Below are 228,004 nucleotides of genomic sequence, written 5' to 3' on the forward strand. Positions count from 1 at the left end.
GCGTGAGCATGCCGGCCAGCTGATCGCCGCCGGGCGCGTCTCCGTCGGCAAGACCGTCGCGACCAAGCCCGCCACGCAGGTGGAGACCGCGGCGGCGATCGTCGTCGCGGCCGACGAGAACGACCCCGACTACGTGTCCCGAGGCGGGCACAAGCTCGCCGGCGCGCTGCAGGTGTTCGTGCCGCAGGGCCTCGCCGTCGAGGGGCGCAGGGCGCTCGACGCCGGCGCGTCCACCGGCGGTTTCACCGACGTCCTGCTGCGGGCGGGCGCCGCCCACGTCGTCGCCGTGGACGTCGGATACGGACAACTCGCCTGGTCCCTCCGGAACGATGAACGCGTCACCGTCAAGGACCGTACGAACGTACGCGAGTTGACGCTTGAAGCGATCGATGGGGAGCCTGTGGATCTTGTCGTGGGGGATCTGTCCTTCATCCCGCTCGGGCTGGTCCTGCCCGCCCTGGTGCGGTGCGTGAAGCCGGACGCCGACCTGGTGATGATGGTCAAGCCGCAGTTCGAGGTGGGGAAGGAGCGGCTGGGCAGCGGGGGAGTCGTGCGCAGCCCCCAGCTGCGGGCCGAAGCGGTCCGGGGGGTGGCCGAGAAGGCCTGGGGGCTGGGGCTCGGCGCGAAGGGCGTGACGGCCAGTCCGCTGCCCGGGCCGTCGGGGAATGTCGAATACTTCTTGTGGCTGCGGGCCGGGGCACCGGAACTGGACCCGGCCGACGTCGACCGAGCAGTGGCGGAGGGGCCCCGTTGACCGAGAACCGAGCTCGTACTGTTTTCCTCCTCGCCCACACGGGACGGCCCGCGGCCGTGCGCAGTGCCGAGCTCGTCGTGAAGGGGCTGCTGCGCTCCGGACTGGGTGTGCGGGTCCTCGAGGACGAGGCGCGGGACCTGCCGCTGCCGGACGAGGTGGACCTGGTCAAGGAGGCGACCCCGCAGTGCCTCGACGGCTGTGAGCTGCTCATCGTGCTGGGCGGTGACGGCACGCTGCTGCGCGGCGCCGAGTTCGCGCGGGCGTCGGGCGTGCCGATGCTCGGCGTCAACCTCGGGCGGGTCGGCTTCCTCGCGGAGGCCGAGCGCGACGACCTCGACAAGGTGGTCGACCGGGTGGTCACCAAGGCGTACGAGGTCGAGGAGCGGATGACCGTCGACGTCGTGGTGCACCGCAACGGGGACATCGTGCACACGGACTGGGCGCTGAACGAGGCGGCCGTGCAGAAGGTGTCCGCCGAGCGGATGCTGGAGGTCGTCCTGGAGATCGACGGGCGGCCGGTGACCGGGTTCGGCTGTGACGGGATCGTGCTGTCGACTCCGACCGGGTCGACCGCGTACGCCTTCTCGGCGGGCGGGCCGGTGGTGTGGCCGGAGGTCGAGGCGCTGCTGATGGTGCCGATCTCCGCGCACGCGCTGTTCGCGAAGCCGTTGGTGACATCGCCGGATTCTGTGTTGGCTGTGGAGGTTCTGCCGCACATTCCGCCCGGGGTCCTGTGGTGTGACGGGCGGCGGACCGTGGAGTTGCCGCCGGGGGCGCGGGTCGAGGTGCGGCGGGGGGCTGTGCCGGTACGGCTGGCTCGGCTGCACCATGCGTCCTTCACCGACCGGCTGGTGGCGAAGTTCGCGCTGCCGGTTTCCGGGTGGCGGGGGGCTCCTCATTAGCGTGGTCGCTCGTTACTAGCGTGGTTGCCCGTTGTCGGCGGGTGCGGGCCGTCTGTGGCTGGTCGCGCAGTTCCCCGCGCCCCTGAACCACGATCCACTCTCGTGGGTGACAAGGGCAGGCCAGTCGCAATCCGTGGCCCGGACCTCGTAAGGTCGTGTCCGTGTTGGAGGAGATGCGGATACGGTCGCTCGGTGTGATCGACGACGCTGTTGTCGAGCTGTCGCCGGGGTTCACCGCGGTCACCGGTGAGACGGGTGCGGGCAAGACCATGGTGGTCACCAGCCTGGGGTTGCTGCTGGGCGGCCGGGCCGACCCGGCGCTCGTGCGGATCGGGGCCGGGAAGGCCGTCGTCGAGGGGCGGATCACCGTGCCCGAGGACGCCGCGGTCGCCGTACGCGCCGAGGAGGCCGGGGCCGAGCTCGACGACGGGGCCCTGCTGATCAGCCGTACCGTTTCGGCCGAGGGGCGCTCCCGGGCGCACCTGGGCGGACGCAGCGTGCCCGTGGGCGTGCTGGCCGAGCTCGCCGACGAACTGGTGGCCGTGCACGGGCAGACCGACCAGCAGGGGCTGCTCAAGCTGTCCCGGCAACGGCAGGCGCTCGACCGGTACGCGGGCGACGCGGTCGCCGTGCCGCTGGCCAAGTACGGCGAGGCGTACAAGCGGCTGCGGGCCGTCTCCGCCGAGCTCGACGAGATCACCACGCGCGCGCGGGAACGGGCCCAGGAGGCCGAGATGCTGCGCTACGGGCTCGACGAGATCGCCGCCGTCGAGCCCCGGGCCGGCGAGGACACGGAGTTGGCCGAGGAGGCCGAGCGGCTGGGGCACGCCGAGGCCCTGGCGTCCGCCGCGGCGGCCGCGCACGCCGCCCTGGCGGGCAATCCGGAGGACCCCGAGGGCGTCGACGCCGGGACGCTCGTCGCGGGCGCCCAGCGGGCCCTGGAAGCCGTGCGGTCGCACGACCCGGCGCTGGCCGCGCTCGCCGACCGCATCGGGGAGATCGGGATCCTGCTGCGCGACGCGGCGGGGGACCTGGCCGGGTACGCCGACGACCTGGACGCCGACCCGCTGCGGCTGGCGGCCGTCGAGGAGCGGCGGGCCGCGCTCACCGGGCTGACCCGGAAGTACGGCGAGGACATCGCCGCCGTGCTGGCCTGGGCGGAGAACGGCGCCGCCCGGCTGACCGAACTCGACGGCGACGACGAGCGGATCGGGGAGCTGACCGCCGAGCGGGACGCGCTCCGTGCCGAACTGGGCGGGCTCGCACAGGCGTTGACGGACGCGCGGACGGAGGCCGCCGAGCGGTTCGCCGCCGCCGTGACCGCCGAGCTGGCCTCGCTGGCCATGCCGCACGCGCGCGTGTCCTTCGACATCCGGCAGACCGAGGACCCCGACGGCGTCGAGGTCGGCGGGCGTCCCGTCGCCTACGGGCCCGCCGGAGCCGACGAGGTCGAACTGCTGCTCGCCCCGCACCCGGGCGCGCCGCCCCGGCCGATCGCCAAGGGCGCCTCCGGCGGTGAGCTGTCCCGCGTGATGCTGGCCGTGGAGGTGGTGTTCGCGGGGACGGATCCGGTGCCGACGTATCTCTTCGACGAGGTCGACGCCGGGGTCGGCGGCAAGGCGGCGGTCGAGATCGGCCGACGGCTGGCCCGCCTGGCGAAGACCGCGCAGGTCGTGGTCGTGACGCATCTGCCCCAGGTGGCCGCCTTCGCCGACCGGCAGTTGCTGGTCGAGAAGACGAACGACGGGTCCGTGACCCGCTCCGGCGTCAAGGTCCTGGATGGGGAGGACCGGGTGCGGGAGCTGTCCCGGATGCTCGCCGGCCAGGAGGACTCGGAGACGGCCCGGGCGCATGCCGAGGAGTTGCTGGCGACGGCCCGGGCGGACAGGTAGCCGGAGGGTGGACCAGGCCGGGCGGGTCGCCCAACTTCACTCGTGTGGGTGACCCGGCCCGGCGCATTCCCCCGATGCCGCACCCCATGGTCGCGCCGACGGGTTTCCGGCGTTCCCTGAACCCCCGTATGTCCTGGCATCCTTGGCGGAGTACGCCGTGGGAAACCGCGCCGTGACCGCCCGACCCGAACCAGGAGCCCGGCCACGTGACCCCCGTGAGCAGCCAGCCACCGCCTGGCCAGTCCCCGCTGCGCACCGTGCAGGTGCTGGGCGGGGGCAACGCCGCCAGCAGTGCGCATGTGCGCTCGCTGGCCGCGGGGCTCGTCGCGAGGGGCGTGAAGGTCACGGTGTGCGCCCCCGTCGAGGCGGATCACGCCTATGACTTCAGCGGGGTCGGAGCGGACCACGTGCACGTGCCGCGCAGCAGCGACCCGGTGTCGGTGGCGGCGTTGCGGGCGGCCTGCGCCGACGCCGATCTGGTGCACGCCCACGGCCTGCACGCCTCCTTCCGTACCGTGCTCGCCCTCAGCGGGCGGCGCGTGCGTACTCCGCTGGTCGTGACGTGGCACGACCGGGCGCACGCCGACGGTGCGCGTGCCCATCTGCTGAAGGTGCTGGAGCGGCGGGTCATGAAGGCGGCCACCGTCGTGCTGGGCACGACGTCGGCGCTGGTGGACCGGGCCCGGCGGACGGGCGCGCGGGACGCGCGGCTCGCGGCCGTCGCGCTGCCCGGCCCCCGCAGCCCCGTGGAGCCGGACGACCCCGACCGGATGCGGCCCAAGGTACGCGCCGAACTCGGCGCCATCGGACGCCCGTTGCTGATGGCCGTCGGCTCCCTGGAACGCCACCGCGGGTACGACGTGCTGCTCGACGCCGCACGCGCGTGGCGCCGCCTCGACCCGGTTCCCCTGGTCGTGATCGCGGGGGAGGGGCCGCTGCGCGGCGAACTCCAGGGGCGGATCGAGGAGGAGGGGCTGCCGGTCCGGCTCATCGGCCGGCGCGACGACATCACCGACCTGCTCGCCGCCGCCGACCTGGCGCTGCTGCCGAGCCGCTGGGAGGCGCGCTCCGTCCTTGCCCAGGAGGCCCTCCACGCGCGCGTGCCGCTCGTCGCGACCGACGCCGGCGGTATCCCCGAACTCGTCGGCGACGCCGCCGAACTCGTGCCGTACGGCGACGCGAAGGCCCTCGCCGACTCCGTCGTACGCCTGCTCGGCGACCCCGCCCGCCGGGAGCTGCTGAAGGACAAGGGCGCCCGGCAGGCGGCGAGCTGGCCGACCGAGGACGAGACGGTCGCCCAGGTCCTCAGCGTCTACGACGAGTTGACCCGGCTCCGGCCCCTCGCCTAGCCGCCCTGGGGGACGTGCCTGCGGGCCCGTAGCGCCAGGCTCAGGGCCAGTACCGTCTGCGGATCGTCGAGGTCCGTGCCCAGCAGTTCCCCGATGCGCGCCAGCCGGTTGTACAGGGTCTGCCGGTTGAGGTGGAGCTCCCGGGCCGTCTCCGCCTTGCGTCCCGCGTGGGCGAGGTAGGTCGTCAGGGTGGGCAGCAGCGGCGGCCGGGAGCGGCGGTCGTGGTCCAGCAGCGGGCCGAGCGCCCGGTCGACGAAGGCCGCGAGGTCCGGGTGGTCGCGCAGCCGCCACAGCAGCAGGTCGATGTCCAGGCGGCGGGCGTCGTACCAGGGCCGGTCCGGCAGGCCCTGGGCCGCGGTGGCCGTCTCGGCGGCGTGCCGCAGACCCGAGGCCGCCGCCGTCCAGCCGCCCGCCACCCCCACGACCACCACGGGCCGCGGCCCGCCCGGCCGCAGCATCCCGGCCCGTTCCACACCGGTTCGCAGCGCCGCCGCGACCCGGTCCGCGACCGTCGCCCGCTCCGACTCCGAGCGCAGCCCGAGCAGCACCGGCACCCGGCCCTCCACCGGCCGCACCCCGAGCAGCACCGGCACGCCCACCGCGGCCAGCTCCTCGGAGACCGCCCGGGCCAGCACCGCCCAGCCTCCCCCCGGCGACAGCGCGTCCCCCAACCGCATGACCACCGGCAACAGCGGCCCCTCACCCGGCCGGAAGCCCAGCACCCGCGCCTGCGCCGGGGCGTCCTGAGCCGTGACCCGGCCCTCGGCGAGGTCCGTGAGGAAGTCGCCGCGGCCGCGTGCCGCCAGTTCCTCCTCCTGCCGCGCCTGCATCAGCACCACGGCCAGGATGCCCGCGGCCCGCTCGGCCGCCATCCGGTGCACGGGCGCCAGGGGCGTCCGCACGGGCAGCAGGACGAGACGCGCGCGGACGCCCCCGCTGCCGGGCCCGCCGCCCGGCACGTCCACGAGGACCGAGCCCGCGAGGGGCGGCTCGTCCCTGTGCTGCCCGCGCAGCCCCTCCCACACCTGGAGCGGGTCCGCGCCCTCGGGACCGGCCCCGGCGGCGTAGAGCAGCTGCCCGTCCGCCGTCTCCAGGAAGACCGGGTTGTCGCCGAAGTCGGCCAGGATGCCGAGCACCTGGGGCACCCCGCCGCCGCCCAGCACCGCCCCGGTGCACCGCCGGTGCACCTCCTCGGCCCGCTGGAGCAGCGCGTAGTGGCCGTTGACGATCTCGGTGTGGATCTCCTCCGTGACGGTGACGAACGGCACCTCGCGGTGGAGTTGGACGAGCGGCAGCCCGGACGAGCGGGCCGTGTCGACGAGGGCCGCTGGCAGCCGGGTGAAGCGCGGGCCGAGCTCCACGACCAGGGCGGCGATGCCGCGCTCGGCCAGTGTGCGCACGAACGCCCGCTGCTCGGCCGGACGGGTGCCGAGGCCGTAGCCCGTGGTCAGCAGCAGCTCCCCGCCCTTGAGGAGGGAGGCGATGTGGGGCACCTCGCCGGCGTGCACCCAGCGCACGGTCCGCCCGAGCCGGTCGGCGCCCGCCAGCACCTCGGGCAGCCCGCCGCGCAGCCCCGGCAGCTCCAGCGCCCGCTGCACGGTGATCCCGGCGCCCCGCGTGTCGTAGCCGCTGTCCGTCTCGCTCTCCATGGGCCGGACGCTACCCGCGCGGGTGCCTCCCGGACATCTCCGCGGCCGCCCGGGGACGATCACGCCCGGGATTACCGCGTGATCGACCGGGTACGGGCGCCGTCATGGACATCAGCGTGGTCGCCGTGGGGCGGGAGGACGACAGTCCGGTCGAGGAGCCGCTGCGGGTGGCGGTGCTCGCCGACCGGCTCGGCTACCGGGAGGTGTGGGCGGGCGAGGGACCGACGTGGGACTCGTTCGTCCTGGCGACGGCGATCGGCGCGGCCACGCGGCAGGCCACGCTGACGGCCGGGCCCGTGCCGGTGTCGGTGCGCGACCCGCTCACCGTCGTCCGGGGCGCCGCGTCCACCGCGGCCGTCACCGGCCGGCCCGTGGGCGTGGCCCTGGGCACCTCCAGCAAGCGGGTCGTCGAGGGCGTGCACGGCCGGCCGCGCACCCGGCCCGCCGCGACCCTGGAGGAGTCGGCCGCGACGGTGCGCGCGCTGATGGACAGCGTGCCGGGCGAGCCGATCGTGCCCGGCAGCGGCTTCCCGCGCCGGCTGCCGCCGCCCGGGGGGATGCTCACCGTGGCGGCCTTCGGGGAGCGCGCGGTCGCCACGGCCGTCGCCCACGCCGACCGGATGCTGCTCGACCTCGTCTCCCCGGAGCAGGTCCGCGTGCTGCGGGCGCGGATGCTCGCGGCCGCCGAGCGGGCGGGCCGTACGCCACCGCGGCTGGCCGCCTGGCTGCCCGCCGCCGTGGACCCGGAGCCCGAGTCGCTCCGGCAGATCCTGCGCAGCGTCGTCGGCTACCTCACCGTGCCGGGCTACAGCGACGTGTTCGTCGACGCCGGGTTCGCCGAGGTCGTCGAGCTGGCCGCCAAGGGCGCCGACCCGGACACCCTGCTGCGGGCCCTGCCGCCCAGGGCCGCGGGCACGGTCGGCCTCGTCGGGGACGCCGGCACCGTCCGCGCCCGCGTCGACGCCTACGCCGAGGCCGGTCTCGACGAGATCGCCCTGGTTCCGGCCACGGCGGGTGACCCGGCGGGGGAGCGCACGCTCACGGCCCTCAGGCCGCGGTGACGCCCGCGCGGGCCACCGGTCCGGTCGACCGTCCGGTCAGCCGCCGTAGGCGCCCGAGGCGGTCAGACGCAGTGCCGTGTCGATGAGCGGCACGTGGCTGAACGCCTGCGGGAAGTTGCCCACCTGGCGCTGCAGGTGGGGGTCCCACTCCTCGGCCAGCAGGCCCAGGTCGTTGCGCAGGGACAGCAGCTTCTCGAACAGCTTGCGGGCCTCGTCCACGCGGCCGATCATCGCCAGGTCGTCGGCCATCCAGAACGAGCAGGCGAGGAACGCGCCCTCGTCGCCGGGCAGGCCGTCGACGCCCTCGTTGTCGCCCTGCGTCGGGTAGCGCAGGATGAAGCCGTCCGGCGTGGACAGCTCCCGCTGGATCGCCTCGATCGTGCCGATGACCCGCTTGTCGTCCGGCGGCAGGAAGCCCATCTGCGGGATCAGCAGCAGCGAGGCGTCCAGTTCCTTCGAGCCGTAGGACTGCGTGAAGGTGTTGCGCTCCTTGTCGTAGCCCTTCTCGCACACGTCCCGGTGGATGTCGTCGCGCAGTTCCTTCCAGCGCTCCAGCGGGCCGTCCGCGTCACCGGACTCGATCAGCTTGATCGTGCGGTCGACGGCGACCCAGGCCATGACCTTGGAGTGCACGAAGTGGCGGCGCGGGCCGCGCACCTCCCAGATGCCCTCGTCCGGGTCCTGCCAGTGGTCCTCCAGGTAGCGGATCAGCTTGAGCTGGAGCAGCGAGGCGTAGTCGTTGCGCGCGAGGCCCGTCATGTGGGCCAGGTGCAGGGCCTCGGTGACCTCGCCGTAGACGTCCAGCTGGAGCTGGTGCGCGGCGCCGTTGCCGACGCGGACCGGGGTGGAGCCCTCGTAGCCCGGGAGCCAGTCCAGCTCCGCCTCGCCGAGTTCGCGCTCGCCGGCGATGCCGTACATGATCTGCAGGTTCTCCGGGTCGCCGGCCACCGCGCGCAGCAGCCACTCGCGCCAGGCGCGGGCCTCCTCGCGGTAGCCGGTGCGCAGCAGCGAGGACAGGGTGATCGCCGCGTCGCGCAGCCACGTGTAGCGGTAGTCCCAGTTGCGGACGCCGCCGATGTCCTCCGGCAGGGAGGTGGTGGGCGCGGCGACGATGCCGCCGGTCGGGGCGTACGTCAGCGCCTTCAGCGTGATCAGCGAGCGGACGACGGCCTCGCGGTAGGGGCCGTGGTACGTGCAGTGGTCGACCCACTCGCGCCAGAAGTCCTCCGTCGCCTCCAGGGACTGCTCGGGCTCGGGCAGCGGCGGCGGTTCTTTGTGCGAGGGCTGCCAGGAGATCGTGAACGCGATCCGGTCACCCGGAGCGACCGTGAAGTCCGCGTACGTGGTGAGCGACTTGCCGTAGGTCTCGGCGGATGTGTCGAACCACACGGAGTCCGGGCCCGCCACGGCCACCGTGCGCCCGTCGTGCTTGTGCACCCACGGCACCACCCGCCCGTAGGAGAACCGCATCCGCAGCGCCGAGCGCATCGGCACGCGGCCCGAGACGCCCTCCACGATCCGGATCAGCTGCGGGGCGCCGTCACGCGGCGGCATGAAATCGGTCACCCGGACCGTGCCCCGCTGGGTGTCCCACTCGGACTCCAGGATCAGCGAGTCGCCGCGGTAGCTGCGCCGGGCGGCGGTGGGCGGCGCCTGGTCGGAGGCGTACGCGGGGCCGAGCCGCCAGAAGCCGTGCTCCTCGTTGCCCAGCAGGCCGGCGAAGATGGCGTGCGAGTCGAAGCGGGGCAGGCACAGCCAGTCGACTGTCCCGTCCCGGCAGACCAGGGCAGCGGTCTGCATGTCTCCGATGAGTGCGTAGTCTTCGATGCGCCCGGCCACGTGCAACTCCAGTCGAACGGCCACGTCACCCCACGAGGGGGCTGTCGCTAGTGCGGTCAAGGGGGGTTTTCAGCAAGTCTTGCAATGCGTCGTTGAGCGGTGAAGCAAAACAGGTCACTCAGCCGTCATGCAAAGCGCCAATTGTTGCTCAACGAACTGACGAGCTCACGTTGTTCCGGTACTCACGGGCGGTGGGTGGTGCCGTTGGGCCGGGCGGGCTCGGCAGCGAGTGTCCGAGCAGGATACGACGCACGCAGATGATGTGTGTGCCGCTCCGGGCAAGGCGAGTACGCCGAACGAGTGAGCAACGGGTGAGAGACCGGTGACGGCGATCGTCTCCGTGTCGGCGCGTGCGCGGAGCGTGGCCGGAAGCCTTCCCCTCGCGGCGCTGATACGCTGGTAGCCCGTGGACCGGTGGGCCCCTTCCCGACAGGGAACCCCCGAACCGCAGCGACGGCACCCCGGAGATTTCCGGCGGGCAGCCGCACCGCACCCCCAGACCGCGACCACGGGAGCCCCGTCTTGGCCATGCCGCCCGCCGCTTTTCGTAACTCGACGACCAAGCACATCTTCGTCACCGGGGGTGTCGCCTCCTCGCTCGGCAAGGGCCTGACGGCCTCCAGCCTCGGCATGCTGCTCAAGGCCCGCGGTCTGCGCGTCGTGATGCAGAAGCTCGACCCGTACCTCAACGTCGACCCGGGCACGATGAACCCCTTCCAGCACGGTGAGGTGTTCGTCACCAACGACGGCGCCGAGACCGACCTGGACATCGGCCACTACGAGCGCTTCCTCGACCGCGACCTGGACGGCTCCGCGAACGTCACCACCGGCCAGGTGTACTCCACCGTGATCGCCAAGGAGCGGCGCGGCGAGTACCTGGGCGACACCGTGCAGGTCATCCCGCACATCACCAACGAGATCAAGCACCGCATCCGCCGCATGGCGACGGACGAGGTCGACGTCGTGATCACCGAGGTCGGCGGCACGGTCGGCGACATCGAGTCGCTGCCGTTCCTGGAGACCGTCCGCCAGGTCCGTCACGAGGTCGGCCGTGACAACGTCTTCGTCGTCCATATCTCGCTCCTGCCGTACATCGGCCCCTCGGGTGAGCTGAAGACGAAGCCCACCCAGCACTCGGTTGCGGCCCTGCGCAACATCGGTATCCAGCCGGACGCGATCGTGCTGCGCTGCGACCGCGAGGTGCCCACCGCGATCAAGCGGAAGATCTCGCTGATGTGCGACGTCGACGAGGCCGCCGTCGTGGCCTGCCCCGACGCCCGCTCCATCTACGACATCCCGAAGACCGTGCACGGCGAGGGCCTGGACGCCTACGTCGTCCGCAAGCTGGACCTGCCGTTCCGTGACGTGGACTGGACGACCTGGGACGACCTGCTCGACCGCGTCCACAACCCCGACCACGAGATCACCCTCGCGCTGGTCGGCAAGTACATCGACCTGCCCGACGCCTACCTGTCGGTCACCGAGGCGCTGCGCGCCGGCGGTTTCGCCAACCGGGCCCGCGTGAAGATCAAGTGGGTCACCTCCGACGACTGCAAGACCCCGGCCGGAGCCGCGGCCCAGCTCGGCGACGTCGACGGCATCTGCATCCCGGGCGGCTTCGGCGACCGCGGCGTGCTCGGCAAGGTCGGCGCGATCAAGTACGCCCGCGAGAACAAGATCCCGCTGCTCGGCCTCTGCCTCGGCCTGCAGTGCATCGTGATCGAGGCCGCGCGCAACCTCGCCGACATCTCCGACGCCAACTCCACCGAGTTCGACCCGGCGACCGCCCACCCGGTCATCTCCACGATGGCCGAGCAGCTCGACATCGTCGCCGGTGAGGGTGACATGGGCGGCACCATGCGGCTCGGCATGTACCCGGCGAAGCTGGCCGAGGGCTCGATCGTGCGCGAGGTGTACGACGGCAAGGAGTACGTCGAGGAGCGGCACCGTCACCGGTACGAGGTGAACAACGCCTACCGCGCCGAGCTGGAGAAGAGGGCGGGCATCCTGTTCTCCGGCACCTCGCCGGACGGCAAGCTCGTCGAGTACGTCGAGTACCCGCGCGACGTCCACCCCTACCTGGTCGCCACGCAGGCGCACCCGGAGCTGCGCTCGCGCCCGACGCGTCCGCACCCGCTGTTCGCCGGGCTGGTCAAGGCCGCGGTCGAGCGGAAGACTTCGAAGTAACACACCAGTTGTACGGTGGCCGGGGTGCATCCCTTCAAAGGGTGTGCACCCCGGTTTCTTTTCGGCAGGTCGTGTTGGTACTGGAAGGACAGGCATGACGATCAAGGACACCCCGGAGGAGTGGGAGATCCGGGCGACGGAGACCCCCTTCGTGGGCAACAAGACCTCCGTGCGCACCGACGACGTGGTCATGCCCGACGGCACCGTGGTGCGCCGTGACTACCAGGTCCACCCCGGCTCCGTGGCCGTCCTCGCCCTCGACGAGGCCGACCGCGTCCTGGTCCTGCGCCAGTACCGCCACCCCGTGCGCCACAAGCTGTGGGAGATCCCCGCCGGACTGCTCGACGTGCCCGGCGAGAACCCGCTGCACGCCGCGCAGCGCGAGCTGTACGAGGAGGCGCACGTCAAGGCCGAGGACTGGCGGGTGCTCACCGACGTGTACACCACCCCCGGGGGCTGTGACGAGGCGGTCCGGATCTTCCTCGCGCGTGATCTGTCCGAGGCGGAGGGCGAGCGCTTCGCCGTCGAGGAGGAAGAGGCCGACATGGAGCTCGACCGGGTGCCGGTCGAGGACCTCGTCCGGAGCGTCCTGGCCGGCGAGCTCCACAACAACTGCCTCGTCGTGGGCGTCCTGTCCCTGGTCGCGGCCCGCGGCGGCGACGGCCTGGACGCACTGCGCCCGGCTCAGGCGCAGTGGCCGGCTCGTCCGTTCGAGGTCTGAACGCTCCGGGGGGTCCCCGGCCCCGCCTCGACAGCAGCAGTGTGAAGATCGGCTGATCCGATCGAGCGATGTATCCGGCCCGCCCACCGTGCGCCGCCCGGAACGTTGCAGAGCGTGAACTAGGCTCTGCAACACGCCCGAACCGGAGTCCCGGCGGGCTTGCGTGTGCGGTGGGACGGGAGTGTGGCCCGTGACGGATCAGGTCGTGGAGACAGGCGACGTGCGGCTGACCGGAGGCGCTGCCGAGGAGAACCGGTTCCTGGGGCGCACACGGGAGTTGAAGGAGCTGCGCGCCGACATCGAGCGCGCCGGCCTGGACACGCTGGCGGGCCGCAAACCGCCCCGCGCGCGCGTCCTGCTCATCGCCGGCCGGCCCGGATCGGGCCGCAGCGCACTCGCGGAGGAACTCGTACGGCAGGTCGCGGACCGTTACCCGGACGGCGTGCTGCGTGCGCGGCTCACCGACCCCGACGGCACCCCCGTACCCGTCGAGCGTGCCGCCCGCGACCTGCTCACCGCCCTCGACGAGGACGCCCCGGCCGGGGCCGCCGAGGACGACCTCACCGACGCCCTGCGCACCGCCCTCGCCGCCCGCCGGGCCCTGCTCCTGCTGGACGACGCGGCCGACGCCGAGCAGGTCGACGCCCTGCTGCCCGACGCCCCGGACTGCCTGGTCGTCGCGGTCTCCGAGGGCCCGCTGACCGGTATCTCGGACGTCCGCCCCTGCACTCTGGGCGGCCTGGACGCCAAGTCCGGAGTGGAGCTGCTGTCCCGGCACACCGGCTCGGTCCGCATCACCGTCGACCCCCGGGCCGCCGAGGGCCTCGCCGAGGAGTGCCAGGGACAGCCGGCCGCGCTGATGCTGGCCGCCGGCTGGCTCGCCGCCCGCCCCAAGGCGGCCGTCTCCGACCTCGCCAAGCAGCTGCGCGCGGCAGAACCCGAGGGCACGGCCCTGACCCGGGTCTTCCGCCTCGCCCACGCCGGCCTGCCCGCCACCGCCGCCCGGATGCTGCGCCTGCTCTCCCTCGCCCCGGCCGGGCTGGTCGACCCGCAGACCGCCTCCGCACTCGCCGGCTGCTCGGTCGGCACCGCCCACACCACCCTCGACGACCTCGTCGCCCTCGGCTTCCTGCACGCCGTGAACTCGCCGCTGCCGCAGTACGAGGTGCCCGCCTGCCTGCACCCCCTGCTCCGCACCTTCGCCCGCCACCACGAGCGCCCGGCCGAGCTACAGCTGGCCCGCGCCCGCATGCTGGAGCGGACCGTACGGCTGCTCCAGGCCTGCCGCGCGATCACCGAGACCGACAGCCCCCAGGCGCGTCAGAAGCTCCTCGACATGCCACGCGCCCTGCGCTTCCCCACCCCCCGGGCGGCGGCCGACTGGCTGCGCCTGACCCGGCCCGCCCTGCTGGCCTCGGCCCGGCTCGCCGTCGCCGACGGGGAGCTGGACACCCTGGCCCGGCGGCTGATGTCCCAGCTGGTGCGGGCCATGGTGGCCCACCTCGGCACCCGGGCGGCGGCGCCCGACCTGTACGACATCCACAGCCTGGTCCTCGACATCGCCGAGCGCCGCGACCTGCCCCGGGAACGGGCCGCCGCCCTGCTGAACCTCGGCGACCTGGACGCCCGCACCGGCCGCACGACCGACGCCCTGGCCCGCTACCGGGCAGCGCTGGACGCCGGACGCGAGGTGAACGACCCGTATGCGACCGGCCGCGCGATGGAATCCGTAGGCGGCGCGCATCTGGAGCTCGGTGACTTCGACCGGGCCGCCGACTGGTTCGGTCGCGCCCTGGTCGAACGGCTCGCCCGGGGCGAGCGGGCCGACGCCGCCCGGCTGTACGGGCGGATCGCCGCCGCCCACACCTTCGCCGGCCGCTACGGCGAGGCCCTGCGCAACTGGCGCTCGGCGATCTCCGGGCACCGCAAGAACGGTGATGTGGCCGCCCAGGCGCGGGCGTTGAGCGAGCTGGCGCGGGTGCAGGAGTACGCGGGCCGGCCCGAGGAGTCGCTGCGCACCTGCCGGGAGGCCGTGGAGTGGGCCCGGCGGGCCGAGGACACGCGGTTGCAGGCCGCGCTGCACCTGCGGGTCGCCGACACCCTCGAACACCTCGGCGACCCCGCCTCGGCCGGGCTGCACCGGGGCGCCGCCGAGCGGCTCCTCGGCGACTCAAACCTTCAAACGGAACCCGACGCCTGCGAAATCCGTACCGCATCGGCTGAAGATTGATGCAATGAAAGGCTAGACAGCGGGAACACCTTCATTAGACTGGCTCTGCCGCACGTTCTCCTGCGGTCTCTCCCGGTGTGCCCGTGCGTGCCCGGGTATGTCTAAGAAATACCCCCCATACCCTCTGAGCCAAGGACCGTGATCGACGTGAAGGTCGGCATCCCCCGCGAGGTCAAGAACAACGAGTTCCGGGTGGCCATCACCCCTGCCGGTGTGCACGAGCTGGTGCGCCACGGCCACCAGGTCGTCATCGAGCGCGGCGCCGGCGTCGGCTCCTCGATCACGGACGAGGAGTACGTCGCCGCCGGTGCGCGGATCCTGGACACCGCCGACGAGGTGTGGGCCACCGCCGACCTGCTGCTGAAGGTCAAGGAGCCCATCGCCGAGGAGTACCACCGCCTCCGCAAGGACCAGACGCTCTTCACCTACCTGCACCTGGCCGCCTCCAAGGAGTGCACGGACGCCCTGCTGGAGTCCGGCACCACGGCGATCGCCTACGAGACGGTCGAGCTCCCCAGCCGCGCGCTGCCGCTGCTCGCCCCGATGTCCGAGGTCGCGGGCCGGCTGGCCCCGCAGGTCGGCGCCTACCACCTGATGCGCGCCAACGGCGGCCGGGGCGTGCTCCCCGGCGGTGTTCCCGGCGTGCCGGCCGGCCGGGCGGTCGTCATCGGTGGCGGTGTCTCCGGCTGGCAGGCCGCGCAGATCGCCATCGGCCTGGGCTTCCACGTGACCCTGCTCGACAAGGACGTGAACAAGCTCCGCGAGGCGGACAAGATCTTCGGCACGAAGATCCAGACCGTCGTCTCCAACGCCCTGGAACTGGAGAAGGCCTGCCTGGAGGCCGACCTGGTCATCGGTGCCGTCCTGGTCCCAGGCGCCAAGGCCCCGAAGCTGGTCACCAACGAGCTCGTCTCCCGGATGAAGCCGGGAAGTGTCCTTGTCGACATCGCGATCGACCAGGGCGGCTGCTTCGAGGACTCCCGCCCGACCACCCACGCCGAGCCGACCTTCCAGGTCCACAACTCGGTCTTCTACTGCGTCGCCAACATGCCCGGCGCGGTCCCCAACACCTCCACCTACGCGCTGACCAACGCCACGCTGCCGTACATCGTCGAACTGGCCGACCACGGCTGGGCGGGCGCGCTGCGCCGCGACCCGGCGCTGGCCAAGGGCCTCAACACGCATGACGGCAAGGTCGTTTACCGCGAGGTCGCGGAGGCGCACGGCGTGGAGCACGTGGAGCTGTCCTCGCTGCTCGGCTGAGCCCCGCCCCACCCCGCCCGGACACCCGGGCAGCCGGTAAGTCGGCTAAGTCACCTCACGGCAAAGGCGATACGTCAACACGGCTCGTCAACGCCGCGCACCCGGCCGGACCTTGCCCGACAAGGTCCGGCCGGATGTGTGTATGGTCACTTCGCGATTCTCGAGCAACTCGCCTCGAACGTAACCCTTCAACCGATTCGCACACCGGTGAAACCTGCCGTGCGACGGCCGTACGCCCTTGACAGCGGGATGTTTCATTGCCGACACATCGGGCCGGGTCCGGCGGATTGTGTTGCTGCGGACGCCCGACACGCCATAGAGTCGCCAACCGTCGGCATGGTGCCACGCTGACCTGTCTAGAAGTTTCCTGGTCACCAAGGAGGTAAGACGACTTGTGAATGAGTCGACATTTACTCCCGGGGGTGCTCAACCAGGAATGCCTGCACGGGGCCAGGGCTCCGCGGGGTTCGAGGCTGTCGGCTCCGTCGCTGTGCGCACCTTCGCAGCCCACCAGAGTCAGCAGGCGACTCACACAGCACACCAGAAGATGGATGGCCATCACGTGAACGCCATGGCCGGCGACGGAAGTGGCGCGCCCCACAACCACTTCGCCGACTACGACGAACTGCCCGAGGGGCACTTCTACGACCCCGACGCGGAGTACGAGCCCGACCCCGAGTACGCGGCCACTCTCGCGCCCGACGCGGCCAGACAGCGCCGGGAGCGCATCGGCCCGACCGGGCGCCCGCTGCCGTACTTCCCGATCCCGGGCCCGCTGACCGACCACGGACCCGCGAAGATCATCGCGATGTGCAACCAGAAGGGCGGCGTCGGCAAGACCACGTCGACCATCAACCTGGGTGCCGCGCTCGCGGAGTACGGACGCCGGGTCCTGCTCGTGGACTTCGACCCGCAGGGCGCGCTGTCGGTCGGTCTCGGCGTCAACCCGATGGAGCTCGACCTCACCGTCTACAACCTGCTCATGGAGCGGGGGATGGCGGCCGACGAGGTGCTGCTGAAGACGGCGGTCCCCAACATGGACCTGCTGCCCAGCAACATCGACCTGTCGGCGGCCGAGGTCCAGCTCGTCTCCGAGGTCGCCCGCGAGTCGACGCTGCAGCGCGCCCTGAAGCCGCTGCTGGACGACTACGACTTCATCGTCATCGACTGCCAGCCCTCGCTCGGCCTGCTCACGGTCAACGCCCTGACGGCCGCGCACAAGGTGATCGTGCCGCTGGAGTGCGAGTTCTTCGCCCTCCGTGGTGTGGCCCTGCTGACGGAGACCATCGAGAAGGTCCAGGAACGGCTCAACCCCGACCTGGAACTCGACGGGATCCTCGCCACGATGTACGACTCGCGCACCGTGCACAGCCGTGAGGTGCTCGCGCGTGTCGTCGAGGCGTTCGACGACCACGTCTACCACACGGTCATCGGGCGCACGGTCCGCTTCCCGGAGACCACGGTCGCCGGTGAGCCGATCACCACGTACGCCTCCAACTCCGTCGGTGCCGCCGCCTACCGCCAGCTCGCCAGGGAGGTGCTCGCCCGGTGTCACGCCGAGTGAGTCTGCCGGGGGCCGACGAACTCTTCCGTACGACTGGGGGGATGGGGCTGCAGTCGTCCACGCCCAGGCGCCAGGCCAACGGCGACGCCCGGGTGCCCGCTCCGGCGGGCGAGGGCGACGCGGCGGCGGCAGCGGCCGCGGAGGACGCGCCGCAGTCGGTGCCCGCGCAGGGCGGTGACGGCGAGGGCGCGGAGCACGTCGCGGCCGACGCGGAGCCGGCCGAGGCCGGGGAGTCCCGCAGCCGTTCCGCGGCCGCCGAGCGGTCCGGAGCCGGGCGTCGGCAGGCGGCGCAGGAAGGTTCTGCCGCCGCTGCCGCGGCGGCACCGCGCAAGCGCGGGCGGGCGGCCACGCGCCGCCCCAGCGGCCGTGAGCGGCACGACGAGAAGATCACGGTGTACGTGTCGGCCGAGGAGCTCATGGACCTGGAGCACGCCCGTCTCGTGCTCCGCGGCGAGCACGGCCTGGCCGTCGACCGCGGGCGCATCGTCCGCGAGGCGGTGGCCGTGGTCCTGGCCGACCTGGAGACCCGCGGGGACGCCAGCATCCTCGTACGACGACTGCGCGGGCGGTAGCGGTAGCCTGCGGGGGCCATGACCTCGAACGCTTCCCCACCTCCCCCCGGCGGCCCGCCCGGCCGCCGGCGCGCGCTGGGGCGCGGGCCGGGGGCTCCGCGGGTGGCTCCGCCGGGGGAGCCGACGGATGCGGTGGAGCCGGATGTGCCGCCGACGGGCGTGGACGAGCCCGAGGCGCCGCCGGCGGCGACGGCCACGGCTGGGTCTGAGGATCTGCCTGCGGACACGGCCGGGCCTGAGGCGTTGCCTGCGGACACGGCCGGATCTGAGGTGCTGCCTGCGGGCACCGCCGGGTCGCGGGCGCCGTCGGCGGAGGCCGCGGACACCGGCCAGTCGGGTGGGCCGTCGGCCGGGACCGGAGCTGCCGAGTCCGGCGTGGGCCTCGCGGGCGTCGGGGCCGCCGAGTCGGGGAACGGGGCGCACCACGTGGCCGGGCCTGGGCCCGAGGTCGGCCGTCCGACGACGGGGCGTGGACATCCCGCCCCGGCAACGGTGGCAACGGCTGAGTCCGCCGCCCCGGCCGCCGAGCCCGTCACGACCGGGTCCCCGCGCGAGGCGTACGCCCCCGGGGCCGGCATCGACGCCGAGCGCCCCGCCCCCGAGTCGGGGGACGCCGGCGAGTCCGCCGCCGGGCGTGCCGAGGGCGACGACGGGGTCTTCAAGGTTCGGCTCGCCAACTTCGAGGGGCCCTTCGACCTGCTGCTCCAGCTGATCTCGAAGCACAAGCTGGACGTCACCGAGGTCGCGCTGTCCAAGGTGACCGACGAGTTCATGGCGCACATCCGGGCCATGGGGCCGGACTGGGACCTGGACGAGACGACCGAGTTCCTCGTGGTCGCGGCCACCCTGCTCGATCTGAAGGCGGCCCGGCTGCTGCCCGCCGCCGAGGTCGAGGACGAGGCCGACCTGGCGCTGCTGGAGGCCCGGGACCTGCTGTTCGCGCGGCTGCTCCAGTACCGCGCGTACAAGCAGATCGCCGACATCTTCAGCGGGCGGCTCGACGACGAGGCCCGGCGCTACCCCCGTACCGTCGGCCTCGAACCGGAACACGCCGAGCTGTTGCCCGAGGTCGTCATCAGCATCGGGGCGGAAGGGTTCGCCAGGCTCGCCGTGAAGGCGATGCAGCCGAAGCCCAAGCCGCAGGTGTACGTCGACCACATCCACGCCCCCCTGGTCAGCGTGCAGGAGCAGGCGCAGATCGTCGTCGCCCGGCTCAGGGAGCTCGGCGAGGCCAGCTTCCGGGCGCTCGTGGCGGACACCGACGACACCCTGACCGTCGTGGCGAGGTTCCTCGCGCTGCTGGAGCTGTACCGCGAGAAGGCCGTGGCGCTGGAGCAGGAGGCCGCGCTCGGGGAGCTGCTCGTGCGGTGGACCGGCGGGGACGGGGACGAGACACCGACCGTCACCGACGAGTTCGACCGGCCGCCCGAGCCGCCGAAGGAGGAGAAGAAGGCGTGAGTCAGGAAACCACCGAGGTCCCGGCCGGGCTGCGCGACGTCGCCGGTCTCGATCTCAAGCCCGCCCTCGAAGCCGTCCTCATGGTCGTCGACGAGCCCGCGACCGAGGAGCACCTCGCGAAGATACTGGAGCGGCCGAAGCGGCAGATCGCGGACGCCCTGCGCGAGCTGGCCGACGAGTACACCGTCCAGGGCCGCGGCTTCGAGCTGCGGTTCGTCGCGAACGGCTGGCGGTTCTACACCCGCGCCGCGTACGCGCCGGCCGTCGAGCGCTTCGTGCTGGACGGCCAGCAGGCCCGCCTCACCCAGGCCGCCCTGGAGACCCTGGCGGTCGTCGCCTACCGCCAGCCGGTCAGCCGCAGCCGGGTCTCGGCCGTGCGCGGAGTGAACTGCGACGGTGTCATGCGCACCCTCCTCCAGCGCGGACTGATAGAGGAGGCGGGCACGGAACCCGAAACAGGTGCGATCCTGTACAGGACGACGAACTACTTCCTGGAGCGGATGGGCCTGCGCGGTCTGGACGAGCTCCCGGAGCTCGCGCCCTTCCTCCCGGAGGCGGAGGCGATCGAGGCCGAGACCCAGGAGGGCGTACCGTCGTTCGACCCGGACGCGCCCGACGACGACGCGCCGGGCCGCCCGGTGAGCCCGGGGACCGACGACGAAGACGACCAGACGGAACTTTGATGCGAAGCAGCGGCAGCGGCAAGAGCGGCGGGCGCGGTAACCACCGCGGCGCCGGCAACAACAGGGACCAGAAGCAGGGGCAGGGCCGCCCCCGCAAGCCCCGCCCCGAGGAGCGCCGCTACGACGTGGGCCCCGGGGCGACCAAGGACGGCCCCAAGGCCGGACGCGGCGGGGCCGCCCGGGGCGGCGCCAAGGGCGGGCCCAAGCAGCCCCAGAAGCAGGGCCGCACGGCCCCGGCGCGCCCCCGTGAGTACGAGGCGCAGATCGAGGAGCGCAACCGCGACCGGTACGCCGGGAAGAAGGAGGTCAAGCTCCCGAAGACCTTCCCCGGCGCCGAGCAGGAGGGCGAGCGGCTGCAGAAGGTCCTCGCCCGGGCGGGCTTCGGCTCCCGGCGTGCCTGCGAGGAGCTGATCGACGAGGCCAGGGTCGAGGTCAACGGCGAGATCGTCCTCGAGCAGGGCAGGCGGGTCGACCCCGAGAAGGACGAGATCAAGGTCGACGGGCTGACCGTCGCCACCCAGCGCTACCAGTTCTTCGCGCTGAACAAGCCCGCCGGTGTCGTCTCGACGATGGAGGACCCCGAGGGCCGGCAGTGCCTCGGGGACTACGTCACCAACCGCGAGACCCGCCTCTTCCACGTGGGCCGGCTCGACACCGAGACCGAGGGCGTCATCCTGCTCACCAACCACGGCGAGCTGGCGCACCGCCTGACCCACCCGAAGTACGGCGTGAAGAAGACCTACCTCGCGCACATCGTCGGCCCCATCCCGCGCGACCTGGGCAAGAAGCTCAAGGACGGCATCCAGCTGGAGGACGGCTACGCGCGCGCCGACCACTTCAGGGTCGTCGAGCAGACCGGTAAGAACTACCTCGTCGAGGTCACCCTCCACGAGGGCCGCAAGCACATCGTGCGCCGCATGCTGGCGGAGGCCGGCTTCCCGGTCGACAAGCTGGTGCGGGTCGCGTTCGGACCGATCACCCTCGGCGACCAGAAGTCGGGCTGGCTGCGCCGGCTGTCCAACACGGAGGTCGGGATGCTGATGCAGGAAGTGGACCTCTAGAACTGGAAGTCGACCTCCAGAACTTGTGAGTGACACGCACCCCCTTTTATAGTCGTGATGACTATTAAAGGGGGTGCAGGTCATGGACGGCTACGACAAGTACGCCCATGAACCCTTCGCCGTCACGGTCGACCTCGCCGTCCTCACCCTCCGGGACGGCGCCCTGCACGTACTGCTCGTCGAGCGCGGGCAGGAGCCGTACGCCGGACACCGGGCCCTGCCCGGCGGGTTCCTCCAGCCGGACGAGTCCGTGGAGACGGCCGCGCGGCGTGAACTCGCCGAGGAGACCGGCCTGTCGGACGTCTCGGGGCTGCACCTGGAGCAGTTGCGGACGTACAGCGAGCCCGGCCGCGATCCCCGGATGCGGGTCGTGTCGGTCGCCTTCGCCGCGCTGCTGCCCCACGCGCCCGAGGTCCACGGCGGCGGCGACGCCGCGCGGGCCGACTGGGTGCCCTACGGCACCGCAGGACCGCTCGCCTTCGACCACGACCGCATCCTGACCGACGCCCACGACCGCGTCGGCGCCAAGCTCGAGTACACCTGCCTCGCCACCGCCTTCTGCCCGCCCGAGTTCACCCTCGGCGAGCTCCAGCGGGTCTACGAGACCGTGTGGGGCACCGAACTCGACCGGCCCAACTTCCGGCGCAAGGTGCTCGCCACGCCGGGCTTCGTCGAACCCGTCCCCGGCACCGCGCGGTTGACCGGCGGCCGGGGCAAACCCGCCGCGCTGTACCGCGCCGGTACCGCCACCACCCTCCATCCGCCTCTCCTCCGGCCGCCCCGGGAAGGACGCCCCACATGACCACGCTCGTTCACAAGCAAGCCGCCACCGGAGCACTCACGGGGCTCGCCCTCGGGGACGCGCTGGGATATCCGACCGAGTTCAACGACGTGCCGACGATCCTCGCCAAGCACGGGCCCTGGCGGGAACTGCCGCTGCCGAAGCACGCCTACGTCTCGGACGACACGCAGATGACGCTGGCGGTGGGGCGGGCGGTGCGCACGGCCATGGACCGGGGGCTGCTCACCCCGTCCGAGCTCGCCCGGACCCTGCGTGAGGAGTTCCTCGACTGGTACCAGTCGCCGGAGAACAACCGGGCTCCCGGCGGGACCTGCCTCAGGGCCTGCGCGCTTCTGAAGGACGAGGCCCGGCCCTGGCAGGACGCCAGCCAGATCAATTCCAAGGGCTGCGGCGCCAACATGCGCGTCGCACCCCTGGGGCTGGTGCCCGGGCTGAGCGACGAACAGCGGGCGGGCGCCGCCCAGTTGCAGGCGGCGCTGACCCACGGGCACCCGACCGGCCTCGCCGCCTCCGACCTCACCGCGCACGCCGTACGCCTGCTCGCGCAGGGCACCGAGCCGGCCGCGCTGGTCGGGATGCTCCGGTCGTACGCCCTGGAGAACCGCAGCCACTACCACGAGCGCTGGCTCGGCGACCTGTGGCGCCGCGCCCAGGACCCGACCCCCGAGCAGTTCATCGCGCGCGGCTGGGACGAGTGCCTGGAGATCCTCGACCGCCTCCAGCACGCCGTGCGCACCGTCTCGCCCGAGAACGACCCGTGCCTGGCCACCGGCGAAGGCTGGATCGCCGAGGAGGCCATGGCGACCGGGCTGCTGTGCTTCCTGCTCTTCCCCGACGAGCCGGTGACGGCGCTGCGCCGCGCCGCCTGCACCGCCGGCGACTCGGACTCGATCGCCTGCCTGGCCGGGGCCTTCGCCGGTGCGCACCTGGGCGCGGAAGCCTGGCCGGGCGACTGGGCCGACCGCATCGAGTACCGGAGCGACCTGCTGACCCTCGGGGCGCTCTGGGACGCCTGACGCCAGACGCCAGACGCCTGACCCTGCCGTGTGCCGTGTGCCGTGTGCCGTGTGCGGTTACAGGGCCGAGGCCCGGCGGCAGTGGGTGAGGAAGTCCTCCACGCGCCGCCGGTCCGGTTCCGCCGGGAGCGGGCTGCGGCCGACGGCCTCGTCGGCCTCCCGCTCCAGGCGGGCCATCCGGGACTCGACCTCGGACCAGGGCACCTCGCCGCGCTTCACCGCGAGCAGCGACTCCCGGTGCTCGCCGACGTCGACCGTCAGGGCGCCCGTGCGCAGCAGGTCCCGGGCGCTGAGGAGCAGGCGCAGCAGGTGCATCGCGTGCTTCCAGCGAGGGGCGCCGTGGGTGCGGACGTCGGCCTCCAGCTTGCGGCGCTGGCTGTGCGAGTACCGCGTGAACGTCTCGTGGACCCGCCGGGACAGGAACGCCCCCCGCAGGGCGAGAAGCTCGCGGCCGGTGTCGTCGGCGTACTCCACGAGCGGGGAGTGCAGGCACTCCAGGATGTTCGGATTGGCGCGCAGGGCCAGTTCGCAGAACCGCTCCAGCTCCCAACTGAACCGCTCCTCGCCCGGCCCCTCGACGTGCGTCGGCGGCTTGTCGAAGCGCCAGAACAGGGGCGTGGGGGCAAGGAACACGCCCCGGCGGTCGGTGTCGCTGCCGTCCGTCGCCAGCCCGAAGGCGCGCGACCCCATCACACAGGCGTAGATCGTGTGGTCGCGTACCAGGGTCTCGGGCTGCATGCCCGGGAGCGTACGCGGAACCCTCAGGCCAGCCGCACCGAATTTCCCTCCACGGTGATCTGCTCGGCGGGCAGCGGCCGGGTCGCCGGGCCGTTGGCCACCGAGCCGTCGGCGACGCGGAACCGGCTGCCGTGGCAGGGGCAGTTGATCGTGCCGTCGGACACGGAGCCCACCGTGCAGCGCTGGTGGGTGCAGATCGCCGAGAACGCCTTGAACTGCCCCTGTTCCGGCTGGGTCACCACGACCTCGTCGTCCTTGAAGATCTTGCCGCCGCCGACCGGGATCTCGTCGATGGAGGCCAGCTCCTTGCCGCCGCGGGCCGTCTCCGTGCCGGTGGCCCCCTGGTCGGTGGGGGTGGCCGTCGACGCGGAGCCGTTGTCGTCACCGCCTGAGCCGCAGGCCGCCACGAGCGCCGCCGCGCCCGTGGCGCCCGTCGCGAGGAGGACCGTGCGGCGTGTCGTGCTGGGGGTCATGTCGTCACTCCGAGGATGCCGAAGACGGATAAATCGGAAATAGCTGCATCCTGGCACCGAACCCGCCTCAGGAGAAGCAACCTCGGCGTCTCACCCGGCGGGCGCCGCGCACCCGGTCCGCGCGGGCTGACTAGGCTTGACACAGAGAGCGACAGGTACGTCAGCGAGGAGCAGCGCCGTGGCGGTACGAGCGGTCCGGGGGGCCGTCCAACTCGAACGGGACGAGGCCGGGCACATGGACGAGCAGGTCGGAGCCCTGCTCACGGCCATCCTGGAGCGCAACGACCTCACCGCCGACGACCTGATCAGCATCTGGTTCACGGCCACGCCCGACCTGCACAGCGACTTCCCGGCCGCCGCCGCGCGCAAGCTCGGCATCGTCGACGTCCCGCTGATCTGCGCGCAGGAACTCGACATCGAGGGCGCCATGCCGCGCGTGGTCCGGGTCCTCGCGCACATCGAGTCCGACCGGCCCCGCGCCGAGATCGCCCACGTCTACCTCGGCGCCGCGGGTGCCCTGCGCAAGGACATCGCCCAGTGAGGACGGCACTCGTCATCGGCACCGGGCTGATCGGCACGTCCGCCGCCCTTGCCCTGTCCCAGCGGGGTGTCACGGTGCACCTCGCCGACCCCGACCCCGAGCAGGCCCGTACGGCGGCCGCGCTCGGTGCCGGCACGGACGAGGCGCCGGACGGGCCCGTCGACCTGGCGATCGTCGCCGCCCCGCCCGCGCACGTGGCCGACGTGCTCGCCGACGCCATGAGCCGCGGCCTGGCGCGCGGCTACCTCGACGTCGCCAGCGTGAAGGGCGGACCGCGCCGCGAGCTGGAGGAACGCGGCCTCGACCTCGCGGCCTACATCGGCACGCACCCCATGTCGGGCCGGGAGAAGTCCGGCCCGCTCGCCGCGACCGGCGACCTCTTCGAGGGCCGCCCCTGGGTGCTCACCCCGACCCGGGACACCGACACCGAGGTGCTGAACCTCGCCCTGGAGCTGGTCTCGCACTGCCGTGCCGTGCCGGTGGTGATGGACGCCGACGCCCACGACCGGGCCGTCGCCCTCGTCTCCCACATGCCCCACCTGGTCTCCAGCCTGGTCGCCGCGCGCCTGGAGCACGCCGAGGAGGCCGCCGTACGACTGTGCGGGCAGGGCATCCGGGACGTGACGCGGATCGCCGCCTCCGACCCCCGGATGTGGATCGACATCCTCTCCGCCAACCCCGGGCCGGTCGCCGACCTGCTCACGGAGGTCGCCGCCGACCTGGAGGAGACCGTGCGGTCCCTGCGCGCGCTGCAGTCCTCCGACGACCACAAGCGCCGTGAGGGCACCGGCGGCATCGAGGACGTCCTGCGGCGCGGCAACGCCGGGCAGGTCCGCGTCCCCGGCAAGCACGGGTCCGCGCCGCGGGTCTACGAGGTCGTGGCGGTGCTCATCGACGACCAGCCGGGGCAGCTGGCCCGGATCTTCGCGGACGCGGGCATGGCGGGCGTCAACATCGAGGACGTGCGGATCGAGCACGCGACGGGGCAGCAGGCCGGTCTCGTGCAGTTGATGGTGGAGCCGAAGGCGGCGCCGGTGCTGTCCGCCGCGCTGCGGGAGCGGGGCTGGGCGATCCGGCAGTAGCCGGAGCGGGGCCGGGGGTGGCTCATCCCCGCTGTGCCGGACGAGTGACGCGCACCCAGTAACCTTGTGCGGGGCAGTCGCGCCCCCACCCCCGCCAGCCCGGTCCAGGAAGGTCCCCACTGTGGAAAGCGCCACGCCAGTGATTGTCGCCATCGACGGCCCCTCCGGCACGGGCAAGTCGAGCACCTCGAAGGCCGTGGCGGCGCAGCTCGGGCTGAGCTACCTGGACACCGGCGCCCAGTATCGGGCGATCACCTGGTGGATGGTGAACAACGGCATCGACATCGACGACCCCGCCGCGATCGCGGCCGCGGCCGGCAAGCCCGAGATCGTGTCCGGGACGGACCCGCAGGCCCCCACCATCACCGTGGACGGCGTCGACGTGGCCGGCCCGATCCGCACCCAGGAGGTCACCTCCAAGGTCAGCGCGGTCAGCGCGGTGCCCGAGGTGCGGGCGCGGATCACCGAGCTGCAGCGCTCGATAGCGGCCTCCGCCGAGCACGGCATCGTGGTCGAGGGTCGGGACATCGGCACGACCGTGCTGCCGGACGCCGACCTGAAGATCTTCCTCACCGCCTCCGCGGAGGCGCGCGCCGCCCGCCGCAGCGGTGAGCTGAAGGGCGCCGACGTGCACTCCACCCGCGAGGCCCTGATCAAGCGCGACGCCGCCGACTCCAGCCGCAAGACCTCCCCGCTCGCCAAGGCGGACGACGCCGTCGAGGTGGACACCACCGAGCTCACGCTGGCCCAGGTCATCGAGTGCGTCGTCACCCTCGTCGAGGAGAAGCGGGCCGGGAAGTGACCGAGCTGCCTTCGACGCGGGGCGCCGAGGTCGGGCGGCGCATCGGCGTCGGCCTGATGTACGGGCTGTGGAAGCCGCGCGTGCTCGGCGCCTGGAAGGTGCCCGCGACCGGCCCGGTGATCCTCGCGGTCAACCACTCCCACAACATCGACGGGCCGATGGTCATGGGCGTGGCGCCCCGGCCGACGCACTTCCTGATCAAGAAGGAGGCGTTCGTCGGCCCGCTCGACCCGTTCCTGACCGGCATCGGCCAACTGAAGGTGGACCGCGACACCACCGACCGTACGGCGATCACCCGGGCGCTCGGCGTCCTGGACAACGGCGGCGTGCTCGGCATCTTCCCGGAGGGCACCCGGGGCGAGGGCGACTTCGCCTCGCTGCGCGCGGGGCTCGCCTACTTCGCGGTGCGCAGCGGCGCCCCGATCGTGCCGGTCGCCGTGCTGGGAAGTTCCGACCGGCCCGGACGGTTGATAAAGGGGCTGCCTCCGCTGCGCTCGCGCGTCGACGTCGTCTTCGGCGAGCCCTTCGAGGCCGGCGACGGCAGCGGCCGCCGCACGCGCAAGGCGCTCGACGAGGCGACCGGGCGCATACAGAAGCAGCTGGCCGCCCACCTGGAAAACGCCAGGCGCCTCACCAGGCGCTAGGCGACACTTGAGTAGTGGATCAGCCCGCCGCACAGCGGGGTACTCCACCGACCACCACGATGAACGACGAGGTACGGACTTCATGAACGACCACATCCAGCCCGAGGGCGCGCACGAGCACGACCACGGGGCGCTCGGCGACGCCGAGTACGCGGAGTTCATGGAGCTCGCCGCGGAGGAGGGCTTCGACCTCGAGGACGTCGAGGGCGCCATCGAGGCGGCGGGCCACGGCCCGCTGCCCGTGCTCGCCGTCGTCGGCCGCCCCAATGTCGGCAAGTCGACCCTGGTGAACCGCATCATCGGCCGTCGCGAGGCGGTCGTCGAGGACAAGCCCGGCGTCACCCGCGACCGCGTCACCTACGAGGCCGAGTGGGCGGGCCGCCGCTTCAAGGTCGTCGACACCGGCGGCTGGGAGCAGGACGTCCTCGGCATCGACGCCTCCGTGGCCGCCCAGGCCGAGTACGCCATCGAGGCCGCCGACGCCGTCGTGTTCGTCGTCGACGCCAAGGTCGGCGCCACCGACACCGACGAGGCCGTCGTCCGGCTCCTGCGCAAGGCCGGCAAGCCGGTCGTGCTGTGCGCCAACAAGGTGGACGGCCCGAGCGGCGAGGCCGACGCGGCCTACCTGTGGTCGCTGGGCCTCGGCGAGCCGTACCCGGTCTCCGCGCTGCACGGCCGCGGTACGGGCGACATGCTCGACCAGGTCCTGGAGGTGCTGCCCGAGGCGCCGCGCGAGACGTTCGGCGGGGGCGGCATCGGCGGCCCGCGCCGCATCGCCCTGATCGGCCGCCCGAACGTCGGCAAGTCCTCCCTGCTGAACAAGGTGGCGGGCGAGGAGCGCGTCGTCGTCAACGAGCTGGCCGGCACCACCCGCGACCCGGTCGACGAGCTGATCGAACTCGGCGGCGTCACCTGGAAGTTCGTCGACACGGCGGGCATCCGCAAGCGCGTCCACCTCCAGCAGGGCGCCGACTACTACGCCTCGCTGCGCACCGCCGCCGCCGTCGAGAAGGCCGAGGTCGCGGTCATCCTGATCGACGCCGCCGAGTCCATCTCGGTGCAGGACCAGCGCATCGTCACCATGGCCGTCGAGGCGGGCCGCGCGATCGTCCTGGCGTTCAACAAGTGGGACACGCTCGACGAGGAGCGCCGCTACTACCTGGAGCGGGAGATCGAGACCGAGCTCGGCCAGGTGGCGTGGGCGCCCCGGGTGAACGTTTCGGCGCGCACCGGGCGGCACATGGAGAAGCTGGTCCCGGCGATCGAGACGGCCCTGGCGGGCTGGGAGACCCGGGTCCCGACGGGACGGCTGAACGCGTTCCTCGGCGAACTGGTCGCCGCCCACCCGCACCCGGTCCGGGGCGGCAAGCAGCCGCGCATCCTGTTCGGCACCCAGGCGGGCACCAAGCCGCCGCGGTTCGTGCTGTTCGCCTCCGGCTTCATCGAGGCGGGCTACCGGCGCTTCATCGAGCGCCGCCTGCGCGAGGAGTTCGGCTTCGAGGGGACGCCGATCCACATCTCGGTGCGGGTGCGCGAGAAGCGCGGCAAGAAGAAGTAGCCCAGCAGGCAGTGGAAGGGGCGGCCCCGTCGGGGGCCGCCCCTTCCACTGTGCGGTGCTCGCTCAGACGCCGCTGCGCCGGCCCGGCGGCAGCGCGGCGGGCACGTGGTGCATCCCCGTGCCGCCGTGCGAGTCGATGGTCCCGACCCGCTGCCATTGCGGCTGCTGCCCGGCGGCGTGCCGGGCGCTCTGCGCCCCCGCGCTGTAGGCACTGTACGAGCTGCCGTGTGAACTGCCGTACGAGCCCGTACCGTGCGACATGTTCCCGAAGGCGGTGAAGCCCAGCTTCTCCTCGCCGCTGCGGTCGCCGGGCAGTGCGCGGAAGGACTTGACGTACTCGGCGTAGAGCGCGTCGTAGATCGGCGTGGCCGATGGGCCGCCCTGGGAGTCCTGAGCCGACCGCGCGGAGGGGATCGACGAGAAGGACTGGCGGCGGGGAACGTCGTATGCGTGCACGTATGTCCAAACGACCCCGCGGGTCAAGGGATGCGGCCCCGGTTACGGCTTTCGCGGGGCTGCGGCCCAGGCGGGTGACTCGCGGCTCAGGTGCCGGCCAGCGGCAGTGCCGCACCAACCAGCTGGCCGTTGGCCGCCGCCTTGTCCAGCGCGTCCCGCAGCAGGTCCTCACGCGGCTGGCGGCCGATCGAGCCGACCGGCGCGGCGAACATCAGCACCTGCTGGTGCTTGTTGGCGGCCGCCCGCCAGCCCTCGGTGACCTGGAGCGGCTGGTGCGCCTGCCACCACGCCACCGGCTGGCCGCCGTTGCTGCCCGGCTGGAGCACCGCGTGCAGCCGACCCACGGCGAGCAGCACGGACCAGCCGTGCAGCACCGGCGGTACGGCGGACAGCTCGCTCAGGGGCATGAACCCCTGCTCGATGAGCAGCGGCAGGAAGTCGTCGCCGCGGCCGGTCGTGCCGGGCCGGGCGATGGGCGCGGTCGGCTCCACCACCAGGGCCGGGTGCAACTCCCCGCCGATCAGGACCAGTCCGCTGGTCACGCCGAGCACCGCCTGCTCGGGCACCACCTTGTCGGGCTCCAGGTCGACGGTGTCGCCGGTGATGGACTTCACGGCGCCGCGCAGCTGCTCCTCGGTGACCTGGACGACCTGCGAGGGTAGGCAGCCGGCGTGGGCGAAGGCGAGGACGGCGGTCTCGTCCCCGATGAACAGGACGGTGCTGGTGCGCTCCTGTTCCGAATCGCCCGGAGTGCGGCAGGACGTGCAGTCGTAACTGCCCGGGGCGGTCTCTCCGGCGAGCAGGCGGTCGGCTTCTTCGTCGCCGATCTCGGCGCGTACCTCGTCGCTGACGTCGAGCATGCGCGGCACGGGTGGCTCCCTCGGGGATGTGGTGCGGGGCGGGGCCGGGTGGCTCCCCGGTCCGTGGTCCGGGTGGGTCCCGGCTCATGAAGAAGACAACGGGCGATCTGTGGCGGGAGTCACGCCCCAGAGCGAACGGAATCGAACCATCCTGCGCACAGGGTCACGGTCGGTCCGGAATGGCGCACTCAGTGTCAAGTGGCCGCGCTGTGAAGGGCGTTGGATCGGTGAACTGGGTCACAGGCCATCGGGTGGGTTGGTCGACAAATCCGGAAATCCGCGAATGAAGTGGGTGTCCGGAAATAGCCGTTACCTGAGGTATCGGCGAACTGGCCTGCCGTAACAGGCGACTGGTTGATGCCGGACCGCCGACCTCCTTAGATTCTTCGGCCGTGTGCAGCGAGCACCGCTCGGGTACGTCCGTCGACCGCACGGTTCTCCGGAACCGGGCGCAGCACCGCACCGGCGGACGGGGCGAGCGCGACCTCCGCGCCCCATGGCGCGGGGAGTGGCGTTCCGCCTTGGGGGACCCCGGGTGTTTCGAGAGGGAACCACATGTCCGAATGTGCCGATACCACTCGCCACGACGCTCGGAAGAACCAGGTTCGTACGACGGCGGTCCTCGCCGGGGCGGCACTGCTCGCGCCCCTCGGACTGCTGGCCGCGACCGGAAACGCCGCGGCGGCCGACAGCGGAGTGTGGGACCGCATCGCCCAGTGCGAGAGCGGCGGCAACTGGCACATCAACACCGGCAACGGCTACTACGGCGGGCTCCAGTTCGCCGCCTCCACCTGGCGGGCCTACGGCGGCACCGCCTACGCGCCCACCGCCGACCGGGCGAGCAGGTCCCAGCAGATCGCGGTCGCCACCAAGGTCCAGCGTGCCCAGGGATGGGGCGCCTGGCCGACCTGCTCGGCACGCGCCGGGGCGAGCGGCAGCGCACCCGCCGCCGACCCGGTGAACACCACCGAGTCCGTACCCTCCAAGCCCTCGAAGCCCTCCAAGGCCTCGACGGCACCGGCGCGTGCCGCGGAACACCCTGACCGCGGCTCGGCCCGCGGCGACTACACCGTCCGCGAGGGCGACACCCTCAGCGGCGTCGCCGCCCGGCACGGGACCACCTGGCAGCGCCTCTACGCCGCCAACAAGGCAGCCATCGGCGACGACCCCGATGTGATCGTGCCCGGCCTGCGCCTCGAGATCTGAGCCGCTGCGCCCCTCGCCGGGACACGGGCCCCGTCCGGTCGGACCGATCGGGCGGGGTCCCGGCGCTCCGGGTCAGTGCGCGAGTTCACCCGCCTCCCCGGCGAACACGACGGCTCCGCGACGTAGTTCGTACACCAGGACCGGCCGGTCCCGCAGCGCGGGCGGCAGCCGCTGCTCGGCGACCACCACGCACGCGTCGAGCCCGCCCAGCAGCTCGTAGGTGCGGGCCGCGACCGGGGGCGACATGCCCTGGGCGGGCTCGTCGACGAGCACCACGCGCGCGCGTGCCAGCAGCGCCCGGGACAGGGCGAGCATGCGCTGCTCCCCGCCGGACAGGGTGCCGGCGCGGCGCTCCAGCAGGGGCCGCAGCTGCGGATAGGCGTCCAGGGCCGCGTCGTGGTCCGGGGCGGTGAGTGCGAGGTTCTCGCGCACGGTGAGCGAGCCGAACACGGCCTGCCGCTCCGGGACCAGGCACAGTCCGCGCCGGGCCCGCTCGTACGCCGGTACGCGGGTGACGTCGGCCCCGTCCCACACCACCGCGCCGCCCGACAGGGGGACGGTGCCCGCCAAGGCGCGCAGGACGGTCGTACGGCCGGAGCCGTTGCGGCCCAGCAGCACGGTGAGACCCGGGCCGGGGGCGGCGAGGGTGACGCCGTGCAGGGCCTCCAACGGGCCGTAGCGCACGCGCGCGTGGCGCAGGGAGACGGTGGTCATCGGCCGGCTCCCGCACTCCCGGGTGCGACGCACCGGCGGGTTCCCGGCTCCGGGGAGTTCCCGGTGCTCATCGGCCCGCCCCCGTTCCCAGGGCGTCCAGCACCCGCCCGGGCGGACCGGAGGCGACGATCCGGCCCGCGTTCATCACGTGCACGACGTCGGCGAGGCCCGCGACCAGGTCCAGGTCGTGCTCGACGACGAGCAGGGCCGTGCCGTCGGCGGCCAGGGCCTTCAGGACGCGGGCCAGGGCGGCGACTTCGGCGGTGTCGAGGCCGGCGGCGGGCTCGTCGAGCAGCAGCACGCGGGGGCCGCCGGCCAGGACACGGGCCAGTTCGACGCGGCGCAGCGTCCCCGTGGGCAGCCCGGCGGCGGGCAGCGCCCGCACCGGCCCGTCCAGTCCCAGCAGCCTGAGCGTCCGCTCCACGGCGCCCCGGTCGGTCACCCGGCCCTGCTCGGCGCCGACCCGGACGTTCTCGGCCACGGTCAGCGAGGGGAAGACGGCCAGTTGCTGGAAGGTCCGCGCGATCCCGAGGCGGGTGCGGGCGTGCGCGGGCAGCGCGGTGATGTCCCGCCCGCCGAGCCGCACCGTCCCGCGCGCGGGCCGCAGCGTCCCGGCCAGACAGTGGAACAGGGTGCTCTTCCCGGCCCCGTTGGGGCCCACGACCGTGGTGATCCGCCCGGGGGAGAGGTCCAGGTCGACTCCGTCGAGGGCGGTGAAGCCGCCGTAGCGGGCGTGGAGCCGACGGGCGGTGAGCAGGGGAGCCGACGGGGTGGGGGGCGTGCGGGGGACCGGGGAGGCCGGTGGCCGCCCGCCGGTGCCGGGGGTCCCGCCCGCCGTCGCGCCCGTTGCCGTGGCCCCCACCGGCACCGGCGCCCTGCGGGGCTCCCGTGGTTCCGCCGGGCGCAGCAGGCCGCGGGCCCGGACCCCCGTCGGTGTCAGGGCCGGTGTGCGGCGCGGGCGCAGCCGGTCCGCCACCGTGCGCAGGGCCTCGTACGGGCCGCCGGGGAAGCGGCCCACCAGGATCGCCAGGACGCCGATCAGGGCCGCGGCGACCCCACCGCGGGTGCCCGCGTCCAGGCCGACCAGGAGGGCGGCGGCGGCGAGGGCGCCGAGGGTGCTGTCGGCGCCCAGCACCACCACCGCGGCGAACCACAGCAGCCCGCGCACCGGGTCGTACGCGGCGGCGTCGAAGGCGCGCAGGCCCATGCCGAGCATGCCGCCGCCCAGCGCGGCGAGCGCGGCGCCCGCCACGAAGGCGCCCAGCTTGAGGGACGGCACCCGGACGCCCGCCGCCTGCGCGCCCGCCTCGTGGTCCCGCATGGCCGCCAGCGCCCGTCCCGTCCGGCCCCGGCGCAGCGCGTGCGTCGCCAGCAGCGCGACCGCCAGCAGGACCAACTCCAGGACGTAGTAGGCGCGGTCCCCGTCGAAGCCCGCCGGGCGGCCCAGCGACAGGCCCGCCGTGGCGTACGGCTGGGCGAAGACGAAGCGGCTCACCCCCACGCCGATCGCGAACGTCGCCAGCGCCAGCGCCAGGCCCCGGCGGCCGATCGCCGGCCAGCCCGTCAGCAGGCCCAGCGGCGCCACCAGGACGACCGCCACCGCGAGGGCCGCCAGCTCCGGCAGGGCCGGCAGGCCCGGGAAACGCCCGGCCGCCAGCAGCGCCATGAACAGGGCGCCCAGCCCCGCGTAGGCCGCCTGCCCCAGTGAGATCTGGCCGCCGCGGCCGGTGACCACCACCAGGGACAGCAGGATCACGGCCAGCGCCGGCACCTGGACCGACGTGTGCAGGTCCCGGCCGGCGAGGCCCAGTGGCAGCAGGAACAGCACGCCCGCCACGATCCACACGCCGGGCGGCGTGGGCACCCGGGCGGTCGCCGTGCGCGGCAGCGCGTCGCGGGCGCCGACCCCCGGCAGCACCAGCGCCGCGACCAGCAGCGCGACGACGAACAGGTTCGTCGTCGCCGCCTGGAGCAGCGGCTCGCCCCACCCGGACGGGTGCAGCCGCGTCAGCTGGCTCTGCGCCACCCCGATGCCCAGCGCCACCACCACCGCGACCGGCAGACTCCGCATCCGCGCGGCCACCGCGACCGCCACGACCTCCATCACCAGCAGCGGCAGCCCATACGGGTCGAGCCGCACGTACGGCGCCAGCAGCACGCCCGTCAGGCCCGCCGTGAACGAGCCGAACGCCCAGCCCGCCGCCGCGACCCGGTCCGCGTCGATCCCGCCCAGCACCGCCAGCCGCCGGTCGTCGACCACGGCCCGCAGCTCCCGCCCGAACCGCGTCCAGCGCACCACCGCCGCGACCCCGGCGGCCAGCACCAGCACCACCGCCAGCTGCCCCCACGGCTCGTCCGGCACCAGCTCCGGCGCGTCGTCCCGCGCCCCCTGCCCCCACAGCAGCGCCGCCCCGCCCACCAGCAGCACGAACACCCCGATGGACGCCACCAGCGTCTGCGCCGGGTCCGAGCCCAGGACCGACAGGGGCCGGAAGACGAACCACTCCAGGACGACACCCAGGCCCGGCGCCAGCACCAGCAGCGTCACCGTCGCCCCGAGCCACAGCGGCCAGCCCCACTCGACCACGCACTGCCGCAGCGCGTACGCGCACACCATCGCGATCGCGCCGTGCGCGAAGTTGAGCACGCCGGTCGCGCGGTACGTCACGATCAGGCCGATCCCGGTCAGCGCCGCCGCGCTGCCGACGGAGAGGCCGGCGAGGGTGAGGTCGTACGTGAGCGAGGACATCAGTCGGTTTCTTCGGCCGGCTCGCAGATCGGGCAGGGGCCCAGCTCACCGCTCGCCACCGGCTTGGAATCGACCGGGACCGCCTCCGCCTTCCCCGCGACCAGCGGGCAGTCCGCGCGGTGGTACAGCGTGCCGCCCGGCACCATCAGCAGGTCGCCGCTGACCGCGAGCGGCCCCGACACCGCCTGCCCGGTCCCGGCGTCCGCCCGGTCGTCGCCGGGCCCGGCCGCCACCAGCAGGCCGTACAGCTCCTCCACGCGCGCGGCGGCGACCGAGCCCCGGCCGTGCGCCAGCAGCACCGCCCCGGCGATGATCAGCGCGGCACCGGGGACCGTGCAGGAGGCCAGGTAGGGCAGCTGCCGTTCGGCGTGGCGCTCGCCGGAGACGCCGTACCAGCCGACGACGCACAGCACCGCGCCGACGGCCAGCGCGGCCCAGCCGGCCCACAGGACGGGATGCACGGTCCTCAGTCGGCTTGTCCGCATTCGCTGGCTCCCACACGTCGGTCATGGCTGGGCACGCGCCTGGCTGCCTGTTCAAGTCCGCCGATCGCTTGCACTATGCCCTGTGGAAGCTGACCCTGAAAGCACCGGGCGCGCATCGCCCGGACCGACACCCGGTGGTGAGCCAGATGGTTCTCGGCAGCGACCTCAGGCGGGGGAACGCGACGGGGGGCCCGCGCACCGCGGGACGGGGCACGGCGATCACGGCCGCCCTCGTACTGGCCCTCTTCCCGGCCCTCGCGGCATGCGGCGACGACAACGGCGGCGGAGACGGCGCCACGCCACCCACACCGACCGCGGAGCGCACCACGAGCGCCCCGGCCAGCGCCCCCGCGGACCGGGCGGCGGCCGAGGCGGAGATCAAGCAGAACTGGCAGAAGTTCTTCGACCCCAAGACCTCCGCCCAGGACAAGGTCGCCGTCCTGGAGAACGGCGACCGGATGGCCCCCGTCCTGGAGGCCTTCAGCGGTGACGCACGCGGCGGGCAGGTCCAGGCCCAGGTCACCAAGGTCGAGTTCACCTCGGCGACCGAGGCGGACGTGACGTACACGCTCACCCTGAAGGGCGCCACCGCCCTGCCCGACGCCTCCGGGACGGCCGTGGAGCAGGACGGCACCTGGAAGGTGTCCGCCAAGACGCTGTGCGCGCTGGTGCAACTGAGCGGCAATGCGTCGCCGGTACCGGGCTGCTGAGGCCGTCGCCGCGGCGCTGCTCCTCGCCCTGAGCGCGGCCTGCGGCAGCCGGCTCCCGGAGAGCGACTTCGAACACGACGACCGCACGCCCGCGCCCCAGGACGCCGCGCCCCTGCGGGTCGGCATCATCACCAGCGCCACCAGCCCGGTCGGCGGCGCCGCCTTCACCGGCCCGCGCGACGGGGCCAAGGCCTGGTTCGACCGGCTCAACGCGCGCGGGGGCATCGACGGCCGGCGCGTCGAGGTGCGCCTGTGCGACGATGGCGGCAGCGGCGTCGGCAACAACGAGTGCGTGCACCGACTGGTCGAGGAGGACGAGGTCGTCGCCCTGGTCGCCACCACCGCCCTCGACTACGCGGGCGCCTCGCGCGTCTCGCGTGCGCGCGTGCCCGACATCGGCGGCCAGCCCATCGGCGCCGCCTACGACACCTACCCGCACCTCTACGGCATCTACGGCAGTCTCGCGCCCAGGAACGGCACCACCGGCTGGGACGGCACCCTGTACGGCGGCACCGAGGTCTACCGCTACTTCAAGCGTGAGCACGGCGCCCGCACGGCGGCCGTCGTCTCCTACAACCAGTCCGCGTCCGCCGCCTACGCCCGGCTGGTCGAGCGGGGCCTGCGCGCCGAGGGCTACAAGGTCGTCACCGAACAGGTCGACTTCGCCCTGCCCAACTTCCGCGCCGTCGCCGCCGACCTGAAGGAGCAGGGCGCCGACCTGGTGTTCGACGCCATCGACGGGCACGGCAACGCCCGGCTCTGCCAGGCCATGGACGAGGTCGGCGCCGACGTCACCGCCAAGGTGACCAACGTGCAGAACTGGACGTCCACCGTCCCCGACGACTACAAGGACGCCCCGCGCTGCCGCAACGCCCTCTGGGCGACCGGCTCCAGCCGCAACTTCGACGACACCGGTCACCCGGCCGTACGGGAGTTCCGCGAGGCGACGAAGGACCTGAGGACGCACTCCCAGTGGCAGTTGGAGGGCTGGGCCGCCGCCCGCTGGTTCACCGACGCCGCGCGGTCCTGCGCGCGGACGGGCATCACGCGCGCGTGCGTCGACGCCTACATGAACCGCAGCCAGGGCTACACCGCCGGCGGCCTGCTCCTCCCCGTCGAGTTCGCGCGGCTGGCCGAACCGCCGAAGACCGGCGACACCTGTCTCTCGGTGGCCCGCTGGCAGGACGGCAGGGGCTGGGTGAGCCAGGGGGACATGAACCGCACCTGCTTCACCGTCCCGCAACTGGCCTACCAGCCTTGAGGACAGCGGCTGTCCGCAAGGGCTGGCAGACTCGCCCCATGTTGGAGACCTCGGCACGTCTGCTGCGTCTGCTGTCCCTGCTCCAGGCCCACCGCGAGTGGTCCGGCCCGGACCTGGCCGAGCGGCTCGGCGTCAGCGCCCGCACCCTGCGCCGGGACGTGGACCGGCTGCGCGAACTCGGCTACCCGGTCAACGCCAGCCCCGGCACGGGCGGCGGCTACCAGCTGGGCGCGGGCGCCGAACTGCCGCCGCTGCTGCTGGACGACGACGAGGCCGTGGCCGTGGCGGTCGGGCTGCGCACGGCCGCCGGGCAGGGCATCGAGGGCATCGGCGAGACCTCCGTCCGGGCCCTCGCCAAGCTGGAACAGGTGCTGCCCGACCGGCTGCGCCGCCGCGTGGGCGCCCTCAACGCCTTCACCGTGCCCATGCTGCGCGGCCCGGTGCCCTCCGCGGTCGACCCGGCCGTGCTGACCGAACTCGCCCACCTGTGCCGGGACGCCGAACGGCTGCGCTTCGCGTACGAGGGCCATGACGGCACCTCGTCCCGCCGCACCGTCGAACCGCACCGCCTGGTGTGCACCGAGCGCCGCTGGTACCTGGTCGCCTGGGACCTCGACCGGCGGGACTGGCGCACGTTCCGCGTGGACCGCCTCACGCCCAAGCCGCCGCACGGCCCGCGCTTCGTTCCCCGCGAGCCGCCCGCCGAGGACCTCGCCGCCTACGTCTCCCAGGGCGTCTCCACTCGCGTCTACGCCGCCCATGCCGTCGTGCGGCTCCTGGCGCCCCTGGAGGAGGCCGCCGCGCACATCTCGCCCTCCGCCGGAGTGCTGGAGGCCGAGGGCCCGGACACCTGCCTGCTGCGCTGCGGCGCGGGCAGCCTCGACGTGATGGTCATCCACGTCGTCATGCTGGGCTTCGAGTTCGAGGTGGTGGAGCCGGTCGAGCTGGTCGACGCGATCAGGAGGACTCGCGACCGGCTTGATGGGGCTCTGGCTCGGGCTGCGCAGTCACCGCCGCGTACTGCGGATGGTGCAGGTCGAACGCCGGTGACTCCGAGCGGATCCGGGGCAGCGTCGTGAAGTTGTGCCGGGGCGGCGGGCAGGAGGTCGCCCACTCCAGGGAACGTCCGAAGCCCCAGGGGTCGTCGACCTCGACCTTCTCGCCGTACTTGGCGGTCTTCCACACGTTGTAGAGGAAGGGCAGCGTCGAGATGCCGAGCAGGAACGCGCCGATGGTCGACACGGTGTTGAGCGCCGTGAAGCCGTCCGCCGCGAGGTAGTCGGCGTAGCGGCGGGGCATGCCCTCGGCGCCCAGCCAGTGCTGCACCAGGAACGTGGTGTGGAAGCCGATGAACAGCGCCCAGAACTGGATCTTGCCCAGCCGCTCGTCGAGCATCTTCCCGGTGAACTTGGGCCACCAGAAGAAGAACCCGGCGAAGATCGCGAAGACGACGGTGCCGAAGACGACGTAGTGGAAGTGCGCGACCACGAAGTACGTGTCCGTCACGTGGAAGTCCAGCGGCGGCGACGCCAGGATCACCCCGGTCAGCCCGCCGAACAGGAACGTCACCAGGAAGCCCGTCGCCCACAGCATCGGCGTCTCGAAGGACAGCGAGCCCTTGAGCATGGTGCCGGTCCAGTTGAAGAACTTCACGCCGGTCGGCACCGCGATCAGGAAGCTCATGAAGGAGAAGAACGGCAGCAGCACCGCGCCCGTGGCGAACATGTGGTGCGCCCACACGATCATCGACAGGCCGGTGATCGCCATCGTGGCGCCGACCAGCGTCAGATAGCCGAACATCGGCTTGCGGCTGAAGACCGGGATGATCTCCGTGATGATGCCGAAGAACGGCAGGGCGATGATGTACACCTCGGGATGCCCGAAGAACCAGAACAGGTGCTGCCACAGGATCGCCCCGCCGTTGGCCGCGTCGAAGACCTGCGAGCCGAACCGCCGGTCCGCCTCCAGCACCAGCAGCGCGGCCGCCAGCACCGGGAACGCCATCAGGATCAGGATCGACGTGAACAGCGTGTTCCAGGTGAAGATCGGCATCCGGAACATCGTCATGCCGGGGGCGCGCATCCCGATGATCGTGGTGATGAAGTTGACCGCGCCGAGGATCGTGCCGAAGCCCGACAGCGCCAGACCCATGATCCACAGATCGGCCCCGATACCCGGCGTGCGCTCCGCGCTGTTCAGCGGCGCGTAGGCGAACCAGCCGAAGTCGGCCGGGCCCGACGGCACCAGCAGCGAGCCGAGCACGATCAGCCCGCCGAACAGGAACAGCCAGTACGAGAACATGTTCAGCCGCGGGAAGGCGACGTCGGGCGCGCCGATCTGCAACGGCATCAGCTCGTTCGCGAAGCCCGCGAAGGTCGGCGTGGCGAACAGCAGCAGCATGATCGTGCCGTGCATCGTGAACAGCTGGTTGAACTGCTGGTTGTCGATGATCTGCAGCCCCGGACGGGCCAGCTCGGCCCGCATCAGCAGCGCCATCACGCCGGCGACCAGGAAGAACACGAACGACGTGATCAGGTAGAGATGGCCGATCTTCTTGTGGTCCGTCGTCGTCAGCCAGTCGACCACCACCCGCCCGTGCCGCTTCCTCGGCGCGGGCCGCGCCGCCGCCTGTACGGTCTGCGTCCCCATCGCTCGCTCGCCCCTTCGCTCATCGCGTACCGGGCCCGCCGAAGCCCGCGCCACACGTACCCGCGAGCCCCCGTCATGATGCTCGCGTCACCGCGGGCTCCGACAGGGGGCGTACCGGCCTCTTCACGCCTAAGTCCTGCATTTCCGGTGCGGCGTACGGCCCCGCGGACCCGGTGCGGGACCGGAATGGAACGAGCCCCGGGCGAACCTCTCCCGGGCCTTTTCGACGGGCTTTTCCATCAGCTCATGCGGCAGCCGGGAATTACGATCGAATGCCTGCGGAAGGCCTACGGAACCGCTCGTCCGTGTGACCGGCACGCCACGAAACACCTGTCGTGATCTTGTGACAGAAGCGTGACAGGAGACGGACGGTGACCGTCTCGCCGCCCCGGACTTCCCCGGTCGCCGGGCAGGACATAGCGTGGCCGCATGGCACCGATTCCGACACCTTCCGCGGAACCCGACGACAGCCCGGACACCTATGTCGGCCTGGCGGCCGACCGGGCCGAACGCCTGGCGCGCGAGCGCGGCTGGGCGACGGTGCGCGCGCTGCCGCCGGGGGCGATCATCACGATGGAGTACCGCGTGGGCCGGCTGAACTTCGAGGTGAGGGGCGGCCGGGTGGCGCGGGCCTGGAAGGGCTGAAGACACGGCGAAGGCCCCGGTCCCGCTCGGGAACCGGGGCCTTCGCCCTGCCTGGCCGGGTGTGCGCACCGACCCGGTCGTCCGCCGTGGTCAGCCGCCCGTGAGCGGTCGGGCCGAAGAGGTCGAGCCGCGCGGATGCCGCTCCGGCTGTGGCGGCCGGCGGCTGCCGGCCGGGGTGATCGGCGTGCGTTCCGAGCGGGCCGTGTGCGGGCCCGGCGCCAGGTAGACCGGGGCCCGGGGCGAGCGGGCGGCGACGTCCTCCCGGTCGGCGGGCAGCGGCGTGACCACCACGGGCGGGGTGCTGACCGGGGCGGTCGCGGCACGGCTCCGGCGCTCCCGCCAGCGGTCGCGCAGGTCGAAGATGCGCTCCTCGGACCGGGCGATGAGCGGCTCGAACCAGGGCAGGGCGAGCAGGATCAGCAGGCCGGCGGCCCAGCCGAGCAGCACATCGCTCAGCCAGTGCGTACCGAGGTAGACGGTGGCCATGCCCACGCCGAGCGAGGTCACGGCGGACACGGCGGACAGCCAGCGGCGCGCTCTCGGGGTGGAGGCCAGATAGGCCAGGATTCCCCAGGTCACCACGGCGTTGGCGGTGTGACCGCTCGGAAATATATCGCCGCCGCGCCACATCTCGTTCGAGCCGATCACGGTCGCGTAGTGCGGTCCCAGGCGGCCCATGCCGTACTTGGCGGCGCCGACCGTCACGTTCAGCAGCAGCAGCGAGACGCCGAGGGCGAGCAGCGGGCGCAGGGTGTGCTGACGCCAGGAGCGCCACCCCAGCCAGGCCGCGACCATCACGGCGGTCGGGCCGCGCTGGCCGAGCACCACGTAGTAGTCGACGAACCAGTGGATCTCCGACCACTGCTGGTACGGCCGGAAGAACATGACCTGCCAGTCGAGCCGGACCAGCCAGGACGTGATGATCACGGCCCACACGATCGCCCCGTAGAAGGCCAGGGTCGCCGCGAAGAGCACGATGCGGTGCCTGCTCATCTTCGGCACATCGATGTGGGCCGGTCGTTCCGGCTCACGGTCCAGCCGGGCGAACACCCGGTCCAGACGGGTGAGCTTCGGTTCGGTACGCACCCAATCGACGTTACAGCGAGTGAGCTCAGATCCCGGTCGAATCAACGGCTTTGTGATGACGATGTGATGTGGGATTCCTCTCAGGAGGAGGTTTATTTCCAGCGAATCTGCAATCGTCGGGCGCTGTGGCCTTCAATTCCTTTGATCATTCCGGAGGCGGGTTTTATTGCGCTTTTGAATTCGTTCACCGGAGCATGGGCCGGAATTCTCCCGGCGCTCACAGCGGGTCAGGGTGGACCGGAGCCGTTCAGCCAGAACGCCCCGTACACCGCCGAGACGACCGCCACGGGCCCGAGCACCCACGCCGACCTGCGGATACTCAGTTTCGCCAGGGCCAGGGCGAGCGGCAGCAGCAACGGGAAGGCGGGCATCAGCAGGCGCGGTTTCGAGCCGAAGTAGCTCGACGCGCACAGGGCGAGGGCGGTGACGACGCCGGTGTAGACCAGCAACGGCAGCGGCTGGCGCTGACGTACGCCGACCGCATACAGCCAGATGACTGACGCGACCCCGAGGATCAGCCCCGCGCCGGCCAGGGCCGAGGGGAACGACGTGAACTTTTCGGCGACGAACCGGGCGAAGGCGTAACCGCCGTCGAAGCCGTTGCGCCAGCCGGCCTGGACGTCGAGATAACCCAGCGGGCCCTTGCCCGTGCGGTGGCCGACCCAGAGCACGTACCCGGCGGTGCCGAGGGGGGCGAGGAGCATGCTGGCGGCGCGTGCCGTGCCGCTCGCACCGTCCGTGCGCCGGTCCCGCGCGAACGAGGCCACGGCCGCCACCCACACCGCCGCCACCACGGCCATCCCCACCGGACGGGTCAGTCCCGCCGCCAGGGCCAGCGCGCCCGCCGTCACCCAGCGGCCGGTCAGCACCGCGTACAGCGACCACGCGGCGAGCGCCGTGAACAGCGACTCGCTGTACGCCATCGACTGCACGATCCCGACCGGCAGAACGGCCCAGAGCAGTACCGCGCACACCCCGGCCCGGCGGCCGTAGACGTGGTCCGCCACCGCGAAGATCCCCCACGCCGCGGCGAGCGAGGCGAAGAGGCTGACGAGGAAACCCCCGTCCGCGTACGACAACGGGGACACCGCGGCCACCAGCCGCTCCAGCCACGGCAGCAGCGGGAAGAACGCGAGGTTCGAGTGCACGTCCCCGTTCGCCAGCCGTACCTCGTAGCCGTAGCCGAGGTCCGCGACCCTGGTGTACCAGAGCGCGTCCCAGCGGGCGGTCAGCAGCGTGTACGCGCTCTTGTCCCGCGCCGCGCTCCACAGGGCCAGGGTGATCAGGCCCAGGGCGCGTACGGCCGCGTACCCGAGGAGCGCCGGGGCCGCCCGGCGCAGCGCCCCGGCGCGGGACGGGGCCGCGCGCGTCTCAAGATCGGTCACGGGCCCGATTATCGACCGGGGCGGGAACCGGCCGGTCGGGCGGGGCGTGGTCGACGAGGGGATGAGTGACGTACGCCACATCCCCCGTCCGAAGCTGTGAGAGGTCCGCCACTGGGCTCCGGCGCGGACTCGCGTACTCTGACGTGTCACTCGCTTTTCGTTTGCGCGGGCCGGGGACCACCGCTCCTCCCCGGCCGAGTCGCGGGGGCGTCCCCCACCCCGTGAGCCCGCCGATCGCGAGGAACATCTTGGAGGTACGTACATGTCCGGGACGACCACGGCCGCCGCTGCGCTGCGCCGTCGGGCGGCCGGGGCCGGTGCCAACCGCTGGGTGGTCCTGGTCGTCCTCTGCGTCAGCCTGCTGCTGGTCGCCGTCGACGCCACCGTGCTGCACGTGGCGGTCCCCGCCGTCACCGAGGACCTCAAGCCCGGCGGGATCGAGCTGCTCTGGATCGTCGATGTCTACCCGCTGGTCTGCGCGTCGCTGCTGATCCTGTTCGGCACGCTCGGCGACCGCGTCGGGCGCCGGAGGGTCCTGCTCCTCGGGTACGCGCTCTTCGGCGTCGCCTCGGGGCTCGCGGCCGTCGCGGACAGCGCGCAGCTGCTGATCGTGGCGCGGGCGCTGCTCGGGGTGGGCGGCGCGATGATCATGCCGGCGACCCTGTCGATCCTGCGGCAGGTCTTCCCCGACCGGCGTGAGCGGGCGCTCGCGATCGGCGTCTGGAGCGCCGTGGCCGCGGTCGGGGCGGCGGTCGGGCCGCTGCTCGGCGGCTTCCTGCTGGAGCACTTCTGGTGGGGCTCGGTCTTCCTCGTCAACATCCCGTTGATGCTGGTCAGCCTCCCGGTGGGACGTTTGCTGCTGCCCGAGTCGAAGGGCGACGGCGACGGGCCCTGGGACGTCGTCGGCGCGCTGATGGCGGCCGCCGGTCTGTTCGGTGTGGTGCTGGGCGTCAAGCGGCTCGGGGGCGGGGAGCCGGTGGGGAGCCTGTTCACCGTGCTGCCGCTGGTGGCGGGCGCGGCGCTGCTCGTGGGGTTCGTGCGACGGCAGCGGCGGCGGAAGCATCCGCTGGTCGACCTCAGGATGTTCGCCCGGCCGGCGTTCAGCACGTCCGTCGGGTGCATCGTGCTGGCGATGCTCGCGCTGGTGGGTCTGGAGCTGATCGCGGCGCAGTACCTGCAGCTGGTGCTCGGGCTGTCGCCGCTGGAGACCGGGCTGCGGCTGCTGCCGCTGACGTTCGCGGCGATGGCGGCCGGGCTGGCCGGGGCGCGGATGCTGCGGCGGTTCGGGCCGCGGCGGATGGTGTGCGCCGGGTTCTGTCTCACCGCGTTCGCCGTGGTGCTGCTGACGGCCCTGGGCCGCACCGACGACTGCGCGCTGATGCTGACCGGGTTCGTGCTGCTGGGCTTCGGTCTGGAGACGACGCTGTTCGGGGCGTACGAGTCGATGCTGAGCGAGGCCCCGCCGGAGCAGGCCGGCGGGGCGGCGGCGATCGGGGAGACGTCGTACCAGCTGGGGGCGGGGATCGGGATCGCCCTGCTCGGCAGCGTGATGAACGCGGCGTACGCGCCCGCGCTGTCGGGCGTGCCCGGGGTGCCGGAGTCGGCGTCCTCCTCGGCGGGGCACTCGCTCGGGGAGGCCTACGAGGTCGCCGCGCGGCTGGGCGGTGCGGCGGGGGCTGCCCTGCGGCACGCCGCCCGGGACGCGTTCGTGCACGGGCTGCATGTGACGTTGCTGGTGAGCGCGGGGCTGTTGCTGCTCGGCGCGGTGATGGCGTTGCGGTTGCCGCGGGTCATGCAGTGCGAGGGCAACGGGCCGGTGGAGGTGCCCGCGCAGAGGGACGCCGCGGAGTCACGCGTCTCGGTGTAACGCCCTTCCGCCCACCCAGGCGCCGCCCGTATCTGCTGACTCAGGGGTGGAGGTCGCCTGTGGGGGCGGGGCGCCGTCGGCGGCTTGCGGCCGTGGTGGACTGCGGTGCCCTCACCCTGTGACCTCGCCCTCACACTTGGCAGCTACGGGTGGTGCGGGGGTGGGCGAAGGTCGTAGCGTCTGGGTTAGCGGTGCTAGTTAAAGAGTCCCCGGAGGGTGCCCCCATGTCCGAGTCGTCCAAGCTGCCTCCCTTCGATCCCGCCGACCCCCTCGGGCTGGACGACCTGCTGGAACCGGAGGACCTCGGCATCAGGGACACCGTGCGGTCCTGGGCCGCCGACCGGGTCCTGCCCCACGTCGCCGAGTGGTACGAGACGGGGGAGCTGCCGGGCATCAGGGAGCTGGCCCGGGAGCTCGGCGGCATCGGGGCCCTCGGCATGTCCCTGGAGGGGTACGGCTGCGCCGGGGCGAGCGCCGTGCAGTACGGGCTCGCCTGCCTGGAGCTGGAGGCCGCCGACTCCGGCATCCGCTCCCTCGTCTCCGTGCAGGGCTCCCTCGCCATGTACGCCATCCACCGCTTCGGCAGCGAGGAGCAGAAGCAGCACTGGCTGCCCCGGATGGCCGCCGGCGAGGTCATCGGCTGCTTCGGCCTCACCGAGCCCGACCACGGCTCCGACCCCGCCTCCCTGCGCACGTACGCCAAGCGCGACGGCACCGACTGGATCCTCAACGGCCGCAAGATGTGGATCACCAACGGCTCGGTCGCCGGAGTCGCCGTCGTGTGGGCGCAGACCGAGGACGGGATCCGTGGCTTCGCCGTCCCCACCGACAGCCGCGGCTTCTCGGCACCGGAGATCAAGCACAAGTGGTCCCTGCGCGCCTCCGTCACCAGCGAGCTCGTCCTCGACGACGTACGGCTGCCCGCCGACGCCGTCCTCCCGGAGGTCACCGGCCTGCGCGGACCGCTCAGCTGTCTGTCGCACGCCCGGTACGGAATCGTCTGGGGCGCCATGGGCGCGGCCCGCAGCTGTTTCGAGGCCGCGGTCGACTACGCGAAGTCGCGGGAGCAGTTCGGGCGGCCCATCGGGGGCTTCCAGCTCACCCAGGCCAAACTCGCCGACATGGCGGTGGAACTGCACAAGGGGATTCTGCTCGCCCATCATCTGGGGCGGCGGATGGACGCCGGCCGCCTGCGTCCCGAGCAGGTCAGCTTCGGCAAACTCAACAACGTGCGGGAGGCGATCGAGATCTGCCGCACGGCCCGCACCATCCTGGGGGCCAACGGGATCTCGCTCGAATATCCCGTCATGCGGCACGCGACGAACCTGGAGTCGGTGCTCACCTACGAGGGCACCGTCGAGATGCACCAGCTCGTGCTGGGCAAGGCGCTCACCGGGCTCGACGCCTTCCGGTAGACCCCGGCCGGTGAACCGCGGGGGCAGGGCCGGTGAGCGGCCCTGCCTCAGCTCTGGTTGAAGAAGCCGTCCGTGCGGTGCGCGGCCGGGTCGCCGTTCACGATCTCCGTGTGGGCGGGGGTCAGCAGGAACACTCGGGTCGACACTCTCTCGATCGAACCGCGCAGGCCGAAGATCAGCCCGGCCGCGAAGTCGACCACGCGCTTGGCGTCGCCGGCCTCCATGGCCGTGAGGTTCATGATGACCGGCACGCCCTCGCGGAACAGCTCGCCGATGGCGCGGGCGTCCCGGAAGCTGTCCGGGGTCACCGTGCCGATGCGGCGGCCCTTCTCCTCGGCGACGTCCGAGGCCACCTTGACGCGCGGATCGGTGACCCAGGCATCCCCGGGCTCGGTCCCGTCGGAGTAGTCGTCGTCGTAGTAACGCTCGTCTTCGTTGTCGTCGACGAGGCCAAGCCAGGCACTTGCCTTGCGTACCGATCCCATGGACGCCTCCTCTCACAGCGGTCTTTCTGCTTTCCGCATCCCTATGGTCGTCCATGATGCGGATGGCGCGCCAAGTGGATAGACGCCGCGCGGGGGGTTTGTGACGGTACTGGTGCACAGCGAATCCGTCGAGAGTCCGTGTGTCCCAAGGGTCGTTTCCCAAACGGCTGCTGACTGTGAGTGAAATACGATTCTTCTCGGCGTACGGGTGACGGGCGGGGCGTACGGGTGAATGCCCGGGTCGGTACGATGCCGCAGCTCAGCGTCGTAACGAAGCTCGGGGGAGCGCCGTGTTCGGAATCGTCAGGCCCTGCAGGCACCGCCTTGGTGAGAAGTTCACTAGCCAGTGGATGGCGCATTTGTGCGGGCTGTGCCTCGCACTGCGTGGCGACCACGGACAGTTCGCTCGAATAGTGACGAACTATGACGGGCTCCTTATATCGGTTTTGACGGAGGCTCAGGCGGATCCCGGTGCGGCCGGGCGGCGTACGGCCGGGCCGTGCCCGTTGCGCGGCATGCGCACCGCCTCCGTCGCGCACGGCGAGGGGGCCCGGCTGGCGGCGGCCGTGTCCCTGGTGCTGGCCTCCGCGAAGGTGCGCGACCACGTCGTCGACGGCGACGGGCTGTTGGCCCGCCGGCCGGTGGCGCGCGCCGCTCGCCGGGTCGCCGCGAGCTGGGACGCGGCCGGCGCCCGTACCGGCACCGCCGTGGGGTTCGACACCGCCCTCCTGGTCGACGCCGTGGAGCGGCAGACCGGCATCGAGGCGCTGGCCGGGCCCGGGACGCCGATCCTGACGGTCACCGAACCGACGGAGACCGCGACGGCCGCGGCCTTCGCCCACACGGCGGTCCTCGCCGGCCGGCCGGACAACGCCGCGCCGCTCGCCGAGGCCGGACGCCTCTTCGGGCGGCTGGCTCATCTCCTGGACGCCGTGGAGGACCTGCGGGCTGACGCCGCGTCAGGCGCCTGGAACCCGATCGCCGCGACCGGTACCCCACAGGCGGAGGTCCGGCGGCTCGCCGACGACGCGGTGCACGGCGTCCGGCTGGCGCTGCGGGAGGCGGAGTTCACCGACGGGCGGCTGGTCCACCGGCTCCTCGCGCACGAGCTGCGCACCTCCGTCGACCGCGCCTTCGGCACGACGAGCTGCGCCCACACCGCCGGCCCCCGCGCGGCCGGCCCCTACGCGCCGCCCGGCACCGGCGCCCCGGGCGGGCCCGGCGCCCCGCTGCCGCCCGGGCCGCCGGGCGGCAACCGGCGCGGGATGCTCGCCGGGTGCGCGGTGTGGCTCGGGCTCGCCTGTACATGTCAGATGTGCTGCGGCACGTATCACGACCCGTGGACGGGCGAGCGCAAGGAAGGGCAGTGCGCCAACTGCGACTGCAGCGGATGCGGCGACTGCTGCAGTTGTTGCGAGTGTTGCGGCAACTGCTGTGACCAGTGTGGCTGCGACGGCTGCGACTGCGGTTGCAGCTGCTGAGGCGGCGTCAGGCCGTCCGGGGAAGCTCTGTCCCCGGCTATCCGGACGGTCGACTTCCGGACATCCTCGCTTCCGTTCACAAGCCGACGACCGAAAGGCACCCTTGCGCCGACCGTCCGTTCGGCCGAATACTCCCTCCAGCGCTTGTCAGGGACACGGTGTGTTCGGAATCCGGACAGCCGGTCCCGGACTGCGCCTCACGGGCCCACAACCCCACGAGGGCCCCCGACTTCCTTTGTGGAGGAACGAAAAGTGAGGATCAAGCGCACCACCCCCCGCAGCGGCATTTCGAGACGGACCCGGCTGATCGCCGTTTCCACCGGCCTCGTGGCCGCCGCAGCGATCGCGATCCCCAGCGCGAACGCGTCCGACACCCCCAGCACCTTCAGCGCCGCCGAGCTCAAGAGCGCCAGCGGTTCCATACTGAAGGCCGACATCCCGGGCACCGCCTGGGCCGTCGACAGCAAGACCAACCGCGTGCTCGTCACCGTCGACAGCACGGTCTCCCAGGCCGAGATCGCGAAGATCAAGCAGCAGGCCGGCGCCAACGCCGACGCGCTCACGATCAAGCGCACCCCCGGCAAGTTCAACAAGCTGATCCAGGGCGGCGACGCCATCTATGCGAGTAGCTGGCGCTGCTCCCTCGGCTTCAACGTCCAGAACAGCAGCGGTCAGCAGTTCTTCCTGACCGCCGGCCACTGCACCGACGGCGCGGGCACCTGGTACTCCAACTCCGGCCGCACCACGGTCATCGGCTCGACCACGGGCTCCAGCTTCCCGGGCAACGACTACGGCATCGTCCGCTACAGCGGCTCCGTCAGCCGGCCCGGCACCGCGAACGGCGTCGACATCACGCGCGCCGCCACGCCCAGCGTGGGCACCACCGTCATCCGCGACGGCTCCACGACCGGTACGCACAGCGGCCGCGTCACCGCCCTCAACGCCACCGTCAACTACGGCGGCGGCGACGTCGTCTCCGGCCTGATCCAGACCACGGTCTGCGCCGAGCCCGGTGACTCCGGCGGTCCGCTCTACGGCAGCAACGGCACCGCGTACGGTCTGACCTCCGGCGGCAGCGGCAACTGCTCCTCCGGCGGTACGACGTTCTTCCAGCCGGTCACCGAGGCCCTGAGCGCCTACGGCGTCAGCGTCTACTAGGCCGGTTCGGCCCGCGGTTCGCGGCATCCTGCCCCCGTGCGCTTCGGCGTGCGGGGGCTTTTTGCGCTCTCAAGTAGGGGCGAAAACCAGCCATGTGCAGACCTCACAGAGTGCGCACATATTACTCACGCGTAATGTTTGCAGTGCGAACGGGAGTTGATTGGGCCCGATTTGACCGTGCGCGGTCAAAATAAGGGGCGTGCGAAGCGCTGTCTACGCGCGTCTCGAACTCACCCTTGTGTGCTCCCCGTTGTCCTCGGAATAGTGGGCGCTCGTCAACCAAGCCTTCCGGTTCGCGAGGTCCCCACAACCTCTCGGGCCGACCCCCCACAGGAGGACGTGAGTTGAAGCACCGACGCATACCCAAGCGGCGTGCAGCCGTGGCAGGTGCGGGCATCGCCGCACTGGTCGCCGCGGGAGTGACGTTCCAGACCGCGAACGCCAGCGAGACCCCGGAGGCCTCCACGCCCCGGACGCTGTCGGTCACGGCGGCCGGAAAGCTCGCCTCGACGCTGGCCAAGGACCTGGGCGCCGACGCGGCGGGGACGTACTACGACACGAAGAGCAAGAGCCTCGTGGTGAACGTGCTCGACGAGGCCGCCGCGCAAGCCGTCGAGAAGGCCGGGGCCAAGGCGAGAGTCGTGGCGAACTCCCTCGCCGAACTGAAGAGCGCCCGCAGCACGCTGCAGCAGGACGCGACGATCCCGGGCACCTCCTGGGTGACCGACCCGACGACGAACAAGGTCGTCGTGACCGCCGACCGTACGGTCTCCAAGGCCGAGTGGACGAAGCTGACGAAGGTCGTCGACGGGCTCGGTTCGAAGGCCGAACTCAAGCGGACGAAGGGGGAGTACAAGCCCTTCATCGCCGGTGGCGACGCGATCACCGGGGGCGGTGGCCGCTGCTCGCTGGGCTTCAACGTGGTCAAGGGCGGCGAGCCGTTCTTCCTGACCGCCGGGCACTGCACCGAGGGCATCTCCACGTGGTCCGACTCCAGCGGCAAGGAGATCGGCACCAACGCGGACTCCAGCTTCCCGGACAACGACTACGGGCTGGTCAAGTACACCGCGGACGTGGCTCACCCGAGTGAGGTGAACCTGTACGACGGGTCCACCCAGAAGATCTCCGGTGCCGCGGAGGCGACCGTCGGCATGGCGGTCGTCCGGAGCGGGTCGACGACGCAGGTGCACGACGGGAAGGTCACGGGGCTGGACGCCACCGTGAACTACGGCAACGGCGACATCGTGAACGGGCTGATCCAGACCGACGTGTGCGCGGAGCCGGGCGACAGCGGGGGCTCGCTGTTCTCGGGTGACAAGGCGATCGGGCTCACGTCCGGTGGCAGTGGTGACTGCACCTCCGGCGGGGAGACGTTCTTCCAGCCGGTGACGGAGGCGCTGTCCGCCACGGGGACGCAGATCGGCTGAGCATGAGTTCGTGAGCCCCGCCCCTCTTGTGGGGGCGGGGCTTTCGCGTGTGGGTGCGGCTGTTCGGTGTGCGGCTTCACGCCGGGTGTGGAGCGGGGTGTGGGCCGTCCTCTCGTCCGGTCACGGCGTTCTGCGGCGGGCCGCCGCTGCCAGTGTGATGGCCGTGCCCGCCAGTGCCCAGGCTGCCAGTACCAGCAGCGGGCCGGTCATCGCGTGGTTGTCGAAGTAGGCGATCGAGCAGGTCGACCAGGTGCCGGCGCACGGGGGCAGGGCGGGGCCGATCGCCTTCCAGGAGGGTGGGAGGAGGGGTGGGGGCAGGGCGCCGCCCGCGCTCGGGTTGCCGAGGACGACCACCAGCAGGATGACCAGGCCGATGCCGATCGTGCCGAAGAGCCCCTGGAGGGCGAGGGTGGCCGTGCCCACGGCGAAGATGATCAGGGTGCCCGGGCCCCAGAGGGCCGCGGTGCCGCCGGGGAGGGCGTACAGGATGGGGCCGGGGATGAGGGCCCCGCCGAGACCGCCGGTGATCGCGACCAGGGCCATCACCGCCAGGCGGATAGCGGCGCGGGAGGGGTTGGCGGGTCGTGCCCCGGCGCTGATGGCCGGTGGTGTCGGCGGGGTCGATGATCAGCGCCGCGTCGATGTCCCGGTCCCGGATCCGCTCCCGGGCCGTGGCCTCGTCCGGCAGGGCGCGGGGATCCAGGGGGGAGCCCGGGAGGCGTTCCAGCCGGGTCACCGTTCGGGCGGACGCGTCCCCCCGGGGCGACCAGGCCGAAGGGCACGTCCTTGGGTTTCGGATCGTGCAGTGCGCCTACGTAGGAGGCGATGAAGAGCAGCTGGAGCGCGAGCACGCCGAGGATGAGCAGGGTGACCCGGGGGGTGACGGCGTCTCTCACCTCGGCGACGAACGAGCGGTGCGGCATGCCTCCACGGTCGAGGGGGTGCGCGGTGTTTCCGCAGGTGGGGCGGGGCCGAACAGATGTCGCACATACATTCGAGGATGGGGGTATGGTGGGGGTGAGGTAGCTGGGAACAGATGTTCGAGAGCCGGTGTGGTTCACGAGTGCGGGAGGTGCGTGTGCCGGGCTTCACGCATCTGCACACCGTCTCCGGGTTCTCGTTGCGCTATGGAGCCTCGCACCCGGAGCGGCTGGCCGAACGTGCCTCCGAACGGGGCATGGACGCCCTGGCCCTCACCGACCGCGACACGCTTGCCGGTGCCGTCCGGTTCGCCAAGGCCTGCGGGAAGGCGGGGGTCCGTCCGCTGTTCGGCGCGGATCTGGCGGTGGCGGGAGCGGAGCCTCCGGGCGCGGCCGGGCGGCAGGGGCGGCGCCGGACCCCGGTGCGCGGCGGCGCCTTCGTCGATGAGTCGGCTCCCCGGGTGATCTTCCTCGCCCGGGACGGGGCCCGGGGGTGGGGGGAACTGTGCCGGCTCGTCTCGGCCGCCCACGAGGGGGAGGGGACGCCCCTGCTGCCGTGGGACCGCAACCAGGCCGAGGGACTGACCGTGCTGCTCGGGCCGGACTCGGACGTCGGGCGCGCCCTGGCCGCGGGGCGTCCCGACCGGGCGGCGCGGCTGCTCGTGCCCTGGCGGGAGGTCTACGGCGACGACCTGCGGCTGGAGGCCGTCTGGCACGGCCGGAAAGGCACCGGGCCCGGGTCGCTGCGGCTGGCCGCCCGTACCGTCGGGTTCGCCGCCGAGCAGCGGATCCGGCCCGTGCTCACCAACGCCGTGCGGTACGCCGACCCGGGGCTGGGGCCGGTCGCCGACGTGCTGGACGCCGCCCGGCGCCTGGTGCCCATCGACCCGACCAAGGAGCTGGACTCCGGGGAGGCCTGGCTCAAGGACCCGGGGGCCATGGTGCGTGCCGCCGAGCGGATCGTGGAGGCCGCGGGGTTCCGGCGGGACACCGCTCACCGGCTGGTGGAGCAGACCGAGGCCACGGCCGCCGAGTGCCTGGTCGACCCCGAGGACGACCTCGGGATCGGGACCGTCCACTTCCCCGAGCCGCACCTGGTCGGCGCCGGGCGCCGCACCGCCCAGCGGACGCTGGCCTCACGGGCGGCGGCGGGCATGGTGCTGCACGGGTACGACCGGCGGCGGGAGTACTGGGAGCGGATGCACCACGAGCTGGACATCATCGCCCACCACGGCTTCGCCTCCTACTTCCTGACCGTCGCCCAAGTGGTGGACGACGTACGGAAGATGGGCATCCGGGTCGCCGCCCGGGGGTCCGGCGCCGGGTCGCTCGTCAACCATCTGCTCGGGATCGCGCACGCTGATCCGATCGAGCACCGGCTGCTGATGGAGCGGTTCCTGTCGAAGGAGCGGGTCGTGCTGCCCGACATCGACATCGACGTGGAGTCCGCGCGCCGGCTGGAGGTCTACCGCGCGATCATCGACCGGTTCGGCACCGAGCGGGTCGCGACGGTCGCGATGCCGGAGACGTACCGCGTGCGGCACGCGATCCGGGATGTGGGGGCCGCCCTGTCCATGGACCCGGCCGACATCGACCGCATCGCCAAGTCCTTCCCGCACATCCGGGCGCGGGACGCCCGTGCCGCGCTGGAGGAACTGCCCGAACTGCGTGCCCTGGCGGGGGAGAAGGAGAAGTACGGGAAGCTGTGGGAGCTGGTCGAGGGTCTTGACGCCCTGCCGCGCGGGGTGGCCATGCACCCGTGCGGGGTGCTGCTGTCCGACGCCTCCCTGCTCGCCCGTACGCCGGTCATGCCGACCAGCGGTGAGGGCTTTCCGATGTCGCAGTTCGACAAGGACGACGTCGAGGACCTCGGGCTGCTGAAGCTCGACGTGCTCGGGGTGCGGATGCAGTCGGCCATGGCGCACGCGGTGGAGGAAGTGGAGCGGGTCACGGGGGAGAGGGTCGATCTGGACGCCCTGCCGCCGGGGGATCCGGAGACGTACCGGCTGATCCGGTCCACCGAGACGCTCGGCTGCTTCCAGATCGAGTCGCCCGGGCAGCGGGACCTGGTCGGGCGGCTCCAGCCGGCCGACTTCCACGATCTCGTCGTCGACATCTCGCTGTTCCGGCCCGGGCCGGTCGCCGCCGACATGGTGCGGCCGTTCATCGAGGCGCGGCACGGGCGGGCGCCGATCCGCTACCCGCACCCGGATCTCGAAGGTCCGCTGAAGGAGACGTACGGGGTCGTCGTCTTCCACGAGCAGATCATCGACATCGTCGACATCATGACCGGCTGCGGGCGCGGTGAGGCCGACCGGGTGCGGCGCGGGCTGTCCGACCCGGAGTCGCAGGGGCGGATCAAGGTGTGGTTCGCGCAGCACGCGGCGGCGAACGGCTATGACGCGGAAACGATTCAGCGGACCTGGGAGATCGTCGAGGCCTTCGGGTCGTACGGCTTCTGCAAGGCCCACGCGGTCGCCTTCGCCGTACCGACGTACCAGTCGGCGTGGCTGAAGGCGCATCACCCCGCCGCCTTCTACGCGGGGCTGCTCACGCACGACCCCGGCATGTACCCGAAGCGGCTGCTGCTGGCGGACGCGCGGCGGCGCGGGGTGCCCGTGCTGCCGTTGGACGTGAACAAGTCGGGGGTCGCACACCGTATCGAACTGGTGTTCGGTAAATGGGGTCTGCGGTTGGCGCTCTCCGATGTGCACGGCATCAGCGAGGCCGAGGCGGCGCGGATCGCCGAGGGGCAGCCCTACGCCTCGCTGGTCGACTTCTGGGAGCGGGGCCGGCCCAGCCGTCCGCTGGCCCAGCGGCTCGCGCAGGTGGGCGCGCTGGACGCGTTCGGCGCCAACCGCCGTGACCTGCAACTGCATCTGACCGAGCTGCACCGGGGCGCGCGGGGCGCGGGCGGCGGCCAACTGCCGCTGGCCGGCGGGCGGAAGACCGCCCCGGCCGGACTGCCCGACCTCACCTCCGCGGAGCGGCTCAGCGCCGAGTTGGGCGTGCTGTCCATGGACGCCTCACGCAACCTGATGGACGACCACCGGCAGTTCCTCGACGAACTGGGCGTGGTGTCGGCGCGGCGGCTGCGCGAGGCCCGGCACGGGGAGACGGTGCTGGTCGCGGGCGCCAAGGCGGCCACCCAGACGCCGCCGATCCGGTCCGGCAAGCGGGTCATCTTCTCCACCCTGGACGACGGCACGGGCCTGGTCGACCTCGCCTTCTTCGACGACTCCCACGACGCCTGCGCCCACACCGTCTTCCACTCCTGGCTGCTGCTGGTGCGCGGGGTGGTGCAGCGGCGCGGCCCGCGCAGCCTCAGCGTGGTCGGGTCCGCCGTCTGGAACCTCGCGGACCTGCTGGAGGTGCGCCGGGAGGAGGGACTGGAGGGCGTCGCGGCCCGGTTGGCCGGTGCCGGCGATTCCGGTGGGGCCGGCGATGACGGTGAGGGGGCCGCGCGCCGGCGGCTCGCCGGCTCCGAGGGAGCGCCCGCGCCGGCGGGCTCCGCGGCCCGGGATCCGATGGAGCAGCGGAAGATCCGCATGCCCACGGGGTACGAGATGCACCCCTGGGCCGATCTGCGCCCCGCGGGCGAAGGGCCCGCGGTGGGAAGAAAGTTGTGGCACCAGAGTCCGGGGAGTGCGGGATGACCATCCTCTGCGTACGTTTCCAGCTGCCTCCGGCCCGCGAGGCCGACCTGCCCCGACTGCTCGGGATGCTGGAGGAGTTCACCCCCGTCGTCCAGGCCCTGCCGCCCGACGGGGCGCTGGCCGACCTGCGGGGCGCCGAGCGGTACTTCGGGCGGGACGCCGTCGAACTGGCCTCGGTGATCCGGGTGCGGTCGCTCGCGCTGTACGGCGTCGACTGCCTGATCGGCGCCGGGCCCGGGCCGATGCTGGCGCGCGTGGCGCTGCGCGACGCCCTGCCCGGGGTGACCTGCGCGGTGCCCGAGGGGCAGGACGCCATCGCGGAGTTCCTCGCGGACAAGCCCGTCGCCGCGCTGCCCGGCGTGGGCGCCGCGACCGCCCGGACGCTGGGCGAGTACGGCCTCGACACCCTCGGCCTGGTCGCCGCCGCACCGCTGTCCACGCTGCAGCGGCTGGTCGGCGCGAAGGCCGGCCGCGAGCTGCACGAGAAGGCGAACGGCGTCGACCGCGGCCGGGTCGTGCCGAACGCCGTCTCGCGGTCCCTCGCCGCGGAACGCCCCTTCGAACGCGACGAACTGGACCCGGACCGGCACCGCCGGGCACTGCTCTCGGCCACCGAGGAGATCGGCGCCCGGCTGCGCGCCCTGGAGAAGGTCTGCCGCACGCTCACCCTCACCGTGCGCTACGCCGACCGGTCCGCCACGACCCGCAGCCGCACGCTGACCGAACCGACCGCGCACTCCCCGGCGCTGACCAGGGCCGCGTACCGCATGTACGAGGCGCTCGGGCTGCAGCGCGCCCGGGTCCGGGCGATCGCCCTGCGCGCCGAGGGGCTCGACCCCGCCGACCAGGCCTCCCACCAGCTGACCTTCGACCCCGTGGACGAGAAGGTCCGCCGCATCGAGGAGGTCGCCGACCGCGCGCGGGCGAAGTTCGGGCCGCGGGCGGTGATGCCCGGGGGACTAGGGGGACTGGCGGCGTAGATCCTCCTGCGTGACGTCAGTTGGCCCACGGCGGCACGAGCCGGGTGCCGTCGGTGAGCCGTGCCTCCAGGCCCACGAAGGTGGTCACCCAGGAGTGCGCGGTCCGGTCGGTGGGGTTCTCGACGGTCAGGGTGGCACCGGCGTTGACGATCACGGTGTCGCCCGCCGCGATCCGCTCGGTGCGGCCGTCGAGGGTGATCAGCAGCTCGCCGTCGAGCAGATGGAAGATCTCCTCCCGGCTGACGGTGTGCGCCGGCGCCTTGAGCCCGGCGGGGATCTCACCGCGCCAGGCGCACAGCTCCTCGCTGCCGCTGCGGGGCGTGGCATACGAGACGAAGCGGGCGCCGTGGATCTCGTGGGTGACGGCTTGGGATGCGCGGACGACGGGCATGACGGCCTCCATGTAGTCAAGCAGCTTGACTACATGGTCAAGCTGCTTGACCATCGCGTCAAGGGTGTTTCAATGCATGCGTGCAGAACTCCGAGGCCATGGCCCTGTCCGCCGCCCTGCTCGCCGCCGCCGGCGGGCTCACGCAGCGCATCCACGAGGGCGTGGTCGCGCGCGGATTCGAAGGGCTGCGCCCCGCGCACGGCTTCGCCTTCGCCCGGCTCGCGCCGGACGGCGCGACGGTCACCGACCTGGCCGTCCACCTCGGGGTGACCAAGCAGGCCGCCAGTCAGCTCGTCGACGAGATGGTCCGCAAGGGGTATGCCGAGCGGCGGCCGCATCCCGAGGACGCCCGGGCACGGCTGGTCGTGCTGACCGGGCGGGGGTGGGACTGTACGCGGGCGGCCGAGGAGGCGGCCGCGGAAGCCGTGGGGGAATGGGGGGACCTGCTGGGGGAGCGGGAAGTGCGTGTCCTGGGGGAGCAGTTGCTGCGGATCGCCCCCCGCGGGCCGGTGCGGCCTGCCTGGTGAGGAGGTGTCAGGCGGTTCCGGCGGCGTCGGTTACCGCTGGAAGTTTTTACTGACGCGTAACTTCCCAGTTTGACTACCCGCTCGTAACTTGACGAGTGAACAGCATCCTCGTGATCCGGATCACAGGGCTTCGTGCCGTCGCACCCCCTTGAGCCGCAAGGAGATCACCCGATGCTGCCCTGGAAACGAGCGCTCAGACCCCTGGCCGCACTGCTGCTGACCGCCGCGATCGCCACCGTCCCCGCCACCACCACCGCCCAGGCCGCCGACGCTTCGAGCTCCGGCTGGAACGACTACTCCTGCAAGCCCTCGGCCGCCCACCCCCGCCCCGTCGTCCTGGTCCACGGCACCCTCGGGAACTCCGTCGACAACTGGCTGGGCCTCGCCCCCTATCTGAAGGTCCGCGGCTACTGCGTCTTCTCCCTCGACTACGGCCAGGTGGAAGGCGTCCCCTTCTTCCACGGCCTCGGCCCCGTCGAGAAGTCCGCCGCACAGCTGAGGGACTTCGTCGACAAGGTGCTCGCCGCCACCGGCGCCGCCGAGACCGACCTCGTCGGACACTCGCAGGGCGGCATGATGCCCCGCTGGTACCTGCGGTTCCTCGGCGGAGCCGCCAAGGTGAACGCCCTGGTCGGCATCGCGCCCAGCAACCACGGCACCGACCTCAACGGCTTCACCCGCCTGCTGCCCTACTTCCCGGGCGCCGCCGACCTGCTGTCGAAGAACACGCCCGCCCTCGCCGACCAGGTCGTCGGCTCCGACTTCCTGAAGAAGCTCAACGCCGGCGGCGACACCGTGCCCGGCGTGCGCTACACCGTCATCGCCACCAAGTACGACGAGGTCGTCACACCGTGGCGCAGCCAGTACCTGAGCGGGCCGGACGTGCGCAACGTCCTGCTCCAGGACCTGTGTCCCGTCGACCTGTCGGAGCACGTGGCCGTCGGGCTGCTGGACCGGATCGCCTTCCACGAGGTGGCCAACGCACTCGATCCGGCTCGGGCGACGCCCACCACCTGTGCTTCGGCGTTCGACTGACACGTGTCGTTCGACACGCAAGGCGTCTGACACGTGTCAGGGAAACGTTTCGGGGCCTGTCCGGCCTGAGCCGCCGGACAGGCCCCGAGTCGGGGGAGGTGGCGAGGGTCAGCGGCCGTGCCGCCCGCCGTTCACCGCCCGGCGCCGCGCCGACAGGAACAGGGCCGACGCGCCCAGCGCCAGCGCGGCCGCGCCGCCGATCGCGACGTACGGAGTGCTGCCGTCACCGCCGGTCTCCGCGAGATCGGCGGTGGCACCCGCGGCCTTCGGCTCGTTGGGAGCGGCGGCTGCCGCCTTCGGCTCGTCCGGGGCGGTGTCCTTCGGGGCCGCGGCGGGCTCCGCCGAGGTGCTCGGGTCGTCGTCGCCGTGCCCGCCGTGCTCGATCGTCGACTTGTCGTTGCCCTGCTCCTCGGTGGGGGCGGAGGCGGACGGGGCCGGAGCGGCACCGCCGGACGCCCCGCCCTCACCGGACGACTCGCCGCCGCCGGCCGCCGTACCGCCGCCGAAGCTGACGTCCGAGCAGGAGTAGAACGCCTCCGGGCTGTCCGAGCGCTGCCAGACCGCGTACAGCACGTGCTTGCCGGAACGCTCGGGCAGGCTGCCGGAGAAGGTGTAGAAACCGCCCGCGGCGGCCGGGTCGGTGGCCGTGGCCACCGGGTTCGCCAGGTCCAGGTCGTCCCAGGCGAGCGGCTGGGCCGGGTCGTAGCCGGGCTTGGTGAGGTACACCGTGAAGGTGCCCTTGTGAGGGGCCGTCACGCGGTACTTGAAGGTGTGCGCACCGCTCTTGACGGTGGTCGCGGGCCAGTCGGCGCGGGCCAGGTCGAGCCCCTTGAACTGCTCGTTGTTCGCGCTGCACAGCTTGCCGTCCGGGATGAGCCGCTGGTGGCGCCCGCCCGCGTCGCCGATGCGGACGCCGTTCCAGTCGTAGAGGGCCTGGGTGCCGCCCGCCGCCACCGCGGCCTTGCAGGCGGCCGACTTCGGGCTCTCCGGGCCCTCGGCGTAGCACTGCGAGACCCGGCTGACCGGGTCGCCCATCGAGCCGTGCGCGGCCGCCGGTGTGGCGGTCAGCGCGGTGAGGGCGAGCGGGAGGGCGCCGAGGGCGGCGACGCTGGCTACCGTGCGGCGTGCGGGCATGCGGGAACTCCTCGAAACGGTGCGTGGTTCAGGGCCGGGCCCGAACGGGCCGAATCCCGTGGGGTGATCCGAAGCTAGCCCCCGAGGAGCGGGAAATCGCCTGCTGAAGGCGGGTGGAGGAGATCCTTATGGTCGCGTTAAGGGAGTGCTCAGACTGGCATGAGGTAGGTACCGTCACGGCATGGCAGACGAGGAGATCCGGCCGGCCGGCGCCGCCGACGTACCGGCCGTCGCGGATGTGATCGACGCGGCCTTCCGCCCCTACGTCGAGCGCATCGGCCGGGTGCCGCAGCCCATGGAGGAGGACCACGCGGCGAATGTGGCCGCGGGCAGGGTGTTCGTGACCGGGGATCCGGTGCTCGGCCTGGTGGTCGTCGAGGCGTTCGAGGGCCACCTCTTCCTCGACACCATCGCCGTCCACCCCACCGCGCACGGGCGCGGAGTGGGGCGGCGGCTGCTGCGTTTCGTGGACGCACACGCGCGTGCGCTGGGCCTGTCCGAGGTCAGGCTCTACACGAACGCGCTGATGTGGGAGAACCAGAAGATCTATCCGAAGTACGGCTACGAGCTGGTGGAGCGCCGCATGGACGGGTCCTACGACCGTGTCCACTACCGCAAGCGGCTGCTCTGACGCGTGCGTCTCGTGATCGGTACCGGCCGCTCAGGCGTCCGGCCACCAGGTGCGTGCGATGTCCTTGCGGACCTCCGGGCGCCCGGCGGGACGCTCGTCGGCCTCTTCGCGGACCCGGCGGACGTCCGTCTTCTTCAGGGGCTTCTGCACGGTCACACGGCGCATGGCTGCCTCCTTACGGGTCTACCGGGTTCCGCGTTCTCACGGAGGTAGACCTTTCGGGGGAGAGTTCCTCATCGCTCCTGGTCTGTCAGTGGCGGCAGTCACGATTCGAGTGTCAGTGGCGGGTGTCACTCTTGGGCGCATGACGAACCAGAGTGACGGCATGACCTCGGCGAACGTGGACTGGGACGCGCGGGCCGCCTCCTTCGACGAGGAACCGGACCACGGACTGAGCGACCCCGCGGTGCGCCGCGCCTGGGCCGGGCGGCTGCGCGGCTGGCTGCCCGGACGCGCCGGCGACGTCCTCGATCTCGGCTGCGGCACGGGCAGCCTGTCACTCCTCGCGTCCGAGCAGGGGCACCGGGTGACGGGCGTGGACCTCTCCCCGGCGATGGTGACGCTCGCCCGGGAGAAACTGGCCGGGCGCGACGCGGTGTTCCTCGTGGGCGACGCCGCGGCACCGCCCGTCGGGGAGCAGCGCTTCGACGCCGTGCTCGTTCGGCACGTCCTGTGGGCCCTGCCCGACCCCGCCCGCGCCCTCAGGCACTGGTGCGGGCTGCTGCGGCCGGGCGGGCGGCTCGTCCTGGTCGAGGGCGTCTGGGGGAGCACCGACCCGGTCGGCATACCGGCGGACCGGCTCGTGGGCCTCCTCACCCCGATGGCCGGGCAGGTGCGCGTGGAGCGGCTGTCGGGCGACCCGCTGCTGTGGGGCGAGGAGGTGACGGACGAGCGGTACGCGGTGGTCGCGCCGGCCCGGGCGTCAGGCCAGGAGCTCGGCGAAGCCTCCGCCGCGGGCGCGTGACTCCAGCTCGTCGAGGGCCGCCAGGGCGGCTCGCGCCGCACCGGGATCCGACTCCGCCAGGCCGCTGTCGGCGAACTCGTCCTCGTCCAGGCGCCGTACGTCCGTGCCGTCCGCGGAGCGCCACAGGTCCAGGTCGAGGTCCTCGACGACCAGCTCCGGGCCGGAGCGCCGCGCCGGGCGCGTGATGTCGCAGTACCAGCCCTTCAGCGCGCCCGTGGCGGAGCGGACCTCCTTCACCGCGTACCAGCGGTCGCGCCAGTAGAACTCGGTGAAGACGTCCCCGGGCTCGAAGCGGACGAAGCCGAAGTCGCGGACCCCGGAGCCCGCCCAGGAGGCGCGGACCGCGATGCGGGTGCCATCGTCCGCGAGGAGCTCGCTGCTGTAACGGATCTTCGTGCGGCCCGCCTTGACGAGCACGACGTCCAGCCGCGCGGGGCGGTCAGCCGAGTTCGCGGACATGGCGCACCTCCGTCGCGGCGATCTCGTAGCCGAACCACTTGTTGATGGCGATCATGGGGTCGTTGCCGGTGTCGTTGCCGGTGAACGCCTCCCGGTACCCCGCCGCGCGCGCCCGGTGCAGGGACTCGTTCTTGGCGAGCTTCGCCAGGCCCCGGCCGCGGAACGCGCGGGCGGTGCCCGTCATGGCGGTGCCGTAGCGGGTGCCGTCGGTGTGGGCGACGCTGAAGGCGGCCGGCCGGCCGTCGACGACGGCGACCGCGGTCAGATCGCGGTTCAGCAGCGGGTGCCTCCAGTTCTCCTCCAGCCACGCCTCGTAGTCGGTGAATTCGACGGCGATGTCACCGGGTTCGTCGCTCACGACCTCCGCGTCCAGTTCGAACAGCGGGCGCGGGTCGTCCGCGAAGTCGGCGGCGGTGCGCAGCTCCACGCCGGCCGGCGGGTCCTGGCGGGGCGGCAGGGTGCCGGCCGTCAGGTCGAGGCGGAGAAAGTAGGCGGACCGGCTGGCCCGGAAGCCGTGTCGCTCGGCGAAGGCGCGGTTCTCCGGCTCGTCCAGCACCCAGGCGAACAGCTTGGTGACGCCCAGCGCCGCGAGACGCTCCTCGGCGGTGCGCAGCAGGAGGGAACCGGCACCGCGGTGCCTGCGGTCGGGGCGCACGTAGATGTTGGCGGAACCCTGGCCGGGCTCCGGGCTGTCGTGGGCGACACTGACCTGGGCCGTGCCGATGATCTCCCCGTCCTCCTCGGCGACGAGCTGGGTGAAGTGGGCGTCAGGGTGGGCGTGGGTCAGGGTGTGCACCACGGACTCGGGCGTGGAGAGCATGTAGGGGAGGGCGAGGCGGCGGGTGGTGGAGAACCCCTCGGCGTCGGCTCGGACATCGGGTCGCAGGTCGCGCACGATCACGGTCATGGAGGCGGACGTTACGTGGGGGCGTGCCCCGGGTGCCTCTCATTTTCCGTCCCGTGCGGGACAATCGGCCCTGTGACCTTGAAGATCGACATCGACGACAGCGCCCCGCCCTACGAGCAGGTGCGGGCGCGGATCTCCGAGCAGGCGCGGTCGGGCGAACTGCCGGTGGGATACCGGCTGCCGACCGTGCGCGGGCTGGCCGAGTCGCTGGGCCTCGCGGCGAACACGGTCGCGAAGGCGTACCGCGCGCTGGAGGCGGACGGCGTGATCGAGACGCGGGGCCGCAACGGCACGTTCGTGGCCGCCGCCGGTTCGGCGGCGGAACGGGAGCTGGCGTCCGCCGCCCAGGCGTACGTGGAGCGGGCCCGTCGGCTGGGGCAGGGGGAGGACGCGGCGCTCGCCGCGGTACGGGACGCCCTGCGGGCGGCCCACGGGGGATAGCGCGACGCGCTGAGGGGCGCCCGGGGGACAGGGCATGTGCCGAGGGGCGCCCGGGGGACGGGGCGACGTGCTGAGCAGCGCCTGTCACGTGCGGACCGGGTGCTCCGGCGTCCGGGTGATCTCCAGGCCCGCCGACCTCCCCGCCCGCGCGAACGCCCTCGCGTCCGCCACGGCCGCGCCGCCCGGGTCGTTGTTGAAGTACGTGTAGACGTCCTCGCCGCCGGTCCAGGTCGTGGCGATGCGGTCGAGCCAGGTGGCGAGGGAGCGGCGGCCGTAGCGGGGCCAGGGGTGGGCACGGCCCTGGTGGAAGCGGACGTAGCCCCAGTCGGTGGTGCGCCACAGCGGTGTCGCGGGACGGGCGAGGACGTCGGCCCAGCACAGGGCGGCGCGCCGGGACTCCAGGACCGAGCGGACCTCCGGCGTCCACCAGGAGTCGTGGCGGGGCTCGACCGCGACCCTGGTCGAGGCCGGGAAGCAGGCCAGGCAGGCGTCCAGCAGGCCCGGGTCGGCGCGCAGGTTGGGCGGGAGCTGGAGGAGGACCGGCCCGAGGCGGTCGCCGAGACCGGCCGCGTGGCTCATCAGGCGGTGCACCGGCTCCTCGGGGTCCTTCAGCCGCTTGATGTGGGTCAGATAGCGGCTCGCCTTGACCGCCACGACGAAGTCCGGCGGCACCCGCCCGCGCCAGTCCTCGAAGGTCTCCCGGGCCGGCAGCCGGTAGAAGGCGTTGTTGATCTCGACGGTGGCGAAGTGCCCCGCGTACTCCTCCAGCCAGAGCCGCATCGGCAGCCCGGACGGGTACAGGACGTCCCGCCAGTCCTTGTACTGCCACCCGGACGTACCGACGTACAGGGTCATACCCCCATCAAAGCACCGGACGTCCCGGAGGGGGCGGTGGCGACCCGGTCCGCCGGGCCGCTACGCGTCGGCGCGCGTGTGGAAGCGGTAGAGCAGCAGCAGGAAGACGGCCGCCGTGACCAGCACCGACGTGATGACCACCGGGCGGAGGTCGTCGCCGGTCTGGCTGTAGAGGAAGCCCAGCGCGGCCCCGGCGAAGACGGCCCGGAGCAGGGAGTGCAGGGCGTGCAGCTCCCGCCGCAGACGCCGGGTCACCTGGACCACGGCGACGCAGACGGCCGCGAAGGCGAGCGCGCTCCACACGCCCCATGCCACGTCCGGCCCGGTGATGGGACCGCCGTGACGCCGGTTCACCGCCACCCAGTTGCCGTAGACGACACCGAGGGCGACGGGCAGGACCCACCGCGCGAGGCGGTGGGCGGGTTCGCCGAACACGGTGGGTGCCGTGTGTGCCATCAGAGCCCTCCTTCGTCCCGGCGCAGCGTGGTGCCGCCGCCGCGCCCACCTTGGCACACCCGGGTAATGGGGAGGTGAGAGGCGGTTGTGCGGGACCGGGCTACAGGTACAACCCTGCGTCCGCACCCTCACGCGGCTCCGGCAGGGCCGTCGGGGACGTGCCCCGGCGCAGCGCGTACAGCTCGGCCAGGGTGGCGCCCTCGCGGCCGATGCCTTCCTCCGTGCCGAGCCAGCCCACCGCCTCCCGGCGGGTCAGCGGACCCACCTCGATGCGGGCGAGGCAGCGGCCGGGGCGGACCACGGCCGGGTGCAGGCGCTCCAGGTCCTCGTTGGTTGTGACGCCGACGAGGACGTTGCGGCCCTGGCCGAGCAGCCCGTCGGTCAGGTTCAGCAGCCGCGACAGCGCCTGGCCCGCCGTGTGCTTGGCCTCCCCGCGGATCAGCTCGTCGCAGTCCTCCAGGAGCAGCAGCCGCCAGCGGCCCTTGCCCGCCGCGTCCTCCTCGCCGATGGCGATGTCCATGAGGTAGCCGACGTCGGAGAAGAGCCGCTCGGGGTCCAGGACACAGTCCACCTGGCACCAGTCGCGCCAGGAGCGGGCCAGGGTCCGCAGCGCCGACGTCTTGCCGGTGCCGGGCGGGCCGTGCAGCAGCAGGAGACGGCCCGCGATGTCCTCGGGGGTCGTCTTCATCAGCCGGTCCATGGCGTCCGCCACCGGCGCCGTGTAGTTGGGCCGCACCTCGTCCCAGGTGCCCGCCGCGATCTGGCGGGTCGTGCGGTGCGGGCCGCGGCGCGGGGAGACGTACCAGAAGCCCATCGTGACGTTCTCCGGCTGCGGTTCGGGCTCGTCCGCCGCGCCGTCCGTGGCCTGGTCGAGGACCTTCTCCGCCAGCTCCGCGCTGGTCGCCGTCACCGTCACGTCGGCGCCCCGGTTCCAGCGGGAGATCAGCAGCGTCCAGCCGTCGCCCTCCGCGAGGGTGGCGCTGCGGTCGTCGTCCCGGGCGACGCGCAGCACGCGGGCGCCGGGCGGCATCAGCGTCGCCCCGGACCGGACGCGGTCGATGTTCGCCGCGTGGGAGTACGGCTGCTCGCCCGTCGCGAAGCGGCCGAGGAACAGCGCGTCGACGACGTCGGACGGGGAGTCGGAGTCGTCGACGGTGAGCCGGATCGGCAGCGTCTCGTGCGGGTTCCCAGACATGCCGCCATGATCCGGCACGAGGGCGCCGCGTGCACCCCGTTTCCCGGTGCACGCGGCGTGTTCCCGGGTGCGGTTCAGCCGCCGGGGCGGGACACCAGCCGGCCCGCCCGGCGTGCCCCGCGGACCACGGCGTACCCCTTGGTCAGGGCGCGGTCCTTGGCGAACGTACGGGCGATCGCGCGGCCCTCGATCACCCGCTCGAACTCGTCGATGCCCGTGCCGCGGCGCACCGTCACGCGCCGCAGGGCGTACGGCCCCTGCGCGCGGCGCGCGAGGCCGTTGCCCACGGCGAGGGCCTGGGTGTACCCCGTCTCGCGCACCGTCTGCCGGACCCGGCGGTTGGAGTAGCCGTACGGGTAGGCGAACGAGGCCGGTACGGCGCCCAGTTGGTCGGTGACGATCTCCTTGCAGTGGATCAGCTCGAACCGCAGGGTGGCGTGGGAGACCTGGTCGAGTTGCGGGTGGCTGTGGCTGTGCCCGCCGATCTCGACGCCCGCCGCCGCCAGTTCGCGGACCTGGTCCCAGTCGAGCATGGTGTCCAGGCCGCCCCCGGTGTCGTACGGCCCCCGCAGCCACCCGGTCGAGACGAACAGGGTGGCCGGGAAGCCGTGCTTGGCGAGGGCGGGCAGGGCGTGCCGGTGCACGCCCTCGTAGCCGTCGTCGAAGGTGATGAGGACCGGCCGGTCGGGCAGCGGGCGGCCGGAGCGCCAGCGGGCCGCGAGGTCGGCCGTGGTGAGCGGGGTCAGGCCCCGGTCCGCGAGCACCGCCATCTGCTCGGCGAACGCCTCCGGGGTCACGGACAGCGCGCGGGTCGCCTCGTTCGGGTGGGTCGCGACCGCGTGGTACATCAGGATCGGTACGCGTTCGTCACTCACGGGCCGCCTCCTCGACCGCGGGCACCCGGAAGGTGGTGCCGCCCCGGCGGGCCCGGACGCTGCCGACGACGTACCCGCCCGCCGCCGTCAGCACCCCGGCCACGATCGCGCCGGCCCGCCCCGCGCCCCCCGGCCGGGCCAGCAGCGCGTCCCGAAGGCCTCGCGCCACCCCGGCCGGCAGCACCCGGGTCGCGTACCGGCGCTCGGACTCCAGGCCCTTCTCGGCGCCCACACTCCGGGCCACCAGGGCCTTGGACAGGCCCTCGGCGTACGCGCGCGTGCGGAAGTAACGGAAGTGCTCGCGGACCTCGGGCACCCGGTGGTGGATCACCGCGCGGTCGTCGATCAGCAGCACCGCGTCGGGCCGGGCGCGGCTGAGGCGGATGCACAGTTCCGTCTCCTCGCAGCCCAGCGGGCGTTTGTCGCCGTCCCGGCCGATGCCGGTGGCGAAGCCGCCCGCCGCGTCGAAGGCGCTGCGGCGGAACGAGGCGTTGCCACCGAGCACGTTGCGCACCCGGACCCGGCCGGGCGGCAGGCCCCGGTAGGTGCAGCCCACCACCCAGTCGAACTCCTCCGGGAACCAGGCCGGTCGCCGCCCCGACGCCCAGACCGGCACCGTGCGCCCGCCGACCGCCAGCACGCGCGGGTCCTCGTACGCCTCGGCGAAGTGCCGCAGCCAGTCGCGCTCCGCCACGGCGTCGTCGTCGAGGAACGCCACTACCTCGCCGCGCGCGGCGGCGATGCCGGTGTTGCGGCCGGCGGACAGGCCGCGGGGGCCCGCGTTGGCGAGCACCCGCACGTCGTCGGCTTCCTTGTACTCCTTGCCGAGCCGGTCCAGGAGGGTCTGGTTGTGGTCGACGACCAGCAGCGTCTCCAGGGCCGGCCGGGACTGCGCCCGCACCGAGGAGACCGCCGCGAGGATGTCCTCCCAGCGGTCCTCGGTGTACGCGCAGATCACGACGGAGATGCCGGGACCGCTCAACGCACCTCTCCCCGGACGGCGTCGAGCATCGGGGACGGTGCCGAACGGCGGCGCAGAGCCCGGCGGTTGGAGCGCTCCTGGAGGATCACCTTCAGCACGCGCAGCCCGTCGCGCACGGCCCGCAGATTGCTGGTGCCGTGGATGCGCAGGTACTCGTGGCTCGGGATCTCCTGCACCTTGAGGCCGGCCTTGACGACGCGGATGTTCATCAGCGTCTCGACCTCGAAGCCGGTGCAGTCCAGCTCGATCTTGTCGAGGCAGTGCCGCCAGAAGGCGTTGTAGCCGTAGCACAGGTCGGTGTAGCGGGCGCCGAACTTGCGGTTGACGACCGTGCACAGCGCCCAGTTGCCGAGCTTGCGGATGAAGGTCATGTCGTCGGTGCCGCCGCCGTTGGCGAAGCGGGAGCCCTTGGCGAAGTCCGCGCCGGAGACCAGGGCGGAGACGTACGACACGATCTCGTTGCCGTCGGCCGAGCCGTCGGCGTCGACCATCACGATGATGTCGCCGGTGCAGGCCTGGAAGCCGGTGATCAGGGCGTCGCCCTTGCCCTTGCCGCGCTGCTCGACGACCTTGACCTCGGGCCACAGCTCGCGGGCCACCCGGACGGTGTCGTCGGTGGAGTTGCCGTCGACCAGGACCACCTCGTGGATCCAGTCGGGCAGGGTCTTGAAGACGTACGGAAGGTTCTCCGCCTCGTTCATGGCCGGGATGACCACGCTCACCGGCGGCGCTATCGCCAGGTGAGAGGAGACGGGCCGGTACTTCGCTGCGGTCGGCGGATGCTCGTCCGTCACGGCCGGCTGCAGAACTGAGCTCATGAGTCGGGGCCCTCTCGTCCGGTGGACCGCCCCCCCAGGGCAGTCCGGATCCAGTCCGGTTCGAAAGGGGGGTTCTCACCCGGGGCACGCCGAGATGGACCTTCGGCACGCCGGGTGAGCTGGCAAAGCTGGCCGACCCCCGGAAAACGGCAGCCGACCGCGCGGCACGGCCCGGAGACAGTTGCGGTCACCGAGCACGGCACCCCCCTACCGCGCCCCGCGCCGGTACGTCGCGGTCCTTGAGCCCTCCCCTAGAGCCGCGTACTGACGGACCGATGCGGGTGAGATGTATGACGGTATTGACGATTGAACCCGTATGGCAAGACCTGGAACGGCCGCTCACGTTTTTGTTGGTTTGGTCGTTGCGTGACGTGTGTTGTGGGGCGCAAGTGGAAAGGTTCCCGTCGCATGAACGGCCGTTCCCCGGCAGGCGCGTCAGGCCTGCCGGGGAACGGTCGTTCAGATGTTCGTGCTTACGGGACGAGCTGCAGCAGCCGGTTCGGCGAACCCGAACCCGCGCTCGTGACCTTGCCGGTGACCGCGCCGCCGACCAGGGCCGAGGCGACCTGGGCCGGGGTGGAGGAGGTGTGGCCCGCCAGGTAGACCGCCGCGGCGCCCGCGACGTGCGGGGTCGCCATCGAGGTGCCGGAGATGGTGTTGGTGGCGGTGTCGCTGGTGTGCCAGCCGGCCGTGATGGAGGAGCCGGGCGCGAAGATGTCCAGGGCCGAGCCGTAGTTGGAGTAGCTCGCCTTGGCGTCGGTGCTGGTGGTGGCGCCGACGGTGATCGCCTCGGCGACCCGGGCCGGGGAGGACGAGGAGGCGGTGGTGCTGCTGTTGCCCGCGGCGACGGCGTAGGTGACGCCGCTGGCTATGGAGTTGCGGACCGCCGTGTCCAGGGCGGTGGAGGCGCCGCCGCCGAGCGACATGTTGGCGACCGAGGGGCCCGAGTGGTTGCGCGTCACCCAGTCGACGCCCGCGATCACGCCCGCCGTGGTGCCGGAGCCGCTGTTGTTCAGCACCCGCACACCCACGATCTTCGCCTTCTTGGCGACGCCGTAGGTCGAGCCCGCGATGGTGGTGGCCACATGGGTGCCGTGGCCGTTGCCGTCGGAGGCGTTGGTGTCGCCGTCGACGGCGTCGTAGCCGTGCGCGGCACGACCGCTGATCTGCTGGTGGGTGATGCGCACACCGGTGTCGATCACATAGACCGTCACACCACTGCCCGCGCTGTCCGGGTAGGTGTAGGTGCCGGAGAGCGGGAGCGAGGCCTGGTCGACGCGGTCCAGGCCCCAGGGGGCGTTGGTCTGGGTCGCGGAGAGCTGGACGCGCTGGTTCTGCTCGACCGAGGCCACCGCCGGGTCGGCGGCGAGGCGCCTGGCCTCGGCGGCGGAGAGTTCGGCGGAGTAGCCGTTCAGCGCCTTGCCGAACGTCTTCTCGACCGTGCCGCCGTACTCCTTCACGAGGTTCTTGCCCGCTGCCGAGGACGCCTTCAGGCCCGCGCTCTTCTTGAGCGTGACGATGTAGCTGTCCTTGACGGCGGCCGGGGAGTCGGCGGCGAGCACCCGGCCCTCGGCGGGGGCGGCCTGGGCGGGGAGGGCGGTGAGCCCGCCCACGAGGGCGGCGGTCGCCGACAGGGTGACGGCGGCGAATCCGAGTCTCTTGCTACGCAGTTGTGCCATTACGAGGGAGTCCTCCTCTAGGCGGCGCGCGCCTGGGTGGGGCGCGCGTCATGTGGGGGGTGTGCGCGTGCTCGCGCACACGGACCGGGAGCGTCGCGTTCCGCTCGCGGCCGGAGTAAAGCGTCGACCATCTACCGGCGTAGAACAAGAGAGTTGAGCGGTCGTCAACAAATCTGTCATGGGCACGTAACAAGTGCGGGCGGATACGTGACGAGAGGTGTGGTGAACGCGCCACATGCCGTGAAAAGGGCTGAAAAGACTTGGCATGGACACTTCCTGTCAACACGCGTAGCTGCTACGACGGTTATGGCAGAGATCCTGCTAAAGGGAGGTTCCATGAGACGTTCCCGACTTGTCGTCCTCGTGAGCTCGCTCCTCCTCGCCGCCGGCACCGCCCTCACCGGGGCAGCCACGGCGCAGGCGTCCTCGATCGTCGCAACTGGCGGCTATGTGGCGCTCGGTGACTCCTACTCCTCCGGAGTGGGCGCCGGCAGCTACATCAGCTCCAGCGGCGACTGCAAGCGCAGCACGAAGGCCTACCCCTACCTCTGGGCCGCCGCCCACTCACCCTCGACCTTCGACTTCACGGCCTGCTCCGGCGCCCGAACGGGTGATGTTCTCTCCGGACAGCTCGCCCCGCTCAGCGCCGCCACCGCCCTCGTCTCCGTCAGCGTCGGAGGCAACGATGCCGGGTTCGCCGACGTCATGACGACCTGTGTGACCCAGTCCGACAGCGCCTGCGTCTCCCGCATCAACACCGCCCGCGCGTACGTCGACTCCACCCTGCCCGGCAAGCTCGACAGCGTGTACTCGGCGATCCGCTCCAAGGCGCCCAACGCCCGCGTCGTCGTGCTCGGCTACCCCCGCTTCTACAAGCTCGGCACCACCTGCCTCGGCCTCTCCGAGACCAAGCGCAAGGCCATCAACGACGCCTCCGACCACCTCAACACCGCCATCGGCAAGCGCGCCGCCGACCACGGTTTCACCTTCGGCGACGTACGCGGCACCTTCACCGGCCACGAGATCTGCTCCGGCGACTCCTGGCTGCACAGCGTCAACTGGCTCAACATCGGCGAGTCCTACCACCCGAAGGCACCCGGCCAGTCGGGCGGCTACCTGCCCGTGCTCAACGCCAACGACTGACCGCTCAGCCGGAGTCCGTGTCCGACTCCGTGTCCGAACCCCCGTCCGAACCGGTGCCCGAAGGAGAAGGGGAGGCCCCGTCCGTCGGGGTCTCCGTCTCACAGGCGATCGAGAACGGCACCGACCCGGACGTCGTACGCACCGGCTCCCGCACCTCGACGCCGATCTCGTTCTCGAACGTCCCGCTCTCCGCGTCCGTCGTCACGGTCACCGCGTCCTGCTTCGTCCGGCCGCCGCCCTCCGGGAACGACAGCGTCTTCCAGCCCCCGTCGAGCACCGTGCCGTCCTGCGTCACCCAGCGGTAGCGCACCTCGGCCGGCAGCCGCCCCACCGTGAACGTGGCCGTGAACCTCGGCGCCCGCTCGTTCGCCGGCGGGCACGGCCCCGAGTAGTCCGTGCGCGTGCCGTCCAGGCCGACCCGCACCGACTGCGGCGGCGGACTGCTCTCCTCGCTCTCGCTCTCGCTCGGCGTCGGGGAGGGGCTCGACTTCCCGCTCCCGGTGTTCGGCGGCGCGCTCTTCGTCTCGGTGGGCGTTCCCACCCCGGCACCGCGGTCGCCGTTCCCGTCGCCGTCGCCGTTGTTCAGCAGCGCGTACGTCAGCCCGCCCACCGCCAGCGCCAGCGCGACCACGCCCGCGACCAGCACCCGGCCGGCCCGGCGGTCACGGTCCCGACCGGTGGCCGTCGTCGTCGCCCCCGACCCGGACGCCGCCGGCCCGCCCGGGAACGGCATCGGGGGCGTCGGAGAGGGCTCGGGGTGAGCCGCCACGGTCGGCGGGTACGGAACGGCCCGCACGGTGTCCGCGTGCGGAAAGCCGCCCGCGGCGATGACCCGCAGGTCCTGCTCGGCCCGCTCGGCCGGCAGCCGCTGCTCGGGGTCCTTGCGCAGCAGTCCCTCGATGACGGGGGTGAGCGGACCGGCCCGGTACGGCGGCGGCAGCTCCTCGTCGACGATCGCGCGCAGGGTGCTCAGCGGGGTGTCGTGACGGAACGGGGAATGGCCCTCCACCGCCGCGTAGAGCAGCACCCCGAGCGACCAGAGGTCGGACTCGGGGCCGGGCGTGCGGCCGAGTGCCCGCTCCGGGGCGAGGAACTCGGGCGAGCCGATGACCTCCCCGGTCATGGTCAGCGCGGAGCTGCCCTCGACCATGGCGATCCCGAAGTCGGTGAGCACGATCCGGCCGTCGTTCGCGATCAGCACGTTGGCCGGCTTCACATCCCGGTGCAGCACTCCGGCCTCGTGCGCCGCCCGCAGCGCGGCCAGCACCTCGGCGCCGATGTGCGCGGCCCGCTGCGGCGCCATCGGGCCCTCCGCGTCCAGGACCTCGGCCAGGGAGAGGCCACGGACCAGCTCCATGACGATCCACGGCCGGCCGCCGTCCGTCGCCACGTCGTAGACCGTGACCACGTTCCGGTTGGCGACCCGGGCCGCGGCCCACGCCTCGCGCTCCAGCCGGGCGTACATCCGCCGCACGTCGTCGCCCTCCAGCCCGGCCGGGGCGCGCACCTCCTTGACGGCGACCTCGCGGTGCAGCACCTCGTCGCGGGCGCGCCACACCGTCCCCATGCCGCCCTCGCCGAGCGGTGCCAGGAGCCGGTAGCGGCCCGCGATCACCCGCTCATGGCCCGGTTCTTCGGACACGGCGCCCCCATTCGCAGCCGGGCGGAATCTCCATGAGGTCTGTTTTCCCCAGGACGTCGGATTTCCTCACGAACGTAACTCAGCCCAGTGCGGATGCCGCCCCCTTGAACACGAGTCCGGCGCCGAGGACGACGACGGCGAAGGCCGAGCCGAGCGGGGCGGTGCGGCGCACCAGGGTCGCCAGCGGTCCGGCCGTCCACCGGGGGCGCCGGTCCAGCAGCCGGGTCATGCCGCTGCCCGCCCTGACGACGGCGTACCCGGCGGCCGTGAGGGTGAGCGCCAGCCCGACGCCGTACGCGACGACGAGCAGCAGCCCGAACCAGGCCTGCCCCAGGGCCGCGGCTCCGACGAGCACCACCACGGCGGACGGGCTGGGCACGAGCCCGCCCGCGAAGCCCATGAGGATCGTGCCGCGCAGGGTGGGGGCGACGGGGTGGGAATGGGTGAACCCGCCATGAGTGTGCTCGATGGTGTGGGGGTGGGAGTGGGGGTGGCTGCGGTCGTGCGGGTGGGTGTGGTCGTGATCGTGACCGTGCGCATGGTCGTGATCATGCCCGTGGTCGTGGTCGTGGTCGTGGTCGTGATGGTGGTCGTGCGCGTGATCGTGAGGGTGGTCGTGGTCATGGCTGTGGCCGCCGTGGCCGTGCCGGTGGGGGTGCGTGCGATTGCGCAGGGCGCGGCGGAGCAGGCTCGCGCCCGCCAGGGTCACCAGGATCCCGCTGGCGACGCCGAGCCAGGCGATCACCGAGGGCGCCGCCGCCGACCCGGCCGTGACCAGCAGGCCGAGGGCGACCACGCCCAGCGTGTGGGTGACCGTCACCGAGGCGGCCATGGGCAGGACGTCCTTCATCCGGGCCTGGCCACCCCGGGCCGCCGCCGTCGCGGCCATGATGGTCTTGCCGTGCCCCGGGGCGAGCGCGTGCATCGCGCCCAGGACGACGGCGATGAGGAGGGCCAGCGCGGCGAAACCGGCCGTGAGGTCGTGCCGGGCGACCAGCTCGTCCAGGGCCCGCGTCCAGCGGTCGGCGCCGCGCGGCAGCACCGAGGCGGCGGGGGCGTCCGACCCCTCCTCGGCCAGGGCCGGGCCGCCGGGCCGCACCCGCAGCGCGGCGGACGCCGTGTCGGCGGGGGAGGACAGCAACTCCTCGGGGTACGTGGTCAGTTCGGCCGATATCGACTTCTCCGGCACGTCCGAGGCGCTGAGCGTCATACGGTCGCCCCGCGCCGTGATCTCCCGCCAGCCCGGGCCGGAGGAGGCGCCCGCGCCACGGAAGCCGAGGGACAGGCTCTCCCGGTCCGACCCGCCGGACGGGAGGGGAGCGGTCAGCTCGCACTCCACGCGGAGGGTGTCCAGCCCCGCTTGCCCGGGCCGCACGCGCGCGTGGCTGCGCTCGGCGGTGAGGCGGGCGGCCCGGCCGTCGACGGTGACCCGGCTGTCCTGGGCGGCCGCGGCGCACCGCTCGCGGGCCCACATCGTCATGCCCAGCCGCTCGATCTCCGGTTTCGCCTGGGTCGCCGGGATCTCGGCGAGGTCCTCGACGTGGTGGACGCGGAGTTCGCCGGGGGCGGCCACCAGGCCGTCGTAGCGGTTGACGGTGAAGTTGCCCAGCGGGTGGGCGCTCGCCGTGGCGGCGGGCAGCAGGGTGAGCGCGCAGGCGGCCGTGAGGACGGCGGCGCCGGACGCGAACAGCCGGCGCAGGATCACCGGTTCCCCTCCAGGTCCTCGAGTGCGGTACGGGCCTCGCGCGCGCCGAGGGGCGAGAAGCCGGGGTTCAGGTCCAGCGCGGCCTTCAGATGGTCGCGGGCGGCGCGCTCGTCGCCGGCCGCGCGCTCGATGATGCCGCGGTGGTAGAGGAAGGCGGCGTTGCGGTAGCCGGTGGCCGTGGCCCGGCGCGCGTACGGCAGGGCTTCCTCGTCGCGGCCGTTGACGTGCAGCGCCCAGGCGAGGGCGTCGGCGGTGTGCACGCTCTGCCGGCGGTCCCACTCGGCGCGGGCGGCGCGCAGGGCCGCCTTCCTGTCGCCGTGGTCGGCGGCGGCCATCGCCGCGTCCAGGTCGGCGTTGACCCCGCCCGCGCGGGCGAGGGACGTCCAGGCGTCCACCAGGGCGTACTGGTCGTCGGCCTTCGCCCGGTCGCCGTCGGCGCCGCGGTCCTCGTACAGCTCGCCGAGCGCGACGAGCGGGCCGGGCAGCGGGAAGCGGGCGACGACCCGCTCCAGCCCCTTGACCGCCGCCGCCCGGTCGCCGTTCGCGGCCTGGGCGCGGGCGCGGCCCTCCAGCGCGGGGAGGTAGTCGTCGTCGGCGGCGAGGGCGCGGGCGTAGTGGTCGAGGGCCGTGGGGTAGTCGCCCTGGTTCCAGGCGAGTTGGCCGAGGGCCGTGGCGACGTACGCGATGTCTGCGGGCGCGTGGGCGGCGCTCAGCGCGCGCTCCAGCACATCCCGCGCCGTGCGGACGTCGCCGCGCAGCTCGCGCACGTACGCGTACCGCGTGAAGACGGGCACGCCGGGGCGCCGGTCGTCCGCCGTGTCGGCGGCCTCGGCGGCGTCGTCGTACCGGCCGAGTTCGACGAGGGCGTCGATACGGGTGCACAGGGCGCGTTCGTTGTAGGGGTTCTGCTCCAGGGCCCGGTCGGCGTACTCCAGGGCGCCCGGGAAGTCGTGCCGGGCGGCGGCCAGGGCAGCGCGGCCGGCGAGGGCCTGGTCGTTGCCGGGCTTCAGGTCGAGGGACCGCCGCAGCGCGCGCTCGGCCTGCGGGTAGCGCGAGGGGTCGCCGTTCGTACGGGCCTGCTCGACGTAGGCGACCCCGAGGGTGGCCCAACTGCCGTGATCCCGCGGCTGGGCCCGCAGGTGCCGCTGGAGGGACGCGATCCCGGCGGCGAGATCACCCCGGGCGAGATCGCCGGGCGACAGCGCCCCGGCGGCGGACACGGCCTGGGCACCGACGCCCGCACCGCCGTCCCCCACACCCCCGAAGGCGACGGCCCCGCCGGTCAGCGCCACCGCCAGCAGCGCGGCACACCCGGCCAGATGAGCCGCGCGCCAACGCCGCGCCCCGTCGGCGGCCCGCCGCATGGTGGCCACGCGCCGGGCGACGCCGTCGGCAGCGGCGGGGTGGTGGGTGTCGGCGGGGTGGTGGGCATCGGCGAGGGCTGGGGCGTCAGCGGGGTCGTCGGTGTCAGAGAGGCCCTGGGCGTCGGCGGAGCCGTGGGCGTCGGAGGGGCCGTGGGCGTCAGCAGGGTCGTCGGCGTCAGAGAAGCCCTGGGCGTCGGCGGAGTCGTGGGCGACGGCGGCGTGGTGGGCGTCAACGGGGCCGTCGGCGTCAGCAGGGTCGTCGGCGTCGGCGGAGTCCCGGGCGTCGGCCGGGTTGTCGGCGTCGGCCGAGCCGTGGGGGTGCGGCTCGTTTCCCTTGCCGGAGTCGCCCGCGGCGGGATGGCGGGTGCCCGGACCGGCGGGTGCACAGGGGTCGGGCCGTCGTCCGGTGTCGGAGGCGGTGCGGGGGGCCGTTTCGCCCGGTGGGTTCGGTTCGGGCCGTCGTTCGGTGCCCGGGTCGGTCCGTGCCTCGGCCGGGTCCGTCTCCGCTTCGGCGGTGGCCGTCCCGCCCTGGGCGTCACCGGCCCGCTGCGCCCCCGCCTCGGCGGCCGGGCCCCCGGCCCGTCCCGCGGACCGCGGTCCGTCGGTCTCGGGCTCCGGGTCCGTCGACCGCGGGCGGTCGTCGCGCCTCTCCGGTGTGCTGTCGGTCGTACGCGGAGGCATGACCTCTCCTCGGTCGGGTGTGCTGGTGCGGGAGGTGAGGCGCGGCCCGTGCCGTGGGGGATGGTGGGAACGGGCCGCGCCGGCAGAGGGAGCGGAACGGGTCAGTACGCCCGGTTCCGCATGCGGCGCCACCACATCAGGGCCGCGCCGATCAGAACGATGCCGCCCGCTCCGGCGCCGGCGGACGCGGCGATCAGCCGCATGTCGTCCGAGCCCTGCGCGTTCGCCGGCTGGAGCGCGTCGCCCAGCTGGCTGCGGACGTCGTTGCCCCCGTCCACGCCCTTGGCGAGCGGGCCGCGCGACCCTTCCGTCGGCAGGGCGACGTACGGGAACGACTTCTCGAATTCCTTGTCGTTCTTGTCGACCGCGTCGCCCAGGTCGTTCTTCGCACCCAGCAGCTCACCCTCGACGACCTGGAGCGAGGCGTCGATCACGTCGTCGGTGAGACGGCGGCCGTTCGGGAAGCCCGCGTTGTCCCCGTCGAGGACACCGAGCCGCTTGGGCTTCGCGGCCGGCTTGATCGAGGTGTTGAGCCGCAGCTGCTCCGACGGCGTGACGTGCGGCGGCTGGTTGAGGTCCTTGACGCCCTTGAGGAAGACGTCGACCAGGTCGTTGCGCGGCTCGTCCGGCGCCGGGATCTTGTAGATCGCCTCGATGAGCTTGGGCAGCTCCGGGTTGGTGACGTTCTTCAGGAACTGGGCGTCGTCCCGAGGCGCGGACGCGTTGAACTTGTCCTTGTCCTTCAGCGGGTTGACGACCTCGTTGACCAGCGGGTTGCCGAGGCGCGAGACCTGCGCGAAGTAGCCCTGGGCGTTCTTGCGCTGCGTCGTCGACCAGACGCCGATGACCGGCTGCTCGTGCGACTCGGTCAGGAAGCTGTTGGGGACCTGCAGGGCGATCGTGTTGACGTTGTAGCCCTTGAGCGTGTCGTTGCCGACCTCGGAGAGGTTCCCGCCGTACAGCAGGTCGAAGACGCGCAGGTCCAGGAAGAACGGGTCGTCGGCCTGCCCGGCGAAGGTCTGGGCGCCCCCGGCGAGCTTGTGGATCGCCTGCTTGCGCAGGGTGTTGTAGTCCGGCATCGACGCCTTGCCGACGTTCGACGGCGCCACCGGCACATCGTCGGCGACCTTGGTCTTCGACACGGCCTTGAGATCACGCAGCTTGATCAGTTCCAGGTCGTACGTCTGCGTGATGTTGAGGTCGGGGTCGTCGAGGCTCTCGACGGGACCCGTGTTGTAGAGGAACGTCTTGTCGTTCTTCGTGTGCGTCTTGAACGTGTACCGGAACAGCAGGTCTTCCTGCGCGTCGCCGTTGCTGTCGATGCGCAGGTCGTACTGGGCGTCCTCGGCGAACGTGAAGAAGTTGGGCCCGCCGGCCGGCTCCTCCATCGGGATCCAGTTCGCCACGATGGTCGTCGTGTCCGGCTTGTCCGGGCTGACGAACGCGTACACGTCCGTGTTGTCGTACTGCGGGGTCCCCGAGATCAACGGGGCCTCCCGGTGACTGGAGGCGGAGGCCTCCTCAGGTGCCAGCGCGGTCACACCGGCGGCCGTGAGCCCGCCTGCGGCCAGCGCGCCACACACCGCGGTCGCGATGCTCCTGCGTCCCGCACGGGTCCTGGGGTTAGGTGTCATGCCGTCCGTCCTCCGTGTCAACTTGCCTGACACACGCCATTCGGAGCGGTCGGCAGAGTGGATTGGTCGAATCTCAAACGTTCTTACGGAGCATCTGAAAAGTTGTTTCATCACCGGGGGACCCGCGTTTTCCGGGCGCTGATCCGTAACCCCATCCGGAGGTGTGTGCGTTGCGAATGCCTCGAGTGAGGGGACAGGCCCGGTGCGGCCTCGGAGAGGGGGACCGAGTGGAGGCGGACGAACTGCTGCTGCTCGTGGCGAGCGGGAACCAGAAGGCGTTCGAGGATTTGTACGGACTGGTGTCGGGCCCGGTGTTCGGGCTCGTACGGCGTGTGGTGCGCGACCCCGCCCAGTCGGAGGAGGTGGCTCAGGAGGTGCTGCTCGAACTGTGGCGGTCCGCCGCGAAGTTCGACCCGGGGCGCGGCAGCGCGATGTCCTGGATCCTCACCCTCGCCCACCGCCGTGCCGTCGACCGGGTACGCAGCGCCCGCGCGGCCGGGGAGCGCGAGCAGCGCGAGGCACTGCGCGCCAACCAGCCGGCCTTCGACCACGTCACCGAGGAGGTCGAGGCCGGTCTGGAGCGCGAGTTGGTGCGCCGCTGCCTGGACCGGCTCACGGTCCTGCAGCGCCAGTCCGTCACGCTCGCCTACTACGAGGGCTACACGTACCGTGAGGTGGCCGAGCGGCTCTCCCTGCCGCTGGGTACCGTCAAGACGCGGATGCGCGACGGGCTGACCCGGATGCGCGAGTGCCTGGGAGGCGTGGCATGAGTCTCTTCCGCCGCGAAGACCTCCACTCGCTCGCCGCGCCCTACGCGCTCGACGCCCTCGAACCCCCCGAGCGGGTCCGCTTCGAGAAGCATCTGAAGGGCTGCGACCGCTGCGCCGCCGAGGTGCGCGCCCTGTCCGAGGACGCCGTCCGGCTCGCCTGGTCGGCCGCCACCCCGGCCCCGGCCGCCCTGCGCGACCGGGTCATGGCCGCCGTACGGACGACCCCGCAGGACCCCGCGCCCCAGGACACCGCCCGGGCACCGGCACGCGCGCGTGCGACGCAGCTGCCGCCGCACGTGTGGGGCACCCAGCCGCCGCCGCGACAGCGGGAGCGGCGCCGGATCCCGCTGTTCGTGCCCTTCGCCACGGCCACCGCCGCCGCGGCCCTCGTGGTCGCCTCCCTGTTCGCCGTGCAGGCGAACCGCACCCAGGACGAACTGACCGCCGAGCGCGACCGGTCGCGTGAGATCGCCCACGTTCTGGCCGCTCCGGACGCCCGCGCGAGCAGTGGACGGGACGGGCGGGGCCGCACCATCGGAGTGATCGCTTCCGCCACGGAGGGGAGCGCGGTGGTCACCCTCGGCGGGTACGGCGACCCGTCCGGCGGCCGCGTGCACCAGTTGTGGCTCATGCGCCCGGGCGCGCAACCACGCTCCCTGGGCCTCTTCGAGGGCGACACGCCGCTGGTCGCGACCGGTCTCGGCACCTCCGCGACGTCACTGGCCGTGACCGTCGAGCCCGCGGGCGGATCGCCGCAGCCCACTACCCAGCCGATCGTCCAACTCGCCCTGAAATCTGTCGGATTCGGAGAGTGATCGGAGATACATCGTCAACCCCCTTATGGGGAAGGTGAATCCTGTGACCGCGATACACGTGTGCCCGGACGGGGCGATAGGGTTAACCTGCCCGGGCCGGGTGGACTCGTACGGGTGGGGAGTGACATGGAACAGATAACAGTGCGCAGCAGGGCCAGGGTCCCTGCGATCACCTGCGGGAGCAGCGCGACCAGTTCGCGCCTCGACCGCCATCTCTCGGTGCTGGCGGGCCCTGCCGTCCCGCAGCGGGAGACGGTCGAGGCGACCTCGCTGATGCGCGAACTGACCGCGCGTCAGCCGCACGACCGCAGCGGCAGGGGCGCGCGCGTACGCCGCGTCTCGCTCTTCGCACCGCTGCGCCGCCTGCGCCGTTCGCTGTTCGGCGGCAAGTAGGGGCCCGCGCTCGGGCGGTCGCACCGCCCCCGGCGCACGCTGCGCACTCGTCGTCCGTCATCCCCGCGGCACGCAGCGGCGCCAGGTGTGTTCCCGAGCGCGGTACGCCCCCTGTCGGTGCCTCATCCCCGCCCGGCAGTGACCGGGGGCTCCGCGCGGCCTCGACGCCCGAACCGCCCCGTCACCGCTCCCCGTGCGCGTACTGGCGCACGGCCAGCGGCACGAACACCCCGAGCAGCACGGCGCACCACAGCAGCGACCCCGCGACGGGGTGGGCCACCGGCCAGGCCGCCCCGTCCGGCACCGGCGCGTTGCCGAAGAGGTCCCGCAGAGCCGTCGTCACCGCGCTGATCGGATTCCACTCGGCGACCGTCCGCAGCCACCCCGGCAGCCCGCTCGTCGGGATGTACGCGCTGGACAGCAGCGGCAGCAGGAAGGTGGCCCCGCCGAGCTGACCGGCCGCCTCCTCGTCGCGGGTGAGCAGGCCGAGGTAGATCCCGGCCCAGGTGCACGCGAAGCGGAACAGCAGCAACAGCCCGAAGGCCGCGACCGCTTGCAGCGGGCCGCCCTCGACCCGCCAGCCCACCGCGAGCCCCACCAGCACGAACGGCACGGTCCCGGCCGCCGTGACCACCACGTCCGCGGCGGCCTGCCCGAGCGGTACGGCCGCCCGGCTCATCGGCAGCGTACGGAAGCGGTCCGCCACGCCCCGGTGCGTGTCCTGGGCGGCCTGGAACATGCCGGTCATGATCCCGCCCGCGGCGGTCGCCACCAGCAGGCCCGGCACGAGGAACGACCGGTAGGCCTCACCCGGCATCGCCAGCGCGCTGCCGAAGACGTAGCCGAAGAACAGCAGCATGCTGATCGGCATCGTCTGGGTGAGGATCAGCAGGCCCGGGTTGTTACGTATCCGCAGCAGCTGGCGGCCCAGCATCGCGGTCCCGTCGTACGCCAGCATGCTCATGCGGCACGCTCCTTCACGGTGTCGGTGGTGCCGGTCTCGGTGAGGCGCAGGAACACGTCGTCGAGCGTCGGGGGCCGCAGGCTCGCGTCGAGCAGCGGCACGCCCGCCGTGTCCAGGGCGCGCACCAGCAGCGGCAGGGTGAGCGTCGGGTCCTTGCTGACCACGCCGACGGCGTTGCGCTCGCGGTCGAACGACGGCTGCCCGCCCGTGAGCCGGTCGAGGACGGCCGCCGCCTTCGTGAGCACATCCGCGTCCGGTACGACGACCTCGGCGTGCGCGCCGACCAACGCCTTGAGCCGGGCCGGCGACCCGGTGTGCGCGACCCGGCCCCGGTCCACCAGGGCGATGTCGTCGGCGAGCCGGTCGGCCTCCTCCAGGTACTGCGTGGTGAGCAGCACGGTCGTGCCCTCGGCGGCCAGGCCGCGCACCACGTCCCAGACGAGAGTGCGGCTGACCGGGTCGAGTCCGGTCGTCGGCTCGTCCAGGAACAGCACCTCGGGGCGGCGGATCAGGCTCGCCGCGAGGTCCAGGCGGCGGCGCATGCCGCCGGAGTAGGTGGAGGCGGGCCGGTCGGCGGCCTCCGTCAGCCCGAAGCGGTCGAGGAGCTCGGCGGTCCGGTCGGCCGGACCGCGCACCCGGTGCAGCCGGCCGAACAGCCGGAGGTTCTGGCGGCCGGTGAGGTCCCCGTCGATCGAGGTGTCCTGCCCGGTGACGCCGATCCGGCTCCGCACGGCGGCTGCCTCGCGGACGAGATCGTGCCCGGCGACCCGGGCGGAGCCCGCGTCCGGTCGCAGCAGCGTGGTCAGCAGCCGCACGGCCGTGGTCTTGCCCGCCCCGTTCGGCCCGAGGACCCCGCACACCGTCCCCGCGGCGACCGCCAGGTCCAGCCCGCGCAGGGCGTGGACCTCCCCGAACCGCTTTTCGAGACCTTCACTAAGTACAGCGTACGTAGAAGTCGTCATGGCAGGACCATAGCGCACTACGTACGCTGTACGTAACTAGGATGGTGGCCGAGGTGATGATCGATGGCGGGCCGAGCGGCCGTACCCGAAGTGATCTGGGCGCGCCCCGAGCGCACCGGCCGTGGCCCGAAACCGGCGTTCACCCGCGCCGACATCGCGGCGGCGGCCGTGCGGATCGCGGACGAGCGGGGCCTGGACGCGGTGTCCATGCGGCACGTCGCCGCCGAACTGGGCTGCGGCACGATGTCGCTCTACAACTACGTCCCCCGCAAGGAGGACCTGTACGAGCTGATGATCGACGCCGTCGGTGCCGAGCACGAGCTGTTCGAGCCCACCGGCGACTGGCGCGCCGACATGCTCCGCAACGCGGAGGAGACCCGCGCCATCATGCGCCGTCACACCTGGGTGCCACGGCTGATGGCCGGCGTCCACGGCTTCGGCCCCCACACCCTGCGCTACCTGGAACACTGCCTGGCCTGCCTCGAACCGCTCGACGTCCCGGCCGGGACGAAGACGGAGCTGATCGCGCTGCTCAACGGCGTGGTGACGACGTACACCGCCAACGACATCGCGACCGTCGAGCGCACCCGCTCCATGCCCTGGTCGGTGGAGGAGGAGAACGCGGTCCGCATGGCCTATCTGGGCAGCCAGGTGGCCACCGGCGCGTATCCGCGACTGGCGGCGGCCTTCACGGAGCAGAGCGGCCCGGTGGATCTGGAGGCGGTGTTCCGACGGGCGCTCGAACGGGTCATGGACGCCTTCGACCCCGAGCCGCGCTAGAGCAGTGCGAGTTGCCCCTCCGGGCCCTCCTCGGGGCCGTCCAGGACGGAGGCCGGGCGGCGGGCCGTCGCCGGTACGGGGAGCACGCCCGCCTCGGCCAGCTCGGCGGTGGTGATCGGGTCGGGGAGCGTCAGCTCCTCCAGGGGGCGCAGTTCGGCCAGGAGCGCCAGGACCGTGATCAGCTCCAGCAGTTCCGACGTCCAGGTCTGCGGCCAGACGGTCGGGCGGATCGCCGCCAGGGTGCCCGGCTCGGCATCGGTGACGCGTGCCGTGAACCACTGCTCCAGGACGCGGACCCCGCCCACCTCGAAGTCCCAGGCTTCCGGCGGCACCGGGGAGACGCGGCCCTCGTCCAGCAACAGGGCCTCCTCGTCCCGGTCGTAGCGCAGGGTCAGCGGCCGGGAGGGCAGCGGGGCGCGGACGTAGGGGCGGCGGCCGCCGGGGAGCTTCGGGCGTTCGCCGTCCCGGCGCATCAGCCACAGCATCCGGTGCCCCAGCTCGATGCCCCGCTCCCACTCGTCGGCGTCGCCGGTGAGCGGGACGGTGAGGTCCGGCCGGGCCGTCGCCGTGATCCAGGCCAGCACGTCCAGCGGGGCGGGTGTGCCGCCCAGGCGGGCGCCCAGGTGCCCCAGCAGGCCGGGGGCCAGGTTCGGTTCACGGCCGCCCGGGCGCCGGAAGAGGGGGCGGACGCGGCCGGGGCGGAGCAGGGGGAGCAGCGAGGTGACGAGGAGGGCCTCGGGCGCTTCCACCAGGAAGGCCTGCCGCTCGTCCGCCACGCGCCACAGCTCCGGGCGGGCCGCGTCGATCAGCCGCTGGTCGGGGATGAGCCACTGCTCGTCGAAGGGCGCGAGCAGCACGCGCACCGGCTCCGGGCACGGGCCCGAGGCGCGCACCAGCTTCTCCGTGCCGCTGTCGGCCCGGCCGGGCAACTGGCCGACCGCCGTGTGCAGCGTGCGCGAGCGGCTCGGCTCGAACAGCGTCTCGCGGTCGGGCCCCTCGGCCTTCACCAAGGCGTCCCAGCGCGCCTTCAGGGACGCCGCGTCGGGGGCCGCCGGCCAGCCCCGGCCGAGCCGCGGCGGTGCGACGGACCACGGCATGAGGTCCGCCAGCGGCGGAGCGTCGTCGTGCGTCACGCCCCGCATCGTACGACGCCCCGAAGGGACGCGGGACTGCGTCCTGTGCGGCTCCGCCGCACGGGCGCGACCGGCCCCCACCGGCCCGCGGACCGGTGACTACGCATCCAGCGTCACCGAGAAGGAGAAGCGGTCGCCCCGGTACTGGATGACAGCCACGTCCAGCGGCCGCCCCTCGCTGTCGTACGTCACGCCCGTGTAGTGCAGGATCGGGCTGAGCAGCGGCACTTGGAGCAGCTTCGCGGTCTCCGGGTCGGCCAGCCGGGCCTCCACCGTGTCCGTGATGCGGCTGATGTCCGCTCCGACGACGTCCCGCAGCACCTTGGTCATGGGCCACCGCACGAGGTCGTCCAGGTCGATCCGCGCGGCCAGTTCGGGACGGACGTAGTTCCGGGCGTGGTTCGTCGGCTCGCCGGTCTTCTCGTCGCTCCGCAGCCGGTGGTACGTCGAGACCTCCCGTAGGTCCGGGAAGAACTCGGCGAGTTCACCGGGCACGGGCGTGGTGCCGTGGTCCAGCAGCTCGGTCGTCATCCCCGACTGCTGGGCCACGATGGCGTCCACCGAGCCCAGCAGCCGCACCGGCGAACCCCGGCGCGCGTCCGGCTCGATGAACGTGCCGCGCCGACGATGACGCGAGATGAGTCCCTCGTCCTCCAGTTCCTTCAGCGCCTGCCGCATGGTCAGCACGCTCACCCCGTAGTGCCCGGCCAGCTGCTCCTCGGTGGGCAGGCGCAGCGGGTCCTGGGGCGAGCGGCCGAGGATCGAGGCGCGCAGCGACTGCGACACCTGGTACCAGAGCGGCAGCTTGCGGTTCAGGACGATCGAGTCCGGGGCGAAGGAGGTCACGGGCCATCCGTACCGGTAGGAAATGATCAGTGCAAGGGGTTGAAGTGCCGCTCCAGGCCCTGCCAGACGTCGTCGTAGCGCTCTTGCAGGTGTTCCGCCCGGGCCGCGTGCGGGGTGAGGGTGATCGGCCAGCGGGTCTCGAACATGAACGCCAGGCCGTCGTCGATCTTCTGCGGCTTCAGCTCGGCGGCGCTCGCGCGGTCGAAGGTCTCCCGGTCGGGGCCGTGCGCCGACATCATGTTGTGCAGCGAGCCGCCGCCCGGCACGAATCCCCCCTTCCCGGCGGTCTTGGCGTCGTAGGCGCCCTCGATCAGGCCCATGTACTCGGTCATCACGTTCCGGTGGAAGTACGGCGGCCGGAAGGTGTCCTCGCCCACCAGCCAGCGCGGCGCGAACACCACGAAGTCGACTCCGGCCAGGCCCGGGGTGTCCGACGGGGACGTCAGCACCGTGAAGATCGACGGGTCGGGATGGTCGTAGGTGATGGTGCCGAGCACATTGAAGCGGCGCAGGTCGTAGGCGTACGGCACATGGTTGCCGTGCCAGGCGACGACGTCGAGCGGGGAGTGGTCGTAGGTGGCGGTCCACAGGTTGCCGCAGAACTTGTTCACCACCTCCACCGGGCCCTCGACGTCCTCGTACGCGGCGACCGGGGCGCGGAAGTCGCGAGCGTTGGCGAGGCCGTTGGCGCCGATCGGGCCCAGGTCGGGGAGGCGGAACGGCGCCCCGTAGTTCTCGCACACATAGCCGCGGGCGGAATCCTCGAGCAGCTCCACACGGAAGCGGACACCACGCGGAATCAGCGCGATATGGCCTGGCTCCACATGGAGCAGGCCGAACTCCGTGCGCAGCAACAGCCCGCCGCGCTCCGGGACGATCAGCAGTTCGCCGTCCGCGTCGCTGAACACCCGCTCCATGGAGGCGTTGGCGGTGTAGAGGTGCACGGCGATGCCCGTGCGCTGGGTGGCGTCGCCGTTGCCGCCGAGGGTCCACAGGCCGGCCAGGAAGTCGGTCTCCGGCGCCGGGTCGGGCAGGGGGTTCCAGCGCAGGCGGTTGGGGTCGGGCACGGTCTGGGTGAACGGGGCCGTGCGGATCGAGCCGTTGTGGGTCCGGCTGAACGCCGGGTGCGCGGCCGAGGGGCGGATCCGGTACAGCCACGAGCGGCGGTTGTGGGCCCGCGGCTCTGTGAAGGCCGTGCCGCTCAGCTGTTCCGCGTACAGTCCGAGCGGGGCCCGCTGGGGCGAGTTGCGGCCCTCGGGCAGTGCGCCCGGGACGGCCTCGGAGCTGTGCTCGTTGCCGAAGCCGGAGAGGTAGGTCAGCCCTTCGGCGGTCTTCCGCGCGTCCGCACCCATGATCGCTGCTCCCTTGCGGTCCGATTCCTATGCAACACCGTAGGATTGCGATTTCCCCGGCGCAAGAGGGACTCGGGCCCTCCTCTTCGCGGATGACCCGAACCCGACCTGAGGATGATCCGCCGCCCGGACAGGTGTTCTAGGCTCCCGGATATGTCGTGGACACGCAGACCTCTGACCGTGCTCGCGGTCTGTGCCCTCCTGGCCGGAGCCGCGGGCTGCGGCTCCGGTGACACCCCGGGCGGGGGGACGACACCCACCCCGGCGGGCAGGCTCCTGGAGGACCGGGACAAGGAGGGGCGGCCCTACCGCGAGGTGGAGGCGGAGGACGCCCCCGACGTCGGTGTCGAGGTCCAGCCGGGCCGGTCCGGTGGCTGGGACGTACGGCTGACCGTGCGGAACTTCCGCTTCTCGCCGGCCGGCGCGGCGGCCCGGGCGGTGGCCGGGCGGGGCCTCGCGCACCTCTACGTCGACGGCCGCCTCGTCGCCCGGCTGCGCGCCCCCGGGCACCGCCTCGCCGCCGGCCTCGTCCCGCGCGGCACGCACCACGTCACGGCCCGCCTCTACGCCGACGACGGCACGGTGTGGGCGGTGGACGGCAGGCCGGTGGAGAGCACAGCCGACATCACCGCGTCGGGACCCGCCCCGGGCGCGAGGCCGAGCGCGGCCGCTCGGCGGGGGGTGGGGGCGTCTGTGGTGTCGAGCGTGGGCGGTCGGCAGGGGGCGGGGGTGCCCGTGGTGTCGAGCGTGACCGCCCGGCAATGGGTGCGTGTGCCTGTGGTGTCGAGCGTGATCGCTCGGCGGGGGGCGGGGGTGCCCGTGGTGTCGAGCGTGGGCGGTCGGCAGGGGGCGGGGGTGCCTGTGGTGTCGAGCGTGATCGCTCGGCGGGGGGCGGGGGTGCCTGTGGTGTCGAGCGTGGGCGGTCGGCGGGGGGCGGGGGTGCCTGTGGTGTCGAGCGTGATCGCTCGGCGGGGGGCGGGGGTGCCTGTGGTGTCGAGCGTGATCGCTCGGCGGGGGGCGGGGGTGCCTGTGGTGTCGAGCGTGATCGCTCGGCGGGGGGCGGGGGTGCCTGTGGTGTCGAGCGTGGGCGGTCGGCAGGGGGTGCGGGTGCCTGTGGTGTCGAGCGTGATCGCTCGGCGGGGGGCGGGGGCGTCTGTGGTGTCGAGCGTGGGCGGTCGGCAGGGGGTGCGGGTGCCTGTGGCGCCGAGCGCGATCGCTCGGCAGGGAGCGGGGGCGTCTGTGGTGCCGAATGCGACTGCCCGGCAGAGGGCGGCGGCGCCCGTGGTGGTCGCCTGGGTGCAGTCCGGGGGGCGAGGTTCACCGGGTCGCGCCGGAAAGGCATCATGAAGCCCGTGCCCCACGCGACATCGCTCCGTCGTGCGCCCGTGCAGCGGCGCAGTGCCGAACGCCTGGCCAGGATCCTCGACGCCTGCGCCGACCTCCTCGACGAGGTCGGTTACGACGCCCTGAGCACCCGTGCCGTCGCCCAGCGCGCCGGTGTGCCCATCGGCTCGGTCTACCGCTTCTTCGGCAACAAACGCCAGATGGTCGACGCACTGGCCCAGCGCAACCTGGAGCGGTACACCACCCGCGTCACCGAGCGCCTGCGGGAGGCGGGTGAGGGAGGCTGGCGCGAGGCCATGGACGCCGTGCTCGACGAGTACCTCGAGATGAAGCGCACCGCGCCCGGCTTCTCCCTGGTCGACTTCGGCAACCAGATCCCGGTCGGCGCCCGCGACGCCGAACCCAACCACCGCGTCGCCGACCGCCTCACCGAACTCCTCGCCGGCCACCTCGACCGCGAGCCCGACGAGGATCTGCGCCGGGTGTTCCTGATCGCCGTGGAGACCGCCGACACCCTCGTCCACCTGGCGTTCCGGCTCGCGCCGGAGGGTGACGAGAAGATCATCGCGGAGGCCCGGGAGATGCTGCGGGGGTACCTGGCCCGGGTGCTCGACTGAACCTGCCGGGGCACCGCGCCGGGATCGCCTGCCCCAGGGCGCTCGACCGATCCCGCGGCCGGCGAGGACTCCCCTCCGTGCATACCGGTCGGTATGCTCGGCCGCGTCCGCACGTCACCGTAGCCGCCGCCCCGGGAGGACCCGTGTCCCGCACCGCCCTGCGCATCTGTCCCCTCTGCGAGGCCACCTGCGGCCTGACGCTCACCATCGAGGGGACGCGCGTCACCCACGCCCGCGGAGACCGCGACGACGTCTTCAGCCGGGGCTTCATCTGCCCCAAGGGCGCCTCCTTCGGGGCCGTCGACTCCGACCCCGACCGGCTGCGCACACCACTGGTGCGCAGGGACGGCGAACTGCGCGAGGCCACCTGGGAGGAGGCCTTCGACGCGGTCGCCGCCGGCATCCGGCCGGTCGTCGAGCGGTACGGCCCGAACGCGGTCGGTGTCGTCCTCGGCAACCCCAACGTGCACACCATGGCCGGCGCCCTCTACCCGCCCGTGCTGCTCGCCGGGCTCGGCACGCGCAGCGTCTTCACCGCCTCCACGGTCGACCAGATGCCCAAGCACGTCTCCAGCGGCCTGCTCTACGGCGACGCCAACGCGATCCCCGTGCCCGACCTGGACCGCACGGACCATCTGCTCCTCATCGGCGCCAACCCGCTGGAGTCCAACGGCAGTCTGTGCACCGCCCCCGACTTCCCCGGCAAGCTGAAGGCGCTCAAGGCCCGCGGCGGCACCCTCGTCGTGATCGACCCGCGGCGCACCCGCACGGCCAAGCTCGCCGACCGGCACATCGCGGTGCGGCCCGGCACCGACGCGCTGCTGCTGGCGGCGATGGCCCGGGTGCTCTTCGACGAGGGTCTTGTCGAGCCGACCCCGCACGTCCGGGGCGTGGAGGAACTGTCCGACGCCCTGCGGGAGTTCACCCCCGAAGCCGTCGCCGACGCCTGTGACGTCGAGGCCGGTCTCATCCGCGTCCTGGCCCGCGACCTCGCCGCCGCTCCCACGGCCGCCGTGTACGGCCGCATCGGCAGCTGCACCGTCCCGCACGGCACCCTCGCCAGCTGGCTCGTCGACGTGCTGAACATCCTCACCGGCAACCTCGACCGGCCCGGCGGCGCGCTCTTCCCGCAGGCCGCCACCGACAAGACCCCGCGCCCCGCCGGGCCCGGCCGGGGCTTCGCCCTCGGGCGCTGGCACTCCCGGGTGAGCCGCCACCCCGAGGCGAAGGGCGAGCTGCCTCTGTCGGCCCTCGCCGAGGAGATCGACACCGCCACCGAGGAGGGCGAGCCGATCCGCGCGCTCATCGCCGTCGCCGCCAATCCCGTGCTGTCCGCACCCGACGGCGACCGGCTCGACAAGGCGCTCGACTCTCTCGACTTCATGGTCAGCGTCGACCCGTACCTCAACGAGACCTCGCGCCACGCCCACGTGGTCCTGCCCCCGCCCCCGCCCTCCCGGAGTCCGCACCACGACTTCGCCTTCAACACGCTCGCCGTGCGCAACCAGGTCCGCTACACCCGCGCCGCGATCCCGCTGGAGCCGGACCGCATGGCGGAGACGGAGATCCTGGCCCGCCTGATCCTCGCCGTGACGGGCATGCACGGGGCCGATCCCGCCGCCGTGGACCAGATGGTCGTCGACCAGACCCTCGGCAAGGCCGTCAGGGAACCGCACTCGCCCGTGCACGGCCGGGACCCGCGCGAACTCGCCGCCCGGCTCACGGGCGAGAACGGCCCCGAGCGACGGCTCGACATGATGCTCCGCCTCGGCCCCTACGGCGACGGCTTCGGCGTACGACCGGACGGACTGACCCTGGAGAAACTGCTCGCGCACCCGCACGGCATCGACCTCGGCCCGCTGCGCCCCCGCCTGCCGCAGCCGCTGAAGACCAGGAGCGGCGAGGTCGAGCTGCTGCCCGAGCCGATCGCCGCCGACCTGCCCCGCCTGCGCGCGGCCCTCGCCGAACGCCCCGAGCGGCTCGTCCTGGTCGGACGCCGCCACCTCCGCTCCAACAACAGCTGGATGCACAACGTGCCCGCCCTGACCGGCGGTTCCAACCGCTGCACCCTGCACATCCACCCCGCGGACGCCGAACGGCTCGGCGTACGCGACGGTGAGGCGGTGCGCGTGAAGGGCGCCGGGGGAGAGGTGACCGCACCGGCCGAGGTCACCGACACGGTTCGGCCCGGTGTGGTGAGTCTGCCGCACGGCTGGGGCCACGACCGCCCCGGCACCCGTCTCCGCCACGCCGCCACCGACCCCGGCGTCAACGTCAACCAGCTCCTCGACGGCAGCCTCCTCGACCCGCTGTCGGGCAACGCGGTCCTCAACGGCGTACCCGTCGACGTCGCCCCCGCGACCGTCCCGGAGACCCCATCTCTGACCGAAAAGCTCACGCCTCTGACCTGAGCAAAGCTGTGACCAGCAGTTTTGCGCTTATTGCTCGCACGTCAACGTCTTGTTAACGCTGCTTGACGGGACCTAACGTCTCGGACACCGCCGGCCCTGGTGGGATGTTCAAGGGCGAACGTTAGGTATCCACTCATGCTGACCATCCTCGGCTTCGCCATGATCGCGACCTTCCTGGTCCTGATCATGATGAAGAAGATGTCGCCGATCGCGGCGCTCGTGCTGATTCCCGCGCTGTTCTGCGTGTTCGTCGGCAAGGGCGCCAAGCTCGGCGACTACGTCCTCGACGGCGTGACCGACCTCGCCCCCACCGCGGCGATGCTCATGTTCGCGATCGTCTACTTCGGAGTGATGATCGACGTCGGTCTCTTCGACCCGATCGTCCGAGGCATCCTCAAATTCTGCAAAGCCGACCCGATGCGGATCGTCGTGGGCACCGCCCTGCTCGCCGCGATCGTGTCGCTGGACGGCGACGGCTCCACCACCTTCATGATCACCGTCTCGGCGATGTACCCGCTGTACAAGCGCCTGAAGATGAGCCTGGTCGTGATGACCGGTGTCGCCGCCATGGCCAACGGCGTGATGAACACCCTGCCCTGGGGCGGCCCGACCGCCCGCGCCGCCACCGCGCTCAAGCTCGACGCCAGCGACATCTTCGTCCCGATGATCCCGGCGCTCCTGGTCGGCCTGCTCTTCGTCTTCGTCCTCTCCTACGTCCTCGGTGTGCGCGAGCGCAGGCGGCTGGGCGTGCTGACGCTGGACGAGGTGCTGGACGAGGAGAAGGAGACCGAGACGGTCCTCGTGGGCGCCGGCGGCTCCGGCGACGGCAAGGTCTCCATGCGCAAGGGCGCCGTGGCCGTCACGGGCGGCGCCGGCTCCGGCACGGACGCCGCCGAGAACGCCGGTGGCGCCGGGGACTCCGCGGACGACGACGGCTTCCAGGGTCTCGACCCGAACCGGTCCACCCTGCGCCCCAAGCTCTACTGGTTCAACGCGCTGCTCACGGTCACCCTGCTCACCGCCATGATCATGGAGTGGCTGCCGATCCCGGTGCTGTTCCTGCTCGGCGCCGCGCTCGCCCTGTCCGTGAACTTCCCGCACATCCCCGACCAGAAGGCCCGCCTGGCCGCCCACGCCGACAACGTCCTGAACGTCTCCGGCATGGTCTTCGCCGCCGCCGTCTTCACCGGCGTCCTCCAGGGCACCGGCATGGTCGACAACATGGCCAAGTGGATGGTGGACGTCATCCCCGGCAGCATGGGCCCGCACATGGCCCTCGTCACCGGCATCCTGAGCCTCCCGCTCACCTACTTCATGTCGAACGACGGCTTCTACTTCGGCGTCCTGCCCGTCCTCGCCGAGGCCGGTGCCGCGCACGGCGTCTCCCCGCTGGAGATGGCCCGCGCCTCCCTGGTCGGCCAGCCGCTGCACATGTCCAGCCCGCTCGTCCCGGCCGTCTACGTCCTGGTCGGCATGGCGAAGGTGGAGTTCGGCGACCACACGAAGTTCGTCGTGAAGTGGGCCGCCCTCACCTGCCTGGTCATCCTCGGAGCGGGCATGCTCTTCGGCATCATCTGACCGTTCGACCGACGCTCCCGTGGAGGACATTGTGAGGCCCGGTGGGTACCGCGGCTGGCTGCTCCGCCTCGTCATCGCCTTCGGCTTCGCGCAGGGGGCGGTGTCGATGGCCCGGCCCGCCGTCTCCTACCGGGCCCTCGCGCTGGGCGCGGACGAGCGGGCCGTCGGCGTGATCGCCGGCGTGTACGCGCTGCTGCCGCTGTTCGCCGCCGTCCCCCTGGGCCGCCGCACCGACCACGGCCGCTGCGCGCCCCTGCTGCCGGTCGGCGTGGTGCTCATCTCCGGCGGATGCGCGCTCAGCGGCGTGGCGAACTCCCTGTGGGCGATGGCCCTGTGGAGCGGGGTGATGGGACTCGGCCACCTCTGCTTCGTCATCGGCTCCCAGTCCCTCGTCGCCCGGCAGTCCGAGCCGCACGAACAGGACCGCAACTTCGGCCACTTCACCATCGGCGCCGCACTGGGCCAGCTGGTGGGCCCGATCGCCGCGGGCGCCCTCATCGGCGGCGACGACAGGGTGGGCACCAGCGCGCTCGCCCTGATCGTGGCGGGCGGCGTCGCGGCGGTCGCGTTCACCTCGCTGTGGCGCATCGAGCACCGCCGTACGGCGTCCGCGTCCCGTCCGGACAAGGGCGACCGCGTCCCGGTCCGGGGCATCCTGCGCACCCGGGGCGTCCCCGCGGGCATCTTCATCAGCCTCGCCGTGCTGTCCGCGACCGACATCCTCACCGCCTACCTGCCGGTGGTCGGTGAGCACCGGGGCATCGCGCCGTCCGTGATCGGCGTCCTGCTCAGCCTGCGCGCGGCGGCCACGATCGCCTGCCGCCTCGTGCTGACGCCCCTGCTGCGGCTGCTCGGCCGGACCCTGCTGCTGACCGTGACCTGCCTGCTGGCGGCCGTGCTCTGCGCGGGCATCGCCCTGCCGGTGCCGGTGTGGGCGCTCGCCGTGGTGCTGGTCGCGCTCGGCTTCTGCCTCGGGGTCGGGCAGCCGTTGTCCATGACGACGGTCGTCCAGGCCGCCCCCGACGACGCCCGTTCCACGGCCCTCGCGCTGCGGCTGACCGGGAACCGGCTGGGCCAGGTCGCCGCGCCCGCCGCGGCCGGAATGATCGCCGGGGTCGCGGGTGTGGCGGCGCCGTTCGTGATGCTGGGGGTGCTGCTGCTGGTGTCCTCCGGGGTCGCGTTGCGGTCGCCCGGGGAGCCCGAGGGCGCGGGTGGTGAGAAGGCCCAGGGGGTGCCGAGAGCGCGTCGGCGTGGGGTGGCGCTGCGCCGGAGGAGCGACATCTGACACGTCGTAGGCCGGCACCCGCACCGCCGTCCTCGCCGCTCTCACCCTCGCAGGGACCACCCTGAGCGGTGTGCCCGCCGTGGCCCAACCCATCCCGGGGGGACAACGGAGACGTCAAGATCCACGCCAGCACGACCCGGGCCGACGACCAGCGCAACGACCCGAAGGTCTGCGACTTCTACCTCGCCGCGTTCAACTTCGACCCCGGCGAGAAGGTCAACTGGACCATCCTGCGGCGGCAGCTACGACCGCAGGAAGGGCTACTCCGGCAACGTCGTGGTCTTCGCCCACCTCACCGGCGTCCGCTGACCGCCCCCGCGGCCCGTGCCCGGCCGAATCAGGCCGTCCACCTTCTCACCAGATGGACCGGAGCACCCGATCCCGCCCGGTCTCTTCCCCCGCACGCGCACATTCCGTTAACTTCCGTGACCCACAGCCCCGTGCGACCCGCACGGGGTTTCCGACCGCGGAGCACCAGCGCCCTGATGACCCCTCGGGGGCCCCTCATGACACGCGCCATCTCCCTGCACGACGTGAGCAAGGCCTACACGCGAGGCGCCCGCGTGGTGGACCGGCTGTCGCTGGACATCGCGCCCGGCGAGTTCCTCGTGCTGCTCGGCCCGTCCGGCTGCGGCAAGTCGACCGTGCTCAGGATGATCGCCGGCCTGGAGGAGATCGACGAGGGCGAGCTGCTGCTCGACGGCGAGTACGCCAACGACCTGCCGCCGTCCGGCCGGGACATGGCGATGGTGTTCCAGAACTTCGCCCTCTACCCGAACATGACCAGCCGGGCCAACATCGGTTTCCCGCTGCGCATCGAGGCCCCGGGCACGGACCCCGCCCCGCGCGTGGACGCCACCGCCCGCATGCTGGGCATCGAGGACCTCCTCGACCGCCTGCCCGGCCAGCTCTCCGGCGGTGAACGCCAGCGGGTCGCCATGGGACGGGCCATCGCCCGCCACCCCTCCGCCTTCCTCATGGACGAGCCGCTGTCCAACCTCGACGCCAAGCTCCGCACGCATCTGCGCGCCGAGATATCCCAGCTCACCAAGGAACTGGGCGTCACCACCCTCTACGTCACCCACGACCAGGCCGAGGCCATGTCCCTCGGCGACCGGGTCGCCGTACTGCGCGGCGGTGTGCTCCAACAGGTCGACAGCCCGCGGGTCGTCTACGCGCTGCCCAGCAACGTCTTCGTCGCCGCGTTCATCGGCACCCCGCGGATCAACCTGCTGCGAGGCCTGGTGCGAGCGCCCCTGGACGGGGCGATGACCATCAGCCTGGGCAAGCAGTTCCTGCGCCTGCCCGAGCCGCTCTCGCTCGACCACCAGCTACTGCGCGTCCAGCAGGGCCGCGAGGTCATCGTCGGCCTGCGGTCGGAGGCCGTGCGCATCGCCAAGCACAGCGCCGCCCGCCCCGGCGAGGTGCCGATCACCGGACTGGTCGAGCACGTGGAGTTCCAGGGGCACGAGATCCTGGTCCACTTCAACACCGGCTCCAGCCCGGCCGTCGTCCCGGAACTGGAGGCCCCGCGCCCCCGCCCCGGCCGACCCGCCCGGCGCCGGCGCCGGGCGGGCTCCGTCCTCACCCGCCTGCGCGAGCGGACCGGAGCCGGCCGGGCCGGGCCCGTGGTGGCCCTGGAGCACCCCGGGGACGCCGATCCTCGCCCCACGGCCGCCGAACCCCGCCTGCCCGGCGACCTCATCGTCCGCACCACCCCGGACCTGGCCCTCCGCCACGGCATGCAGGTGCCGCTCCTGGTCGACCTCGCCCACCTCTTCGTCTTCGACCAGCACGGCGACCGCATCTGCCCGCACCCCGCACGCCTGCCCGACCTGGGGGAGTGAGGAGCCGCACACCCGACGGGGCCCGACTCCGTGCTGTGATGATCCCGACCCGGGACGTCTGGCGTGAGAAAACTATCGTCGCTAGTTTATGTGCCGGACGACGACGCCCCGCCCTGGAGGAAGCGCGATGAAGGCATACGACGGCATGTACATCGGGGGCGCCTGGCGCCCCGCCGCCGGCCAGGACGTGATCGAGGTCGTGAACCCGGTCGACGAGCAGGTCATCGGCGCGGTCCCGGCGGGCACCGCCGAGGACGTCGACGCCGCCGTACGGGCCGCCCGTGACGCCCTGCCCGGCTGGGCCGCGACCCCGCCCGCCGAGCGCGCGGCCCGCCTGGCCGCCCTGCGGGACGGGCTCGTGGCCCGCGCGGACGAGATCGCCGAGACCGTCACGGCCGAACTCGGCTCGCCGCTGAAGTTCTCGCAGGCCGTCCACGCCGCCGTGCCGATCGCGGTCGCGGGCTCCTACGCCGAGCTGGCGGCCACGTACTCCTTCGAGGAGAAGACCGGCAACTCGGTGGTCCACCACGAGCCGATCGGTGTCGTCGCCGCGATCACGCCCTGGAACTACCCCCTGCACCAGATCGTCGCCAAGGTCGCCCCGGCCCTCGCGGCCGGCTGCACGATCGTGGTGAAGCCCGCCGAGGACACCCCGCTGGTGGCCCGGCTCTTCGCCGAGGCCGTGCACGAGGCCGGGGTCCCGGCGGGCGTCTTCAACCTCGTCACCGGCCTCGGCCCGGTCGCCGGCCAGGCCCTCGCCGAGCACCCCGGCGTCGACCTGGTCTCCTTCACCGGCTCCACCGCCGTCGGCCGCCGGATCGCCGCGATCGCCGCCGGGCAGATCAAGAAGGTCGCCCTCGAACTCGGCGGCAAGTCCGCCAACGTCATCCTCCCGACCGCCGACCTCGCCAAGGCCGTCAACGTCGGCGTCGCCAACGTCATGTCCAACTCCGGGCAGACGTGCAGCGCCTGGACCCGGATGCTCGTCCACCGCGACCGGTACGACGAGGCGGTGGAACTCGCCGCGACGGCCGCCGCCAAGTACGGCGACCGCATCGGCCCGGTCGTCAACGCCAAGCAGCGGGACCGGGTGCGCGGCTACATCGAGAAGGGCGTCGCCGAGGGCGCCCGCCTGGTCGCCGGCGGCCCCGAGGCCCCGCGCGAGACGGGCTTCTTCGTCAGCCCGACCGTCTTCGCCGACGTCACCGAGGACATGACCATCGCGCAGGAGGAGATCTTCGGCCCCGTCCTTTCGATCCTGAAGTACGAGGACGAGGAGGACGCCCTGCGGATCGCCAACGGCACGGTCTACGGCCTGGCCGGTGCCGTCTGGGCCGGGGACGAGACCGAGGCGGTGGCCTTCGCGCGCCGCATGGACACCGGCCAGGTCGACATCAACGGCGGCCGCTTCAACCCGCTCGCCCCCTTCGGCGGCTACAAGCAGTCCGGTGTGGGCCGCGAACTCGGCGTGCACGGCCTGGCCGAGTACCTCCAGACCAAGTCCCTCCAGTTCTAGTCAGGGGAGTCCCTTCCGTCATGGCTGTCCGCGCCGCCGTCCTGCCCGCCGTGGGCTCCCCGCTGGAGATCACCGGCATCGACCTGCCCGACCCCGGACCCGGCCAGGTCCGCGTCCGGCTCGCCGCCGCCGGGGTCTGCCACTCGGACCTGTCCCTGTCCAACGGCACCATGCGCGTGCCCGTCCCCGCCGTCCTCGGCCACGAGGGCGCCGGCACGATCGTCGCCGTCGGGGAGGGCGTCACCCACGTCGCACCCGGCGACGGGGTCGTCCTCAACTGGGCCCCGTCCTGCGGCGCCTGCCACGCCTGCTCGCTCGGCGAGGTCTGGCTGTGCGCCGACGCCCTGAGCGGCGCCGCCGACGTCTACGCCCGCACCGCCGAGGGCACCGACCTCCACCCCGGCCTGAACGTCGCCGCGTTCGCCGAGGAGACGGTCGTCTCCGCCTCCTGCGTGCTGCCCGCACCGGACGGCGTCCCGCTCACCGACGCGGCCCTCCTCGGCTGCGCCGTCCTCACCGGCTACGGGGCCGTCCACCACTCCGCCCGCGTCCGGCAGGGCGAGACGGTCGCCGTCTTCGGCGTCGGGGGAGTGGGCCTCGCCGCCCTCCAGGCCGCCCGGATCGCGGGCGCCTCGAAGATCATCGCGGTGGACGTCTCCCCGGCCAAGGAGGAACTGGCCCGCACGGCCGGCGCCACCGACTACCTCGTCGCCTCCGACACCACCGCCCGCGAGATCCGCGGCCTCACCGGCAGGCAGGGCGTCGACGTCGCCGTCGAGTGCGCCGGTCGCGCCGTCACGATCCGCACGGCCTGGGACTCCACCCGGCGCGGCGGCCGTACCACGGTCGTCGGCATCGGCGGCAAGGACCAGCAGGTCACTTTCAACGCCCTGGAGATCTTCCACTGGGGCCGCACCCTGACCGGCTGCGTCTACGGCAACTCCGACCCAGCCCGGGACCTCCCGGTCCTGGCCGGACACGTCCGGGCGGGCCGCCTCGACCTCGCCGCCCTGGTGACGGAACGCATCTCCCTGGACGGCATCCCGGCGGCCTTCGAGAACATGCTGGCGGGCAAGGGCGGCCGCGCCCTGGTCGTCTTCTAGCCGCCTCCGCCCGCACCCCGGTCTCTCTCCCCCCGAGACTGGGGCCGCAGGCATGTCCGTCCGCTCACCGAATGCCAGGTACAAGTAAAAACTCCTGGTGCACGACCTGTTGACGGGCATACCGTCCGGTCAGTACGTTCCCGGGACCCGAGCCACCCCCCGTTCCGTCCCCGCACCCACCGGAGCGTGCACCGCATGGACACGGCACCATCCGCTCAGCCCGCCCCCACCCCGCCCGCCGTGGGCAACCGCCGCCGAGTGGCCACCGCGGCGGCGCTCGCCTCGGCCGTCGAGTGGTACGACTACTTCGTCTTCGGCATCGCCGCCGCCCTCGTCCTCGGCGACCTCTACTTCCCCGCCGGCAGCCCGACCGCGGGTGTCCTCGCCTCGTTCGCCACCTTCGCCGTCGGCTTCCTCGCCCGCCCCCTCGGCGGCATCGTCGCCGGCCACCTCGGCGACAAGCGCGGCCGCAAGCCGATGCTGGTCCTCGCCCTCACCCTGATGGGCGTGGCCACCACCGGCATCGGCCTGCTCCCCACCTACGAGACCATCGGCGTCGCCGCCCCGATCCTGCTCGTCCTGCTCCGGGTCGCGCAGGGCGTCGCCGTCGGCGCCCAGTGGGGCGGCGCGATGCTCCTCGCCACCGAGTACGCCCCGGAGGGCAAGCGCGGCGTCTACGGCAGCGTCGTCCAGCTCGGCGTCCCCATCGGCGTGGTCACCGCCAACACCGTCTTCCTGCTGGCCGGCGCCCTCACCACCGACTCGGCGTTCGCCGCCTGGGGCTGGCGCGTGCCGTTCGTGGTCGGCCTGCTGGTGCTCGGCCTCGCCTGGTACATCCACACCCGCGTCGAGGAGACCCCGGCGTTCCGCGAGGCCGAACGCGCGCTCGCCGAGAAGGAGAAGTCCGAGCAGAGCTCCCCGCTGCGCACCATCCTGCGCGGCCACCTCGGCACGGTGCTCCTGGCCGGCGGCTCCTTCGCCGTGAACACCGCGACCTTCTACATCCTCATCACGGGCGTCCTCGACTACACGACCCGCGAGCTGGACATGAAGAAGGGCCCGGTCCTGATGGTCTCGCTCTGCGTCAGCCTGACCCAGCTCGTGCTGATCCCGGCCGCCGCCGCGCTCTCCGACCGCGTCGGCCGCATCCGGATCTACGCCCTGGGCGCGGTCGGCATCGCCCTGTGGGCCGTACCGCTCTTCCTGCTGATCGACACCGGCTCGCTGCTGTGGCTCGCGGTCGGCACGTTCGTCGCCAGCTGCTTCCTGAGCATCATGTACGGCCCCCAGGCCGCGCTGTTCGCCGAGTTGTTCACACCCGAGATGCGCTACACCGGTGCCTCCCTCGGCTACCAGATCGCCGCCGTCGCGGGCGGCGGGCTCGCCCCCTTCGTGATGGTGCTGCTGCTGGAGGCGACCGGCACCTCGATGGCCGTGTCCGGCTACATCATCGCGCTCTCGGTGATCGCGCTGGTGTCCATCAAGGTGCTCGCGGACCGGGCGCGGGCGGCGGAGCCGGAGGCCGCGCCCGAGGCCAAGGCGGAGGCCGAGTCAGCGAGCTGAGCCCGGATCAACGAGCTGAGCCCGGCGCCCGCTCGGGCCGGGGCTCCGGAACCGCTCCCGGAGCCCCGGCCCGCGCGGCCGACCGCGACCGGGACACCGCCACACCCGCCAGGCACAGCACACCGCCGACCAGCGTGAGCAGGCCCGGCACCTCGCCGAGGAACAGCCAGGACATCAGGACGACCAGCGCCGGCGCCGCGTACGTCGTCGCGCCCATCCGGCTCGCCGTCGTCCGGGACAGCGCGTACGCCCACGTCGTGAAGGCGAGGGCCGTCGGGAAGACGCCCAGGTACACCATGTTCAGCGTCGCGGACGCCGGCGCCGCGGCGGCCTCCCGCACGAGCTGCCCCGCGAACGGCAGACACACCACCGCGCCGACCAGGCAGCCGAACGTCGTCACCTGCAACGGACTCGCCGAGCCCAGGGCGGGCTTCTGCGCCACCACACCACCGGCGTACGCGACCGCCGCCAGCAGGCACAGCACCACTCCGAGCACCGAGGAACCGCCCTCACCCGACATCGACAGACCCACGGTCACCGCGCCGGCGAACGACACCGCCATCCCCGCCAGCAGCCGCGGCGGCATCGGGTCGCCGAGCAGCCGGGCCCCCAGCAGCGCGATCAGGATCGGCCCGATGTTCACGACCAGGGCGGCCGTACCGGCGTCGACCTGCTGCTCGCCCCAGTTCAGGGCGACCATGTAGAAGCCGAACCACAGCAGCCCGGATATCGCGATCCCGCGCCAGGCCGAGCGCGGCGGCCACGCCGACCGCCGCAGCAGGCAGATCACGCCCAGCGTCAGCGCACCCGCGAGCAGCCGCCCGAGCGCCAGCGCACCCGGCGAGTACGCTTCGCCCGCACTGCGGATCGAGACGAAGGCGGACGCCCACAGCACCACGGTGACCGTGGCCGCGGCGGCGGCCCCCCACTCGGCTCGACGGGTGGGCGCGGGCGGGGAGTCGTTCATCATGCTCCTGAGGTCAGGGGGGTGACAGGGTCGTGAGCTCGCGGTTTTCGGACGGGGCGCCGGACACCTCCTAGCGCAGTGCGGCGGCGTCGACGCCCAGCAGGTCGAAGAGGGCGCGTTCGCCGGTCGCCGTCACCTTCACCGCCCGCTCGGAGCCGATGCGCACGCACCACCCCGCGTCCAGGGCGTGCCGGCACAGGGCCGCGCCCGCGACACCCGCGAGATGAGGGCGGCGCTCGGTCCAGTCCAGGCACGCCCGGGCCAGGGGACGCCGGCCCCGCCGTTCGAGGCCGATGCCGGCCGCCTCGAACCAGGCCAGCCCCGCGTCGGTGAGCGCGAACCCGGTCTCCTGCTCCAGCAGCCCGCGCGCCGTCAGCGCGTCCGTGACCGTGATGCCGAGCCGCCCGGCGAGGTGGTCGTAGCAGGTGCGGCCCCGGGCCATCGCCGAGCCGGCGCTCGACTCCCGCAGGCTCCGGGGCCGTACGGCCCTGTCCGCCGGCCCGACCTGCGCGGCCAGGTCCTCCACCAGCTGCGCGACCCGGGCGTCGGCCAGCCGGACGTACCGGTGCCGGCCCTGCCGCTCCTCGGCGAGCAGCCCGCCCGCCACGAGCTGGCCCAGGTGCTCGCTCAGCGTCGAGGCGGCGACACCCGCGTGCCGCGCCAGCTCGCCGGCCGTCCAGGCCCGTCCGTCGAGCAGCGCGAGCAGGCACATGGCCCGCGTCTCGTCTGCGATCAGCCCAGCGAGCCGCGCCAGTGCCGTGGCCTGCGGGTCCCTCGTCGTCATGCCCCCAGCATGGGGCACGGATCCTTCGGCCGCCGCCGAAGTGTCCCGCGGTGTTCCTAGACCGGCCGCCGCACCTGCTCGTACTGCCGCGCCAACCCGTCCAGCAGGGCCGTCAGCCCGGTCTCGAAGGCCCGCTCGTCGATCTTCTCCTGCTGCTCGGCGAGCAGGTGCGCCTGCTGGAGGTGGGGGTAGTCGGCGGGATCGTAGGCGCTCGCGTCGTCCACGAAGCCCCCGGCGAAGGAGCCGAGGGCGGAGCCCATGACGAAGTAGCGCATCAGCGCGCCGATCGACGTGGCGTGCGCGGGCGGCCAGCCCGCGGCGACCATCGCGCCGTAGACGGCGTCCGCGAGGCGCAGTCCGGCCGGGCGGCGGCCGGGGCCGCGGGCCAGCACCGGGACGATGTTCGGGTGGTCGCGCAGCGCGGCCCGGTAGGAGACGGCCCAGTCGTGCAGCGCGGTCCGCCAGTCCCGGCCGTCCTGGAACATCGACAGGTCCACCTGGCCGCTCACCGAGTCGGCGACCGCCTCCAGGATCTCGTCCTTGGTGCGGAAGTGGTTGTAGAGCGAGGGCCCGCTGACGCCCAGTTCAGCGGCGAGCCGGCGCGTGGAGACGGCCGCGAGGCCCTCCGCGTCCACGAGCGCGCGGGCCGTCTCGACGATCCGGTCGGTGCTGAGCAAGGGCTTGCGCGGTCGGGCCATGGCGCACATAGTAGGGCTGCGGCTGTAAACTAGCAGTGCTAATTTAAAGGCGCGGCTTTCATGTGTGGTACGGCGTCCGGATGGGGTGACTCGTGGTGAACCTGGAGCTCAGCGAGGAGCAGAGCGCGGTCAGGCGGCTCGCGCGGGACTTCGTGGAGCGGGAGATCACCCCGAACGTCGTCGCCTGGGACCGCGCCGAGGAGGTCGACCGCGCGATCGTCGGGAAACTCGGCGAGGTCGGCTTCCTCGGCCTGACGATCGACGAGGAGTACGGCGGCTCCGGCGGCGACCACCTCGCGTACTGCCTGGTCACGGAGGAACTCGGCCGGGGCGACTCGTCCGTGCGCGGCATCGTCTCCGTCTCCCTCGGGCTCGTCGCCAAGACCGTCGCCGCCTGGGGGAGCGAGGAGCAGAAGCGGCGCTGGCTCCCGGGGCTGACCTCCGGCGCGTCGGTCGGCTGCTTCGGGCTGACCGAGCCGGGCACCGGCTCGGACGCGGGCAACCTCACGACGCGGGCGGTGCGGGACGGCGACGACTACGTCATCGACGGCACCAAGATGTTCATCACCAACGGCACCTGGGCCGACGTCGTCCTGCTCTTCGCCCGCTCCACGGACGCCCCCGGCCACAAGGGCGTCTCCGCGTTCCTCGTCCCCACCGACACGCCCGGCCTGACCCGCCGCACGATCCACGGCAAGCTCGGGCTGCGCGGCCAGGCCACCGCGGAACTCGTCCTGGAGGGCGTGCGCGTGCCGGCCTCCGCGATGCTGGGGGAGGAGGGCAAGGGCTTCTCCGTCGCGATGTCCGCCCTCGCCAAGGGGCGGATGTCCGTCGCGGCCGGGTGCGTCGGCATAGCCCAGGCGGCTCTGGACGCGGCCGTGCGCCACGCCGGCGAGCGCGAGCAGTTCGGCAGGACCATCGCCCACCACCAGCTGGTCCAGGAGCTGATCAGCGACATCGCCGTGGACGTCGACGCCGCCCGGCTGCTGACCTGGCGGGTCGCCGACCTGATCGACCGGGGGCGGCCGTTCGCCGTCGAGTCGTCGAAGGCCAAGCTGTTCGCCTCGGAGGCGGCCGTCCGCGCCGCGAACAACGCGCTGCAGGTCTTCGGCGGATACGGCTACATCGACGAGTACCCGGCGGGCAAGCTGCTGCGGGACGCCCGCGTGATGACCCTCTACGAGGGCACGAGCCAGATCCAGAAGCTCGTCATCGGGCGGGCGCTGACCGGGGTTTCGGCGTTCTGAGGAAGCGGTCGGGGACCTGCCGGGAACCTGCTGCGGAATCTGAGTACCCGAGCGGATGTGGCACGGTCCACGTTCGCCGAAGCTGGCCCCATGAGTGACACACCGGGCAAGCCGCAGAACACGGCCGCCTTCTACGGCCAGGCCGTCGCCTCCTTCGCCGTCGCCATGGCGGCCACCGCGATCGGCATCTACCAGCTGAGCGCCGACGCCTGGGTGCGGGGCTTCCTCGCCATCGCCGTGCTGTACCTGGTCACCTCCTCCTTCACGCTGGCCAAGGTGATCCGGGACCGGCAGGAGGGGACGGCGTCGACGTCCCCGTACACCCCCTTCGAGAAGCACTGAGGGGCAGGCCGGGCGCCCACACTAAGCGCTCGCTCACCTTCGGCGGTATGGTGGTGTCCCTGTCAGTGGAGAGGGGCGAGTGATGAGTACGGCGGAGGAGACGGCCGGCGGCGAGGCGCAGGCGTGGGGCGAGGTCACGCCCGACGCGGCGCGACGGCTGCTGATCGCCGCGGTGGAGGCCTTCGCCGAGCGCGGCTACCACGCGACGACGACCCGTGACATCGCGGGCCGCGCCGGGATGAGCCCCGCCGCGCTCTACATCCACTACAAGACCAAGGAAGAACTGCTGCACCGCATCAGCAGGATCGGGCACGAGAAGGCCCTGGAGATCCTGCGGACGGCGTCCCGCCGCGAGGGCAGCGCCACCGAGCGGCTCGCCGACGCGGTGAGCTCCTTCGTGCGCTGGCACGCGGGCGGGCGGACCATCGCGCGGGTCGTGCAGTACGAACTCGACTCGCTCGGGCCCGACGCCCGCGCCGAGATCCTCGCGCTGCGCCGCCAGGTCGACGCGGAGGTGCGCGGGGTCATCGAGGAGGGCGCGCGGTCGGGCGAGTTCCAGGTCATCGACGTGCACGGGACGACGCTGGCGGTGCTGTCGCTGTGCATCGACGTCGCGCGGTGGTTCAGCCTGGACGGGCCGCGCACGCCGGAGGAGGTCGGCGAGCTGTACGCCGACCTCGTGCTGCGGATGGTGGGGGCCGTGGGGGCGGGGGTCTCGGACGGCGCGACTCAGAAGTAGTAGCGCGAGACGGACTCGGCGACGCAGACGGGCTTCTCGCCGCCCTCGCGCTCCACGGTGAAGGCGACGGTGACCTGGGCGCCGCCCGGCACGTCGTCGACGCCGGTGATCGTCGCGGTGGCGCGCAGGCGGGAGCCGACGGGGACGGGGGCGGGGAAACGCACCTTGTTCGTCCCGTAGTTGACGCCCATCTTCACGCCCTCGACGGAGATCAGCTGCGGGCCGAAGAGGGGGAGCAGGGACAGGGTCAGATAGCCGTGCGCGATGGTGGTGCCGAAGGGACCCGCGGCGGCCTTCTCCGGGTCGACGTGGATCCACTGGTGGTCGCCGGTGGCTTCCGCGAAGAGGTCGATCCGCTTCTGGTCGATCTCGAGCCAGTCGGTGTGTCCCAACTGCTCGCCGATCGCCGCCCTCAGGTCGTCGACGGACGTGAAGATCCTCGGCTCTGCCATGTCGTCCAGGCCTCTCGTACGGGGGAGCTTATCTAAGCGACTGCTTAGCATGGTCGGCCGCCGGGGGTTGTGTCAACGGACTGGGTAGGGTTCGAGGGGTGCCTCAGATTCCAGAGAAGATCCACGAGCTCACGGTCGGGCAGCTGTCGGCGCGCAGTGGGGCGGCGGTGTCCGCCTTGCACTTCTACGAGTCCAAGGGCCTGATCAGCAGTCGCAGGACGGCGGGCAATCAGCGGCGCTACTCCCGGGACACGCTGCGCCGGGTCGCGTTCATCAGGGCCGCGCAGCGGGTCGGCATCCCGCTGGCGACGATCCGCGAGGCGCTGGCGGAGCTGCCGGAGGAGCGGACGCCGACCAAGGAGGACTGGGCGCATCTGTCGGAGGTCTGGCGCTCGGAGCTGGAGGAACGCATCAAGCAACTGAACCGCCTCCGCGACCACCTCACCGACTGCATCGGGTGCGGCTGCCTGTCCCTCGACACGTGCGTGCTGTCCAACCCGGGGGACGTCTTCGGCGAACGCCGGGCTGGGTCGCGTCTGATGGTGGAACGCGACGGTGGTGGGGGTGCGCGTAGCGCCTAGGCGCCAGGTGGTGGGTCGGGGCCGCGCCGGGTGTCCGTCCTCGGAACGGCGCGATGGGGTCGCGTACCGACTCGCTGTCCGTTGACGCGCCAACCGCTGCGGGCGGACACCCCCCGACACGGCCCCTTGCGTCGTCCGGCGGGTGCGGGCCCGCTCTGGCTGAGCTGCGGGCAATCGTGCCGCTGGGGCGGCACGGGTGGGCGGTGGGGGTCCCCCTGCTCGAGCGAAGCCGAGAGCTTGGGGGAGGCACCCCGTTCCGCCGGGCTGCGGACCCACCCGGCCCCAGCGTCAACGCCGAGCGCCTAACGACTCCCGTACTCGGCCAACCCCGCCGTCACCAACTCCGCGTTGGACCCAGCCGGCCGCCCATCGGGCAGGACCAGCACATCCTCCAGCCCCATGCGCGTCGCCAACGCCAACCGACCCGCAAGCCGCAGCACCGGCCACGCACCCCCGTCCTCCCCGTGCAGCAGCACGGGACGCCCGTGGGCCGCGCCCAGGTCGGACAGCAGTGCCCGCGCGGAGCCCGCCGCGCTCGAAGGGTCCGGGTCCGTCACCTCCGCCAGCACCCGCAGGACCTTCGGCCCGAGCGGCGACACCGCGAAGCGCTCCGCCGCGTCCGTCCCGGACCAGATGCCGGCCTCCACACCCACTCCGAGACCGAGCAGCTCGGCGGCCACCTGTTCCGCCCCCGGCTCATGCCAGTTGACCGAGGCGTGGTCGGGCAGGACGGTCCAGCTCCGGATCCGGTCGAGCCGGGCGGCGGGGTCCGGCTCGGCCCACGCCCCCGTCGTCACACCCACCGGCACCGACACGCGCGCCCGTATCGCCGCCAGGGTCTCCGCGAGCACCCTCGGCGACAGCGTGTCCCGCCCGCAGGGCGTCTTGGGATGGACATGGACGTCCGTGGCCCCGGCCGCGACGGCAGCCGCCGCGGAGTCGGCCATCGACTCGGGCGTCAGCGGCACCGCCGTACCGTCGGCGGCGGTCCGCGGACCGTTCAGACACACCTGCACCATGTCGACGATGGTGCCAGCCGGCACCGACAGTGGGGGTGCGGCATCCCCGGCGCACCCCCCGCGCACCCGCATCCGTCAAGCCGACACCAACAACCTCGCCCTCCTGGCGTCCGCCAGGGCTTCGGGCGTGAGCACGGGCCGCGGCACCAGGATCCCGCAGTCCGTGCAGACCGGACCCGCCGAGGGCTCGTGGTCCAGACCGTACTTCCAGGCGAGTTGCTCCCCGCCGCACACCGGGCACGTCGAGCCCGGCTCGCGCTCCAGCGCGGCGATCAGCCGGCGCAGCACCTCGGCCAGCGGTTCACGGGGATGGACCGCCGGATCGTCGCACCACGCCACGCCGAAACCGCCCCAGGTCAGCCGGTGCCAGTCGTCCACACTGCCCGGCCTGCGCAGTCCGTCGTGCTTCTCCTTCTTGCGGCGCTCGGCGAACTCGACCTCGTAGGCCAGCCAGACCGCCCGCGCCTCCTCCAGTTCGTCCAGTGCGGCCACGAGCCGCGCTGGATCGGGGGACCGGTCCTCGGGACCGAACCCTGCCCGGGAGCACAAATGGTCCCAGGTCGCCCTGTGTCCGTAAGGGGCGAACCTCTCAAGGCACTTGCGCAGCGAATAACGCCGCAAGGCCAGATCGCACCGCGGATCGCGGACCTGTCTCGCCAGACTCCGGAAACCGGCCATCGTCCTGCACCTCCGTCACACCTGCACCTGTAATCCGGTCACTTCGGCGTCGTCGTACGGACGTCGCCGAATAGACGTATCGACAAGCGAATCGGCTCCATCCGATTTCAAATGGCCTCCATAAGCGGTCCGAAGAGGCTCGCCAGTCGACTGCCGTGGTCCGTGTGCCTGTTGTGCTGACCCCCAAAAGTGACGCTTGTTCATCTTCAAACGCGGGGATACCGGCGGTAACATCCCGCCCACCCCCACGGGAGGAGCTCCCATGCCACGGCGTCACCCACGCACCGTTCTCGACAGAATGAGAACTCCCCGCGGAATCCCCGGGTTCCTGAAGACCGCATCGGTATGCGCCCTGATCGCGGGACTTTTGTCGCCGCTGGCCCCCGCGGCGGCCTCGGAGACGGCGACCGCCCGGGCCGCGGCCGTCGCGAACGACCACTGCGGCAACCAGTGTTCGGACATCCTCCCGCCCGGCCAGAACGGCAACGCCACCCTCGCCCAGATCCTCCTCAACCAGGCCTTCGGCACCCAGCCGGAGCACGCCGAGGACCAGCTCGGGCCCTACGCCGACCTCGCCAAGGGCTACACCGGGCTCACCAACGACAAGATCAACACGTTCTTCAACGACGCCTCGTTCGGGGTGCCCGCCGATCAGGTCGCCTCCACCGTCAAACCCGCCGGCCGTGGTGACGTGACGATCGTCCGGGACAAGAAGACCGGTGTGCCGCACATCACCGGTACCACCCGATACGGCACCGAGTTCGGCGCCGGCTATGCGGCCGCCCAGGACCGGCTGTGGCTGATGGACGTCTTCCGGCACGTCGGGCGCGGGCAGCTGACCTCCTTCGCGGGCGGCGCGCCCTCCAACCAGGGCCTGGAGCAGCAGTTCTGGCGGCACGCGCCCTACACCGAGGCCGATCTGCAGGCGCAGATCGACAACGCCGTCGCCACCAACGGCGAGCGCGGCAAACAGGCCCTCGCCGACGCCAAGGCCTACCTCGACGGCATCAACGCCTACATCGACGCCTCCGACAGCGGCCGGTACTTCCCCGGCGAGTACGTGCTGACGGGCCACAAGGACTCCGTCACCAACGCCGGGAAGATAGAGCACTTCAAGATCACCGACCTGGTCGCGCTGGCCTCGGTCATCGGCGCGCTCTTCGGCTCCGGCGGAGGCGGCGAGGTCAACAACGCCATCTCGCTGCTGGCCGCCCAGGAGAAGTACGGCGTCGCCGAGGGCACCAGGGTGTGGGAGTCCTTCCGGATGCGCAACGATCCGGAGGCCGTCCTCACCCAGCACAGCGGCAGCTTCCCGTACGCGGCCAGGCCGGACGCCCCGCAGGGCACGGCCCTGCCCGACGCCGGCTCGGTGCGGCAGGAGCCGCTCGTGTACGACCGCACCGGCAGCGCCGCCGCGTCGAGCGCCACCGGCGCGTCCCGTGACGCGGCGAAGACGGCCCTGTCGTCCGCGAAGCGCGGCATGTCCAACGCCCTGGTCGTCAGCGGAAAGCACACCGCGAGCGGCCACCCCGTCGCCGTGTTCGGCCCGCAGACCGGCTACTTCGCCCCGCAGCTGCTGCTGCTCCAGGAGCTCCAGGGCCCGGGCATCAGCGCCCGCGGCGCCTCCTTCGCCGGCCTGAGCTTCTACGTCGAACTCGGCCGCGGCCAGGACTACGCGTGGAGCGCCACCACGTCCGGCCAGGACATCATCGACACATACGCCGTCGAACTGTGCCAGGACGACTACCACTACCTGTACCGCGGCACCTGCACCCCGATGGAGAAGGTCGAGCAGAAGAACGCCTGGAAGCCGACCGTCGCCGACGGCACCGCCGCCGGTTCCTACACGATGCGGGTGTGGCGCACCAAGTACGGGCCGGTGGAGTACCGCGCCACGGTCGGCGGCAAGAAGGTCGCCTACACCACCCTGCGCTCGTCCTTCCTGCACGAGGCCGACTCCATCATCGGCTTCCAGATGCTGAACGACCCCGACTACGTCAAGGGCCCGGAGGACTTCCAGAAGGCGGTGCAGCACATCAACTACACCTTCAACTGGTTCTACGCCGACTCCGAGCACACCGCCTACTACAACAGCGGCGACAACCCGGTGCGCGCGAGCGGCGTCGACGCCGAGTTCCCGGTGTGGGCGCGGCCGGCGTACGAGTGGCGGGGCTGGGACCCGGCGACCAACACGGCCGACTACACTCCGGCCTCCGCCCACCCCCACTCCATCGACCAGGACTACTACATCTCCTGGAACAACAAGCAGGCCAAGGACTACACGACCGCGCCCTGGGGCAACGGGTCCGTGCACCGCGGCAACCTCCTGGAGGACCGGGTGAGGAAACTGGTCCAGCAGGGCGGGGTGACCCGGGCCTCGCTGGTGAAGGCCATGGCGGACGCGGGGCTCGCCGACCTGCGGGCCGAGGACGTGCTGCCCAAGCTGCTGAAGGTGATCAACAGTGCGCCGGTCACCGACTCCACCGCCGCAGCGGCCGTGAGCAAGCTCCAGGCCTGGGTGGCGGCCGGCGGCAAGCGCACCGAAACTACGGCCGGCTCCAAGAAGTACGCCGACGCCGACGCGATCCGCATCCTGGACGCCTGGTGGCCGCTGCTGGTCAAGGCCGAGTTCGAACCGGGCCTGGGCAGTGAGCTCTTCGAGGCCATGACCGCCAACCTGCCCGTCGACGAGTCCCCGTCGGCCTCGCACGGCCCGACCGGCTCGCACGCCGGGAGCTCCTTCCAGTACGGCTGGTGGAGCTACGTCGACAAGGACGTCCGGGCCGTGCTCGGCGAGCAGGTAAAGGGGCCGCTGGCGCGCGCGTACTGCGGCGACGGCAGCCTCGCCGCCTGCCGGGACACCCTCGTCAGCACCCTGAAGGAGGCGGCGGGCAAGGCCGCCGCCCAGGTCTACCCCGGCGACGACGTGTGCGCGGCGGGCGACCAGTGGTGTGCCGACTCGATCAACCACCGCACGCTCGGCGGCATCAAGCACGGCAAGATCAGCTGGCAGAACCGGCCGACCTACCAACAGGTCGTGGAGTTCACCTCACACCGGTGACGCGGGAGCCGGCGGCGGGTCAGCGGACGCGGCCCGCCGCCAGCACCAGCCGGGCCAGCTCCTCGTGCAGGATGTCGCTGTGCGCCCCGGCCGGCGGCCCGCCCCGGCGCACCACCGCCGCCGCGTCCACGTTCACGCACCCCGAGGCGGGCAGCTTGGCCTTCAAAGCCTGGGCGAGGGTGTACGCGCGCGTGCCCGGCACCGCCTGGACGCCGTCGTAGCCCAGCGCGCCCCACTTGGCGCCCAGGGCCCGCCCCAGGTCGAGGCCGGCGACCGAGCGGCTGTCGCCCGCCATGCGGGAGGCCAGCGGATACATCGTGCCGAGGGCCGTGTCGTGCCGCGAGTGACAGCACACCAGGGGACCGTCGACGCGGTTCTGCTGCCCCTGGAGCACCCCTCCGGCCCGGGCGTCGTGCGGCAACCGGGCCGCGAACGCGTAGTGCGAGAACGCCCCTTGGAGCAGCGTCACCGACTTCACCGTGCGGACGCCCTCGGGGAGACCGCGCAGCGCGAACGACACCAGCCGGGCGCCGAAGCTGTGCCCGACGAGGTGCACGCGCACGTCCGGCGCCGCCGTGGCGAGCTGCCCGACGACCCGGCCGAGTCCGCGCTCGCCGACGGTGCCCGCGCGCCGCTTCATCGCGTAGTACGTCGCCTGCCGCAGCAGCTCGTGGGCGCCGTCCCAGGGGTTCGGGATCCTGAACCCCTGGGGCGCGGCGGAGACCTCCCGTTCCGCGAGCGCCCGCGCGAACTCCGCGCAGGCCGCCGCCGAGGACCCGGCGAACATCGCCGGCTCGCTCTGCGGCACTCCCTCCGCCACCGTGTCCGCCGCGAACAACGCCTGCGGCCCGGGCGCCACCACCTCCACCAGCAGCCGCACCAGCCGTCCGAACTCCTCCAGCTCGGCCTCCTCCGGCGGCTGCTGCTCCAGCAGCCGGGCGAGCTGGTCGACCAGGATCGCCCGGCCCGGGAAGGTCTCCAGCAGCGCGTGCCGGGTGTCCTTGTCGAGGGCCGGGCGCCGGGGCGCGTCGGCCGCCACGGCCCGGGGGAAGTCGGGGATCGGCTCGTCCGGGAACCGCATCGCCGGCCACACGACCCCGGCGTACCCGATCCGGGCGGCCGGAGCCAGCCGCGGGACGGGCGCGAAGAAGCGGTCGTAGAGCCGCGTCGCGCCCGAGCGGTCGTTGTTCCAGCCGTGCGCGAAGACGATCAGGTCGCGCACCTTCCGTTCGCGCACCCCGGCGAGCAGCCGGTCGCGCTGGCGTCCCGCCGGGTCCCCGTCCGCGTCGAAGGTCAGCTCCCAGTAGGGAGTCACGCTCATCGCCGGATCCGCCATGACAGGCCCCCTCGCCCCCGGGTGACGCCACGATGTGGGCGCATCGTCCTGCCAACGGGGGAGCTTGGCCATACGTCACGGGCGCATTCGGGCGTGCGGCCGCGCTCAGCGGTAGAGGAGGTACTGCCGCCGCATCCGTCGGAATGCCGCCAGGTCCTCCTGCCACCCGGCCACCACCTCGTCGGTGTCCGCGCCCGCGTCGATCATCGTGCGGACGCGCGCGGAGCCGGTGAGCTTGTCGATCCAGTGGTCCGGGCGCCAGGCGAAGCCGCTCCAGACCCGCTTGGCGGTCACGAGCAGGGCGATGCCGGTGCGGACAGGGTCGAACGCGGCCCGGTCGTGCACATGGACCTGCACCCCGCCGATCGTCTTGCCCTGGAACTTCGAGAAGGTGGGCGCGAAGTACGCCTCCCTGAACCGCACGCCCGGCAGGGCGAGTTCGTTCGCCGCGGCCGCCCAGCGCCGGTCGACGCCCTCTGCCCCGAGCAGTTCGAACGGCCGGGTCGTGCCGCGCCCCTCCGACAGGTTCGTGCCCTCGAACAGGCACGTCCCCGCGTACACCAGGGCCGTCTCCGGCGTCGGCATGTTCGGGCTCGGCGGCACCCAGGGCAGCCCGGAGGCGTCGTAGAACTCCGAGCGCCTCCAGCCCGACAGGGGCACGGTCTCCAGCGCGACGGGCTGGGTCAGGAACTCCCCGTTGAACAGCCGTGCCAGCTCGGCGACGGTCATCCCGTGGGCCTGTGCGATCGGCTGACGTCCCACGAACGTGGCGAACTCCCTGTGCAGGACGGGCCCGAGGGCCGCCCGGCCGGTCACCGGGTTGGGCCGGTCCAGGACCACGAACCGCTTGCCGGCGAGCTGTGCGGCCTCCATGCAGTCGTACAGGGTCCAGATGTACGTGTAGAAGCGGGCGCCGACGTCCTGGATGTCGAAGACGACCGTGTCCACGCCGGACGCGGTGAAGATGTCGGCCAGCGGCCGGCCGCTCTTGAGGTACGTGTCGTAGACGGGCAGGCCGGTGGCCGGGTCGTCGTAGCGGCCCTCGGAGCCGCCGGCCTGGGCGGTGCCGCGGAAGCCGTGCTCGGGGCCGAAGACGGCCCTCAGATCCACGCGGGTGTCGGCGTGCATGACGTCGACGATGTGGCGGACGTCGCGGGTGACGCCGGTGGGGTTGGTGACGATGCCGACCTTCTGGCCGTCGAGCGGGGCGTAGCCGTCGTGGGCGAGTCGTTCGAAGCCGGTGCGGAGTCGGCGGTGGGGCGGGGCTGCGGCGGCGGTGGGCGCTGTCGAGGCGGCGGCCGTGGCGGCTGCCGTGAGGACGGCTCGTCTGGAAGGGCGCATGAAGTGGCCTCCGTGATCCGTTTTCTGCCGGTTCGTCGTGGCTGGTCGCGCAGTTCCTCGCGCCCCTAGGGTGCTGCGCCACCCCCTTCCTTCAAACATACCGACCGGTTAGTCTGGGCCTGCTTGATGAGCCGCGTCTTAAGGAGACCGATGGTGGGAGCCTTTCAGGGGTCGGGCGTCGTCGTCACGGGGGCCGGGGGCGGGATCGGAGCCGCGCTCGCCCGGCGGTTCGCCGCCGCGGGGGCCCGGGTCGTCGTCAACGACCTGGACGCCGAGCGGGCCAAGCGCGTCGCGGAGGAGATCGGGGGGATCGCCGTGGCCGGCGACGCCTCGGCGATCCTCGGGGACGCCCGCGACGCGCTCGACGGGACCGTCGACGTCTACTGCGCCAACGCCGGTGTCGCCTTCGAGGGCGGGAGCGCCGACGGACCGCTGGACGAGACGGCCTGGGACGCCTCCTGGGACGTGAACGTCATGGCGCACGTCCGGGCGGCCCACGCCCTGCTGCCGGACTGGCTGGAGCGCGGCAGCGGCCGGTTCGTGTCCACCGTGTCCGCCGCCGGGCTGCTCACCATGATCGGGGCGGCTCCCTACGCCGTCACCAAGCACGGCGCCCTCGCCTTCGCGGAGTGGCTGTCGCTGACCTACCGGCACCGGGGCGTGAAGGTGCACGCCATCTGCCCGCAGGGCGTGCGCACCGACATGCTGGCCGCGACCGGCAGCGCGGGCGACCTGGTGCTCCAGCCGACCGCGATCGAGCCGGAGGACGTGGCGGACGCCCTGTTCAAGGGCGTCGAGGAGGACCGCTTCCTGATCCTGCCCCACCCGGAGGTCGCCGCCTATTACCAGGCCCGGGCCGGTGACCCGGACCGGTGGCTGACCGGCATGAACCGCATCCAGCAGCAGTGGGAGGGGAACCGGTGACGGAGTCCCGTTACGCGGCGCAGCCCTGGCTCGCGCAGCTCAGCGACGCCCAGAAGGGCCCGATCAGCCCCGCCGGCTCCCTGGTGCACGCCCTGCGCCGGGCCGTGGCCGAGGCGCCGGACGGCGACTTCCTGGCCTACTTCGACGGCCGGCTGACCTACCGCGAGGTCGACGAGCTCACCGACTCGGTCGCCGGGCACCTCGCGGCCCGCGGCCTGGAGCGCGGCGACCGGGTCGCGGTGCTGCTGCAGAACTCCCCGCACTTCGTGCTCGCCGTGCTGGGCGCGTGGAAGGCGGGCGCGGTGGTCGTGCCCGTCAACCCGATGTACAAGTCGGGCGAGGTGGCCCATGTCCTGCGGGACGGCGAGGTCGCCGCGCTGATCTGCTCGGACCGGGCCTGGGAGTCGTACCTGCGCGAGACGGCGGCGGACTCGCCGGTGCGGATCGTGCTCACCGGCTGCGAGCTGGACTTCCAGACGCGGGACGACACGCGCGTGCTCACCTTCGAGCGGCTGCCGCAGGCCGCGGACGCCGACGACCTGGCGGCGGTGGCGCGGGCCGGGCACAAGGCGCCCGAGGACGGGGACCCCGACCCCGCCGCCATCGCGCTGATCAGCTACACCTCGGGCACCAGCGGCACGCCCAAGGGCGCCACCAACACGCACCGCAACATCATGTACAACGCCGAACGGCAGCGGACCGGCCTCGGCCTGCCCGAGCGGCCCGTCTACTTCGCGCTGGCGCCGCTGTTCCACATCACGGGCATGGTCTGCCAGTTCGGCGCCTGCCTGAACAGCGCGGGCACGCTCGTGCTGGCCTACCGCTTCGAAGCGGGCGTGGTGCTCGACGCGTTCGCCGAGCACCGGCCCCACTACACCGTCGGCCCGTCCACGGCCTTCATGGCCCTGGCCGCCCACCCGTCCGTCACCCGGGACCACTTCTCCTCCTTCCGGGTGATCTCCTCCGGAGGCGCCCCGCTGCCGCCCGCGCTGGTGGAGAAGTTCCGGGCGGGCTTCGGCCCGTACATCCGCAACGGCTACGGGCTCACCGAGTGCACCGCCCCCTGCGCCTCCGTGCCGCCCGGCCTGGAGGCGCCCGTCGACCCGGTCTCCGGGACCCTCGCCGTGGGCCTGCCCGGCCCCGACACGGTGGTGCGGATCGTCGACGACCACGGCGACGAGGTGCCGTTCGGCGAGCAGGGCGAGATCGTCGTGAGCGGCCCGCAGGTCGTGCCGGGCTACTGGCGGCGCCCCGACGCCACCGCCGAGACGTTCCCCGGCGCCGAACTGCGCACCGGCGACATCGGCTTCATGGACGAGCAGGGCTGGCTGTACGTCGTCGACCGCAAGAAGGACATGATCAACGCGTCCGGCTTCAAGGTGTGGCCGCGCGAGGTCGAGGACGTGCTGTACACCCACCCGGCGGTGCGCGAGGCCGCCGTCGTGGGCGTGCCCGACGGGTATCGCGGGGAGACCGTCAAGGCGTACATCAGCCTGCGCCCGGGCGCCGAGGCGGACCCCGATGCGCTCGCCGCCCACTGCAAGGAGAGACTGGCCGCCTACAAATACCCGCGCCAGGTGGAGATCCTGCCGGACTTGCCGAAAACGGCCAGTGGGAAGATCCTCCGTCGGGAACTGCGTTCCCGGACGCAAGGCAACTGACAGCAGTACGGAAAGGCAGGTGGCGGCAGTGCCCAGGACCACGGACTCGGACGGCACTCCCGTCCCTCAGCGGCTCCTGGCCGCCGCCACCCGGCTCTTCGCCGAGCAGGGCTACGACCGCACCTCCGTGCAGGAGATCGTCGAGGCGGCCGGTGTCACCAAAGGGGCGCTGTACCACTACTTCGGCTCGAAGGACGACCTGCTGCACGAGGTGTACGCGCGCGTGCTGCGCATCCAGCAGGAGAGACTGGACGCCGTCGCGGGCGCCGACGAGCCGGTCGAGAAGCGGTTGCGGGCCGCGGCGGCGGACGTCGTCGTGACGACCATCGACAACCTCGACGACGCGATGATCTTCTGGCGGTCGATGCACCACCTCAGCCCCGAGAAGAACAAGCAGGTGCGCGCGGAACGCCGCCGCTACCACGAGCGCTTCCGCGCGCTGATCGAGGAGGGCCAGCAGTCGGGCGTCTTCTCCAAGGCGACGCCGGCGGACCTGGTGGTCGACTACCACTTCGGCTCGGTGCACCATCTGTCCACGTGGTACCGCCCGGACGGCCCGCTCAGCCCCCAGGAGGTCGCGGACCACCTGGCCGACCTGCTGCTGCGAGCCCTGCGCCCGTAACCGCGTCCAGGGGGCTGAGCCCCCTGGACTCCCCACATCACACGTACCGCTTCAACTCCCGCCGAGCCAGCGACCGCTGATGCACCTCGTCCGGCCCGTCCGCGATCATCAGCGTCCGCGCCCCCGCGTACAGCTCCGCCAGCGGGAAGTCCTGGCTCACCCCGCCCGCACCATGCAGCTGGATCGCCCGGTCGAGGATGTCCACCACCGCCCGGGGCGTCGCGATCTTGATCGCCTGGATCTCGGTGTGCGCCCCCCGGTTCCCCACCGTGTCCATCAGCCACGCCGTCTTCAGCACCAGCAGCCGCAGCTGCTCCACCGTCACCCGCGCGTCCGCGATCCAGTTGTGCACCACACCCTGCTGGGCCAGCGCCTTCCCGAACGCCGTCCGCGACACGGCCCGCCGGCACATCAGCTCGATCGCCCGCTCCGCCATGCCGATCAGCCGCATGCAGTGGTGGATGCGCCCAGGACCCAGCCGCGCCTGCGCGATCGCGAAGCCGCCGCCCTCCTCGCCGACGAGGTTCGACACCGGCACGCGCGCGTGGTCGAAGATCACCTCGGCGTGCCCGCCGTGGTAGTGGTCCTCGTAGCCGAACACCTGCATGGCGCGCTTGATGGTGACGCCCGGGGTGTCCCGCGGCACCAGCACCATCGACTGCTGGCGCCGGATGTCCTCCCCGTCCGGGTCCGTCTTGCCCATCACGATGAAGATCTTGCAGTCCGGGTGCATCGCCCCGGAGATGTACCACTTGCGGCCGGTGATGACGTACTCGTCGCCGTCCCGCTCGATGTGGGTCGTGATGTTCGTGGCGTCGGAGGAGGCCACGTCCGGCTCGGTCATCGCGAACGCCGAGCGGATCTCACCGGCCAGCAGCGGCTCCAGCCACTGCTTGCGCTGCTGCTCGTCGCCGAACTGGGTGAGCACCTCCATGTTGCCGGTGTCGGGCGCGGCGCAGTTCGTCACCGTCGGCGCCAGCTGCGGGGAGCGGCCCATGATCTCGGCGAGCGGCGCGTACTGCAGGTTGGTGAGCCCGGCGCCGTACTCGGAGTCCGGCAGAAAGAGGTTCCACAGGCCCTGCCTGCGGGCCTCGGCCTTCAGCTCCTCCACCACGGGCACGGTCTGCCACGGCGAGTCGAGCCGTGCGCGCTGCTCGTGCGCGACGGCCTCGGCCGGGTAGACGTACTCGTCCATGAAGGCGAGGAGCTTGGCGCGCAGCTCTTCGGTGCGCGCGTCGAAAGCGAAGTCCATACGGATCAGCCCTCCTGGAGGCCTGCGTCGAGCGTGGTCAGTCCGTGCCGGACGAAGACGGGCACGAGGTCGCCGATGCGGTCGAAGCCGCGCCCGACCGTCTGGCCGAGCGTGTAGCGGTAGTGGATGCCCTCCAGGATCACGGCGAGCTTGAACCAGGCGAACGCCGTGTACCAGGAGACCGCGGAGACATCGCGCCCCGAGCGCGCGGCGTACCGCTCGATGAGCTCGGACGGCGCCGGATGCCCGGACGCCTCGGCGGTGGTGGAGACGGGGGAGTCGGGCATGCCGAGCGGCATGCTGTACATCACCAGCAGGCCGAGGTCGGTGAGCGGGTCGCCCAGCGTCGACATCTCCCAGTCGAGGATCGCCTTGATCTCGTCGTCGTCGCCGATCAGCACGTTGTCGAGCCGGTAGTCGCCGTGCACCACGGCCGGGGCGGGGGAGCCGGGCAGCTCCCGCCCGAGTGCGGCGTGCAGCTCGTCGATGCCGTCCAGGTCGCGGTTGCGGGAGGCGTCGAGCTGCTTGCCCCAGCGCCGCAGCTGCCGGTCCAGGAAGCCCTCGGGCCGCCCGAAGTCCGCGAGACCCACCTCGGTCGGGTCGACCGCGTGCAGCTCCACCAGCGTGTCGACCAGGTTCAGCACCGCGTCCCGGGTCCGCTCGGGACCGAGCGGCACGAGCTGGTCGGCGGTGCGGTAGGGCGTGCCCTCGACGAACTCCATCACGTAGAACGGTGCCCCGAGCACCTCCTCGTCCTCGCACAGCAGCACCGGACGCGGCACCGGCACGGCGGTCGGGTGCAGCGCGCTGATCACCCGGTGCTCGCGCTTCATGTCGTGCGCGGTGGCCAGGACGTGGCCGAGCGGCGGCCGCCGTACGACCCACCGGGAGCTGCCGTCGGAGACCGCGTAGGTGAGGTTCGACCGTCCGCCCTCGATCAGCCGGCCGGACAGCGGGCCGTCGACCAGGCCGGGCCGCTCCCGGTCGAGCAGGCCGCGCAGCCGGTCGAGATCGAGTCCGGGCGGGTGGTCGGGGCTCATGCGTCGCTCCTACGGGCAGGTGAACAGTTCCCGACTCATGATGCCGACCGGTCGGTATGTCGTCCAGAGCGGGGCCGAAACGTGATCGGAGCCACGATAGGCCGAGGGGCGCCGCGGCGGGGCGCCGGGGAGGCTCCGGCCGGTTCGTTCAGGCCATCCGGCTTGCGCGCCGTCCCGCGAGCCCGGAAGGTCAGAGCCATGAAGGCCATCAGCTACTCACGGTACGGCGGACCCGAGGTGCTGGCGTTCGGGGAGGTGCGCGACCCCGTGGTCGGCCCGGACGCGGTGCTGGTGAAGGTGCGGGCGGCGGCCGTGAACCCCGTCGACTGGAAGGCGCGCGAGGGCCACCTGGACGGGGTCCTCGCCCCGGTCTTCCCCGTGGTGCCGGGCTGGGACGTCTCGGGCGTCGTGGTGCGGCCCGGCGTGGCCGTCTCGGAGTTCGACGTCGGGGACGAGGTCATCGGGTACGTACGGGAGGACTTCCTCTCCCGCGGCACCTTCGCCGAGTACGTGGCCGCGCCCCTGCGCACCCTCGCGCGCAAGCCGCGCAACCTCACCTGGGAGGAGGCGGCCGGTCTGCCCCTGGTCGGGCTGACCGCCTACCAGGTACTCGTCAAGGTGCTCCAGGTGAAGCGGGGCGAGACCGTCCTGGTGCACGCCGCGGCCGGCGGCGTCGGCTCCGTCGCCGTGCAGCTCGCCGTCCACCTCGGTGCCCGGGTGATCGGTACGGCGAGCGAGCCGAACCACGACTTCGTGCGGGGCCTGGGCGGGGAGCCGGTGACGTACGGGGAGGGCCTGGGCGAGCGGGTGCGGGGGGTGGCGCCGGAGGGCGTGGACGCGGTGTTCGACTCGGTCGGAGGGGACGCGCTGAAGGTGTCGGCGAACCTGCTGGCTCCCGAGGGCCGGCTGGTGTCCATCGCCGACAACGAGGTGGTGAACTACGGCGGCCGCTACTACTTCGTCCGCCCCGACGCCGACGATCTGCGCCGGCTGTCGGAACTGGCGGAGCAGGGCGCGGTGAGCGTGCACGTCGACGAGACGTTCCCGCTGGAGCGGGCGGCGGAGGCGCACCGGCTGAACGAGGAGGGCCGCACACGCGGCAAGATCGTCGTGACGGTGGCCTGGGAGGGCGACGGCGGCGAGTGAGGACCGGGGCGCGCGGAAGCCGGGGTCCTGGAGGGCGAAGCCGGGGCCCTATAGGACGAGTGCCGCCCCGCACACCGCCATCGCCACCGTGCACAGTGCCGCCGCCGCGGCGTGCCGGGGTGCGAACGCAGCGGGGGCGGCGGTGGCCGCGAGCGTGCGGATGCGGCGGTGGGCGACGCCGAGGAAACCCAGCCACAGGGCGCAGACCAGCGCGCAGGCGAGGATCCCGGGCGTCGACGCCCCGCCGTGCAGCGCGGTCTTCACGGCGAGGACGGCACAGACCGTGCCCGACAGCGTCGTACGCCGCCACGCCAGGCGGGTCCGCTCGGGCTGCAGCCCGGGGTCGCGGTCGGGGTCCTGCCGCCGGGCCGCCGGCGCGCTCACCCTTCCCACCCGACGAGCACCACGACGACCATGGCGACGGCGACGACCGCGACGACCAGGCTCAGCAGCGCCGGGAACCGGGACACCGGCAGGTCCTCGCCCCGGCGCATGGCCCGCTCGCAGCGCACCCAGTGGTTGACCGCCCGCAGCGAGCACAGCACGCCGGCGGCGAGCAGCGCGAGCGCCAGCCCGACCCGCCAGCCCCAGCGCAGGTCCGGCAGGAACTGGTCCACGGCGAAGCCGCCGCCGATCAGCGCGAGCGCGGTGCGCAGCCAGGCCAGGAAGGTGCGTTCGTTCGCCAGCGAGAACCGGTAGTCGGGCGTCTCGCCGTCCCGCCGGACCTCCGCGGGCACGAACCACAACCGGACGTTCCGCACGAACTCGATCACCTGCGCGACCCTACCCAAGCCCTTCGCCGGGCGTGGCGCGGAACGCCTTGAGCCGCTCGTACGCCGCCAGCCCGTCGGGCACCCACTCCCAGTCGCCCAGGCGCCGCTCCACCTCGTCCTCGGGCAGGAAGTCGTGCCAGGCGACCTCCTCGGCCTGCGGTCGGACGGGCAGCTCGCAGCGCACCTCGTACACCGCCGACCACCAGGTCCGGCCGGTGCCGTCGTCATAGAGGAACGTGAAGAGGTGGCGCGGGTCCGGCAGGCCGGTGACGCCCAGTTCCTCCTCGGCCTCCCGCAGGGCCGCCGTGTCGTAGGCCTCGCCCGCGCCGACGACTCCGCCGACGAACATGTCGTACAGGGAGGGGAAGACCAGCTTGGTCGGCGTCCGCCGGTGCACGAAGATGCGGCCCTCGGCGTCCCGGGCCTGGATGAACACGCAGCGGTGCCGCAGCCCCCGGGCGTAGGCCTCGCCCCGCGGGGACTGCCCGATGACCTGGTCGTGCTCGTCGACGATGTCGATGATCTCGTCAGCAGCGCTCATGCCCTCATCCAAGCAGGGGGGAAACCGGAGCGGGCCGGGGGCGGTCCGGGGCGGCACGGGACCGGGCGTGTGGCGGAGGACGCCGTGGCCCGTCTCAGGGCGAAGCCGGGCTCACCGCGGCGGCCGCCACGCGGGCCCGCTCCGGCACCATCCCCGTCGGCATCGCCGGGTGCAGCCCCAGCAGCACGATCCCGGCCACCACGGCCAGGAGCCCACCGGCCTCCCAGGTCAGCGCCACCGCGTCGGTCCGCAGCCGGTCGCCCAGGAAGCCGACGCCGCAGATGATCCCGGCGAGCGGCTGGGCCGCCGTCAGGGCGGGCAGTGACTTGCGCAGGGACGCGGTCTCGAAGGCACTCTGCACCAGGACCAGCCCGGTGACGCCGAGCGCGAGGACCGCGTACGGCTGCCAGCCGGTCATCAGCTCGACGAAGCCGCCCTCCGAGAACGTCTGCCCGCTCACCCGGGTCAGCGCGTCCTGCACGCCGTACAGCAGCCCGGCGGCCAGCGCCAGCAGCACCGGACCCGAGCTGAGCCGGGACCGCTTGCCGCGTGCCGTGAGCAGCAGCGCCAGCCCGATCATCACCCCGATGATCAGCCACTGCCGCACCGGATCGGCCGTCGCGGGACCACTCTCCGGCTGGCCGGCCACGATGAACGCCGTCACCCCGCCCGCCAGCAGCAGCAGACCCGCCCAGCCCTGGCGGCCCAGCGGCTGCCGGGTCTGCCTGCGGGACAGCGCGAGCGCGAAGAGCAGGTTCGTCGCCAGCAGCGGCTCCACCAGCGACAGCTCCCCCTGCCCCAGCGCGGCCGCGCCCAGGCCCATGCCGACCACCATCAGCGCGATACCGCCGAGCCAGCGCGGCACCTTCACCAGGTCGATCAGCAGCCGGAAGGAGAGGAAGTCGCTCAGCGGGGCCCGTTGGGCCGCGTTCTGCTGCAGGACGAATCCGAAGCCCAGACAGCAGGCGGCGCTCAGGGCGAGCACCAGGACCAGAACCGACACGCGGTGTACCTCGATCGTCAGGTCGGGTTCACGATGGCGTAGGGGCCGACTGTACCGGCCGGCTTCGCCCGGCGCGCCCGTACGTCCTGCCATCGTCAGGGGCGGTTCTCGCCGACGCTATGACGTACGTCACAAAGGGCGAAACGGATAATTCGGATTCCGATCCCGGCTTCCTCGGCGCCCCCTTCAATCGCAAAATCCTCACAAGTAACGCCAGTTGACGCGTGTAACGCCCTGGCGGCCCTTGACGTCAACCGTTGGTGGGGGGTTGGCTGTGCGTGATCAGTTCATGGCAATGCGCACACCCGCGCCCCCGACCGCCGTGAGCCGAAACACCAGAAGAGCGCGTGAGGAAGTTCCGCGGTGTCCCCACCCCCGCCTCCCCTCGGCCGTGGCCGCAGACGTGCGGCGCAGGCCTTCGACGAGGCCCTCGACGACGCCGACCTCGTGGCCGCCCGCGGCGCGCTGGCGCAGGGCCGCTGGCAGAACGCCCGGTCCCTGCTGGTGCACACCGGGGACGACTGGGACCGCCGTGGCCACCGCGTCACGGTCCTCGCGCGGGAGTCCTACAGCGCCGCCTGGGCCCGCGAGTGGCTGCTCGCCGAACCCGAGTCGGCCGACGCCGCCGTGCTGCTCGCCCTCGCCCAGGTCCGGCGCGCCCTGCACGGCAAGGGCAAGCCGGCGCCCGCCCGCGAGGCCTGCCGGCAGGCCGCCGAGCGGGTCCCCGCCGACCCCACCCCCTGGCTCGGCCTGCTGATGCTGGAGTGCGCCGCCGGCACCGACCAGGACGTGGTCCGGGCCTTCGAGCAGGTCCGCGCCCGGCACCCCGACCACCACCACGCCCACCACCTGATGGTCGCCCGCCTCGCCGGACGCCGCACCGAGGCCGGCCCGGACCCGCTGCACGAGGTCTACGACTTCGCCAACTGGGCCGCCGAACAGGCACCCGCCGACTCCCCGCTCGCGATCCTCCCGGTCATCGCGCACGCCGAGCGCTACCGCGTGCTGGCCGCCGCCGGACACGAACCCGCCGACCCGGCCGCCTCGGGCCACTGGACCGGCCGCCGCGCCCGGCAGGTCATGAAGGCGGCCTTCGACTGGTGGCTGGAGTGGGAGCTGGAGGGTCACCCACGCCGGCTGATCGACCTGAACTTCCTCGCCCACGCCAAGTTCTGCGAGGGGCGGGGCGCCGAGGCCGCCGCCCTCTTCCACCGGATCGGCCGGTACGCCACCCCGGCGCCCTGGTCGTACCCGGACCGCGACCCGCACACCGCCTTCACCGCCGCCCGCGCCGGCGCGCTCGGCACGGCCTGACACCCCCGGAATCCCACCAGTGAGGACGCTCTCCCGATGACCACGGACAGTTCGAGCCCGAGCACAGCCGCCGTCGGCGGCATCAGCACCTTCAAGGGACAGGAGCGCGCCCTGCGCGCAGACCGGCTCGGCACCGGCGGACTGCTGCTCTCCGTCCTCGCCGCGACCGCCCCGCTCATGGTGGTCGCGGGTGTCATGCCCACCACATTCGCGGTGATGGGCATCGTCGGCCAGCCGCTGCTCTTCGTCGTCCTCGGCGTCGTCCTGATCCTGTTCAGCATCGGCTACGCCGAGATGAGCCGCCACGTCCACAACGCGGGCGCCTTCTACGCCTACATCTCCCGCGGCCTCGGCGGCACCGCCGGAGCGGGCGCTGCCCTGGTCGCCCTCGTCGCCTACAACGCGCTCCAGATCGGCATCTACGGCATCTTCGGCTTCGAGGTCTCCGGGCTCCTCGCCACCTACGCGGAGATCGAGGTCGCCTGGTGGATACCGGCCCTCGTGGCCGCGCTCGCCGTCGGCCTGCTCGGCTGGCTGAAGATCGACGTCAACGCGCGCGTGCTCGGTGTGCTGCTGGTCATCGAGGTGCTCCTCGTCGTCGTCTTCGACGTCGCCGCCCTCGCCGACCCCGGCAAGGAGGGCCTGTCGCTGCACGCCTTCAACCCCGACACCCTCACCGGCGCAGGCGTCGGCACCGCGCTCTGCTTCTGCATCGCCGCGTTCCTCGGCTTCGAGCAGGCACCCGTGTACGCCGAGGAGACCAGCCGCCCGCACGTCCTGGTGCCGCGCGTGATGTTCCTCGCCGTCGGCGGGGTCGCCGTGTTCTTCGCGCTGAGCAGCTGGGCCCTCACCGTCGCCACCGGCCCCTCCGCCATCGTCGGCACGTCCCAGAAGCAGAGCGCCGGACTGCTGTTCTTCCTCACCGAGTCCCGCCTCGGCGGCACCTTCACGGACGTCCTGCACGTCCTGTTCGTCACCGGCATGTTCGCGGCCCTGCTCAGCTTCCACAACGTCGTCGCCCGGTACGCCTTCGCCATGGGCCGCGAGGGCCTGCTGCCCGCCGCCTTCGGCCGCACCAGCGGCACCAGCGGCGCCCCCGGCACCGGCTCGCTGCTCCAGACCGTCGTCGCCGTGGTGGTCGTGATCGCCTTCGCGGTCGCCGACGACAAGCCGGTCGGCGACCCGACCGCTCCGGTCCTGAACCTGTTCACCTGGTTCGGCAACATCGGCGCCCTCGGCGTGATCGTGCTGATGGCGGCGGCCTCGCTGTCGGTCGTCGTCTTCTTCGTCCGCCGCGGAGCCGCGGGCGCCCAGGCCTGGCGGCTGGTCACCTCCGCGCTGGCCGGGATCGCCCTGCTCGTCATCGCCGGCTACACGGTCAAGGACTTCGAGGTGCTGGTCGGCGCCGGCCCGGACTCCTCGCTGAGCTGGGTGCTGCCCGGCACCATCGGCCTCGCCCTGGTCGCCGGCCTGGTCCTCGGCCTGGTGCTGCGGGCCCGGGCCCCCGAGAAGCACGCCCGGATCGGCCTCGGCAACGAGGCGTTCCAGCTGGAGAAGGCGGCCTCGTCCTGACCCCGCCCGCGTAAGAAGTGGTTACGGAACTCTGACGAGCACCCGCGGTCCCTGTCCTGAAGGGGCCGCGGGTGTTCGAATGAGTACGTGAACGAGGACGTACCTGAGGGTGTGAAAGAAGGACCCCCCGCGGAACGGGGAACTCCGGTCGGCCGCCGCGTCTTCCTCGGCACCCTCGCCCTGGGCGCTCTCGGCGTGGTCGCCGCGCCCCCGCTGCAACGCGGCCTGGAGGGCTTCCTCGGCAGCGCCGCCGACAAGGACCCCACCGGCCTGACCGGCCTGCTCCCGAACGGCGGCGGCTTCCGCTACTACTCGGTCGCCTCCTCCGTCCCGCGCAAGAACGCCGACACCTACCGCCTCACGGTCGACGGCCTGGTCGACCGCCCCACCACCTACACCCTGGCCGACCTCGAGGCCCTCCCGCAGACCCGCCTGGTCCGCGACGTCCAGTGCGTCACCGGCTGGCGCGTCCCCGACACCCCCTTCGAGGGTGTCCGCCTGTCCCGGCTGCTGGACGCGGCCGGGGTCCGCCCCACGGCCAAGGCCGTCCGCTTCACCTGCTTCGACGGCACGTACACCGAGAGCCTCACCCTCGCCCAGGCCCGCCGCGCGGACGTCCTGGTCGCCCTGCGCATGCAGGACAAGGACCTCGGCCACGCCCACGGCGGCCCCGTCCGCCTCTACGTCGCGCCCATGTACTTCTACAAGTCCGCCAAGTGGCTGTCCGGCATCACCCTCACCGACGAGGTCCGCCCCGGCTACTGGGAGAAGCGCGGCTACGACATCGACGCCTGGGTGGGCCGCTCGAACGGACGCGACGATGAGCCTACGAGCTGACACCCCGGTCACCGTCCGGCGCTTCAGCCGGGCCGAGCGCTGGGTGCACCGCACGACGGCCGCGCTCATGGGCGTCTGCGTACTGACGGCGGCCTGCCTCTACGTCCCTCAGCTCGCCGAACTCGTCGGCCGCCGCGCCCTCGTCGTCACGCTGCACATCTGGGCCGGACTCGCCCTGCCCGTCCCCGTCCTGGCGGGCCTGGTCTCCCGCGCCTTCCGCGCCGACCTCGGCCACCTCAACCGCTTCGGCCCCCACGACCGCACCTGGCTGCGCGCCGCCCTGCACCGCGACAAGCGCCCCGCGTCCCGCCCCGCCGGCAAGTTCAACGCGGGCCAGAAGATCTACGCGTCCTGGATCGCCGGCGCCACCCTCGTCATGCTCGGCACCGGCCTGATGATGTGGTTCACCCACCTCACCCCCCTGCTCTGGCGCACCAGCGCGACCTTCGTCCACGACTGGCTGGCCCTCACGATCGGCATCGTCCTGGCCGGCCACATCGGCATGGCCCTGGCGGACCCGGAGTCCCGCAAGGGCATGCGCACCGGCAGGGTGACCAGAGAGTGGGCGGACAGAGAGCACCCTTTGTGGCGCCGGTAGGCAACGCCCCTCAGGGGCGCGGGGAACTGCGCGACAAGCCACGACGCACCCGCACCCGCCCGCGACCGGCACAGCCCTACGGCGCCGGGGCGAATTCCAACAACACCTTGCACGCCCGACTCCGATCAGCGGCCAGCACGAACGCCGACTCGGCCTCCCCCACGGGAACCACCGCACTGACCAGCCCGTCGAACCCCGGCTCAGCCGCCAGCAGGCCCAACGCATCGTCGAACTCCGCGTCGAACCGGAACGCTCCCCGCAGCTCGATCTCCCGGCTCACGACGAGATTCCCCGCGAACGGACTCTGCCCCGCCGGCAACATCCCCAGCTGCACGACGACTCCGCCGCGCCGCACCCGCCGCAGACACGTGTCCAGCCCCGGGGCCACCCCGGACGCCTCGATCGCGACATCCACCTCGGACGGCCACCCGGGGTCGTCGGGATCATCGGCCCGGACGAGGGTGTCGGCGCCCGCGGCCGAGGCGTACGCCAGGGCGGCCGGGAGCAGGTCCGTCACGGTGACCCGGGCGGCGCCCGCCGCCTTCGCCGCCGCGACCACCAGACAGCCGATGGGCCCGGCCCCGGTCACCAGCACATGCCGGCCGGCCACGTCCCCGGCCCGCCGCACCGCGTGCAGCGCGACGGCCAGGGGTTCGGCGAGCGCGGCCCGCCGCAGCCCGAGCCCCTCCGGCAGGGCCCGCAGTTGCTCGCAGGGCACGACCACCCGCGCCGCGAACCCGCCCTGTACGTGCGGAAAGCGCGCCGCACTGCCCAGGTACCGGGTGTCCCGGCAGACGTTCCGCCGCCCGCTTTCGCACTCCGGGCACACCCCGCAGGGCGTCGCCGGATGTACGGCGACGGGCGTACCCGGCGCCGGGCCCGACGCGCCGGCCCCGTACTCCACGACGGTGCCCACGACCTCGTGCCCGAGCACCATCGGCTCCCGCAGCCGGAAGTCACCGACCCCGCCGTGCCGCCAGTAGTGCAGATCGGAGCCGCACACCCCGCCGTACCGTACGGCCACCAGCGCCTGCCCGGGCCCGGGCACCGGCACCGGCAGCTCCGCCACGCGCAGGTCGCCCCGACCGTGGATCACACAACCCAGCATCACAGCCTCCCGGCAGCCGGTCACAGCACGCTCGTCATTCCGCCGTCGACGTACAGCACCTGCCCGCTGACGAAGTCCGCGGCGGGGGAGGCGAGGAACAGCACCCCGCCCACCAGGTCCCGCGTACGTCCCCAGCGCCCGGCCGGGGTACGCCGCCGCACCCAGGAGCTGAACTCCTCGTCCTCCACCAGCGGCCGGGTCAGCTCGGTCTCGATGTAGCCGGGGCCCAGCCCGTTGACCTGGACCCCGTGCGGCCCCCAGTCGGCGCACATGCCCTTGGTGAGCATCTTCAGCGCGCCCTTGGTGGCGGCGTACGGCGCGATCCCGGGCCGCACGACCTCGCTCTGCAGCGAGCAGATGTTGATGATCTTCCCGTGGCCGCGTTCCGTCATCCGGCGCGCGGCCTCCCGTCCGACCAGGAAGGCGCTGGTCAGGTTGGTGTCCAGGATCCGGTGCCAGTCGGCGTCGGCGAACTCCAGCAGCGGGGCGCGCAGTTGCATGCCCGCGTTGTTGACGAGGATGTCGAGCGGGCCCACCCGCTCCTCGACCTCGGCGACCCCCGAGGCCACCGAGGGTCCGTCGGTCACGTCGAACGCGGTCGTGTGCACCCGGTCGCCGGGCAGCTCGCCGGCGGCCTCGGCCAGCCGGTCCTTGTCGCGTCCGTTCAGCACGACCGTGCAGCCGGCCTCCGCCAGACCGCGGGCCAGAGCCAGTCCGATGCCCCGGCTGGAGCCGGTCACCAGGGCCGTCCGGCCGCTGATGTCGAAGAGGGGGTGAGCCGTCATCGCCGCAGCGCTCCTAGATCACGAGGGACAACAGAAGGACGATGCCGCCCGCGACCACGGAGATGATGCACTCCATGACCGACCAGGTCTTCAGGTTCTGGCCGACGCTGAGCCCGAAGTACTCCTTGACCAGCCAGAACCCGGCGTCGTTGACATGGCTCAGGAAGAGCGAGCCGGCGCCGATGGCGAGGACCAGCAGAGCGGTGTGCGTGGTCGACATGTCGGCCGCGAGCGGGGCGACCAGACCGGCGGCCGACACCGTCGCCACCGTCGCCGAACCGGTGGCCAGCCGGATCGCCACCGCGATCAGCCAGGCCAGCAGCAGCGCCGGGATGGACCAGTCCTCGGAGATCTCCAGGACCATCTGGCCCACGCCGGAGTCGATCAGCGTCTGCTTGAAGCCGCCGCCCGCGCCGACGATCAGCAGGATGCCCGCGATCGGCCCGAGGCTCTTCTCGACCAGCGGCGAGATCCGCTCCTTGGAGAACCCGGCGGGCCGCAGCAGCGTGAAGATGCCGACCAGCACCGAGGCGAGCAGCGCGATCATCGGGGCGCCGATGACGTCGAAGACGCGCTGGACCAGGTTCTCGGGGTCGTCCACGACGATGTCGACCAGCGCCTTGGCCAGCATCAGGATCACCGGCAGCAGCACCGTGAACAGCGTGGCGCCGAAGCCGGGACGCTTGTCCAGCTCCTCGGAGGCGCGCTGCGGGATCATCTTGTCGGGGGCGGGGACGTCCACCCAGCGGGCCGCGTACTTCGAGAACAGCGGACCGGCGATGATCACGGTGGGTATGGCGACGAGGACGCCGAGCGCCAGCGTCACCCCGAGGTCGGCCTTGACCGCGTCGATCGCGACCAGCGGCCCGGGGTGGGGCGGCACCAGGCCGTGCATCACGGACAGGCCCGCGAGCGCCGGGACGCCGATGCGCATGAGCGAGTAGTTGCCGCGCTTGGCGACCATGAGCACCACCGGGATCAGCAGCACGATGCCGACCTCGAAGAACAGCGGCAGTCCGATCACGGAGGCGATGAGCACCATCGCCCACGGCATCGACCGCCCGCCGGCCTTCGCCAGGATGGTGTCGACGACCTGGTCGGCGCCGCCGGAGTCGGCGAGCATCTTGCCGAGGATCGCACCGAGGGCGATCAGTACACCGACGCCGGCGACCGTGGAGCCGAGGCCGGTGCTGAAGCTGGTGAGGACCTTGTCCAGGGGCGCCCCGGCGATCGCGCCGAGCGCCAGCGATCCGATGGTCAGCGCCAGGAAGGCGTGCAGCTTGAACTTGGTGATGAGCAGGACGATGACGGCGATGCCCGCCAGGACGGCGATGCCCAGCTGAGCGTGGCCGGCCGAGGTGATCGGCTCGGGTGCGTCCGCTGCCAGCATCTCGACGCTGAGTCTGGTCACGGTTGGGGTTCCCTTGTGTTGGGGGGAGTCGGGGGAAGGGGGGACCGGAAAGGGCTAGAGGATCGGCTCGGGGAGCGAGCTGAGGGCGTGCAGCGCCCGCTCGGTGATCTCCTCCGGGCTGCCCGAGACGTCCACGGCGACTCCCGCCTCGTCCGCCTGGAGCGGCTGGAGCGTGGCGAACTGGGAGTCGAGCAGCGCCGTGGGCATGAAGTGCCCCTGCCGGTGCGACATCCGGTCCTCGATCAGCGCGCGGTCGCCCGTGAGGTGCACGAAGACCACGCCGGGCGCGGCGGACCGCAGCCGGTCGCGGTACGACCGCTTCAGCGCCGAGCAGCTGACCACCCCGCCGAGCCCGGCCCGCCCGTGCGCCCAGTCGCCGATGGCGTCCAGCCAGGGCCACCGGTCCTCGTCGGTGAGCGGCGTCCCGGCCGACATCTTGGCGATGTTGGCCGGCGGGTGGAAGTCGTCGGCCTCGGCGTACGGAACGCCGAGCCGGGCCGCGAGCAGGGGACCGATGGTGGTCTTGCCGGTGCCCGCGACGCCCATGACCACGACGACGTGGGGGGTGTTCATCGCTGCCTCACTGTCTGCTGTCTTCGTCGACACGTGATGTCGACGCAACTGAAACCCATTAGGTACGACGAATTCAAGAGGTCGTGATGAATAAGTCTGACTTTTTGTCTCCGTGATCTACCCCGTACGCTGAGTGCATGACCACACCGGGCCGGGGGCTGCACGGCCGCGTACTGGACACCCTCGGCCCCGAGATCACCGCCGGCGAGTATCCGCCGGGCAGTGTGCTGCGCACGGACGAACTCGCCCAGCGTTTCGACGTATCACGCTCCGTGATGCGTGAGGCGGTCCGCGTCCTGGAGTCCATGCACCTGGTCGAGTCCCGCCGCCGCGTCGGCGTCACCGTCCGCCCCATGGCCGAGTGGAACGTCTACGACCCGCAGGTCATCCGCTGGCGCCTGGCCGGCGCCGACCGCCCCCGGCAACTGCGCTCCCTCACGGTGCTGCGCTCGGCGATCGAACCCGTCGCGGCCGGCCTCGCCGCCCGGCACGCCACGTCCGAGCAGTGCGCCGAGCTCACCGAGTGCGCCCTCGGCATGGTCGCCAACTCACGCGGTCACAAACTGGAGGAGTACCTCGTCCACGACGTCGCCTTCCACCGCGTCATCCTGGACGCCTCCGGCAACGAGATGTTCGCGCGCCTCGGCGATGTCGTCGCCGAGGTCCTGGCCGGCCGCACCCACCACGACGTGATGTTCGAGGACCCCGACCCGGCCGCCGTCACCCTGCACGTCCAGGTCGCCGAGGCGGTCCGCGCGGGCGACGCGGCCCGGGCCGAGGAACTGACCCGCGAGATCACGGTCGGCGCCCTCCAGGAACTGGACATCCTGGCGCCGTAAGGCCGCTACCGCAGGAACCGCCGTAGGACCGCTACGGCAGGAACTCCCCGTCGACGTACACCCACGCCCCGTCGACCCGCTCGAACCGGCTCCGCTCGTGCAGCGACCCGCCCCGGTACGACGCCCGGAACTCCACGGTCCCGGTGGAGTGGAACGCCGAGCCGTCCCGCGTGTCCAGGATCTCCAGTCCGGTCCACCGCATCGCCGGATCCAGCTCCAGCGTCCCGGGACGCGTTCGCGGGTGCCACGTCCGCAGCAGATACCCGGTGTCCCCCTGCACGAAGGCGCAGTACCGCGACCGCATCAGCGCCTCCGCGGTGGGCGCGGCGGCGGACCCGGAGTGGAAGCGCCCGCAGCACGCCCCGTAGGCCTCGGGGAGCCCGCACGGGCAGGAACGCCTGGTCATGGTCACCTCTTCGCGAAAAACACCTGAGGGCCGCGACCTCGCGGTCACGGCCCTCAGCCTCATGTGTCCGAGGGGGGACTTGAACCCCCACGCCCGATAAAGGGCACTAGCACCTCAAGCTAGCGCGTCTGCCATTCCGCCACCCGGACAAGGTGTCTGTCGCGCGGGTTCTCCCCGCGGCGACGACGTAAACATTACCAGGCTTTCGAGGGTGGCCGATCACACCCCACTCGCACACCGGCGGGGCGTGAACGGCGTGTGACGGACCGGGAGCGCCCTTGGGGAGCGCGCCGCGGAGAGGGAGGATGAGGGGGACCCACCAGCAGTGACACCGGGAGGAAGCGCGTGAGCGAGACGGACACGGCCAGGAGCGTCACCGGCGAGGACGAGGTCGTGGACCTCTGCCGCGAGCTGATCCAGATCGACACCAGCAACTACGGCGACCACTCGGGTCCCGGTGAGCGCAAGGCGGCCGAGTACGTCGCCGAGAAGCTCGCCGAGGTCGGACTCGAACCGCGGATCTTCGAGTCCCACCCGGGCCGCGCCTCCACCGTCGCCCGCATCGAGGGCGAGGACCCCTCCCGGCCCGCGCTCCTCATCCACGGCCACACCGACGTGGTTCCGGCCAACGCCGACGACTGGACCCACCACCCCTTCTCCGGCGAGATCGCCGACGGCTGCGTCTGGGGCCGCGGCGCCGTCGACATGAAGGACATGGACGCGATGACCCTCGCGGTCGTCCGCGACCGGCTGCGCAGCGGGCGCAAGCCGCCGCGCGACATCGTCCTCGCGTTCCTCGCGGACGAGGAGGCCGGCGGCACGTACGGGGCGCGCCACCTCGTCGACAACCACCCGGACCTCTTCGAGGGCGTCACCGAGGCGATCAGCGAGGTGGGCGGCTTCTCCTTCACCGTGAGCGAGGAGCGGCGGCTCTACCTGATCCAGACGGCCGAGAAGGGCATGCACTGGATGAAGCTCACCGTGGCCGGCACGGCGGGTCACGGCTCGATGATCCACCGCGACAACGCGATCACCGAACTGTCGGAGGCCGTGGCGCGGCTGGGCCGGCACAAGTTCCCGGTGCGGGTCACCAAGACCACCCGCGCGTTCCTCGACGAGCTCGGTGACGCGCTCGGCATCGAGCTCGACCCGGAGGACATGGAGTCGACCCTCGCCAGGCTCGGCGGCATCGCCAAGCTGATCGGCGCGACCCTGAGCAACACGGCCAACCCCACGCAGCTGGGCGCCGGTTACAAGGTCAACGTCATCCCGGGCGAGGCGACCGCCCATGTCGACGGCCGGTTCCTCCCCGGGTTCGAGGACGAGTTCCTCGCCGACCTGGACCGCATCCTCGGCCCGAAGGTGCGGCGCGAGGACGTCCACGCCGACAAGGCCGTCGAGACCACCTTCGACGGGGCGCTGGTGGAGGCCATGCAGTCCTCGCTGCTGGCCGAGGACCCGACCGCCAAGGCGATCCCCTACATGCTCTCCGGGGGCACGGACGCGAAGTCCTTCGACGACCTGGGCATCCGGGGCTTCGGCTTCGCGCCGCTGAAGCTGCCGCCGGAGCTGGACTTCGCGGGCATGTTCCACGGCGTGGACGAGCGGGTTCCGGTGGAGGGCCTGAAGTTCGGCGTGCGGGTGCTCGACCGGTTCATCGACGCGTCCTGAAACGCCCAAACGTAACGCCAGTATTCGGTCGCGCGTACGGGATCGACTGGGAAGAGTGAATGCGACCATAAGCTCGTAGCCTCATTACTCCCTCCTCGTTACAGGTAATGCGATCGCAAGATGGGTCGCTTTGCCAACTAGGAGGAATAATGATCAAGAAGGTCGTCGCTGCTGCGGCTGCCACCGGTGGGCTGGTTCTCGCAGGCGCGGGCCTGGCCGTCGCCGACTCGGGTGCGCAGGGTGCCGCCGTGAACTCCCCGGGCGTCCTGTCCGGCAACGTTGTTCAGGTGCCCGTTCACGTCCCGGTGAACGTCTGCGGCAACACGGTCTCCGTGATCGGCGTGCTGAACCCCGCCTTCGGCAACACCTGCATCAACCAGTGATGCTTCCCCCTCGGTAGAGGGGGGTTCAAAAGCCACCGGTCCCGGAGCGCCTGCCATGCGCTCCGGGACCGAACGCTTCTTTCGAGGAATTCGAGAAGAATTCGAGACAGGGTCGAAGGCAGGTATTCAGCAATGCGACAGGTCACCCGCAAGGGTCTGATGACCGTGGCGGCCGCGACCGGCGTGATCGCCGCCGCGGGCGCCTCCGCTCACGCCACCTCGGGTGCGCAGGGCTCCAGTTCGGGCTCGCCCGGCGTGCTGTCCGGGAACACCGTGCAGGCGCCGGTGCACGCGCCGGTCAACGTCTGCGGGAACACGGTCAACGTCGTCGGCGTGCTCAACCCGTCGGTGGGCAACTCGTGCGCCAACCAGGGCGGTGGATCGTCGTCGGGGGGATACGGCGATCACGGCGGAAACGGCGGCTCGCAGGCGGGCGGCCACGCCACCGACTCGCCCGGCGTCGGCTCGGGCAACCACGTCCAGGCCCCGGTCCACGCGCCGGTGAACGTCTGCGGCAACAGCGTCGACATCATCGGCGTCGGCAACCCCAGCACGGGCAACGACTGCTCGAACGGCGGCCACCACGGCACCCCGCCCGGCGGCGGCAACGAGACACCCGGGCAGCCGGGCCACCCGGGGAACCCCGGACACCCGGGCGACCCCGGTAGCCCCGGTACCCCCGGCAACCCCGGTGATCCCGGACACCCGGGCGATCCCGGCAACCCTGGTGACCCGGGCAACCCGGGGCACCCCGGCACCCCCGAAGAGCCCGGTCACCCCGGCACCCCCGGGACCCCTGGCACTCCGCCCGGCATCGGCGGCGAGACGCCGGACGGCTCCTCGCACGGCAACCAGCCGGGCGCCCAGTCCGTCACCCACCCCGAGGGCGACTCCCAGCTCGCGAACACCGGCAGCGACCTGCCGCTCGGCCTGGCCCTCCCGGCCGGCGCGGGCGCACTGCTGGCGGGCGCGATCCTCTACCGCAAGGCGCGCGCCACGGCCTGACACCCCCCCCGCACACGGAGCGGGCCCCGCAACCGCGGGGCCCGCTCCCGTGTATGCCTTCTCCCGGCCTTCTCCCAGTGCACCGACTCAGCTCACCACGTGGCCCGTACCTGGCGGATGATCCGTCGGCGCAACCGCACCTTGCGGCTGCCGTCCCGCAGCAGGCTCAGACGGTACAACTCCCAGTGTCCGTACTCGGCGTGGTCGGTCAGCAGACGTGCCGTCTCCTTGCGGGAGACCCCGCGAGGTACGTACACGTCGACAAATTCGTATTCCGGCATCGCATCTATTGTGCGGGCTGGGGCCCGGTACGGATAGCGTCTGCACTATGTCTGATGCTGCGCAGCCCACCGCTGCCGAGGTACGCGCCGCCGCCGAGGCGGTCAAGACCGCGCTCGACCGCCACCTGGCCGCGGTCGAACGCAGGTCGGGGGAGGACGACCCGGCCGTCTACGAGGCGTTCAACCAGCTGGCCGCGGCCGCAGAGGTGTACGACGAACTGCTCTACGACCGCTACGACGAGGTCACTCCCTTCGAGATCCCCGGTGCGGAGGACGCGCTGCCCCCGTACACGGGCCCCGAGGAACCGAACGCGCTGAGCGTACTGATCCGCCGCGACTACGCCGTCGCCGAGCCACAGCGGCTGCTGGCGCAGGCGCAGCGGATCGAGGCGGCGGACGGTGACGAGGGGTCCCCGGCCTCCGGGACCGTCCACGGGGCGCTGGGACTGCTGTTCGGCGAGTTCGAGCCGGACGAGATCGCCTCCCGGCACAAGGAGTTCGGTTTGGAGGAGGGCGATTCCACGCTCTGGGTGACGGCGGCGGACGAACCGGCCGACCCCGGCGAGTGGCTGGAGGCGCCGTTCGAGCAGGTCGATCCGCAGCAGGTGGTCTGCCGCTTCGACGTCAGTGCCGTCTTCGACGACGAGATCGACGACGTCGACGACGAGGACGACGACGCGGAGGACCTGGAGGACGACCTCGACACCGACCTCGACGAGGACGAGGACCTGGAGCCGCTCGACGCGGACCGTCGCTGAGCGCGCGCGTCAGCCACCCGACGGCGGTGGTCACGGGGACCGGCCCGTGACCACCGCCGTCGTCACTCTCCGGCGAGCTGCGGCGCGAGCAGCACCGGCAGCCGGGTCGTCCGGGGCTTCGCCGGAACCTCGGCCACCGCCCTGGGCAGCGCCTGCTCCACGCCGTGCACGACGGACAGATGGCGGTCGGCCCGCCCGAACGCCGTGTACACCCACGGCCGGCTGAGGGCCTGCGCGGCGTCTCCCGGCAGCACCACGACCACCGCGGGCCACCGGCTGCCCACCGCCTGGTGCGCGGTCATGGCCCACCCGTGCCGCACGGAGTGCTCCACCCGCTCCTTCGGGACGACGACGGTCTCGCCCGCGCACGACAGATGCAGCCCCTCGGCGTCCGCCTTCACCACACGGCCCGGCAGCGCCCGCCCCGGGACGGGGGAGTGGACGATCCGGTCACCGGGGTCGAAGCCGCCGAAGCGGCCCGGGCCCGGGTTGAGCCGCTCCTTCAACGCGGCGTTGAGCGCGCGCGTGCCCACGGCGCCGCCGTGCCCCGGCGTGATCACCTGCGTCTCCTCGGCCGGCACGCCGATCGCCCGCGGCACCGAGTCCACGACGAGCTGCACCGTGCGGTGCACGGCCTCGCCCGCGTCCCGCACCGGCACGATCACCAGCTCCTTGCCAGGGGCCTCGACCTGGTTCAGCTCGCCGACCCCCACACCGGAGACGAGCTCGCCCAGCGGCCCGGGATCCGGCAGCCGGGAGGCGACCTGCGGGCAGATCCGCGCCGCGAGCAGATCCGCGAACACCCGCCCCGGGCCCACGGACCACAGCACCGCCGGATCCCCGGCCAGCAGCAGCCGCGCCCCGTCCGGCAGCGACTCCGTCAGCAGCGCCGCCGTCTCGACGTCCAGCTGCGGTGCGTCGAGCACGACGAGCAGATCCAGGTCCAGCGCTCCGTCGGCGGCCCGGCCGGGCCCTTCGAGACCGGTCAGAAGGCCGGAGACGGTGGCGACCGGGGAGTCGGCGTTGGGCGCCTCGCCGGTTCGTCCGGGGGAGTCCGCCGCCTGGTCGGACCGCCGCAGCAGCGCGGCGAAGCGGTCCCGGCCGATCGGTCCGTGGGTGGCCGCCCAGGCGCGCAATCCCAGGGAACGCGCGGCGCGCAGCAGCGCCGCCGGCTCGGCCAGGGACGCCTCCCCGCCGGTGTGCAGCACCAGACCGTGACCGGCGACCGCACGGATCAGCTCACCCGTGGATCCCGGGGCCGCGGCGGCGAGCCGCTCCCACTCCTCGGCGGAACCGTCCTGCTTGGGCACCGAGTTGACCAGCCGGGCCAGGCCGTCGGCCAGGCTCTCCTCCGCCAGCGCGTACCGCTCCAGCCCGACCAGGACCCGGACCGGGCGCTCCTCGTCCGCGCCGTCCTCCTCCGCCGGAGCCGGGGCCGGAGCGCCGGGCTCCTCCAGGGCGTCCTGGAAGACCAACGCATCGCCCTCCGCGATCGTGTCCTGCACGGCACCGTCCGGGTTCGGCACACCCCGCTGCGCCAGGGCCGCGAGCAGCGCCGGCATCTCCAGGGCGGTGTGCCCGGCCAGCGCCGCCTGGTCCAGGAGCCAGACGGTGACGGCCCGACCCCGCCGCTCGTCGTCGGGGCCGCACTCGGCGCCGAGCAGCGCCCGCGCGAACCCGTCGGCCTGCTCGGGCCGCACCCCGGCGACCCGCAGCAACTGCCAGGGGTCCGCCCGCAGCAGCTCGTCCGCGCCCTCGCCCAGCGCCTCGGCCGCCTGCAGTGCGAGCGCCTCCGGGGCGCCGCCCTCGGCGAGTACCCGGCGCACGGCCTGCACCGCCTCCGGAGCGGGAGCGGCCGAGGCGGTGACGGTCTCGGCCGCCACCGGCTGCGGCCGCCGTACCGGCTCCGGGGCGGAGCGCCGGGGGGCGGGCTCGGGCTCGGCGAACACCGTGGCCGCGGGCTTCTCGCCGCTCTCCACGGCCCGTACGGCCGCGAGCAGATCGGCGGCCTTGCCGCTCAGCTTGGCGCCGGCCTCGATCGGTGCCTTCTTCTCGGCCTTGCGCTGCGCGATGCGCTCCCGCTCGATCTGCTGGGCGCGCAGTTCGGCCTCGGCCTCGGACAGCTGTCCGGCACCGGCTTCACCGCCCTCACCCTCGGCGGCACCGGCCGCAGCGGTCTCGGCGCCCGGCGTCCCCGGCTCGCCGTCCTCCGTGGTCTCGGGCTCCGTGCTCACAGCGTGCTCCAGTCGTGATCGGGATAGCGGTGCACCGGCGCCGACACATCGTCGAGCGCCCGGCAGATCTCGTCAGGAAGACTAAGGGTCTCCACTGACAACGCCGCCGTGAGCTGCTGCGCGTTGCGCGCGCCGACGACGGGGGCGGCCACGCCCGGCCGGTCGCGGACCCACGCCAGGGCCACCTGGAGCGGCGTCACCGCCAGCCCGTCGGCCGCGGTCGCCACGGCGTCCACGATGCGGCTCGCCGTGTCGTCGAGGTAGGGCGCCACGAACGGCGCGAAGTGCTCCGAGGCGCCGCGCGAGTCCGGCGGGGTCGAGTCGCCCCGGTACTTGCCCGTGAGCACACCCCGCCCGAGCGGTGAGGAGGGCAGCAGTCCGATGCCCAGGTCCAGCGCGGCCGGCAGGACCTCGCGCTCTATGCCGCGCTGGAGCAGCGAGTACTCCAGTTGCGTCCCGGCCAGCCGGGTCCGGGTGCCGGGAGCGGCCAGCTGCCAGGTCGCGGCCTTGGCCAGCTGCCAGCCGCAGAAGTTGGAGACGGCGGCGTACCGGGCCCGCCCGCTGGCGACCGCCATGTCCAGGGCCTGGAGGGTCTCCTCCAGCGGGGTGTCCGGGTCGAAGGCGTGCACGTGCCACAGGTCGACGTAGTCGGTGCCGAGCCGGGAGAGCGAGGCGTCCAGCGCGGTGAGCAGATGGCCGCGGGAGCCGTCGAAGCGGCGGTCGGGGTCGGGCACGCTGCCGGCCTTGGTCGAGATGACGAGATCCCGCCGGGGCACGAGGCCGTCCATCAGCCGGCCGAGCAGGTACTCGGCCTCCCCGTCGCCGTACACGTCCGCGGTGTCGACGAGGGTCCCGCCCGCTTCCCAGAACGTCTTCATCAGGTCCGCGGCGTCGTGCTCGTCGGTGTCCCGCCCCCAGGTGAGGGTGCCGAGCCCGATCCGTGACACACGCAGGCCGGTGCGGCCGAGATGCCTCTGCTCCATGAACGCCGAGATTACTGGCCAGAACATGCCGTGTGGGTGGCTGTGGACGACGGATTTCCCCGGGCATGCCGCGCCCGCCGCGCCCGCGCTATGGTCTCCGGACAAGGCAGTTACTGATCGGTAAGGGGATGCGGCATGCAGCTCGGTATCAACCTCGGCTACTGGGGTGCCGGAATGGACGCGGACAATCTGGCCGTCGCCCAGGAGGCCGACCGGCTCGGATACGCCGTCTGCTGGGCCGCCGAGGCCTATGGCTCCGACGCCGCGACCGTACTGACCTGGGTCGCCGCCCAGACCGAGCGCATCGACGTCGGCTCCGCGATCTTCCAGATCCCGGCCCGCCAGCCGGCCATGACCGCCATGACCGCCGCCACCCTCGACTCCCTCTCCGGCGGCCGCTTCCGCCTCGGCCTCGGCGTCTCGGGTCCGCAGGTCTCCGAGGGCTGGTACGGCGTCAAGTTCGACAAGCCGCTCGCCCGCACCCGCGAGTACGTCGAGATCGTCCGCAAGGCCATGACCCGCGAGCGCCTGTCGTACGAGGGCGAGCACTGGACCCTCCCCCTGCCCGGCGGCCCGGGCAAGCCGATCAAGCTGACCGTGCACCCGCAGCGCGAGCACATCCCGCTCTACATCGCCGCCATCGGCCCGAAGAACCTGGAGCAGACCGGCGAGATCGCCGACGGCGCCCTGCTGATCTTCCCCTCCGCGGACCACCTGGAGGACACGGCGATCAAGTACCTCCGCGCGGGCCGCGAGAAGGCGGGCAAGACCCTCGACGGCTTCGACGTCTGCCCGACCCTGCCGCTCGCCGTCGGCGACGACAAGGACGTCGCCGCGCTCGCCGACACCTTCCGCCCCTACACCGCCCTGTACGTCGGCGGCATGGGCAGCCGCAAGCAGAACTTCTACAACCAGCTCGCCCAGCGCATGGGGTACGAGCGGGAGGCCGCCGAGATCCAGGAGAAGTACCTCTCCGGCGACAAGCAGGGCGCCGCGGCCGCCATTCCGCAGGACCTCATCGACAGCACCACCCTGCTCGGTTCTGTGGACCGCATCGCCGACCGGATGAAGGCCTACGCGGCGGCCGGTGTGACCACCCTCAGCCTCGCCCCCGCGGGCCTCACGCTCGACGAGCGGCTCGCCTCGCTCCGGGCGGGCGCGGAGGCCCTGGAGCGGTCCGGGCTCGCCTGAGGTCCAGCGGCCGTGGTGGGGGCTCGGGGGTCTTCCCCGCCACGGCCGTCACGCGGCACAACGCGCCGGGCCCCCGGGCGGTTACGCCGTACCGTTCGGGGCCGTCCCGGACCGGTCCCCACGCGTCCGCCATTTGGCGGAGATGTCCGGCACACCTGTTGCAGCGCCCCCCACCCCGCACTTGACTCGTTTCGCGGAAACCTGCGGATCCTGCAGCACGCGCACGCGCGCGGGAAGAGGTGCCCACGATGCTTTCGGCCAAGAGTCTGTTCCAGGAGATCCTCGCCCACGACGAGTCCTTCGCCCTGTTCTGTTCCATCGCCGCGAGCGGCGAGTCACAGGGCGGCTGGGAGAACGCCCGCATCGCCGCGCTCGTCCCCGACAGCGAGCGCGAACTCGCCCCCAAGATCACCCGCCACGGCGCCGACGAGGACAAGCACGGACGGATCTTCAACGCCCTCATGAAGAAGCGTGGCCTCGATCCCGTCCCGGTCCCCCCGGAGACCGACTACACGATGCTCCTGGAGAAGAACGGCATCGGACTCGCGCACGAGCAGCTGAAGCGCGACAAGCGGCTCACCGTCCAGGACATCGTCACCTACCTCTCGCACAGCAGGGTCACCGAGCAGCGCGCCTCCGAGCAGATGGATCTGCTCCGCAAGCACTTCGCCGACCACCCCGACATCGGCCGCGCGGTCAAGCAGATCTCCAACGACGAGGACAACCACCTCGCCTACTGCCACGAGGAACTGCTGCGCTTCGCCCGCGCGGGCCACGGCCGGGCCATCCAGCGGACCCTGCGCGCGTGCGCGCTCGCCGAGATCAGGATCTACCGGGACGTCAGCCTCGCGGTCATGGCGCACATGGGCCGCATCCTCGGCTGGTCCAGGGCCAGGTCGGCGGTGCTCGTGGTCGGCATCCACGCCGTGTACGCGTACGAACGGCTGGGCGGCTGGCGTCGGATGGTCTCGCTGAAGGCGCCCGAGCGCCGCAACGCCCTCGGCGGCCCGGCCTCCGCGGAACCCGAGTTCGCCTGAGGGGGCACGTCACCCTCGGCGCCGGCCCTCTCTACAGCCACCCCCGGCGCTTGAACAGCCGGAACACCAGCACCTCCAGCAACGCCATCAGCGCGATGAGCGCCGGATAGGACCAGGCCCAGCGCAGCTCGGGCATGTGCTCGAAGTTCATGCCGTAGATCCCCGCGAGCATCGTGGGGATCGCGGCCATGGCCGCCCACGCGGAGATCTTCCGCATGTCGTCGTTCTGCCGGACGCTCATCTGGGCCAGGTGCGCCGAGAGGATGTCCGACACCAGCCGGTCCAGGCCGTCCACGGACTCGTTCACACGCGTGAGGTGGTCGCTGACGTCCCGGAAGAACGGCCGGGCCCGGTCGTCCACGAACGGCACGGTCACGCCGTACGGCGCCGTGCCCGCCAGCCGGGTCATCGGCAGGGCCAGCGGCCCGGTCGCCCGGCGGAACTCCAGGACCTGCCGCTTGAAGTCGTAGATCCGGGACGCCGTGTGCCGTGAGCCGCCGTCGTCCGGCGAGAAGACCTCCGCCTCCAGACCCTCCAGGTCGGCCTGCAACTCGGTCGCCACGTCCAGGTAGTGGTCGACGGTGGCGTCGGCGACGGCGTACAGGACGGAGGTGGGGCCCTTGCCCAGGAGCTCCGGCTCCTGCTCCAGCCGCTGCCGTACCGCCTTGAGCGGGGCGCCCTCGCCGTGCCGGACGGTCACCACGAACCCCTCGCCCAGGAAGACCATGATCTCGCCGGCGGAGACGGTGTCGGTCTCCGGCTCGTACGCCACGGGCTTCAGCACCACGAAGAGCGAGTCGTCGTACACCTCCAGCTTGGGCCGCTGGTGGGCCTTGAGCGCGTCCTCGACGGCCAGCGGATGCAGGCCGAACTCCCGGGTGACGTGGTCGAATTCGCGCTCCGACGGCTCATGCAGCCCGATCCACACGAAACCGCCCGCCGCACGGGCCTGGCCGAGGGCGTCGGAGAGGTCCTCCGGCCCCTCCGTCCGGTGTCCGTCGCGGTAGATGGCACAGTCGACGATCACGAAGCGAGTCTCCCGTCACTCGAAGGACACGGCACGCGCGCGTGCGCCTACGCTGGAGCGCATGCCCACGCTGATCCTGGTCCGGCACGGACGTTCCACCGCCAACACCGAGGGACTGCTCGCCGGCTGGACGCCCGGCGTCGCCCTCGACGAACGCGGCGCCGCGCAGGCCGCCGCGCTGCCCGGACGCCTCGCCGAACTGCCCCTGGCCGAGATCGTCACGAGCCCGCTCCAGCGCTGCCAGGAAACGATCCAGCCCCTCCTCGGGGCGCGGCCGGAACTGACGCCGCACACCGACGAGCGCATCGGCGAGTGCCACTACGGCGACTGGTCCGGGCGCAAGCTCGCCGAGCTCAACGACGAGCCCCTGATGGAGGTGGTGCAGGCGCACCCGTCCGCGGCGGCGTTCCCCGGCGGGGAGTCGATGCGGGCCATGCAGACGCGCGCCGCCGAGGCCGTGCGCGAGTGGAACGCGCGCGTGGAGCGCGACCACGGCGCCGACGCCGTCTACCTCATGTGCTCGCACGGCGACATCATCAAGTCTCTCGTCGCGGACGCACTCGGACTTCACTTGGACCTCTTCCAGCGGATTTCCGTTGAACCGTGTTCCATCACCGCGATCCGCTACACACGACTGCGACCGTTTCTCGTCCGCCTCGGCGACACCGGCGACTTCACGTCCCTGGTGCCGCGCGAGGAACCGCCGGGCGACGAGGCCCCTGTCGGGGGTGGTGCGGGCGCACCGTGATCGTCGGCCGCAGTAGGGTGAAGCGGTCGCAGCAGTGCCGTACTCACACGGTTCCCACGATCCCAATGGAGACAGGACGTGTCCCGTCAGGTGTTCCTCTACGACCATCCGGAACGTTTCGTGGCCGGTACGGTCGGACTGCCCGGGCGCCGTTCGTTCTTCCTCCAGGCCTCCGCCGGCTCCCGGGTGACCAGCGTGGCCTTGGAGAAGACCCAGGTCGCCGCGCTCGCCGAGCGGATGGACGAACTGCTCGACGAGGTCGTACGCCGTAGCGGAGGCAGCGCCTCCGTCCCCGCCGTCGCACCGTCCGAGATCACCGACACCGCCCCGCTGGACACCCCCATCGAGGAGGAGTTCCGGGTCGGCACCATGGCGCTCGCCTGGGACGGCGAGGAGCAGCTCATGATCGTCGAGGCGCAGGCGCTCGTGGAGCTCGACGCCGACTCCGAGGAGGACCTCGCCGAGGCCGAGGAACGGCTCCTCCAGGACGAGGAGAACGGGCCCCCGATGCTGCGGGTCCGCCTCACCGGCGCGCAGGCCCGGGCCTTCGCCAAGCGCGCCCTCGACGTCGTCAACGCCGGGCGGCCGCCGTGCCCGCTGTGCAGCCTCCCGCTCGACCCGGAAGGACACGTATGTCCGCGCCAGAACGGATACCGCCGCGGAGCGTGACACCTCCTTCGAACACGGCTGAGAACACCGCCGAGAACACGGTCGAGCTGCTCGCCCGTGGCGAACTCACCGTGCGCGGACGCATCCGTGAGGCGTCCAACGCGGCCCTGTACTGCACGGTGGCGTACGACGGCCGGGAGGCCGCCTGCGTCTACAAGCCGGTCGCGGGCGAGCGGCCCCTGTGGGACTTCCCCGACGGGACGCTCGCCCAGCGCGAGGTCGCGGCCTACGAGGTCTCCGAGGCGACCGGCTGGGGCCTGGTGCCGCCCACCGTGTTGCGCGACGGCCCCTACGGCGAGGGCATGTGCCAGCTGTGGGTCGAGGCGACGGCCGACGCGGAGCTGCTCGCGCTGGTCGACGGGGAGGAGCCGGAGCCGGGCTGGAAGGCGATCGGCTTCGCCGAGGTCGGCGAGGGACGCACGGCCCTGCTCGTGCACGCCGACGACGAGCGGCTGCGGCGGCTCGCGGTACTCGACGCCGTGATCAACAACGCCGACCGCAAGGGCGGCCACCTGCTGCCCACCGGCGAGGGACGGCTGTACGGGATCGACCACGGGGTCACGTTCAACGTCGAGAACAAGCTGCGGACCCTGCTGTGGGGCTGGGCCGGGGAGCCCCTGCCCCGGGAGGCCGTCGACGTCCTGGAGGGCCTGCGCGAGGACCTGGCGGCGGGCGGGGCCCTCAGCACCCGGCTCGAACCGCTGATCACCGGCGCCGAGCTGGACGCCACCCGCGCGCGGGTCGCCGCGCTGCTCGCCTCGGGGACGCATCCGGAGCCGAGCGGGGAGTGGCCGGCGATTCCCTGGCCGCCGGTGTAGCACCACAGTCGCCCGGCTTCCGCAAGAGGGCCTTCTCGGCCGTCCGGCCCGCTCCCATTCGTATATGGAACTTCAGTCCGGTTAGGCTCATGGCATGCATGCCTGGCCCGCTTCCGAGGTCCCCGCCCTGCCTGGTCAGGGCCGCGACCTGAGGATCCACGACACCGCGACCGGCGGCCTCGTCACCCTCGACCCCGGTCCCGTCGCCCGTATCTACGTCTGTGGCATCACCCCGTACGACGCCACGCACCTGGGACACGCGGCGACCTACAACGCGTTCGACCTCGTGCAGCGCGTGTGGCTCGACACCAAGCGGCAGGTTCACTACGTCCAGAACGTCACCGACGTCGACGACCCGCTCCTGGAGCGGGCGCAGCGCGACGGCCTCGACTGGGCCGCGCTCGCCGAGCAGGAGACGGCCCTCTTCCGCGAGGACATGACGGCCCTGCGGATGCTGCCGCCGCGCCAGTACATCGGCGCCGTCGAGGCGATACCCGGGATCGTCCCGCTCGTCGAGCGCCTCAGGGACGCGGGCGCCGCGTACGAACTCGACGGCGACGTCTACTTCTCCGTCGAATCCGACCCGCACTTCGGCAAGGTCTCCCACCTCGACGCCGCGGCGATGCGGCTGCTGTCCGCCGAGCGCGGCGGCGACCCGGACCGGCCGGGCAAGAAGAACCCGCTCGACCCCATGCTGTGGATGGCCGCCCGCGCGGGCGAGCCCAGCTGGGACGGCCGCTCGCTCGGGCGCGGACGGCCCGGCTGGCACATCGAGTGCGTGGCCATCGCCCTGGACCACCTCGGCATGGGCTTCGACATCCAGGGCGGCGGCTCCGACCTCGCCTTCCCGCACCACGAGATGGGCGCCTCGCACGCCCAGGCCCTCACCGGCGAGTTCCCCATGGCCAAGGCGTACGTGCACGCCGGCATGGTCGCCCTGGACGGCGAGAAGATGTCCAAGTCCAAGGGGAACCTGGTCTTCGTCTCCACGCTCCGGCGCGACGGCGTCGACCCGGCCGCCATCCGGCTCGCGCTGCTCGCCCACCACTACCGCGCCGACTGGGAGTGGACCGACCAGGTCCTCCAGGACGCCGTCGCACGGCTCGGCCGCTGGCGCGCCGCCGTGTCCCGGCCCGACGGCCCGCCGGCGGAGGCGCTCGTGGAGGAGATCCGCGAGGCCCTCGCGAACGACCTGGACGCCCCGTCCGCGCTCGCCGCGGTCGACCGCTGGGTCGCGCGGCAGGAGGAGAGCGGCGGCACGGACGAGGGGGCACCCGGCGTGGTGTCCCGCGCGGTCGACGCGCTGCTGGGCGTCGCGCTGTAGCCGAGAACGCGCTGAGGGGCGTCTCCCGCGCGGGAGACGCCCCTTTTCGCTGCCTCAGCGGTCGGTGGTCGGTGCTCAGTCCTCCGACGACTCCTCGTCGTCCGTGCTGCCCGGCTTGGGCGGCTTCGGCGGCCGGGTGCGCCCGCCGGGGTTGTCCCGGAGGTACGACTGGCTGTCGCTGCCGTCCGCCGTCGCGTGCCCGCCGGAAGCGGGCGGTCCGCCCCCGTCCCGGCGCCGCAGATAGCGCTCGAACTCGCGGGCGATCGCCTCGCCCGACGCCTCCGGCAGCTCCGCGGTGTCCCGGGCCTCCTCCAGCGACTGGACGTACTCGGCGACCTCGCTGTCCTCCGCGGCCAGCTGGTCCACGCCGACCTGCCAGGCGCGTGCGTCCTCGGGCAGCTCGCCCAGCGGGATGCGCACGTCGATCAGGTCCTCCAGGCGGTTCAGCAGCGCCAGCGTGGCCTTCGGGTTGGGCGGCTGCGACACGTAGTGCGGCACCGCCGCCCAGAGCGACACGGCCGGCACGCCCGCATGCGTGCACGCCTCCTGGAGGACGCCGACGATGCCCGTGGGGCCCTCGTACTTGGTCTCCTCCAGGTCCATGCGGCGGGCCAGGTCCGGATCGGACGTCGTCCCGCTGATCGGAACCGGACGCGTGTGCGGGGTGTCGCCGAGCAGGGCGCCCAGGACGACCACCAGTTCCACGCCCAGTTCGTGCGCGAAGCCGAGCAGTTCGTTGCAGAACGATCGCCATCGCATGGACGGCTCGATACCGCGGACCAGGACGAGATCACGCGGCTTCTCGCCGCCGACCCGGACGACCGACAACCTTGTCGTCGGCCATGTGATCTTGCGGACGCCCGCTTCCATGAACACCGTGGGGCGGTTGACCTGGAAGTCGTAGTAGTCCTCGGCGTCCAGCGCCGCGAACACCTCGCCCTTCCACTCCCTGTCCAGATGCGCGACCGCGGTGGAGGCGGCGTCGCCGGCATCGTTCCAGCCCTCGAACGCGGCCACCATGACCGGGTCGATCAGCTCGGGAACCCCCTCGAGCTCGATCACCCAGTGCCTCCTTCCGACGTGCCCTCGCTTGACCACCCAACCTTACGGCGTGCCAAGGGGGCGTCCGCAGCCCCCTTGCAGGGGGAGTGACCCCATGACTGCCCCGTGATCCATCCCCGAACACCCCGGAGTCGTCCGAGCTGTCCGTGAGGCCCTGGTCACAGCGTGGAACGCAGCCACTGCTCGACGCTCGCGATGTGCACCGTCGCCCAGGAGCGCGCCGCCTCGGCGTCCCGGTCGCGCAGCGCGGCGAGGATCGCCCGGTGCTCGCGCAGGGTGCGGCCCACGGCGTCCTCCTGGGTGAGGCCGCGCCAGATCCGGGCCCGGGTGGTGGGACCCGACAGGCCGTCGAGCAGCGAGCACAGCACGGAGTTGCCCGAGCTCTGCACGATGCCCCGGTGGAACTCCAGGTCGCAGGCGACCAGGTCCTCCACGGACGGGTCCTCGCCGAGCTTGTCCAACTGGGCCGTGAGCGCGTCCAGCTGCTGCTCGCTGATCCGCAGCGCCGCCATCGCCGTCGCGGCCGGCTCCAGGATGCGGCGCACGGCCAGGAACTCCAGGACCGTGTCGTCGCGGTGGAAGTCGACGACGAAGCTCAGCGCCTCCAGCAGCAGTTGCGGGTCGAGGCTGGTGACGTACGTCCCGTCGCCCTGCCGGACGTCCAGGATCCGGATGAGGGAAAGCGCGCGGACGGCCTCCCGCAGGGAGTTGCGGGACAGGCCGAGGTCGGCGGCGAGTTCGCTCTCCTTGGGCAGCCGGTCGCCCGGCCGCAGCGCGCCGGAGACGATCATTCCCTTGATCTTCTCGATCGCCTCGTCGGTGACTGCCATGGCCGGCCTCCCTGTCGCTTAAGACCTCCGACGTATCAGGTCATTATGCGGGGACGGGTAGGCGGAAGGGACGGCTCCGTCGGCATGGAGCCGTCCCTTCCCGTACGCGGTCCCCCGAGCGCGTCTTTACTTCTTGTCGAGCAGGTCCTGCACCTTGGCCCGGACGTCGTCCGTGGCCAGCCCGCGGATCGTGAGCGTCGTCCGGCGGCGCAGCACGTCGTCCTGCGTCTCGGCCCACTCGTGGTCCCGGGCCCAGACGACCTGCGCCCAGATCTCCGGGGCCTCCGGGTGGACGCGCTCGGCGAGTTCCGGGTTCTCGTTGGCCAGGCGGGCGATGTCGAAGGCCAGCGAGCCGTAGTGCGTGGCCAGGTGCCGGGCGGTGTCGGCGGCCATGCGGGGGCCGGGGGCCGGGCGGTCGGTCAGCAGCCGGTGGGCGACCGCGCGCGGGTTGGCGATACCGGGCAGCGGCAGCTTCTTCGGCAGCGAGCTGATCGGCTCGAAGTCGTCGCCGAGCGGGTGGCCGGGCAGCGCCTCCAGCTTCTTCATGATCGTCCGGCCGATGTGGCGGAAGGTGGTCCACTTGCCGCCCGCGACGGACAGCATGCCGCCCCGGCCCTCGGTGACGACCGTCTCGCGCTTGGCCTTGGCGGTGTCGCCGGGGCCGCCCGGCAGCACGCGCAGACCGGCGAAGGAGTACGTGATCAGGTCACGGCTGAGCTGCTGGTCGCGGACCGAGAAGGCGGCCTCGTCGAGGATCTGGGTTATGTCCTGCTCGGTGACCGAGACGTCCGCCGGGTCGCCCTCGAACACCTCGTCGGTGGTGCCGAGGAGCAGCATGTCCTCCCAGGGGAGGGCGAAGGTGATGCGGTACTTGTCGATCGGGGTGGCGAGCGCGGCCTTCCAGGGGGAGGTGCGCTTCAGCACCAGGTGCGCGCCCTTGGACAGGCGGATGGAGGGCGCCGCGTTCGGGTTCTCCATCTTGCGCAGGTGGTCGACCCAGGGACCGGTCGCGTTCAGCACCAGCCGGGCGTTGACGCCGAACTCGTCGCCGGACAGGCGGTCCTTCAGCTCGGCGCCGGTCACCCGGCCCTGGGTGAAGCGCAGGCCGGTGACCTCGGCGTGGTTGAGGACGACCGCGCCCGCCTCGACGGCCGCGCGGACCGTCATCAGCGCCATGCGCGCGTCGTTCATCTGGTCGTCGCCGTACACGGCCACGGCCTTGAGGTTCTCGGTGCGCAGCTCGGGCACGTCCTGCGCCGCCTTGGCGGGGGAGAGGAGGTGCCCGACACCGTCACCGAAGGCGGAGAGCGCGGAGTAGGCGAAGACGCCCGCCCCGAGCTTCGCCGCGCCGTGCGGCCCGCCCTTGTACACGGGGAGGTAGAACGTGAGCGGGTTCGCCAGGTGGGGGGCCACCTGGCGGGAGACCGCACGGCGCTCGAAGTGGTTCTCCGCCACCAGCTTCACCGCGCCGGTCTGCAGGTAGCGCAGACCGCCGTGGAGCAGCTTGGAGGAGGCGGAGGAGGTGGCGCCGGCGAAGTCGCCGGCGTCGACCAGAGCCACCCTGAGGCCGGACTGCGCGGCGTGCCAGGCGGTGGAGATGCCCAGGATGCCGCCGCCGATCACGAGAAGGTCGTACGACGCCTTGGCGAGTTGCTCCCTGGTCTCGGCTCGGCTCGGGTTCGAGCCGGAGGCCGGGTGCGTCCCCAGGGCAGGCACGGACTGCAGGGTGGACTGACTGGTCATGCGGTTTCTTACTCCTCGTCCTCGAGCCAGCCCATGGTCCGCTCGACGGCCTTGAGCCAGTTCTTGTACTCACGGTCGCGGGTCTCCGCGTCCATGCGGGGGGTCCACTCGGCGGCCCGGCGCCAGTTGGCACGCAGGTCGTCGGTGCTGTTCCAGAAGCCGACGGCGAGGCCGGCGGCGTAGGCGGCGCCGAGGCAGGTGGTCTCGGCGACCATGGGGCGCACCACGGGGGCGTCCAGGAAGTCCGAGAGGGTCTGCATCAGCAGGTTGTTGCTGGTCATGCCGCCGTCGACCTTGAGGGCGGTCAGCTCGACACCGGAGTCCTTCGTCATGGCGTCGGCGATCTCCCGCGTCTGCCAGGCGGTGGCCTCCAGGACGGCACGCGCCAGGTGCGCCTTGGTGACGTACCGGGTCAGGCCGGCGATCACACCGCGGGCGTCGGAGCGCCAGTACGGGGCGAACAGGCCGGAGAAGGCCGGCACGAAGTAGGCGCCGCCGTTGTCCTCGACGGAGAGCGCGAGCGTCTCGATCTCGGCGGCGGTGGAGATCAGGCCCATCTGGTCGCGCATCCACTGCACCAGCGAGCCGGTGACCGCGATCGAGCCCTCCAGGGCGTAGACCGTGTCCTGCTCGCCGATCTTGTAGCCGACGGTGGTCAGCAGGCCGCTGTAGGAGTTGATGATCTTGTCACCGGTGTTCATCACCATGAAGGTGCCGGTGCCGTAGGTCGACTTGGTCTCGCCCTCGGAGAAGCAGGTCTGGCCGAACAGGGCCGCCTGCTGGTCGCCGAGCGCGGAGGCGACCGGGATGCCGCCGAGCAGGTCGCCCAGCTTGCCGCCCTTGATCTCGCCGTAGACCTCGGCGGAGGAGCGGATCTCCGGCAGCACCTGCTTCGGGACGCCGATCGACTCGCAGATCTTGTCGTCCCACTGCATGGTGTGCAGGTTCATGAGCATCGTGCGGGAGGCGTTCGTCACGTCCGTGACGTGCTTGCCGCCGTCCACACCGCCGGTCAGGTTCCAGATGACCCAGGTGTCCATGGTGCCGAAGAGGATGTCGCCCGCCTCGGCGCGCTCCTTCAGCCCGTCGACGTTGTCGAGCAGCCAGCGGGCCTTCGGACCGGCGAAGTAGGAGGCGAGGGGAAGGCCGGTCTCGCGGCGGAAGCGGTCCTGGCCGACGTTGCGGCCGAGCTCGCGGCAGAGGGCGTCGGTGCGGGTGTCCTGCCAGACGATGGCGTTGTGGACGGGCTCACCCGTGTTCCTGTCCCACAGCACGGTCGTCTCGCGCTGGTTGGTGATGCCGATGGCCTTGATGTCGTCACGGGTGATGCCGGCCTTCTCGATGGCCCCGGCGACGACCTCCTGGACGTTCGTCCAGATCTCGGTGGCGTTGTGCTCGACCCAGCCCGGCTTGGGGAAGATCTGCTCGTGTTCCTTCTGGTCGACGGAGACGATCCGGCCGTCCCGGTCGAAGACGATGCAGCGGCTGGAGGTGGTGCCCTGGTCGATGGCGGCGATGAAGGGGCCGGCGGTGTGCGCGTCGGTCACTGTGTGCTCCTGGTAATTCCGGGTTTATGGGGCTTTACGTACGGCGCGTGCTGGAAGTTTCGCTACGAGCGCGGAAGCGAGCTCCTGAGCGGGCTCCTAGGCGAACGCGACGTTGTAGATGCCTGCCGCGATGGCGCCGCCGATCAGCGGACCCACCACGGGGACCCAGGCGTAGCCCCAGTCGGAGCCACCCTTGTTGGGCAGCGGCAGCAGGGCGTGCACGATACGCGGACCGAGGTCACGGGCCGGGTTGATCGCGTACCCCGTCGGGCCGCCGAGGGAGAGGCCGATGGAGACCACCACGAGCGCCGTGATCAGGGCGCCCAGGGTGCCCAGGCCGTTGCCCTCGTCGTTCAGGCCCTGCGTGAGCACGGCCAGCACCAGCACGATCGTGCCGATGATCTCCGTGGCCAGGTTCTGCCAGGCGACCCGGACCTCGGGGCCGGTGGAGAAGACGCCCAGCACGGGACCGGCGCCCGTCTCCTGGGCCTCGACGGCCTTGGCCGCCGTGTCCTGCGCGCCCGGACCGCCGACGATCTCGCGGTCGGTGAGGTGGGCGTGGAACTGGCCGTAGTAGGCGATCCAGACCAGTGCGGCACCGATCATGGCGCCGAGGACCTGTCCGGCCCAGTAGACCGGGACGTTGTTCCAGTCGCCGTCCTTGATCGCGAGAGCGAGCGTGACGGCCGGGTTCAGGTGGGCGCCGGAGAGCGGCGCCGTCGTGTAGACCGCCGTGAGCACCGCGAAGCCCCACCCGAAGGTGATGGCGAGCCAGCCGGCGTTGCGGGCCTTGGAAGCCTTGAGCGTGACGGCGGCGCAGACTCCGCCGCCGAGCAGGATGAGTATGGCGGTACCGATGGTCTCGCCGATGAAGATGTCGGAGCTGGACACCCGCGACTCCTTTGTCCTTCGTCCAGGGGAAGTGCGATACCGGCCTGGCGCTGTCACACTCTAGCGCGTATTGCCGGTAGCTGTTCGACAATGTCGACCGATGGACGGGAGTCTTGCTTCGGCGTTACGAGCACGTCAAGGGCTGTGTTGTCGAAAACACGATCGTTACTGATCGCCGCGGTCCCATGGATCTTTGCCGCAGGTGAGCCGGGGCATGCCGAGGACCGGGACGCCGTACGGCACCCCGGTCCCGTCCCGTTCCGTCAGAACCGCCCGGCGCCCAGGTCCCGCGAGACCGCGCGGGCGCAGTCCCGGACCGCCGCGATCAGCTCGGGGCGCAGCTCCCCGTCCCGGCACAGCCGCTCCACGGCGCCCGTGATGCCGACCGAGCCGACCGGCATGCGTCGCCGGTCGTGGATGGGGGCCGCCAGGGAGGCGACGCCCTCCCAGGTCTCCTCCACGTCCGCCGCGTACCCGCGCGCGCGGGTGACGTCGAGGATGTGCTCGAAGGCGTCCGGCTCGCACACCGTCCGGTCCGTGAAGGCCTTGCGGTCGGCCTCCAGGGCCTCGCTGTGCGCCACCGGGTCGTAGGCCGACAGCACCTTGCCCAGGGCCGTGGAGTGCAGCGGCTGCATGGCCCCGATCTCCAGCACCTGCCGGCTGTCGTCCGGCCGGAAGACGTGGTGCACGATCAGCACGCCCTGCTGGTGCAGGACGCCCAGGTAGACGCTCTCCCCGCTGGAGCGGGCCAGGTCGTCGGTCCACACCAGGGCGCGCGCCCGCAGCTCGTGGACGTCGAGGTAGGTGGTGCCCAGGCGCAGCAGCTCCGCGCCCAGCTGGTAGCGCCCGGAGGCGTCGTCCTGCTCCACGAAGCCCTCCTGCTGGAGGGTGCGCAGGATGCCGTGGGCGGTGCCCTTGGCCAGGCCCAGCGACGAGGCGATGTCCGACAGGCCGAGCCGCCGCTCGCCGCCCGCGAGGAGCCGCAGCATCGCGGCCGCCCGTTCGAGCGACTGGATGTTCCGTGCCATCGCCGTACCGCCTCCGTCCCCTTCGACCGCCGACAGGTGGGGCCCACAGCCCTCGTTCGGCAATGTCGAACACTACCGGTCGATGCCGACCTCTCGCTAATGGCGGGTCGCCACATGTTGCGGCATCGATGCCGCGACCGATGCTCATGGGGTGCGGATGGATGCTCATGGGTCCCACAGACGGATGCTCAAGAGGTCGCACAGTGGCCGTCCGGCCGCCCTCGGCGTCCGTCCCGTGGACGCGCTGCCCATCCGGGCCGACTCCCGGTTAGGCTGGCGCCGTGCGCCTCACCCCCGGATGCCCTCCGGATGTCCGGGAAGCCGCATAGCCGACAGCCGTCGCATCCGAGGGAGCCCTTTACATGGCCTCGTTGCCGCTGACCCCTTCCACCGACAGCCGGACCCGCGTGTCCGCCCTCCGAGAGGCCCTGGCCAGCCGTGTGGTCGTGGCCGACGGAGCCATGGGCACCATGCTCCAGGCGCAGGACCCCACGCTCGAGGACTTCGAGAATCTCGAGGGCTGCAACGAGATCCTCAACGTGACCCGGCCGGACATCGTCCGCTCCGTCCACGACGCGTACTTCGCGGTCGGCGTCGACTGCGTCGAGACCAACACCTTCGGCGCCAACCACTCGGCCATGGCCGAGTACGACATCCCCGAGCGGATCCACGAGCTGTCCGAGGCCGGCGCCCGCATCGCCCGCGAGGTCGCCGACGAGTACGCCGCCGGCGACGGCCGCCCCCGCTGGGTCCTGGGCTCGATCGGCCCCGGCACCAAGCTGCCCACGCTGGGCCACATCACCTACGGCACCATCCGCGACGGCTACCAGGCCAACGCCGAGGGCCTGCTCGCCGGCGGCGCCGACGCGCTGATCGTGGAGACCACCCAGGACCTCCTCCAGACCAAGGCGTCCGTCCTGGGCGCCCGCCGGGCCATGGAGGCCACCGGCGTCGAGGTGCCCCTGCTGTGCTCGATGGCCTTCGAGACCACCGGCACCATGCTGCTCGGCTCCGAGATCGGCGCGGCCCTGACCGCGCTGGAGCCCCTCGGCATCGACATGATCGGCCTGAACTGCTCCACCGGCCCCGCCGAGATGAGCGAGCACCTGCGCTACCTCACGCGCCACTCGCGCATCCCGCTGCTGTGCATGCCCAACGCCGGTCTGCCGATCCTCACCAAGGACGGCGCGCACTTCCCGCTCGACGCCGAGGGCCTGGCCGACGCCCAGCAGAACTTCGTCCGCGACTACGGCCTCTCCCTGGTCGGCGGCTGCTGCGGCACCACCCCCGAGCACCTGCGCCGGCTCGTCGAGCGCGTCCGGGACGTCACCCCGACCGAGCGTGCCCCGCAGCCCGAGCCCGGTGCCGCCTCCCTCTACCAGAGCGTCCCGTTCCGGCAGGACACCTCCTACCTGGCCATCGGCGAGCGCACCAACGCCAACGGCTCGAAGAAGTTCCGCGAGGCCATGCTGGACGGCCGCTGGGACGACTGCGTGGAGATGGCCCGCGAGCAGATCCGCGAGGGCGCGCACATGCTCGACCTGTGCGTGGACTACGTCGGCCGCGACGGCGTCGCCGACATGGAGGAGCTGGCCGGCCGCTTCGCCACCGCCTCCACCCTGCCGATCGTGCTGGACTCCACCGAGGTCGACGTGATCCGGGCCGGCCTGGAGAAGCTCGGCGGCCGCGCCGTGATCAACTCGGTGAACTACGAGGACGGCGACGGCCCCGAGTCCCGCTTCGCCAAGGTCACGCAGCTCGCCAAGGAGCACGGCGCCGCCCTCATCGCGCTCACCATCGACGAGGAGGGCCAGGCCCGCACCGCCGAGAAGAAGGTCGAGATCGCCGAGCGGCTCATCGACGACCTCACCGGCAACTGGGGCATCCACGAGGAGGACATCCTCGTCGACTGCCTGACCTTCACCATCTGCACCGGCCAGGAGGAGTCCCGCAAGGACGGCATCGCCACCATCGAGGGCATCCGCGAGCTGAAGCGGCGCCACCCGAAGGTGCAGACCACCCTCGGCCTGTCCAACATCTCCTTCGGCCTCAACCCGGCCGCCCGCATCCTGCTGAACTCCGTCTTCCTCGACGAGTGCGTCAAGGCGGGCCTGGACTCGGCGATCGTGCACGCGTCGAAGATCCTGCCGATCGCCCGCTTCAGCGAGGAGGAGGTCCAGACCGCCCTGGACCTCATCTACGACCGCCGCGCCGAGGGCTACGACCCCCTGCAGAAGCTCATGCAGCTCTTCGAGGGCGCCACCGCCAAGTCCCTCAAGGCCGGCAAGGCCGAGGAGCTGGCCGCCCTGCCGCTGGACGAGCGCCTGCAGCGCCGCATCATCGACGGCGAGCGCAACGGCCTCGAAGCGGACCTGGACGAGGCCCTCCAGGAACGGCCCGCGCTCGACATCGTCAACGAGACCCTGCTGGAGGGCATGAAGGTCGTCGGCGAGCTGTTCGGCTCCGGCCAGATGCAGCTGCCGTTCGTCCTGCAGTCCGCCGAGGTGATGAAGGCCGCCGTCGCCCACCTCGAGCCGCACATGGAGAAGACCGACGAGGGCGGCAAGGGCACCATCGTGCTCGCCACCGTGCGCGGCGACGTGCACGACATCGGCAAGAACCTCGTCGACATCATCCTGACCAACAACGGCTACAACGTCGTCAACCTCGGCATCAAGCAGCCGGTCTCCGCGATCCTGGACGCCGCCGAGGAGCACAGGGCCGACGTCATCGGCATGTCCGGTCTCCTGGTCAAGTCCACCGTGATCATGAAGGAGAACCTGGAGGAGCTGAACACCCGGGGCTTGGCCGCCCGCTTCCCGGTCATCCTCGGCGGCGCCGCCCTCACCCGCGCCTACGTCGAGCAGGACCTGCACGAGCTCTACGAGGGCGAGGTGCGCTACGCCCGCGACGCCTTCGAGGGCCTGCGCCTGATGGACGCCCTCATCGGCGTCAAGCGGGGCGTGCCGGGCGCGAAGCTGCCCGAGCTGAAGCAGCGCCGGGTCCGGGCCGCCGCCCCGGCCGCCGTGGAGGAGCGCCCCGAGGAGGGGCACGTCCGCTCCGACGTCGCCACCGACAACCCGGTCCCCGAACCCCCCTTCTGGGGCACCCGCGTGATCAAGGGCGTACAGCTCAAGGAGTACGCGAGCTGGCTCGACGAGGGCGCCCTGTTCAAGGGCCAGTGGGGCCTGAAGCAGGCCCGCACCGGCGAGGGCCCGTCCTACGAGGAACTCGTCGAGAGCGAGGGCCGGCCCCGGCTGCGCGGGCTGCTGGACAAGCTCCAGACGGAGAACCTGCTGGAGGCGGCCGTGGTCTACGGCTACTTCCCGTGCGTCTCCAAGGACGACGACCTGATCCTCCTGGACGAGCAGGGCAACGAGCGCACCCGCTTCACCTTCCCGCGCCAGCGCCGGGGCCGCCGCCTGTGCCTGGCCGACTTCTTCCGGCCGGAGGACTCCGGCGAGACGGACGTCGTCGGCCTGCAGGTCGTCACCGTCGGCTCCCGCATCGGCGAGGAGACCGCGCGGCTCTTCGAGGCCAACGCCTACCGGGACTACCTCGAACTGCACGGCCTGTCCGTGCAGTTGGCCGAGGCGCTCGCCGAGTACTGGCACGCGCGCGTGCGGTCCGAACTGGGCTTCGCCGGTGAGGACCCGGACGAGATGCAGGGCATGTTCGAGCTGAAGTACCGGGGTGCCCGCTTCAGCCTCGGCTACGGCGCCTGTCCCAACCTGGAGGACCGCGCCAAGATCGCGGACCTGCTCCAGCCGGAGCGCATCGGCGTCCACCTCTCGGAGGAGTTCCAGCTGCACCCCGAGCAGTCCACGGACGCCATCGTGATCCACCACCCGGAGGCCAAGTACTTCAACGCCCGCTGAGTCGCCCCAGGGGACTCACCTCGCTGAGTCCCCTGGGGCACACCTCGCACCGCCCCCCGGCGTGCGGTCCGTGTGCCCCGGGGCACACGGGCTAAACGAGGCACTTCCGCCGCGCACGACGTAGACTGGCAGGTCCACTGCAGGCCGGTTCCCCCGTGGGAACCGGCCTGATCGTCCCTCAAGGAGGTAGGTGGATGACCAGTACGGTCCCCGCGCTCGGTACCCGGACGGCCGAAGGGTCGGCCCTCCAGGCCGTGCTCCTCGACATGGACGGCACCCTGGTGGACACGGAGGGCTTCTGGTGGGACGTCGAGGTCGAGGTCTTCGCCTCCCTCGGCCACAGGCTCGACGAGTCCTGGCGCCATGTCGTGGTCGGCGGCCCCATGACCCGCAGCGCGGGGTTCCTGATCGAGGCCACCGGCGCCGACATCACCCTCGACGAGCTCACGGTCCTGCTCAACGACGGTTTCGAGGACCGCATCGGCCGCGCCCTGCCGCTGATGCCGGGCGCCGGCAGGCTGCTGGCCGAGCTGTACGAGTACGAGATCCCGACAGCCCTCGTCTCCGCCTCGCACCGGCGCATCATCGACCGGGTGCTCACCTCGCTCGGCGCGCACCACTTCAGCCTGACCGTGGCCGGCGACGAGGTGCCGCGCACCAAGCCCCACCCCGACCCGTACCTGGCGGCCGCCGCCGGACTCGGCGCGGACCCGGCCCGCTGCGCCGTCATCGAGGACACCGCGACCGGCGTCGCCGCGGCCGAGGCCGCGGGCTGCCGGGTCGTGGCGGTGCCCTCCGTCGCTCCCATCGCCCCGGCCCTGAGGCGGACGGTCGTCAGCTCCCTGGAACAGGTCGACCTGACATTTCTGCACGGGTTGATGACGGAAATGCGCTAGTCGTTCACCCAGCGTGCAGCGGTGTTAGGGCGGTAATTCCGGAGGTGAATTCGATCCCTCCGGATGGTCGAATTCCCGTACGCTCGAACCTGTTTACGGGTGTGACCTTCCCCACGCGATCCGGGGTCGACAGTCGATCCGGCGTGTGCTGCGCACCCCGTCCACAGGGCCGTCGGCGTGCCCTTGTGTCCCGATTGATGGAACGCTGCACCAAAGCTTCCGCTGTCGGGTTTTCGGTCTGTCCGCACCCGGTTCCGCAGCGTGATGGGTGCTCAACTCCGGTGGCTGCGAACCCTCCTGCCGGTCCGGACTAATCTCGTCGCGAGAACATCGCCCCACCCCCGTGATCCGCTGCGCCACCCCTGCATGCTGGATACACGGGGTAGACAGCTCTGGAGAAACTCGAGCATGAACCGCAAGACTTTGGTGCTGCCGGCCGTGATCGGCCTGCTCGCGCCGGTGCTCGCCGCCTGCGGCGGGTCCGACAGCGGGAGCAGCGACAGCGGCGCGATCGTCGTCGGCACCACGGACCGGTTCACCGCCTCGAAGGACGCCCCCGCGCCCCTCGACCCGGCGTACGCCTACGACGTCGGCAGCTGGAACATCCTGCGCCAGACCGTGCAGACCCTGATGATCCAGCCCCGCGGTGAGGGCGAGCCGGTACCCGAGGCCGCCGAGCGGTGCGGCTTCACCGACACCGGCAACGAGCGCTACGCCTGCACCCTGCGCGACGGACTGAAGTTCGCGAACGGCGACCCTGTCACCGCGGCCGACGTCAAGTACTCCATCGACCGCGCCCGTTCCCTCAAGGCCGACAGCGGCGTCTTCGCCCTGCTGTCCACCATCGACACCGTCGAGACGCAGGGCGACCGCGAGGTCGTCTTCCACCTCAAGACGGCCGACGCGACCTTCCCGTACAAGCTGTCGACCCCGGTCGCCGGCATCGTCGACCCCGACGACTACCCGAAGGACAAGCTGCGCGACGGCTTCGACCTGGAGGGCTCCGGCCCGTACACCCTCAAGGCCGACGTCGAGAACGGCGAGCTGGTCAAGGCCGAGTTCACCCGCAACCCCGACTACAAGGGGAGCCTCAAGGTGAACAACGACAAGATCGACATGGTCTCCTTCAAGGACGCCGACGCCATGGGCGAGGCGCTCGAGAAGGGCGACATCGACCTGATGACCCGCACCATGTCGCCGGACCAGATCCGCAAGCTCTCCGGTGACGCGGACACCGACATCGACCTCGTCGAGATGCCCGGCCTGGAGATCCGCTACCTGGGCTTCAACACCGACGCCCCGACCGTCAAGTCCAAGGCCGTGCGCCAGGCGATGGCCCAGGTCGTCAACCGCAGCGCGCTGGTCTCCAAGGTCTACGGCTCCCAGGCCGAGCCGCTGTACTCGTTGGTCCCGGCCACCATCACCGGCCACTCCAACTCGTTCTTCAACAAGTACGGCGACCCGAACGTCACCAAGGCCCGCTCGCTGCTGAACCAGGCGAACATCACCACCCCGGTGAAGCTGACGCTGCACTACACCACCGACCACTACGGCCCGGCCACCAAGAAGGAGTTCGAGGTCCTGCGCGACCAGCTGAACTCCAGCGGCCTGTTCGAGGTCGGCATCAAGGGCACCCCCTGGGACACCTTCCGCCCGGCCGAGAAGAAGGGCGAGTACGACGTCTACGGCATGGGCTGGTTCCCGGACTTCCCGGACGCGGACAACTTCCTCGCGCCCTTCCTCGACGCGGACAACACCCTCGGCTCGCCGTACGACAACAGCCGGATCCGCAACACCCTGATCCCCGAGTCGCGCCGAGAGGCGGACCGACTGTCCGCCTCCACCAGCCTGACGGACATTCAGGACATCGTCGCCAGTGACGTGCCGGTGCTGCCGCTGTGGCAGGGCAAGCAGTACGTCGCCGCGCGCGACGACATCACGGGTACCGCGTACGCCCTCAACTCCTCCTCGACGCTCCAGCTCTGGGAGCTCGGGCGGGGCGTGAGTGGCTGACGGACCCACTGGAACCCCGGGGGCCTGTGACCGCGGCCCCCGGGGATCCGTGCCCCGGAGCCGGGGACATGCTCCGGGCGTTCTCGAGAACCGACGACAAGGCACACACGTGAACATACGCAACCAGTGGCCGGTCCTGCCGATCGTGGCGGGACTCGCCTCCGGCCTGCTCACCGGCTGTGGCACGGAGACCGGAGACTCCGCGGGGGAGGGCTCCAACGTGGTGGTGGGGATGTCCGACGACGTCCTGGCCACGGACCCCGCCTCCGGCTACGACCCCGGCTCCTGGCTGTTGTTCAACAACGTCTTCCAGTCGCTGCTCAGCTTCCCCAAGGGCGCCACGGAACCGCAGCCCGAGGCCGCCGAGAGCTGCGCCTTCACGGACACACAGAGCTCGGTCTACCGGTGCACGCTGAAGGACGGCCTGAAGTTCAGCAACGGTGACGAACTCACCTCCGAGGACGTCAAGTTCTCCTTCGACCGGATGCTGAAGATCAACGACCCCGACGGGCCCGCGATCATGTTCCCCACGCTGGACGAGGTCGAGACGCCCGACGAGTCGACGGTCGTCTTCCACCTCAACACCTCCGACGCGACCTTCCCGAGCAAGATCGCCTCCGGCGCCGGCTCCATCGTCAACCACAACGAGTACGACGCGGACAAGCTGCGCACGGACCGGCAGGCTGTCGGTTCCGGCCCCTACAAGCTCGACTCGTTCGACGACGACCAGGCCGTCTTCTCCGTCAACGAGAACTACAAGGGCACCGCCAAGGTGAACAACTCCGGCGTGACGCTGAAGTTCTTCGACGGCGACCAGACCGCCCTGAAGCAGGCGATCCAGAACGAGGAGATCGACGTCGCCTACCGCGGCCTCACCGCAAGTGACATCGCGGACACCGAGAAGGCCGACAACGGCTCCGGTGTCGAAGTCGTCGAGGGCAGCAGCGCCGAGGTCCAGCACCTGGTGTTCAACATGGACGATCCGGTCGCCGGAAAGCTGGGCGTACGCAAGGCCATCGCCCATCTGCTGGACCGCGAGGCCCTCATCAGGGATGTCTACCAGGGCACCGCGACTCCGCTGTACTCGATCATCCCGGCCGGTATCGCGGGCCACAACACGGCCTTCTTCGACACCTACGGCGCCCGCCCGTCCAAGTCCAAGGCCGAGGCCGCGCTGCGCGCCGACGGCATCAACGGCAAGGTGAAGCTGACCCTCTGGTCGACGCCGTCCCGCTACGGCCCCGCCACCGACCAGGAGCTGAACGCCATCGCCGGCCAGCTCAACGCCAGCGGCCTGTTCGACGCCGACGTCAAGTCCGTCCCCTTCGGCCAGTACGAGAAGGACATCGCGGCCGGCAAGTACGGCGTCTACGTGAAGGGCTGGGTGCCCGACTACCCGGACGCCGACAACTTCACGGCCCCCTTCTTCGGCAAGGGCAACGTGCTGAACAACAACTACGACAACAGCACCATCACCGGCTCGCTCATCCCGCGCACCGCGGCCCTGACCAACCGGGCCGCCACCGACAAGGAGTTCGGGGAGCTGCAGGACATCGTCGCCGATGAACTGCCCGTCCTGCCGGTGTGGCAGGCCAAGCAGTACGCGGTCGTCCGCGACGGCGTCTACGGCCTGGAGTACTGCCTCGACGCGTCGACCGTGTTCCGCTTCTGGGAGTTGAGCAAGGACGCCTGACGCCCGCCTGTGAAGAGGCCGCCCCCTGCTCGGCAGGGGGCGGCCTCTTCACATGTACGGGGGGAGGAGGGCTACTGCGCGCCGGGGCGCACCAGCCCGCTCTCGTAGGCGTACACCGCGGCCTGCACGCGGTCGCGCAGGCCCAGCTTGGTGAGCACGTGCCCGACGTGCGTCTTGACGGTGGTCTCGCTGACGAACAGGTCGGCGGCGATCTCCGCGTTGGACAGCCCGCGCGCCACCAGCTTCAGCACCTCGACCTCACGGTCGGTGAGCGTGTGCAGCGTGTCCGGCACGGGCTCGTCGCCCGAGGGCAGATGCGTGGCGTACTTGTCGAGCAGCCGGCGCGTGATGCTGGGCGCGAGCATCGCCTCGCCCGCGGCCACGACCCGGATCGCCTGCACCAGCTCGTTGGCGGGCGCGTCCTTCAGCAGGAAGCCGCTGGCCCCCGCGCGCAGCGCCTCCACCACGTACTCGTCGAGGTCGAAGGTGGTCAGCACCAGCACCTTCGCCGGGCCGTCCCGCCCGGGGCCGGTGATCTGCCGGGTCGCCTCCACACCGTCCATCCGCGGCATGCGGATGTCCATCAGGACCACGTCGGGCTGCAGGGCCCGCACCTGGTCGAGCGCCTGGAGGCCGTCTCCGGCCTCGCCGACGACCGCGAGGTCCTGCTCGGCCTCCAGGATCATCCGGAAGCCCGTACGGAGCAGCGGCTGGTCGTCGACCAGTAGGACGCGGATGGCCACGTAAGTCTCCTTCGCTAGTCCGGCCCCATTCTGCCCTGCGCGGGCCCGCCGGACTCAGCCGCCCTCACCGGTCGGTCACCTTCAGCGGCAGCGGATACGGCGGGGGAGTGCCGCCGAACTCCGGGCAGTGGGCCTGGTGGTCGCACCAGCCGCACAGCTTCGTGGGGCGCGGCCGCCAGTCGCCCGTCTCCGTCGCCAGCCGGATCGCCTCCCACAGCGCCAGCAGCTTGCGCTCGACCCGCTCCAGGTCGGCGAGGACCGGATCGTACGTCAGCACCTCACCACTGCCGAGATAGACCAGCTGGAGCCGGCGCGGCACCACGTTCTTCAGCCGCCAGACGACCAGGGCGTAGAACTTCATCTGGAACAGGGCGCCCTCGGAGTACTCGGGCCTGGGCGCCTTCCCCGTCTTGTAGTCGACGATCCGGACCTCGCCCGTGGGAGCCACGTCGACCCGGTCGATGATCCCGCGCAGCCGCAGCCCGGACTCCAACTCGGCCTCGACGAACAGCTCCCGCTCGGCCGGCTCCAGCCGGCTGGGGTCCTCCAGGGTGAACCAGCGCTCGACGAGCCGCTCCGCCTCGCCCAGCCAGCGCGCCAGCCGCTCGCCCTCGGGGTCGTCGGCGAACAGCTCCACGACCTCCGGCCGCGTCTCGCGCAGCCGGTCCCACTGGCCCGGGATCAGCGACTTCGCCCGGGGCGCCGTGCGCTCGGCGGCCGGGGCGTCGAAGAGGCGCTCCAGGACCGCGTGGACCAGCGTGCCTCTCGTCGCCGCCTCGCTCGGCTTCTCCGGGAGCCGGTCGATGACCCGGAAGCGGTAGAGCAGCGGGCACTGCATGAAGTCACTGGCACGCGAGGGGGACAGCGAGGCGGGCGGTATGGCGGTGGACCCGGTCACCAAGTCGCTCACGGCGGCCGTCTCCGCCGCCGCCTCCGCCACTGCCTGGGCGGCCGTGTCCCCTGCCGTCGCCTCGGGCCCCGCCGTGACCGGCGGATCCACCGCCGCGGCAGGGCTGCTCTCGGGCTGCGCCGCGCCCTCGGTGCTCGTCTCCATGCCCCAGACCATACGGCCCGCCACTGACAGTGACCCAGGCGCGTTCCGTGGGGGAAGCCGGGAGGGGAGGTCGACGTACGGGAAACACAGGGGTGCCGGGGCGGAACGCACCTCGGCGGACGCATACCATCGACTCGAGACCCTCCCGTCCGGCAGGCGCGGGAGACGCTTCGAACGAGGGGACACCGGTGGACGAGAGCGGCGGGCACGGGCAGCCGCGGTCCGGCAACGACGAGTCGGCCGAGCGCCACGCAGGGCCTCCGGCCCGGGCCGCCGACCCGACCCCCGCCGACGAACGCCCCACGGAGGAACGGCGCTTCGCCCCCCAACAGCGGGACGACGCCCCGCCGACGGACACGCCGGCGACCCGCCCTGCCGGGGTCGAGGGGCCTGTCGGGGACGAGGGGCCTGTCGGGGACGAGGGCCCTGCCACGGCTCCGGCCCACGGTGAGGCCGATCGGAGCGGCACGTCTGACGACGGTGGCCTCACGGGCTCTGCCTCTGAGGGCTCTGCCACGGCTCCGGCCCGCGACGAGGCCGACGGGAGTCGCGTGCCTGATGGCGACGGATCCACCGGCTCCGCCTCGGACGGCCCTGCCGCGGCCCCCGCCCGCGGTGCGGCCGACGGGAGTCGTACGCCTGAGGGCGACGGACGCCCCGGCTCCGCCTCCGGCGGTCCCTCCACGACCCCTGCCCATGGGACGGGCGACGCGCGTTCCGAGGGTGACGCGCACCCGGACCGGGCCTACGCCGGCGATCCTCACACCGCACCCACGAGCGGCCGGCCCGAGGCGGACCCCCGTCCCACCGCCACCCCCGCCGCCGACCGGCCCGACGCGGAGCCCCGTCGCGCGGCCCCCACGTCAGCCCCCGGCGCCTCAGACCACCACCCCGAACCCCCGGCCCCGGCCGCGCACACCCCCACCCCGGGCCACCGCCCCCTCGCGCACTCCGCCGACGGCAAGGGCCCCGCTCCGCAGCGGCCCGAGCCCCGGGGCGGGCTGCTCATGGGGCGGCCGTTCGGGGTGCCCGTGTACGTCGCGCCGAGCTGGTTCCTGGTGGCCGCCCTGATCACCTGGGTGTTCGGTGGCCAGCTGGAGCGCGTGCTGCCCGAGCTCGGCGCCGCCCGGTACCTGGTCTCGCTCTTCTTCGCCGTGGCCTTCTACGCCTCCGTGCTCGTCCACGAACTGGCCCACACGGTCGCCGCCCTCCGCTTCAAGCTCCCGGTCCGCCGCATCCAGCTCCAGTTCTTTGGCGGCGTCTCCGAGATCGAGAAGGAGGCCGAGACCCCCGGCCGCGAGTTCGTGCTCGCCTTCGTCGGACCGCTGCTCTCCCTCGTCCTGGCCGGCGTCTTCTACGCCGCCGTACAGGCCGTGGAACCCGGCACCGTCCCCGGCGTCCTGCTCGCCGGCCTGATGATCTCCAACCTCATCGTGGCCGCGTTCAACCTCCTGCCCGGACTGCCCCTGGACGGCGGCCGCATGCTCCGCGCCGTCGTCTGGAAGCTCACCGGCAAGCCGATGAGCGGCACCATCGCCGCCGCCTGGGTCGGCCGCGCCCTCGCCGTCTCCGTCCTGATCGGCCTGCCCCTGCTCACCCAGTCCGGCGCCCTCGGCTCCGACGCCGTCGACAACGTCGGCATGGACACCGTCCTGGACGCCCTGCTCGCCGCCATCCTCGCCGCGATCATCTGGACCGGCGCCGGCAACAGCCTGCGCATGGCCCGTCTGCGCGAGCACCTCCCCGAACTGCGCGCCCGCACGCTGACCCGCCGCGCGGTCCCCGTCGAGACCGACACCCCCCTCTCCGAGGCCCTGCGCCGGGCCAACGCCGCCGGAGCCCGCGCCCTGGTCGTCGTCGACGCCGACGGCAAACCCCTCTCCCTCGTCCGCGAGGCCGCCATCGTCGGCGTCCCGGAGCACCGCCGCCCCTGGGTCGCGGTCAGCGGCCTCGCGCAGGAGCTCACCGACGGCATGCGCGTCTCGGCGGAGCTGTCCGGCGAGGAACTCCTCGACGCCCTGCGCGCCACCCCGGCCACCGAGTACCTGGTCGTGGAGGAGACCGGCGAGATCTACGGCGTCCTGTCGGCGGCCGACGTGGAGCGCGCCTTCGTCAAGGCGATGGCCAGGCCGTCCTAGCGGCCTTTCCAGCGGTGGTCCTGGTGGCCGTCCCGGTGGTCGGCGGCCCTCTCCGGTGCCGGTAGGCTGGTCACATGTCCGAACCGACCGGTGCCGCCCGCAGGCGCGGGCCCTTCAAGGTCGGGGACCAGGTACAGCTGACCGACCCCAAGGGCCGCCACTACACGTTCACGCTCGAGGCCGGGAAGAACTTCCACACCCACAAGGGTTCCTTCCCGCACGACGAACTGATCGGCGCTCCCGAGGGCAGCGTTGTCCGCACCACGGGGAACGTCGCCTACCTCGCGCTGCGCCCCCTGCTCCCCGACTACGTCCTGTCCATGCCCCGCGGGGCAGCCGTCGTGTACCCGAAGGACGCGGGGCAGATCCTCGCCTTCGCCGACATCTTCCCCGGCGCGCGCGTCGTGGAGGCCGGCGTCGGCTCCGGCTCGCTCAGCAGCTTCCTGCTGCGCGCCATCGGCGACCAGGGCATGCTGCACAGCTACGAGCGCCGCGCCGACTTCGCCGAGATCGCCCAGGCGAACGTCGAGCGCTACTTCGGCGGACCGCACCCCGCCTGGCAGCTCACCGTCGGCGACCTCCAGGACAACCTGTCCGACACCGACGTCGACCGCGTCATCCTCGACATGCTCGCCCCCTGGGAGTGCCTGGAGGCCGTCTCCAAGGCGCTCGTCCCCGGCGGCATCCTCTGCTGCTACGTCGCGACCACCACCCAGCTCGCCCGGACCGTCGAGTCCATCCGCGAGATCGGCTGCTTCAACGAGCCGACCTCCTGGGAGACGATGATCCGCAACTGGCACATCGAGGGCCTGGCCGTCCGCCCGGACCACCGGATGATCGGCCACACCGGCTTCCTGCTCACCGCCCGCCGCCTCGCGGACGGCGTCGAGCCGCCCATGCGCCGCCGCCGCCCCGCCAAGGGCGCCTACGGCGAGGACTACGCAGGACCCAACGCCGACGGTGGCACCGCCCGCTGAGACGGCCCGTCACCGCACACAACGCACGGGCGCCGTGGCGCAGTTCCCGGACACCGCACCGGAACTGCGCCACGGCGCCTTCTCGTTGCCGCCCGGGGGGAAACCGCGCGCGACACCGTTGACCTGCTCCGAGACGATCGGCAGCCGCCTCGCCCGCCGCAGGAGGCCCGTGCCGGCCCGGGCTTGCTGACACAGCGGCAGGAACCGTAACCCCTCTGACTTCCCCGGCACGGGACGCGCACACCCCGCCGTTCCCTCGCGGTGTGACGTGTGGCACCATCTTGGCCACCCCACCGGCACAGCCCTCAGGAGACACTCCTAGTGCAGCCTTCCGCCGTCCCGGAGCTCGCCCACACCCACACCCGCCCCATCCACTGGCTGGCCACCGCCACGGCCGTGGCCGGCGTGGTGGCCCTCTCCTCGGTCCTCCAGCCCGGCGCCGCGACGGCCGCTCCGCCGTCCGCCCCCGAGACCAGAAGCGCTCCGGCGAACATGGCCGCACCCGATCCGGCCGCGGTGGACTTCCCGATCGAGTGCGGCCCGGTGAAGGCCGTGGTGAAGAAGAAGGCCTCCGGCGATCTCGACGGCGACGGCGCACCCGAGACGGTGGCCGTGGTCCGCTGTGACTCCCCGATGGGCACGCCGCCGGACGGCGTGTACGTCCTCACCCGGGACGGCGACGGCGGCAAGCCGCGGGTGGTGGCCACGCTCCTCGACCCCGAGGACGGCACCACCGTCGCGGACTTCGCCGTGCGCGACGGGGCCGTCACGGCCACGCTCCTCGGCTACTCGTCGGCCGACGTGCCGCGTTGCTGCCCCGACGTGCGGAGCGACGTGAAATGGCGTTGGCAGAACGGCGCGTTCGTCCGCTCGACGCCGGCAGGTGCCCGCAGCGTGTGAGGCGCGTGCGCCAGCGCGTGTGAGATATCAGACAGTAGTGACAGTGCGTAGAGAAGCAGTCACTCTGCGTCCGGTCCGTAGACCTCTGTCCTGTCCGAAACCCGACGTACGTGAATGCACTCGCCCGGACACTCCTTCGCGGAGTCGATCACGTCCGTGAGAAGCGGCAGCGGTACGGGCGTTGTCGCGCCCTTGTCCTGGAGCAACTCGTCGTCGGTGCTCTTCACATAGGCCAGCCCGTCGATGTCCAGCTCGAACACCTCCGGCGCGTACTGGGCGCAGATGCCGTCGCCGGTACACAGGTCCTGGTCGATCCAGACCTCCAGAGCCTCGCCGTCGACGCCGGCCTCCTGCTGCACGCTCATCTCTCCTGCCGTTTCTCCGCCGGGCCGTATCGGGAATCCGGCCAGCTCTGACGGGTGTTGAACGCTTCGACCCTACCTCCGCCTGGGTTCCAATCAGGTTCGGTGGGTATTCCCCTGGCGTGAGGGAGAGCGCAAGGGTGAAGATCGGACACACCCCGACCGTCTTTGTGATCTAGGGGTTTCAATCGACACCCGCCCAGGTAGGGTCTGGAAGCGTCCAGCTCCCCTTGGAGGAGGTGAGGACCGTGGCAGCCCACGACGACGACATGAACCGCGGCATCCGCCCGGGACGCGGGTCCGACGACCCGGCCGGGCAGATCGCCTACCTTGAGCAGGAGATCGCCGTCCTGCGACGCAAGCTCGCCGACTCTCCGCGACACACGAGGATTCTCGAAGAGCGGATCGTCGAGCTGCAGACCAATCTGGCCGGCGTGTCCGCGCAGAACGAGCGACTCGCCAACACGCTCCGTGAGGCCCGTGACCAGATCGTGGCCCTCAAGGAGGAGGTCGACCGGCTCGCGCAGCCGCCGGCCGGCTTCGGCGTCTTCCTGACGGCGAACGAGGACGGCACCGCCGACATCTTCACCGGCGGCCGCAAGCTCAGGGTGAACGTCAGCCCCAGCGTCGAGCTCGAGGAGCTCAGGCGCGGCCAGGAAGTGATGCTCAACGAAGCGCTCAACGTGGTCGAGGCCATGGAGTTCGAGCGTGTCGGTGACATCGTCACCCTCAAGGAGATCCTCGAGGACGGCGAGCGGGCCCTGGTGCTCGGGCACACCGACGAGGAGCGGGTGGTACGGCTCGCCGAGCCGCTGCTGGACGTGAACATCCGGCCCGGCGACGCCCTGCTGCTCGAACCCCGTTCCGGCTACGTCTACGAGATCGTTCCCAAGAGCGAGGTCGAGGAGCTCGTCCTCGAAGAGGTCCCCGACATCGGCTACGAGCAGATCGGTGGTCTCGGCGGCCAGATCGAGGCCATCCGCGACGCGGTCGAGCTCCCGTACCTGTACCCGGACCTGTTCAAGGAGCACGAACTGCGGCCGCCCAAGGGTGTGCTGCTGTACGGACCCCCTGGATGCGGTAAGACTCTGATCGCCAAGGCCGTGGCCAATTCACTGGCCAAGAAGGTCGCCGAGGTGACCGGCCAGGCCGCCGGCAAGAGCTTCTTCCTCAACATCAAGGGCCCCGAGCTGCTGAACAAGTACGTCGGTGAGACGGAGCGGCAGATCCGCCTCGTCTTCCAGCGGGCCCGTGAGAAGGCCAGCGAGGGAACCCCCGTCATCGTCTTCTTCGACGAGATGGAGTCCCTCTTCCGCACCCGTGGCTCCGGTGTCAGCTCGGACGTGGAGAACACCATCGTCCCGCAGCTGCTCGCCGAGATCGACGGTGTGGAGGGCCTGCAGAACGTGGTCGTGATCGGCGCCTCCAACCGCGAGGACATGATCGACCCGGCCATCCTGCGGCCCGGCCGGCTGGACGTGAAGATCAAGATCGAGCGTCCGGACGCCGAGGCGGCCAAGGACATCTTCGGCAAGTACCTCACCGAGCGCCTCCCGCTGCACAGCGAGGACCTCGCCGAGCACAGCGGCTCCAAGGCCGCGACGGTCCAGAGCATGATCCAGACGGCTGTCGAACAGATGTACGCCGAGTCCGAGGAGAACCGCTTCCTGGAGGTCACCTACGCCAACGGCGACAAGGAAGTCCTCTACTTCAAGGACTTCAACTCCGGCGCCATGATCGAGAACATCGTGGGGCGGGCCAAGAAGATGGCGATCAAGGACTTCCTCGAGAAGAACCAGAAGGGCCTCCGCGTCTCCCACCTCCTCCAGGCCTGCGTGGACGAGTTCAAGGAGAACGAGGACCTGCCGAACACCACCAACCCGGACGACTGGGCCCGCATCTCCGGAAAGAAGGGCGAGCGGATCGTGTACATCCGTACGCTCATCACCGGAAAGCAGGGTGCGGACACCGGACGCTCCATCGACACGGTGGCGAACACCGGTCAGTACCTGTAAAAGGCAGGGCGGCTGCGGGTGCCCTCGGCGGGTACCCGCAGCCGACTGTTTTTCAGGCCACGGCTGGAGCAACGCAATGACGCAAATGATCTCCCCACCAGCGCAAAGGCGTTCTAGGCTCTTGCGTACCGCCGAGTCGCGCAGTGCGGGGACGGGCACCGCACACGCAACCGAGCGCCAGCGGTATCTGAGTGGCGCCCACGACCGAGGGTGCCGCCGGGCAAGGAGGGCCGCATGACCGTACGGCGAGTAATGGGCATCGAGACGGAGTACGGGATCTCCGTCCCCGGCCACCCCAACGCCAATGCCATGCTCACCTCGTCCCAGATCGTGAACGCCTACGCGGCGGCGATGCACCGGGCCCGCCGGGCCCGCTGGGACTTCGAGGAGGAGAACCCGCTGCGGGACGCGCGAGGCTTCGACCTCGCCCGCGAGGCCGCCGACTCCAGCCAGCTCACCGACGAGGACATCGGCCTGGCCAATGTGATCCTCACCAACGGCGCACGGCTCTACGTCGACCACGCGCACCCCGAGTACAGCGCCCCCGAGGTGACCAATCCCCGGGACGCCGTCCTCTGGGACAAGGCCGGCGAGCGGATCATGGCGGAGGCCGCGGAACGGGCCGCCCAGCTGCCCGGTGCCCAGCCGATCCACCTGTACAAGAACAACACCGACAACAAGGGCGCGTCCTACGGCACGCACGAGAACTACCTGATGAAGCGGGAGACCCCCTTCTCGGACATCGTGCGCCACCTGACGCCGTTCTTCGTCTCCCGCCAGGTCTTCGCCGGAGCGGGCCGCGTCGGCATCGGCCAGGACGGGCACGAGCACGGCTTCCAGCTCAGCCAGCGAGCCGACTACTTCGAGGTCGAGGTCGGCCTGGAGACCACGCTCAAGCGCCCCATCATCAACACCCGCGACGAGCCGCACGCGGACGCCGAGAAGTACCGCCGCCTGCACGTGATCATCGGCGACGCGAACCTGTCGGAAGTCTCGACGTATCTGAAGCTGGGTACGACGGCCCTCGTCCTGTCGATGATCGAAGACGGCTTCATCGCCGTGGACCTGGCCGTCGACCAGCCCGTTCGCACGCTGCACCAGGTCTCGCACGACCCCTCGCTCAAACGCCTCGTCACGCTCCGCAGTGGCCGGACGCTCACCGCGGTCCAGCTGCAGATGGAGTACTACGAGCTCGCGCGCAAGTACGTGGAGGAGCGGTTCGGGGCGGACGCCGACGACCAGACCAAGGACGTCCTGTCCCGCTGGGAGGACACGCTCACCCGGCTGGAGCACGACCCGATGAGCCTGGCCGGCGAGCTGGACTGGGTCGCCAAGCGGGAGCTCATGGAGGGCTACCGGCGCCGGGACGACCTCGACTGGGACGCGGCACGACTGCACCTGGTCGACCTCCAGTACGCCGACGTGCGGCCCGAGAAGGGCCTGTACAACCGTCTGGTGGCCCGCGGGCGCATGAAGCGCCTGCTGGCCGAGGCGGACATCGAGCGGGCCCGTACGGCGCCTCCTGAGGACACGCGCGCGTACTTCCGCGGCCGCTGCCTGGAGCAGTACGCGGACGACGTCGCGGCGGCCTCCTGGGACTCGGTGATCTTCGACCTGCCGGGCCGGGACTCCCTGCAGCGTGTCCCAACCCTGGAACCGCTTCGCGGAACGCGTAATCACGTCAAGGAGCTCCTGGACCGCTGCCGCACCGCGGAAGACCTGGTCAGGGTTCTGTCCGGCGGGTGAGGCCGATCGCGGGTACTCGGGAGAAGCCGGCCGGACAGGGTGGAAATTCCCTGGTCCGGGAATCATCGAGGTGGTCCCCGTACGTTGGAGCAACTGCGGGGCCATTGTCAGACCCGGCGAGTAGGGTCTGATCTTGACCGAGCAACTGTGTCGGGCGAACCGAGCGGGGTGAGGGATATGGCGACCAAGGACACCGGCGGCGGACAGCAGAAGGCCACCCGGTCCACCGAGGAGGTCGAGGAGCAGGCGGCGGAGGCGCAGGCTTCCGAGGACCTCAAGGAGCGTCAGGAGAAGCTGAGCGACGACGTGGACTCGGTTCTGGACGAGATCGACGACGTCTTGGAGGAGAACGCCGAGGACTTCGTGAGGTCATTCGTTCAGAAGGGCGGCCAGTAGCCTTCGAAACGAAGGTGGCGGGGGAGCTGGAGTTGGCAAATCAAGAAGGTGTGAAGCGCTGCGTACGGTGCGGTGAAGACAAGCCGTACGCAGCCTTCGCTCGCAGGCGGTCCAACCTGGACGGCCTCCAGCGGCACTGTCGGGATTGCGCTTCGGACTATCACCGGACGCGCCAGGAGACTCTCGGGCGGAAGGTCCGTCCGAAGGCTCAGGTGCCCGAGGGCCACAAGCTCTGCTTGAAGTGCGGCGAGGTGAAGCCGTGGAGCGAATGGCACCGCAACGCAACAGCGTCGGACGGGTTGTCGACGCGCTGTAAGGCGTGTCGAGCCACTGAAGGGCGTGCGGCGCATCTCATGCGCCACTACGGCCTCACCGAAGTCGAGCGCGACGAGATGATCGCCTCTCAAAGGGGCCTCTGCGTGATCTGCCTGAAAGCTCCGACTGCCCATGTGGATCACTGCCACAAGACGGGTAGGGTCCGTGGCGTACTGTGCTTCAACTGCAATTCGGCCATCGGCAAGTTGGGAGACGATCCCGACGCCGTCCGTCGGGCCGCCGCTTACTTGGAAGGAATCGCGTGGAAGCCAACACTCGTAGCACCGGGCGTCTACCAGCTGCCTTCCTGACGCCAGGCTCTTCCTCCTTCATGGACTTCCTCTCCGACTACCAGCCCGACCTGCTGCCGGGCAACAAGAAGTTGCCGCCCGTCCAGGGTGCCATCGAGGCACCGCACGGCACGACGATCGTGGCCGTGACCTTCCCGGGCGGTGTCGTCCTCGCCGGAGACCGGCGTGCCACCATGGGCAACGTCATCGCGCAGCGGGACATCGAGAAGGTCTTCCCCGCCGACGAGTATTCGGCGGTGGGCATCGCCGGTACGGCGGGTCTGGCCGTGGAGATGGTGAAGCTGTTCCAGCTGGAGCTGGAGCACTTCGAGAAGGTCGAGGGCGCGCAGCTGTCCCTCGAGGGCAAGGCCAACCGGCTCTCGACGATGATCCGCTCCAATCTGGGCATGGCCATGCAGGGGCTGGCCGTCGTCCCGCTCTTCGCCGGCTACGACGTGGACCGGGAGAAGGGGCGGATCTTCTCCTACGACGTCACGGGCGGGCGTTCCGAGGAGCAGGGCTACGCGGCCACCGGCTCCGGGTCGATCTTCGCGCGCGGCGCGATGAAGAAGCTCTTCCGGGACGACCTCAGCGAGGCCGAGGCCACGACGCTCGTGGTCCAGGCGCTCTACGACGCGGCAGACGACGACTCGGCGACCGGTGGTCCCGATGTCGCCCGCCGGATCTATCCCATCGTCACCGTGATCACCGAGGACGGCTTCCGTCGGCTCACCGAGGACGAGTCGTCCGAGATCGCGCGCTCCGTCCTGGAGCGGCGTCTGCAGCAGCCGGACGGTCCGCGGGCCGCGCTGCTGTAGGCGGCGGGCGTTCTTGTGAGGGTGGTCCAGTGAACCGACGGAATCTTCAAGAGAGGGACGGATAACCGGTGTCGACGCCGTTCTATGTCTCACCCCAGCAGGCGATGGCCGACAAGGCCGAGTACGCCCGCAAGGGCATCGCCCGCGGCCGCAGCCTGGTCGTGCTGCAGTACGCCGACGGCATCGTGTTCGTCGGCGAGAACCCGTCCCGTGCGCTGCACAAGTTCAGCGAGATCTACGACCGGATCGGCTTCGCGGCCGCCGGCAAGTACAACGAGTACGAGAACCTGCGCATCGGCGGCGTTCGCTACGCCGACCTGCGGGGTTACACCTACGACCGGGGCGATGTGACGGCCCGCGGTCTGGCCAACGTGTACGCGCAGACGCTGGGCACGATCTTCTCCAGCGTCGGGGAGAAGCCGTACGAGGTGGAGCTGGTCGTCGCCGAGGTCGGTGAGACCCCGGAGGGGGACCAGATCTACCGGCTGCCGCACGACGGCTCCATCGTGGACGAGCACGGCTCGGTCGCGGTGGGCGGCAACGCGGAGCAGATCAGCAGCTATCTGGACCAGCGTCACCGGGACGGCATGACGCTGGCCGAGGCGCTGAAGCTGGCGGTGCAGGCGCTGTCCCGGGACACCAACGGCAGTGAGCGGGAGATCCCCGCGGAGCGGCTGGAGGTGGCGGTGCTGGACCGGACGCGACCGCAGAAGCGGAAGTTCAAGCGGATCAGTGGGCGGCAGCTGTCCCGGCTCCTGGGGGAGGACGGGGCACAGCCGGAGGGATCGGAGCCGGAGTCGGACTCGGAGGGATCCGAGGACGCCGAGTAGCGTCCCGCCGTTCGTTCTTCTCACGCGCCCCGGCTGGTTTCGGCCGGGGCGCGTGCGTTCCGCATACGCCGGGTGGTGGGTCGGGGCCGCGCCGGGGGGTGTCCGTGCTCGGAACGGCGCGATGGGGTGAGACACCGACTCGCCGGCGTTGACGCGCCAACCGCTGCGGGCGGACACCCCCCGACACGTCCCCTTGCGTGAGCCGGCGGCTGCGGGCGCGTCTCGCCTTAGCTGCGGGCAGGCGTGCCGCGAGGGGCGGCACGGGTGGGCGGTGGGGGTCCCCCCTGCTCGAGCGAAGCCGAGAGCTTGGGGGAGGCACCCCGTTCCGCCGGGTTGCGGGCCCACCCGGCCCCAGCACCGACGCGGGGGCGTAATCAGGCTGGCGGTGCCGTGGAGCCCCGTACCAGCAGGTGCACCGGAATGTCCCCGCCCTCGGGTGAACGGCCCTCCAGGACTGCCAGAAGCGCCTGCATGCCCCGTTCACCGAAGAGCTCCGCGTCCAGGCGGACCGTCGTCAGCTCGGGGTCGATGGCCGTGGCCAGAGCCAGGTCGTCCACCCCGGTGACGGACACGTCGTCGGGGATGCGGAGGCCCAGCCGGCGGGCCGCCTTGTACGCGCCCGCGGCCAGCTTGTCGTCGTCGCAGACCAGCGCGGTGGGGCGCGGCCCGGGCACCGAGAGCGCGGCCTCCGTGGCGGCCACGGCGCCCTCGATCGAGATGGGGGCCCGGGCCGTGCGGACCGACGTGCCCGGTACCCCCGCCAGCCGCGCCGCCAGTTCCCGGGCCCGTACCTCGAACGTCCAGGACGGCACGTCCGCCGCCAGGTGGAGGAAGCGGCGGTGGCCCAGGGACAGCAGGTGTTCGACGACTTGGCGGACGCCGTCGGCGATGTCCAGGTTGACCGTCGCCGCGCCGAGACTGCCCGCCGGGTCGCTGTCCAGCATGACCAGGGGCAGTGCCTCGCCGCGGATCGCGGTCAGCGCGTCCGCGGCCATGGACGAGGCGATGACGCCGTCCAGGGCCGCCTGCGCGGAGGCGAAGGGGTCGCGGGCGGGTCCGATGCCCTCGGGGGAGGGGTACAGGACCACGCCGAAGCCGTGCTCGGCGGCGACGCGGGCCGCGCCCGTGTAGACGCCGGCGAAGAACTCCGTGGTCAGGGCCGGGACCACCAGCAGGACCGTGCGGGTGCGGCCCAGGCGCAGGTTCCGGGCGGCCAGGTTCGGGCGGTAGCCCAGGTCGCGGGCGGCCTCGCGGACGCGCTCTGCGGTCGCCTCCGAGACCCGGCCGCGCCACTTGTCGCCTAGGACCAGGGAGACGGCCGCCTGGGAGACGCCGGCGGCCTGGGCGACGTCCCGGCTCGTGGGGCGGGTGCTGCCTCGTGCCACCGTCGGGCCGCTCCTTCGTCTGGACTCGCGAACAGCGGCCATGGTACGTATGGGAGCCGACGTTATACGTAAAACCTAGGGCGGGGACATGGCCACGGGATACCTGGAGATCCTTCGGGCGCGACACGCCGCCCGACTGCTCGTCGGCACGCTCGTGGGCCGGCTGCCCAATGCCACGGCGGCCATCGCGATCGTGCTGTTCGTCCGAGCCGAGGGCGGCACGTACAGCCTGGCCGGGGCGCTGGCGGCCGTGTACGGCGTCGCCAACGCCGTGGGGCAGCCGGTGCTGGGCCGGCTCGTGGATCTGCGCGGGCAGCCGCGCGTGCAGCTGCCCGCGGCGGTCCTGTCCGGCCTGGCGATGGCCGCCTTCGCCTTCTGCGGCATCGGGTCGCTGCCCCTCGCGTACGGCGCCGTCGCGGCCGCCGGGCTCTTCACCCCGCCCCTGGAGGGCGGGCTGCGGGCGCTGTGGCCCTCCGTGCTGCGGCGGGAGGACCAGGTGCACACGGCGTACGCCATGGACGCCGTGGCCCAGGAGGTGATGTTCACCGTCGGGCCGCTGCTGGTGACGCTGTGCGTGTCCCTGTGGTCGGCCCAGGCGGCGCTGCTCGTGCTGAACGTCGTCGGGGTGCTCGGGGCGCTGTCCGTCGTCGTGTCGCCGCCCTCGCGCGCGTGGCGGTCGGCGCCGCGCGAGGCGCACTGGCTCGGCGCGCTGCGCTCGGCGGGGCTGCCGGCCCTGCTGGCGGCGTTCCTGTTCATCGGGATGGCGCTCGGGTCCATCACGGTCGCCTCGGTGCCCTACGCGGACGAGCACGGCGGTGACGCGGTGTACGGCTGGCTGATGGCCGCCCTGGGGTTCGGCGCGCTGGTCGGCGGCACCGTCTACGGGGCGCGGCAGTGGGCCGGTGAGCCCGCGCGGCGACTCCAGGTGCTCGTGGCCCTTCTGGTGGTGTGTTACCTGCCGCTGATGCTCATGCCGGACGCCGTGCCCATGGTGGCGCTGACCGCGCTCGCCGGGGTCTTCCTCGCCCCCGCCATCGCCTGCGCGTTCGTCCTGGTCGACCGGCACGCCCCGCGCGGCACGGTCACCGAGGCGTTCTCCTGGCTGGTGACGACGTTCACCGTGGGCCACTCGGTCGGAACGGGCGTCGCGGGGCCCGTCGTCGAGGCGGGCGGGGCCCTGTGGGGCTTCGCCGTGCCCGGTGTCGCGGGTGGCGTGTCCTTGCTGGTTTTGAGCGCCACAGGACGGGTACTCGCAGCTCCCGGCCAGGGAGCGGTCGTTGCGGCCGGTTCGGAAAATGATCCAAACCGTGCCGTCGAACCCCGTTTCAGTTCAGGGGATCGGGCGTAATGTTCCCTCATGGACCGCCGCATTTTCGGGCTGGAGAACGAGTACGGCGTCACGTGCACGTTCAGGGGACAGCGCCGCCTGTCTCCTGACGAGGTGGCGCGGTACCTCTTCCGCCGTGTCGTGTCATGGGGCCGCAGCAGCAATGTCTTTCTGCGAAACGGCGCCCGCCTCTATCTCGACGTGGGATCGCATCCGGAATACGCGACACCGGAATGTGACAACGTGATCGAACTGGTCACCCACGACAAAGCGGGCGAGCGCATTCTCGAAGGACTCCTGGTGGACGCCGAACGACGCCTGCACGAGGAGGGAATCGCGGGCGACGTCTACCTCTTCAAGAACAACACCGACTCGGCGGGCAACTCCTACGGATGCCATGAGAACTATCTCGTGGCGCGGCACGGGGAGTTCTCGCGGCTCGCGGACATTCTGATTCCGTTCCTGGTCACGCGGCAGTTGCTGTGCGGTGCCGGCAAGGTGCTGCAGACGCCGCGCGGGGCCGTGTACTGCGTCAGCCAGCGGGCCGAGCACATCTGGGAGGGCGTCTCCTCGGCGACGACCCGCTCCCGGCCGATCATCAACACCCGCGACGAGCCGCACGCGGACGCCGAGCGCTACCGCCGCCTGCACGTCATCGTGGGCGACTCGAACATGTCCGAGACGACGATGCTGCTCAAGGTCGGCGCCACCGACCTGGTACTGCGCATGATCGAGGCGGGCACGGTGATGCGCGACCTCACCCTGGAGAACCCGATCCGGGCGATCCGCGAGGTCAGCCACGACATCACCGGCCGCCGCAAGGTCCGCCTGGCCAGCGGACGCGAGGCCTCCGCCCTGGAGGTGCAGCGCGAGTACTACGAGAAGGCCCTGGACTTCTGCGAGCGCCGCGGCATCCGCACCGGCACCGTCGAGCAGGTCCTGGAGCTGTGGGGCCGCACGCTGGACGCGATCGAGACCGAGGACCTCGACCGCATCGGCACCGAGATCGACTGGGTCATGAAGTACAAGCTCCTCGAGCGGTACCGGGCCAAGCACAACATGACCATGTCGCACCCGCGGGTCGCGCAGATAGACCTCGCCTACCACGACATCCACCGCCGTCGCGGCCTGTACTACCTGCTGGAGAAGAAGGGCCAGGCAGCCCGCGTCTGCAACGACTTGAAGATCTTCGAGGGCAAGTCCGTCCCGCCGCAGACCACTCGGGCCCGGCTGCGCGGCGACTTCATCCGGCGCGCCCAGGAGCAGCGCCGTGACTTCACGGTCGACTGGGTCCACCTCAAGCTCAACGACCAGGCTCAGCGCACCGTGTTGTGCAAGGACCCGTTCCGTTCCGTGGACGACCGGGTGGAGAAGCTGATCGCCGGAATGTGAGGAATTGCGCCGGCGGGAAAATCGCCGGAACGCCACACGGGCGCCGTACGTTACAAGTGCGGCGCCCTTCTCACGCCGTAGAGTTGCGCGCACGCCATCAACGAGATCGACCGATTACGAGGCCCCCACAGTGCGCCGACGCTCACTTCTCATCTCCGTACCCGCAGGACTGGCCACGCTCGCCGCATGCGGTGACGACAAGTCCGACTCGAGCAAGGCCAGCGACAGCCCGTCGCCCTCACCGTCGGGTCCCTCCGCGGCCCCGCCGCCGAAGATCGTCGACGGTCCGCTGCCGGCGGTCACGGCGGGCGCCAAGTTCGACGAGAAGCCGACGGTCGCCAAGGGCAGCGGAGAGCCGTCGAAGCAGCTCGCGGTGAAGACCCTGATCGCGGGCAGCGGCAAGACCGTCGCGGAGAACGACTTCGTCGTCGCGCACTACCTGGGCCAGGTGTGGAACACCGCCAAGGTCTTCGACAACTCCTACGACCGCAAGGCCCGCCTGGCCATCCAGCTCACCCAGGGCCAGATCATCGACGGCTGGCGGTACGCGCTGGCCGGCAAGAAGGCCGGCAGCCGCATCGAGATGGCCGTCCCGCCGACCTGGGGCTACGGCTCGCAGGGCAACCCGCAGGCGGGCATCAAGGGCACCGACACCCTGGTCTTCGTCGTGGACGTGCAGGACACGTTCAACGCCACCAGCTCCGCCAAGGGCAAGCAGGTCCCGCAGGACGACGCGGACCTCCCGAAGGTCGGCACCAACACCGACGGCAAGGCCCCCTCCATCGAGGTGCCCAAGGCCACCGCCCCGAAGAAGCTCGTCGCCGAGTACGTCCTGGAGGGCGACGGCGAGGAGGTCGCCGCCGGCAACAGCGTGCTCGTGCAGTACAAGGGCGTGCTGTGGGACGGCGGCAAGGAGTTCGACTCCTCCTACGCCAACAAGCAGCTGGTGTCGTTCTCGCTCCAGCAGGTCGTCAAGGGCTGGGCGCAGGGCCTGACCGGCAAGAAGGTCGGCAGTCGCGTCCTCATCGTCATCCCGCCGGAGCTGGGCTACGGCGACAATCCGCCGCAGGGCAGCGGCATCAAGAAGGACTCCACGCTGGTCTTCTCGGTGGACATCCTCGCGAAGCTGTGACGTGCGGGGGATGTAAGACTGTGCGTGTTCGCCTTTCCGCAGACAAGCAGGAGCTAGAGACGTGAGCATCGACAAGCCCGAGATCGACTTCCCGGGCGGCGAGCCCCCGGCGGACCTCGAGATCAAGGACATCTGGGAAGGCGACGGCCCGGTCGCGCAGGCGGGCCAGACCGTCACCGTGCACTACGTCGGTGTCGCCTTCAGCACGGGCGAGGAGTTCGACGCCAGCTGGAACCGCGGGACGCCGTTCCGCTTCCCGCTGGGCGGCGGCCGGGTCATCAAGGGCTGGGACCAGGGCGTGCAGGGCATGAAGGTCGGCGGCCGCCGCCAGCTGACCATCCCCGCCCACCTCGCCTACGGCAACCAGAGCCCGACCCCGGCGATCAAGCCCGGCGAGACGCTGATCTTCGTGGTCGACCTGCTCGGGGTCTGAGCAAGGTTCGGACAGACTCGATCACGTGGGGCCCATGCCTGCTCGGGCATGGGCCCTCGGCTTTTGCCGTGCCACCCTGTGGCGGTACGGTCATCGCTCGTAAGCACCATAGGGAGGCGAAGCGCGTCGATGGCCATTGCCAAGGCCGAGCGGCTGATGAACCTGGCGCTGTGTCTGCTCGGGACGCGGCGGCCGCTCAGCAAGCGCGAGCTGCGCGACTCCATCGAGGCCTACGTAGAGGCCTTCGGACCGGGCAACGGATCGTCCGGCTCCGACGACTCCTTCAACCGCATGTTCGAGCGCGACAAGGACGACCTGCGCGAACTCGGACTCGTCATCGAGACGGTGGAGAGCCTCGACGGCGAGGTCGGCTACCTGGCCCGCCGCGACAGCAACCGCCTGCCGCCCATCACCCTGGACGCCGAGGAGGCCGCCGCGCTGGGGCTCGCCGCCAAGGTGTGGCAGCAGGCCCGGCTCGCCGGCGCGGCCAGCGGCGCCCTGCAGAAGCTGCGCGCGGCCGGACTCCCCGAGGACGTCGACCCGTACGGCCCGCACGGCGCGCTGGAACCGCGCATCCCCGTGCACGAGGCGGCCTTCGAGCCGCTGATGCTGGCCTGCCGGGACCGTCGGCCCGTCGTCTTCGACTACCGCAAGGCCACCGCCGCGCACCCCGAGCAGCGGCACGTGGAGCCGTGGGCGCTGGAGTGCTGGCGGGGCCACTGGTACCTGGCGGGCTGGGACCGCGACCGGGGCGCCGAGCGGGTGTTCCGGCTGTCCCGGATCACCGGCAAGGTCCGCTCGCGCGGTGGCCGCTACACCGCTGACGTCCCGGACGTCGTCACCGTTCGTGAGACCGTCGCGAGCTGGGCCGGGGAGATCGCCGACCGCTCGGCGCGGATCCGGCTGCGCTCGGACGCGGGGTACCCCCTTCGGGCGAAGGCCACGTCCGTGCGGGAACTCGGCGACGGCTGGGACGAGTTGGAGATTCCGTACGGCCACGGGCTGGACGCGTGGCTGGTGGAGTTCGGGCCGGACGTGGTCGTCCTGGAGCCCGCCGAGCTGCGGGCCGACGTGGTGGACCGGCTGCGGGCCGTGGCCAAGGGTTGAGGGGGAGCGGGAAGACAGTGGCAGCCAAACCGGTCAGGCCCGTGAACGCCATCGACCAGACCCGGCGGATGCTCTCCCTGGTGACGTATCTGAGGGAGCGCCCCGGGGCCCGGGTCGAGGACGTCGCGCGCGCCTTCGGTATCACCGAGGACGAGCTGGTCTCCGACCTCGACGTGCTGCCCATGTGCGGCACGAGTTTCCGCGGGGGCGACCTGCTCGACATCGACACCGACGGCGAGCGCATCTGGTGGCACAACCCGGCCGCCCTCGCGGCGGAGGCCGCCGAGCCGCTCAGACTCGCCGCCGACGAGGCCACCGCCCTGCTCGTCGCCGCCCGGGCCGTGTCCACCCTGCCCGGACTGCGCGAGAGCGACCGGCAGGCGCTGCTGCGGGCGACGGCCAAGGTGGAGGCCGCGGCCGGCGAGGCGGCCGGTGCCAGTTCGCGGCTGTCGGTGACCTTCGAGTCCGAGGGCGGTGTCTTCGCGGACGTCGACCGGGCGATCGCCGAGCGCCGCCGGCTGTGGATCCGCTACTACTCGCCCGCGCGTGACGAGGTCACCGAGCGCGAGATCGACCCCATCCGCCTGGTCAGCGTCGGGCACACGTATGTCGAGGCCTGGTGCCGCCGCTCGGAGGCGCGCCGCACCTTCCGGCTCGACCGGGTCGCCGAGATCAAGATCCTGGACGAGCCGTCGGCGCCGCCGGAGATCGAGCTGCGGGACCTGTCCGAGGCGCTGGTGCAGCCCGCGGCCGAGGACCCGGAGGTCGTGGTCGAGGTCGGCCCCGGCGGTCGCTGGGTCGCCGAGTACTACCCGCACGACAGCGCGGATGAGCTGGCGGACGGCGGACTCCGTATCACTCTGCGGACCCCCGACCCCGCGTCGCTGCGGCGCCTGGCGCTGCGGCTCGGCCGGGACGGACGGATCGTCTCCCCGCCGGAGCTGGCCGACAGCGCCCGGCAGGCGGCCCGCGAGGCGCTGGCGGCGTACGACGGGATCGAGGCGGCCGACGCGGTGGAGACCGCCGAGGCGCCGCACGTGGTGCACGCGGTTCCGGACGGGCCGGACGGCAGACGCGAGTGAGCCACAGGCGCCCACCGGCGTCGGCGGCCCGGCCCGGCCGCCCCGCACACCGGCCGCGGTGCCCCGGAGGCGAACGACCCCAGGAAGAGGAGCGAGGGCTGTGAGCGAGTCGGCGACGTCCGGTGCGCGGGGCATGACGGTGGAGTCCGCGTTCGCCGGCATGAGAAGCGTGTCCCCGGTGGTGTTCAAGGCGGGCTGCCCGGACTGCCGGGGGCGCTTCGAGCTCACCGCGGGCTCCCTGCGCCTCGCCATCGGGGCCACGAGCCGTACCACCTTCTACTCGTTCACCTGCCCGGAGTGCGGCGCGTCGGTCCGCAAGCCGGCGGGGGAGCGGATCGTGGAGCTGCTGACCGGCGGCGGCGTGCGCACCCTGCGGCTGCACTCGACCCTCTAGCGGGACGAGCCCCGGGAAAGGTCTAGGCTCGGCGTCATGTTCTGGCCGATGTTCGCGATTGCCGTGGGTTTCCTGGGTCTCTCCGTGCTCGGGGTGCTCGCCGTGCGGGTGTTCGTGGAGGCACAGCGCCTGGGCAGGCAGGTCACGGATTCGGCGCGCCGGATCAGCCGGGCCGCCGACGACCTGGAGCGGGCGGCGGAGAGCGCGGCCCGGTCCGTGGACGCGCTGTGAGGCGTCCGGCGGGCGACCTCTTGTTGCGCTTCGGGACACTTCGCCCTGTCACCTCGGCGGTTCGGACAGGTACTCTGCTGGTCGCGGCCCGGTTAACGAGGCACTGGCCGCGGACGGGAGTGCGCACAGGGATTGCAGAGGGATTGCCTCACGTTCACCCCTGAGCGTTACGATCGCTGTCGACACGATCGTTCGGACATATGTCCGACCGGTCGGACAGCACCCCACCACAGCCGCCTCGGTGAGAAGGTAAAGACTTATGTTCGGAAGGCTCGGAGCCCCCGAGATCATTCTCATCCTCGTCGTCATCATCCTGCTGTTCGGCGCGAAGAAGCTTCCGGACATGGCTCGGTCGCTCGGCAAGTCCGCCCGCATCCTCAAGAGCGAGGCCAAGGCGATGAAGGACGAGAACAAGTCGTCCACGACCCCGGCCGGCCCGCCGAACAACGACGAGCCCGCGCAGCGCACCATCCAGGCCGCCCCCGGTGACGTGACCAGCTCGCGCCCGGTCAACGAGCCGACGGACACGACCAAGCGCTGACGCAGGGCCGGTGACCTCCGGCCCGCCGCACGAGATGGGAACGTGGGTTGCTGAAGTCTGCCCGCAAGAAGGAGAAGGACCCCGAGGGGCGGATGCCCCTCGCGGAGCACCTTCGCGAGCTCCGCAACCGGCTCGCCAAGGCGATCCTGGCGATCGTCGTCGTCACGGTCTTCGCCGCCTTCTTCTACAACGACATCATCAACTTGATCACCAAGCCGATCCTCGACTCGGTCGGCTGTGACAAGACCTTCGCGGAACTGGCCAGGGCGCAGGCGGGCTCGAAGCCGTGTGCGCAGATCACCATCAACGGCCTGCTCACGCCCTTCACCCTGGCGCTCAAGGTGTCGCTGATGGCCGGCGTCGTGCTGGCCTCGCCGGTCTGGCTCTACCAGCTGTGGGCCTTCATCGCGCCGGGCCTGCACCGGCACGAGAAGAAGTACGCCTACGCCTTCGTCGCCACGGGCGCCCCGCTGTTCATCATCGGCGCCTACTTCGCCTACACGGTCCTCCCGACCACGGCGAAGGTACTGCTCGAGTTCACCCCGGGCGGCACGTCCAACCTCCTTCCGCTGGACGACCTGCTCGACCTGGTCATGCGGATGGTGCTCGTCTTCGGCCTCTCCTTCGAGCTGCCGCTGCTGCTGGTCATGCTCAACCTCACGGGGGTGCTCACCGGCAAGCGCATGCTCGGCTGGTGGCGCGGCATGATCATGGGCATCACGGTCTTCGCGGCCATCGCCACGCCCAGCACCGACCCGCTGACCATGCTGGCGCTGGCGGCGCCGATCTGGATCCTGTACTTCGCGGCCGTCGCCTTCTCCCTGCTGAACGACCGCCGCCGCAGCCGCCGCGAGGCCCTCGGCCCCGCCGACGACGAGGCGTCCGAACTGGATCTCACCCCCGAGGACATCGGCGAGATCGAGCCCGTGACCACCAGCCGGGCGGCGCTGCCCGAGCAGGCGCGCGCGGAACGCTCGGACCGGGTCAACGGTTATGACGACGTGACCTGAAGATCCGCGGGCAGCTCATAGGGTCGGTCGCGTGACCAGCGAGATCACCCTCTTCGTCAACCCCACCGCGGGCCGCGGCCGGGGCGCCCGCGCGGCGCAGCCGGCCGCTTCCGCTTTGCGGGCGGCCGGTTTCTCGGTGCGCACGGTGCTCGGGGAGGACGCCGCGGACGCCCTCGTCCGCGCACGTGCCGCCGTCGAGGCGGGCACCGGAGCGCTGATAGCCGTCGGCGGTGACGGCATGGCCAACCTCGCCCTGCGGGCCGTCGCGGGCACGCGCACCCCGCTCGGCCTGGTCGCCGTCGGCACCGGCAACGACTTCGCCCGCGCCCTCGGCCTGCCCGTGCGTGAGCCGGCCGCGGCGGGCCGCATGATCGCCGACGCCCTCAAGTGCGAGCGGATCAGGGACATCGACCTCGGACAGGTCGGCGACCGCTGGTTCGGCACCGTCCTCGCCTCCGGCTTCGACTCCCGCGTCAACGACCGGGGCAACCGCATGCGCCGCCCCGCCGGGCGCCTGAAGTACGACCTGGCGATGCTCGCCGAGCTGGCCGCGTTCCGGCCCCTTGCGTACCGCATCCGGCTGGACGACGGCGAGGTGCGCGAGATCGAGGCCACCCTCGTGGCCGTCGGCAACGGCTCCTCCTACGGCGGCGGCATGCGGATCTGCCCCGGCGCCGACCCGACCGACGGGATGTTCGACATCACGGTGGTCGGGGACTGCAGCCGTACGACGCTGCTGCGGGTGTTCCCGAGGGTGTACCGGGGGACGCACGTCGACCACCCGAAGGTGACGGTGCTGCGGGCGGCCCGGGTGGAGATCGCCGCCGAGGATGTCACCGGTTACGCCGACGGGGAGCCGCTCGGTCCGCTGCCGCTGACCGCGCGCTGCGTGCGCGGGGGCGTGCGGGTCGTCGGCCCCTGAGGCCCGTCGCCCCTGAGCTGCGCCGATCCCTGGTTTCACAGGGACGGATCCGGATAATGATCGTCCTGTTGTCAGTGCGGCCCGGTACGCTCGAAAGCACGATGACAGAGGACCTCTCACCGGCCGAGCGGTACGCGGCAGCCCGCAAGCGCGCTGCCGAGCAGGCCACCGCGCTCGCCTCCTTCCGCGAGATGTACGACTTCGGCCTCGACCCCTTCCAGATCGAGGCCTGCCAGGCGCTCGAAGCGGGGAAGGGCGTGCTGGTCGCCGCGCCCACCGGCTCCGGCAAGACGATCGTCGGCGAGTTCGCCGTCCACCTCGCCCTCCAGCAGGGCAAGAAGTGCTTCTACACGACACCCATCAAGGCCCTGTCGAACCAGAAGTACGCCGACCTGTGCCGCCGCTACGGCACGGACAAGGTGGGCCTGCTCACCGGCGACAACAGCGTCAACTCCGACGCCCCGGTGGTCGTGATGACCACCGAGGTGCTGCGGAACATGCTGTACGCCGGTTCCCAGACCCTCCTGGGCCTCGGCTACGTGGTCATGGACGAGGTGCACTACCTCTCCGACCGGTTCCGGGGCGCCGTCTGGGAAGAGGTGATCATCCACCTGCCCGAGTCGGTCACCCTGATCTCGCTCTCGGCGACCGTGTCGAACGCCGAGGAGTTCGGCGACTGGTTGGACACGGTCCGCGGCGACACCGAGGTGATCGTCTCCGAGCACCGGCCCGTGCCGCTGTTCCAGCACGTGCTGGCCGGGCGGCGGATGTACGACCTGTTCGAGGAGGGCGAGGGCCACAAGAAGGCCGTCAACCCCGACTTGACGCGCATGGCGCGGATGGAGGCGAGCCGGCCGTCGTTCCAGGACCGCCGGCGCGGCCGGTCCCTGCGCGAGGCCGACCGCGAGCGCGAGCGCAGACAGCGGTCCCGGGTGTGGACGCCGAGCCGGCCCGAGATCATCGAGCGGCTCGACGCCGAGGGGCTGCTGCCCGCCATCACCTTCATCTTCAGCCGCGCCGCCTGCGAGGCCGCCGTCCAGCAGTGCCTGTACGCGGGCCTGCGGCTCAACGACGAGGAGGCGCGCCGGCGGGTCCGCTCCCTGGTCGAGGAGCGCACGGCGTCCATCCCGCGCGAGGACCTGCACGTCCTCGGCTACTACGAGTGGCTGGAGGGCCTGGAGCGCGGCATCGCCGCCCACCACGCGGGCATGCTGCCGACCTTCAAGGAGGTCGTCGAGGAGCTGTTCGTGCGCGGGCTGGTCAAGGCCGTGTTCGCGACCGAGACCCTCGCCCTCGGCATCAACATGCCCGCCCGCTCGGTGGTCCTGGAGAAGCTCGTCAAGTGGAACGGCGAGCAGCACGCCGACATCACCCCGGGCGAGTTCACCCAGCTGACGGGCCGGGCCGGGCGGCGCGGCATCGACGTCGAGGGCCACGCGGTGGTGCTGTGGCAGCGCGGCATGAACCCGGAGCACCTGGCCGGTCTCGCGGGCACGCGCACGTACCCGCTGCGCTCCAGTTTCAAGCCGTCGTACAACATGGCGGTCAACCTGGTGGAGCAGTTCGGCCGGCACCGCTCGCGCGAGCTGCTGGAGACGTCGTTCGCGCAGTTCCAGGCGGACAAGTCGGTCGTCGGCATCTCGCGTCAGGTGCAGCGCAACGAGGAGGGCCTGGAGGGCTACAAGGCCTCCATGACCTGCCACCTCGGCGACTTCGAGGAGTACGCCCGGCTCCGCCGCGAGCTGAAGGACCGGGAGAACGAGCTGGCCCGGCAGGGCGCGGCCCAGCGGCGCGCGGAAGCCGCCGTCGCGCTGGAGAAGCTCAAGCCCGGTGACGTCATCCACGTGCCCACCGGCAAGTACGCGGGCCTGGCGCTGGTCCTGGACCCGGGCCTGCCCGCGGGCCGTTCGAACGGCCACCGCGGCTTCGACCACCACGACGGGCCGCGCCCCCTGGTGCTGACCGCCGAGCGGCAGGTGAAGCGGCTGGCGGCCATCGACTTCCCGGTTCCGGTCGAGCCGTTGGAGCGGATGCGGATCCCGAAGTCCTTCAACCCGCGTTCCCCGCAGTCCCGCCGGGACCTCGCGTCGGCGCTGCGCACCAAGGCCGGGCACATCCCGGCCGACCGGCACCGCAAGCGGCGCTCCCAGGCGGCCGACGACCGCGAGATCGCCCGGCTGCGGACGGCGCTGCGCGCGCACCCCTGCCACGGGTGCAGCGACCGCGAGGACCACGCCCGCTGGGCCGAGCGGTACCACCGGCTGCTGCGCGACACCTCGCAGCTGGAGCGGCGGATCGAGGGCCGTACGAACACCATCGCCCGCACGTTCGACCGTATCGTCGCCCTGCTGACCGAGCTGGACTACCTGCGCGCCGACGAGGTCACCGAGCACGGCAAGCGGCTCGCGCGGCTCTACGGCGAGCTGGACCTGCTCGCCAGCGAGTGTCTGCGCGAGGGCGTCTGGGAGGGGCTCGGACCGGCCGAACTCGCCGGATGCGTCTCGGCGTTGGTGTACGAGGCGCGCGTCGGGGACGACGCGCTGGCGCCGAAGCTGCCGTCGGGCAAGGCCAAGGCAGCGCTGGGCGAGATGGTGCGGATCTGGGGGCGGCTGGACGCGCTGGAGGAGGAGTTCCGGATCACCCAGACCGAGGGGGTCGGGCAGCGCGAGCCCGATCTCGGCTTCGCCTGGGCCGCGTACATGTGGGCCTCCGGGAAGGGGCTCGACGAGGTGCTGCGCGAGGCGGAGATGCCGGCGGGGGACTTCGTGCGGTGGTGCAAGCAGGTCATCGATGTGCTGGGGCAGATCGCGGCGGCGGCGCCGCCCGGGTCTTCCGTGGTGAAGAACGCGCGTAAGGCTGTTGATCTGTTGCTGCGGGGAGTGGTCGCCTACTCGTCGGTGGGGTGAGCTTGTTGCGCGGGTGCCGGTGGATTGTGGTTGCTCGCGCCCACGCGGCGGAGCCGCACAATGACACAGCCCCGCGCCCCTGAAGGGGCGTTGTCCTGAGAGTCCCTCACCCGTGACGGTGAGGGACTTTCGTATGTCTGTACGCCGCTACGAGCCGTATTCGAACGGTGTCGCAGCGTATAAATGAATGAGCCTACTATCCCTTCGCGACCGGTTTCCGGCAGTTGTGGAATATGACACGGCGATGATCCGGTCGGACTAAGCTCGCCCGCAGCGCACCGGCTTGAGATGAATTCGTGCGCTTGTTCCCCAATGTGCGGAAGATCCCGACAGTTTCATGACATACCCACTTGCGAGTCCCCCCGAACCTCAGTCGTCTCCTGTCAGAAGGCCCACATGGTGAGTGTTCAATCCCCTCCAGGTCGCCGTGAACTGCCCTACACGCGCGTGCTGTTGCTGCCGGCCATAGTGATGGCGGCGGCGACCGGAGCCGCCGTCGCCCTGGTGGCGGAGCCGGCCCGGCTCGCCGTCGGCTGGTGCGGCGGCATCGCCACCGCGCTCGTGATCGCGACGGCGGCCGAGGCGGTGCGCCGCGGCCGTGCCCTGCGGAACCAGCGGGCGGAGCACGCCCGCCACACCGCGCATCTGGAACAGCGGATCGCCGTCCACGAGAACGAGTTGGTCCGCTTCTCGCGGGAGATGATCCCCGCCGCGCTCGATCTGCTCGCCACCGGAGAATCCCCCAGAGAGGTGATTCGCAAGCTCGGTCTCTCCAACCCCGCGTTCCGCGACATCCCCGCGCCGCAGGCCGAGACGCTGCTGACGGTGCTGAGGATCGTCGATCGCGAAGTGACCATGCGGGACGCCGCCGCGCGCTCCTTCGTCAGTGTCGCCCGCCGCGTCCAGGCGATCATCCACCAGCAGGCCGAGGAACTCCGGGAGATGGAGGAGGACCACGGCCGCAACCCCGAGGTCTTCGACGACCTGCTGCGCATCGACCACGGCAACGCCCTGATCGGCCGCCTCGCCGACTCCGTCTCCGTCCTCGGCGGCGGACGCCCCGGACGGCAGTGGCCCCAGCCGGTGTCCCTGTACAGCACCCTGCGCGGCGCCATGTCCCGCATCCTGGAGTACCGGCGCATCCAGCTGTCCTCCATCGCCAAGGTCAGCGTCAAGGGCATCTACGTGGAGCCGGTCATCCACGCCGCCGCCGAACTCCTCGACAACGCCACGCGCTACTCGCCGCCGCAGACCAAGGTGCACGTCACCGCCACCGAGGTGCAGACCGGCGTCTGCATCGAGATCGAGGACGGCGGCGTCAACCTCAACGAGGAGGCGCGCGCCCGGATCGAGGGCATGCTGGAGGCGGCCAAGGCCGGCGTCGACCTCCAGGACATCGGCGAGCACCCGCGCCTGGGCCTCGCCGTGGTGGGCCGCCTCTGCACGGCGTACAACATGCAGGTCTCGCTGCGGGCCTCCGCGTACGGCGGTGTCCGCGCCATCCTCATCGTGCCGAGCGAGATGATCACCCACGAGCCCGGTGTCGGACTCGCCCACGGCATCGGCGCCACGGGCATCCCCATGAAGGTCGGCATCCCCGAGGGGCCGAAGCGCACCCCCAAGAAGCGCCGCCCCACCAGCCCGAAGCTCCCCGCGACGGTCTCCCTGGAGGACGACGACGTCCCCGAGGTCACCGAGTGGACGGCGAACGGCCTGCCGCAGCGCCGCAGCCGGGTGAAGACACCGCTCTCCGAGCGACTCGCCCAGCAGGCCGCCAACGAGAAGGCCGACCGCGAGGCCGAGGCACGCGGCGAGCACAACCCCTGGGCCGCGATCAAGGAGCCCGAGGTGCCGCCCCTGCGCGACATGAGCGCCCCCGACGCCCCCGGAAAGGGCCTGGAGGCCTTCTGGGAGGGACTCAAGCAGGGCATCGAGCCCGGCACCCACCCGACCGACTTCATTCGGAATCCCACCAAGTACCTGCACCTGCTCAACGACCCGGCCCCCACCGAGGCCGATGACGAGGGGGATCTCAAGTGATCCAGCAGCGAGGCAACTTCGACTGGATGCTCAAGCAACTCGCCGACGGCGTACCGGGCATCGAGATGATCGTGGTGCTCTCGGCCGACGGACTGCGCATCGCCCGCTACGGGGGCGAGCCCGACGCGGCCGACCGGGTCGCCGCGGCCTGCGCCGGCCTGCAGTCCCTCGCGGGCAGCATCTGCCAGGAACTCAGCGTCGGCGACGGTGAGATGAAGCTCGTCATGATCGAGATCGACCAGGGCTACTTCTATCTGATGGGCGCCGGCGCCAACGCCTTCCTCGCCGTGCTCTCCGACGTGCGGTGCGAACCCGGCCGGATGAGCGCGATGATGCGCGACCTGGTGGTCCGGATCGGCGGCCATCTGACCAGTCCGCCCCGGCGGAACGGGCAGATCGTATGACGCCTCCGCAACGCCAGAGGCGCAACCCGGCACCGGAACCGGCCCCGCAGCCTTCCCAGGAGGGCGAGGGCAAACCCAACCCCGAGCGGATGTACGTGGTGGCCGGCCCGGACGGCGAACGGGCCGAACTCGACCTGGTGACGTTAATCGTGGCGCGTGCCGCAGACCCGCCGCCCTCCGCCACCCCCGAGCAGGCGGCGTTGCTCCGGCTCTGCGCCGCCCCCCTCTCCGTGGCGGAGCTGTCGGCCTACCTCAGCCTGCCGTTCAGCGCGATGGGCACGCTGCTCACCGAGCTGCTCACGGCGGAACTGGTGCACGCGCGCTCCCCGATCGTCCGTCAGGCGGTCCCCGACCGTTCCCTCCTCGAAGCGGTGATGAATGGACTTCAAAGGCTCTGACACCATCCCGGGCCCCCGGGCCGAGGACCAGTTGCCACACACGACGCAGGCCGCGGCCAAGATCGTGATCGTGGGGGGTTTCGGCGTCGGCAAGACGACCATGGTCGGCTCGGTCAGCGAGATCAAACCGCTGACCACCGAGGAGACCATGACGCAGGCCGGCATCGGTGTCGACGACAACTTCGGCTCCGATTCCAAGACGGCCACCACCGTCGCCATGGACTTCGGCCGGATCAGCATCACCGACCAGCTCGTGCTGTACCTCTTCGGCACACCCGGCCAGCAGCGCTTCTGGTTCCTGTGGAACGGCCTGTTCGAGGGCGCGCTCGGCGCGGTGGTGCTGGTCGACACCCGTCGGCTGGAGGTCAGCTTCGACGTCATGGGGCGCCTGGAGGAACGTGGTGTGCCGTTCGTGGTCGCCATCAACTCCTTCCCCGACGCGCCCCGTTACCCCATCGAGGAACTGCGCACGGCCCTCGACCTCGCCCCCGACATCCCGATCATGGAGTGCGACGCGCGCCGCCGGGCCTCCAGCCGCGACGTCCTGATGACCCTCATGCGCTTCCTGCACTCCCTCGCCATGACGGGCTCGCGCACCTGATCGGTATCCGGCCCACCCCACATCTCCCCCAGACACTGGAAAGTTTCGGAGCGACCACTGTGACGCCTGAATCCCACGCCCCGACCGGTACGGACGACACCCGGTCCGGGCCGCCCCCCGGCTGCCCCGCGCACGGCCTCGGGCCCGGGGGGCTGCACCGGCTGCACGAGGTGGAGGACCTGGGAGCGCTGTACGAGCAACTGCGGGAGCAGCACGGCCCCGTGGCGCCCGTGCTGCTCCACGACGACGTGCCGATCTGGATCGTCCTCGGCCACGCCGAGAACCTGCACATGGTGCGCTCGCCCTCGCAGTTCTGCCGGGACAGCCGTATCTGGACCCCCCTCAAGGACGGCCTGGTCAAGCCCGACCACCCGCTGATGCCGCACATCGCGTGGCAGCCCATCGCCTCGCACGCCGAGGGCGACGAGCACAAGCGGCTGCGCGGCGCGGTCATGGGCGCCATCTCGACCATCGACTTCCGCAGCCTGCGCCGCTACATCAACCGCAGCACGCAGCAGATCGTCAACCGCTTCTGCGAGAAGGGCGAGGCCGACCTCGTCGGCCAGTTCACCGAGCACCTGCCGATGGCGGTGATGTGCGAGATCCTCGGCATGCCCGGCGAGTACAACGACCGGATCGTCGAGGCGGCCCGCGACGCGCTCAAGGGCACCGAGACCGCGATCGCCAGCCACTCCTACGTCATGGACGCCCTGAGCCGGCTCACCGCCCGCCGCCGCGCCCAGCCGGAGGAGGACCTCGCCAGCTACCTGATCACCCACCCGGCCCGGCTCAGCGACGACGAGGTCAGGGAGCACCTGCGCCTGGTGCTCTTCGCCGCCTACGAGGCCACCACCAACCTGCTGTCGAACGTGCTGCTCACGGTGCTGATCGACCCGCGTTTCCGGGCCCAGCTCAACGGCGGCCAGATGACGGTGCCGGAGGCGGTGGAACAGTCGCTGTGGAACGAGCCGCCGTTCAGCACGGTCTTCGCGTACTTCGCCAAGCAGGAGACCGAACTGGGCGGACAGCGCATCCGCCGGGGCGACGGGCTGCTGTTCGCCCCGCTCCCGGCCAACGTCGACCCGCGGGTGCGGCCGGACCTGAAGGCCAGCATGCAGGGCAACCGCTCCCATCTCGCCTTCGGCGGCGGCCCGCACGAGTGCCCCGGCCAGGACATCGGCCGCTCCATCGCCGACGTCGGCGTCGACGCGCTGCTGATGCGGCTGCCCGACGTCGAACTCGACTGCGACGAGGAGGAACTGCGCTGGACGGCGTCCATCGCCTCCCGGCACCTGGTGTCGATGCCGGTGCAGTTCTCGCCCAAGCCGCCGCAGGACGTGTCGGAGCAGCCGAACCACAAGCCGGTCCCGGCGCAGCGCTCCGACTGGCAGATCGGCACCGTGCAGCCGCAACCCCAACCGCAGCCGGCAGCGGTCGCCGCACCCGTCCAGCCCGCGTCGGCCGCCGCGCAGCCGCAGCCCCAGTCGGCTCCGGTGCAGCCTCATCCGGTCTCGGGCCAGCCGCAGCCGGCGTCGGAGGAACCGCCCCGGCGCAAGGGTGTCTGGCGGCGCTTCCTGAGCTGGTGGCGCGGCTACTGACCGCGTGACGGGGCGTCGTACGTCCCGGCGGCCCACCGGTCGTACGACGCCCAGGCCGCGAGCACCCGGCTGCTGCGGAACCGGTGCTCCACTCCCGTGACCGGGTCGGTGAACTCCAGGCCCCGTGCCAGCAGTTGGAGCGGACGCCGGAAGTCACCGGCCGGCACGGGGCCGGTCACCTCCGGGTAGAGCGGGTCGCCGAGGATCGGCACGCCCAGCGCGGTCATGTGCACGCGCAGCTGGTGGGTCTGCCCGGTACCCGGCAGAAGCCGGTACCGGGCGAGGGTGCTGATCGCGAGCGAGCCGGCCCCGTCCGTTCGGTGCTCGACCCGGGGCTCGGCCCGGTGCTCGACGAGTTCGACGCGGCTCACCGCGTTCGGCTCGCCCGGCACCTCCCGCGCCGTCAGCACCCCGCGCTCCTTCACGATCCGGCTGCGGACGGTCCGGGGGAGCGCGAGGGCGGAGTCGTACGGGGCGACGGCCTCGTACTCCTTGCGGACCCGCCGGTCGCGGAACAGCGTCTGGTACGCGCCGCGCTCCTCGGGGCGCACGGTGAACAGCACGAGCCCGGCCGTGAGCCGGTCCAGCCGGTGCGCGGCGCTGAGGGTCGGGATGTCCAGCTCGCGGCGGAGCCGGGCCAGCGCGGTCTCGGCGACGTGGGCGCCGCGCGGGGTGGTGGCCAGGAAGTGGGGCTTGTCGGCGACGACGATGTGCTCGTCCCGGTGCACGACCTCCAGCGGGAAGGGCACCGGCGTCTCGTCGGGCAGCTCCCGGTGGAACCACACGAACATCCCCGGCACGAAGGGCGCGTCCGACGGCACGGCCCGTCCGTCCGCCCCGACAACCAGCCCCGCGTCGAACATCCCGTCGACGACCCCGGCTTCCGCCCCGGAGAGCCGCTCCACCAGGTGCTCGCGCACCGTGGCCCACGCGCCCGCGGCCGGCAGCCGCACCCGCACCGGGTCCACCCCGTGGCGCTGCGGCAGGGGAGAGGGCGGGGTGCGGGTCTTGCGTCTCATCGCGGCCCAGCGTACGAGGCCTGCGCGCCCCGGAGGAAAACCGCTGGGGCCACCGGCCGCCCGGTTGTCAGGATGCGGGCATGCCCTTCCTCATCGGCCCGGTCCTGACCGCCGGGGCCCTCACCCACCGTCCGCAGCCCACCCTCCCCACCGACGGCGGACTCCTCCTGCGCCCCTGGCGGGCCGGGGACGCGCCCGCGGTGTACCAGGTCTTCCAGGACCCCGTGATGCACCAGTGGCACGCCCGGGCCGCCGACTCCGAGGAGGAGGTCGCCGGCTGGATCCGGGACTGGCACCAGGCGTGGGAGGAGGAACGGGAGGCGCAGTGGGCCGTCGTCGACGCGGGATCCGGTGCGCTGCTGGGCCGGGTCGCGCTGCGCGAGATACGGCTGGACGACGGGACGGCGGAGGTGGCCTACTGGACCGTCCCGGAGGCACGGGGCCGGGGCGTCGCCGCCCGGGCCACGACCGCGCTCACCCGCTGGGCCCTCGACGAGGTCGGCTTCCACCGGCTGGAGCTGCTGCACGCCGTGCGCAACGAGGCGTCCTGCCGTGTCGCCACAAGCACCGGCTACGCCCTGGAGGGCACGAAGCGCAGCGCCGCGCTGCAGCCGGACGGCTGGCACGATATGCATCTCCACGCCCGCGTGCGAGGGCACTGAGCCGCCCCGGGCGGGCCCGAGCTTCCTGGTGGGCTCGTGCCTCCTGGTGGGCTCGTGCGCCCGGCAGGCCCTGCCTCCCGGAGGGCCCACTCTCCCGGCCCGGTAATGCTCTTGGCCCTCCCGGCGGGTCCCTGCCTTCCGGCAGGACTCATGCTCCCGCCCGGCTCATGTCTCCCGCCCTCGGCCCAGGCCTCCCGGCACTTGCCTGGCGGTCCCTGCCTCACGCGGCCGACGTGCTGCTCTCCTGCTCCGCCTCGATGCGCGCGTTCCACTCCCGCTTGGAGGCCTGCCAGCCGTCCTCGTCGTGGCCGCGCCGCCAGTAGCCGGAGATCGACAGGTCCTCGCGCGGGACCTGGCGCTCGACCCGGAGCAGATGGCGCAGCTGCTTCACGAAATGCGCCTCGCCGTGCACGAAGGCATGCACCCGGCCCTCGGGGAACTCCAGGTTCCGCACGGCCTCGACCAGCGCCTCGCCCAGGGGCCGGTCACCGCGGTGCAGCCAGACGACCTCCACGTCCGAGTCGATCTTCTGCTCCTCCTCGGGGCCGGAGACCTCCACGAAGGCGTATGCCCGGGTCCCGCGCGGCAGGGCCTCCAGGGCGCAGGCGATCGCGGGCAGGGCGCTCTCGTCGCCGACGAGCAGATGCCAGTCCGCCTCCGGGTCGGGCGCGTACGCCCCGCCGGGACCCATGAACCGCACGGTCTCGCCCGGCTGGACGCGCGCGGCCCAGGGGCCCGCCAGGCCCTCGTCGCCGTGGATGACGAAGTCCAGGGTCAGTTCGCGGTGTTCCGGGTCCCACTGGCGCACCGTGTACGTCCGGGTCACCGGCCACTGCGCGCGGGGCAGCTCCTCGCGGATGCGCTGCAGGTCGAAGGGCTCCGGGTACGTCACGTCCCCGGGCGCGAACAGCAGCTTCACATAGTGGTCGGTGCAGGTGTCCGCGGCGAAGTCGGCGAGGCCCTCACCACCGAGCACCACACGCTGCATGTGCGGAGTCAGCCGCTCGGTGCGGACGACCTGAGCGGAGTGCGGCGTGCGCGGCTGGCGTCCCGGTCGCTCTGCCATGAGGACCTCCCTGTATCGCATAGTTAGGGTTACCTAAGTTAGCACCTCGCTCGCGATTCACACCTCTCGTCGCCCGCGATTCACACCTCTCGGACGCGAAGGTCACGCCGCACTCTCACCAACGGGTCAGGCCCGGAGCGTCGCCAGCAGGCGCTCCAGTGACCCGCCCAGACCCCAGCGGGCCGCCAGCACCTCCAGGGCCGCCGGGTCGCGCGGCGCCCGCGGCAGCGCGGTGACGACGTCCGGGAGCGGTACGTCGTCCGCGACCCGGACCACCTTCGGCGCGACCGCGAGGTACGGGCGCGATTCGTCCAGCCGCCTGCGCTGCGTCGGCGTCAGCTTCGACCGCCGGTCCTCGACCGCCGCCAGGATCCCGGCCAGGTCCCCGAACTCGGCCAGCAGCTTGGCGGCCGTCTTCTCCCCGATGCCCGGCACGCCCGGCAGGCCGTCGCTGGGATCGCCGCGCAGCAGGGCCAGATCCGCGTACCCGCTCCCGTCGACCCCATACTTCTCGCGCAGCACGGCCTCATCGGTGTGCTGCAGCGTGCCCACGCCCTTCAGCGGATACAGCACGCGCACCCCGCGCGCGTCGTCCACCAGCTGGTACAGGTCGCGGTCGCCCGTGACGATGTCGACCGGGCCCTTCGCCCGCGCGGTGAACGTGCCGATCACGTCGTCCGCCTCGTACCCCGCGACGCCCACGCGCGCGATGCCCACCGCGTCCAGCACCGCCTCGATGACCGGCACCTGCGGCGACAGCGTGTCGGGCACCTCCTCCTCGTCCGGGCCGGCCGCGTGCTCCTCGGCGACGCGGTGCGCCTTGTACGAGGGGATCAGCTCCACCCGCCAGTGCGGACGCCAGTCGGCGTCCATGCACGCCACGAGATGGTCCGGCCGGTGGTCCCTGACCAGGCGGTCGATGAAGTCGAGCAGGCCGCGCACGGCGTTCACCGGGGTGCCGTCCGGTGCCCTGACCGACTCGGGGACGCCGAAGTAGGCGCGGAAGTACAGGGAAGCGGTGTCGAGGAGCATCAGTCGTCCGGTCACGCCCCGCATCATGCCGCACGGCACTGACAGCCGGTCGCTCCGCGCAACGCGTTGTGGTGTGCGCGTTCTGTGTGAAGCTCCCCACGTCCGGGTTTGGTTTTCGGCCACCGGGTAGGCGCCGCCCCGGAGCGAGGTCGGTTGCGCATTTCAACTGTTTTGCGCCCCGGCCTCGCCGCGTTCTCGTCGTCGTCGAAACAGAGGTGCACGTGTCAGCGACCCTTGAGGCAGAGAGCCTGTACAAAGTGTTCGGCAGGAGACCGGACCAGGCGGTCGAGCGGCTCCGGAACGGAGCCGACCGGGAGGAACTGCGCGCCGAGGGCACGACCGCCGCCGTGATCGACGCTTCCTTCACCGTGGAGCCCGGCCAGATCTTCGTCGTCATGGGCCTGTCCGGCTCCGGCAAGTCCACCCTGCTGCGCATGCTGAACGGCCTGCTCGAACCGACCGCGGGACACGTGCGCTTCGACGGCCAGGACCTGACCGCGCTCGGCGACCGCGAACTCCGCCAGGTCCGCTCCCGGAAGATCAGCATGGTGTTCCAGCACTTCGCGCTCTTCCCGCACCGCAGCGTGCGCGAGAACGCCGCCTACGGTCTGGAAGTGCAGGGCGTGCCCCGCGCCGAGCGCGCACGCCGCGCCGACGAGGCGCTCGCCCTGTGCGGCCTGGCCGGCTGGGAGAAGTCCTGGCCCGACGAGCTGTCCGGCGGCATGCAGCAGCGCGTCGGCCTCGCCCGGGCGCTGGCCACCGACGCCGACCTGCTGCTGATGGACGAGTCCTTCAGCGCCCTGGACCCGCTGATCCGCCGCGACATGCAGGACCAGCTGCTGGAACTCCAGCAGAAGCTCAAGAAGACGATCGTCTTCATCACGCACGACCTGAACGAGGCCATGCGCCTGGGCGACCGCATCGCCGTCATGCGTGACGGCCGCATCGTCCAGAACGGCACCGCCCAGGACATCCTGCTGCGGCCGGAGAACGACTACGTCGCCTCCTTCACCCAGGACGTCGACCGCTCCCGCGTCCTGACCGCCGGTGAGCTCATGGACACCTCGGTCACCGCCGACGACCCCGGCTGCCACTGCGAGACCGCCACGCCCGACACCCCCTTCACGGAGCTCTGCGCCATCAGCGCCCGGCTCTCGCATCCGGTCTCGGTCGTCGACGAGGACAACAGGCAGATCGGCGTCGTGCCCCGGCAGCGCCTGGTCCGTTTCCTCGGCGACGTGCAGGACACGGACACGCAGCCCTGCGACTCCCCGCGCGACAAGGGCGGAGAGAAGGTGATCGCCCGTGCCTAGGATTCAGCTCGGCACCTGGGTCAACGACGCGGTCGACTGGCTCACCACCCACATGGCGTGGCTGTTCGACTTCTGCAAGACCGTCTTCCTCGGCCTCTACGACGGCATCAACGCCGTCCTCCAGGCCCCCGAACCACTGCTCCTCGCGGGCATCTTCGCCGTGATCGCCTTCTGGCTGCGCGGCACCCTCGCCGGTGTCCTCGCCTTCGCCGGATTCGCGTTCATCGACTCCCTCGAACTGTGGGAGAACGCGATGATCACCCTGGCGCTCGTCCTCGTGGCGACCGTCATCGCCCTGGTGATCGCCCTGCCCGTGGGCATCTGGGCGGCCCGCTCCGACCGTGTCAGCGGACTGGTCCGGCCCGTGCTGGACTTCATGCAGACGCTGCCCGCGATGATCTACCTCATCCCGGCGATCCTCTTCTTCGGCACCGGCGCCCCCGCGGGCATCGTCGCCACCCTGATCTTCGCGCTCGCCCCGGGCGTGCGCATGACCGAGCTGGGCATCCGGCAGGTCGACAAGGAACTCGTGGAAGCGGCCGACGCGTTCGGCACGACGCCCCGCAACACCCTGCTGCGCGTCCAGCTCCCCCTGGCCCTGCCCACGGTCATGGCCGGCGTCAACCAGGTCATCATGCTCGGCCTGTCCATGGCCGCGATCGCCGGCATGGTCGGCACCGGCGGCCTCGGCGGCGACGTCAACGAGGCCATCGGCCAGCTCAACGTGGGCCTCGGCTCCGAGGCCGGCGTGGCCATCGTGATCCTCGCGATCTACCTCGACCGCATGACCAGCGCGCTGGGCACCCAGGTCTCCCCGCTCGGCCGCCGCGCCGCCGCCAAGCTGCGCGCCGCCCAGGGGCTGAGGATCTGGTCGTACCGGCCTCGCCCGGCCGTCGCCGTGATCGGCGTCGTCGTCCTCGCGCTCGCCGCGGGCGGCATGGGCGTCCTCGGCGGCAGCGGCACCGGCGCCACGGCCGCCGCCGGCGGCAAGGACGTCGGCCAGGGCAAGAAGATCAGCATCGGCTACATCCCCTGGGACGAGGGCGTCGCCTCCACCTTCCTCTGGAAGGAGGTCCTGGAACAGCGCGGCTACCAGGTCGAGGCCAAGCAGTTCGACGCGGGCCCGCTGTACACCTCCCTCGCCCAGGGCGACGTCGACTTCCAGACGGACGCCTGGCTGCCCACCACCCACGCCCAGTACTGGAAGAAGTACGGCAAGCAGCTCGACGACCTCGGCGCCTGGTACGACAAGACGTCCCTGGAGCTCTCCGTGCCCTCCTACATGAAGGGCATCGACTCCCTGGCGGACCTCAAGGGCAAGGCCTCCGAGTTCGGCGGCAGGATCACCGGCATCGAGTCCAGCGCCGGCGAGATGGCCCTGCTCAAGAGCAAGGTCCTCAAGGAGTACGGCCTGGACAAGGAGTACCAGGTCGTCGACAGCTCCACGCCCGCGATGCTGGCCGAGCTGAAGCGCGCCTACGCCCAGAAGAAGCCGATCGTCGTCACGCTCTGGTCGCCGCACTGGGCGTACAACGACTACGACCTCAGGAAGCTCAAGGACCCGAAGGGCGCCTGGGGCGAGGGCGACGGCGTGCACACCCTGTCCCGCAAGGGCTTCGCCGACGACGACCCGACGGTCGCCGAGTGGCTGAAGAAGTTCAGGATGAGCGAGAAGGAGCTCACCAGCCTCGAAGCCGAGATCAACAAGGCGGGCAAGGGCAACCAGCAGGAGGCCGTGCGCGCCTGGCTCAAGCAGCACCCCGGCTTCGCCGACAGGATGGCCCCGGTGAAGAACGCCGGGGGCGGCACCCCCGCCGAGGCGAAGCGGCCCCTGGACGTGGCGTGGTTCCCCTGGGACGAGGACATCGCCGTCACCTACCTGTGGAAGAACGTGCTGGAGCGGCGCGGCTACAAGCTGAACCTCAAGCAGATGGACGTCGGCCCCGTCTACACGGGCCTGGCCTCGGGCGATCTCGACCTCAACTTCGACGCCTGGCTGCCCTACGCCCAGAAGAACTACTGGGACAAGAACAAGGACCGCCTCAAGGACCTCGGCACCTGGTACGAACCGACCTCCCTGGAGATCGCCGTACCCTCCTACGTGAAGGGCGTCGACTCCCTGGAGGACCTCAAGGGCAAGGCCGGCACCTTCAAGGGGAAGATCATCGGCATCGAGCCAGGCACCGGCGAGATGGACCTGGCGAAGAACAAGGTCCTGCCCGCCTACGGCCTGGACAAGGAGTACGAGGTCGTCGACGGCTCCACCCCGGCCATGCTGGCCGAGCTGAAGCGCGCCTACGCCAAGAAGGAGCCGATCGCCGTCACCCTCTGGTCGCCGCACTGGGCGTACAGCGACTACGAGCTGACCAAGCTGAAGGACCCCAAGAAGGCCTTCGGCGAGGGCAACACGATCCGCACCATCTCCAACGAGAAGTTCCCCGAGCAGTACCCGCAGCTCACGAAGTGGATCAAGAACTTCAGGATGAGCGAGGACGAGCTCGGCTCCCTGGAGAGCGAGATCAAGGACCGCGGGCAGGGCCATGAGGAGGAGGCCGTCGCCGCCTGGCTCGAGGAGCATCCGGACGTGGTGAACCGGATGACTCCGCAGTAGGGTTCGGGGGTGGGACGCGCGACACGCCGCGTCCCGCCCCGCACCCCGTTCCCACGAGCGGGATCCGGACAACCACAGAGCGCTACGCCACCCCCCGGACCCCCGCTGCCTCCCTGTTCCGTCCACGGGAGGAATCCCCGCCCGCCCCTGGGCACGGCGGATCCCCTGGCGCGAACTGTGAGGTCCCGCGTCACCTCGTATGACGTCGATGTGACGGGCGCATGAAACGGTTTGCCGAACATGCGTAGGGTGCAGACAACTCAACACGAGGAGTGCGCCGGGACACCGGCGCGCAGGGAGCGGATCGACGGGCGAAGGAGGGAACCGGAGCGATGGGCGACCACAAGGAGCAGCCCCTGCGGGTGGGCGCGGCCGTGCGCCGACGGCGCCGCGCGCTGGAGCTCACGCTCGCCGTCGTGGCCGAGCGCAGCGGCCTGTCGGTCCCGTTCCTGAGCCAGGTCGAGAACGACCGGGCGCGGCCCAGCCGAAGCTCCCTGGAGAAGGTCGCCGACGCCCTGCGCACCACCGCCGTGGAGCTCCTCGCCGCCGCGGACCCGGCGTGCAGCGTGGACGTCGTCCGCGCCGACGACACCGAGCCGCTGCCCCGGCCCCGGGCTCGTTCCCTGGTGCGCGGCCACCACCAGATGCACGCCTCCGAGTTCACCGGCGACCACGACGCGGGCCGTGAATTCCAGTACCGCAACGACCAGTTGATGTACGTCGCCGACGGCGCGGTGGAGATCGAGGCGGAGGGCCGCGCCTACCGCCTCGGCCGCGGTGACACGCTGTACCTCACCGGCGGTGTGCGGCACCGCTGGCGGGCGGCGGAGTCGGACACCCGGGTGATCGTCGTCGCCGTCGCGGAGCACATCGAGGCGGTCCGGGACCGGCCACGCCGGTGAGGGTGGTCTCCCTCGTCCCCTCGTTGACGGAGGCCGTGGCCCGCTCGGCGCCCGGCACGCTCGTCGGCGTCACCGACTGGTGCACCCACCCGCCCGGCCTGGACGCCGTACGCGTCGGCGGGACGAAGAACCCGCGGACCGACCGGATCCTCTCCCTCGCCCCCGACCTGGTCATCGCGAACGAGGAGGAGAACCGCGCCCCCGACCTGGCGGCCCTGCGCGCGGCGGGCGTGGAGGTCCTGGTGACGGAGGTCCGCGACGTGCCGCAGGCCTTCCGGGAACTGGCCCGGGTCCTGGACGCCTGCGGGGTGACGGCCCGGCCGCGCTGGCTGGACGAGGCCGAGGACACCTGGTCGTCCCTGCCCCGGCCGGCCGTACGCCTGACGGCGGTCGTGCCGATCTGGCGGCGCCCGTGGATGGTCCTGGGCCGTGACACCTTCGCCGGCGACGTCCTGGCCCGCCTCGGTGTCGACCACGTGCACGCGGAGCACTCCGACCGCTACCCCCGCGTTCCGCTGGACGAACTCCGCGCCTGCGCACCCGATGTGGTGGTCCTCCCCGACGAGCCGTACCGCTTCACCGCCGACGACGGACCGGAGGCGTTCCCGGGCCTGCCCTGCGCGCTCGTCAGCGGACGGCACCTGACGTGGTACGGGCCGTCGCTGGCCGAGGCGCCACGGGTACTGGGCCGGGCCCTGCGAGCAGCTCGCCCCTGACCAGCCCGCGCAGGGTGCCGCCGACGGCGACGCCCCACGCCAGGACGAGCACGACGTACAGGACCGCCGCGGGCCCGGTGTAGGCCACCAGCCCGGTGTGCCGGCCCAGCGCCGCGGCGCCCGTGACGCAGGTGCCGACCGGGAAGGTGAACGACCACCAGGTCATGGCGAACCGCATCCCGTGCCGCCGCGCGCGCCACACATGGGCCGTGGCCAGGCAGAACCACAGCAGCGCGAACCCCATGACGGGCACGCCGTAGAGCACGGCGAGGGCACCGAAGCCCTGGCTGTACGGCTCCGGTACGACCCCGGGGGCGACGTCCGCGAAGGCGCCGACGGCGGTGGTGGACTGCCCGAGCGGCCCCAGCACCAGGAACAGCGTCGGGGTGAGGGCGAGGGGCAGCGGCCCGCCGGTGAGCAGCCGGGCGAAGACCAGCGGCAGCATGAGCAGGGTCGCGAGCAGGCTCAGCCCGAACAGCGCGAAGCAGACGAGGAGCAGCGTCTCGCGGGGCCGGCCGGGAGGCAGCTGCGGCACCAGCGGCGGCCCGACGGCGGCCGACACCATGGGCGCGACCAGCGGCAGCAGCCACACGGGTGTCGCCTGCCCCGGCTCGACCCGGTGGCGTACGGCCATCAGATACGGAACGGCGACGGCGGCGGCCAGCCCCAGAGCCGTACCGGCGGTGAACAGCACGGTGTCCAGCGCCACCGCGGCCCGCAGGCCGATCACGTCCCGGCCGACGGTGAGGGCGCCGCCGCCCACGGCGAGCAGGGCCATGGCGAGACAGCCGTAGAAGGGTGCCGTCGCCGGGTCGAGGAGGTGGGCACGGGCCTGGTCGCGGTGGCGGGCCCAGTGCGCGCAGCGGGCGCCGAGCAGGGTCAGGAGCAGGGCGAGGGAGAGGACCCAGACGGCGGCGAGTGCTCCGCGCAGCCCGGGGAGGTGCTGGGGGAGGGCGGTTCCGGCGGTGGCGACGACGGCGGTGCCCATGACGGTGGCGTACCAGTTGGGTCCGAGGTGGCGGACGGAGAGGGGGTACGCGAGGGGCCGGGCTGCGGTGACCATGACTCATACGGTGGAGCCGGGGGAGGGGCACCACCAGGGAGTTTGCCTCTATGGCGACATAAGCTGGGTTTATGAGCAACACGGATGAGCAGGGCGGCGGCCCGGCGGTCGCCGGGTCCCTGGCGCACCGGGTCCCGGACCTCGGAGCCCTGGAGTTGCTGCTGGCGGTGGCGCGGCTCGGCAGCCTCGGCGGGGCGGCGCGGGAACTGGGCATCACCCAGCCCGCGGCCAGCAGCCGGATCCGGTCGATGGAGCGTCAGCTCGGCGTGGCGCTGGTCGACCGTTCGCCCCGGGGGTCCCGGCTCACGGACGCCGGTGCGCTGGTGACGGACTGGGCGCGGCGGATCGTCGAGGCGGCGGAGGCGTTCGACGTGGGGGCGCAGGCGCTGCGCGACCGGCGGGACTCCCGGCTGCGGGTCGCGGCGAGCATGACGATCGCGGAGTACCTGCTGCCGGGCTGGCTGCTCGCGCTGCGGGCGCAGCGGCCCGACACGGCGGTCTCCCTGCACGCGGGCAACTCCACGGTGGTGGCGGAACGGCTGCTGTCGGACGAGGCCGATCTGGGCTTCGTGGAGGGGCTGACGGTGCCGACCGGGCTGGACTCCGTGGTCATCGCCCATGACCGGCTGATAGTGGTGACGGCGCCGGGGCACGCGTGGGGGCGCCGTCGGCGGCCGGTGGCGGCGGACGAGCTGGCCTCGACACCGCTGATCCTGCGGGAGAAGGGGTCCGGCACCCGTCAGGTGCTCGACGCGGCGCTCGGGGGTCTGGCCCGGCCGCTCATCGAGCTGTCCTCGACGACGGCGGTGAAGGCGGCGGCGGTGAGCGGTGCGGGGCCGGCGGTACTGAGCGAACTGGCGGTGGGGGAGGAGCTGGCGATGCGGCGGTTGGTGCGGGTGCCGGTGGACGGGGTGGCCCTGGCGCGTGATCTGAGGGCGGTGTGGCCGACGGGGCATCGGCCCACGGGTCCGGCGCGGGACCTGCTGTCGCTGACGCGGGGGTGAGCTTCTCGCCGTGTCCGAGGTGAAGCCCGTCGGAGTTCAGCGCGCTGCCGCCGCCTCCACCAGTGCCCGCATCACCCGCTCGTCCTCGCCCATCTCCGGATGCCACTGCACGCCCAGCACCCAGCCCTCACCGGACGGCAGTTCCACGGCCTCCACCGTGCCGTCCGCGGCGTACGCCGACGGGACCAGGCCCGTGCCGAGACGGTCCACGGCCTGGTGGTGGTACGTCGGCACCGACGTCTCCTCCGGCACGATCCCCGCGTACCGCGTGCCCGGCACCGGCTTGACGGGGTGCCCGCCGAAGACGCCCACGACCTCCGCGTGCCCGTCGACGTGCTGCACGAGCGTGCCGCCCAGCGCCACGTTCAGCAGCTGCATGCCTCGGCAGATGCCGAGCAGCGGGATACGCGAGGCGAGGGCCGCCTCGATCAGGGCCAGCTCCCACGCGTCCCGCTCCGGCGCCGGCGGCCCCGTCCGCGGCTCGCGCTCCGCCCCGTACCGGACCGGCTCCACGTCCGGCCCGCCCGAGATGACCAGCCCGTCCAGCCGGGCCACGGCCTCGACGGCCCGCTCCGGGTCGTCCGGCGGCAGCATCGCGGCCAGACCGCCCGCCCGCTGCACCAGCCGGGGATAGCCGACCGGCAGCAGGGCCGCCTCCAGCTCCCACACGCCCCAGCGGGCGCCGGCCTCCAGATACGTACTGACCCCGATCAACGGCCTGGCCACTGCGACTTCCTCCCGGTCGACGTTCAGTCCCGTGCCAACTCTGCCTCGGCCGCCGCCAGGGCCGCGAACTCCTCCTCCGGCGCCTTCGCCACCAGCCGCTTCCTGCTGTACAGGCCGAAGTACCCGACGGCCACCACGTACACCGCCAGCGCGATGAACGCCGCCGTCACGTCCACCAGGAACGTCGCCACCAGGGCCGCGCAGGCCAGCACCAGGGCGACCGAGGACGTCAGCACCCCGCCCGGCGTCCGGTACGGCCGCGGCAGCTCCGGCTCCCGGCGGCGCAGCACGATGTGGGACAGCGACATCAGCGCGTAGGAGATGGTCGCGCCGAAGACGGCGATGTTGAGCATGCGCGCGCCGTTGCCCGACACCGCCGCCAGCAGGAAGCCGATCGTGCCGGGCACGAGCAGGCCGAGGTACGGCGCCTTGCGGCGGCTGGTGAGGGACAGGAAGCGGGGCAGGTAGCCCGCGCGGGACAGGGCGAACAGCTGGCGCGAACCCGCGTAGATCAGGGAGAAGAAGGACGCCACCAGGCCCGCCAGGCCCGCGTAGTTCACGATCCTGCTCAGGGTCGTGGCCTCGCCGTCCGGCTGGAGCGCCTCGACCAGCGGGTTGCCCGCCTCCTGGATCGCCGCCGACCCGCGCGCCCCGGCCGCCGCGAAGAACGTGACCACCGCGAGCACCACCAGGATGCCCATCGACCAGCGGATCGCCTTCGGCAGCGTCCGGGCCGGCTCCCTGGTCTCCTCGGCGGCCAGCGGCACGCCCTCGACACCCAGGAAGAACCACATGCCGAAGGGGAACGCCGCCCAGATGCCGAGCAGGCCGAACGGCAGCCAGGAGTTCGACCCGGCGGCCGAGGAGTCGACCGGGATATCGTCCAGCGCGGCGAAGGAGAAGTCGGGCAGCGCCGCCAGTGCGAAGACGACGAGGGCGGCGACCGCGATGCCCGTGACGACGAAGCTGAAGCGCAGCGCCTCGCCCACGCCCCACAGGTGGATGCCGAGGAAGATCGCGAAGCAGACCAGGTACATCGGCCAGCCGGACTCCAGCCCGAACAGGCCCAGCGACTCGACGTAGTCGCCGATGAAGATGACGATCGCGGCGGGCGCGAGGACGTACTCGATGAGGATCGCCGTACCGGTCAGGAAGCCGCCCCAGGGGCCCAGCGCCCGCCGGGCGAAGCCGTAGCCGCCGCCCGCCGTCGGCAGGATCGAGGACAGCTCGGCGAGCGCGAAGACCATGCACGCGTACATCGCGCCCATGAGGACCATGGCGATCGCCAGGCCCCCGAAGCCGCCCTCGGCCAGGCCGAAGTTCCAGCCCGAGTAGTCACCGGAGACGACGTAGGCGACGCCGAGACCGGTGAGCAGCACCCAGCCGGCGCTGCCGCGGCGGAGCGCTCTGCGCTCCAGATAGTCGTCGCCCTCCGGGGCGACGGGGGTGATGGTGGGTTCCTCGGACATGGGCAGACTCCCGACGGGGCGGCGGTCACGGGGTCGAGCGCGCTACGACTCAATGGAATGAGGCCATACCTTTGCGGTGCCGGACGGGGGAAGGCAAGACCCGTGCGTTAATCGCCCGTAAATCCTCACCGAGCCCGGCCACCGGGAACCCTCACCAAGCCCGGCCACCGGCCGGCTCAGCCCAGGAATCCGCGCAGCAGCGCCGCCGTGCCCCCGCAGTGCTCGCGCATGATCTCCCGCGCCTGGTCGGCGTCGCCCTCGATCACGGCCTCCACCAGGGCGGTGTGCTGCTGCTGGGAGTGCTCCAGGTTGCGCACGAGGAGCGGAATGCAGTCGAGCAGGTCGTTGACGGTCGCGCGGACGGCCGCGTACTGGGCCGTGAGGGTGGGGGAGCCGGACAGCTCGGCCAGCGTCAGGTGCAGCAGCGTGTCCAGGCGGCGGTACTCGGCGAGCGGCGCGTCGTGCGTGCGCGCCAGGGCCTCGCGGAGCCTGTCCGCCCGCTCCTCGTCCAGCCCGTGCGCCGCGCACAGCCCGGCCGCGCCCACCTCCAGCACCTCCCGGAAGCGCAGCACGTCCTCTATGTCGACCTCGGCGACCCGCCGCCGCAGCTCGTCCTCGCCGCCGGCGTCCGTGCGCGGCAGCACGAACGTCCCGCCGTAGCGGCCGCGCCGCGACTCGACCAGACCCTGGTCCTGGAGCACCTTCAGCACCTCGCGCAGCGTCACCCGGCTGATCCCCAGGCGCTCCGCCAGCTCCCGCTCGGCCGGCAGCCGCTCACCCCCCGCCACCAGGCCCAGCCGTACGACCTGGAGGATCTGCTCCAGGGCCTCCTCGAAGCCGTTGCCCGCGCGCACCGGCCGCAGCACCGGCGTCAGCCGGTCCCGCACTCCGCCGACCGCTTCCTCCGGCATGTGGCCGTACCCCCTTCCCAAGCAATGGTTCTCCGCAATACCTTATGGCTCCCGGCTCGCCGAAAGAAGCCGAAGGAGGCTCTCCCGTGGCAGACCGCACACCCCCGCTGAGCGTCGAGGAACTGCACGCCCTCGTCGCCGGCGGTGAGATCGACACTGTCGTCCTGGCCTTCCCCGACATGCAAGGGCGGCTCCAGGGCAAGCGGTTCGCCGCACGCTTCTTCCTCGACGAAGTGCTCCGGCACGGCACCGAGGGCTGCAACTACCTGCTCGCCGTCGACACCGAGATGAACACCGTCGACGGCTACGCCATGTCCTCCTGGGACCGCGGCTACGGCGACTTCGCCATGCACCCGGACCTGAGCACCCTGCGCCGCGTCCCCTGGAACGAGGGCACGGCCATGGTCCACGCCGACCTCGCCTGGAGCGACGGCTCACCGGTCGTCGCCGCCCCCCGCCAGATCCTGCGCCGCCAGCTGGAGCGCCTGGCCGAACTCGGCTACACCGCCCAGGTCGGCACGGAACTGGAGTTCATCGTCTTCAAGGACACCTACGAACAGGCCTGGGACGCGGGGTACAGCGGGCTCACCCCGGCCAACCAGTACAACATCGACTACTCGGTCCTCGGCACCGGCCGCATCGAGCCCCTGCTGCGCCGCATCCGCAACGAGATGGCGGGCGCCGGCCTCACCGTCGAGTCCGCCAAGGGCGAGTGCAACCCCGGCCAGCACGAGATCGCCTTCCGCTACGACGAGGCCCTGGTCACCTGCGACCAGCACGCCGTCTACAAGACCGGCGCCAAGGAGATCGCCGCCCAGGAGGGCATGTCGATCACGTTCATGGCCAAGTACAACGAGCGCGAGGGCAACTCCTGCCACATCCACCTCTCGCTGGCGGACGCCGACGGCAACAACGCCATGGCCGGAGACCTGGAAGGCGGCATGTCCGAGGTCATGCGCCACTTCCTCGCCGGCCAGCTCGCCGCCCTGCGCGACTTCTCCCTCCTCTACGCCCCCAACATCAACTCCTACAAACGCTTCCAGCCCGGCTCCTTCGCCCCCACCGCCGTCGCCTGGGGCCAGGACAACCGCACCTGCGCCCTGCGCGTGGTCGGCCACGGCCGCTCGATGCGCTTCGAGAACCGGCTGCCCGGCGGCGACGTCAACCCCTACCTCGCCGTGGCCGGACTGGTCGCGGCCGGGCTGCACGGCATCGAGCAGAAGCTGGAACTGCCCGAACCCTGCCCCGGCAACGCCTACACCGCCGACTTCGCCCACGTCCCCACCACCCTGCGCGAGGCCGCCGAGCTCTGGGAGCACAGCACCATCGCCAGGGCGGCCTTCGGGGACGAGGTCGTCGCGCACTACCGCAACATGGCGCGCGTCGAGCTGGACGCCTTCGACGCCGCGGTGACCGACTGGGAGCTGCGCCGCTCCTTCGAACGCATGTGAGGCCCTTGTTGTCTTCCGAGCACCTTCTGGAAGTACTGAACCCCGCGACCGAGGAGGTCGTCGCCGCCGTCGCCGGAGCGAGTCCGGCCGACGTCGACACGGCCGTCACCCACGCCGCCAGGGCACAGCGGATCTGGGCCGCCCTCGCGCCCGGGGACCGTGCCCGGCTGCTGCGCCGCTTCGCGGCCACCGTCGACGAGCACCTGGAGGAACTGGCCCGCCTGGAGGTCCGCGAGGCCGGCCATCTGATCGGCAACGCCCGCTGGGAGGCCGGCAACGTCCGTGACCTGCTGGACTACGCGGCCGGGGGAGTGGAACGGCTCACCGGCCGGCAGATCCCCGTGCCCGGCGGCCTGGACGTCACGATCCTCGAACCGCTCGGCGTCGTCGGTGTGATCGCCCCCTGGAACTTCCCCATGCCGATCGCGGCCTGGGGCACCGCCCCCGCCCTCGCGGCCGGCAACGCGGTCCTCCTCAAGCCCGCCGAGACCACCCCGCTCACCGCCCTGCGCCTGGCCGAACTCGCCCTGGAGTCCGGTCTCCCCGAGCACCTCTTCCAGGTCCTGCCCGGACGCGGCGACATCACGGGCGACGCCCTCGTCCGACACCCCGGCGTCGCCAAGATCGTCTTCACCGGCTCCACCCGCACCGGCACGCGCGTCGCCGCGCTCGGCGCCGAGCAGGTCAAGCCGGTCACCCTCGAACTCGGCGGCAAGAGCCCCAACATCGTCTTCGCCGACGCCGACCTCAAGACCGCTGTCGACCCCTTCTCCTTCCTCGACAACTCCGGCCAGGACTGCTGCGCCCGCACCCGCGTCCTGGTCCACGAGTCCGTCCACGACGAGGTCCGCGAGCTGCTCGCCGACGCCCTGTCCGCCGTGGTGGTGGGCGACCCGGCCGACGAGAAGACCCAGATGGGCCCGCTGATCTCCCGGCAGCAGCTCGACCGCGTCCGGAGCTTCGTGCCCGACGACGCCCCGGCCCTGCGCGGCAGCGCGCCCGACGGGCCCGGCTTCTGGTTCCCGCCGACCGTCCTCACCGACGAGCGGCCGGACTCGCCCGCGGCCTGCGAGGAGATCTTCGGCCCCGTGGCCGTCCTGCTCCCCTTCACCGACGAGGAGGACGCGATCCGCCTCGCCAACGACACCCCCTACGGCCTCTCCGGCTCCATCTGGACCCGCGACGTCGGCCGCGCCCTGCGCGTCTCCCGGGCCGTCCGCGCCGGCAACCTGTCCGTCAACTCCCACGCCAGCGTCCGCTACTGGACCCCGTTCGGCGGTTACAAGCAGTCCGGCGTGGGCCGCGAGCTCGGTCCCGACGCCCTGGCCGCCTTCACCGAAACCAAGAACGTCTTCATCAGCACGGAGGGACCCGCACAGTGACTGCCCAGGAAAGCATCTGCCGCCGCCTGGTCGGCCGTACCGCCGTCGTCACCGGAGCCGGCAGCGGCATCGGACTCGCCGCCGCCCGCCGCCTCGCCTCCGAGGGCGCGCACGTCGTCTGCGGCGACGTCGACGAGACCCGGGGCAAGGCCGCCGCCGAGGAGACCGGCGGCACCTTCGTGAAGGTGGACGTGACCGACCCCGAGGAGGTCGAGGCCCTCTTCCGCACCGCCTTCGACACCTACGGCAGCGTCGACATCGCCTTCAACAACGCCGGCATCTCCCCGCCCGACGACGACTCCATCCTGGAGACCGGACTGGAGGCCTGGAAGCGCGTCCAGGAGGTCAACCTCACCTCCGTCTACCTGTGCTGCAAGGCCGCCATCCCCTACATGCGGCGCCAGGGCAAGGGATCGATCATCAACACGGCCTCCTTCGTGGCCAGGATGGGCGCGGCCACCTCGCAGATCTCCTACACCGCCTCCAAGGGCGGCGTCCTCGCCATGTCCCGGGAACTGGGCGTGCAGTTCGCCCGCGAGGGCATCCGCGTCAACGCCCTCTGCCCGGGCCCGGTCAACACCCCGCTCCTCCAGGAGCTGTTCGCCAAGGACCCGGAGCGGGCCGCGCGCCGCCTGGTGCACATCCCGCTGGGCCGGTTCGCCGAGGCCGAGGAGATCGCCGCCGCCGTGGCCTTCCTCGCCAGCGACGACTCCTCCTTCGTGAACGCCACCGACTTCCTCGTCGACGGCGGTATCGCGGGGGCGTACGTCACACCCCTGTAAGCCGCGTCCGTGCGGCCGGTCACTCGCCCTACAGTGCCGGGATGAGCATGTCGCCTCCGCCCGGCTGGTACCCCGACCCGCACGCCCCGCACCTGGAGCGCTGGTGGGACGGCACGGCGTGGACCGAACACCGCCGCGCGCCCGAGGCCCCGGCCGGCCCGGTGCCCCCGTCCCCGGGCGGCGGCGCCGGGCGGGCGAAGGCCGTCGCGGTCACCGCCGCGGGAGCCGTCCTCGTCGCGGCGATCGTCACCGCGGCCGTCGCCTTCGACGGCGACACGGACACCAGGTCGGCCCCGACGGCGCCCGCCCCCACGTCCCCGGCCGGCCCGCCCGAGCCGACCCCCGAGGCGTCGGCCTCCGAGACGTCCGTCGGCGACCCGGCCGTCGTCGAGGACCAGCTCAACGGCGTCACCTTCCCCCTGCTCGACGGCTGGGTCCGCCCGCAGCACGTCGCCCAGGACGACGTCGTGATGACGACGGCCGGCACCTACGACTGCCCCGGCGGAGTCGGCCTCTGCCGCCACGGCCTCGTCTTCTCCCGCACGGTGACCGAGAGCGACGAGAAGTCCCCCGAGGCCCTCGCCAAGGCGGACATCAAGGACGCGGCCGACGAGGCCTACGACCGCGACGAGCTCGGCCGCGAACTCCACGGGGGCATCGAGTCCCACCGGGTCGTCAGGTCCGGGCCGGTCGCGGTGGCCGGCCGCGCCGGGTACCTCGTGCGCTGGCGCGTGCACACCGGCAAGGGGCCGGGCGGCTACGTCCAGTCGCTCGTCTTCCCCTCCAGCGTCGGCACCGAGTCACCGGTCCTCGTCCGGTACGTCTTCGACGCGGGCGGGGACGGGCCGCCGCTCGCCGACATGGACCGCATCACCAAGGGCATCCGGCCGTTCGGCGACGCGGACACGGGCGGCGGCGTGGGCAGCAGCATCGGCCCGCCGGACTGAGCCGCCGGTCCGCTACAGGAACGTGTGGCCCTCGCCCCGGTACGTCGGCACGGTCGCCGTCACCACGTCCCCCTCGACCAGGTGCAGCGCGTCGAACCGCTCGCACAGCTCACCGGCCTTGGCGTGCCGGAACCACACCTTGTCGCCGATCAGCAGGTCGTCGGCGGGCGAGCCGAGCAGCGGCGTCTGCACCTCACCGGCCCCCTCCTGCGGGTCGTAGCGCAGCCCCTCGGGCAGATACGGCACGGGCGACCGGTCCGGCCCGGCCGCGCCCGAGGCGGGATAACCGCCGCCGAGCACGGTCACCACCCCGACCCCCGGCCGCCGCACGACGGGCTGCGCGAAGAGCGCGGCCGGCCTGCCACGGAACGACGTGTAGTTGTCGAACAGCCGCGGCACGTACAGCCCCGACCCGGCGGCGATCTCGGTCACCGCGTCCTCGGCCGCGGTGTGCTGCACCGAGCCGGTGCCGCCGCCGTTGACGAACTCCAGCCCCGACACGACGGCCCGCACCGCGCGCACCACCTCGGCGCGCCGCTCGGCGAGTTCGCGCTTGGCGGCCGCCTGCATCAGCCGTACGGCGCGGGACCGCAGCGGCCGCCCGGCCACGGCGTCCCCGACCCCCGCGATGTGCCCCTCGTAGGCCATGATCCCCACGACCTCGAAGCCCGGCCGCCGGGCCACCGCCCGGGCCACGTCGGCGACTTCGGCGGGGGAGTGCAGCGGCGAGCGCCGGGCCCCGACCCGCACTCGTCCGCCGAGCAGCTTCAGGGAGGTGTCCAACTCCAGGCACACCCGCACGACTTCACGCCCGCCGCCCCGGGAGGCGTCGATCAGATCGAGCTGCGCGACGTCGTCGACCATGACCGTGACGGCGGCGGCGAGCTTGGGATCACCGGCGAGTTCCGCGTACCCGGCACGGTCGGCCGACGGGTAGGCGAGCAGCACGTCCTCGAACCCGGACCGGGCCAGCCACAGCGACTCGGCGAGGGTGAACGACATGATCCCCGCGAACCCGTCCCGGGCCAGGACGCGTTCCAGCAGCGCCCGGCACCGCACGGACTTGCTGGCGACCCGGATCGGCTTGCCCCCGGCGCGGCGGACCAGGTCGGCGGCGTTGGCGTCGAAGGCGTCCAGGTCCACGATCGCGAGAGGGGCGTCGAGATGGGCGGTGGCCCGGTCGTAACGGGCCCGGTCGGCGGCGCGCGCAGTCATGAACGCAGCCTGCCAGACTGGATTACCGCAGGGTAGGGGGACGTTCCGGGCAGATGCCCCGGGCTCGTGGACTGGTTCCCGTTCGCCCGGGGACAAGCCGTAGAGTGACGCGCACGTACGGCGGAACGACGCCGGCCGGGGAGCCGTGCCGGGATGACGCTCCGTCCGTGCGGGTATGTGTGCCCGGGACGAGTCGGTGCCGGGCCTCGGGCAGGACATCACCGGCCCGCGCGAGAACGAGCGGCCCGGGTACGAGGAAACGGGGGGTGCATGAGCACGGAAGCGCGACGCGCCTCCTTCCCCCCGCGCCCCTCGACACCTCCCCGCCCTTCCACCCCGCCCCGCCCGCCCCACCCACCCGAGGACACCGCCACGGACCGGCGCACCGCCCCTGCCGACCCGGTGACGGACGAACGCGGGGATCCCACCACCGACGGCTCCGGACGGGGCACACCGCACCCGACCTCGCCGCGCGCCACGGACCAGCCTGGACGGGGTGTTGGAGCGAGTACGGATGGCGGGGCGAGCACGGGTACCGTTTCGGGCGCTGGTGAGAGGTCCGGAGCGGGGTCCGGCTCAGGCGCCGGTGGCCGTGCGGGCTTCGATGCGGAGGCCGGGGCCGGTTCGGGCGCGGGTGCTCGTGCGGGGTTCGGTTCGGGTATGGGTGCTCGTGCGGGGGCTGGTTCGGGCTCGGGTGGCCGCACGGGGTTCGATGCGGTCGCCGGGGCCGGTTCGGGCGTCGGTTCTCGTGCTGGGTTCGGTTCGGGTGCGGGTGGCCGCGCGGGGGCCGGTGCGGACGCCGGGTCCGGTGCCGGTTCCGGCTCGGGCGCGAGTGCCCGTGCGGGTTCGGCGGCCCGTGCGCCGCAGCCGTCCTCGGACAGTGACGCGGCCTCGACCGGTTCCACGGCCGAGGGCCAGGAATCGTCCGGTTCCGCGGCCGACGGCCGCGACTCGTCCGGCGGGCGCTTCGGCCTGAGTGGCGCGTCGGCCGGGGCCGGCACGGACCAGGGACATGCGACTCGGGGCGGCGCGGCGTCCTCCGGGCAGGCCGGTGGCCCTGCCGGCCGCCCCCGCTTCCCGAGCTTCGGCACCACCGACCCGCACCGCCGCGACTCCACGACCCTGCCCCCGCCCCCCGCCTCCGCCCGTTTCCCGGACACGCCGCCCAGCGTCACCCGCGGCCGCTCGGACTCCCACCCGGCGACGCCGACGGGCCGCGTGGGCGGTCCCGGCGCTTCGGCCGGGGACTCGGCGGAGACGGCTGATAGGCCGTACCGCCTCTCGCCCAGCGGCCGTTCGGACTCGCGGGCCGGGGGGACGTCGTCGGGTTCGTCCGAGACCACCGCGCGGCCCTTCCGCCTCCCCACGCCACGCCGTACCGGCGCCCCGGACGAGCACTCCGCCGAGACGACCGCACGCCTGCGTCCGGTCCCCGCGGAACCGTCACCCGCCGAGACCGCCGAAACCTTCGGCCGCCCCGGCGCGTCGGGGACGTCCGCCGTGCCGTCGGCAGGCCGTCCCGGTGCCGCACGGCCAGGCACGCCGCCGCGCCCCACGCGCGACCCCCGGACCGATGCGGCCGCAGGGACCGGTGCCGATGCCGCCTCGACCGCCGGGCGCGGGATACGCCCGCCGTCGACGCCCGACCGGCAGCCACACACCGCACCCCCGGCCCCGCTAGCCCCACCTGCTCCGGCGGCCCCGCCAGCCCCGGCAACTCCGCCGATGCCGTCGGCCCGCCCCACCTCGGAAACCACGCACGTCTCACCCGATCCCGCACTCTCCTGGAGCGCCCCCCTGGCCCCCGGCGGTACGCCCGGCGCCACGCGGCCCATCGTGTCCTTCGGGGAGCCCGAGGGGTACGACGGCGCCGCCCGGCCCCGTCCGCTCGGGCGGCGCGGCAGGTCGCAGGCCGCCGCGGCCGCCGTCTGCCTCGTGCTCGGGCTGGGGCTCATCTCCGGCGCGGTCACCGGCAGCTGGCTGGTCGGGGACTCCGGCGACGAGGGCTCGCGCAGCACCTTCACCGCCGCCGGCGGCCTCTGGCACAGCGTCCCGGTCGACCAGCTGTTCCCGCCCACCGTGCAGGGCCAGGGCGCCGGCCCCGGCGGAGCCGACCGCACCTGGACCCGGATCGCCGTCGCCCCGGACAGCGGCTGCAAGGACGCCTTCGACCCCCTGCTCCGCAAGGCCCTCGCCCCCGTCGGCTGCGAACGCCTCCTGCGCGCCACGTACACCGACGCCACCGAGAGCTACGTGACCACCGTCGGCCTGCTCTTCACCACGGCCGACGCCCCCGGCATGGCCTCCCTCGCGAACCGTTTCCGCAAGGAGCGCCTGGACCGCCGCAGCGACCTCATGCCCCTGCCCTACGCCGCGAAGGGCACGGCCGCCGCGGAGTTCGGAGCCCGGCAGCGCGCCGCCTGGACGGTCTCCGTGCTCACCGAGGCCCCGGTCGTCGTCTACGCCGTCTCCGGCTGGGCCGACGGCCGCACCGTCGACGACCCGCAGCCCGCCGAGGACGCCACGGAGTCCGGCGCCACCACCGCCCCGGCCCAGGCCGGCCTCGGCCACGAGGCGAAGGGCCTCGCCGACCGCGTCGAACGCGGCCTCCGCAAGAACGTCCGCTCGGCCACGGAGCAGCCGTCGTGAAAGCCGTCACGTCCCGCGCGGGCGGGTTCCTGAGTGTCCTCCTCGCCGCCGGCCTCGTCCTGGTCCCCTCCACCACCGCCCATGCCGACGGCATCCGCGCGCAGCAGTGGGCCCTGGAGGCCATGCACACGCAGGAGGCCTGGCGGACCACGAAGGGCGCGGGCGTCACCGTCGCCGTCCTGGACACCGGCGTCGAGGCCGACCACCCCGACCTGGTCGGCAACGTCCTCCCCGGCAAGGACCTGGTCCGCTTCGGCGCCGAGCCCGGTGACCGCGCCTGGGCCCGCCACGGCACCGCCATGGCCGGGATCATCGCCGGCCACGGACACGGCCCCGGCAACGCCGACGGCGTCCTGGGCATCGCCCCCGAGGCGAAGATCCTCCCCGTCCGCGTGATCCTGGAGGACGGCGACCCCTCCCGCGCCAAGGCCCGCAGCACCCGCGGCAACGCCCTCGCCGAGGGCATCCGCTGGGCAGCCGACCACGGCGCCGACGTCATCAACCTCTCCCTCGGCGACGACTCCGCCTCCGCCCACCCCGAACCCACCGAGGACCAGGCCATCCAGTACGCCCTGAAGAAGGGCGTGGTCGTCGTCGCCTCCGCCGGGAACGGCGGCGAGAAGGGCGACCGCATCTCCTACCCGGCCGCCTACCCGGGCGTCATCGCCGCCACCGCCGTCGACCGCGCCGGGACCCGCGCCCCCTTCTCCACCCGCCGCTGGTACGCCACCGTCAGCGCCCCCGGCGTCGACGTCGTCATCGCCGACCCCGACCACAAGTACTACGAGGGCTGGGGCACCAGCGCCGCCGCCGCCTTCGTCTCCGGCGCCGCCGCCCTGGTCAAGGCGGCCCACCCCCGCCTGACCCCGGCCCAGATCAAGACACTCCTGGAGGACACCGCCCGCGACGCCCCCGTCGACGGCCGCGACGACTCCCGCGGCTACGGCTTCATCGACCCGGCGGCCGCCATCGAGGCCGCCGACCGGATCGAGCCGAAGGACCTCCAGTCGGCGGCGTACGGCGCGAAGTACTTCGGCAGCGGCCCGGACACCGCCTCCTCCGGTGACGGCACCGCCGACTGGGCCGCCCCCCTCGCGGGCGGAGCCGGCGGGGTCCTGCTCGTCGCGGCCGTCGTCCTGTGGCGCGGTCGCCGCACGAGCCACCAGGAGTTCTGAGCCGCCGCCCGGGGCATGCCACCCGGCCGATAGGGTCGGTGACCGTGGCGAACAAGAACATCCCCGACCCCGGCTTCTCCGACGACGACGGCTCCGCCGACCCCCGGCTGAGCGCGGCCCTCGCCGCCTGGGCCGAGGACCGCACCGCCGTGGGACCCGTCCTGGAGGCGCTCAAGGGCGCCCGGCTGCTGGTCCCCGTCGTCGCCGTGCTCGGCGAGGTCGAGGAGGACGAGCGGGGACTGCGCCGCGAGAAGACCAGCGACATGGCCGTACCGACCCTGAAGGCCGGGAACCGCACCGCCCTCCCCGCCTTCACCTCCACCGACTCCCTCGCCCGCTGGGACCCGGCCGCCCGACCCGTCGCCGTACCCCTGCACCAGGCCCTGCAGGCCGCCGCGCACGAGAAGGCGGACACCGTCGTGCTGGACCTGGCCGGACCGGTGGCGTTCGAGCTGACCGGCCCCGCGCTGCTCGCCCTCGCCGAGGGCCGCGCCACCACCGACCCGCTCGCCGACCCGGCCGTCGTCGACGCCGTGCGCGAGGCCGTGGCCGCCGAGCCCGCCGTGCTGCGCGCCCACCTCGGCCCCGGGCAGGCCGACGGCACCCTCGCCCTGGTTCTGGACCCGTCCGCGGCCCCCGCCGAAGCCGCCCGGTCCGTCGCCGAGCGCCTGGCCGCCGACGAAACACTGAGGGCCCGCCTGGTGCGCGGCCTCGACCTGGCACTGCTGCCGGCCGAGGCGACGCCCCCGGGCGAGCCCCTGTTCGTACGCTGAGCGGCTAGCCGTAGACCGGGCCCGTGTACTTCTCACCCGGGCCCTGACCGGGCTCGTCCGGGACGAGCGAGGCCTCGCGGAACGCCAGCTGCAGCGACTTCAGGCCGTCGCGCAGCGGCGCCGCGTGGAACGAGCTGATCTCGGTCGCGGACGCGTCCAGCAGGCCGGCCAGCGCGTGCACCAGCTTGCGGGCCTCGTCCAGGTCCTTGTGCTTCTCGCCCTCCTCGGTCAGACCGAGCTTCACGGCGGCCGCGCTCATCAGGTTGACGGCGACCGTCACGATCACCTCGACCGCCGGGACCTCGGCGATGTCGCGGGCCATGGCGTCGAAGTCGGGGGACTCAGGAGGGGTCTCACTCATGCCCCACACGATAGGCGCAGGCCGGGCGTGCGCCGCACCAGCCCCCGGGGCGCCACAATTAGCCGTTCCTGGCGGATGCTGGTAATCTCGTGTAACGACCGGTCGGACCCGTATGCCTCACAGCCCGCGAGCCCGACCCACAAGTGGAGGCTTTCGAACTCCCACCTGACCGCCCTCAGGGCGTCGGGTCACCGGTCAGACGGTCCCGTCCCAGCGGCGGCGATCCGTCCGAAAGCGCGCCCCGCGGCTCCCGCGGCGGTGCTCCGGTAGTTCGAGGAGCCCCGCCTGGGAATCGTCCGGGGCATTTTTCTTGCTTCGGCGCGGTTAGGTCTAACGAACGACAGACGTTACGCGGCCGTCCGCCAGACCGTCGCGTGGTGCTACCGAGGAGGATCCATCAGCGCCGAGCCCCGCATCAACGACCGGATTCGCGTTCCCGAGGTGCGACTTGTCGGTCCCAGTGGCGAGCAGGTGGGCATCGTCCCCCTGGCCAAGGCACTGGAGCTTGCGCAGGAGTACGACCTGGACCTGGTCGAGGTCGCGGCGAACGCCCGTCCGCCCGTGTGCAAGCTCATGGACTACGGGAAGTTCAAGTACGAGTCGGCCATGAAGGCCCGTGAGGCGCGCAAGAACCAGGCGCACACGGTCATCAAGGAGATGAAGCTCCGGCCGAAGATCGACCCGCACGACTATGACACCAAGAAGGGTCACGTCGTCCGGTTCCTCAAGCAGGGCGACAAGGTCAAGATCACGATCATGTTCCGTGGTCGCGAGCAGTCCCGGCCCGAGCTGGGCTACCGACTGCTGCAGCGTCTCGCGGAGGACGTCCAGGACCTCGGTTTCGTCGAGTCGAACCCGAAGCAGGACGGCCGGAACATGATCATGGTCCTCGGTCCGCACAAGAAGAAGACCGAGGCGATGGCCGAGGCTCGCCAGGCGCAGGAAGCCCGCAAGGCGGAAGCGAAGGCCAACCCCGGCAAGTCGCAGAACGCCGCGGACGCCGAGGCGCCGGCTGAGGAGCCCGCCGAGGCGTGACCCCCGGGACGCCAGTCCCAGGAAGCAACCGAAACAAGACGACGCTCCACCGTGCCCGGTTTCACGACCGGGCACCGGAGCGCCACCGACGAGGAGAGAACGGCGCTATGCCGAAGAACAAGTCGCACAGCGGTGCCAGCAAGCGCTTCAAGATCACCGGCTCCGGCAAGGTGCTCCGCGAGCGCGCCGGCAAGCGCCACCTGCTCGAGCACAAGTCGTCCCGTGTGACGCGTCGCCTCACCGGCAACGCCGAGATGGCCCCGGGCGACGCCGCGAAGATCAAGAAGCTTCTCGGCAAGTGACGTCCCGGCGCGTGAGCGCCGTACGTACGTCAGACCGGGACCCAATCGATTTCGGGCCGTGTGAGGACCACCACGGCCCCGCTACAAGGAGTTAAGAAGTGGCACGCGTCAAGCGGGCAGTCAACGCCCACAAGAAGCGCCGGGCGATCCTCGAGCAGGCCTCCGGCTACCGCGGTCAGCGTTCGCGCCTGTACCGCAAGGCCAAGGAGCAGGTCACCCACTCGCTGGTCTACAACTACAACGACCGCAAGAAGCGCAAGGGCGACTTCCGTCAGCTGTGGATCCAGCGCATCAACGCCGCTGCCCGCGCCAACGGCATGACCTACAACCGCTTCATCCAGGGTCTGAAGGCCGCGAACATCGAGGTCGACCGCAAGATCCTGGCCGAGCTGGCCGTCAACGACGCCGGTGCGTTCGCCGCGCTCGTCGAGGTCGCCCAGAAGGCGCTGCCGAGCGACGTCAACGCCCCCAAGGCGGCCTGACGCCGGCTTCGAGCCGATGTGACTGACAGGACCCGCAGGCCGAACGGCCTGCGGGTCCTGCTGTGCAGCTACTGAGAAAGCGAACAGGATGTCCCCTGCCACCCCCGAGCTCATCTCCCCCCGCTCCTCCCGCGTCCTGGCGGCGCGACGGCTGGCCAAGCGGAACTTCCGGGGGAAGGAGCGGCTGTTCCTCGCGGAGGGGCCGCAGGCCGTGCGGGAGGCGGCCGGGCATCGGGCCGGGGACTCGGCGACGCTCGTGGAACTGTTCGCGACGCTGGAGGCCGCCGAGCGGTACGCCGACATCGTGGGGGCGGCCCGGGACGCCGGAGCCCGGGTGCACCTCGCCTCAGAGCAGGTCATCGCCGACATCTCCACCACCGTCACCCCGCAGGGACTCGTCGGGGTCTGCCGGTTCCTGGACACGCCCTTCGAGGACGTCCTGAAGGCCCGGCCCAGGCTGGTCGCCCTCCTCGCGAACGTGCGCGACCCCGGCAACGCCGGAACCGTGCTGCGTTGCGCCGACGCCGCCGGCGCCGAGGCCGTCGTCCTCACCGACGCCTCCGTCGACGTGTACAACCCCAAGGCCGTCCGCGCCTCCGTCGGCTCCCTGTTCCACCTGCCCGTCGCCGTCGGCGTCCCCGTGGAGCACGCCGTCGAAGCACTGCGGGCCGCCGGTGTCCGCGTCCTCGCCGCCGACGGGGCCGGCGACCGCGACCTCGACGACGAGCTCGACAAGGGCACCATGGGCGGCCCCACCGCCTGGGTCTTCGGGAACGAGGCCTGGGGCCTGCCCGAGGAGACCCGCGCCCTCACCGACGCCGTCGTGCGCGTCCCGATCCACGGGAAGGCCGAGAGCCTGAACCTCGCCACCGCCGCCGCCGTATGTCTCTATGCGTCGGCGCGTGCACAGCGCGCCTCCGGAGGGTGCCGTTCCGTCACCGGGAACTAGTAGGGTGACCAGCTCAGGGACCCCTCTGCGGAGCCTTGGAGGTGGGGTACGGGGATGAGCGTCGGCACGAGCAGCGCACCGGGAGCCCAGGACGCCGGGAGCCCGCCTGCCGCGGCCCGGCCGCCCGGGGATCTCGTCGGCCTCGGCATCGACCCCGACCAGCTGCCCGACGGGCTCGTCGTCGCCGACGAGCAGGGCCGCGTCATCTGCTTCAACGCCGCCGCCGAGCGCATCACCGCCGTCCGCGCCCGCGACGCCCTCGGGCAGCCGCTGGAGAAGGCCCTTCCATTAGAGGACCTCGAAGGGCGCCGCTGGTGGCAGCTGACCGACCCCTACGGCGGTCTCGCCATCCGCGTCGGACAGCCCGAGCGCAACCTCCTCCTGCCCGGCGGCCGCGAGGTCCTGGTCTCCGCGCGCTACGTCCGCACCCGCCCCACCGGACCCGTCCACCGCCTGGTCGTCACCCTGCGCGACACCGAGGCCCGCCGCCGGACCGAGCGCAGCCATGCCGAGCTGATCGCCACCGTCGCCCACGAACTGCGCTCCCCGCTCACCTCCGTCAAGGGCTTCACCGCCACCCTGCTCGCCAAGTGGGAACGCTTCACCGACGACCAGAAGCGGCTGATGCTGGAGACCGTCGACGCCGACGCCGACCGCGTCACCCGGCTCATCGCCGAGCTGCTCGACATCTCCCGGATCGACTCCGGCCGCCTGGAGGTGCGCCGCCAGCCCGTCGACATCGGCGCCGCCGTGGGACGGCACATCCAGGCCTACGTCGCCGCCGGGCAGCCCGCCGACCGGTTCCTGCTGCGCGTCCAGCAGCCGCTGCCCGACCTGTGGGCCGACCCCGACAAGATCGACCAGGTGCTCAGCAACCTGCTGGAAAATGCCGTGCGGCACGGCGAGGGAACTGTCACGATCGACATCACGGCCACGGCATCCCCCCGCGAGGGCGAGGACACCGGCACGTCGGTCACGGTGAGCGACGAAGGGCCCGGCATCCCGGAGGAGTCCATGAACCGCGTCTTCACCCGCTTCTGGCGGGGCAGCAAGCGCGGCGGCACGGGCCTCGGGCTCTACATCGTCAAGGGCATCGTCGAGGCCCACGGCGGCACCATCACGGTCGGCCGCGCCCCCGGCGCAGGTGCCGAGTTCCGATTTACGTTGCCCGTGGCGGCCCCGGCGTATCTCGCCTGAGGACCACGGGCGCATTCGTACACCTCCACCCCGTTAGACTCGGCCCTTGGCACCTTTGTGTCCCGCAGACGGCCGTCGGAGTCGGTGACGGGGACCTTCAGCCAGCCAATCGGAAGCACGGGAAGAGATGTCGGCACCGAATAAGTCGTACGACCCGGTCGAGGTCGAGACGTTGAAACCGGAAGAGATCGAGCGCATGCGGGACGAGGCGCTCGCCGCCTTCGCCGCCGCGGATTCCCTCGACGCGCTCCACGAGGCCAAGGTCGCCCACACCGGCCCCGCCTCCCCGCTGGCCCTCGCCAACCGCGAGATCGGCGCCCTGCCCCCGCACGCCAAGGCCGAGGCCGGCAAGCGCGTCGGCCAGGCCCGCGGTGCCGTGAACAAGGGCCTCGCCGCGCGCCAGACCGAGCTGGAGGCCGAGCGGGACGCGCGGGTGCTGGTCGAGGAGGCGGTGGACGTCACGCTGCCGTACGACCGCGTCCCGGCCGGCGCCCGGCACCCCCTCACCACGATGATGGAGCGGGTCGCCGACGTCTTCGTGGCCATGGGCTACGAGGTCGCCGAGGGCCCGGAGGCCGAGGCCGAGTGGTTCAACTTCGACGCCCTGAACTTCCTGCCCGACCACCCGGCCCGGCAGATGCAGGACACCTTCTTCGTGCAGGGCCCCAAGGGCACCGAGGAGTCCGGGTCCGGCGTCGTCCTGCGCACCCACACCTCCCCGGTGCAGGCCCGCGCCCTGCTCGACCGTGAGCTGCCCGTCTACATCGTCTGCCCCGGCCGGGTGTTCCGCACCGACGAGCTGGACGCCACGCACACGCCCGTCTTCCACCAGATCGAGCTGCTCGCGGTGGACGAGGGCCTGACGATGGCCGACCTCAAGGGCACCCTCGACCACATGGTCCAGGCCCTGTTCGGCGAGGACATGAAGACCCGGCTGCGGCCGAACTACTTCCCGTTCACCGAGCCGAGCGCCGAGATGGACATGCTCTGCTACGTCTGCAAGGGCGAGTCCGTCGGCAACCCCGACCGGCCCTGCCGCACCTGCTCGTCCGAGGGCTGGATCGAGCTCGGCGGCTGCGGCATGGTCAACCCGCGGGTGCTCACGGCCTGCGGCGTCGACCCCGAGAAGTACAGCGGCTTCGCCTTCGGGTTCGGCATCGAGCGGATGCTGATGTTCCGCCACAACGTCGAGGACATGCGAGACATGGTCGAGGGTGACGTCCGGTTCACCCGGCCGTTCGGGATGGAGATCTGATGCGGGTCCCGCTTTCTTGGCTGCGGGAGTACGTCGACCTGCCGGTCACGGAGACCGGCAGGGACGTCCAGGCCAAGCTCATTTCGGCCGGTCTGGAGGTCGAGACCGTCGAGCAGCTCGGCGCCGACCTCAAGGGCCCCCTGGTCGTGGGCCGGGTGGCGACCATCGAGGAGCTGACGGAGTTCAAGAAGCCGATCCGCTTCTGCACCGTCGACGTCGGCCGGGCCAACGGCACGGGCGAGCCCCAGGAGATCGTCTGCGGCGCCCGCAACTTCGCCGTCGGCGACAAGGTCGTCGTGGCCCTGCCCGGCGCCGTCCTGCCCGGTGACTTCCAGATCGCCGAGCGCAAGACCTACGGCAAGATGTCCCGCGGCATGATCTGCTCCAGCGACGAGCTGAACATGGGCGACGACGGCACCAAGGGCATCATCGTGCTGCCCCCGGAGACCGAGGTCGGCCGGGACGCGATCGAGCTGCTGGAGCTCGTCGACGAGGTCCTCGACATCGCCGTCACGCCCGACCGCGGCTACTGCCTGTCCATCCGCGGCGTCGCCCGCGAGACCGCCATCGCCTACGGCCTGCCGCTGCGCGACCCGGCGCTGATCGACGTGCCCGGCCCGAACGCGTACGGCTACCCGGTGCGGATCTCCGACCCCACCGGCTGCGACCGCTTCACCGCCCGCACGGTGACCGGCCTGAGCGCCGAGGCCCGCTCGCCGATCTGGCTCCAGCGCCGGCTGCAGAAGGTCGGCATGCGCCCGATCTCGCTCGCCGTCGACGTCACCAACTACGTGATGATGGAGCTCGGCCAGCCGCTGCACGCCTACGACCGCGGCCTGGTCCAGGGCACCATCGGCGTGCGCCGCGCCGAGCCGGGCGAGAAGCTCACCACCCTCGACGGCGTCGAGCGCACGCTCGATGCCGAGGACCTCGTCATCACCGACGACCGCGGCCCCATCGGGCTCGCCGGCGTCATGGGCGGCGCCAACACGGAGATCGCCGACCACGACGACGTCGAGAACGCCACGGCCGACGTCGTCATCGAGGCGGCGCACTTCGACGCGCTGTCGATCGCGCGCACGGCCCGCCGCCACAAGCTGTCCTCCGAGGCGTCCCGGCGCTTCGAGCGCGGCGTCGACCCGCAGGCCACCGCGGCCGCCGCGCAGCGCACGGTGGACCTGCTGGTCCTCCTCGCGGGCGGCACCGCCGAGGCCGGCGTCACCGAGGTCCTCGCCCCGACCGCGCCGCGCACCATCACCATCCCGGCCGACCACCCGGACCAGGTGGCGGGCGTCGCCTACGGCCGCGAGACCGTCGTCCGGCGGCTCCAGGAGATCGGCTGCGACGTGTACGGGCAGGACGAGCTGATCGTCACCGTCCCGTCCTGGCGGCCGGACCTCACCGACCCGAACGACCTGGCCGAAGAGGTCATCCGCCTGGAGGGCTACGAGAACCTGCCCTCCACGCTGCCCAAGCCGCCGGCCGGCCTCGGTCTCACGGAGCGGCAGCGGCTGCACCGCCGCGTCGGCCGCGCCCTGGCCGGCGCCGGCTACGTCGAGGCGCTGAACTACCCGTTCATCGGTGAGCAGGTCTTCGACCTGCTCGGCCTGGAGAAGGACGACCCGGCCCGCCGTGTCGTGAAGCTCAGCAACCCGCTGAGCGACGAGGAGCCCGCGCTGCGCACGACGCTGCTGCCGGGCCTGCTCGCCGCGCTGCGCCGCAACGACGGCCGGGGCTCGCACGACCTCGCGCTGTTCGAGTCCGGCCTCGTCTTCCGGCCGCGCGAGGAGCAGCGGATCGCGGCCGTGCTGCCCGTCGACCGCCGCCCGACCGACGAGGAGCTCGCCGAGCTGAACGCCGCGCTGCCCGAGCAGCCGCGGCACGTCGCCGTCGTCCTCGCCGGTGCGCGCGAGCAGGCCGGCTGGTGGGGCAAGGGCCGCCCGGCCGACTGGGCCGACGCGGTCGAGGCGGCGCGGTCCGTCGCCCGCGAGGCCGGTGCCGAGCTGATCATCCGCAAGGGGCAGTACGGGCCGTGGCACCCGGGGCGGTGCGCCGAGCTGGCCGTCACCGTCGACGGCGTCGAGCAGGTCGTGGGGCACGCCGGTGAGCTGCACCCCCGCGTCGTGAAGGCGCTCGGCCTGCCCGCGCGGACCTGCGCGATGGAGCTCGACCTGGACGCGGTGGAGTCGGCGGGTGACGCCACGGTGGCGGCGCCGCGGATCTCCACGTTCCCCGTCGCCACGCAGGACGTCGCCCTGGTCGTCGACGCGGTGGTTCCGGCGGCGGAGGTCGAGGAGGCCCTGCGCGACGGGGCCGGTGAGCTGCTGGAGTCGATCCGGCTGTTCGACGTCTACGAGAACGCCGAGCAGCTGGGCGAGGGTCGCAAGTCGCTCGCCTACGCCCTGCGGTTCCGGGCGGCCGACCGGACGCTGACCGTGGACGAGGCGTCCGCGGCCCGGGACGCGGCGGTCGCTCTTGCCGGTGAGCGGGTGGGTGCCGAGTTGCGGAGTTAGCGCCGTGGGGGCTGGGCACCGTCGTCGGCCGAGGGTGCGTCGTGGCTTGTCGCCCAGTTCCCCGCGCCCCCATGGGTAGGGCTGCCTCACCCGTTTGAGTGGTAAACGCTGGTGAACCTGCCCCTTCGGGTGTCTTGTCGACAGAATCGGACCGGCCTTCTGGGCCGGTCCGATTCTGTGTGTCAGGGCCTAGCTCACCTGTCCTACTCGCCCAGGACACCCATCTGGAGGCGCGACTCGTCACCAGCGCCGTGTTCTTCGCGGTCGGGACCGGGCTGATCCTCCATGTACGGCAGTCGCTCACGCGGGAACTCCGGCAGTTGCGCCGGGTCGCGGGCGCCGCGATCGGCGGTGACCTGTACGAGGTCGTCGCCACCGAGTACGGAGTACGGGCCGTGATGGGCGACGTACGCGGGCACGGGATCGGCGCGCTGGGAACCGTGGCCGCCGTGCTCGGCTGCTTCCGCGAGGCCGCCCACGACGAGAAGGACCTCGGCGGCGTACTGCGCCGGCTGGAGCGGGCCCTGGACCCACCGTAGGTCTGGGGTTTCTGGGGCACGGTGACGCGCTCTTCCTCTTCACGGACGGCGCGCAGGACGCGCGGGACGCCCGTGGCCGGTTCTTCCCCTGACGACGTCGCCCTGATGGTCGTCACCAACAGCCGGGACACGTCCCTCGGGGGCGCGGGGAACCGCGCGACGGGCCAGGAGACACCCGCAGCCGGCAACGCGCCACTGACACAACGGCGATGACCAGCCCGGCCCGGCCGGCGGAGCCGTCCGCCCCGCCACGGAGTGTCGGGCAGGCGGCCGGGCGGACGGCGGAAGCGGGCCGCCGCACTGTACGAGGGGGAGCCGGCGGCCCGGCCGGCCTCTTGCGAGGCATTTCAGTCAACCGGTCGGCGACGCAGAGCGACAGCGCGCACACAGCGCGGATTCGAGCACTCCGTTCACACCCCGTGTGAAGGCGGAACCACTACGCTGACCGCACCGAGCCACCCGGGGGGCCCACATGCAGCCCAACACTCTGCTCGACGCGATCCTGGACGAGGCGGGGATCTCGCACGCGGGGCTGGCCGCACACGTGAATCAGGCGGGACGGGCACGAGGCCTGTCCCTGCGCTACGAACACACCGCCGTCGCCCGGTGGTTGAAGGGGCAGCGCCCCCGGGGCCAGGTGCCCGACCTCATCTGCGAGGTGCTCGCCGCCCGGCTGCAACGGCAGGTCACCCTCGACGACATCGGCCTCGGCGTGCCCGGCGAGCCGTCCGCCCCGCACACCGGCTCGCTGTCCGGGTTCGTCGAGCGGGCCACCGCCCTGTGGCGCTCCGACCAGCAGCAGCGCCCGCACATCCTGGGCGCGCCCGCCCTCACCGGCACCCCCGCCGTCATGCCGTGTGGGAGTGGGAGAACCCGCCCGAGGACGTCGACGTCTCCCGCGGCGGCAGACACCGCGTCACCCCCGGCGACCTGGAGATGCTGCGGGCCGCCCGTACGCACTACGAGCAGATGTACCGCAAGGCCGGGGGCATCGCGACCCGCGCCCGGATCGTCGGCTTCCTCAACGCCGAGGCCGCCCCGCTGCTGCGCGGCAGCTACACCGACGAGATCGGCCGCCAACTGCACCGGGCCACGGGCGGGTTGGTGGCCGTCGCCGGCATCTGCGCCTACGACTCCGACGCGCACGGGCTCGCCCAGCGCTACTTCCACCAGGCCCTGCGGCTCGCCAAGGCCAGCGGCGACCGCGGGCTCGGGGCGTATGTGATCGCCCTGCTCGTCAACCAGTCGCTGTTCATGCGGGAACACCGGCAGGCCGTCGCCTTCGCGGAAGCCGCGCTGCGGGCCGCCGGCAAACACATCACCCCGGCGCTCGCCTCCGACCTCTACGCGATGCAGGCCAAGGCGTACGCGCACCTCGGTGACGGCGGCAGTGCCCTGTCCTGCATCCGCCGGGCCGAGCAGGCCGCCGAGCGGATCCGGCGCGGCTACGAGCCCGACGAGACCGGCTATGTCCAGCCGGGCCTGGTCAACGTCCAGGTGGCGGAGGCGCTGCTCAGCCTCGGGGAGATCGCGGCCGCCGGGGAGCACGCCGCGGCCGCCGTCGACAACCCGGCGCACGACCGGGGCAGGGTGCACCGGCTGGCCATGCTCAGCACCATCGAGCTGCGGCAGGGCAACGCCGACAAGGCCGTGGCCATCGCCGTGCAGATGGCCGAGCAGGCCCGTGGCATGGAGTCCCAGCGGCTCCGCGACCGGCTGCGCGCGGTGCGCGAGCACCTGGTGCGCAGCGGGTGCGCGGGCACGGCCGAGGCCGCCGAACTCATCGACGGAGCCCTGCGCGTACCGTTGTAGACGAGGGCGGCGGCGTCCGCCTGATCCCGAGCCGCCTCCTGTGCGCCTGCTGTCACTACGTCCCTGCTGCGATATTGCCCCTTACTCGACGGAAGGTGGCAGAACCGTGCAGTGGACGAAACACAACGAACAAAGTGTGTACTCAAACCGCTGGTTCAGCGTCAATCTCGCGGATGTCGAACTACCGGACGGCCGGCACCTCGACCACTTCCTCATACGGCTGCGGCCCGTCGCCGTGGCCACGGTGGTGAACGAGGCCAACGAGGTGCTGCTGCTCTGGCGGCACCGCTTCATCACGGACAGCTGGGGGTGGGAACTCGCGGCGGGAGTGGTCGAGGACGGCGAGGACATCGCCCGTGCGGCCGCCAGGGAACTGGAGGAGGAGACCGGCTGGCGGCCGGGACCCCTGCACCACCTCATGAGCGTGGAGCCGTCCAACGGACTCACCGACGCCCGGCACCACGTGTACTGGGCCGACGAGGGCGAGTACGTCGGACACCCCGTGGACGACTTCGAGTCGGACCGCCGGGAATGGGTCCCCCTCAAGCTCGTCCCCGACATGGTCGCCCGCGGCGAGGTCCCGGCCGCCAACATGGCGGCCGCGTTACTTC

General features: G+C 72.2%; 200 protein-coding genes, 1 tRNA gene and 5 pseudogenes (2 of these 206 cut by a window edge). 128 read left to right on the forward strand and 78 right to left on the reverse strand.

Annotated features, from left to right (window positions below; genetic code table 11):
• The 4 genes from ACSUPV_RS32105 to ACSUPV_RS32120 form a co-directional block, all read left to right on the forward strand.
• A protein-coding gene (locus ACSUPV_RS32105; RefSeq protein ID WP_436949046.1) for a TlyA family RNA methyltransferase crosses the window boundary here: on the forward strand, positions 1-754 show its 3' portion. It extends 62 nt beyond the left edge of the window; 754 of the gene's 816 nt are visible here — the last part of the coding sequence; its start codon lies off the left edge, out of view; it ends in the stop codon at positions 752-754.
• Positions 751-1,656: an NAD kinase gene (locus tag ACSUPV_RS32110; RefSeq protein ID WP_031121112.1), complete on the forward strand. Its 906-nt coding sequence runs from the start codon at positions 751-753 to the stop codon at positions 1,654-1,656. The genes ACSUPV_RS32105 and ACSUPV_RS32110 overlap by 4 nt, the downstream gene beginning before the upstream one ends.
• 173 nt (positions 1,657-1,829) lie before the next feature.
• Positions 1,830-3,548 carry a DNA repair protein RecN gene (recN, locus tag ACSUPV_RS32115; RefSeq protein ID WP_359792089.1) on the forward strand — a complete coding sequence of 573 codons (1,719 nt, stop codon included), beginning with the start codon at positions 1,830-1,832 and terminating at the stop codon, positions 3,546-3,548.
• A gap of 206 nt (positions 3,549-3,754) precedes the next feature.
• The gene (locus ACSUPV_RS32120; protein ID WP_037769966.1) at positions 3,755-4,897 is read left to right on the forward strand and encodes a glycosyltransferase family 4 protein; all 1,143 of its coding nucleotides are present in this window, start codon (positions 3,755-3,757) and stop codon (positions 4,895-4,897) included.
• Here ACSUPV_RS32120 and ACSUPV_RS32125 read toward each other — a convergent pair.
• Positions 4,894-6,546: a PucR family transcriptional regulator gene (locus ACSUPV_RS32125; protein ID WP_436949047.1), complete on the reverse strand. Its 1,653-nt coding sequence runs from the start codon at positions 6,544-6,546 to the stop codon at positions 4,894-4,896. The two genes, ACSUPV_RS32120 and ACSUPV_RS32125, sit on opposite strands and share 4 nt — an antisense overlap.
• A gap of 104 nt (positions 6,547-6,650) precedes the next feature.
• Here ACSUPV_RS32125 and ACSUPV_RS32130 point away from each other — a divergent pair, with 104 nt between their 5' ends.
• On the forward strand, positions 6,651-7,607 hold the full coding sequence (locus ACSUPV_RS32130; protein ID WP_359792044.1) for an LLM class F420-dependent oxidoreductase: 957 nt from the start codon (positions 6,651-6,653) through the stop codon (positions 7,605-7,607).
• Between the two features lie 36 nt (positions 7,608-7,643).
• On the opposite strand, the gene ACSUPV_RS32135 is transcribed toward ACSUPV_RS32130, so the two are convergent.
• On the reverse strand, positions 7,644-9,446 hold the full coding sequence (locus ACSUPV_RS32135; protein WP_359792091.1) for a glycoside hydrolase family 15 protein: 1,803 nt from the start codon (positions 9,444-9,446) through the stop codon (positions 7,644-7,646).
• A 528-nt stretch (positions 9,447-9,974) separates the two neighbouring features.
• Here ACSUPV_RS32135 and ACSUPV_RS32140 point away from each other — a divergent pair.
• The 11 genes from ACSUPV_RS32140 to ACSUPV_RS32190 all read left to right on the forward strand — a co-directional run bounded on the left by ACSUPV_RS32140 (position 9,975) and on the right by ACSUPV_RS32190 (position 23,003).
• Entirely contained in the window at positions 9,975-11,633 is a 1,659-nt protein-coding gene (locus tag ACSUPV_RS32140) for a CTP synthase (RefSeq protein WP_031121122.1), read from the forward strand.
• 94 nt (positions 11,634-11,727) lie between these two features.
• Positions 11,728-12,354, forward strand: a complete 627-nt coding sequence (locus ACSUPV_RS32145; protein ID WP_436949048.1) for an NUDIX domain-containing protein — start codon at positions 11,728-11,730, stop codon at positions 12,352-12,354.
• A 190-nt stretch (positions 12,355-12,544) separates the two neighbouring features.
• Positions 12,545-14,584: a tetratricopeptide repeat protein gene (locus tag ACSUPV_RS32150; protein ID WP_382617912.1), complete on the forward strand. Its 2,040-nt coding sequence runs from the start codon at positions 12,545-12,547 to the stop codon at positions 14,582-14,584.
• 138 nt (positions 14,585-14,722) lie between these two features.
• Complete coding sequence (gene ald / locus ACSUPV_RS32155) at positions 14,723-15,847, forward strand: alanine dehydrogenase (protein WP_031121125.1); 1,125 nt, start codon at positions 14,723-14,725, stop codon at positions 15,845-15,847.
• A 436-nt stretch (positions 15,848-16,283) separates the two neighbouring features.
• On the forward strand, positions 16,284-17,411 hold the full coding sequence (locus tag ACSUPV_RS32160) for a ParA family protein (RefSeq protein WP_078651145.1): 1,128 nt from the start codon (positions 16,284-16,286) through the stop codon (positions 17,409-17,411).
• Positions 17,396-17,983, forward strand: a complete 588-nt coding sequence (locus tag ACSUPV_RS32165; protein WP_078651146.1) for a hypothetical protein — start codon at positions 17,396-17,398, stop codon at positions 17,981-17,983. Before ACSUPV_RS32160 ends, ACSUPV_RS32165 begins: the two co-directional genes overlap by 16 nt.
• 492 nt (positions 17,984-18,475) lie before the next feature.
• Positions 18,476-19,441, forward strand: coding sequence for a segregation and condensation protein A (locus tag ACSUPV_RS32170; protein ID WP_359792047.1), 966 nt, complete (start codon positions 18,476-18,478; stop codon positions 19,439-19,441).
• Positions 19,438-20,124, forward strand: a complete 687-nt coding sequence (gene scpB / locus ACSUPV_RS32175; RefSeq protein ID WP_031121128.1) for an SMC-Scp complex subunit ScpB — start codon at positions 19,438-19,440, stop codon at positions 20,122-20,124. Before ACSUPV_RS32170 ends, scpB begins: the two co-directional genes overlap by 4 nt.
• Positions 20,124-21,185, forward strand: a complete 1,062-nt coding sequence (locus tag ACSUPV_RS32180; RefSeq protein ID WP_037769980.1) for a pseudouridine synthase — start codon at positions 20,124-20,126, stop codon at positions 21,183-21,185. The genes scpB and ACSUPV_RS32180 overlap by 1 nt, the downstream gene beginning before the upstream one ends.
• Before the next feature lie 82 nt (positions 21,186-21,267).
• Positions 21,268-21,987 carry an NUDIX hydrolase gene (locus ACSUPV_RS32185; protein WP_436949049.1) on the forward strand — a complete coding sequence of 240 codons (720 nt, stop codon included), beginning with the start codon at positions 21,268-21,270 and terminating at the stop codon, positions 21,985-21,987.
• Positions 21,984-23,003, forward strand: a complete 1,020-nt coding sequence (locus ACSUPV_RS32190) for an ADP-ribosylglycohydrolase family protein (protein ID WP_037769983.1) — start codon at positions 21,984-21,986, stop codon at positions 23,001-23,003. Before ACSUPV_RS32185 ends, ACSUPV_RS32190 begins: the two co-directional genes overlap by 4 nt.
• A gap of 57 nt (positions 23,004-23,060) precedes the next feature.
• On the opposite strand, the gene ACSUPV_RS32195 is transcribed toward ACSUPV_RS32190, so the two are convergent.
• Both ACSUPV_RS32195 and ACSUPV_RS32200 read right to left on the reverse strand, forming a co-directional pair.
• A complete protein-coding gene (locus ACSUPV_RS32195) occupies positions 23,061-23,741 on the reverse strand; it encodes a nucleotidyltransferase domain-containing protein (protein WP_037769985.1) in 681 nt (226 codons plus the stop codon).
• A gap of 23 nt (positions 23,742-23,764) precedes the next feature.
• Positions 23,765-24,214 carry a Rieske (2Fe-2S) protein gene (locus tag ACSUPV_RS32200; RefSeq protein ID WP_031121134.1) on the reverse strand — a complete coding sequence of 150 codons (450 nt, stop codon included), beginning with the start codon at positions 24,212-24,214 and terminating at the stop codon, positions 23,765-23,767.
• Between the two features lie 178 nt (positions 24,215-24,392).
• Between ACSUPV_RS32200 and aroH the strand changes: the two genes are divergently transcribed.
• From aroH to der, 5 genes are all read left to right on the forward strand, one after another.
• The gene (aroH, locus tag ACSUPV_RS32205) at positions 24,393-24,755 is read left to right on the forward strand and encodes a chorismate mutase (RefSeq protein ID WP_359792058.1); all 363 of its coding nucleotides are present in this window, start codon (positions 24,393-24,395) and stop codon (positions 24,753-24,755) included.
• Positions 24,752-25,837 (forward strand): prephenate dehydrogenase, encoded by a 1,086-nt coding sequence (locus ACSUPV_RS32210; protein ID WP_031121136.1) that lies wholly within the window; start codon positions 24,752-24,754, stop codon positions 25,835-25,837. Before aroH ends, ACSUPV_RS32210 begins: the two co-directional genes overlap by 4 nt.
• A gap of 139 nt (positions 25,838-25,976) precedes the next feature.
• Complete coding sequence (gene cmk / locus ACSUPV_RS32215) at positions 25,977-26,639, forward strand: (d)CMP kinase (RefSeq protein WP_436949050.1); 663 nt, start codon at positions 25,977-25,979, stop codon at positions 26,637-26,639.
• Positions 26,636-27,283 (forward strand): lysophospholipid acyltransferase family protein, encoded by a 648-nt coding sequence (locus ACSUPV_RS32220; protein ID WP_037769991.1) that lies wholly within the window; start codon positions 26,636-26,638, stop codon positions 27,281-27,283. The genes cmk and ACSUPV_RS32220 overlap by 4 nt, the downstream gene beginning before the upstream one ends.
• 82 nt (positions 27,284-27,365) lie before the next feature.
• Positions 27,366-28,841: a ribosome biogenesis GTPase Der gene (gene der / locus ACSUPV_RS32225; RefSeq protein ID WP_031121139.1), complete on the forward strand. Its 1,476-nt coding sequence runs from the start codon at positions 27,366-27,368 to the stop codon at positions 28,839-28,841.
• A 63-nt stretch (positions 28,842-28,904) separates the two neighbouring features.
• Here the strand turns inward: der and ACSUPV_RS32230 are convergent, their stop codons facing one another.
• Together ACSUPV_RS32230 and ACSUPV_RS32235 are read right to left on the reverse strand one after the other, a co-directional pair.
• Positions 28,905-29,297 (reverse strand): hypothetical protein, encoded by a 393-nt coding sequence (locus ACSUPV_RS32230; RefSeq protein WP_382617926.1) that lies wholly within the window; start codon positions 29,295-29,297, stop codon positions 28,905-28,907.
• An 86-nt stretch (positions 29,298-29,383) separates the two neighbouring features.
• A complete protein-coding gene (locus tag ACSUPV_RS32235) occupies positions 29,384-30,166 on the reverse strand; it encodes a hypothetical protein (protein WP_037769996.1) in 783 nt (260 codons plus the stop codon).
• Between the two features lie 546 nt (positions 30,167-30,712).
• Between ACSUPV_RS32235 and ACSUPV_RS32240 the strand changes: the two genes are divergently transcribed.
• A complete protein-coding gene (locus tag ACSUPV_RS32240) occupies positions 30,713-31,363 on the forward strand; it encodes a transglycosylase family protein (RefSeq protein WP_037769998.1) in 651 nt (216 codons plus the stop codon).
• A 72-nt stretch (positions 31,364-31,435) separates the two neighbouring features.
• On the opposite strand, the gene ACSUPV_RS32245 is transcribed toward ACSUPV_RS32240, so the two are convergent.
• The 3 genes from ACSUPV_RS32245 to ACSUPV_RS32255 form a co-directional block, all read right to left on the reverse strand.
• The gene (locus ACSUPV_RS32245; RefSeq protein WP_037770001.1) at positions 31,436-32,077 is read right to left on the reverse strand and encodes an ATP-binding cassette domain-containing protein; all 642 of its coding nucleotides are present in this window, start codon (positions 32,075-32,077) and stop codon (positions 31,436-31,438) included.
• 67 nt (positions 32,078-32,144) lie between these two features.
• Positions 32,145-34,826: an ABC transporter permease subunit gene (locus ACSUPV_RS32250; RefSeq protein ID WP_436949051.1), complete on the reverse strand. Its 2,682-nt coding sequence runs from the start codon at positions 34,824-34,826 to the stop codon at positions 32,145-32,147.
• Positions 34,826-35,311, reverse strand: coding sequence for a hypothetical protein (locus tag ACSUPV_RS32255; protein ID WP_436949052.1), 486 nt, complete (start codon positions 35,309-35,311; stop codon positions 34,826-34,828). Before ACSUPV_RS32255 ends, ACSUPV_RS32250 begins: the two co-directional genes overlap by 1 nt.
• Before the next feature lie 146 nt (positions 35,312-35,457).
• On the opposite strand from ACSUPV_RS32255, the gene ACSUPV_RS32260 reads away from it, so the two are divergent.
• The 3 genes from ACSUPV_RS32260 to ACSUPV_RS32270 are packed head-to-tail and all read left to right on the forward strand — an operon-like array spanning position 35,458 to position 38,361.
• Entirely contained in the window at positions 35,458-36,021 is a 564-nt protein-coding gene (locus ACSUPV_RS32260) for a hypothetical protein (RefSeq protein WP_031121578.1), read from the forward strand.
• On the forward strand, positions 35,996-37,282 hold the full coding sequence (locus ACSUPV_RS32265; RefSeq protein WP_031121577.1) for an ABC transporter substrate-binding protein: 1,287 nt from the start codon (positions 35,996-35,998) through the stop codon (positions 37,280-37,282). The genes ACSUPV_RS32260 and ACSUPV_RS32265 overlap by 26 nt, the downstream gene beginning before the upstream one ends.
• A gap of 38 nt (positions 37,283-37,320) precedes the next feature.
• Positions 37,321-38,361: a helix-turn-helix transcriptional regulator gene (locus ACSUPV_RS32270; RefSeq protein ID WP_031121576.1), complete on the forward strand. Its 1,041-nt coding sequence runs from the start codon at positions 37,321-37,323 to the stop codon at positions 38,359-38,361.
• On the opposite strand, the pseudogene ctaD reads toward ACSUPV_RS32270, so the two are convergent.
• Positions 38,360-39,931: pseudogene (gene ctaD / locus ACSUPV_RS32275) on the reverse strand (aa3-type cytochrome oxidase subunit I); the annotation flags it as partial. The gene ACSUPV_RS32270 and the pseudogene ctaD overlap by 2 nt on opposite strands.
• A 429-nt stretch (positions 39,932-40,360) precedes the next feature.
• On the opposite strand from ctaD, the gene ACSUPV_RS32280 reads away from it, so the two are divergent.
• Entirely contained in the window at positions 40,361-40,576 is a 216-nt protein-coding gene (locus ACSUPV_RS32280) for an I78 family peptidase inhibitor (RefSeq protein WP_031121572.1), read from the forward strand.
• 90 nt (positions 40,577-40,666) lie between these two features.
• Here the strand turns inward: ACSUPV_RS32280 and ACSUPV_RS32285 are convergent, their stop codons facing one another.
• Both ACSUPV_RS32285 and ACSUPV_RS32290 read right to left on the reverse strand, forming a co-directional pair.
• Positions 40,667-41,662, reverse strand: a complete 996-nt coding sequence (locus ACSUPV_RS32285; protein ID WP_037770009.1) for a phosphatase PAP2 family protein — start codon at positions 41,660-41,662, stop codon at positions 40,667-40,669.
• 227 nt (positions 41,663-41,889) lie between these two features.
• Positions 41,890-43,047 carry a hypothetical protein gene (locus ACSUPV_RS32290; protein ID WP_436949053.1) on the reverse strand — a complete coding sequence of 386 codons (1,158 nt, stop codon included), beginning with the start codon at positions 43,045-43,047 and terminating at the stop codon, positions 41,890-41,892.
• Positions 43,048-43,309: 262 nt separating this feature from the next.
• On the opposite strand from ACSUPV_RS32290, the gene ACSUPV_RS32295 reads away from it, so the two are divergent.
• Together ACSUPV_RS32295 and ACSUPV_RS32300 are read left to right on the forward strand one after the other, a co-directional pair.
• The gene (locus ACSUPV_RS32295; RefSeq protein ID WP_037770013.1) at positions 43,310-44,914 is read left to right on the forward strand and encodes an MFS transporter; all 1,605 of its coding nucleotides are present in this window, start codon (positions 43,310-43,312) and stop codon (positions 44,912-44,914) included.
• 224 nt (positions 44,915-45,138) lie between these two features.
• On the forward strand, positions 45,139-46,329 hold the full coding sequence (locus tag ACSUPV_RS32300; protein WP_031116570.1) for an acyl-CoA dehydrogenase family protein: 1,191 nt from the start codon (positions 45,139-45,141) through the stop codon (positions 46,327-46,329).
• 47 nt (positions 46,330-46,376) lie between these two features.
• Here ACSUPV_RS32300 and ACSUPV_RS32305 read toward each other — a convergent pair whose 3' ends face one another.
• A complete protein-coding gene (locus ACSUPV_RS32305; RefSeq protein WP_037770016.1) occupies positions 46,377-46,814 on the reverse strand; it encodes a cell division protein SepF in 438 nt (145 codons plus the stop codon).
• Positions 46,815-47,104: 290 nt separating this feature from the next.
• Between ACSUPV_RS32305 and ACSUPV_RS32310 the strand changes: the two genes are divergently transcribed.
• The 3 genes from ACSUPV_RS32310 to ACSUPV_RS32320 all read left to right on the forward strand — a co-directional run bounded on the left by ACSUPV_RS32310 (position 47,105) and on the right by ACSUPV_RS32320 (position 50,880).
• Complete coding sequence (locus tag ACSUPV_RS32310; protein WP_436949054.1) at positions 47,105-48,295, forward strand: DUF5685 family protein; 1,191 nt, start codon at positions 47,105-47,107, stop codon at positions 48,293-48,295.
• Between the two features lie 252 nt (positions 48,296-48,547).
• Positions 48,548-49,453, forward strand: coding sequence for a S1 family peptidase (locus ACSUPV_RS32315; RefSeq protein WP_031116567.1), 906 nt, complete (start codon positions 48,548-48,550; stop codon positions 49,451-49,453).
• A 344-nt stretch (positions 49,454-49,797) separates the two neighbouring features.
• On the forward strand, positions 49,798-50,880 hold the full coding sequence (locus tag ACSUPV_RS32320; protein ID WP_436949055.1) for a S1 family peptidase: 1,083 nt from the start codon (positions 49,798-49,800) through the stop codon (positions 50,878-50,880).
• Positions 50,881-51,000: 120 nt separating this feature from the next.
• Here ACSUPV_RS32320 and ACSUPV_RS32325 read toward each other — a convergent pair.
• A pseudogene (locus ACSUPV_RS32325) lies at positions 51,001-51,803 on the reverse strand (DUF3533 domain-containing protein).
• A gap of 155 nt (positions 51,804-51,958) precedes the next feature.
• Here ACSUPV_RS32325 and ACSUPV_RS32330 point away from each other — a divergent pair.
• Together ACSUPV_RS32330 and ACSUPV_RS32335 are read left to right on the forward strand one after the other, a co-directional pair.
• On the forward strand, positions 51,959-55,456 hold the full coding sequence (locus tag ACSUPV_RS32330; RefSeq protein ID WP_436949056.1) for a DNA polymerase III subunit alpha: 3,498 nt from the start codon (positions 51,959-51,961) through the stop codon (positions 55,454-55,456).
• Complete coding sequence (locus ACSUPV_RS32335) at positions 55,453-56,436, forward strand: DNA polymerase Y family protein (RefSeq protein WP_359793884.1); 984 nt, start codon at positions 55,453-55,455, stop codon at positions 56,434-56,436. The genes ACSUPV_RS32330 and ACSUPV_RS32335 overlap by 4 nt, the downstream gene beginning before the upstream one ends.
• Before the next feature lie 16 nt (positions 56,437-56,452).
• Here the strand turns inward: ACSUPV_RS32335 and ACSUPV_RS32340 are convergent, their stop codons facing one another.
• Positions 56,453-56,827, reverse strand: coding sequence for a cupin domain-containing protein (locus ACSUPV_RS32340; protein WP_436949962.1), 375 nt, complete (start codon positions 56,825-56,827; stop codon positions 56,453-56,455).
• Between the two features lie 80 nt (positions 56,828-56,907).
• Here ACSUPV_RS32340 and ACSUPV_RS32345 point away from each other — a divergent pair, with 80 nt between their 5' ends.
• Together ACSUPV_RS32345 and ACSUPV_RS32350 are read left to right on the forward strand one after the other, a co-directional pair.
• A complete protein-coding gene (locus ACSUPV_RS32345; RefSeq protein ID WP_037770162.1) occupies positions 56,908-57,354 on the forward strand; it encodes a MarR family winged helix-turn-helix transcriptional regulator in 447 nt (148 codons plus the stop codon).
• A 171-nt stretch (positions 57,355-57,525) separates the two neighbouring features.
• The gene (locus ACSUPV_RS32350; RefSeq protein ID WP_037770165.1) at positions 57,526-58,389 is read left to right on the forward strand and encodes an esterase/lipase family protein; all 864 of its coding nucleotides are present in this window, start codon (positions 57,526-57,528) and stop codon (positions 58,387-58,389) included.
• A 108-nt stretch (positions 58,390-58,497) separates the two neighbouring features.
• Here ACSUPV_RS32350 and ACSUPV_RS32355 read toward each other — a convergent pair whose 3' ends face one another.
• Positions 58,498-59,523: a lytic polysaccharide monooxygenase gene (locus ACSUPV_RS32355; RefSeq protein WP_436949057.1), complete on the reverse strand. Its 1,026-nt coding sequence runs from the start codon at positions 59,521-59,523 to the stop codon at positions 58,498-58,500.
• Positions 59,524-59,704: 181 nt separating this feature from the next.
• Here ACSUPV_RS32355 and ACSUPV_RS32360 point away from each other — a divergent pair, with 181 nt between their 5' ends.
• A complete protein-coding gene (locus ACSUPV_RS32360) occupies positions 59,705-60,154 on the forward strand; it encodes a GNAT family N-acetyltransferase (protein ID WP_037770169.1) in 450 nt (149 codons plus the stop codon).
• A gap of 30 nt (positions 60,155-60,184) precedes the next feature.
• On the opposite strand, the gene ACSUPV_RS32365 is transcribed toward ACSUPV_RS32360, so the two are convergent.
• On the reverse strand, positions 60,185-60,319 hold the full coding sequence (locus ACSUPV_RS32365) for a hypothetical protein (RefSeq protein ID WP_086605087.1): 135 nt from the start codon (positions 60,317-60,319) through the stop codon (positions 60,185-60,187).
• 139 nt (positions 60,320-60,458) lie between these two features.
• Between ACSUPV_RS32365 and ACSUPV_RS32370 the strand changes: the two genes are divergently transcribed.
• Positions 60,459-61,118, forward strand: a complete 660-nt coding sequence (locus ACSUPV_RS32370; protein ID WP_436949058.1) for a class I SAM-dependent methyltransferase — start codon at positions 60,459-60,461, stop codon at positions 61,116-61,118.
• Here the strand turns inward: ACSUPV_RS32370 and ACSUPV_RS32375 are convergent.
• Both ACSUPV_RS32375 and ACSUPV_RS32380 read right to left on the reverse strand, forming a co-directional pair.
• Positions 61,077-61,577 (reverse strand): DUF402 domain-containing protein, encoded by a 501-nt coding sequence (locus ACSUPV_RS32375; protein ID WP_436949059.1) that lies wholly within the window; start codon positions 61,575-61,577, stop codon positions 61,077-61,079. The genes ACSUPV_RS32370 and ACSUPV_RS32375 overlap by 42 nt on opposite strands.
• Entirely contained in the window at positions 61,558-62,484 is a 927-nt protein-coding gene (locus ACSUPV_RS32380; protein ID WP_436949060.1) for an N-acetyltransferase family protein, read from the reverse strand. Before ACSUPV_RS32380 ends, ACSUPV_RS32375 begins: the two co-directional genes overlap by 20 nt.
• 72 nt (positions 62,485-62,556) lie before the next feature.
• Here ACSUPV_RS32380 and ACSUPV_RS32385 point away from each other — a divergent pair, with 72 nt between their 5' ends.
• Entirely contained in the window at positions 62,557-62,925 is a 369-nt protein-coding gene (locus ACSUPV_RS32385) for a GntR family transcriptional regulator (RefSeq protein WP_037770177.1), read from the forward strand.
• Between the two features lie 84 nt (positions 62,926-63,009).
• Here the strand turns inward: ACSUPV_RS32385 and ACSUPV_RS32390 are convergent, their stop codons facing one another.
• The 7 genes from ACSUPV_RS32390 to ACSUPV_RS32420 all read right to left on the reverse strand — a co-directional run bounded on the left by ACSUPV_RS32390 (position 63,010) and on the right by ACSUPV_RS32420 (position 69,785).
• A complete protein-coding gene (locus ACSUPV_RS32390; RefSeq protein WP_382616352.1) occupies positions 63,010-63,780 on the reverse strand; it encodes a DUF72 domain-containing protein in 771 nt (256 codons plus the stop codon).
• Between the two features lie 60 nt (positions 63,781-63,840).
• The gene (locus ACSUPV_RS32395; RefSeq protein ID WP_436949061.1) at positions 63,841-64,236 is read right to left on the reverse strand and encodes a hypothetical protein; all 396 of its coding nucleotides are present in this window, start codon (positions 64,234-64,236) and stop codon (positions 63,841-63,843) included.
• A gap of 100 nt (positions 64,237-64,336) precedes the next feature.
• Positions 64,337-65,431, reverse strand: coding sequence for a DUF5925 domain-containing protein (locus ACSUPV_RS32400; protein WP_031116551.1), 1,095 nt, complete (start codon positions 65,429-65,431; stop codon positions 64,337-64,339).
• 74 nt (positions 65,432-65,505) lie between these two features.
• Positions 65,506-66,306 (reverse strand): polysaccharide deacetylase family protein, encoded by an 801-nt coding sequence (locus ACSUPV_RS32405; protein WP_436949062.1) that lies wholly within the window; start codon positions 66,304-66,306, stop codon positions 65,506-65,508.
• Positions 66,299-67,288 (reverse strand): glycosyltransferase family 2 protein, encoded by a 990-nt coding sequence (locus ACSUPV_RS32410; RefSeq protein WP_436949063.1) that lies wholly within the window; start codon positions 67,286-67,288, stop codon positions 66,299-66,301. The genes ACSUPV_RS32405 and ACSUPV_RS32410 overlap by 8 nt, the downstream gene beginning before the upstream one ends.
• The gene (locus ACSUPV_RS32415) at positions 67,285-68,106 is read right to left on the reverse strand and encodes a glycosyltransferase family 2 protein (RefSeq protein WP_031116549.1); all 822 of its coding nucleotides are present in this window, start codon (positions 68,104-68,106) and stop codon (positions 67,285-67,287) included. The genes ACSUPV_RS32410 and ACSUPV_RS32415 overlap by 4 nt, the downstream gene beginning before the upstream one ends.
• A 473-nt stretch (positions 68,107-68,579) precedes the next feature.
• Complete coding sequence (locus ACSUPV_RS32420; protein ID WP_031116548.1) at positions 68,580-69,785, reverse strand: S8 family peptidase; 1,206 nt, start codon at positions 69,783-69,785, stop codon at positions 68,580-68,582.
• Positions 69,786-70,121: 336 nt separating this feature from the next.
• On the opposite strand from ACSUPV_RS32420, the gene ACSUPV_RS32425 reads away from it, so the two are divergent.
• On the forward strand, positions 70,122-70,928 hold the full coding sequence (locus ACSUPV_RS32425; RefSeq protein WP_037770187.1) for an SGNH/GDSL hydrolase family protein: 807 nt from the start codon (positions 70,122-70,124) through the stop codon (positions 70,926-70,928).
• 4 nt (positions 70,929-70,932) lie between these two features.
• Here the strand turns inward: ACSUPV_RS32425 and ACSUPV_RS32430 are convergent, their stop codons facing one another.
• The 4 genes from ACSUPV_RS32430 to ACSUPV_RS32445 form a co-directional block, all read right to left on the reverse strand.
• Positions 70,933-72,570, reverse strand: coding sequence for a serine/threonine-protein kinase (locus ACSUPV_RS32430; RefSeq protein WP_436949064.1), 1,638 nt, complete (start codon positions 72,568-72,570; stop codon positions 70,933-70,935).
• 79 nt (positions 72,571-72,649) lie between these two features.
• Entirely contained in the window at positions 72,650-74,275 is a 1,626-nt protein-coding gene (locus ACSUPV_RS32435) for a nickel transporter (RefSeq protein WP_436949065.1), read from the reverse strand.
• Positions 74,272-76,320, reverse strand: coding sequence for a tetratricopeptide repeat protein (locus ACSUPV_RS32440; RefSeq protein WP_436949066.1), 2,049 nt, complete (start codon positions 76,318-76,320; stop codon positions 74,272-74,274). The genes ACSUPV_RS32435 and ACSUPV_RS32440 overlap by 4 nt, the downstream gene beginning before the upstream one ends.
• Before the next feature lie 101 nt (positions 76,321-76,421).
• Entirely contained in the window at positions 76,422-77,954 is a 1,533-nt protein-coding gene (locus ACSUPV_RS32445) for a DUF4331 domain-containing protein (RefSeq protein WP_031116542.1), read from the reverse strand.
• Positions 77,955-78,181: 227 nt separating this feature from the next.
• Between ACSUPV_RS32445 and ACSUPV_RS32450 the strand changes: the two genes are divergently transcribed.
• The 3 genes from ACSUPV_RS32450 to ACSUPV_RS32460 all read left to right on the forward strand — a co-directional run bounded on the left by ACSUPV_RS32450 (position 78,182) and on the right by ACSUPV_RS32460 (position 79,932).
• Complete coding sequence (locus ACSUPV_RS32450; RefSeq protein ID WP_031116541.1) at positions 78,182-78,724, forward strand: sigma-70 family RNA polymerase sigma factor; 543 nt, start codon at positions 78,182-78,184, stop codon at positions 78,722-78,724.
• Positions 78,721-79,539 (forward strand): anti-sigma factor, encoded by an 819-nt coding sequence (locus ACSUPV_RS32455; RefSeq protein ID WP_031116540.1) that lies wholly within the window; start codon positions 78,721-78,723, stop codon positions 79,537-79,539. The genes ACSUPV_RS32450 and ACSUPV_RS32455 overlap by 4 nt, the downstream gene beginning before the upstream one ends.
• Before the next feature lie 126 nt (positions 79,540-79,665).
• On the forward strand, positions 79,666-79,932 hold the full coding sequence (locus ACSUPV_RS32460) for a hypothetical protein (protein WP_031116539.1): 267 nt from the start codon (positions 79,666-79,668) through the stop codon (positions 79,930-79,932).
• A gap of 181 nt (positions 79,933-80,113) precedes the next feature.
• On the opposite strand, the gene ACSUPV_RS32465 is transcribed toward ACSUPV_RS32460, so the two are convergent.
• Positions 80,114-80,896 carry an ABC transporter permease gene (locus ACSUPV_RS32465; RefSeq protein WP_031116538.1) on the reverse strand — a complete coding sequence of 261 codons (783 nt, stop codon included), beginning with the start codon at positions 80,894-80,896 and terminating at the stop codon, positions 80,114-80,116.
• Entirely contained in the window at positions 80,893-81,858 is a 966-nt protein-coding gene (locus ACSUPV_RS32470; RefSeq protein ID WP_051649432.1) for an ATP-binding cassette domain-containing protein, read from the reverse strand. The genes ACSUPV_RS32465 and ACSUPV_RS32470 overlap by 4 nt, the downstream gene beginning before the upstream one ends.
• A gap of 63 nt (positions 81,859-81,921) precedes the next feature.
• Between ACSUPV_RS32470 and ACSUPV_RS32475 the strand changes: the two genes are divergently transcribed.
• Positions 81,922-82,638 carry a TetR/AcrR family transcriptional regulator gene (locus tag ACSUPV_RS32475; protein WP_031116536.1) on the forward strand — a complete coding sequence of 239 codons (717 nt, stop codon included), beginning with the start codon at positions 81,922-81,924 and terminating at the stop codon, positions 82,636-82,638.
• Here the strand turns inward: ACSUPV_RS32475 and ACSUPV_RS32480 are convergent.
• From ACSUPV_RS32480 to hmgA, 3 genes are all read right to left on the reverse strand, one after another.
• A complete protein-coding gene (locus ACSUPV_RS32480) occupies positions 82,635-83,780 on the reverse strand; it encodes a type ISP restriction/modification enzyme (protein WP_436949067.1) in 1,146 nt (381 codons plus the stop codon). The genes ACSUPV_RS32475 and ACSUPV_RS32480 overlap by 4 nt on opposite strands.
• A gap of 90 nt (positions 83,781-83,870) precedes the next feature.
• Positions 83,871-84,617 (reverse strand): GntR family transcriptional regulator, encoded by a 747-nt coding sequence (locus ACSUPV_RS32485; protein ID WP_031116534.1) that lies wholly within the window; start codon positions 84,615-84,617, stop codon positions 83,871-83,873.
• 26 nt (positions 84,618-84,643) lie between these two features.
• Complete coding sequence (gene hmgA, locus ACSUPV_RS32490) at positions 84,644-85,969, reverse strand: homogentisate 1,2-dioxygenase (RefSeq protein ID WP_031116533.1); 1,326 nt, start codon at positions 85,967-85,969, stop codon at positions 84,644-84,646.
• 1,343 nt (positions 85,970-87,312) lie between these two features.
• Between hmgA and ACSUPV_RS32495 the strand changes: the two genes are divergently transcribed.
• The 8 genes from ACSUPV_RS32495 to ACSUPV_RS32530 all read left to right on the forward strand — a co-directional run bounded on the left by ACSUPV_RS32495 (position 87,313) and on the right by ACSUPV_RS32530 (position 99,233).
• Positions 87,313-87,930, forward strand: a complete 618-nt coding sequence (locus tag ACSUPV_RS32495; protein ID WP_031116531.1) for a TetR family transcriptional regulator — start codon at positions 87,313-87,315, stop codon at positions 87,928-87,930.
• A 143-nt stretch (positions 87,931-88,073) separates the two neighbouring features.
• Positions 88,074-90,341, forward strand: a complete 2,268-nt coding sequence (locus ACSUPV_RS32500; RefSeq protein ID WP_436949068.1) for a molybdopterin oxidoreductase family protein — start codon at positions 88,074-88,076, stop codon at positions 90,339-90,341.
• 135 nt (positions 90,342-90,476) lie between these two features.
• A complete protein-coding gene (locus ACSUPV_RS32505; RefSeq protein WP_037770214.1) occupies positions 90,477-91,919 on the forward strand; it encodes a CitMHS family transporter in 1,443 nt (480 codons plus the stop codon).
• A gap of 31 nt (positions 91,920-91,950) precedes the next feature.
• A complete protein-coding gene (locus ACSUPV_RS32510; protein ID WP_436949963.1) occupies positions 91,951-93,204 on the forward strand; it encodes an MFS transporter in 1,254 nt (417 codons plus the stop codon).
• Positions 93,205-93,710: 506 nt separating this feature from the next.
• Positions 93,711-95,051: an ABC transporter ATP-binding protein gene (locus ACSUPV_RS32515; RefSeq protein ID WP_031116525.1), complete on the forward strand. Its 1,341-nt coding sequence runs from the start codon at positions 93,711-93,713 to the stop codon at positions 95,049-95,051.
• A 127-nt stretch (positions 95,052-95,178) separates the two neighbouring features.
• Positions 95,179-96,567: an aldehyde dehydrogenase family protein gene (locus ACSUPV_RS32520; RefSeq protein WP_436949069.1), complete on the forward strand. Its 1,389-nt coding sequence runs from the start codon at positions 95,179-95,181 to the stop codon at positions 96,565-96,567.
• A gap of 20 nt (positions 96,568-96,587) precedes the next feature.
• Entirely contained in the window at positions 96,588-97,670 is a 1,083-nt protein-coding gene (locus ACSUPV_RS32525; RefSeq protein ID WP_436949070.1) for a Zn-dependent alcohol dehydrogenase, read from the forward strand.
• A 195-nt stretch (positions 97,671-97,865) separates the two neighbouring features.
• The gene (locus ACSUPV_RS32530) at positions 97,866-99,233 is read left to right on the forward strand and encodes an MFS transporter (RefSeq protein WP_037770219.1); all 1,368 of its coding nucleotides are present in this window, start codon (positions 97,866-97,868) and stop codon (positions 99,231-99,233) included.
• A gap of 7 nt (positions 99,234-99,240) precedes the next feature.
• Here the strand turns inward: ACSUPV_RS32530 and ACSUPV_RS32535 are convergent, their stop codons facing one another.
• The 3 genes from ACSUPV_RS32535 to ACSUPV_RS32545 form a co-directional block, all read right to left on the reverse strand.
• Positions 99,241-100,203 (reverse strand): DMT family transporter, encoded by a 963-nt coding sequence (locus tag ACSUPV_RS32535; protein WP_037770222.1) that lies wholly within the window; start codon positions 100,201-100,203, stop codon positions 99,241-99,243.
• Between the two features lie 67 nt (positions 100,204-100,270).
• Positions 100,271-100,984, reverse strand: coding sequence for an ArsR/SmtB family transcription factor (locus tag ACSUPV_RS32540; protein WP_436949071.1), 714 nt, complete (start codon positions 100,982-100,984; stop codon positions 100,271-100,273).
• Positions 100,985-101,040: 56 nt separating this feature from the next.
• Complete coding sequence (locus ACSUPV_RS32545) at positions 101,041-101,691, reverse strand: TetR/AcrR family transcriptional regulator (RefSeq protein ID WP_359785861.1); 651 nt, start codon at positions 101,689-101,691, stop codon at positions 101,041-101,043.
• Positions 101,692-101,777: 86 nt separating this feature from the next.
• Between ACSUPV_RS32545 and ACSUPV_RS32550 the strand changes: the two genes are divergently transcribed.
• From ACSUPV_RS32550 to ACSUPV_RS32560, 3 genes are all read left to right on the forward strand, one after another.
• On the forward strand, positions 101,778-102,929 hold the full coding sequence (locus tag ACSUPV_RS32550; RefSeq protein WP_037770243.1) for an acyl-CoA dehydrogenase family protein: 1,152 nt from the start codon (positions 101,778-101,780) through the stop codon (positions 102,927-102,929).
• Between the two features lie 90 nt (positions 102,930-103,019).
• On the forward strand, positions 103,020-103,271 hold the full coding sequence (locus ACSUPV_RS32555; protein WP_031116516.1) for a YiaA/YiaB family inner membrane protein: 252 nt from the start codon (positions 103,020-103,022) through the stop codon (positions 103,269-103,271).
• Positions 103,272-103,353: 82 nt separating this feature from the next.
• Positions 103,354-104,010 (forward strand): TetR family transcriptional regulator, encoded by a 657-nt coding sequence (locus ACSUPV_RS32560; protein WP_436949072.1) that lies wholly within the window; start codon positions 103,354-103,356, stop codon positions 104,008-104,010.
• On the opposite strand, the gene ACSUPV_RS32565 is transcribed toward ACSUPV_RS32560, so the two are convergent.
• Positions 104,001-104,462, reverse strand: coding sequence for a MaoC family dehydratase (locus tag ACSUPV_RS32565; protein ID WP_031116514.1), 462 nt, complete (start codon positions 104,460-104,462; stop codon positions 104,001-104,003). The genes ACSUPV_RS32560 and ACSUPV_RS32565 overlap by 10 nt on opposite strands.
• Positions 104,463-104,560: 98 nt before the next feature.
• Between ACSUPV_RS32565 and soxR the strand changes: the two genes are divergently transcribed.
• Entirely contained in the window at positions 104,561-105,043 is a 483-nt protein-coding gene (soxR, locus tag ACSUPV_RS32570) for a redox-sensitive transcriptional activator SoxR (RefSeq protein ID WP_031116513.1), read from the forward strand.
• A gap of 302 nt (positions 105,044-105,345) precedes the next feature.
• Here the strand turns inward: soxR and ACSUPV_RS32575 are convergent, their stop codons facing one another.
• Positions 105,346-106,062 (reverse strand): 3-keto-5-aminohexanoate cleavage protein, encoded by a 717-nt coding sequence (locus tag ACSUPV_RS32575; RefSeq protein ID WP_436949073.1) that lies wholly within the window; start codon positions 106,060-106,062, stop codon positions 105,346-105,348.
• Between the two features lie 75 nt (positions 106,063-106,137).
• Complete coding sequence (locus tag ACSUPV_RS32580; protein WP_031114526.1) at positions 106,138-106,740, reverse strand: hypothetical protein; 603 nt, start codon at positions 106,738-106,740, stop codon at positions 106,138-106,140.
• A 262-nt stretch (positions 106,741-107,002) separates the two neighbouring features.
• On the opposite strand from ACSUPV_RS32580, the gene ACSUPV_RS32585 reads away from it, so the two are divergent.
• On the forward strand, positions 107,003-109,801 hold the full coding sequence (locus ACSUPV_RS32585) for a penicillin acylase family protein (protein WP_436949074.1): 2,799 nt from the start codon (positions 107,003-107,005) through the stop codon (positions 109,799-109,801).
• A gap of 19 nt (positions 109,802-109,820) precedes the next feature.
• Here ACSUPV_RS32585 and ACSUPV_RS32590 read toward each other — a convergent pair whose 3' ends face one another.
• Positions 109,821-111,137, reverse strand: coding sequence for a serine-threonine protein kinase (locus ACSUPV_RS32590; RefSeq protein WP_436949075.1), 1,317 nt, complete (start codon positions 111,135-111,137; stop codon positions 109,821-109,823).
• 105 nt (positions 111,138-111,242) lie between these two features.
• The gene (locus ACSUPV_RS32595; RefSeq protein WP_436949076.1) at positions 111,243-112,478 is read right to left on the reverse strand and encodes an exo-beta-N-acetylmuramidase NamZ family protein; all 1,236 of its coding nucleotides are present in this window, start codon (positions 112,476-112,478) and stop codon (positions 111,243-111,245) included.
• A 150-nt stretch (positions 112,479-112,628) separates the two neighbouring features.
• Here ACSUPV_RS32595 and ACSUPV_RS32600 point away from each other — a divergent pair, with 150 nt between their 5' ends.
• From ACSUPV_RS32600 to ACSUPV_RS32610, 3 genes are read left to right on the forward strand one after another with little or no spacing between them, the layout of a single operon-like run.
• Entirely contained in the window at positions 112,629-113,402 is a 774-nt protein-coding gene (locus ACSUPV_RS32600) for an SDR family oxidoreductase (RefSeq protein ID WP_031114534.1), read from the forward strand.
• Positions 113,399-115,063 (forward strand): class I adenylate-forming enzyme family protein, encoded by a 1,665-nt coding sequence (locus ACSUPV_RS32605; RefSeq protein WP_436949077.1) that lies wholly within the window; start codon positions 113,399-113,401, stop codon positions 115,061-115,063. The genes ACSUPV_RS32600 and ACSUPV_RS32605 overlap by 4 nt, the downstream gene beginning before the upstream one ends.
• 28 nt (positions 115,064-115,091) lie before the next feature.
• A complete protein-coding gene (locus ACSUPV_RS32610; protein ID WP_037760379.1) occupies positions 115,092-115,685 on the forward strand; it encodes a TetR/AcrR family transcriptional regulator in 594 nt (197 codons plus the stop codon).
• A 37-nt stretch (positions 115,686-115,722) separates the two neighbouring features.
• Here the strand turns inward: ACSUPV_RS32610 and ACSUPV_RS32615 are convergent, their stop codons facing one another.
• Together ACSUPV_RS32615 and ACSUPV_RS32620 are read right to left on the reverse strand one after the other, a co-directional pair.
• Complete coding sequence (locus tag ACSUPV_RS32615) at positions 115,723-116,937, reverse strand: acyl-CoA dehydrogenase (protein ID WP_436949078.1); 1,215 nt, start codon at positions 116,935-116,937, stop codon at positions 115,723-115,725.
• A gap of 5 nt (positions 116,938-116,942) precedes the next feature.
• Positions 116,943-117,977, reverse strand: coding sequence for a phosphotransferase family protein (locus ACSUPV_RS32620; protein WP_436949079.1), 1,035 nt, complete (start codon positions 117,975-117,977; stop codon positions 116,943-116,945).
• Between the two features lie 198 nt (positions 117,978-118,175).
• Between ACSUPV_RS32620 and ACSUPV_RS32625 the strand changes: the two genes are divergently transcribed.
• Positions 118,176-119,123: an NADP-dependent oxidoreductase gene (locus ACSUPV_RS32625; protein ID WP_436949080.1), complete on the forward strand. Its 948-nt coding sequence runs from the start codon at positions 118,176-118,178 to the stop codon at positions 119,121-119,123.
• Between the two features lie 48 nt (positions 119,124-119,171).
• On the opposite strand, the gene ACSUPV_RS32630 is transcribed toward ACSUPV_RS32625, so the two are convergent.
• The 4 genes from ACSUPV_RS32630 to ACSUPV_RS32645 form a co-directional block, all read right to left on the reverse strand.
• Positions 119,172-119,507 carry a DUF202 domain-containing protein gene (locus ACSUPV_RS32630; protein ID WP_037760389.1) on the reverse strand — a complete coding sequence of 112 codons (336 nt, stop codon included), beginning with the start codon at positions 119,505-119,507 and terminating at the stop codon, positions 119,172-119,174.
• Entirely contained in the window at positions 119,504-119,896 is a 393-nt protein-coding gene (locus tag ACSUPV_RS32635) for a YidH family protein (RefSeq protein ID WP_031114549.1), read from the reverse strand. The genes ACSUPV_RS32630 and ACSUPV_RS32635 overlap by 4 nt, the downstream gene beginning before the upstream one ends.
• 10 nt (positions 119,897-119,906) lie before the next feature.
• Positions 119,907-120,437, reverse strand: coding sequence for an NUDIX hydrolase (locus ACSUPV_RS32640; protein ID WP_031114551.1), 531 nt, complete (start codon positions 120,435-120,437; stop codon positions 119,907-119,909).
• 94 nt (positions 120,438-120,531) lie between these two features.
• Positions 120,532-121,440, reverse strand: a complete 909-nt coding sequence (locus ACSUPV_RS32645; RefSeq protein ID WP_037760391.1) for a DMT family transporter — start codon at positions 121,438-121,440, stop codon at positions 120,532-120,534.
• 363 nt (positions 121,441-121,803) lie between these two features.
• On the opposite strand from ACSUPV_RS32645, the gene ACSUPV_RS32650 reads away from it, so the two are divergent.
• From ACSUPV_RS32650 to ACSUPV_RS32665, 4 genes are all read left to right on the forward strand, one after another.
• Positions 121,804-122,754: a hypothetical protein gene (locus tag ACSUPV_RS32650; RefSeq protein WP_359785827.1), complete on the forward strand. Its 951-nt coding sequence runs from the start codon at positions 121,804-121,806 to the stop codon at positions 122,752-122,754.
• Positions 122,755-122,790: 36 nt separating this feature from the next.
• Positions 122,791-124,326, forward strand: a complete 1,536-nt coding sequence (locus ACSUPV_RS32655; protein WP_436949081.1) for an APC family permease — start codon at positions 122,791-122,793, stop codon at positions 124,324-124,326.
• A gap of 111 nt (positions 124,327-124,437) precedes the next feature.
• A complete protein-coding gene (locus ACSUPV_RS32660; RefSeq protein ID WP_382616302.1) occupies positions 124,438-125,163 on the forward strand; it encodes a molybdopterin-dependent oxidoreductase in 726 nt (241 codons plus the stop codon).
• Positions 125,147-125,761 (forward strand): cytochrome b/b6 domain-containing protein, encoded by a 615-nt coding sequence (locus ACSUPV_RS32665; RefSeq protein WP_031114562.1) that lies wholly within the window; start codon positions 125,147-125,149, stop codon positions 125,759-125,761. The genes ACSUPV_RS32660 and ACSUPV_RS32665 overlap by 17 nt, the downstream gene beginning before the upstream one ends.
• A gap of 76 nt (positions 125,762-125,837) precedes the next feature.
• Here the strand turns inward: ACSUPV_RS32665 and ACSUPV_RS32670 are convergent, their stop codons facing one another.
• Genes ACSUPV_RS32670 through ACSUPV_RS32685 form a run of 4 tightly spaced genes read right to left on the reverse strand, consistent with a single transcriptional unit; the run spans position 125,838 to position 129,638 of the window.
• Positions 125,838-126,869 carry an L-idonate 5-dehydrogenase gene (locus ACSUPV_RS32670; protein ID WP_436949082.1) on the reverse strand — a complete coding sequence of 344 codons (1,032 nt, stop codon included), beginning with the start codon at positions 126,867-126,869 and terminating at the stop codon, positions 125,838-125,840.
• 20 nt (positions 126,870-126,889) lie between these two features.
• Positions 126,890-127,654, reverse strand: a complete 765-nt coding sequence (locus ACSUPV_RS32675) for an SDR family oxidoreductase (RefSeq protein ID WP_436949083.1) — start codon at positions 127,652-127,654, stop codon at positions 126,890-126,892.
• A 13-nt stretch (positions 127,655-127,667) separates the two neighbouring features.
• Positions 127,668-129,065, reverse strand: coding sequence for a GntP family permease (locus tag ACSUPV_RS32680; RefSeq protein ID WP_031114566.1), 1,398 nt, complete (start codon positions 129,063-129,065; stop codon positions 127,668-127,670).
• A 54-nt stretch (positions 129,066-129,119) separates the two neighbouring features.
• On the reverse strand, positions 129,120-129,638 hold the full coding sequence (locus tag ACSUPV_RS32685; protein ID WP_031114568.1) for a gluconokinase: 519 nt from the start codon (positions 129,636-129,638) through the stop codon (positions 129,120-129,122).
• A gap of 137 nt (positions 129,639-129,775) precedes the next feature.
• Between ACSUPV_RS32685 and ACSUPV_RS32690 the strand changes: the two genes are divergently transcribed.
• Complete coding sequence (locus tag ACSUPV_RS32690; RefSeq protein WP_436949084.1) at positions 129,776-130,477, forward strand: FadR/GntR family transcriptional regulator; 702 nt, start codon at positions 129,776-129,778, stop codon at positions 130,475-130,477.
• A 31-nt stretch (positions 130,478-130,508) separates the two neighbouring features.
• Here the strand turns inward: ACSUPV_RS32690 and ACSUPV_RS32695 are convergent, their stop codons facing one another.
• Positions 130,509-130,883, reverse strand: coding sequence for a YchJ family protein (locus tag ACSUPV_RS32695; RefSeq protein ID WP_031114570.1), 375 nt, complete (start codon positions 130,881-130,883; stop codon positions 130,509-130,511).
• Positions 130,884-130,947: 64 nt separating this feature from the next.
• Positions 130,948-131,032: transfer RNA gene (locus tag ACSUPV_RS32700), tRNA-Leu, on the reverse strand.
• Positions 131,033-131,228: 196 nt separating this feature from the next.
• Between ACSUPV_RS32700 and ACSUPV_RS32705 the strand changes: the two genes are divergently transcribed.
• The 3 genes from ACSUPV_RS32705 (at position 131,229) to ACSUPV_RS32715 (ending at position 133,942) form a co-directional block, all read left to right on the forward strand.
• On the forward strand, positions 131,229-132,554 hold the full coding sequence (locus ACSUPV_RS32705) for a M20/M25/M40 family metallo-hydrolase (protein WP_037760400.1): 1,326 nt from the start codon (positions 131,229-131,231) through the stop codon (positions 132,552-132,554).
• 149 nt (positions 132,555-132,703) lie between these two features.
• Positions 132,704-132,937, forward strand: coding sequence for a chaplin ChpH (gene chpH / locus ACSUPV_RS32710; RefSeq protein ID WP_031114574.1), 234 nt, complete (start codon positions 132,704-132,706; stop codon positions 132,935-132,937).
• A gap of 132 nt (positions 132,938-133,069) precedes the next feature.
• Positions 133,070-133,942, forward strand: coding sequence for a chaplin family protein (locus ACSUPV_RS32715; protein ID WP_436949085.1), 873 nt, complete (start codon positions 133,070-133,072; stop codon positions 133,940-133,942).
• A 92-nt stretch (positions 133,943-134,034) separates the two neighbouring features.
• Here ACSUPV_RS32715 and ACSUPV_RS32720 read toward each other — a convergent pair whose 3' ends face one another.
• On the reverse strand, positions 134,035-134,223 hold the full coding sequence (locus tag ACSUPV_RS32720; RefSeq protein WP_003989151.1) for a DUF5703 family protein: 189 nt from the start codon (positions 134,221-134,223) through the stop codon (positions 134,035-134,037).
• A gap of 47 nt (positions 134,224-134,270) precedes the next feature.
• Here ACSUPV_RS32720 and ACSUPV_RS32725 point away from each other — a divergent pair, with 47 nt between their 5' ends.
• Positions 134,271-134,981 carry a hypothetical protein gene (locus ACSUPV_RS32725; RefSeq protein WP_037760406.1) on the forward strand — a complete coding sequence of 237 codons (711 nt, stop codon included), beginning with the start codon at positions 134,271-134,273 and terminating at the stop codon, positions 134,979-134,981.
• A gap of 62 nt (positions 134,982-135,043) precedes the next feature.
• On the opposite strand, the gene ACSUPV_RS32730 is transcribed toward ACSUPV_RS32725, so the two are convergent.
• On the reverse strand, positions 135,044-137,215 hold the full coding sequence (locus tag ACSUPV_RS32730) for a helix-hairpin-helix domain-containing protein (RefSeq protein ID WP_436949086.1): 2,172 nt from the start codon (positions 137,213-137,215) through the stop codon (positions 135,044-135,046).
• Positions 137,212-138,198 (reverse strand): aldo/keto reductase, encoded by a 987-nt coding sequence (locus ACSUPV_RS32735; protein ID WP_031114582.1) that lies wholly within the window; start codon positions 138,196-138,198, stop codon positions 137,212-137,214. Before ACSUPV_RS32735 ends, ACSUPV_RS32730 begins: the two co-directional genes overlap by 4 nt.
• Before the next feature lie 135 nt (positions 138,199-138,333).
• On the opposite strand from ACSUPV_RS32735, the gene ACSUPV_RS32740 reads away from it, so the two are divergent.
• Together ACSUPV_RS32740 and ACSUPV_RS32745 are read left to right on the forward strand one after the other, a co-directional pair.
• On the forward strand, positions 138,334-139,389 hold the full coding sequence (locus ACSUPV_RS32740; RefSeq protein ID WP_436949087.1) for an LLM class F420-dependent oxidoreductase: 1,056 nt from the start codon (positions 138,334-138,336) through the stop codon (positions 139,387-139,389).
• 248 nt (positions 139,390-139,637) lie between these two features.
• Complete coding sequence (locus tag ACSUPV_RS32745) at positions 139,638-140,426, forward strand: ferritin-like domain-containing protein (protein ID WP_436949088.1); 789 nt, start codon at positions 139,638-139,640, stop codon at positions 140,424-140,426.
• A gap of 31 nt (positions 140,427-140,457) precedes the next feature.
• Here ACSUPV_RS32745 and ACSUPV_RS32750 read toward each other — a convergent pair whose 3' ends face one another.
• Positions 140,458-141,453, reverse strand: a complete 996-nt coding sequence (locus tag ACSUPV_RS32750; RefSeq protein WP_436949089.1) for a magnesium and cobalt transport protein CorA — start codon at positions 141,451-141,453, stop codon at positions 140,458-140,460.
• Between the two features lie 61 nt (positions 141,454-141,514).
• Between ACSUPV_RS32750 and ACSUPV_RS32755 the strand changes: the two genes are divergently transcribed.
• From ACSUPV_RS32755 to mshC, 4 genes are all read left to right on the forward strand, one after another.
• Complete coding sequence (locus tag ACSUPV_RS32755) at positions 141,515-142,201, forward strand: histidine phosphatase family protein (protein WP_031114587.1); 687 nt, start codon at positions 141,515-141,517, stop codon at positions 142,199-142,201.
• A 78-nt stretch (positions 142,202-142,279) separates the two neighbouring features.
• Entirely contained in the window at positions 142,280-142,870 is a 591-nt protein-coding gene (locus tag ACSUPV_RS32760; RefSeq protein WP_031114588.1) for a DUF3090 domain-containing protein, read from the forward strand.
• The gene (locus ACSUPV_RS32765; protein ID WP_436949090.1) at positions 142,834-143,688 is read left to right on the forward strand and encodes an SCO1664 family protein; all 855 of its coding nucleotides are present in this window, start codon (positions 142,834-142,836) and stop codon (positions 143,686-143,688) included. The genes ACSUPV_RS32760 and ACSUPV_RS32765 overlap by 37 nt, the downstream gene beginning before the upstream one ends.
• Positions 143,689-143,782: 94 nt before the next feature.
• Complete coding sequence (gene mshC / locus ACSUPV_RS32770) at positions 143,783-145,012, forward strand: cysteine--1-D-myo-inosityl 2-amino-2-deoxy-alpha-D-glucopyranoside ligase (protein WP_436949091.1); 1,230 nt, start codon at positions 143,783-143,785, stop codon at positions 145,010-145,012.
• Between the two features lie 75 nt (positions 145,013-145,087).
• On the opposite strand, the gene ACSUPV_RS32775 is transcribed toward mshC, so the two are convergent.
• The 6 genes from ACSUPV_RS32775 to ACSUPV_RS32800 form a co-directional block, all read right to left on the reverse strand.
• Positions 145,088-146,074 (reverse strand): PAC2 family protein, encoded by a 987-nt coding sequence (locus ACSUPV_RS32775; protein WP_031114592.1) that lies wholly within the window; start codon positions 146,072-146,074, stop codon positions 145,088-145,090.
• Between the two features lie 158 nt (positions 146,075-146,232).
• Entirely contained in the window at positions 146,233-146,904 is a 672-nt protein-coding gene (locus tag ACSUPV_RS32780) for a FadR/GntR family transcriptional regulator (RefSeq protein WP_031114593.1), read from the reverse strand.
• A gap of 126 nt (positions 146,905-147,030) precedes the next feature.
• A complete protein-coding gene (locus ACSUPV_RS32785; RefSeq protein ID WP_031114595.1) occupies positions 147,031-148,647 on the reverse strand; it encodes a glycerol-3-phosphate dehydrogenase/oxidase in 1,617 nt (538 codons plus the stop codon).
• Positions 148,648-148,655: 8 nt separating this feature from the next.
• Positions 148,656-150,194 carry a glycerol kinase GlpK gene (glpK, locus tag ACSUPV_RS32790; RefSeq protein WP_031114596.1) on the reverse strand — a complete coding sequence of 513 codons (1,539 nt, stop codon included), beginning with the start codon at positions 150,192-150,194 and terminating at the stop codon, positions 148,656-148,658.
• A 96-nt stretch (positions 150,195-150,290) separates the two neighbouring features.
• Complete coding sequence (locus ACSUPV_RS32795) at positions 150,291-151,085, reverse strand: MIP/aquaporin family protein (RefSeq protein ID WP_031114598.1); 795 nt, start codon at positions 151,083-151,085, stop codon at positions 150,291-150,293.
• A 263-nt stretch (positions 151,086-151,348) separates the two neighbouring features.
• On the reverse strand, positions 151,349-152,113 hold the full coding sequence (locus ACSUPV_RS32800; RefSeq protein WP_031114599.1) for an IclR family transcriptional regulator: 765 nt from the start codon (positions 152,111-152,113) through the stop codon (positions 151,349-151,351).
• Positions 152,114-152,475: 362 nt separating this feature from the next.
• Between ACSUPV_RS32800 and metH the strand changes: the two genes are divergently transcribed.
• The 4 genes from metH to ACSUPV_RS32820 all read left to right on the forward strand — a co-directional run bounded on the left by metH (position 152,476) and on the right by ACSUPV_RS32820 (position 160,593).
• A complete protein-coding gene (metH, locus tag ACSUPV_RS32805; protein ID WP_037760419.1) occupies positions 152,476-155,991 on the forward strand; it encodes a methionine synthase in 3,516 nt (1,171 codons plus the stop codon).
• Between the two features lie 194 nt (positions 155,992-156,185).
• Positions 156,186-156,887 (forward strand): HAD family hydrolase, encoded by a 702-nt coding sequence (locus ACSUPV_RS32810; protein WP_031114601.1) that lies wholly within the window; start codon positions 156,186-156,188, stop codon positions 156,885-156,887.
• Between the two features lie 408 nt (positions 156,888-157,295).
• The gene (locus ACSUPV_RS32815; RefSeq protein WP_031114602.1) at positions 157,296-158,900 is read left to right on the forward strand and encodes an ABC transporter substrate-binding protein; all 1,605 of its coding nucleotides are present in this window, start codon (positions 157,296-157,298) and stop codon (positions 158,898-158,900) included.
• 109 nt (positions 158,901-159,009) lie between these two features.
• A complete protein-coding gene (locus ACSUPV_RS32820; RefSeq protein ID WP_031114604.1) occupies positions 159,010-160,593 on the forward strand; it encodes an ABC transporter substrate-binding protein in 1,584 nt (527 codons plus the stop codon).
• Between the two features lie 71 nt (positions 160,594-160,664).
• Here the strand turns inward: ACSUPV_RS32820 and ACSUPV_RS32825 are convergent, their stop codons facing one another.
• Together ACSUPV_RS32825 and ACSUPV_RS32830 are read right to left on the reverse strand one after the other, a co-directional pair.
• The gene (locus tag ACSUPV_RS32825) at positions 160,665-161,336 is read right to left on the reverse strand and encodes a response regulator (RefSeq protein WP_030606450.1); all 672 of its coding nucleotides are present in this window, start codon (positions 161,334-161,336) and stop codon (positions 160,665-160,667) included.
• A 14-nt stretch (positions 161,337-161,350) separates the two neighbouring features.
• Positions 161,351-162,390: pseudogene (locus tag ACSUPV_RS32830) on the reverse strand (RecB family exonuclease).
• A 551-nt stretch (positions 162,391-162,941) separates the two neighbouring features.
• Here ACSUPV_RS32830 and ACSUPV_RS32835 point away from each other — a divergent pair.
• The 3 genes from ACSUPV_RS32835 to ACSUPV_RS32845 all read left to right on the forward strand — a co-directional run bounded on the left by ACSUPV_RS32835 (position 162,942) and on the right by ACSUPV_RS32845 (position 166,405).
• Positions 162,942-164,528 carry a site-2 protease family protein gene (locus ACSUPV_RS32835; protein ID WP_436949092.1) on the forward strand — a complete coding sequence of 529 codons (1,587 nt, stop codon included), beginning with the start codon at positions 162,942-162,944 and terminating at the stop codon, positions 164,526-164,528.
• A gap of 74 nt (positions 164,529-164,602) precedes the next feature.
• The gene (locus ACSUPV_RS32840) at positions 164,603-165,505 is read left to right on the forward strand and encodes a tRNA (adenine-N1)-methyltransferase (protein ID WP_031114607.1); all 903 of its coding nucleotides are present in this window, start codon (positions 164,603-164,605) and stop codon (positions 165,503-165,505) included.
• Positions 165,506-165,826: 321 nt separating this feature from the next.
• Positions 165,827-166,405: a hypothetical protein gene (locus tag ACSUPV_RS32845; protein ID WP_037760429.1), complete on the forward strand. Its 579-nt coding sequence runs from the start codon at positions 165,827-165,829 to the stop codon at positions 166,403-166,405.
• Between the two features lie 59 nt (positions 166,406-166,464).
• Here the strand turns inward: ACSUPV_RS32845 and ACSUPV_RS32850 are convergent, their stop codons facing one another.
• Entirely contained in the window at positions 166,465-166,770 is a 306-nt protein-coding gene (locus tag ACSUPV_RS32850) for a ferredoxin (RefSeq protein ID WP_031114611.1), read from the reverse strand.
• Between the two features lie 245 nt (positions 166,771-167,015).
• Here ACSUPV_RS32850 and arc point away from each other — a divergent pair, with 245 nt between their 5' ends.
• From arc to prcA, 6 genes are all read left to right on the forward strand, one after another.
• Positions 167,016-168,782, forward strand: coding sequence for a proteasome ATPase (arc, locus tag ACSUPV_RS32855; protein WP_037760431.1), 1,767 nt, complete (start codon positions 167,016-167,018; stop codon positions 168,780-168,782).
• Between the two features lie 234 nt (positions 168,783-169,016).
• Positions 169,017-170,528 (forward strand): depupylase/deamidase Dop, encoded by a 1,512-nt coding sequence (dop, locus tag ACSUPV_RS32860; protein ID WP_359785779.1) that lies wholly within the window; start codon positions 169,017-169,019, stop codon positions 170,526-170,528.
• A gap of 177 nt (positions 170,529-170,705) precedes the next feature.
• Positions 170,706-170,924 (forward strand): ubiquitin-like protein Pup, encoded by a 219-nt coding sequence (locus ACSUPV_RS32865; RefSeq protein ID WP_030244016.1) that lies wholly within the window; start codon positions 170,706-170,708, stop codon positions 170,922-170,924.
• A gap of 32 nt (positions 170,925-170,956) precedes the next feature.
• Complete coding sequence (locus tag ACSUPV_RS32870) at positions 170,957-171,550, forward strand: endonuclease VII domain-containing protein (RefSeq protein ID WP_436949093.1); 594 nt, start codon at positions 170,957-170,959, stop codon at positions 171,548-171,550.
• Entirely contained in the window at positions 171,502-172,347 is an 846-nt protein-coding gene (gene prcB / locus ACSUPV_RS32875) for a proteasome subunit beta (RefSeq protein WP_359785773.1), read from the forward strand. The genes ACSUPV_RS32870 and prcB overlap by 49 nt, the downstream gene beginning before the upstream one ends.
• A 68-nt stretch (positions 172,348-172,415) precedes the next feature.
• Positions 172,416-173,177: a proteasome subunit alpha gene (gene prcA / locus ACSUPV_RS32880; RefSeq protein ID WP_031114619.1), complete on the forward strand. Its 762-nt coding sequence runs from the start codon at positions 172,416-172,418 to the stop codon at positions 173,175-173,177.
• A gap of 374 nt (positions 173,178-173,551) precedes the next feature.
• Here prcA and ACSUPV_RS32885 read toward each other — a convergent pair whose 3' ends face one another.
• Complete coding sequence (locus ACSUPV_RS32885) at positions 173,552-174,562, reverse strand: LacI family DNA-binding transcriptional regulator (protein WP_031114620.1); 1,011 nt, start codon at positions 174,560-174,562, stop codon at positions 173,552-173,554.
• Between the two features lie 88 nt (positions 174,563-174,650).
• Here ACSUPV_RS32885 and ACSUPV_RS32890 point away from each other — a divergent pair, with 88 nt between their 5' ends.
• The 17 genes from ACSUPV_RS32890 to ACSUPV_RS32970 all read left to right on the forward strand — a co-directional run bounded on the left by ACSUPV_RS32890 (position 174,651) and on the right by ACSUPV_RS32970 (position 192,080).
• Positions 174,651-175,910 (forward strand): MFS transporter, encoded by a 1,260-nt coding sequence (locus ACSUPV_RS32890; protein WP_436949094.1) that lies wholly within the window; start codon positions 174,651-174,653, stop codon positions 175,908-175,910.
• A 9-nt stretch (positions 175,911-175,919) separates the two neighbouring features.
• A complete protein-coding gene (gene pafA, locus ACSUPV_RS32895; RefSeq protein WP_031114622.1) occupies positions 175,920-177,281 on the forward strand; it encodes a Pup--protein ligase in 1,362 nt (453 codons plus the stop codon).
• Between the two features lie 130 nt (positions 177,282-177,411).
• The gene (locus ACSUPV_RS32900; RefSeq protein ID WP_037760439.1) at positions 177,412-178,413 is read left to right on the forward strand and encodes an FKBP-type peptidyl-prolyl cis-trans isomerase; all 1,002 of its coding nucleotides are present in this window, start codon (positions 177,412-177,414) and stop codon (positions 178,411-178,413) included.
• 61 nt (positions 178,414-178,474) lie between these two features.
• Positions 178,475-178,846, forward strand: coding sequence for an FKBP-type peptidyl-prolyl cis-trans isomerase (locus tag ACSUPV_RS32905; protein ID WP_019754140.1), 372 nt, complete (start codon positions 178,475-178,477; stop codon positions 178,844-178,846).
• A 129-nt stretch (positions 178,847-178,975) separates the two neighbouring features.
• Entirely contained in the window at positions 178,976-179,953 is a 978-nt protein-coding gene (locus tag ACSUPV_RS32910; protein WP_031114626.1) for a helix-turn-helix transcriptional regulator, read from the forward strand.
• 17 nt (positions 179,954-179,970) lie between these two features.
• Positions 179,971-181,035: a helix-turn-helix transcriptional regulator gene (locus tag ACSUPV_RS32915; RefSeq protein WP_436949095.1), complete on the forward strand. Its 1,065-nt coding sequence runs from the start codon at positions 179,971-179,973 to the stop codon at positions 181,033-181,035.
• A 100-nt stretch (positions 181,036-181,135) separates the two neighbouring features.
• On the forward strand, positions 181,136-181,429 hold the full coding sequence (locus ACSUPV_RS32920) for a hypothetical protein (protein WP_436949096.1): 294 nt from the start codon (positions 181,136-181,138) through the stop codon (positions 181,427-181,429).
• 36 nt (positions 181,430-181,465) lie between these two features.
• On the forward strand, positions 181,466-181,660 hold the full coding sequence (locus tag ACSUPV_RS32925; RefSeq protein WP_031114630.1) for a hypothetical protein: 195 nt from the start codon (positions 181,466-181,468) through the stop codon (positions 181,658-181,660).
• A gap of 259 nt (positions 181,661-181,919) precedes the next feature.
• A complete protein-coding gene (gene tatA, locus ACSUPV_RS32930; protein WP_031114631.1) occupies positions 181,920-182,201 on the forward strand; it encodes a Sec-independent protein translocase subunit TatA in 282 nt (93 codons plus the stop codon).
• Between the two features lie 47 nt (positions 182,202-182,248).
• On the forward strand, positions 182,249-183,211 hold the full coding sequence (gene tatC, locus ACSUPV_RS32935; RefSeq protein WP_436949097.1) for a twin-arginine translocase subunit TatC: 963 nt from the start codon (positions 182,249-182,251) through the stop codon (positions 183,209-183,211).
• Positions 183,212-183,242: 31 nt separating this feature from the next.
• Positions 183,243-184,133: a diacylglycerol kinase gene (locus ACSUPV_RS32940; RefSeq protein ID WP_436949098.1), complete on the forward strand. Its 891-nt coding sequence runs from the start codon at positions 183,243-183,245 to the stop codon at positions 184,131-184,133.
• Between the two features lie 56 nt (positions 184,134-184,189).
• A complete protein-coding gene (locus ACSUPV_RS32945) occupies positions 184,190-187,039 on the forward strand; it encodes a DEAD/DEAH box helicase (RefSeq protein WP_436949099.1) in 2,850 nt (949 codons plus the stop codon).
• A 396-nt stretch (positions 187,040-187,435) separates the two neighbouring features.
• Positions 187,436-189,079, forward strand: a complete 1,644-nt coding sequence (locus tag ACSUPV_RS32950) for a sensor histidine kinase (protein WP_078650746.1) — start codon at positions 187,436-187,438, stop codon at positions 189,077-189,079.
• Positions 189,076-189,483, forward strand: a complete 408-nt coding sequence (locus tag ACSUPV_RS32955) for a roadblock/LC7 domain-containing protein (protein ID WP_031114641.1) — start codon at positions 189,076-189,078, stop codon at positions 189,481-189,483. Before ACSUPV_RS32950 ends, ACSUPV_RS32955 begins: the two co-directional genes overlap by 4 nt.
• Positions 189,480-189,881 (forward strand): DUF742 domain-containing protein, encoded by a 402-nt coding sequence (locus ACSUPV_RS32960; RefSeq protein WP_031114642.1) that lies wholly within the window; start codon positions 189,480-189,482, stop codon positions 189,879-189,881. The genes ACSUPV_RS32955 and ACSUPV_RS32960 overlap by 4 nt, the downstream gene beginning before the upstream one ends.
• Positions 189,862-190,482, forward strand: coding sequence for a GTP-binding protein (locus ACSUPV_RS32965; protein ID WP_031114643.1), 621 nt, complete (start codon positions 189,862-189,864; stop codon positions 190,480-190,482). Before ACSUPV_RS32960 ends, ACSUPV_RS32965 begins: the two co-directional genes overlap by 20 nt.
• Positions 190,483-190,541: 59 nt before the next feature.
• The gene (locus ACSUPV_RS32970; protein ID WP_436949100.1) at positions 190,542-192,080 is read left to right on the forward strand and encodes a cytochrome P450; all 1,539 of its coding nucleotides are present in this window, start codon (positions 190,542-190,544) and stop codon (positions 192,078-192,080) included.
• Here the strand turns inward: ACSUPV_RS32970 and ACSUPV_RS32975 are convergent.
• The gene (locus ACSUPV_RS32975; RefSeq protein ID WP_436949101.1) at positions 192,074-193,099 is read right to left on the reverse strand and encodes an RluA family pseudouridine synthase; all 1,026 of its coding nucleotides are present in this window, start codon (positions 193,097-193,099) and stop codon (positions 192,074-192,076) included. The two genes, ACSUPV_RS32970 and ACSUPV_RS32975, sit on opposite strands and share 7 nt — an antisense overlap.
• Before the next feature lie 80 nt (positions 193,100-193,179).
• Here ACSUPV_RS32975 and ACSUPV_RS32980 point away from each other — a divergent pair, with 80 nt between their 5' ends.
• On the forward strand, positions 193,180-193,761 hold the full coding sequence (locus ACSUPV_RS32980; protein WP_436949102.1) for a GNAT family N-acetyltransferase: 582 nt from the start codon (positions 193,180-193,182) through the stop codon (positions 193,759-193,761).
• Positions 193,762-193,981: 220 nt separating this feature from the next.
• Here ACSUPV_RS32980 and ACSUPV_RS32985 read toward each other — a convergent pair whose 3' ends face one another.
• Both ACSUPV_RS32985 and ACSUPV_RS32990 read right to left on the reverse strand, forming a co-directional pair.
• Positions 193,982-194,827: a siderophore-interacting protein gene (locus ACSUPV_RS32985; RefSeq protein ID WP_037760464.1), complete on the reverse strand. Its 846-nt coding sequence runs from the start codon at positions 194,825-194,827 to the stop codon at positions 193,982-193,984.
• 126 nt (positions 194,828-194,953) lie between these two features.
• Positions 194,954-195,859, reverse strand: a complete 906-nt coding sequence (locus ACSUPV_RS32990) for a 5'-3' exonuclease (RefSeq protein ID WP_382616887.1) — start codon at positions 195,857-195,859, stop codon at positions 194,954-194,956.
• Positions 195,860-196,080: 221 nt separating this feature from the next.
• Here ACSUPV_RS32990 and ACSUPV_RS32995 point away from each other — a divergent pair, with 221 nt between their 5' ends.
• The 4 genes from ACSUPV_RS32995 (at position 196,081) to ACSUPV_RS33010 (ending at position 201,401) form a co-directional block, all read left to right on the forward strand.
• Entirely contained in the window at positions 196,081-197,172 is a 1,092-nt protein-coding gene (locus ACSUPV_RS32995) for a quaternary amine ABC transporter ATP-binding protein (protein ID WP_359785737.1), read from the forward strand.
• Positions 197,165-199,783: an ABC transporter permease/substrate binding protein gene (locus tag ACSUPV_RS33000; RefSeq protein WP_031114652.1), complete on the forward strand. Its 2,619-nt coding sequence runs from the start codon at positions 197,165-197,167 to the stop codon at positions 199,781-199,783. The genes ACSUPV_RS32995 and ACSUPV_RS33000 overlap by 8 nt, the downstream gene beginning before the upstream one ends.
• A gap of 332 nt (positions 199,784-200,115) precedes the next feature.
• Positions 200,116-200,685 carry a helix-turn-helix domain-containing protein gene (locus ACSUPV_RS33005; RefSeq protein ID WP_031114654.1) on the forward strand — a complete coding sequence of 190 codons (570 nt, stop codon included), beginning with the start codon at positions 200,116-200,118 and terminating at the stop codon, positions 200,683-200,685.
• Positions 200,682-201,401, forward strand: a complete 720-nt coding sequence (locus ACSUPV_RS33010) for a helical backbone metal receptor (RefSeq protein WP_037760473.1) — start codon at positions 200,682-200,684, stop codon at positions 201,399-201,401. The genes ACSUPV_RS33005 and ACSUPV_RS33010 overlap by 4 nt, the downstream gene beginning before the upstream one ends.
• On the opposite strand, the gene ACSUPV_RS33015 is transcribed toward ACSUPV_RS33010, so the two are convergent.
• On the reverse strand, positions 201,313-202,464 hold the full coding sequence (locus tag ACSUPV_RS33015; RefSeq protein WP_436949103.1) for a TDT family transporter: 1,152 nt from the start codon (positions 202,462-202,464) through the stop codon (positions 201,313-201,315). The genes ACSUPV_RS33010 and ACSUPV_RS33015 overlap by 89 nt on opposite strands.
• Positions 202,465-202,535: 71 nt before the next feature.
• Here ACSUPV_RS33015 and ACSUPV_RS33020 point away from each other — a divergent pair, with 71 nt between their 5' ends.
• A complete protein-coding gene (locus ACSUPV_RS33020) occupies positions 202,536-203,468 on the forward strand; it encodes a LysR family transcriptional regulator (protein ID WP_031114659.1) in 933 nt (310 codons plus the stop codon).
• 36 nt (positions 203,469-203,504) lie between these two features.
• On the opposite strand, the gene ACSUPV_RS33025 is transcribed toward ACSUPV_RS33020, so the two are convergent.
• The 3 genes from ACSUPV_RS33025 to ACSUPV_RS33035 all read right to left on the reverse strand — a co-directional run bounded on the left by ACSUPV_RS33025 (position 203,505) and on the right by ACSUPV_RS33035 (position 206,574).
• The gene (locus ACSUPV_RS33025; RefSeq protein WP_382616823.1) at positions 203,505-204,194 is read right to left on the reverse strand and encodes a gamma-glutamyl-gamma-aminobutyrate hydrolase family protein; all 690 of its coding nucleotides are present in this window, start codon (positions 204,192-204,194) and stop codon (positions 203,505-203,507) included.
• A gap of 23 nt (positions 204,195-204,217) precedes the next feature.
• A complete protein-coding gene (gene eat, locus ACSUPV_RS33030; protein WP_031114662.1) occupies positions 204,218-205,663 on the reverse strand; it encodes an ethanolamine permease in 1,446 nt (481 codons plus the stop codon).
• A gap of 176 nt (positions 205,664-205,839) precedes the next feature.
• Positions 205,840-206,574 (reverse strand): FadR/GntR family transcriptional regulator, encoded by a 735-nt coding sequence (locus ACSUPV_RS33035; RefSeq protein ID WP_382616824.1) that lies wholly within the window; start codon positions 206,572-206,574, stop codon positions 205,840-205,842.
• A gap of 86 nt (positions 206,575-206,660) precedes the next feature.
• On the opposite strand from ACSUPV_RS33035, the gene ACSUPV_RS33040 reads away from it, so the two are divergent.
• The 4 genes from ACSUPV_RS33040 to ACSUPV_RS33055 are packed head-to-tail and all read left to right on the forward strand — an operon-like array spanning position 206,661 to position 211,136.
• On the forward strand, positions 206,661-208,025 hold the full coding sequence (locus ACSUPV_RS33040; protein ID WP_436949104.1) for a glutamine synthetase family protein: 1,365 nt from the start codon (positions 206,661-206,663) through the stop codon (positions 208,023-208,025).
• 8 nt (positions 208,026-208,033) lie between these two features.
• Positions 208,034-209,407 (forward strand): aldehyde dehydrogenase family protein, encoded by a 1,374-nt coding sequence (locus ACSUPV_RS33045; protein WP_031114666.1) that lies wholly within the window; start codon positions 208,034-208,036, stop codon positions 209,405-209,407.
• Positions 209,404-210,189: a 3-oxoacyl-ACP reductase gene (locus ACSUPV_RS33050; RefSeq protein WP_031114668.1), complete on the forward strand. Its 786-nt coding sequence runs from the start codon at positions 209,404-209,406 to the stop codon at positions 210,187-210,189. The genes ACSUPV_RS33045 and ACSUPV_RS33050 overlap by 4 nt, the downstream gene beginning before the upstream one ends.
• 47 nt (positions 210,190-210,236) lie before the next feature.
• Positions 210,237-211,136, forward strand: a complete 900-nt coding sequence (locus tag ACSUPV_RS33055) for a DUF2510 domain-containing protein (protein ID WP_436949964.1) — start codon at positions 210,237-210,239, stop codon at positions 211,134-211,136.
• Between the two features lie 12 nt (positions 211,137-211,148).
• On the opposite strand, the gene ACSUPV_RS33060 is transcribed toward ACSUPV_RS33055, so the two are convergent.
• Positions 211,149-212,351 (reverse strand): amino acid deaminase/aldolase, encoded by a 1,203-nt coding sequence (locus ACSUPV_RS33060; RefSeq protein ID WP_436949105.1) that lies wholly within the window; start codon positions 212,349-212,351, stop codon positions 211,149-211,151.
• 1,725 nt (positions 212,352-214,076) lie between these two features.
• On the opposite strand from ACSUPV_RS33060, the gene ACSUPV_RS33065 reads away from it, so the two are divergent.
• Genes ACSUPV_RS33065 through ACSUPV_RS33075 form a run of 3 tightly spaced genes read left to right on the forward strand, consistent with a single transcriptional unit; the run spans position 214,077 to position 216,948 of the window.
• Positions 214,077-215,000, forward strand: coding sequence for a hypothetical protein (locus tag ACSUPV_RS33065; protein WP_436949106.1), 924 nt, complete (start codon positions 214,077-214,079; stop codon positions 214,998-215,000).
• On the forward strand, positions 214,997-216,175 hold the full coding sequence (mycP, locus tag ACSUPV_RS33070) for a type VII secretion-associated serine protease mycosin (protein WP_037760492.1): 1,179 nt from the start codon (positions 214,997-214,999) through the stop codon (positions 216,173-216,175). The genes ACSUPV_RS33065 and mycP overlap by 4 nt, the downstream gene beginning before the upstream one ends.
• A gap of 44 nt (positions 216,176-216,219) precedes the next feature.
• Positions 216,220-216,948 (forward strand): SseB family protein, encoded by a 729-nt coding sequence (locus ACSUPV_RS33075; RefSeq protein ID WP_359785710.1) that lies wholly within the window; start codon positions 216,220-216,222, stop codon positions 216,946-216,948.
• 4 nt (positions 216,949-216,952) lie between these two features.
• Here the strand turns inward: ACSUPV_RS33075 and ACSUPV_RS33080 are convergent, their stop codons facing one another.
• Positions 216,953-217,309 (reverse strand): DUF1844 domain-containing protein, encoded by a 357-nt coding sequence (locus tag ACSUPV_RS33080; RefSeq protein ID WP_031114676.1) that lies wholly within the window; start codon positions 217,307-217,309, stop codon positions 216,953-216,955.
• A 396-nt stretch (positions 217,310-217,705) separates the two neighbouring features.
• On the opposite strand from ACSUPV_RS33080, the gene infC reads away from it, so the two are divergent.
• The 10 genes and pseudogenes from infC to ACSUPV_RS33130 form a co-directional block, all read left to right on the forward strand.
• On the forward strand, positions 217,706-218,344 hold the full coding sequence (infC, locus tag ACSUPV_RS33085) for a translation initiation factor IF-3 (protein ID WP_232840736.1): 639 nt from the start codon (positions 217,706-217,708) through the stop codon (positions 218,342-218,344).
• A 107-nt stretch (positions 218,345-218,451) separates the two neighbouring features.
• Complete coding sequence (rpmI, locus tag ACSUPV_RS33090; RefSeq protein ID WP_003977225.1) at positions 218,452-218,646, forward strand: 50S ribosomal protein L35; 195 nt, start codon at positions 218,452-218,454, stop codon at positions 218,644-218,646.
• A 98-nt stretch (positions 218,647-218,744) separates the two neighbouring features.
• Positions 218,745-219,128, forward strand: a complete 384-nt coding sequence (gene rplT / locus ACSUPV_RS33095) for a 50S ribosomal protein L20 (protein WP_010045263.1) — start codon at positions 218,745-218,747, stop codon at positions 219,126-219,128.
• 88 nt (positions 219,129-219,216) lie between these two features.
• Entirely contained in the window at positions 219,217-220,077 is an 861-nt protein-coding gene (locus ACSUPV_RS33100) for a TrmH family RNA methyltransferase (protein WP_037760500.1), read from the forward strand.
• 54 nt (positions 220,078-220,131) lie between these two features.
• Entirely contained in the window at positions 220,132-221,274 is a 1,143-nt protein-coding gene (locus ACSUPV_RS33105) for a sensor histidine kinase (protein ID WP_037760502.1), read from the forward strand.
• 127 nt (positions 221,275-221,401) lie between these two features.
• Positions 221,402-222,529, forward strand: coding sequence for a phenylalanine--tRNA ligase subunit alpha (pheS, locus tag ACSUPV_RS33110; protein ID WP_031114681.1), 1,128 nt, complete (start codon positions 221,402-221,404; stop codon positions 222,527-222,529).
• The gene (gene pheT, locus ACSUPV_RS33115; RefSeq protein ID WP_436949107.1) at positions 222,529-225,042 is read left to right on the forward strand and encodes a phenylalanine--tRNA ligase subunit beta; all 2,514 of its coding nucleotides are present in this window, start codon (positions 222,529-222,531) and stop codon (positions 225,040-225,042) included. The genes pheS and pheT overlap by 1 nt, the downstream gene beginning before the upstream one ends.
• Before the next feature lie 224 nt (positions 225,043-225,266).
• Positions 225,267-225,569, forward strand: a pseudogene (locus ACSUPV_RS33120) (SpoIIE family protein phosphatase); the annotation flags it as partial.
• A 484-nt stretch (positions 225,570-226,053) separates the two neighbouring features.
• Positions 226,054-227,393 (forward strand): annotated as a pseudogene (locus ACSUPV_RS33125) (transcriptional regulator).
• Between the two features lie 106 nt (positions 227,394-227,499).
• Positions 227,500-228,004, forward strand: partial view of an NUDIX hydrolase gene (locus ACSUPV_RS33130; protein WP_031114688.1) — the 5' portion only. The gene runs 41 nt beyond the window's last position; 505 of the gene's 546 nt are visible here — the first part of the coding sequence; its start codon is at positions 227,500-227,502; its stop codon lies beyond the right edge, outside the window.

Origin of the sequence: Streptomyces sp. SudanB52_2052, from assembly GCF_964272415.1 — a bacterium.
GTDB classification, from domain to species: domain Bacteria; phylum Actinomycetota; class Actinomycetes; order Streptomycetales; family Streptomycetaceae; genus Streptomyces; species Streptomyces olindensis.

What these genes read in the sequence shown, in the direction of transcription:
- ACSUPV_RS32555 (WP_031116516.1), top strand. Translation starts at nt 103,020, where the DNA reads ATGAGTGACACACCGGGCAAGCCGCAGAACACGGCCGCCTTCTACGGC.
- ACSUPV_RS32195 (WP_037769985.1), bottom strand. Translation starts at nt 23,741, where the DNA reads ATGCAGCCCGAGACCCTGGTACGCGACCACACGATCTACGCCTGTGTG.
- dop (WP_359785779.1), top strand. Translation starts at nt 169,017, where the DNA reads ATGACCGTACGGCGAGTAATGGGCATCGAGACGGAGTACGGGATCTCC.
- ACSUPV_RS32375 (WP_436949059.1), bottom strand. Translation starts at nt 61,577, where the DNA reads ATGTCCGCGAACTCGGCTGACCGCCCCGCGCGGCTGGACGTCGTGCTC.
- ACSUPV_RS33015 (WP_436949103.1), bottom strand. Translation starts at nt 202,464, where the DNA reads ATGGTCACCGCAGCCCGGCCCCTCGCGTACCCCCTCTCCGTCCGCCAC.
- ACSUPV_RS32185 (WP_436949049.1), top strand. Translation starts at nt 21,268, where the DNA reads ATGGACGGCTACGACAAGTACGCCCATGAACCCTTCGCCGTCACGGTC.
- pheT (WP_436949107.1), top strand. Translation starts at nt 222,529, where the DNA reads ATGCGGGTCCCGCTTTCTTGGCTGCGGGAGTACGTCGACCTGCCGGTC.
- ACSUPV_RS32685 (WP_031114568.1), bottom strand. Translation starts at nt 129,638, where the DNA reads ATGAACACCCCCCACGTCGTCGTGGTCATGGGCGTCGCGGGCACCGGC.
- ACSUPV_RS32815 (WP_031114602.1), top strand. Translation starts at nt 157,296, where the DNA reads ATGAACCGCAAGACTTTGGTGCTGCCGGCCGTGATCGGCCTGCTCGCG.
- ACSUPV_RS32925 (WP_031114630.1), top strand. Translation starts at nt 181,466, where the DNA reads ATGTTCTGGCCGATGTTCGCGATTGCCGTGGGTTTCCTGGGTCTCTCC.
- tatA (WP_031114631.1), top strand. Translation starts at nt 181,920, where the DNA reads ATGTTCGGAAGGCTCGGAGCCCCCGAGATCATTCTCATCCTCGTCGTC.
- ACSUPV_RS33055 (WP_436949964.1), top strand. Translation starts at nt 210,237, where the DNA reads ATGTCGCCTCCGCCCGGCTGGTACCCCGACCCGCACGCCCCGCACCTG.
- ACSUPV_RS32625 (WP_436949080.1), top strand. Translation starts at nt 118,176, where the DNA reads ATGAAGGCCATCAGCTACTCACGGTACGGCGGACCCGAGGTGCTGGCG.
- ACSUPV_RS32735 (WP_031114582.1), bottom strand. Translation starts at nt 138,198, where the DNA reads ATGGAGCAGAGGCATCTCGGCCGCACCGGCCTGCGTGTGTCACGGATC.
- ACSUPV_RS32595 (WP_436949076.1), bottom strand. Translation starts at nt 112,478, where the DNA reads ATGCGCCCTTCCAGACGAGCCGTCCTCACGGCAGCCGCCACGGCCGCC.
- ACSUPV_RS32445 (WP_031116542.1), bottom strand. Translation starts at nt 77,954, where the DNA reads ATGACACCTAACCCCAGGACCCGTGCGGGACGCAGGAGCATCGCGACC.
- ACSUPV_RS33080 (WP_031114676.1), bottom strand. Translation starts at nt 217,309, where the DNA reads ATGAGTGAGACCCCTCCTGAGTCCCCCGACTTCGACGCCATGGCCCGC.
- ACSUPV_RS32455 (WP_031116540.1), top strand. Translation starts at nt 78,721, where the DNA reads ATGAGTCTCTTCCGCCGCGAAGACCTCCACTCGCTCGCCGCGCCCTAC.
- ACSUPV_RS32355 (WP_436949057.1), bottom strand. Translation starts at nt 59,523, where the DNA reads ATGCCCGCACGCCGCACGGTAGCCAGCGTCGCCGCCCTCGGCGCCCTC.
- ACSUPV_RS32785 (WP_031114595.1), bottom strand. Translation starts at nt 148,647, where the DNA reads ATGACCAGTCAGTCCACCCTGCAGTCCGTGCCTGCCCTGGGGACGCAC.
- ACSUPV_RS32495 (WP_031116531.1), top strand. Translation starts at nt 87,313, where the DNA reads ATGAAGCCCGTGCCCCACGCGACATCGCTCCGTCGTGCGCCCGTGCAG.
- ACSUPV_RS32865 (WP_030244016.1), top strand. Translation starts at nt 170,706, where the DNA reads ATGGCGACCAAGGACACCGGCGGCGGACAGCAGAAGGCCACCCGGTCC.
- ACSUPV_RS32515 (WP_031116525.1), top strand. Translation starts at nt 93,711, where the DNA reads ATGACACGCGCCATCTCCCTGCACGACGTGAGCAAGGCCTACACGCGA.
- ACSUPV_RS32465 (WP_031116538.1), bottom strand. Translation starts at nt 80,896, where the DNA reads ATGAGCATGCTGGCGTACGACGGGACCGCGATGCTGGGCCGCCAGCTG.
- ACSUPV_RS32390 (WP_382616352.1), bottom strand. Translation starts at nt 63,780, where the DNA reads ATGACCCTGTACGTCGGTACGTCCGGGTGGCAGTACAAGGACTGGCGG.
- ACSUPV_RS32585 (WP_436949074.1), top strand. Translation starts at nt 107,003, where the DNA reads ATGCCACGGCGTCACCCACGCACCGTTCTCGACAGAATGAGAACTCCC.
- rpmI (WP_003977225.1), top strand. Translation starts at nt 218,452, where the DNA reads ATGCCGAAGAACAAGTCGCACAGCGGTGCCAGCAAGCGCTTCAAGATC.
- ACSUPV_RS32505 (WP_037770214.1), top strand. Translation starts at nt 90,477, where the DNA reads ATGCTGACCATCCTCGGCTTCGCCATGATCGCGACCTTCCTGGTCCTG.
- ACSUPV_RS32950 (WP_078650746.1), top strand. Translation starts at nt 187,436, where the DNA reads ATGGTGAGTGTTCAATCCCCTCCAGGTCGCCGTGAACTGCCCTACACG.
- ACSUPV_RS32145 (WP_436949048.1), top strand. Translation starts at nt 11,728, where the DNA reads ATGACGATCAAGGACACCCCGGAGGAGTGGGAGATCCGGGCGACGGAG.
- ACSUPV_RS32890 (WP_436949094.1), top strand. Translation starts at nt 174,651, where the DNA reads ATGGCCACGGGATACCTGGAGATCCTTCGGGCGCGACACGCCGCCCGA.
- ACSUPV_RS32745 (WP_436949088.1), top strand. Translation starts at nt 139,638, where the DNA reads ATGCTTTCGGCCAAGAGTCTGTTCCAGGAGATCCTCGCCCACGACGAG.
- ACSUPV_RS32365 (WP_086605087.1), bottom strand. Translation starts at nt 60,319, where the DNA reads ATGCGCCGTGTGACCGTGCAGAAGCCCCTGAAGAAGACGGACGTCCGC.
- ACSUPV_RS32470 (WP_051649432.1), bottom strand. Translation starts at nt 81,858, where the DNA reads ATGACGACTTCTACGTACGCTGTACTTAGTGAAGGTCTCGAAAAGCGG.
- ACSUPV_RS32440 (WP_436949066.1), bottom strand. Translation starts at nt 76,320, where the DNA reads ATGCCTCCGCGTACGACCGACAGCACACCGGAGAGGCGCGACGACCGC.
- ACSUPV_RS32780 (WP_031114593.1), bottom strand. Translation starts at nt 146,904, where the DNA reads ATGGCAGTCACCGACGAGGCGATCGAGAAGATCAAGGGAATGATCGTC.
- eat (WP_031114662.1), bottom strand. Translation starts at nt 205,663, where the DNA reads ATGTCCGAGGAACCCACCATCACCCCCGTCGCCCCGGAGGGCGACGAC.
- ACSUPV_RS32695 (WP_031114570.1), bottom strand. Translation starts at nt 130,883, where the DNA reads ATGACCAGGCGTTCCTGCCCGTGCGGGCTCCCCGAGGCCTACGGGGCG.
- ACSUPV_RS32565 (WP_031116514.1), bottom strand. Translation starts at nt 104,462, where the DNA reads ATGGCAGAGCCGAGGATCTTCACGTCCGTCGACGACCTGAGGGCGGCG.
- ACSUPV_RS32415 (WP_031116549.1), bottom strand. Translation starts at nt 68,106, where the DNA reads ATGAGCTCAGTTCTGCAGCCGGCCGTGACGGACGAGCATCCGCCGACC.
- metH (WP_037760419.1), top strand. Translation starts at nt 152,476, where the DNA reads ATGGCCTCGTTGCCGCTGACCCCTTCCACCGACAGCCGGACCCGCGTG.
- ACSUPV_RS32980 (WP_436949102.1), top strand. Translation starts at nt 193,180, where the DNA reads ATGCCCTTCCTCATCGGCCCGGTCCTGACCGCCGGGGCCCTCACCCAC.
- ACSUPV_RS32580 (WP_031114526.1), bottom strand. Translation starts at nt 106,740, where the DNA reads ATGGCCGGTTTCCGGAGTCTGGCGAGACAGGTCCGCGATCCGCGGTGC.
- ACSUPV_RS32125 (WP_436949047.1), bottom strand. Translation starts at nt 6,546, where the DNA reads ATGGAGAGCGAGACGGACAGCGGCTACGACACGCGGGGCGCCGGGATC.
- ACSUPV_RS32655 (WP_436949081.1), top strand. Translation starts at nt 122,791, where the DNA reads ATGACCACGGACAGTTCGAGCCCGAGCACAGCCGCCGTCGGCGGCATC.
- ACSUPV_RS32720 (WP_003989151.1), bottom strand. Translation starts at nt 134,223, where the DNA reads ATGCCGGAATACGAATTTGTCGACGTGTACGTACCTCGCGGGGTCTCC.
- der (WP_031121139.1), top strand. Translation starts at nt 27,366, where the DNA reads ATGAACGACCACATCCAGCCCGAGGGCGCGCACGAGCACGACCACGGG.
- ACSUPV_RS32395 (WP_436949061.1), bottom strand. Translation starts at nt 64,236, where the DNA reads ATGGCACACACGGCACCCACCGTGTTCGGCGAACCCGCCCACCGCCTC.
- ACSUPV_RS32280 (WP_031121572.1), top strand. Translation starts at nt 40,361, where the DNA reads ATGGCACCGATTCCGACACCTTCCGCGGAACCCGACGACAGCCCGGAC.
- ACSUPV_RS32520 (WP_436949069.1), top strand. Translation starts at nt 95,179, where the DNA reads ATGAAGGCATACGACGGCATGTACATCGGGGGCGCCTGGCGCCCCGCC.
- ACSUPV_RS32360 (WP_037770169.1), top strand. Translation starts at nt 59,705, where the DNA reads ATGGCAGACGAGGAGATCCGGCCGGCCGGCGCCGCCGACGTACCGGCC.
- ACSUPV_RS32765 (WP_436949090.1), top strand. Translation starts at nt 142,834, where the DNA reads ATGTCCGCGCCAGAACGGATACCGCCGCGGAGCGTGACACCTCCTTCG.
- ACSUPV_RS33035 (WP_382616824.1), bottom strand. Translation starts at nt 206,574, where the DNA reads ATGCCGGAGGAAGCGGTCGGCGGAGTGCGGGACCGGCTGACGCCGGTG.
- chpH (WP_031114574.1), top strand. Translation starts at nt 132,704, where the DNA reads ATGATCAAGAAGGTCGTCGCTGCTGCGGCTGCCACCGGTGGGCTGGTT.
- ACSUPV_RS32190 (WP_037769983.1), top strand. Translation starts at nt 21,984, where the DNA reads ATGACCACGCTCGTTCACAAGCAAGCCGCCACCGGAGCACTCACGGGG.
- ACSUPV_RS32240 (WP_037769998.1), top strand. Translation starts at nt 30,713, where the DNA reads ATGTCCGAATGTGCCGATACCACTCGCCACGACGCTCGGAAGAACCAG.
- ACSUPV_RS32480 (WP_436949067.1), bottom strand. Translation starts at nt 83,780, where the DNA reads ATGCGGGGCGTGACGCACGACGACGCTCCGCCGCTGGCGGACCTCATG.
- ACSUPV_RS32985 (WP_037760464.1), bottom strand. Translation starts at nt 194,827, where the DNA reads ATGGCAGAGCGACCGGGACGCCAGCCGCGCACGCCGCACTCCGCTCAG.
- ACSUPV_RS32975 (WP_436949101.1), bottom strand. Translation starts at nt 193,099, where the DNA reads ATGAGACGCAAGACCCGCACCCCGCCCTCTCCCCTGCCGCAGCGCCAC.
- ACSUPV_RS32690 (WP_436949084.1), top strand. Translation starts at nt 129,776, where the DNA reads ATGACCACACCGGGCCGGGGGCTGCACGGCCGCGTACTGGACACCCTC.
- ACSUPV_RS32340 (WP_436949962.1), bottom strand. Translation starts at nt 56,827, where the DNA reads ATGCCCGTCGTCCGCGCATCCCAAGCCGTCACCCACGAGATCCACGGC.
- ACSUPV_RS33105 (WP_037760502.1), top strand. Translation starts at nt 220,132, where the DNA reads ATGAGCGTCGGCACGAGCAGCGCACCGGGAGCCCAGGACGCCGGGAGC.
- ACSUPV_RS32530 (WP_037770219.1), top strand. Translation starts at nt 97,866, where the DNA reads ATGGACACGGCACCATCCGCTCAGCCCGCCCCCACCCCGCCCGCCGTG.
- ACSUPV_RS32180 (WP_037769980.1), top strand. Translation starts at nt 20,124, where the DNA reads ATGCGAAGCAGCGGCAGCGGCAAGAGCGGCGGGCGCGGTAACCACCGC.
- ACSUPV_RS32960 (WP_031114642.1), top strand. Translation starts at nt 189,480, where the DNA reads ATGACGCCTCCGCAACGCCAGAGGCGCAACCCGGCACCGGAACCGGCC.
- ACSUPV_RS32460 (WP_031116539.1), top strand. Translation starts at nt 79,666, where the DNA reads ATGGAACAGATAACAGTGCGCAGCAGGGCCAGGGTCCCTGCGATCACC.
- ACSUPV_RS32755 (WP_031114587.1), top strand. Translation starts at nt 141,515, where the DNA reads ATGCCCACGCTGATCCTGGTCCGGCACGGACGTTCCACCGCCAACACC.
- ACSUPV_RS32380 (WP_436949060.1), bottom strand. Translation starts at nt 62,484, where the DNA reads ATGACCGTGATCGTGCGCGACCTGCGACCCGATGTCCGAGCCGACGCC.
- ACSUPV_RS32265 (WP_031121577.1), top strand. Translation starts at nt 35,996, where the DNA reads ATGCGTCGCCGGTACCGGGCTGCTGAGGCCGTCGCCGCGGCGCTGCTC.
- ACSUPV_RS32300 (WP_031116570.1), top strand. Translation starts at nt 45,139, where the DNA reads ATGTCCGAGTCGTCCAAGCTGCCTCCCTTCGATCCCGCCGACCCCCTC.
- ACSUPV_RS32800 (WP_031114599.1), bottom strand. Translation starts at nt 152,113, where the DNA reads ATGGCACGGAACATCCAGTCGCTCGAACGGGCGGCCGCGATGCTGCGG.
- ACSUPV_RS32575 (WP_436949073.1), bottom strand. Translation starts at nt 106,062, where the DNA reads ATGGTGCAGGTGTGTCTGAACGGTCCGCGGACCGCCGCCGACGGTACG.
- ACSUPV_RS32140 (WP_031121122.1), top strand. Translation starts at nt 9,975, where the DNA reads ATGCCGCCCGCCGCTTTTCGTAACTCGACGACCAAGCACATCTTCGTC.
- ACSUPV_RS32615 (WP_436949078.1), bottom strand. Translation starts at nt 116,937, where the DNA reads ATGGACTTCGCTTTCGACGCGCGCACCGAAGAGCTGCGCGCCAAGCTC.
- ACSUPV_RS32840 (WP_031114607.1), top strand. Translation starts at nt 164,603, where the DNA reads ATGTCCGAACCGACCGGTGCCGCCCGCAGGCGCGGGCCCTTCAAGGTC.
- ACSUPV_RS32535 (WP_037770222.1), bottom strand. Translation starts at nt 100,203, where the DNA reads ATGATGAACGACTCCCCGCCCGCGCCCACCCGTCGAGCCGAGTGGGGG.
- ACSUPV_RS32560 (WP_436949072.1), top strand. Translation starts at nt 103,354, where the DNA reads ATGAGTACGGCGGAGGAGACGGCCGGCGGCGAGGCGCAGGCGTGGGGC.
- ACSUPV_RS33020 (WP_031114659.1), top strand. Translation starts at nt 202,536, where the DNA reads ATGAGCAACACGGATGAGCAGGGCGGCGGCCCGGCGGTCGCCGGGTCC.
- ACSUPV_RS32850 (WP_031114611.1), bottom strand. Translation starts at nt 166,770, where the DNA reads ATGAGCGTGCAGCAGGAGGCCGGCGTCGACGGCGAGGCTCTGGAGGTC.
- ACSUPV_RS32945 (WP_436949099.1), top strand. Translation starts at nt 184,190, where the DNA reads ATGATCGTCCTGTTGTCAGTGCGGCCCGGTACGCTCGAAAGCACGATG.
- ACSUPV_RS32160 (WP_078651145.1), top strand. Translation starts at nt 16,284, where the DNA reads ATGCCTGCACGGGGCCAGGGCTCCGCGGGGTTCGAGGCTGTCGGCTCC.
- ACSUPV_RS32965 (WP_031114643.1), top strand. Translation starts at nt 189,862, where the DNA reads ATGGACTTCAAAGGCTCTGACACCATCCCGGGCCCCCGGGCCGAGGAC.
- ACSUPV_RS32740 (WP_436949087.1), top strand. Translation starts at nt 138,334, where the DNA reads ATGCAGCTCGGTATCAACCTCGGCTACTGGGGTGCCGGAATGGACGCG.
- ACSUPV_RS32335 (WP_359793884.1), top strand. Translation starts at nt 55,453, where the DNA reads ATGACCATCCTCTGCGTACGTTTCCAGCTGCCTCCGGCCCGCGAGGCC.
- pheS (WP_031114681.1), top strand. Translation starts at nt 221,402, where the DNA reads ATGTCGGCACCGAATAAGTCGTACGACCCGGTCGAGGTCGAGACGTTG.
- ACSUPV_RS32200 (WP_031121134.1), bottom strand. Translation starts at nt 24,214, where the DNA reads ATGACCCCCAGCACGACACGCCGCACGGTCCTCCTCGCGACGGGCGCC.
- ACSUPV_RS33005 (WP_031114654.1), top strand. Translation starts at nt 200,116, where the DNA reads ATGGGCGACCACAAGGAGCAGCCCCTGCGGGTGGGCGCGGCCGTGCGC.
- ACSUPV_RS32420 (WP_031116548.1), bottom strand. Translation starts at nt 69,785, where the DNA reads ATGGCACAACTGCGTAGCAAGAGACTCGGATTCGCCGCCGTCACCCTG.
- ACSUPV_RS32130 (WP_359792044.1), top strand. Translation starts at nt 6,651, where the DNA reads ATGGACATCAGCGTGGTCGCCGTGGGGCGGGAGGACGACAGTCCGGTC.
- ACSUPV_RS32910 (WP_031114626.1), top strand. Translation starts at nt 178,976, where the DNA reads ATGGCCATTGCCAAGGCCGAGCGGCTGATGAACCTGGCGCTGTGTCTG.
- ACSUPV_RS32525 (WP_436949070.1), top strand. Translation starts at nt 96,588, where the DNA reads ATGGCTGTCCGCGCCGCCGTCCTGCCCGCCGTGGGCTCCCCGCTGGAG.
- ACSUPV_RS33060 (WP_436949105.1), bottom strand. Translation starts at nt 212,351, where the DNA reads ATGACTGCGCGCGCCGCCGACCGGGCCCGTTACGACCGGGCCACCGCC.
- ACSUPV_RS32600 (WP_031114534.1), top strand. Translation starts at nt 112,629, where the DNA reads ATGGTGGGAGCCTTTCAGGGGTCGGGCGTCGTCGTCACGGGGGCCGGG.
- ACSUPV_RS32590 (WP_436949075.1), bottom strand. Translation starts at nt 111,137, where the DNA reads ATGGCGGATCCGGCGATGAGCGTGACTCCCTACTGGGAGCTGACCTTC.
- ACSUPV_RS32250 (WP_436949051.1), bottom strand. Translation starts at nt 34,826, where the DNA reads ATGTCCTCGCTCACGTACGACCTCACCCTCGCCGGCCTCTCCGTCGGC.
- ACSUPV_RS32620 (WP_436949079.1), bottom strand. Translation starts at nt 117,977, where the DNA reads ATGAGCCCCGACCACCCGCCCGGACTCGATCTCGACCGGCTGCGCGGC.
- mshC (WP_436949091.1), top strand. Translation starts at nt 143,783, where the DNA reads ATGCATGCCTGGCCCGCTTCCGAGGTCCCCGCCCTGCCTGGTCAGGGC.
- ACSUPV_RS32670 (WP_436949082.1), bottom strand. Translation starts at nt 126,869, where the DNA reads ATGCTGGGTTGTGTGATCCACGGTCGGGGCGACCTGCGCGTGGCGGAG.
- ACSUPV_RS32270 (WP_031121576.1), top strand. Translation starts at nt 37,321, where the DNA reads ATGTTGGAGACCTCGGCACGTCTGCTGCGTCTGCTGTCCCTGCTCCAG.
- ACSUPV_RS32545 (WP_359785861.1), bottom strand. Translation starts at nt 101,691, where the DNA reads ATGTGCGCCATGGCCCGACCGCGCAAGCCCTTGCTCAGCACCGACCGG.
- ACSUPV_RS32810 (WP_031114601.1), top strand. Translation starts at nt 156,186, where the DNA reads ATGACCAGTACGGTCCCCGCGCTCGGTACCCGGACGGCCGAAGGGTCG.
- ACSUPV_RS33065 (WP_436949106.1), top strand. Translation starts at nt 214,077, where the DNA reads ATGCCGTCGGCCCGCCCCACCTCGGAAACCACGCACGTCTCACCCGAT.
- ACSUPV_RS33100 (WP_037760500.1), top strand. Translation starts at nt 219,217, where the DNA reads ATGTCCCCTGCCACCCCCGAGCTCATCTCCCCCCGCTCCTCCCGCGTC.
- ACSUPV_RS32245 (WP_037770001.1), bottom strand. Translation starts at nt 32,077, where the DNA reads ATGACCACCGTCTCCCTGCGCCACGCGCGCGTGCGCTACGGCCCGTTG.
- ACSUPV_RS32725 (WP_037760406.1), top strand. Translation starts at nt 134,271, where the DNA reads ATGTCTGATGCTGCGCAGCCCACCGCTGCCGAGGTACGCGCCGCCGCC.
- recN (WP_359792089.1), top strand. Translation starts at nt 1,830, where the DNA reads ATGCGGATACGGTCGCTCGGTGTGATCGACGACGCTGTTGTCGAGCTG.
- ACSUPV_RS32475 (WP_031116536.1), top strand. Translation starts at nt 81,922, where the DNA reads ATGGCGGGCCGAGCGGCCGTACCCGAAGTGATCTGGGCGCGCCCCGAG.
- pafA (WP_031114622.1), top strand. Translation starts at nt 175,920, where the DNA reads ATGGACCGCCGCATTTTCGGGCTGGAGAACGAGTACGGCGTCACGTGC.
- ACSUPV_RS32295 (WP_037770013.1), top strand. Translation starts at nt 43,310, where the DNA reads ATGTCCGGGACGACCACGGCCGCCGCTGCGCTGCGCCGTCGGGCGGCC.
- ACSUPV_RS32425 (WP_037770187.1), top strand. Translation starts at nt 70,122, where the DNA reads ATGAGACGTTCCCGACTTGTCGTCCTCGTGAGCTCGCTCCTCCTCGCC.
- ACSUPV_RS32675 (WP_436949083.1), bottom strand. Translation starts at nt 127,654, where the DNA reads ATGACGGCTCACCCCCTCTTCGACATCAGCGGCCGGACGGCCCTGGTG.
- ACSUPV_RS32715 (WP_436949085.1), top strand. Translation starts at nt 133,070, where the DNA reads ATGCGACAGGTCACCCGCAAGGGTCTGATGACCGTGGCGGCCGCGACC.
- ACSUPV_RS32400 (WP_031116551.1), bottom strand. Translation starts at nt 65,431, where the DNA reads ATGTCTGGGAACCCGCACGAGACGCTGCCGATCCGGCTCACCGTCGAC.
- ACSUPV_RS32665 (WP_031114562.1), top strand. Translation starts at nt 125,147, where the DNA reads ATGAGCCTACGAGCTGACACCCCGGTCACCGTCCGGCGCTTCAGCCGG.
- ACSUPV_RS32370 (WP_436949058.1), top strand. Translation starts at nt 60,459, where the DNA reads ATGACGAACCAGAGTGACGGCATGACCTCGGCGAACGTGGACTGGGAC.
- ACSUPV_RS32350 (WP_037770165.1), top strand. Translation starts at nt 57,526, where the DNA reads ATGCTGCCCTGGAAACGAGCGCTCAGACCCCTGGCCGCACTGCTGCTG.
- ACSUPV_RS32990 (WP_382616887.1), bottom strand. Translation starts at nt 195,859, where the DNA reads ATGCTCCTCGACACCGCTTCCCTGTACTTCCGCGCCTACTTCGGCGTC.
- ACSUPV_RS32540 (WP_436949071.1), bottom strand. Translation starts at nt 100,984, where the DNA reads ATGACGACGAGGGACCCGCAGGCCACGGCACTGGCGCGGCTCGCTGGG.
- ACSUPV_RS32255 (WP_436949052.1), bottom strand. Translation starts at nt 35,311, where the DNA reads ATGCGGACAAGCCGACTGAGGACCGTGCATCCCGTCCTGTGGGCCGGC.
- ACSUPV_RS32260 (WP_031121578.1), top strand. Translation starts at nt 35,458, where the DNA reads ATGGTTCTCGGCAGCGACCTCAGGCGGGGGAACGCGACGGGGGGCCCG.
- hmgA (WP_031116533.1), bottom strand. Translation starts at nt 85,969, where the DNA reads ATGGGTGCGGACGCGCGGAAGACCGCCGAAGGGCTGACCTACCTCTCC.
- ACSUPV_RS32305 (WP_037770016.1), bottom strand. Translation starts at nt 46,814, where the DNA reads ATGGGATCGGTACGCAAGGCAAGTGCCTGGCTTGGCCTCGTCGACGAC.
- ACSUPV_RS32640 (WP_031114551.1), bottom strand. Translation starts at nt 120,437, where the DNA reads ATGAGCGCTGCTGACGAGATCATCGACATCGTCGACGAGCACGACCAG.